Origin of the sequence: Methanoculleus caldifontis, assembly GCF_032842345.1 — an archaeon.
GTDB classification, from domain to species: Archaea; Halobacteriota; Methanomicrobia; order Methanomicrobiales; family Methanoculleaceae; genus Methanoculleus; species Methanoculleus caldifontis.
The window spans coordinates 887535-1113399 of record NZ_WBKO01000001.1 but is presented as its reverse complement, the minus strand read 5'-3'; the positions used below and the strand labels follow the sequence as shown (position 1 = coordinate 1113399).

Here is a 225865-nt window from a genome sequence, read left to right as displayed (position 1 = left end):
CGCATCATGAAGAAGTATCCGGCCGCTGCGATGATGACGACGACCGCAAAGATAGCAAGGATCGTCGTCATGGGCAGCCCTTCAGCGGGCTGCTCTGCCGCCGGAGGCGTCGTGGGCTGCGTCGTCGGCGAGACCGTGGTCGGCGTCTCGGTCGGGGTGACCGGCGTCGTCACTGTCTCGGTGAAGAGCGCGTAGACGCTGAAGTGCGTAACCGTTGCTTTCACGGTCTTCGTCTCCGGAGAGACAGTTGCTTCGATCTCTTCCCAGAGACCGGTCTCCTGGTTGTACCACATCAGCTTCAGCTGGGTGTCGGTGAGGTCGAGCGTCTCCCAGACGTCGTCGGGGATGTTCAACGTCAGGGTGATGCCCGGGTTGAACGTGGCGCCGGAAGGACCGGCCTCGTAGGCGTAGCCGGCAAACCGGAAGACCGAGCCAGACGGGATCCCCGGCACCTCGTCCTCAGCGAGGGGGCTGAAGGCGATGCTGGTGAGCGGCTTGCCGTTGGCATCGAGCGCCTTCACGCCGACCGGGACGAACAGGTTTCCGACCTGGTCGTTGGCGTTAACGATGATGGACCGGATGACGGTGCCCGAGCTGCTGACCGAGAGCGTGCCTGCGTCGGTGTAGGAGGTCGTGCGGCTGCTGCTGCTGCCACCGCCGCCGCCACCGCCGCCGCCGCTGGGGCTCAGGGCAAAGTGGACCGCAACGGTCTGGTTGGCAACGACAGTCACCTGCGAGGAGGCGGGGTTATATCCGCCCAGCGACACCGCAACGGTGTGGGTCCCGACCGGGACGCCGGTCAGAACCCCGTTCGTCACAACACCGGTAGCTGTTCCGTCAAGGTAAATTACCGCACCCGTGGGGGCGGACGTGACGGCGATGCTCCCCGTCTCTGCAACAGGGGTAAGAGCGAAGTGAGCCGTAGCGGTCTGACCGGCGGCGACCGTCACCTGCGAGGAGGCAGGGTTATAGCCGGCCAGCGTCACCGTGACGTTGTGGGTCCCGACCGGAACACCGGGGAGCGTTCCGTTCGTCACGACGCCCGTGTCCGCTCCGTCGAGGTAGATCGTCGCACCCGTGGGGACGGACGTGACGGCAATGCTCCCGACCGGGGTGATCTGGAGCGTGTGCTGGCCATAGGCCTGCATCGTTCCGCTCGCGCTCAGCCCGACCATGTAGACCCGGTAGGTGCCGGCATCCAGTCCCGCTGTCGAGATCGTGGCCTGGTTGGTGTTCGCCACGACATACTTCCCGCTGCTCGGGCTGACGTAGATGTCGCCGATGAGTTTCTGGGTCGCGGGGATGCCGTTGTAGGTGAGGTTCACCTGGAGAGAGTTCGCACCGAGCGTCGCCGCGTCGATCACCGCGGTGCCGTTGTAGGCGACGTTGCGGAGCAGGACCACGCCGAGGCGCTCACAGGGCGACGTGAACTGCGCGGTAATGCTTCCTCCCTGCACCACGCTCGTGGCGGAGATCGAGCCCAGTTCTGCACTCCCGAGAACCATGATCGGCATCGCGCCGATAATACCCATCCGGTCGCCGTCCATAGCGATCGCGGCAAGCGCATAGTCGCCGGAAGCGGGCACGATCGCGTCAAGACCCTGGGTGCTCAGCCGGTAGCCGGCACCGTCCAGGTCCACCTGGTTGGCCGGGTGGCGGAGGGTCGCGGAGATGTTGCCCGCGTTGGTGATGGGAGTCCCGGACTGTGCATCCATCGAGATCGTGCCGTCGTCGGCCACTGTGATCTTCGTCCAGCCGCCATCGATGAAGATGTAGGCTGTCCTCTTGATGAGCTCGGTGTAGTTGACCGAGTGCATGCCGCCCCGCCCGCCATGGATCAGGTCGGCGATGTAGGACTCGTTCGCCTCCGCGAGCACGAGGGTGGCCTTGTGAGCATGGGGGACCTGCACCAGGAAGTCGAGGTCCACGCCGGGATCAAGAACCCAGACGTTGCCGTAGGTCTCGCTTCCTGAGAGAGTCCGGTTTGCGTTCGCATCGACAGTCACGTAGGTGTCGGGAGTGACCTGGCCGACACCGGTAACGGTCCTCACCAGCGAGTCGAGGGTGGGGAGGGTCACGGTGCACCCGTAGAGGGTGATGGAACTTACCGCGGTCCTGCTGATATCCTTCACCGCAGTGTAGGTCGTGTCGATGCCGGAGACCTCGCCCATCCTGGTCGAGTTCACCCAGACCATGTAGTCATAGTAGAGGTGGAACCCGCGGCTGCCGAAGTTGCCCGCACGGTCATAGGCACGGAACGCGAGGTCGCGGTTTCCGTCGAGGATCGTCGTCGTGGTGGTCCCGGAGAGGCTGCCGCTGGTCCAGAGTTCCTGGCCGGTTGCGACGTCCACGAGGGCGACACGGTCAAAGTTCGGGTCGGCGGAGACGTCCCAGGTCAGCGTAAGAGTCTCGCCGGCCTCAATGTAACCGTCACCGTCGCTGTCGGTGATGGTGAAGGAGTTGATCACCGGTGCGGTGGTGTCGAGCGTGAAGGTCCAGTTCAGGTACCGCTCATCGCCGAAGTTGTCGGTGCCGCTGGCGTTCACCCAGTAGTCGCCGTCGGGAAGAGCGGGAGGCACGGTGCCCCTGGCGTAGTCAGTAGTGGTGTCGACGACCAGCGGGATCGGGCCGTAGGTCGCGGAGCCGAGGATCATACCGACGGACGTCTTGTCCATCTGGGACATGAAGGCCTGTGCCTGGGCCGGGACGGCGTTGATGTAGCCGGTCGGTGCGGGCTGCGAGAACCCGACGTTGACGACGTTGATGACCTGCGATCTGGGCGCCGCGGCGTTGCCCGCGGCATCGGTCGCGGTGACCGTCAGGGTGACCCCGTCCTCAATCGGCCAGGTGACCTGTTCGCTGAAGGTGTAACCGGGAGCCGACCCGCTGAGCGTGAGGGCGAAGGGCACCGTGTGGGTCGCGTTCGCCAGGGTGGCCTGAGCGGTTCCCATCCCACCGACGTCGGTGATAGTGCCGGCGATGTTGAACGTGGATGAGACGGTCACGGGCGTGGTGAGCGTGATCGCCGGGGGCACTTCATCCTTGGTGGTGAAGGTGCCGTTCATGACGGTCGTTGATGAGATGAGATCGTCACCGTTGGTGTCGTCCAGCGTTATCAGAACGACCCCGACCGGGGTAGACGAACCGTCGTTCTTCACGGCCTCGAAGGTAACATTCGCAACCCAGAACGGAGCGGTGTTCGAGTAGCCGGTTCCGGTCGCCCCTGCGAAGATCATCCCGCTTGAGCGCCCGGGCGGAAGTTGGAACGTAGCGTCCGCACTGACTTCGGTTGCCGTCACAACCGATTCGTCGAAGTAGACTGCAAATGTAAATGAACCCGCTTTCGGGTTAAAGTCGTTGTTAAACCAGACAGATGCATTTGCCGTCTCGCCCTGTCGAACCCCTGTATTATCCGTCACGGACACAGTGCCGGCTCCTACGGCACTGGCTGCAGGGATACAGAGAGACAGAGTTAACAGCAGAACAAGTATGGCGTTAACATAGGTCTGCTTTTTCATAATCAAGCCTCTTTTTTAGAGATAATTAATCCTTTCTATTTAATACAACTACGATCATAACCGCGAAGAGGACAATAAGGACAGGTAGTCCCGCTTTCGGCGTGCTCTCTGCAGTTTCACCCGCTTCAGGTGATTCCAGGGGCTCTGTTGTCGCTCCCGCCTGTACCGCTGTCGTCGTCGCAGCCGTCACGGCCGGTGTCGATCCGGTTTCCACCGCCTGCGGCGTTTCTCCCGGCGCGGCGGTCGTTGCCGGCGTGGGAGTCTGGGCCGGTGTGGAAGCAGGGCCCCCGCTCCCGGACGAGACGGAACTACCGCTCCCGGGCATGCTTCCGGGTGTGGTCGGTACCGGGGTGGGGGTGGTCCCGCCAAATGCCGGGTTGGTGAAAGGAATCGGATCTCCACGGCTGTTAGCCAGCTCCCGAACAGCGATCGCGATGGAGCCCGTCCCCTCGACCACCACGGACGCGACAGGGACATCACCCGTCGGACCGTCAGCAGAGATTCCGGCGATGATGGTCATTCCCTCGCCATTCCTGATGTTGCTGGCCACCAGGAAACCCGGAAGGCCTTCGACGGAGGTGACGGAGACATCAGGCCCGTACGAGAGGACGACATCAAAGGCGCCAAGGCCGATGCTGTCGTCGACGCCCGCGACGGTGAGTTGCCCGTCAGCGAGGCGCACTTCCGCTGCCTGTACCGCTGTGAACGATACGCACAGTAGCGCTACAAGAATGAGTGTGCGTGAAAAAATGGGTTTCAATCGGTTCACCTCAGGATTTAAGGTTGTAATACTCGTCGCGCGAACCCGTCACCTTCTGGAGGATGTACATCGCATCCGTGGACGTGATCATCTGCCTGTCGCGGGAATGAACGTCGACGTAGTCGTACGTGTCGAAACCAGCCCTGCTGCCGACGACGAACTGCAGAACGAACATCGCATCCGTAGAGGTGACCTCGCCGGTCCTCCGGGCTTTGCCTAACCTGCCGCCGTCAAACTCGATATCTATAGTGTTGCTGCCGGCCGTCGTGTTGTAGACGACCAGGGTGGCGTTCGTGGTCGAGTAAGTCCTCGTGAGAGGATTGTACTCGAACGTCCCGTTGATCAGCTCATACGGCGTCACAACGCCGTTCACCTTCACAACCGGGTTGTTCATCAGGTAACGCATCGGGAACTCGAGCGCAAGGCCGAGCTCGCCGCCGTTCCCGAGAACCGTCACGCTGTAGGTGGTGTTCTCGTTCCGGAGCGCGTTGAGCGGCTCGGGGGGTACCCGCGCCACGTCGGCGATGCTGCCGGCGCCTCCCTCCGAGAGGACCAGGGTCGGGTCGGCGAGGGACGACGGGAGCGTGACGTTGTAGATTCCCGTCGCACCGGGCGCGACCCGGGCCGCGGTGTGGATCGAGGGGTAGCCGGTGCTGTTCACGACGAGCGGGTAGGTCCCCTGAAGGACACTCGTGAAAGTGTGGCTCGATTTGTCGGCAACGCTGGTCGCACCGAGTGCGATACTGTCGGCGGTGACCGACGCACCGTTCTCATCGACGACGTTGACGGTGACGTTCCCCTTGCCCATGACCCGGATGGTCTCGCTCGCAAAGGTCACCTGCGTCTCGTCGTAGAGCGGCCGGATGCGGAGGTCCACATCAAGATCCCCGTGAGTCTTGGGGATTATCGTGAACCGGTAGGTCATCTCCACGTTCCTTACCCACCCGACGGATTGGATGAAGAGCGCGAGCTGGTCGCTGCTCGTCGTGCTGTTGAGGACTTCGAACGCCCCGGCAGTTCCGTTCTCAAAGATGGTCGACGCGTTATCGAAGCTGAACCCGGAGATCGGGACCTCGATCATCGGGGAGTATACATTCTTGCTCGACGTGACCGTGATCGTCAGATCCGCCTCCTCGCCGGCGACCATCGGGGTCGAGGTGATGCCGACGGTGTAGGGGTTCTCCTCCTCGAGATCGGCGAGCGTCCCGATATCCGTCGAGACCTGCAGGAGCCCGGCCTCTTCTTCGTCGTAGCCGAACGACTGGATCACCGGGTTTGACCGGATCGTGTTGTCGATCTCGCTCGTCGGGGCATACTGCGTGTGGTCGACGCTGACCAGGATCGGCCCGCTGCCGGCAGTGAGCGTGGCGGTGAGCAGGTGAGACTTCACCGTGGAGAACCCGTCGCCGAAGATGTCGCGCTTCAGGTTTCCGCCCGCCATCAGGACGTCCATCTGAGCAGGTGTGAGCGTGTAGGTCGTCCGGGGGTTGGTCGCGTCCACGCTGAAGGTGCCGATAGACGCCCCGTCGATGACGACATCGACCGTGCCGGTGGTAATGATGTTGGGCTGGCATTGGATCAGCGCATCGATGGCTACCTGAGTGGCCCAGGTGTATCCCCATCCTCCGCCGGTCTCGTACTGCTCGATGAGCCAGTTGACGCCGCTGCTGATCGTCGGGTTATCGGCGGTGAGCCCGGTCGCGTTCAGCGCGAGGACTGCGTAGCCGGTCGCTTCGGCATCCCGCCCTCCGTAATACCAGCCGTAGTAGCCGCCGACCGGCCAGGATCCGTCGGAGTTCTGGCTCGCGATCAGCCACTCCGCCGCAGCCGCCTTTGCATCAGCGATCTGCTGGTCGGTGACGTCGTCTGAGGGCAGCGCGAACGACTCAAGGCCCCAGAGGGCAAGCGCCGTCGCCATCGCCTGGTCGTCGCCGGTCGACCACGAACCGTCCGGCTTCTGTGTGTCGACGAAGTACCGCGTGGCGTTCCTCATGTTGTCTTCCATGTAGCCGCGGTGCTCGGCATCCAGCTCCACCGTCTGGTTGATCATGTCATGGATGAGCATGACGAACGCGGTGTTCGACTCCGGTGTCCACGAGTGGCAGACGTGAGCGCTCCACGTCCAGGTACCGCTGCTCGGGTTGTCCGGGTTGTCGTGGAACCACTGGATCAGTTTCTCGAAGTTTACGGTGCCGGAAGTGACCGTGCTGCCGTTTGAGATCTTCCCGTCAAGGAGCCGGTTTAAGTCCTCTTCGGGCATGTTGATTCGGGCGAGAGTGTAACTCGCGTAGGAACTCGACGACGACTCCGAGGGGTCGCCGCCCCAGAGGTTCCAGCCACCGTCGCTGTTCTGGCCGACCTCGCCGCCCCTGACAAGTTTCTGAACACCGCCGGAGATCGAGGAGTTTACATTCTCCCGGATGCTGTCCCAGTTCGTGGGTCTCTCCGCGCGGTCGAGGTAGTAGTTCTTCACGTTCAACGATGCCATCATCCGGCTCGTCGTCTGCTCGACGCACCCGTAGGGGTAGCCGACCAGGTAGTCGAGACCGGAGAGCGTGCGCCCGCGGGCGCCGGATTGGATGGTAAGTTTCGTTACGTTGTCGTAGGTGTTGTTGGTGTGGAGGGTGTTGAAGGTCAGTTCACCGGGAGTCCCGGTTACCGATGTGACATTGACGGACGAGACCTGGATCGAGGGGATCCAGATGAGTACGGTCGGGCAGTCGACTGAGTCGGCCTTGCCGTTCGCGGCGATATCGAACTTGATATCACCCGCAGCGATCCGGCCGGGCGTGTTCGACCGCATCCAGACACCGACGTAATTCCAGTCGTAGCCATACAGGTACCGGGTCTGGTTTCTCCCGCCGTCGACCTCGACATGGTCCGGGGCGGTGATGTTGAACCGGACGTTGCCCGGCTGGCTTGCCCTCACGTAGGCGCCCATGCTGAACCATGAGCCGGCGCTCGCCCTGCCGTCCCACGGGCCGTAGACGTAGCCGTCGGTGAACTCGAGGGTGTACTCCTTTGCGGTGATGGTCGTCGTGTAGTCCGTCGTTCCGGAGACGGGCTTATCGCTCGTCACGTTGATCCGGACGCTGTAAGTCCCGGGCGCTGCCGGAGTCCAGGCAAGCTCCCGCTGGAACCTGCCCCAGGCGGGAACGGTCTCACCGGGATAGAGCCAGGACTCGACCATGGCGCCGCTGCCGTCGACGATGCTGACGTTGACGTCGAGCGGGGACGTCACGGCACCCCGGCGGTTCACGACGGAGGCGGTGAGGCGGCTCTCGAGGCCGGTGATCACCTGGTTGGACGGCACGGCGATCCGGGCATCGACGACGTTGGTCTTCTCAGCCGTGATGGTGGCGTTGGTGATCGCAGCGACCGGGATCTCCTCGCCGGACGTGGAGTTCAGGAACCCGTAGTTGTTGACGGTGAGGGTGACCGGCGTCGAGGCGCCCGTGTCGTCGACCCCGACGAACCGCACCGCAAAGAGATCGGCTCCATCGGCTCCCCTGGTGATCCCGAGGGCGCTTATGCCCGCGATCCGGGCTCTCCCGCTCTGGGAGTTCACCATGATGCTGTCAACGTGGGGTCCCTTTATGATGCTGTCATCTACATTCGTTCCGTTGAGCCTGACGACCCGGGGGTCCCACTTCAGGTCGAAGTCGAACCCGCCCAGGTTGCTGACGTCCTTGACCCAGACGGTCAGGTCCACGGTCTCCCCGCTGGCGCAGGTGCTCTCCGCTGGATCCACCGAGAGCGTGGCAGCAGAGCAGACGCCGCAGAGGAGGGTGAGGAGCAGGATGCTCCATATCATATGTCTCATTTCATTTTCCTCCTTGTTCCCTCACTTGAGCCTGAAATACTCGTCCCTCAGGTCGACATTATACTGGGCGATGAACATCGCATCGCCGACCTCGATGGCACTGTTCCTGGTGACATCGGTCTGGAGGAACTTCGTCGTCCCGATAGCAGGCTTCGCATCGAGGCCGACGACCTCGCGGAGAACCTTCAGGGTGTCTGCCTGATCGACCTTCCCGTCACCGTTCGCGTCGCCGTAGAGCAGGAGATACGCATCGCCGCTCACGACTTCGGCCGGGATCACGAGGGTGTTCGCATCCCAGAGACCTGCAACCATGTTCAGGGCCGTCTCGTCACCGGTCTTACCGACGACGTTGAACCGGACGGTGGCAACGGTGACATTCCCGCTGACGCCGGATATTGCGGCGCCGTTGAACCTGACGCTCCCGCTTCCGATGTTCTTCGCCGTCAGAGGCAGCGCTCCGGGGATGACGTCCTGCACCGCAAGGACGGAGCCGTTGAAGGTGAGGTCTACCTGGTAGGCCGCAAGGTCGGAGACCTGGTTGACGGTGATCGGGAGGTCGTAGGTCGTGCCGGGCACCAGCACGAGGTTCCGGGGCAGCTCGATTTTGGTCGCCGGGTTGGTGTAGGAGCCGATCGTGGTGTTGACGCGGTTGTTTGTAAACGTCGTCTCGTAGTCGGTCGCTCCTGCACGGTTGACCTCGGCGTCGATCGTGTACTCGCCGGCGACAAGCGTCTGGTTCTGCCAGATCATCGTCGACTGTCCGGGCGCGAGCGCCGGGACCGCGACCGTCGCTTCCGGCTTGCCGGTGATGGTGTAGCAGAGGCTCGCCGCGTTGCTCCCGACCTCGCCGTGGTTCGTCACCCGGACTCCGATCGTGGTGATGCCTGCCGGCGTGGTGTATCTCGGCGCGAGGAACTCGACGGCCAGGTCAGGCGCGGTGATCCGGACAGGGTGCACGAGCCGGTTGTTCTGGTAGTTCAGCTCCGCGACCGCCCGGTTCGCGTTGACCTCGATCCCGACGTCGACGTCGAGGGGCAGCCGGTAGTCGCTCGTGTTGATACCGAAATCGCGTGCGTTGCGCGAGACCGTCGTCGTGAGGACAGACGCCTTCACACCCCTGGCGAGGCTGTTCGTGAAGTAGGTGCTCTCGCTGTGGGGCCCGACCTCGGCAGTGCAGGTCATCCTGTTGTTCGAGTCGTAGACGTAGTCCGCCGTCCCGATGTTGCTGATGAAGAGGGCGACGTTGGAGATGGTGATCTGGTCGTTCCGCTCGAGTTTCACGATCTGCGGCGCGGATATGTCCGGCACGAAGTCGGGGAGAGCCTCGGCGGTTAACCCCAGGTAGCCGTAGCCTGCCTGTACAAACTCACCATCGTGGTAGCAGGAGATCTCGTAGGAGACGCCCGATGCGTGAACGAGGGCCTCCCTCAGCGCCTGCTGACCGGCATTGGGCGCGGTGAAGGTCAGGGTTACCTTACCGGAGGCATCCGTGTAACCGTTCGCGATCACTGTGTAGGGGTCGGGGAAGTTGCGCGCCGCGAGAAGAATATTCTCGTTTCTCGGATCGGAGAAGGAGGACACGCCGTACGACTCACTCGACGCTGCGCCCAGCGCGAGCACGACGCGCGCACCGGCAATCGGCGCTCCGTCGCTGGTCGATGCGTTGAAGACGACCGGCACGGACGACCCGAGCAGGACGGAGTCAGGCATCGTGTAGGAAACGGACTTCTCCGGGCTACCGAACATGTAGTAGAGAGATTCGGAAGACTGGTCGTTCGGGTTGAGGAGACGATAGGAAGCCGCGTAATACTCTTTCGTCGCAGGAGTCACACGGATGGTCTTCGTGCCGGTGAAGTCCACCACAGTAGCCACTTCGGTTCCCGCGGAACCCTCCATCGACGCACCGGGTAGCCTGTTGAAGGTGAAAGCTCCCCTCTCGTGGATGAGCTCATCAGCAGGGCCGTAACTTGTCGCTTTCACATTGTACGCGTCGCCGTCACGGATAACGCTGATGTCGCGCATCTCGGAGTCCGGGTAAAGCGTCCCGGTGTGCGCAGATGCGGAGAATCTGTTGGCTATCAGTCCAGGGTTGACTGAGTAACCGTTGATCAGACTGAACGGGGTATGCCCCTTCCAGATACCCCGGGAGGCGGTGACGCCCGGCGAGATGAGGAGATACTCCATCATCGTTCTGTCAGTCGTATCAACGGTGAAGGTACAGGTACCATCCGGGCCGGTCACGCCGGTCTGGACACCGTCTTTGGTGTAAAGATAGACCGTCTTCCCGGGCGCGGCGCCGGATTCACTCGATTCATCGGACTCAACCGTCGCCGGGTCGTAGGTGTAGACGCAGGCAGTGATGGTGGCCTCATCGGCGGGGACCGATGCGTAGGCGCTCTGGTCCCAGACCGCCGGCCAGTCGTAGGTGGCGTAGACAAACGTCCGGGTCCCATTGTAGGAGTCCTCGTAGGCCGGAGGCGTGCTCCGGTGCATGAGCCAGGGTTCGAGCGTCCCGTAGACGAGAACCGTGACCGCCTCGCCGGGCGACTGGGCCATGGGCATGGCTTCATACGGAGCGACAAACCGGACGATGGCGATGTAGCCGTCTTCCGGCATCGTGAAGCTCATAAGCCCGATGCCGTTCGTCAGGCCGACGGAGCCCATGCGGGTCTCGGGCTTCATCCCGGCGACCTCGGCACGGAGCGCCTGCATATTGCCCAGTTCCGGCGTGGAAAGGGTCCGAGCGCCTGCCGACGAGAGCGAGAGTACCTCGGTCTCCGTCAACGTGGTGACATAGACGTCAAACTCCTGGCTCGCGGTCTTCCGCCCGTGGAACGACATGGCCATGATGCCAAGGTCGACCGTCTCTCCCGGCAGACAGATGGCGCGATTCGGGAAGGGCCGCACGTGCTGGCTGATGTCTTCCTGCTGGCTTACGTAGACGCTTCCCGCGTATCTTCCTCCAACCCAGATGTCGAGATCCGTCTCATCAAGCGGCCTCCCGGCAAGGTCAAGCGAGTACGCGATGACGCCGTTCACCGGGGTGAGCACCTCGTCGACGAGGGTATCACTGTCGTTCTCGACCGTAAAGGCGACATCCTCCACGTAGGGCGAGCCGTCGGCGGCGAGGAGCGGATACTTGATCTCAACGGTCGCGTTGCGGTCCACCCGGTAAGTCTCGCTAGTGTAGATGGGGACGATCGGTTCCGGCGTCACGGTCGGGGTCGGCGTGACCGAGTTCTTCCACACCGAGCCCTCCAGCTGGAGACTGCCACTGGCGATTCTGGTGTAGACAGACCTGCTGGTAGGGACGGTGGATATGTCCGCATTGTAGTAGGCGTACCCATACTCATCGGTCGTGAGCGTCTGGTTGTCAACATAGGCGCGGTAATACTGGAAATTGTAATACCCCTCGTACCATACGTTGAGCTCAACCTCTTCTCCCGCAAGGGGCTCCCCTGCGGTCGTGTTCCAGAGGACCGCCATGACCGGGAGGGTATTGCCCGTCACGCTGTAACCGAGGGATCCGCCGATGAGTTCGTGCTGGATCCCGTTCCACGGGAGAGCCTCACCAAGGCCGCCGGTGGTGTTCACCGCCTCATAGGCGTTGATCCTGCCTGCACCGTAGGCGTTGTTCTTCTGCATCACGGGCAGGATGGCCCCGTCCTCGCCGATGTGGACCGCCGTCTTCATCAGGGCGGCCTTCACCTCAGCGGGCGTAAGGGTCTCGTTGCCCGAGAGCATCAGCGCCGCCGCTCCGGCGACGGCCGGGCAGGCCATCGATGTGCCCTGTCCGGAGGCATACTGCCAGCCGGGGTACGCCGAGATGATCGCGACACCGGGCGCCATGACGTCGGGCTTGATGTACGGCGCTGCCCGGTTCACCGGCCCCATGCTGCTGAAGAACGCACGGTAGTCCATCAGGTAGTCGGTGGCGCCGACGGTGATGGCGTCTTTTGCGGTCCCCGGCGTGCCGATGGTGGCGGTACCAAACTCTCCATTGTTCCCGGCGGCGATCACGACGACGGTGCCTCCGGCGACCATGTTGTTGATAGCGGCATCAAGGATGGTCTCCCCGTTGGACTGATAGCACTCGGAGAGCCCGGCCTCCCGGATCGAGACCCCGGTCTCTCCGGTGTTCGTCACATTGAGCTTCCAGAAACCGTTCCAGCCTGCGGTGTTCGAGGCATAGGGCGCCTTGAAGTAGTAGCGGTTCGTATTCTGGTCGAAACCGAGCCAGTCGATCTCGGCGCCGCTGGCGATGTTGCCGTTACCATCCGTGATGGTGATGGTGAGGCTCTCCAGGGGGTTTGGATCATATCCGGCCGCAGTGGCGTAGTAATACTGGTCCTCAACCCGGACCGATCCGATCACGAACTGGGGCTCATAGAGGACACCGAAAACATCGTGCATCTGCGACGAGACATCGAGCGAAACAATCCGGCTCTCGCCCTCGGAGAGGTAGAAGCCACCCTCGTAGTTGTCGCGGGAGACGTAGGTCCCAAGGCTCATCGAGACGATGTCGGCCCCGTTGTCGACCGCCCACTGAGCGCCGCTGAGAATTGTGCTGAACGAGCCGGAACCTCCACTGCCGAGGACTTTTGCCCCGATCAGGTTCGCTCCAGGCGCGACGCCGAGGGCCACGTCGAACTGGCCGTCATAATTCTCGACCGTGACCGTGCCGCCTGCCGCCGTACCGGCGCAGTGGGTGCCGTGGCCGTGGTCGTCGTAGGCGGAGGTGTTGTCACCGTAGACGAAGTCGGCGAATTTGACGACACGGTCGCCGAACGCCGGGTGGTCGCCCTCGATACCTGTATCGACGATGGCGATCGTCACTCCTTCACCGATGGTCCCGTTCTTCCAGACGGACGGGGCCTCGATATAGTCCACGCTCCAGACCGTGGCGTACCCGTTCTCCGGCCGCGATATGGACTCGGGGCTGATCGTCGATGCAACCCCCGTGACCGGGTCGCTGAGCGTGACGGTCAGGTCCGGCTCGATGCGGCTGACCCCCGGGATCCTGGCAAGCTGATCAAGCGCTGCCGGATCGGCCTCCATCCAGATCGCGTTCGCGATCCAGTAGGACCGGGCGGTCTTTGCGGCCGCAGAGTCGACTGCTCCGACGGTCTGCAGCACCTGCGCCTGACGGCTCAGAGCGTTGGCTTTGAGCTCGCCAAAGGACGCAGGTTGCTTTGGCTGTTCGTTCAAGACCAGGAACACCGGTACCCGCTCCCCCGCCTGGACGGAGGGGGGGTCCCGTACGGTCCGGTCATCTCCCGGCAGGGCACTCGCGGTGCCCGCCAGGAACAGGACAATGAGCAGGATAATCAATCCCGCCACGAATTTCGACATTCTCATGCAGATCACCCAAAAACGATCAATGAGAAGATAAAACGATTATTCTGCATATAATAGTTTTGTTTCCAACACACATCCCAGAGATGAGAAATAAAAAATAATCAAATTTTGAGCGGGATTTTTAAATATTTACTCCATGTGAGCAGGATATCGAATAGATAAGATTATATTGAACGTCACTACGGCCGGATGGGGAAAAAGAAGCAGGAGTGAAGACTGAAGAGCTTTTCCCCCGATATTCTGCCGGGAAATTTCACAAACAGGGGAGGGCATGCCCCTCGCAGTCGCCGCGACGATCTCCTCTGCGCGGCCGACCGGGACTACAGCAACCCGAACCACGGGTCCCGGAGGCCGACGTTGTGCTGGGCGATGAAAAGAGCGTCGCCGACCTCGATCACGCCGTTCACGTCGACGTCCGTCTTCCGGAACCGATCGGTCCCGGCGGCAGGCTTCTCCCGGAGACCTACGACCTCCTGGAGGACGACGAGGGTATCGGCCTGGTTGACCGCGCCGTCCTCGTTCGCGTCCCCGAAGAGGACCGGGGTGACCCTGACGTAACCGGGTCTCGTGACGGTCGCGAGCCCGCCGTCCACCGAGAGCGAGACGGTGTAGTTGCCGGGGAGGGTGTAGGTATGCACCGGATGCTGCTCTACGGAAGTGCCGCCGTCACCGAACGACCAGTGCCAGGATGATGGATTCTCTGCGGAGGTGTCGGTGAACCGGACGGTGAGCGGGATGGTGCCGGCGGTCACGTTCGCGGAGATGGTCGCTTTCCCGCCGGCGGCCGCAAGATCGAGGCGGACGGAAGTGCCAGGGGTGTAGACCGCCGTCCCGGCGGGCATACCGTTCACGAGGAAGACGATCGCCTTCCCGGCATCGCCGTCCTCCCCGCCGACGATCAGACGCGTATCGAAGAGGCTATCCCCGCCGTAGGCCCCGGCAGCCGCCGTGGCGAGCGACCCGCAGTCGCGGTCGTCGATCCTTGCTGTGACGACGGTCCCCGCCGGCGCCGGGCTCCCGTCGATCGTGACCGTGCCCCAGAACTCCGCGGGAAGGAGGGGAACGGCTGAGGCGGGGCCGGCAAGGGCGAAGAGGAGAAGTACCATGAGGATCCATCTCACCCGTATCACCCGACCTTCAGCACAACAAGCGTGATATCGTCGAACTGCGGCCGGTCGCCGGCAAAGGCGGTGACGTCCTCCACGATCGCCTCGATCATCTCCCGTGCCTGGCGGTCGAGCAGTCCCGGGATGAACGCTTTGAGCCGCTCCATACCGTACTCCTCGTCGCGCTCGTTCGTGGCCTCGTTCACCCCGTCGGTGTAGAAGACCACCGTGTCGCCGGGGTTCAGCCGGAGTTCCACGAGTTCGAGCTCGATATCGTCGAAGATCCCGAGGGCGATCCCCTTCCCCTGGAGGAGTTCCGCCTCGCTCGATCCCGCCCTGAAGAGGAGGGGAGGATTGTGGCCTGCGTTCACGTAGGTGAAGGTCCCCTTCCGGGTATCGAGGATACCGTAGAAGAGGGTGACGAACATGCAGGTCTTTGAATCCATGCAGATGTAGCGGTTCGCCTCCAGGATCGACCTGACCGGATCGGAGCTCTCCGACGCGCTCGCCCGGACGAGGGTGCGGGAGAGGGCCATGAAGAGTGCGGCGGGAACGCCCTTCCCCGATACGTCGGCGATCTCGACGCCCCAGCAACCTTCGCCGGCAGGGATGTAGTCGAAGAAGTCCCCGCCCACCTCCCGGGCAGGCAGGTTGAAGCCTGCGAGGTCGAACCCGGGAAGCACCGGCGCCGACTCGGGCAGGATGCTCTGCTGGATCTCCTTCGCGATCTCAAGCTCCTTTGCGATCCGCTCCTTCTCCGCGGTCGTCCGACGGAGATCCTCGACGTGTCCTCTCAGATCGGCCGTCATCCGGTTGAAGGAGTGGGCAAGCTCCTCGAACTCGTCCCCGGTCGCCACCTCCACCCGGTGATCGAGGTCGCCCCGGCCGATGGCCTCGGAACCCTTCTGCAGTTCCTCGATGGGCCGGGTGAAGTGCCGGGTGACGGCGAGGGTCAGGAGGGCGACGACGGCGAGCAGGCCGAGGAACGCCCCGGTGAAGATGGTCTTCATTGCGTCCTGTTGACTGCCGATATGCGCGGCGGTATCCTCCGAGGCCTGGAAGATGCTCGATCGGGTCTTCTCTATCGGCGCGAGCACCTCGTCGACCGGCATCACGACACCGACGCTCCAGTTCACGCTCCGGACGGGGGCATACGCGATGAACCGCTCGCCGTCGTCAAACCTGATCCTGGCGACCCCCGTCTCCCCCGCGGTCATCTTTTCGGCGACCGAAGCGAGATCCGGGTTCTCGCTCGAAAGCAGGTTCTCGGCGACGAACGACGCGTCCCACCGCAGGTCGCCCGAGGTGAGGCCGGGCCGGCTGATGACGTTTCCATGCTGGTCGATCAGCATCGCGTAGCCCCGGTCGCCCACCTGGGTCCCGATGATCTGCTGGTTGATCGTCTCGACCGTGACGTCCGCACCGACCACCCAGACCCAGCCCTTCTCCGGATGGTAGACCGGCCGCGAGCAGGTCACCATCAGGCCGTGCCCGATGAGATCGACATACGGCTCGGACCAGACGAGACCCCCGGTCTCGACTGCCTGCGAAAACCAGCTCCTGAGCCGGAGGTCGCATGCAGGATCGAGCCCGGTCGTCCAGGGGTAAATCATCGCCATCCCCGAACCCGTCCCGACGTAGACATTCGCCAGGTGCCGGTTCGTTGCGGAGACGGGGATGAAGATGTCGTTCATCGTCCCGGCGGCGTCCCGCTCCTCGCTAAGGCGCCCGGCATCGATGCCGGGCGAGAGGAAGAGGAGGGAGGTTGCGCGCCGGTCTGCCGGCTCTTCGTCCTGCAGGTAGAAGTGCCGCGGCCGGACCATGGACGGGTTCTCCATGATGGTCGCCGCGTACCGCTCCATGATCTCAAGATCCCCGCTCACCTGCTCAAAGACGATATTGCTGATGTAAGCCTGGTTCTGCGCAAGCCGGAGAAGCGACTCCTCGGCGTTGCGCTCGAGCGCGGCGGTGCTGTCGTTCATCGCGCGGGCTCCGAGATCGGTGCTCCGGTCCAGGGCGTAGCGGCCGACATCGTCCATCTGCACGAAGGCAAGAGACCCGGCGAGGAGGAGGGCGACCGTCGAGAGACCCAGGAATACGAGGAGGAACTTGGTCCTGACCGGGATCCGGATCCGGGGGCGCTCGGGCTCACTCTCGCTCATCATTAAGATTGTTCCGAGAGAGAAGATAAGGCATACTGGATCGAATTCGCCTTCTCTGCCCCGCAGGCCGATGTTGGGGTGCTACCAGCTCCGAAACAGAAGTCGGACGGGAGCAGGGAGCGATTCCGGCACCCACCCAGACTTATACCACACCCCATGATCTCACCGGCACGGCCGGTCAGGCGGGACGACTCTGACCCCCGGACGATGGCGGCAGAAGAGAACCACTTCGCCGACCCGCCTCAGGCCCGCCCGGTACCGCCGCCGCCCGCCGCCCGGAGCACAAAGGAGAACGCCGCCCCCTCATCCGGGCGGCCCGGTACGCGGTCCCCGACCCAGATCCTGCCGCCGTAGCGGTCGATGAGGATCCGCACAAGGTAGAGGCCGAGGCCCTCGCCCACGCCACGCTGCCTCATCTCGTAGCGATGGAAGATCTCCTCTTTCCGGGCGTCCGGAACACCCCGGCCGGTATCCGCGACCGTCACGCGGAGGTATCCCCCATCTGCGGCCTCAACACGGATGAATACCTCAACTCCGGGCCCACCGTGCTTCACGGCGTTGCCGATCAGGTTCGTGAAGACCTCGCAGAGAAGGTCGTCGGCAAGAACCTGCCGGGTAATCCCCTCGTAGCGGATGGGGAGAGCCGGGAAATGGGCGATCTCCTCCCTGATGACGGCGTCGAGGTCAACCGGCCGGATGTCGGGCGTTCCGCTATGGATCCGCCGGATCTTCGATACGATGCCGAGGATCTCGATGCTTTTAGCGATGCTCTTCTTCAGGCTCGCCGCATAACAGGCCGCCTCCCCGTCCAGGGAGTCGATGAGAAGATCGGCGTAGAGGTTCGAGACGTTCTCGGTGTTCCCGATATCGTGGGTCAGGATGTCCAGGTAGAGGTTCGCCTCCCGGTGAGCGGACTCGAGATCGCGGTGAATCCGGACGAGTTCCTCCTCCGCCGACTTCTTGGTGGTGACGTCGCGGACGATGCCGCCCCGGTAGAGCGGTCGTCCGTTCGGATCGCGGATGACCGTGAGGTGATCCGCAAGCCAGCGGTACTCACCGTTCTTCGTCAGGAACCGGTACTCGAGAAGTCCCCGCCCCGATGCGGCCGCGTTGATGATCTCCGCTTCGACCGACAGGCGGTCGTCGGGGTGAATGCGGCCCAGGATCTCCTCGATGCTCATCGAGGCCATCTCCTCCGGGGTAAAACCGAGGATCTGCTCGATGACCGGGCTCATGTAATCATAACGGTCTTTCTGGAGGTTGTACCGGTAAGCCGCGTCGAGCGAGTTCTCCAGTACCGCCCGGAACCTCTCCTCACTCTCGCGCAGGGCGTCTTCAGCCCGCTTGCGCTCGGAGTCGTCGTATGTGTAGCACTGGATCTCAACCAGCGCACCGTCCGCGTCGAAGCGCCCGACCACGTTCTCGACGACGTGGATAGACGTGCCGTCCCGGCGTTTCCGGATCCGGCCCTGGTTCTCCACCTTTCCCTCCCTTCTGAGGTGGACAAGGAGCAGATCCCGGTCGGCGGGGTCCTCGTAGAGGTCCCGGATGCTGGTGTTCAGAGCCTCTTCTACGGAGGCAAACCCGAACATCCTGACGAACGCAGGGTTGCAGGCGAGGATCCGGCCGTCCACCGTGGTGACGAAGTCCCCCGTGAGATCGGCCTCGAAGAACCGCCGGTAACGCTCCTCGCTCTCCTGCAGGGCGTCTTTGAGGGACTGCAGCGTGGCGTTCTCGGCCCGGAGCGCCCGGTTCTCGGCCTGGAGGGCTGCCATACGTTCATCGACCGGCTGCTCACCCGTTGCATGGGTCTCCTTCCCGCCCTCTCCCGCTCCGGCTGTACACGGAGCCCGCATCCCCTCGGAACGTGCCGTCATCTGGTATCACACGACGATCCCGCTTCGTTCTCAGATGGAGTCCACCCGGGCCGTATTAATGTTACCTCTCTCACAGGGAGTGGCACAGGGTTCCGGGCCCGCGGCCGGGCGCGTGCTGCACTCCTGCACGGGTGACGCGGGTCAGACTCTTATTGTCGTACAACCCACGTGATTTACGTTGCAGCCCGGAGGAGATGCGTATGAGGTCTGAGGAAATCAACGGCAACATCTTCTACAACGGCGACTGCATCCGCGGGGCAAGGAAGTATATCCCCGACGACTCGGTCGACCTGATCGTCACCGATCCCCCGTACGGCATCAACGGCGACCGGTTGCACCAGCACTACAACCGGGACGAGACGTTCGTCGTCGAGGGTTACGTCGAGGTCCCCGCGGCCGGGTACGGTGAGTTCAGCCGGAGGTGGATCCGGGAGGCCGAGCGGATCCTCCGGCCCGGCGGGTCGATCTACATCGTATCGGGCTACACGAACCTCTACCACATACTCCATGCCCTGCGGCAGACGGGGCTCCGCGAGGTCAACCATATCATCTGGAAGTACAACTTCGGCGTCTACACCAGCAGGAAATACGTCTCCTCCCACTATCATATCCTCTTTTATGAAAAGCCGGGCGACAGGAGGACGTTCAACCTGGAATCGAGGTACGGGATCGGGGAGAAGGGGCCGGACAACGGGTCGCCCAACTACCGGGACCGCGAGGACGTCTGGAACATCAACCGCGAGTACAAACCGGGGAAGACGAAGAACAAGAACGAACTCCCGACCGATCTGCTCGTCAAGATGATCCAGTATAGCAGCAACGAGGGCGACCTGGTCTGCGATATGTTTCTCGGCGGGTTCTCGACCGCCCGGGTGGCGGTCGGCCTCGACCGCAGGGCGACCGGGTTTGAGGTGTCGGACCGGGTCTTTGATCTGAAGGTTGCGGAGTTGCGCGGTCTCGGGCAGGGGTGGCTGCTGCCGTCACTGAGGGCCCCGCAGATTGCGGGACATAAGAACCGGGGCAGGACCTGGACCGGCGACGAGGTTGAAGCCCTGGTCTCCCGGTTCGCCCTGCTCACCGCGTCCGGGACGACGAAGAAACGTGCCATCGAGGTGCTGGAGAGCGAACTCGGCAGGGGCCGGTGGTCTATCCGGAAGATGCTTGTGAAGCAGGGCATCATCGCCCGCCGCGGGAAGGGCGGTGGCGATTCGTAAAGCCTTCCAAAACACATTTTTGCCGATACCGCAAAGTATTGACGCCGGATGGAAGAGACCGATGCCACCAGTCACCGCACGACCGTTTCTTAAGTGGGCAGGCGGCAAGGCGCAGCTGCTCGATGCGTTCGCAAAGAGAGCTCCCCGCGAACTCGCCGGAGGAGGCCTGCCGGTCTTCGTCGAGCCGTTCATGGGCGGCGGCGCGGTCTACTTTCACTTCAACAGCGTCTTCAGGTTCAGGGAGTGCCACCTCTTCGACATCAACGAGGAGCTGGTCCTCGCCTACAGCGTCGTGAAGAACGACGTTGCCGGCCTCATCGACTGTCTGCGCGAGATCTCCGACGATTTCCTCTCCCAGGACGGCGCCGGGCGCAGGGAATATTATTACGCCACCCGGGATGCGTTCAACTGCGAGAGAGAGACCATCGACTTCGGAAGGTACGGCGCGGACTGGGTGGAGCGGGCCGCCCGGTTCATCTTCCTCAACAGGACGTGCTTCAACGGCCTTTACCGGGTCAACTCACGAGGCGGGTTCAACGTCCCGTTCGGCAGATATGGGAACCCCAGGATCCTGCACGAGGACCTGCTCCGGGCCGATGCCGAACTGATGCGGAACACGACGGTCCACCTCGGCGACTTCATGCAGTCGGAGCCCTACATCTCAAAAGAGACCTTCGTCTACTTCGATCCCCCCTACCGCCCCCTGAACCGGACGTCGTCGTTCACGCAGTACGCGAAGGAAGGGTTTACCGATGTGGAGCAGCGCCGCCTTGCGGCTTTCTACGCGCGGTGCGATGCCGCGGGGGCGAGGCTGATGCTGAGCAACTCCGATCCGAGGAACGCCGATCCCGATGACGCGTTCTTCGACAACCTCTATTCCGGATACCATGTTGACAGGGTTCCGGCGAAGAGGATGATCAACTGCGACGGGGCGAAACGTGGGGCGATCCACGAGATTATCGTCACGAACTACGACCCGCACAACCATAGAGAGCGATAGCGCCCGGACGCCGGGCGGTCCCAAAAGTATAAGGTGTCAGGAAGGATATCCGGGACCATGCCATTCCGGGAGATCGACGATGCCCTCTGGGCGATCCTCCAGAGGCACCTCCCGCCCCAGAAACCGCACATCGGCCGGCCGCGGCGGGACCCCCGCCACCTCTTCAACGGGGTCTTGTATGTCCTCTCTACCGGGTGCGCCTGGAGCGACGTGCCGGCGGAGTACGGGACGAAGTCGACGGTGCACCGCTACCATCTCGAGCTCTGCGAGCGGGGGACCTACCAGGCGATATTCCTCGACCTTATCCGGTCGGGCTACGAGTTCCGGAAGGGGAAACCGGTCAGGCCTGCCGCGGGGGCGATCCGGACCGTCGTTCGGTAACAGTTACGCCTGATCCTGGAACGCTCCCGCCACCACGACGAAGAGGTCGTTTCGGGGCGCCGGGGGCATCGCCGCCGTCCCGACGGCGATCCGCTCCTCCGGGTAGCCGAGGTTCTCGCAGACGGCAAGCCGGGCCTCCGGGGGGAGGGCGGCCGCGAGTTCCCCGACATCGAAGGCCGGATCGGCGATGAGGAAGACCACCCGGCCCCGGAGGACCTCCTCCCGGGCCGCGGCGACCGCCGGGGCGTGGTCCTTCCCGTGGGCCGAGACAACCGCCGCCCGCGTCAGCGGGATCTTTAAACGGGCGAAGGCGACCTGGAGGGAGGAGATGCCGGGAACGACCTCGCCGGGAAGGTAGCCGAGACCCGCAAGCATCGGATCCCCCGTCGAGAGGACGACCGCGTGGGCCGGGAGAGACCGGAGGCCGCGGTAATCCGCGATCTCGCGGACCTCGCACCCGGGGGGGATGACGTCGCGGACGAGCGCGATCGCACGGGCCGAGCCGTAGACGAGGGTTGCCTCCCGGACGGCAGCGATCGCCTCCTCTGTCAGCATCCCCGGTCCGCAACCGACGCCGACGATCTTCACGGCGACTCCGCGATGATCCGGCCGCCGCGATCGACGATCACGACCCGGACGCCCGGGTGGAGAGCCCGGAACGCAGCAAGTTCCCGGCAGGCGATCCCCTTCCAGAGCACCGTCGCCGAGAGTTCCTCCACCGTCGCGCACCCGGTCCCGTCGAGGACGTCGGGGTTGATGAACTTCAGGACCAGGCCGGGGAGGCCGCAGATCACCGTATCCTCGCCGGCAACCCGGAGCGCTTCTGCCAGGTTGTTCCCGACCAGGATCGCCTCCCGTTCGGGGAAGAGGAGCCGCGAGTAGCGCAGCCCGAGCCGGCCGGTCGTCAGGACGGCCCTTCCGGCCGCCCGGCCGACCCGCTCGAGCACCCCTTCCGTCATGTGGTCGTCCCAGGGTTCCACGAACCCGGTCGTGCCGAGGACGGAGATCCCGCCATGGATCCCTACTCTCGGGTTCAGGGTCTTCTGCGCCACCTCCGGCCCCCGCGGGACCGTCAGGATGACCGTCGTCCCGCAGAGTTCGGCCTCCTCCACCGCCTCGTCGATCGAGCGCAGGATGCACTCGAGCGCCTGCTCGCCGATCGCCGCCGTCCCCTGGCGGTGGCGGGGGGTGTCGCGGGCGAAACTCCCGATCCCCTCGCCGGGGACGAACTGGACTCCTCCCGATAGGGAGGGAACCGCCATCGCGACGAACTCAAGCCCCGCGGTCACGTCCGAGGGGTAGTCGCCGGCATCCTTCCAGCACGACGCCCGGCCCCGGTAGCCGTCCACCGGGACTGTGACGGTGATGCCGCAGGGGAGGGTGACCTTCACCTCGCTGACGGTATCGAAAGTGAGCGAGAGGACCGCCGCCTTGCAGGCTGCGGCCGCCGTCGTCCCGGTCGTGAACCCCCGGCGGAGGACGGACCCGGACGCCGTCAGGACCGCGAGCCCGCGCCGGACGTCCTCGAGAAGGGCCGGCGAACGGCAGGCCGCCGTCCACGCCGCGGGATACTCGAAATCAGTAACCGGGTCCCGCATGACCGGCACGCTCGGCACGGATCGTGATGATCTCGTTGATCGCCGCCACCGCGATCGGCGTCCCACCCCGGGTCCCGACGTTCGAGACCGAGGGGATGTCGATGGCGCGGAGGGCGTCCTTCGACTCCGCAGCGTTCACGAACCCGACCGGGGTCCCGACGACCAGGGCCGGCCGGACCCCCTCGCGGATCATATCGCAGACGACGAGGAGCGCCGACGGGGCGTTCCCGATCACCACGATGGCGCCCTCTATTTGGTCGCGCAGGGCGAAGAACCCGGCCGACGTCCGGGTGATCCCGCGGGCCAGGGCGATATCCTCCCCGTAGTCGAGGGCGCAGACGACCTCGCTTGCATGGCCGCGTTTCAGGATGCCCGTCTGCACCATCCGGATATCGGTGATGATCGGCGCCTGCCGCTCGAGCGCGGCGAGCCCCGCATCGACCGGGCTGCCTGCAAACCGCATCAGGTCGGCCATCGAAAAATCGCCGACCGCGATCGAGCACCGCTGCCGGATCCGGTCTTCGGCGGTGGCGTTCCCCACCTGCTCGCGGGCCAGGTTCCGGCTCGTGCTCGCGATCGCGTAGGCCTCCGGGGTGACCGCCGCAAGATCAGTATACGTATTTCCGGTGGTATCCCCGGGGCGTGATGATTCCTCTCCCATCAGTCTCACTCCTCAAGATCCTGGTCTCTTCTCCGCCGACAAAGACGATCGAGTGCATGTCTACGAAGGCAAAGTGGTCTTCAAACTCCCCAAGCGTCGTTACCAGCCGGTCCTCCCCCTCCCGGTAGGCGTTCCTGACCACGCCGACCGGCGTCGTGTCGGGGAGATGGCGGCGGGCGATCCCGATCGCCGTATCCAGATTGTGCGGCCTCCCCCTTGACCTGGGGTTGTAGAGGACGACCGGGACCCGCATCCGGAACGCGAGGTCGAGCCTCCGCTCGATCTCCTCCCAGGGGGTCAGGAGGTCCGAGAGGCTCATCGTGACGTAGTCGCCCGAGAGCGGCGAGCCGAGGAGCGCCGCCGCCGAGACCGCCGCCGTGATGCCGGGGATTACCTGGATAGGGACGTTCGTGCCGGATCGCTCCGCCACCTCGAGCACGATGCTCGCCATCCCGTAGACCCCGGCATCCCCGCCGCTCACCATCGCGACGACACGATCCTCCGCGAGGGCGAGCGCCTTTGCCGCCCGGTCGACCTCACGGCCCATGCTGCTCCGGATAACCTCTTTTCCGGCGAGCAGGGGCTCGACCAGGTCGAGATAGAACCCGTTGCCGATGACGCAATCGGCCTCGCCGAGGGCTTTGAGCGCCTTAGGCGTCATCTGCAGCAGGTTGCCGGGGCCGGTCCCGACGATATACAGTCTTCCTCTACTATCGTGCGATTGCAACGGTAACACTCCCATAGGTCTCTTTCGCGAGCACCAGCTCTCTCCGCTTCGAGGCCGCGAGGGCCGCGGGTTCGGCGACCCCGGCGAGCCCGATCAGGGAGGCTCGCGAGGGGGTGGGGGCCGCCTCTGCGTTCAATGTTTCGTCGTCAAAGAAGACAAGGTTGCCGCCGAGATCCGTAACGGCAGCAAGGAGGCCGGCCTCCCCGCGCTTCTTTCTCGTCGTCGCGTAGACGAGGACCTCGCCGGGGGCGATCCCGGCTTGCTCCAGCGCCTGCCGGACGGCGCCGACCACGTCGCCGGCCGCGACGCCCTTCCGGCACCCGACCCCGACGACGTACTCGCCCTTCCGGACGAGGAGCGAGACCCCCGGGCCCGCGACGACGATCCCGGGACCGGTGATCGCGTAGAGGGGCACGTCGGCATCGAGGACCGCGGCGTTCACCGCACGGGTGGAGTCGCGGTTCACGATATCGCACCCGGTCCGGGCGGCGATCCCCTCGACCGATTCCCGGCCGCGGGTCTCGGTCGCGGTCGTGATCACCGGTTCGATCCCGAGACGGGCGAGGTCCCGGGCGAGTTCGTTTGCGCCGTGGTGCCCCCCGACCACCGGGACGGCGTAGCGGAGGTCCGGGCCGACCACCACGACAGCCGGGTCCCGCCATTTGTCGGCGAGGAGCGGGGCGATCCCCCGCACGGCGATCCCGGCCGACATCAGGGCGACGATCCGGCCGTAGCGGCTGAACGCCTCACGGAACGCATCAGGGCCGTAGGGGATGACCGCGGCGCCGAGCGCATCGGCGATACGGCGGGCGTCGGGGAGGAACCGGTCGAGCGCGACAACGACGGTCCCGGTCATGAGTAGAGGACCGACCTCCCGAACCCTGAGGCCGCTCCCTCGACCGCCTTCCCGATCACGATCAGCGCCGTCCGCTCGATCCCGGCAGCACGAGCCTTCTCTGCGATATCCGCCACCGTCCCCCGGACGACCTTCTGGTCGGGCCAGGAAGCGTGGTAGACGACCGCCGCCGGGGTCTCGGGTGGGCACTCCACCCGGGCGAGGACCTCCTCCATCAGCTCGGTGCCGAGGAAGACCACCATCGTCTGGCCGAGCCGCGAGAACTCGGGGATCAGATCGCGTTCAAGCGTCGCCCCTGCCGGGCGGGTGACGATCAGGCTCTCGGAGACGTCGCGGAGCGTGAACTGGGTCTTGAGGGCCGCAGCCGCCGCAAAGAGCGACGAGACGCCGGGGACGATCTCGGCCTCGATCCCGCGCCGGTCGAGCTCCGCCATCTGCTCGACGATCGCGCCGTAGAGGGCCGGGTCGCCCGAGTGGAGCCGGACGACGAGTTTTCCGGCCCGGACGTTTTCCTCAATCGCGCCGACGATCTCGGGAAGCGCCATCTTCCAGCTGTCGAGTTTTATGCCCGCGCCGGACTCCTCGACGAGCGCTGGGTTCACGAGCGACCCGGCGTAGATGAGGACGTCCGCCCGCCGGAGGAGGTCCATCCCCCGGACGGTGATGAGATCGGGCGCTCCCGGCCCGGCGCCCACGATGTAGAACTTATGCACGGGACCGCCTCGCAAAGAGGATCGAGAAGTAGTCGCTCTCCTCGGGAAGGTCGTCATCCCGGTAGACCCGCTGCTCCGGCATGAACATCCGCTCCACGAGGACGAACTCCGAGTAGCCCTCTCCCTTGAGGTCGGCCGCAAGCGCCGCGGGCTTCCTCACCTTCATGAAGATCCTTGATTCCGGCCCGTTCCCGTCCGAGACGAAGAATCCGCCTGCCACCGGGACGTTTGCCACCGAGGCGAACGCGGTGATCGAACTGATACCCGGCTCGGTCGCAAACGTGATCTCCGGGTAGCGGGCGGCGATCACCTCGCAGAGCCGCGAGAATGTCGAGTAGAAGTTCGGGTCCCCGATGATCCCAAAGACCGCAAGGCCGTTCAAGGCGCACGGCGCGATCCGGTCGGCGTTCTCTTCGAGGCATCTTCTGATGTAGGCCTCGTCGTTCGTCATCGGGAACCTGAGGACCGTGGCGTCGGGCCGGTAGGGCCGCACCAGGTCGTAGGCCATGTTTCCGGGGACGAAGACCGCCGTTGCCTCGGCGAGAAGCCTGACCGCACGAAGGGTCAGGAGTTCCGGGTCGCCGGGGCCGAGCCCCACGCCTACGAGCATCCGGCACCCCCGACGATGACGTAGACCGGGTTGATGGGCTTGAACATCATCCCGCCGGCGATGCCGGCTGACCGGGAGACCTGGAGGTGGACGGCCTCGACGAAGATGCCGAGACGCTGCATACTTGCTATCGCCTCATGAAGCGTCCCGACCATCACCGCGTTCACGACGATCCTTCCCTGCACCTTCCCGGCGAGGAGGTCGAGGACCTCCGGCAGGCGGCGGGACCCCCCGACGAAAGCGGCGTCGAGCCGGTCGATATCGCGGAGAACGTCCACCGCGTCGCCCTCGAAGAACTCGATGTTTCCGGCACCGGCGGCGGCCGCCTCCTGCCTGGCGCAGGCGATCGCCTCCGGCCGGCGGTCGATCGCGTAGACCCGTTCCGCCGTCCGTGCAGCGGCGACGGCGACCTTCCCGGTCCCGCACCCGACGTCGGCCACCCGGTCGCCCGGGCGAATGCCGAGTTTTGCGAGCGATACGGCCATGACCTCGTCCTGCGTAGGTCCACCCTTCAGTCCCATGGCATCCCCATTTCCCAGATAAATTTGTGCTAACTCCTATTTAATAGACCAGTGGGGCGCTCCCCCTCCCCCCGGGACAGGAAGAGACGGATATCGCGGAGAACGGGAACATAAAGGTTTTTGCGATGACAACAACAACATGAGTACAATGCTCAGGATAAACCGAGACAAGTGCGGATACTGCGGCACCTGCGTCGCAGTCTGCCCCGAGGACGCGCTCGAGCTGATCGACGCCTACCTCAGCCTTGAGCGGGAGTGCATCGCCTGCGGCATCTGCGCACGGGCCTGCCCGCTCGGGGCACTGGAGGTCGTCCATGAAGAGTAACTACGATATCCTCGTCATCGGGGGCGGCCCCGCCGGCGCCCTTGCAGCGAAGACGGCGGCCGAGGCAGGGAACTCGGTCTGCCTCGTCGAGAAGCGTCCCGCCATCGGCACGCCTGTCCGGTGCGCGGAAGGGATCGGCAAAGAACTCTTGAAGGAATTCATCAAGCCCGACCCCTGCTGGATATCCGCCGATATCGAGAGTGCCAGGATCATCGCTCCGAACGGCACCGCCATCAAACTCGATCAGGCCCGGGCCGGAAACGAGGTCGGTTACGTCCTCGACCGGAAGGTCTTTGACCGGGAACTTGTCTGGCAGGCCGCCGAGGCCGGGGCGGACGTGATCGTCAAGACCCGGGCGACCGCGCCGATCATGGAGAACGGAGCGGTCAAAGGCGCGAAGATCCTCTCGTGCGGGAATCCGGCAGAGATCCGGGCCGAGGTGGTCATCGCCGCCGACGGCACGGAAGCGCAGTTCGCCCGGTGGGCCGGGCTCGACACCACCGTCCCCCTCCGGGAGATGATGAGCTGCGCCCAGTATGTGATGACCGATATCGATATCAACGCGGGCTCGACGGACTTCTACCTGGGTAACGAGATCGCGCCCGAAGGCTACCTCTGGGTCTTCCCGAAGGGCGACCGGACGGCGAACGTCGGGATCGGCATCACCGGGAGAAAGAGCCGCGACGGTGCCCGGGCAAAGGACTACCTGGATAAGTTCGTCGCAAAGAACTTCCCGAACGGGAAGACGATCGAGCTGATCGCGGGCGGGGTTCCTGTCTGCCGGCCGCTCCCCTGTACGGTCGCTGACGGCCTTCTCGTCGCCGGCGACGCGGCCAGGGTCGTCGACCCCATCACCGGCGGCGGGATCGGCAACGCCCTGTATACCGGACGGCTCGCCGCCCGGGTGGCCTCGAAGTGCATCGAGGCGGGCAACTGCTCGAAGGAGGCCATGATGCCCTACGACACGGAGTGGCGTGCATCAAAGATGGGTGCGACGATCGAGCGGAACTACAAGGTCAAAGAGTACTTCATCACGCTCGACGATAAGAAACTCAACACCCTCGCAGACTCGATCGCAAGCATCAGTTTCAGTGAGTTCTCGGTCGCGGCACTCATCAAAGAACTGATCAAGCGGAACCCGAAGATGCTCCTTGAGCTCAAAGCGCTCAGGGACACGCTAGCCTGAGCGGATCAGCTGCTTGTTGAGCGTCTTTAAGGTCTCCGTCTCAGCCTCTTTTTTTGTGAAGACCGTGATGACGTCACCGGGCCGGATACGGACGGTGCCGCTCGGGATGATGAGGTCGCCGCCCGCACGCCGGATGGCGATGAAGACGAAGTCACGGACGTCGAGGTCGCGGATCTCGTGGTCGATGATGGGCGCACCCTCCTCAGCGACGATCTCGAAGATGGTGCCGCCGGGGATCGAGGCGACCTGCTGGAGATTCGGGCTCTTTGCCCAGTAGTAGAGCCGGGTCGCCACCAGTTCGTCAGGGTTCTCGCTGATCCTCACCCCGACCTCGTTGAAGAGGTCCGAGTGCTCCTTCTGGTTGACGATCGAGACGACGTTGCCGACGTCGTAGCGCTTCGCGAGCCAGCAGGTCATCAGGTTCACGGCGTCGTCGCTCGTGGTGGCGACCAGGGCGTCCGCCCGGTCGATCCCCGCATCCTCAAGAACCGATTTGTCAGTCGCGTTCCCGGTGATGGCGAGGACGTCGTAGTGCTCTAAGATGTCGCTTGCGCGCTCTTCGTCCTGGTCGATCACCACCACGGAGTCTCCGGCATTTACGGCGATCGCAGTCAGGTTCCGGCCGATTCCGCCAAGGCCGACGATGATGGTGTACATCCATCTGGATTCAATCGTCGGCATTGAAATACCTTGCGAATCAACCAGAAAATGTGATCTGCGGGGTGGACGAAGCGGGGAAGGGCTCGGTCCTCGGTCCGATGGTGGTTGCCGCCGTCGGGTGCCGGGCGGTTGAGGACCTTGCGGCCCTCCCCATCAAGGACTCGAAGGTCCTCCGGCCGAAGCAGCGCGAGGAGATCTACGGGGTCCTCTTCAAGGAGTTCTCGATAGCCGTCGTCACCATCGACGCCGCCGGAATCGACGATTGCCGGACCCGGATGAGCATGAACGAGTGCGTGGCCGAACTCCACGCCGAGGCGCTCATGGGGCTCCGCCCCGAGCAGGCCTACCTCGATGCCTGCGACGTCAACGCGGAACGCTACGGCCGGACGGTCGCAGGACATCTCGACTTCCCCTGCGATATCGTCGCCGAGCACCGCGCGGACGCCCGCCACAAGATCGTCGGCGCGGCAAGCATCGTCGCCAAGGTCACCCGCGACCGGGCGATTTGGGAACTCAGCCAGCAGTATGGGAAGATCGGGAGCGGTTACCCCTCCGACCCGGTCACGATCGAGTTCCTCCGGTCCTACATCCGCGAGTACGGGAGCCCGCCCCCCTGCGCCCGCCGGAGCTGGAAGACGGTGACGAACCTTTCCCAGACGACGATACGGGATTTTTCATAACCCGGAAGCATTTATGCCTCCCGCGCGCCAACCCTGAGTGATGAGCTGGCTCCAGATCCTCCTCCTTCTCGTCGCGGCATATCTCCTGATAGCCTATTATATCCGCGACCGGGGGCTGTTTCGCGATCACATTATGTTTTTTGGTCCCATCATGGGGATCAAGACCGACCGGGTCGGCTTCTTTGACTGGTTCAGGAAATTCACACCTCTGCTCAGGATCTACGCGACGCTCGGCGTCGTCATGGTGGTGCTGGTCTCGGCCTTCATGACGCTTGCTCTCGTCCTCGCGGTCCCCCAGCTGCTGGTGCATACCCCGGAGCCGACCGGGATCTACGACCCCCGGAACATCCTCGCGATACCCGGAGTCAACCAGGCGATCCCGGTCACCGCGGCCGTCATCATCGGCCTCGTGCTCACGATCGTCATCCACGAGTTCGGTCACGCGATCCTCGCACGGGTCGAGGATATGCGGGTGCGGAGCATGGGCCTTCTTATCGCCGTCATCCCGATAGGGGCGTTCGTCGAACCGGAAGAGGCCGATGTCGAAGCGGCGAAGGGGATGCCGAAGATCCGGATGTTCGGCGCCGGAATCACGAACAACATCGTCATCGGCCTCGCCTGCTTCGTGGTGATGTTCCTCCTCGTCGGGATGGCGACGCCCCTCTCCGTCCCGCTCGTCCAGGGGGTCTACAAGGACTACCCGGCTGCCGATGCAGGCATCCCCGGCTACTCGATCATCACGGGCGTGAACGGCGTTCCCGTGACGAGCCAGGAAGAGGTCTCGGCGGCGATGGAGGGGACGCGGCCGGGCGAGACGGTCACGCTGACAGCCACAAAAGACGGCGTCGAGAGCACCTACACCCTCACGCTCTCCGAGTGGCCGGAGGCGCTCGGCGGCGACCGGGACTCCGGGTTCATGGGGGTCTACTACTACAACGCCCCGGCCGTGAAGGAGCATATCGGGAACGTCGCGAACCTCGGTCTGCTCGCGCCGCTCTACCTGACGATAGCCCCGATCGACGCCTTCATCCAGGGCAACACCCAGCAGCTCGCGATCCTCCTCGCCGACACGCCCGAGCAGGTCGCCTGGGAGGAGCCGTTCCCCTTCTTCTGGGGCACGGTCCACCTCATCTTCTGGACCGGGTGGTTCAACCTGCTGGTCGGGATGTTCAACGCCATCCCGATCGTCCCGCTCGACGGCGGCTACATGATGCGAGAAGGAGTTGAGCGTGTCTTCGACCGCCTGGGCCTGTCGCGGTATGCGCAGCGGGTTGCCGCCTCGATCAGCGGGTTCGTGACGGTGATGCTGATCCTCCTCATCACGATGCCGATGATCGTCGCGGCGCTCCGGTTCGTGATGACGATCGGGTGAAACCCAGCCTGAGCTCCGGGCCGGAACCTGCACCCCCCGGGGTGCAATAGCCCCTTTTTTGCGCCTTCGGTGCTCATGCTCCGGACGTTCCGTCCATCGCATTTCGCGTGAGGCCGTATCATCCTCCCAAAATTAACTCGCGCAAAGCCGCGAAGAACGCGAAGTGCGGTACAGAAGACGTTGACACCTCTCTTCGTGCCTCGCACCTGCGGAATTCAAGCTCGCTTACGCTCGCGCTTCGCGGGGTAGCAGTTGTAGATGATAACGAGGGGTCAGCCGGGAGTCCGCCATGCACCCTTCAAGCCCCAGACCTGCAGGATCAGGAAGAAGAACCGACTTGAAACCTGCGGAGAGATCCTCCGGAAATATCTCTTTTCAAAAAGGGGTCGGGGGAGTACCCGGGTATTCAGGCATCGATGCGTTCAATTTCAGGGGGAGCACGGACGGACCAGATATCGTACTGGACAACCGGCACCCACCGGTAGGCTTCACCACCGCCCTCTACCGACCAGAATGTGTAGTGCGCGGTCGCCAGGTCACCGGCGCCGTCCAGCTGCACCCGCCCGCACAGGGGGCCCCCGGCCCCCGCTGCGGCCCATTCGAGGGCGATCTTCAACTTCGAGACGTCCGTGGTGTCGGTCTGCGTCCGAGTCATGGCTACGGTCCAGAGGGCGTCGTAGGAGGCCAGACTATAGCCATCGGGCTGCCGTCCAAGGGCATTCTGGATCTTCTGGACGGTAGCAGCATTCGCCACGGCACGTTCATATTGTCCGAACTCCGGGCCGGTGAACTTCGTCTGCGCCGCGAACCGGCCGGCATCCCCCGTCACGAGAGTATCGAGGAGGACGTTGCCGTCGCACCCGTACCACCGGACCTCCGTGAGGTTCTTCGTCTCTGCGGCCGCCTCCATGATCGCCGCAGCCTCGTCGAGGCTGATCAGGTAGACCCCGACCTTGCCCTTCCCGTGCGCCGCGATAGCCCTGCCGACCTGCAGATCGAGGTCCGTCACAGCACCGGCATAATCCTTCTCGCCCGGCACATACCGGACTCCGTCGAGGACTGTCCCGTTGCCCTTCGCAAACGACGCCGCAACAAGTTTCTCCAGCTCGTCGCCCCAGATGTCGCCGCGCGAGATCGGCACGATTGCCGTTATCCCCTCCTCTTTCAGGCAGTATGCCGTCGCATCGGCCTGGTAGGTGTCCGGCGGCACGAACCGGTAGACGTTGTCACCCGCAATCGCGAGGGACGGCGCCGTACTCATGGTGCTGATCAGGATGATCCCATGCTCGTCGGCGTAGGTCCGGGTTGCGTTCAGTTCGACACTGGTGCCGGGCCCGATGACGATCCTGACACCCTGCTTATCGAGCGCCTGCAGTTTTTCGAGAGCGACTGCGGGATCGGTCTTCGTGTCCTCGATGATCACCCCGACACGGTAGTCCGACCCGAACGCGGTGAAGTGGTCGTTGATGTCTCCTGCGGCCGTCTCGAGGGCGACCCGGCTCGCCTCTCCACCCTCGGCAAAGCCGCCGGAAAGCGGCAGAAGGGCGCCTACGACGATCTCCTGAACCGCTTCGCCCTGCTGTGCGGGGGAAGTCTGCGTACCTGTGCACCCGCAGGCAAAGACGATCGCTGCAAGGATGATGAGTATGAATGCTGATGAGACTGATCTCATAAGAATTTACTATTCAGGAGAGGGAATAACCGTTTTGCTTTATCACGGGAAGGAACAGCACGCAATAGCCGGAACGAGCCATAAAGGGGTCCGATTAGCGGATCTAAAGCATCCTGGAGTTAAAGAGGCCACAAATACGGCAGGGCGGCCCTCAACCGACAAAAAAGCGGGACAGGTCCGGGAGGAGGCTCAATCTCCTCCTTCCTTCCCGATCAGATCCCGCGACTTCATCTGCATCTCCACGTCGACGTCGGTCTCGATGCTCTTTACCGCCTCCTCCGCGCTCTGAACCGCCTCCCGGCCCGGGATATCGCCGAGGATATCCTCGGGAGGCAGTTCGACGCCTTCGGGAACCTCCGGGCTCTCGGCCGTGGCGCCGAGGTACTCGGCGGCCTGTTTGACGACGCTTGAGAGCTCGAACGGGAAGATGATCTTCGTCGCCTGGCCCTCGGCCATCTTCTTCAAGGCGTCGAGCGAGAGAACCGTGATCGCCCGCTTATCGAGCGGCCGGGCGCCGACCGAGAGGATGCGCAGCCCCTGCGCCTCACCCTGGGCCTGGAGGATCCGCGACATCCGCTCGCCCTCGGCCCGCAGGATCTTGCTCTGCCGCTCGCCCTCGGCCTCCAGGATGATGCTCTGGCGGTTACCCTCCGACCGGAGGATCGCCGCCCGCTTCTCACCGTCGGCCCGGAGGATCGCGGCACGCCGCTCCCGCTCGGCCGCGGTCTGCTCGGTCATCGCCTGCTTGACCGCGCCCACCGGGTCGACCTCCTTGATCTCCACCCGCTCGACCTTCACGCCCCAGGCGTCGGTCTCCCGGTCCAGGATATCGCGGAGGCGGGCGTTGATGACGTCCCGGTTGTAAAGGACCTCGTCGAGTTCCATATCGCCGATGATCCCTCGCAGGCTCGTCTGGGCGAGCGCCACCGTCGCCGACCGGTAGTTCATCACCTCAAAGAAGGCCTTCTCGGGATCCATCACCCGGACGTAGACGATCGCGTCTACGTTCGTCGGGGAGTTGTCCTTCGTGATCACCTCCTGCTTCGGGACGTCCATCACCTCCGTCCGGAGATCGAGTTTCTTGACCACCGTGATCAGAGGGACCACCCACCGGAAGCCGGGGTTCAGCCTCCCGACATAGCGCCCCAGCCGGATCTGGAGCCCCTGCTCGTAGGGCTGCACAATGACAACGCCCCGGGCGAAGATGATGACGATGACGAGGATGAGAAAGATCGTTATCAGGCCGGTCCACGGGATATCCAGGGTAAATAGCATACTACACAACCTCCTTTACAACAACATGCACTCCCTCGGAACGGACGACGATAACCCTTTTCCCTGCCGGGATCTCCCCGGACTCGGATCGGGCGCTCCACTCCGTGCTCATGAGCCGCACCTTCCCTTTGAGCGTCTCCGGATCGACCGGCACGACGACCGTCCCCTCGAGGCCGACGAGCGAATCCCGCGAGAGCGTCCTCGGTGGCTCCGCTCCGGGCGTCAGGCGGCCGTAGAACCAGACCGTGATCAATGCCGCTCCGAGTGCCGCGACGACCCCGACGATGAGGCCGGCAGGAGAACTGAGGATATCGACGCCGAGGAGGAGGAGGATCCCGAGGATGATCAGGACCGTCGCGGGGACGGCGATGAAGAACCCGGGTTCGTAGACCTCGACTAAGAGCAGCACCGCCCCGACCACGATCAGTATCCAGCCGAGGGCAATCCCCTCTGCAAGCATGGGGAGTGAGTCGGCATCCGGCTATAAAAGCCTGCTGAAAGGACGCAAATTCAGCCGAGGTCCACCACGGGCGTGATCCGTGGCGGGACGGTCCGCTCGACCACAAGGGGGACGCTGCCGGGCGGGGTGATGCAGAGGCGGAACGCCTCGCCGCGGGCAAGCGGACGGGAGGGGTAGACGAGCAGGTCGAACCGCTCCCCCGGCTCGAGGAGGAGATCGTCGTCCGCCTCTTGGAACGGGACGGTATGCCCCTTCCGGACGATAGTCCAGTTCCCCGGCAGCACCGGCATCTCCGTGGTCATTCCGAGGCGCTCGACCCGTTCGCGGGTTGCAACCTCGACCGTCGCCCGGCCCATATCGATGCTCCCCATATCGCCGATGAAGAGACGGACGCTGCAGGCGAGCGAGCCCATCGCTGACGGGTCGGGCCGGTCGCACCGGAGATCGGCGCCCCCGATGCTCCCGTCCGCGAGCGCGTAGCCGTAGACGTTGCCGTCGAGGACGAGGCAGTCCCCGGTCTCGCCGAGTACGAGAGGGATGAGGCCCCCCGGAGCGGCGGCGGGACCGGCAGCGGCGTGGATCGCGACTGCCGCAAGCAGGAGCGCCACGACGCCGAGGATCACCGCCTCGAGCACCGTGAGACCCCCGTCCGTCGAATCCATACAGGATCCTCGCCTGCCGGAGATATATACCCTTACGCTCTGTCCCGGAACACGTCTGAGTGGGCAAAGGCTGCCGGGGCGCCGAACGAGACCCAGGCACCGGCGGTTGCGGCCCGGAGGTATTGAAGGACGTAGGCGGCAGAGAGGGGTTCGGGCGGGACGAAGAGGCCGAGCCCGAACCAGATCGCTCCCGCCACGGCGATCCCGAAGGTGTAGCGGAGCAGGCGGACGGATCCTCCGGTCGCGGCGCAGATGCTCCCCCGGCGGTGCTCCGCCGCCGCACCGGCAGCGAACCCGAAGAAGAGCCCGGACGCCGTCACGGCGTCAAGGAGGGCGAGCGGGTGGATCGCCTCCCCGGACCGATCGAGCGCTCCCGCGGCCCAGGACGCAGGGACCTCCCAGTCGCCGAGGGACGCGAGGGCGGCAAACGAGGCCAGTGCCAGGACAAGGGAGCCCGCGAACGCGGCGAGCACCTGCCCAGATAGCGGAAGAGCGGCGACCCGGCGGCCCACCGGCTTCTCGAGGGCGAGGAACCCGGCGAGGACGAGGAGGCCGAACCCCCAGCCCGCGACGACGTCGAGAGGGTAGTGGACGCCGAGGACGACACGCGACCCTCCGATACAGAAGATCATCGCGGCCGCGAGGACCAGGAACCACCTCGCCCGGGCCTCGACGGCCAGAAGTCCCCAGAACGACGCCGCTCCCTGGGCGTGAGCGGAGGGCAGGCCGAACGAGGGGTAACTCTCGAGCGCCCGGACCTCCGGGCAGACCCAGTAGGGGCGGGGGAGGTGGAACGCAACCTTGAACGCCTCGTTTATCCCGCCCGATATCCCCATGAGGAGGGCCAGGCGGAGGCCGAGGCGCGGGTCCCGGCACCAGTAGAAGTACGCGATGACGAGGAGGTAGAGCGCCGGCAGTCCGAGGAGCGAGAAGAGCCGGGCGGGCCCCTCGAGCCACGCCGCCCCGCCCTGGACTTCCTGGATGAACGCGATCTGGAGATCGGCCATATTAGCCTGCGGGAGCGAAGTTTGCCAGCAGCTGGGGCATCGCCGCAGCAACGCCGTTGATGATGAACTGGATAGCGATGGCGAGGACGATGATCGCCATCAGTCTCGGGACGACCCGGAGCCCGGCCTCTCCGATGAGGGCGAAGATCCGGGGGCCATACAGCATCCCCACATAGGAGATGGCGAGCGCCACGATGATCCCCGCAAATACGGCGACGAGGCCCACGAGACCCTCCGGGCCCGATGCGAGCAGGATCACCGTCGTGATCGTCCCCGGACCGCACGAGAGCGGGAAGGCCAGCGGGACGATGGCGATGTTCTCGAGACTCTCGGTCGGATACGCCTCGCGTCTTGCGCTGAGCATCCCGGTCGCCACACTGATAAGGAGGATGCCGCCGGCGATCTGAAACGCCGGGACGGTGATGTTGAAGATCGAGAAGATCAACTGCCCGGTGAGAGCGAAGAAGGCGAGCACGATGAAGGCTATCTTCATCGACGTATGGATGATATCCCGGCGATCGCTCTTGCTCATCCCGTCCGTGAGCGCCGTGTAGACGGCGGTCGTAGAGGCCGGGTTCATCACCGCGGTGATCGAGGCGATCGCGACCAGACTGAACCCTACAAACCCGGCTACCTCGGCGATCAGATCCATCTTAACCGGTCACCCCAGATCATGGAGTATCATTTATCCGGACGCATAGGTAACTTACGGTTCCGGTGCCGCGGCCGCTTCGGGACCGTGGACCGCGGGGAACGCGTCGAGGAGCGCCCGCGTCAGTTCGGCCCCAAGCGACGGTTTGACGGATTCGAGCCAGAGGAAGAACCCGGCCATGTGGGGGGTCCGCCTGCTCTCGAACTTGAATCCGTCCGCCTTGCTCGGCACCATCTTGAGGTACTCCTTCTTGTCTCTCGTCCGCAGGTAGAGGATCGGCCGGTACTCCGGGATGTTCACGGCGAGGATCACCTTCGAGAACTGCTTCTGGATCGTGTCCGGGTCGTAGGTCTTGCCCTTGACGCGGATGGGATAACGGGCATCGAGCATCCGGACGGCCGAGGGGTAGAGCCCGCCGAAGAGGACCTTTTTTACGATCGGGGGAATCTCGTCCGGGGTGCCGAGTTCCCCGACACCGCGATCGGTCGTGACGGCGGCGATGATGCTCTGCATCCGCTCGTCGTGGAGCTGCTTGTAGTCGAACGGCCGCCGGGGGGGTATATCGGCGATCGAGACCAGTTTCTCGTGCTTGATCCTGCGGGTGGAGCTCTGCTTCAGGTCCCTCGGCCGGATCAGGGCCTTTAAGTCCTCGCACGTGGGGGTGGTGAGGAGGACGTTGTCGGGCTCGCGGAGGAGGCGGCGGACGACGGCCGTCCGGGAGATGTCGACCGAGGAGATGAGGAGGAACGGGACGGTCGGTTGCCCGTAGAGGTAGCCGAGGAGCTGTTTCTTGTAGCGGATCTCCGCCTCGAACTCTTTTAGGTCGGCAGGGGAGGTGATGATCTCCCCGAACGTCAGCGCGCCGGTATGATCGACGAGCATCATATCGACCTCGGCGAGATCCTGGCCGTTTCCCCTGACCTTGATGTCGCCGATGTTCGAGTAGAAGAGCCCGTTCTGACCGAGCTGCGCGCGCCGGACCTTCGCGGGACCGTCGGCCCCGCGGGCCACGACGGAGAGGATGAGGTCGGTCTGCAGCGAGAGATCCAGGATCATCTCGTAGACGATCGCCTCAAACCACCGCCCTTCGGCGGTCCGCATCTCGGGAATATCCTCGGAGAAGAGCTTTTTTCGGTCGGCGGGGCGCAGGTGGCGCAGCGCTCTCATGATGGTCGCTCGCGTAGGCTGGAGCGAGTTGAAGTTCTTGTCGAGCCACGTAATCATCTGTAACATTCGTTCCACGCAACTTGGGTATTGTTATCGTATTGAGGACCGGATGGAGGTCAGAGCACTCTCTGACAGGAGAGTCTATCATCCAATGAGTGCTCATAGAGTTTCCGGTCTCCTCTGCTATGAAATTACGCATGCACCCCCACCGGAAGGGGGGGCAGGGGGAGTGGAGTCTCCGGCGATCACTCGTAACGGAGCGCCTCGATCGGGTTCTTCTGCGCGGCGCTCCACGCGGGGTAAAGCCCGGCGACGATGCTCGCCGCCACCCCGAACGCCATTCCGAAGGCGACGTACCCGGCCACCGCGGGACCGAGCATGCCGGCGCTCCCCGATACGGCGAAGTCCGTGAAGAATTCGGCTACGGAGGCGCTGACGTAATAGCCGACGGCCACGCTGATGATCCCGCCGACGAGGCTCCCCGCGACGCCGAGGATCAGGCTTTCGTAGAGGAACATGAGGAGAACCTGGCGCCTCGTCACCCCGATACTCCGCATCAGGCCGATCTCCGCCGTCCGCTCCGTGACCGAGATGATCATGACGTTTAAGATGCTCACGCTCGCCACGAAGAGGGAGACTGCCCCTATACCGAGGAGGAAGATGTTGATGGCGTCGAAGGTCTCATAGTAGAGCTCCAGGATCTCACGCGAATCTAAGACGTCCACGACGTCCCTCCTGCGGTTGACCTGCTGGTCGATAGCGTCCTTCACCCCCTCGATCGCCGCGAGATCGCCGACCTTCACGACGACCCGGCTGTATTCCTGAGAGCCGTGCCGCGCCGCATACCACTCCTCCGTGACGATGAGGGCGTAATCGGGGTTGATGTCGATCCCCATCCCCCGCTCCGCCGCGACCCCCGCGACGCGGACGCTCTCCCCGCCGACCTCGATACGGCTGCCAGGGTGCAGGTCGAACTCTTCGGCGAGGAGCGCGCCCACCATCACTCCCGGCGACCGTGCCTGCGGGTAGAGGCCCGCCTCCCGCTCGATCAGGAAGGGGATGTCGTCTGACTGCAGGGCGTAGACCGTGACATAGCCCTCCGTATCCCGGATCCGGACCCGATCCGAGGCGAGGATCATGGGAATGACCCGGTGCTGCCCGGCGGCCCTCTCCACCAGTCTCACGGTCTCGTCGGAGATGCGTGCCGCAAGGGTGTTCCGGGGGTCGAAGGGGTCGCCGCTCGATATCGCGAGGTGCGGGGTGACGAGGACGGTGTCGCTCACGTCGGCGACCATCCCCCCGACAAGCGCCGAGAGGCTGGCCCCCACGATGCCGAGGGAGGCGATCGCGACGACGCCGATGATGATTCCGACCGTTGCGAGGACCGAGCGAACCCGGTGCCGCCGGAGGTTGCGCAACGCGAGGCTCAGGAACAGCATACTCCGACCTACCCCTCACTTCTGCCGCATCGCCTCGATCGGGGAGAGCTGCGAGGCTCTCCACGCCGGGTAGAACCCGGCGGCGATGCTTGTCCCGATACCGAACGCCATCCCGAAGACGATGTACCCCGCCGCGCTGAGGTCGAGGACCGTGAAGTTCTCGCCGAAGGTCGTCCCGGCCGTGAAGACCTCGACCGCGGCGACGCTGATCAGGTAGCCGGCGGCTGCGCTCATGATCCCCCCGACGAGGCTCCCGACGAGGCCGAGGATCAGCGCTTCATAGAGGAACATCCGGAGGATATCCTGCCGGAGGATGCCGATGCTCCGCATGACCCCGATCTCCCGGATCCGTTCGGCGACCGAGATGTACATGACGTTTAAGATGTTGACGGCGGCGATGAGGAGGGATATACCCCCGATCCCGACGAGGAAGACCGTGATCTGCTGGTAGATCTCCTCGTACTGCCGGAGCATCTCGCGGGAGTCGAAGATGTCCACCACCTCGTCGCGCCGGTTGAGCCGGCTCTCCACCGCCTCCTTCACGGCGTCGATCTGGTTCACGTCGCCGACCCTGACGATGACCATCGAGTAGCCGCGCCCTGCCCCGAAATGGTTCTCGTACCAGCCGTCGGGCACGACAACCGCGTAATCCGGGTTTATATCGGCGGCAAACCCGCGCTCCGCGAGGACGCCGGCAACCCGGACGTTCTCGCCCCCGATCGCGATCCTCGAGCCGGGGCTTATACCGTACTCCCGGGCGAGGTGGGTCCCGACGAGCGCTCCGGGCTGGTTCTGCCGGGGATACTGCCCCTCTGCGAGGTCGAGGAGGAAGGGGATATCCTCCGACGCAAGCCCGATGATCTGGGCGTACCCGCTCTCGCCGCGGCCGAACTCCACCTCGTCGGCCCCCTGGAGCACCGGGATCGTCCTGTGCGGGTTTGCCGCCCGCCGGATCTCCTCGACCTCGCGGGCGGGGATGGCGGCGTCCACCGCCGTCCGCGGGTCTCCTGCGAAGGTCCCGCCGATCGCGGTATGGGGCGTGATCACGACGGTGTCCCCGACGTCCGTGATGACGTTCGCGACGAGGAGGTTGATGCTGTTGCCCATGATGCCGAGGGAGGCGATCGCGACGACGCCGATGATGATCCCGATGATCGAGAGCGACGAGCGGATCCAGTGCCGCCGCAGGTTCCTTGCCGCGAACGAAAAAAGCATCACGCGATCCTCCCGTCGACGATCCGGATCGTGCGGCGGGCGTATTCCGCGACCCGCGGGTCGTGGGTGACCATGACGATCGTCTTGCCCTCCCGGTTCTCCTCCGCGAGGAGGTCCATGATCGCGGTCCCGGTCTTCGAGTCCAGGTTCCCGGTCGGTTCGTCGCAGAGGAGGAGGTCGGGGTCGTTGACGAGCGCCCGGGCGATCGCCACCCGCTGCTGCTGGCCGCCCGAGAGCTCGCCGGGCTTGTGGGTGAAGTGCGATGCGGAGAGATCCACGGCCGCGAGGACCTCCTCGGCCCGACGACGGCTCTCGGCCCGGCCGGTGGTGAGGACGATCGGGAACTCGACGTTCTCGACCGCCGAGAGAAGCGGGATGAGGTTGAACTGCTGGAAGACGAATCCGATCCGGTCCCGCCGGAGCCGGGTGAGGTCGTCGTCGCCGAGCCCGGAGATGTCCTGGCCGGCAAGGTAGATCCTCCCCGTGGTCGGGACGTCGAGGCAGCCCATCATGTTTAAGAGCGTCGATTTCCCGGATCCCGACGGTCCCATCACGGCGATGAACTCGCCGGGCTCCACGGTGAGGGAGACGTGGTCGAGCGCCGTGAGATCGCCGGCCGGGAGGCGGTAGATCTTGCTGACGTCCTCGAACCGGATGATGGGCTCGCCGCTCATCGCCGCCTTCTCCGGTAATACCAGATCGCCGCCGCAGCGGCGAGGAGCGCAAGGACTACGGCGACGGCGGCGGCGACAGGCACTCCCGCGGCACCGCCGTCCTCCGCGGTCCGGTTCACGAGCGAGACGGGGATCGACGTCGTATAGCGGTTGCCGTCGTCGTCCCGGTACTCGACGACGACCGGGACCTCGTTCGTGCCGCTATCTGCCCGGAACGTCACCTCGAACGTGGAGATGTCGTCGGGGTCGAGCGTCCCGACGACATAGACGCGGAAGGGGTCGATGGGTGTCGCCGGGGGACCGGGGCTGACGAGGACCGACCGCGCGGGACGGAGCCCGGCGTTCATGACGTCGCCCGCGATCCGGTAGCCGTCCCCGGCGGCGGGCACGACCTCGATATTGGTGATGATCAGGTCGGCCTCGCGCCGGTCCTCGCCGAACACGACCGGCAGGACGAGATCGGCGGTATGGGTATTGATGCCGTTGCGCCAGACCACCTGGAACGTGACGTCCGTCTCCGCCGCCGGGGTCAGGTTGAAGAGGACGGTCGCCGTGCCGTCGGGCGGGAGGCTGCCGACGAACGCGCCGCCGGCCGGGACGACGGTGAAGTTCGTCCCGGCCGGGACGACCTGGACGCCTGATGCGGCGTTCGGGCGCGGGTTACCCACCCTGACGGTGATGTGCGCCGTCCGGCCTTCGACGAAGGCGTCGGGCTTCGCGACCACCGATGCGCTGAGCGGGGTGTCCTCGACCCGGACAGGGACCGGGTAGCGGAGGCTGCCGCCGTCGCGGAAGTCAAGGACGAACGTGGGGTAGAACGTCCCCTCCCCGCCGTCCGCCCGGACGGTGAAGGTGAACGTCTTCACGACGCCGGGACCGAGCTCCCCGACCGCCGGATAGGGGTCGCTCGCGGCCACGACCCCGTTGCCGTAGAGCCGGGCGCTCCTGACGTCGACGATCTCGGCGCCGTTGTTCTGGATCACGACCGTGAGCGTCCCGGTATCGCCGCGCATCAGGACCGGCGGGTCGACGGCCACGGTGGTCACGGTGACATCCGCCGGACCGGCAGAGGCCGCGGGCGCGAGGGCGCATAGCAGGGCGAGCAGGACCAGCAGGCCCGGGCATCTCCTCCTGCCGTCTCCGGGCAGGTAACTTTCGACCGTCATATCACTCTCTCCTGACGGCACCCCATAGTTGCCGGTCCGTCATAGCCGTTTGGATCCCGGATAGCCGGTCGCCAGAGACTCTCCATATCAACCGGTACGGGAGAACCGGCAGTTCAAGATTTTCCCGTACATGTACGGGACCAGACCCTTCCCGACGGTCTGGGCCCGCGCGGGGTCCGGGCGAGAGCGGGGGCAGGCACTACCGGGCGCAACGACCCGTCGCACCTCCCGCGAGCACCGGGGTGCCTGCCTGCCGGACGGCCCCCCGCCCTCCCGGCACAACGCCTTTGTTGCCCCAAGACGATAAAGGTACGAAAGAGTCGCCGACCACGAGGAGGAAAATGGGACAGAATACCATCTATATCATTGGCCACAAGCAGCCCGACACCGATAGCATCTGCAGCGTCATCGGTTACGCCGAACTCTTGAACCACGCCGAGCCGGGGAAGTACATTGCGGCCCGGTGCGGCGAAGTGAACCCGGAGACGCGGTTTGCCCTTGAGACGTTCAAGACCGCCGCCCCGGTCTACATCGCAAGCGTCGAGCCCACGGTCTCGGATATACCGCTCGATACCCGGAGCGTCAGGCAGGACGTCCCGACGGTCGACGTCGCCGCCCTGATGGACACCTACGATATGCGGAACATGCCGATCACGAACGGCGACCAGACCCTGGTCGGCCTCGTCAGCGAGTACGGTCTCGCCCGGTCCTACGTCCGGAAGAACCCGCGGGAGCAGCTCTCGCTCATCCCGATGCCGCTCGAGACCCTCGCGCGCATCCTCGACGCCAGGACGGTCGTCCAGGCACGCGAGACCCTCGGCGAGGGGCGGGTCTATACCGTCATCGACGCCCTGCACGTCACCCTCTCGCGGATGACGCCGGACGATATCGCGATCGTCGGGGACAACGAACCAGCGCAGCTCGCCCTGATCTCGGCGGGCGTCGCCGCGCTCGTCATCGCCGAAGGGGCGCCGGTGGGGGAGCGGGTTATCGCCGCGGCCCGGGCGCGGGGGGCCTCGGTCCTCGCGACGACGCTCGACGCCTTCAGCGTCGGCAAGATGATCAGCCTCTCGCTCCCCGCGCGGATGATCATGGAGACCGACGTCCCCACGGTGCGGCTGGAGGACTCGCTTGAGTACGCAAAAGGGATCGTCTCGAACTCCAAGTTCAGGACGGCCTGCGTCGTCGGGGACGCCAGACAGCATATCGGGCTCATATCCCGGACGACGCTGATGCAGGAGGTCCAGAAATCCGTGATCCTCCTCGACCACAACGAGTACTCCCAGGCCGTGGACGGGATCGAGCAGGCGGATATCCTCGAGATCATCGACCACCACCGCCTCGGCGCGATCTCGACCTTAAAGCCAGTGAAGTTCCTCAACGATCCCGTGGGCTCGACCTCGACGATCGTCGCGAACAAGTTCATCGAGGCCGACGTGGAGCCCACGCCCGCGACCGCCGGCCTCCTCCTCTCGGGAGTCCTCTCCGACACGATGGTGATGAAACTCTCGACGACCACGCCGGCGGACGTCCGGGCGGCGGACTATCTCGCGGGGATCGCCGGGGTCGACCCGGCCGAGTTCGGGCCGGAGCTGATCCGGAAGGGCATGGATCTTGACGCCCTCCCCAAAGAGGAACTCCTCACCCGGGACATGAAGCGCTACAACCTCTTCGGGCGGAGCATCATGGTCTCGCAGGTGATGACGTCGTCGTTTGCCTTCGCAGAGACCCATGCCGACGTGATCCGGGCCGAACTCGAGCACCTCCGGGTAGCGATGGGGGTCGACTGCTACTTCGCCCTCTTCACGAACGTCTTTGAGAACGCAAGCGACCTTTTCGCCGCCGGGGACGAGGCCTGCATCACCAGACTGGAACTGCGGGACCAGCCCGTCCGGCTCGAAGGCGTGATGTCGCGGAAAAAAGATTTTATCCCGAGGTTCGGGCAGATGTTCCGGCAGCTCTAGCCGCCGGGGCACCTGATACTTCCCATCCTTCGCGTTAGATCGTATCGCCGTCTGCACCAGTTATCCCACGCGAAGCCGCGAAGAACGCGAAGTTTAGGAGACGGGTGACACTCCCCTTCGCGGCTTCGCGTGAGGCTCTACTATTACCCTCTACTACCGGCTCACTCGTTCTTCTTCCTGAGTACCCCGGCAGCGTAACGTGCAAGGGGGTAGATGCCGTCGGTCGAGGGGTGGATCTCGACGATATCGTCGAAATCGTCGACGGTGACGCCCCGCTTCATCAGGTAACCGATGTAGGAGAGGAGGGTCGATGCGCCGGGAACACCGGCGGCGGCGCCGACGATCCTCCCGGTCTCCGGGTCGACCCGGATCTGCGCAACGCCCGCCCAGCCGCCCGCGACGTCCCAGAACGAGCCGGGGCCCGCGGGAGCGGGAGCCGAGAGGGTGAGGCCGCCGGCGCCGGCAGTGGCGAACGCGTAGTCGTAGCGGAGACTCATCGCCCACGGGATGCCCGTATAGTCCATGACCGTCTCGTGGCCGAGGATGTTCTCGGCCGCCACCACTCCCTCCCGGCGGGCCGCCGGGGTGAGGTAGGGCGGGCCGATGACGTCGCCTGCGGCGTAGACGCCCTCAACGCTCGTCCGCATCCGTGAGTCGACGGTGACCGCCCCGTCCGGGCCTTTCTCGAGGCCCTGCAGCGACTCCGACCGGGGGACGAGCCCGGTGGCGAGCATGACGGCGTCGGCCTCGATCTCCTCCCCGTCTCCGAGGACGACCGACCGGACCCTGCCCGCCCCCTCGATGCTCGCGACGGGGGTCTGCTCGCGGATGCCGATCCCGGAGAGATCGCGCAGCGCGGCGGCGCGCACCTTCGGATCGAGGTTCCCGAGCAGCCCGTGCCGGGCGACGATCTCGACCTCCGCCCCGAAAGCGCGGAAGACGTGGGCGAACTCCGCCGCCACCACCCCGCCGCCGACGATGACCATCCGCCGGGGGAGGTCGGGCATCGCGGGAAGCGTCCGGTAGGTGTAGACGCCGGAGAGGCTGGTGCCGGGGATATCGGGGACGGCCGGGCGCGACCCGGTGGCCGCGAGGACCGCGTCCGCCCGGACCTCCTCGTCGTCGATATAGACGCGGTTCCCCTCGAGCCGGCCTTCCGCACCATAGATCACCTCGACCCCCGCCCGGCGGGTCTCGGCGTCGAGGACCGAGGAGAGTTTCTCCTGCACCTCGCAGATCCTCCTCCGTATCGCCGGGTAGGAGACCGCGGGGACCGTATCAAGGATCCCGAGGTCCTTCTGGGTCCGGGCGTACTCGACGAGCCGGGCGACGTCGTTCAAGGCGCAGATGGTCATGCACCGCTCGTGCAGGCACTGACCCCCGATCTTGCGCTGCTCGATCAGCCGGACCTCCGCCCCGGCCTGCGCGAGGCGCATCGCCCCAAGCCTCCCTGCGGGTCCGCCGCCGATGACGACAAACATGGCAACCTACAGCAGCTCGACACCCTCGTCCATCGGCATCGAGAGGATCTCGCCGGTGAACCCGTTGACCTCGACGATCTTGCTCCCGCCCCGCACCTGCCAGACCGGCACGTAGACGGTCTCAAGGTTGACATTGATGTTGCTCCGGTCGGGTTTGAGAGTCTTTTCCTCGTAGAAGATGGCGTCGCCCTTCTCGTAGCGGAACCGGATCCGCTGGGTGAGCCGTTCGATGACCTCCCGCACGATCTGGTCCTCGACATCCTCCCGCACGAGCCGGCCGGGCACGATCTCGGAGCCGAAGGGGACCGGCCCGGACTCGACGGTACCGGGATCGAGGTCCATCCTGATGCCGTTGATGGCGTTGACGGCCCCGGAGCCTTCGGCGTCGAAGGAGACCAGCCGGTCTTTTATCTCGCGCTCGCCGGTGCTGACGTAACGGTAGCACCAGTACGGGATGAACCGGCACTTCGCCGACCCGTGCAGCCCGGCGATGCCGCAGGCGCGCTTCTCAGTGACCCGGAGGGGGAGGTGCGGGAGCTCCGGCCCCTCCTCCGACTCCTGCTCCGCCGGCGCACCGATCGCTCCTCCAGCCGGCTCGCCCCGGAACGCCGTCGACGGCCGGGGCAGGTCCAGGGTCAGGCTCTCCCCGAGCACCTCTGCAAGCACGGCCCGGCCCGCGTAGCGGGCGAGCTCGTCCGCACCCCACCGGATGCAGTCCTCCGTCTGCACCGCCGGATCGAGGGTGAAGAGCAGCTTCCTGCAGACCAGGTCGTCGCCGGAGGTGCGCAGCCGGTAAGTCATCGAATCAAACTTCTCGATCGTCTCCGGGTCGTCGGAGCAGAGCACCACGATGACGTCCTCTTCTCCGATTGCGGAGAGATCCAGCGGCTCGCCGACCTCCTCGACATCGTAGGAGGCTGCCGTGAGGATCCGCTTCAGCACATTCCGGGCTTTTTCCCGAGTCCCACTCTCCATTCATCGTATAATATCGCAGGAAGGTAGAACAAGTTTTGCATCCGTTTCGGACGATGAGAGCCGTGATCGGTACGGGCATCGTCCGGCCGGCACGAGAGACCGGAGTTATCGGTTGTCACGAGGGTATGGCCCCAATCAGGAGACTTCAATGGGGAGCAACACTTTTTTCCCCTGCCGCACGAGAGATCAGATGATGCATGTCCCCCTGAAGTTCACCAACCACCGTATCGAGGAGTACGCGCTCAGGGTGACCTACCGCCCGGAGGACGACACCGGGGCGATCATCTACAACCTCTCGCTCATCGAGAGCGGCGACCTCGAGTTCGCGCTCTCCATCATGAAAGAGGCGCACCGCGCCGGCATCACCATCAGTGACCGGATCCGGGTTGCCGGGCCGGGAGAACAGGTCGGCGGCTATATGGTGCCGGAGGGCAAGCACGCGATCTGCACGATGTGCAGCATCACGCTCGACGCGCTCCTTCTACGGCACGGCATCCCGATCAACCCGATCGGAGGCGGGGTCGTCGAGGTCGAAGGACGGGTGGCGCAACGGTTCACGAGCATGATCCTCTACCGCGACACCACGCTCGACCCGCTCGAGGTCCTGATTTCCCAGAAGACCACGTCGATCCTGGATGTCATGCGCAGCGGGAACGGCAACATCCTCGCGAACCTCCGCGAGTGCCACATGGAGGCCGAACCGCTCATGGGGGCGGTGCTCGACGAGCTCGGGGCCATGGGGTTCTCCGGCATCCTGGACGTCGGCGTCCCGAACGCCCCGCTGCTCGGGGTCCCGGTGAGCCCGCAATACGTCGGCGTGGCGATGGTCGGGGGCACGAACGCCCTTGCGGCCGTCAGGGAGGCGGGGCGGCCGGTGGTGACCAGGGCGCTCAAAGGGTTGATCGATATCAGGGAGATGGGCTACCTGGAGGATCACTGAACGGCAGCCCTCGCCCGCTCCGCGACGCTGGCGATGTGCCGCCTGACAAACTGGACAAATCCCGCGGACTCGGAGTAGAGAGCCGAGGGCTGCTCTCCACTCGAACCCAGCCAGAGCAGCGTCCGGGCGTTGTCCACTAAAAAGACACCTGACTTTTCGTACGGCAGCAGTTTCCCCTGCGGGGAATAGGCCTCGCACCGGGCCGCAAGGGGGAGGATATGGATGCCGAACCCGGAAGGCTGCTCGCCCTGCCAGGAGTCCGTGACGATATCGACCTGGACGGAGCCGGGAACGGCGTTGAGGATCGGGAGCACGTTTTCCTCCAGGAGATCGCACGCCGCGAGCACCTCAACGCTCAGTTCCGCGCTCCGGAACATCTCCGCAAGACGGGTCTTGATATTCTCCTCTCCGTAAACGGTCCAGATCAGTTCCTGGGTGCCCCGGGCCTCCGGCACCTTCTCCCGGTAAAGGGCGTTGAGAGCCTCCCTGGCGCTCTCCGCGTCGCTCTCGATCCGGCGCATCAGGTTCTCCACGCCCTGGTCGGGAGGGATCGCATCGAACCGCTTGGGCGTGGTGTGCGAGACGCTGACCAGTTCTTTCTGGACGAGCCGGTCGAGGACCGGGTAGACGGACGCGCGCGGTACCCCGGAGGTCTCGTGGATCTCTGTCGCGGTCGCACCGGCCACCCTGAGAAGGCCGATATACACGAGGGCTTCGTACTTCGTAAGTCCCAGTGATTTAAGAGATTCGAGGAGGTTGCCTGGAAGATCCCGGGAAGCATTCATGCCAGTATGTATATATACCCTCCAGGGATAAATGTTGTTGCTAATATAACAACAAGGTGACGAGATGCGTTGGCAACAGATATCGGTAGCACTCCTCCTGCTGGCACTCCTGGCCGTGCCGGCCTCAGCGCAAGGAGTCAAGTACCTCTATGGAAACCCTGAACTCTCGGCGACGATCGCCGGCACCAATCAGTTCGCGCCGGGTGCCGAGACCGCCCTGACCGTGAACATAGCCAATAGCGGCGTGAATACCATTAAAATGGTCGGGTCGACGATCGTCACCCCCGACGATCAGCCGAGCACCGCAAAACTGGCCACCGCGGCTCTCAAGAGCGAGGGCACGCCGTTCACCGTCAAGACGGATCCCCAGTTCTTAAGCGACATCACGGGCGGCGCCTCCCGGGCCGCTACCTTCAACGTGAAGGTCGCGGACTCCGCGGAACCGGGCACCTACGTGCTGCCGCTCGAGGTGACCTACACCTACCTGCAGGACGCCGAGGATCTGGGCGACACCCTCCGCTACAACTACCAGAAGAAGACCGCGACCCTGCCGCTGACGGTCCGGGTGACGCCCGACCTCCGCGTCGAAGTCCTTGACGTCCGCTCCGAGTCGCTCAACGTCGGCACGGAAGGCTACGTCTCCATGACCCTGAAGAACGTCGGGTCCGACTCGGCGCAGAACGCGATCGCGAAGATCGCGAGGAACGGTGCAAGCCCGCTCATCCCCACCGACGGCAACGCCTACCTCGGGACGTTCGAGCCGGGAGAGACCGTGGACGTGAGGTTCAAGGTCTCGGTCGCCGATACCGCCGAGCCCCAGTCATACCCGCTCGACGTCTCGATCGCCTACGAGGACTACGAGGGGAAGGCAGTGACCTCGCGGGCAACGACGATCGGCATCCCCGTCGGCGGGAAGATCGCCTTTGAGGTAGTCTCCCCGAAGGCAACGCTCTACCAGGGCCAGAAGAGCATCCTTGAGGTCGTGTACAGAAACGCCGGAGCGGCGACGGTCTACAACGCCCAGGCCCGGATCAGCGCCGTCGACCCCTTCACCAGCAGCGACGACACTGCCTACCTCGGCGACCTTGCCCCCGGCGAGACGGCGACGGCACGGTTCGAGGTGAATGTCGACGGCGCCGGCACCCTGAAGGAGTACGGGATCGACTCCGAGATCCGCTACCGCGACAACCTCGACAACAGCAAGATCTCCGACACCATGAAGGTCCGGGTCGCGCTCGAGCAGAGACAGGGCACCATCTTCACGAACCCGGTCTTCCTGGTCGCCGTTCTCGCCGTGATCATCGGCGCAGGGTATTATATATTCGTGTACCGTAAGAAGAGGAGATGAACGGGTACTGGGACGGGCCCAAACCGGAGCCGCAGATAAGGACGATTGAAGAGATGCGGGATGTCCTCGCAGATCCCGGCTGCTCCTCCGATCAACCCCTCTATTTTATGTACCGGGATCTTGCCCGGAACGACGACGACCGGAAGTGGCTCCGGCAGCACCGTATCCGCTACGATATCACCGTCATTCCCGCCCGAACGCTCTGCGGAGAGTATGTCAAGACGATGGGGCATTACCATACGGAAAACCCCGCAGGAGCCCTCTACCCGGAGATCTACGAAGTCCTGGAGGGAACCGGGCACTACCTCCTCCAGACCCGCAGCGTCGACGACGTGGTGATGATCGAGGCCTCCGCCGGCGACAAGATCCTGATCCCGCCGGGATACGGTCACGTCACCATCAACCCCGGACGGGAGGACCTCGTGATGGCAAACCTGGTCTCGCCGGAGTTCTCGAGCAACTACGGCCCGTACGGGGAACTCCGGGGCGCCGCCTACTACGAGATGGAGGGCGGGGCGCTGGTGAAGAACCCCCGCTACCCCGACGCCCCGCCGGTGCGCTACTGCAACCCGGTGGAGGTCCCCGACCTCGGCATCGAGAGAGGAGTCGGGCTCTACGACCTCATCGGGCGACCGCGATCGGTCGCGTTCCTGAATCACCCCGAGCAGTTCATGGAGATCTTCGCCGACGTGACCGGCGGATGCCTTGTGATGCGCTAGGGTCTGAGGGCGGCATCCCGGACGGCACCCGGCGCCTATAATACCTGTTGCGTCACGCGCTCTAACGGGTGAGAATAGTGATACAGCCTCACGCGAAGTGCGAGCGAAGCGAGCTTGAGCACCGCAGGTGCGAGCCGCGAAGGACGCGAAGGACAGTTGGTTGTTGGTCACACTCCCCTTCGCGGCTTCGCGCTCTTCGCGTGAGACCCTGCTCCTCAGGTTCTCCCCTGCATCTCGTCGAGAACCTGGCACGTCCGACAGACCCTTCCACACGGCTCGCCGCACCGCTCACAGACCCTGAGCCCTTCGCCGGTGACCCTTTCCGGCTCTCTGAGGGCCTCGCCCAGGTTGACGAGCGCGTTCTTCGTCGCCGGGTGGCGCCAGGTATAGTCGTTGAGGAGCCCCCGGACGTCCCCCCGGAGAGCGTCGCCCGCGTAGGGGCAGCCCGCAAGATCGAACCCCTCGACGTGGAGGAAGGCGTAGAGCGCCACTTCGCGCTCCGGGATGTACATGAACGGTTTGATCCGGGGGACCATCCCCTCGACCTCCCGCACGGGACGGGTGAGCCGTTCGGGGTCCCCGCGGAGGACGTTCATCAGGACCGACTGGGCCTCGTCGTCCAGGTTGAACCCGTAGGCGAACTTCGTGACCCCGTTCTCGCGGGCAAGCCGGTTCATCAGCGCCCGCCGGAGCACCCCGCAGTAGGAGCAGGAGAGGTTCGTCCCCTTCCGGCCCACGATCTCATCGAGCGTGATGCCGTACTCGTCGCGAAACGAGGCCGTCACCCAGGGGACGCCGATGCTGTCTGCGATCGATCTCGCCTGCTCCGGATCGCGGTAGCTGTCGATCCCCTCGTCCACGGTGATCGCCATCAGTCTGACGTCCCGCCGCTCGTGGAGGAGGTTGTGGAGGAAGTAGAGGACGGCGCTCGAGTCCTTGCCCCCCGAGAGCGCCACCGCCACGGTATCGCCCGATACGATCCAGCGGTGATCCCGGATCGCCCGCTTCGCCTTCGCCTCGAAATCGCGGTTGAAGTGCTGCTCGCAGAGGTGCAGCCCCGAATACCGCTGGTAGATGACCGCGTCGCGGCGGCACTTGCTGCACTCCATCTTCTCGATCATCCTTTTATCACCGGCCCACATAAATGGTGTAGAAGATGCCTGTTCCTGCAGAATACGTGCGATCCCTGCACGCCTACGAACTCCGGGTCCTCCTCGCCCTCGAACGCCTCATGCGCCGATACCAGTGGGTGCCGCTCGATGTGCTCAAGTCGGCGACCAAGTTCTCCGAGTCCGAGCTCTCCTACCGGCTGGGCAGGCTGATGGCCATGGACATGGTCAGGTACGAGAAGGTCCCCTACGAGGGCTACGCCCTCGTCTTCAACGGCTACGACAGCCTGGCCCTCCACACCCTCACCCGCCGGGGCACCATCCAGGCGCTCGGCACCCTGATCGGTGTCGGGAAGGAGTCGGAGGTCTACGAGGCGATGGGGCTCGGGGTGGTGGTGCTGAAGTTCCACCGGGTCGGGCAGCGGTCGTTCCAGTCCGTCCGTCTGAAGCGGGGCTACATGCCGGAGGCCGGGCACTGCCCCTGGCTCTTTGCCTCGACCAGCTCGGCGAAGATGGAGTACGATGCCTTGAAAGCCCTCCACCCCGCGGTCTCGGTGCCGCTCCCGATCGACCAGAACCGGCACGTCGTGGCGATGTCATACATCCCCGGCGTCAATCTCTCGCAGGCGACCGTGACGGAGCCGCAGATCATCCTCGACGAGATCCTCGATAACATCCGCGAGGCCTACCGCCTCGGCATCGTCCACGGGGACTTGAGCGAGTTCAATGTCATGGTCGACGAGGGGCAGTGCTGGCTGATCGACTGGCCCCAGTGGGTCGAGACCGCCCACCCGAACGCCGACGAGATCCTGGGTCGGGACATCGTGAACATCCTCCAGTACTTCAAGCGGAAATACGGCATCGAGTACGCCTTCGACGAAGCACTGGCACGGGTGGTGGAGTGAGGGTCTTTGGTATCGACATCATCAAAGGCTCGGTCCGCTCCCGCACCCGGCGGCCCGTCTACGCCCTCTGCCGGGTGGAGGACGGGGAGATCCTGGGCGTCGAGGAGGTCACCGGGTTCCGGCTCCAGCGTATCCTTGCTGCCGAAGAGCCCGATATCCTCGCGGTCGACAGCATCCAGGAGATCGCCGCCGACCAGCGCGAACTCTACACATTTCTCCAATCACTCCCTCCTGCAACAAAACTCGTCCAGGTGACCGGCGGCGAGCGGACGGAGAGTCTCCCGAAGGTCGCCGCTCGATACAACATCAGTTTCAATAAGTTCGACCCTTACGCCGAGGCCCGGACGACGGCGCAGGTCGCCGCCCTCGGCGCGGGCGTCGAGGTGATCGCGTTTGAGAACACCACCGACATCGTGGCGAGCAGGCACCGATCGCCCGGCCGGGGCGGGTGGAGCCAGAACCGTTACGCCCGAAAGATCCACGGCGGGGTGATGCAGAAGGCCCGCGAGATCGAGGCGAGACTCAAGGGTGCCGGGCTCGACTACGAGAAGAAGGAGACGAAGGCCTTCGGGGGGTATTCGAGGGCCGCGTTCAAGGTCATGGCCCCCCGCGAGATGGTCCCGGTCCACTCCTCGCGGGGCGCCGATGTCCAGGTCCGGGTGTCGGGGAGAGAACTCGACCGGATACGGTTCGAGCCGCGATCCAGCCGCCCCCGCTACCTGATCGTCGGGCTCGACCCGGGAACGACGACCGGGATCGCCGCCGTGGACCTCGACGGCAACCTGGTCCTCCTCACGAGCTCGCGGCAGATGACGATGTCCGATATCATCGAGGAACTCTACCGCGCCGGAAAACCGCTCATCATCGCCTCCGACGTCCAGCAGATGCCCTACTCGGTCGAGAAGATCCGCCGGGCCTTCAACGCCATCCCCTACACCCCCAAGCAGTCGCTCTCGGTGGAGGCGAAGTACGACCTGACCGCCCCGTTCTCCTACACGAACGACCACGAGCGCGACTCCCTCTCGGCGGCGCTGGACGCCTACCGGAGCCTCCAGAACAAGTTCCGGAACATCGTAAAGAGGGTGAAGCCGGGCGTCGACCTCGACGAGGTCCGGGCGCGGGTGCTCCGGGGCCAGCCCCTCGATACGGTCCTCACCGACCTGCAGGGAGCTCCGGCGGCAGAGAAACCTGCCGCGCCTCCCATAGAGCCCGCCCCGGAGCGGCCGGTCGAGGACGAGCGGGTGATGGCGCTCGACGGGATAGTCAAGAGGCTCCGGACCTACGTGCAGGAACTCCAGGAAGATCTCCGGGAGCGCGACCGCGAAGCGGAGCGGCTGCGCCAATCCGTCAGGCGGGCACGCTCCGCGACCGAGCAGAAGGTCCGGCGGGACGCGGAGCTCGCGACGAAGGACGCGATGATCGAGAGCCTGCGCGAGCAGCTCCGCGACGAGCGGCGGCGCTCCCGGCGACTGAAGAAGCGCCTGGAGCGGATGCAGACCGTCGCGAAGATAGAACTCTCCGAGGACTACACGCCGCTCAAGGTCCTCGACTCCCTCACCCGCGAGGGAGTGCGGGCCCTTCAGGAGGGGGTCGGCATCGCCGCGGGCGACATCCTCTATGTCCCCCGACCTCACGGCTGGGGCCGGGGCGTGGTCAAAGACCTTGCGGGGACAGGTGTGCGGGCCCTGGTCGTCGGCGGCGAGGAACCCCCCGACCCGCACCTAGTCCAGCTCGCCCGCGAGGCAAATCTCCCACTCCTCCCCGCAGAGACCGTCAGCCCGGAGATCCGGGGCAGGACCGGGGCGGCGAAGACCGGTGCCGTCGAGGAAGCGATGGGCAGGTGGGAGGAAGGGCAGAAGGAGTTCCTCCGCGAGCAGGAGGCCGAGCGGGTCGAGTACCTCTTCAAGGAGTACCGGAGCGAGCGGGAGAAGGAGGTGCGGCGCGGTGGATGAACGGGGCCTGCACAGGCTGATCGGGACGATCATCGACCCGGAGCGCCTCGCGGACGACTGTGCAGTCATCCCCTGCGGCGACCTCGTGATGGTCGCGACGACCGATATGCTCCACGAAACGACTGATTTCCCGGCCGGGATGACCGACTGGCAGATCGGCTGGATGTCGACGGCGGTCACGCTCTCGGACGTCGCGAGCATGGGCGCGGCGCCGGGACAGGTGCTCCTCGCGGTCGGCCTTGATAGGCCGGAACGCCTCAGAGGCATCATGGAGGGCGCGCGGGACTGCTGCACGACGTTCGGCGCCGAACTGGTCGGGGGGGACCTCGACGCCCACACCGAGCTGACGATCGTAAGCACTGGCCTTGGGGCGGTCGCCCCGGAGCACCTCGTCCGCCGGAGGGGGGCGCGGCCGGGAGACGTCATCGCGGTCACCGGGACGCTCGGCGAGGCCCAGGCCGCCCTCTCCGGCTACGACCGGCACAGAAAGGAGCTCCTCGAACCGCAGCCCCGCGTGAGGGAGGGCGCGATCCTCGGCCGTGCCGGCGTCTCGGCGATGATGGACATCTCCGACGGCCTTGCTCTCTCCCTCCACGACCTCCTCGCGGTGAACGACTGCGGCTTCTCGATCGATACCGCCCGCCTCCCGCTCCCGGCGGGCGTGCCGGAGGGCGAGGGGCGGGCACTCGCCCTCTACGGCGGGGGAGACTTCGAGCTCCTCTTCTGCGCACCCCCCACCATCTTCCCGGTCCCGGGGGTCGAGGCCCGCGTCATCGGCGAGGTCATAGCGGAGCGGACGGTTCTCGCCGACGGAGAACCTCTCGAACGCCGGGGATACCTGCACGAGTGGAGCGGGTAGCGCCCCAGAGCACCTCCACACATTCCCTCTGCCAACTTCGTGGTTTCGCGTAAAGCAATGGTATGCAGACGACGCCGCAGTCTCACGCGAAATGCGACGGGTGGGACATCCGGAGCTTGAGAAGACCGAAGGTCTTCGAAAGACGCGAAGCCGCGAAGGGAACTGCCAGCACTGTTGTACCGGACTTCGCGTTCTTCGCGGCTCGAAGCCTGATGGCTTCTCAAGCTCCGGTCCTGGCGGACCATCGCGGCTCGAAGCCTGATGGCTTCTCAAGCTCGCTACGCTCGCGCTTCGCGTGAGATCTCATCACTCTGGTCTCATGGCACACAAAATTATTGAACGTCCTCGGCCGGCAGGGAAGCCGCCCTTACCCCCATCCGCCGCCACTCCCACAGGATATACGCCAGGCCGATGACCGCAAAGACGAAGACCACCGCCTCGGTCACGAGGAGGCCTAGCGTCTGGGAGAGGTAGACGGCGGCGGCATCCACCGCGGTATGCCAGAGGACGGCGAGAAGAAGGAGCACCTTTCGCTCGTAGACGACGGCGGCGAGGACCATCAGCGACCAGGCGATGTGCAGCGTGATCGTCATCATCCGCTCGGCGAGGCCGGGCAGGATATCGAGCGGGGTGAGGGCCCGGAGGACCTCGACCTGCTCCCGGACAAGAGGGTCGTCGGGCAGGGGGATCGTTCCCGCGTCGCCGGTGAGGAGGATGTAAGAGACCATACCCGAAAGCACGAGCAGCGCGACGATCATGCTCTCGACCCCGCCCCACCCGGTCCCGAAGAGAAGGCCGTTCTCGCGAGAAAGGGAGATCCCCCGCCGCCCGAAGTAGTAGCGGTAGACGAGGTAGCGCCCGACCTCCTCAAAGAGCCCGGCCATGAGACCGAGGTAGACCGCGATCCCGGCAAGGGCCGCCGTCGTCCCGGACGGCAGGAGGGCGAGGTAGAGCGGGCCCTGGGTCAGCAGGACGAACGGCGTGTGGATCACCTGCACGGCGATGAAGAAGAGGGCGCCAAGGACGAAGACCCGCCACGAGAGGCCGAACCTCCTGACAAACCAGTAGCCGAGCGCGAGCGGAACGACGACCTCGAGCAGGGCGACGACGGCGAACGTGGCGACGACCAGTGGGTCCATGGGGAAGAATACTTTGGCTAATTATTTAATGACTGCCGGAGCACAGTTGTGCAGTTATCCTGACTGCCATGACCACACAGCACCCGGGAGCCGCCCCGGTGGGCGGGAGCATTCCCGGCGGTGCGGGCCGGTTCTCAAACAACTTCGACTTCCTGCGCTTCGCTGCAGCGGCAGTGATCGTCGTCACCCACGCCTATGCGCTCAGGCTCGGCTACGTCGACGTCGGACTCTCCGATCCGGTCGTGCTGCTCGGGCAGGGGGCGCTTGCCGCCCTCCTCGTCACCAGCGGCTACCTGATCACGGCGAGCTGGGAGTCGACCGCGTCGCCCCGACGGTTCGCCTGGAAACGGTTCCTCCGGGTCGTCCCGGCGCTCATCCCGGAGATCGTCCTGACGCTCTTCATCATCGGCCCGCTGATGACGTCCCTTCCCATCGGGGATTACTTCGGTGCCCTCTTCTCCCCGGCAGGGATGGCCACCGTCCCGTTCTTTGAGAACGGGTCGGCGATCGGTCTCTTCCAGCAGAACCCCTGGACCTACGTCAACGGCTCGCTCTGGACGATACCCGTCGAGGTCGCGATGTACGGGGTCGTCGCGGTCATCGGGATCGCGGGGCTCCTCTACCGCCGGGGCGCCATCCCCGCCCTCGCCGCCATCAACCTCCTCCTCTGGCTATACTGGTTCGACGACCCCCGGATGGCGAAGGTCCGGTTCACCCTCTACTTCCTGATCGGGGCTTACCTCTACCTTCAGAGGGAGCGGATCGCCTACCGGCCGGCCGTCGCCGGGGGGCTCCTCCTGCTGCTCGGGCTCGCGGCCCTGACGCCCTACCTGGCCGTCGCCGGGGTGATCGCCATCCCCTACCTCACCATCTACGCCGCGCATCTCCCGGTCCCGCTCCTGAACACCTTCGGTAGAGCGGGCGACTTCTCCTACGGGCTCTACATCTACCATTACCCGCTCCAGCAGACGATCATCCAGACCACGGAGAATAGTCTCTCCCTTCCGGCGCTCTGCGGGCTCTCGTTCCTCGCGACGTTCGCCCTCGCGTTCCTCTCCTGGCATCTCGTCGAGAAGCGGGCGATGGCACTGAAGAAGATCGCGCCGGCGGACGTCTTCCGGGCATACCGGGTGCGTGCGGAGGCGCTCCTCTCTGCCGGCGGCGCGTGGCGATACGTCGCCCGCCGGTGATATCGGCGGCACCTATTATCCCGGATCAGAGCATAGTGGTTAACCAATTATAGAGGACGCGAGAGTATGGCGTACCATTTTGCCTCCAGGATGGGGAAAACACCCCGATCCTTCATCCGCGAGATTCTCAAGACAACCGAGAAGCCCGAGGTCATCTCGTTTGCCGGAGGGCTCCCAAGCCCCTCGCTCTTCGCCGTTGAGGAACTGGCGGCGGCCGCACAGGACGTCATGGCGGATGCGGGGAGGGCAGCCCTGCAGTACAGCACGACCGAAGGCTATCTCCCGTTGCGGGAGTTCATCGCCGAACGCTACCGGCAGCGCCTCGGCCTCTCCGTCGACCCGGATGAGGTCCTGATCACCAACGGCTCCCAGCAGTGCCTGGATCTCATCGGGAAGGTCTTCCTGGACCCGGGCGATCCGGTTTTCATCGAACGGCCGGGTTATCTCGGGGCGATCCAGGCGTTCTCTCTCTACGAGCCCGAATTCCGTTCCGTGCCACTGCTCGACGACGGCCCGGACACCGGATGTCTGGAAGCGATGCTTGAGGAGGCGCCGGCCAGACTCTTCTACGGTGTCCCGAACGCGCAGAACCCGTCCGGGATCACCTATTCTGAGGAGAAGCGGCGTGCCGTCGCCGCCGCGCTCGCCGGCACCGGAACGGTCTTCGTCGAAGACGACGCCTACGGCGAGCTCCGGTTCGACGGGAGATGCCTCCCCTCCGTCAGGCAGTATCTCAGTGACGCGACGGTCATCACCGGATCATTCTCCAAGATCGTCACGCCCGGCCTGCGGGTCGGCTGGGTCGCCGCCCCCCGCGAGATCATGGACCAGATCACCGTGGCAAAGCAGGCTTCCGACCTGCACTCAAACACCCTCGCCCAGCGGGTCATCGCCCGTTACCTCGAGACGAACGATATCGACGCCCACATCGAACGTATCACCCGGGCCTACCGTACACAGCGCGACCAGATGATCGCCGCGATCGAGGAGGAGTTCCCGGAAGATGCCCGTTATACACGGCCGGACGGCGGGATGTTCCTCTGGGTCACCCTCCCGGAGGGCTGCTCGACCATGCGGCTTCTGGAGATCGCTCTCGAAAAGAACGTTGCGTTCGTGCCGGGAAAGGCGTTTTACGTCGACGGGGGCGGGGATACGACGATGCGCCTGAACTTCTCGAATGCGGGCGAAGAGGAGATCGCCGAGGGGATCCGGCGCCTCGGAGCAGCGATCCGCACGTTCATCGGGTGAGCCGCCCGGCTCAGAGCAGTTCTTCGAGGATCTCTACCGCGTCCCGGACATATCCGGGGCAGAGGGTCCGGGTGAGACCCTGCTCGCGGGCCCGGGCCAGCCCCTCGTCGGTCGAGAGGTCGCAGTTAAGGAGCCCGGTGCAGGAGACCGTGCCGTGCTTCCGGACGAAGCGGGAGATGAACTCCTGCGTGACGGCGTAGGTCCGGTCCTTCGCTTCCTTCTCCTCAGGTTCGGTGCTCCCGAAGATGAGCCCGATCGCGAGGACCGCCCCCGACACGGCCCCGCATGCGCCTCCGGTACGCCCCACCCCGGCGCCGAACCCGGTGGCCGCACGGAGGATGACCTCCTCGGGCACCCCGGCGTCGCGGGCGAAGACCGAACTGACCGCCTGTGCACAATTACAGCCCTGCATGAAGCAGGCGACCGCCTTCTCCGATCGTTCCGTCATAAAATTCACCTGACGGAGTGGTTGCGCGCCTGCCGCCTTCAAACTTCCGCGGGAGGTCCACAGGACAGTTTATGAACTCAAACGGAAAAGTAGAGACCTGGAGAAGAGCGTTACCATGAAGAGAGCAGCACTGCTGATCGTCCTTATCGCCGTCCTGGTCCCGGCAGCCGCCGGCGAGGATTCATCCTATTACGGCATACCCGCGGGCGGCATCGTCAACGACGTTGCGATCGCCGCAGACGGCCGGTACATGGTCGCGGGAACCGGAGAGGGCAGCATCGTCTGCCTGCAGCGGAACGGCACGATCGCCTGGAACGTGAGCGCCGGGAACGCGGTGACGGCGGTTGCCGCCGCGGACGCCGGGAACTATATCGCCGCCGGGACCGATGCGGGCGAGGTGCTCCTCCTCGACGAGAGGAACGGCAACCGCTACTGGACCGCGAGCGTCGCAGGACCCGTCCGCGACCTCGCGTTCTCCGGGGACGGCCGGGCCCTCGCGGTGGGAGGCAACCGCATCACCCTCTTCGATCACCTGGGCGCGGAACGGTGGAACGCCTCGATAGGCGGAAGCTCACCGGTGTCTCCCATCACCACCCCGGTCGTGCCGACCGTCGCTTTCACCGCCGACGGCAATTACATCGTCGCCGGGAGCGACAACGGCGCTATCCACTTCCTCAGAAGGCAGGGGACCCGGGCCTGGCAGGCGCTCGCCCGCGGCCCGATCACCGCTGTCGACGTGTCCCGTGACGGGTCGGTCGTCGCCGCCGGGGGCCGTGACCGCGCCCTCCTGATCTACAACAGGGAAGGGGGACTTGTCTGGGCGATGCCCACCGGAGCTCCCATCCTCACGCTCGCCCTCTCCGCGGACGGGCGGTTCGCGGCGGTCGGGAAGGAGGGAGGCGATCTGGAGTGCTACCGGCCACGCGAGGGCCTCCTCTGGACGAACCGGACCGGAGGCGACGTCCTCGCCGTCGATATATCCCGGCAGGGGGAGGCGGTCGCGGCCGGTACCGCGGCCGGGTCCGTGCACCTCTTTTCGGGCGCCGGGAACGCACGCTGGTCGTTTGATGCCGGGGCCCCCGTGACGGCGGTCGCCCTCTCCCGGAGCGGCGATTACCTTGCCGCGGGCGCCGGGGAGCAGGCCTTCATCTTCAGGACGGCCGATGTGCCGGTGCCGGCGCCGACAGGCCCGGCAGAGAACGCGACACCCGTGGCGACGCCGACCCGGGCCGGGGGAGCGGGGGCGCTGATCGGGATCGTCGCCGTCACGGCCGCCGTGGCCGGGAGCCTCTTCCGACGTCGGTGACGCATGGGGAGGGGAGCGGACCCTCTTCCTCCACCGGCAGCCATCGTGTGTCGGGGTCGGGTCACCTCCCTTTCTATTCCTGCAGAAGCCCCGAACGCACCAAAGACAAGCCTTAACCGACAGCCGGGCAACTCACTATATCGAGGTTTCCAGGATGCACAGGGGCCTTTCGCTCTATATCGCTACATGCATACTCTTATTCGGGATCTCGGTCTCTGCCGGCTGTCTGCAGGGATCGAATCAAGAGGCTGCTTCTAATATCGCGGGCCCGGAGTCGGGGAATCTCTCGAATCTCCTGACCGGCGTCCCGGATGTCCGGCAGAGCCAGCCATACTCCTGTGGGGCCGCATCGTTACAGGCAGTGCTCAATTACCAGGGGATCGACGTACGCGAGGGAGTCCTTATGCAGAAACTCGGCACAACCCCTGAGACAGGCACTCCCCCGGATGCAATCGTCCGCGTCGCCCGGGAGTATGGACTCTCCGCAGAACTGAGACTGAACCTCACGCTTGCCGATCTCGAGCGGTCGGTTGCGGAGAAGAACCCGGTCATCATCGCCTGCCAGGCGTGGGCGGATACTGACCCGGAGGAGTTCAGCTGGGACACCGACTGGGAGGACGGGCACTACATGGTCGTGATCGGGTTTGACAGTGAGAACGTGTACTTCGAAGATCCTGCCATGCTCGGGACGCGCGGCAAGATACCGAGGCAGGAGTTCCTCTCCCGCTGGCACGACTATCTGGGAACACCCCCCTTTGGTGTCAACTCAACCGCACTCTATCAAGCCGGCATCTTCATACGGGGCAACGAGTCTGCGGGATACCCGGCATTTACCCACGTCGACTGAAACAGGGCGCTAGACTCTCAACTCTCCTCGGAGGATAAAATGGGGTGGGAGCGCTCTCCGATGCCTGCGCCGGCGGGCTCCCCCCCTCCACCGGCAGGACTTTTACACATCCCGCCGAGCACCATCCGGACGGTTCCGGCATATGGCAAGGGCCGCCCGGGAGGATGTGGATGGCACAGGAGCAGAGGAGAAAGCGGGAAGACCGGCCCGATGAGGAGATACCGTTCGAGGATAAGGGGACCGATATCGTCTACAGCCCGGTCCCCGCCGAACTCGGCGACGAGGGGCGGGAGCGGAGCCGCCCGCCGGGGGCGCCCGAGACCCCGACGCCGCGGGCGGAGCACGAGCAATCGAAGAAGGGGGAAGAGCGGATCGCCCGGCAGCAGGCGAAGAAGTGACGACGGCGTAACCCCGTGAGCCCGGTCGTCCGCCCATCAATATACCCGGCACTGCGGTTCCCGCTCGCCCGGGCGGGCAACCTTAATGCCGTCTGACGGCATGACTCCGGCCCATGGCAATGGATTCTACGGCCCGGGCAGTGGCCGGCATGCTCTTCGTGCTGGCCGCAATGGCCTTCACCATACCTGCAGCGTCGGGGCAGGCGAATGTGAGCGGTTCCGACTCCGGCGTGCTGGACCTCTACCTCTTCATGGAGGAGAGCGATCTCGCCGAGTTGTACAGCCGCGGAGATGGATCCGACGAGCGGTTGAACGGCTCCGTGCGGCTCTCGCCCGACGGCGAGGAGATCGAGATCGAGGGGGTGCGGTTCCGGGGCACCTCGTCACGGGAGCTCCCCAAGAAATCGTTCGACATACGGTTCATCGAACCCCAGGAGTTCCTCTTCGGCAGCAACGTAATGAACCTGAAGGCCACCTACACCGACCCCACGATGATGCGGGAGAAACTCTCGATGGACCTCTTTCACGTCCTCGGAGAGCCCGCGTCGAGGACGAAACACTTCGACCTGTACATCAACGGCGTCTACGAGGGTCTGTACGTCCACGTGGAACGGGTCGACGGCGACCTGCTTGCAAGCAACGGCCTCGACCCTGCAGGGACGCTGATCGCCGACGATTTCCGGGGGCACTACTATGAGCCGGGGATCGGGCGCCTCTCTGCCTTCGGGTATCCTATCGATGAGCAGGACGAACCGGAAGCATTCCTCGAGACGACCATGGACAGCCGGGGCGACCCGGACTGGGGGGCGGTCCATGACCTCGTCTCCTGGGTCTACCGGACTCCCGCCGGGACGGAGTTCGAGGAGGGGTTCATCGAGCGGTTCGATGAGGAGAACTTCATCGACTGGCTGGCGATCCATTACCTCATCGGCGACGTCGACTCCTTTGGCGACGACTACTGGCTCTACCTGGACACGGAGGACCCGGACGCCGGGTGGGTGGTCATACCCTGGGACAAGGACCTGACGTTCGGCTCGCACAGCCGGAGAGATTCTACGGTCAACGACTACTTCGGATATGAGTCACCGGTGGCAGGCGGGTGGGACAATGACCTGGTGGAGAAGTTCCTCCAGACCCCCGCGCTCCGCGAGAGGCTTGAAGCCCGCATGGTCTACCTGATGGACGAGGTCTTCACGGAAGACTACTATGCCGGGCAGCTTGCTCTCCACGAGGAGGCGATCGGCGAGAGCCTGAACGTCACGCCGGGGGAAGACGCGTTCGTGCTGCACCCGCAGAACCATCACGGTGATCTCGGCTACCTGGCGTATCACACCGAGACGATCCAGGACTTTGTGCGGCTCCGCTACCAGTTCCTCGACAGAGCGATCCATCCCGTCCCCGGAGAACCGTATGCCGCCTCCGCTGAGATACCGGCTGACCCGGAAGAGAGCCTCGTCCACTTCACCGATTCCGACGGCTGGGTGATCGCGACCTTTGAGGTCTCGGAGGTGCGGGAACCGGGCACGATCGCTGCCGCAGTGAACGAGACATCTGAGAATCCCGGCATCGACCGGCGGTGGGAGTTCGATGCGGGCGACGCCGACGTCAGCGGCGAACTGACCCTCTACTACAGGAACGATGTCGCGTCGTGCTGCTTCCCGCCGGAGAACTGGTTCGTCAGCGACGCGGCGGTCAGGGACGACCGGTACTCACAGTGGGATCTGGCGATGGCACGGGAGGATGAGGCCGGGAACCGGACGATGCTTGAGACCTACGTCAACCCATACTCGAACAAAGCGTCTGCAGACGTCTCCCTGCAGGGAGTAGCCAGGTTTGTGCTGGTGCTGCCGGAGGAGCCGGTACGGAACTTCACCTGGGGATAGACGGGGGGTGCCCCGCGCCGGCGGATACCGGTCCCCGGGCCGGTTTCTTTGACCCGTTCTTTCATGCGCACCCCCCCCCTCAACCCGCTCCGGTCTCCTCTGCGCCGTACTGGAGAGATCGGAGGAGCCGGAAAAAGAACCTCCCGATCGCGCACCATCCGACAGAGGCAATGGAATGTGGCCCATAGTCGGACTGAGGGGGCTGCGCCCCGCTCAAAACCCCCGACGACCTCCGGTCGCCTGGAGACCTTGCAGAACGGGATAGAAGTTATGTGAAGAACACAGTGCGAAAACAGGAAAATGGACTCGGCGGGATTTGAACCCGCGGCCTCTACGTTGCGAACGTAGCGATCTACCCCTGATCTACGAGCCCAGGAGTGTGGGAAGATATGAGATCAGAGTATGATCTCGATATCTAATTTTTCTGCTAGTTCCTTATATCTGTTCCTGATCGTGACCTCGGTCACGCCTGCGACTTCCGCGACTTCGCGCTGGGTGCGCCGCTCTCCGCCGAGGATCGAGGAGATGTAAATAGCGGCCGCAGCGACGCCCGTTGGGCCCCTGCCGCTCGTAAGTTCGCGTTCTCCAGCCTGCCGGAGGATCTCGACCGCACGGCTCTGGACCTCACCCTTCAGGTTGAGGCCCGAGCAGAAGCGCGGTACGTAATCGATAGGGGACGTCGGCAGGAGTTTTAATCCGAGCTCGCGCGAGATGAACCGGTAGGTGCGCCCGATCTCCTTCCTCGATACACGGGATACCTCGGCGATCTCGTCGAGCGTCCGCGGCACGCTGCATTGGCGGCAGGCCGCATACAGCGCGGCCGCGGCGACTCCCTCGATACTCCGGCCGCGGATCAGGTTCTTGTCCACCGCGTCGCGGTAGACCACGGCGGCGGTCTCCCGCACGTTCCGGGGCAGGCCGAGCGCGGAGGCCATCCGGTCCAGTTCCGAGAGCGCGAACGCCAGGTTCCGCTCGGTCGCGTTCGAGACCCGGATCCGCCCCTGCCACTTCCGGAGCCGGTAGAGCTGGGCGCGGTTCTTGCTCGAGATAGCACGGCCGTAGGAGTCGCGGTTCCTCCAGTCGATCATCGTCGAGAGACCCTTGTCGTGGATCGTGAAGGTCATCGGTGCGCCGACACGGGAACGCTTCATCCGCTGGTCGTGGTCGAAGGCACGCCACTCGGGACCGCGGTCGATGAACTCCTCGTCGAGGACCAGGCCGCAGCTCTGGCATACGAGTTCGGCACGCTCGTAGTCGTGGACGAGCTGGCGGCTGCCGCACTCGGGACAGACGGACTGGACGGTCTCCTCGGTCCGCTTCTTCTCCGTCTCCTTGACCTTCTGCTGCTCCCCTCTCTTCTTCAGGGCCTCACGCTGCAACTGCAGCTGCTTGAGTTTTTCTACTTCTGCCATCGCTTCTACACCTATTTTGCAAAGATCTTCTCGCCAACCTGCACCGAACAGCCGCTGTAGCAGATGACTACGGCATAGGGAGAGGATATATTCCCAAGGATATCAACTACCTTCCCTACGGGCTTCAACCGGCGATCTACAGCCTCACCGTAGAGGCGGGGCAACTGTGCAGCATCACATCGCAAGATTAACAAGCGACTACCACAAACACTTACAGAACGTCCGATTAACCGCAAACTGCAACCTCTAGGGGATACTATAGTTGGAGGTATTTAGTAACACATATATATGGATCTCTCGCCCATAAAAAGGTTTTGCTAAAATATAAATACTTCATCTCATTTCTGCAGAAGCCGTTTTATGTCCCAGGAGAGAACCTCCCGGGATTCCGCCCCCGTAAGCCCGGCACCGCAGGCAACCGCCCACCGTGCCTCTTTTGACATAAGATCCGACGGCGCATGCGTATCGGAATCGACCACCAGCCTGCAGCCGGCCTCCCGCGCCACCCGCACAACGTGACCGTTGGTCCGGTTGTGCCCCCCACGGGAGGTGATCTCGAGCGCGATCCCCCGCGTGGCAGCCTCGCGCGCATCCTCCTCCGTGACGAGACCGGGATGCGCGAGCACGTCCACGTCCTCGCAGGTGCAGGCGGCGCGGTTGGTCCCCGGCGCCACCGGTTCCACGACCGTCTCCCCGTGGACCACGACGATATCGGCGCCACGCCGTTTTGCGTCGCGTGCAAGCGCCGGGATCAGCGTGGGCGGGACGTGGGTGAGCTCCACCCCGACGAGCAGGTCGACGCCGTAGCACCGCGCCGCGTCGCGGACCTCGCCCACCGCCTCCACCAGGTGCGCAAGGTTCGAGGCGTCCGCGTGGTCCGTGACGGCCAGGGTCTCGTAGCCGAGGACGGCGGCCCGGCGGACGAGCTCCGTCGGGAGGAGCTCGCCGTCGGAGAGGATGGTGTGGGTGTGCAGGTCGTACATCCCGGTCACTTCCGGCCCGAGAGGCCGCGGGCGACCTTCCGGATCAGGTCTTCCTTGCTCCCCTCCCACTCCGCGACGATCCGGCCCTCGCGCTCGGCCCACCGGGCGGGGTGGTGGTGCTCCTCCACGCGGTGCGGGACCTTCATCCGCCGCAGGACCGCCTCGATCGCGGCAAGCTCCGGGGACTTCGCGCCGAGGTTTTTCGCGACGCGACGCCCTTCCCGCCGCTGGAGCGTGGCGTCGAAATAACAGGGGTACAGGATGCGTTCTGCGCTCATTGTCGTAGGGTTTGGGCGTGTTAACCTATAAACAGATCATGATCACAGTATATACCATGCACCACATCGACGTCCACGTGGAGAAGGACATCTACGACGTCAACAACCGGATCGCCGACGCCAACGCCGCCCACCTCAGGGGTCACGGGATCCGGGCGTTCGACCTCCTCGGCGCCATCGGGTCGGGAAAGACCGCCCTGATCGAGCGGCTCGCCCCGAAACTCAAAGAGCGGGGCCTCCGCGCCGGCGCCATCGCCGGGGACGTCTACGGCGACGACGACTTCCAGCGGATCGTCGCAGCCGGGGTCCCGGCCTACAACGCCAATACCGGGAAGGAGTGCCACCTCGACGCCCACCTCGTCGAGCACGCCATCGAGCACCTGCCGCTCGATGAGATCGACGTCCTCTTCATCGAGAACGTCGGGAACATGGTCTGCCCGACCGACTTCCGCCTGGGCGCCGAGAAGAGGATCGTCATCGTCAGTTCGACCGAAGGGGATGACGTCGTGAACAAGCACCCGATGATGTTCCGCGGGAGCAACATCGGCGTCATCAACAAGGTCGACCTCGCAGGGTTCGTCGGCGCCGACCTCGACCGGATGGAGCGCGACATGCACCGCTACAACCCGGAGATGAAGGTCTTTAAGACGAACATGAAGACCGGCGAAGGGCTCGAGGCGCTGCTTGACGCGATCCTCGCGTGATCAGCAGGGTTAAATATCCCGGTCTCGAATAGTTATAGCACTTTAACGAGAGATCGCTATCCCCTGGGGGTACCGCATCCTCAGCAGAGTATATTTCGGTGGTCACATGCAGTGGCAAGGAAGATCAGTACGGAAGCCCTCCGGCGGGCGCTACCACACCTCCCGGGGCAAGATGAGAGCGGAGATCGGCAGAGCTCCCGCAGAAACGCACATCGGTGAAGAACGCAAGAAGATCGTCCGCACCTTCGGGGGCAACCAGAAGGTCCGGGCACTCCGGCTCGACTACGCGACGGTCGCGAACCCCGCGGACGGTACGACCCGGAAAGTGAAGATCGAGACGGTCGAGGCGAACAGCGCCAACCCCAACTACGTCCGGCGGAACCTCCTGACCAAGGGCGCCATCATCAGGACCGAGATGGGCCGCGCACGGATCGTCAGCAGACCCAGCCAGGACGGCGTCGTCAACGCCGTCCTGATCGCATAATACTTTTTTTTCACGGCTTGAGGTAACGCCAGCCTTCAGCCTGCCTGACGACCAGCTCCACGATAGCGGACGGAACGGTCCCGACGTAGCCGGGGAAGTCGCTGCGCAGGATATTCCGGGAGCGGAGGGTGTTCTCGCAGACGACGAAACGGACGCCGCTCTCCGCGAGCCGCTCCATGAGCTCCGCATGGGAGCTGCCGGTGCGGAGCCCTTCTACCCCCCCGGCGTGGGCGACCACCTCGACCTCGACGCCTTCGAGTTCGTCGATGAGATTCTTCACGTTATTCAGGACGAGAGGCACCTTCTCGCGCTCGTCAAGGTGGAAGACGACCTTTTCCGGTGTCATATCGCCGTCACGCTCCCGTGGAGTTCGGCGCTCGCGGGACCCCGGGCGAGGTAGCGTTCGAGCGCCTCGATCGCATGGATATCGAGGTTCTCCCGGTTCATCCCGTATTGCGGCGGGACGCCCTGGCCGGTGACGAACGCGGCACGGTAGACGGTGTCCGGGTCGAGCCTTCTCCCGCCGGCAAAGAACTCCTGGATCCGGAGGCCGGGCGCGTTCTCGAGCTTGCAGTAGAGTTTGATCCCCATACACCGCTTCACGTAACCCCCCATCTGCTCGTAGGGATCGCGCGAGAAGGTCCGCTCCAGGTTCTCCTCCATCATCGCCCGGAGCTCCCGGCCCGTGATCTCGACCGTCGAGACCGGTGGGTTGACCGGAATGATGTTCCAGAGGTCGTTTGCCGTCACCGGGCCCGGCGGCACCGGGGCGCCGTAGCGCCAGCCGTTCGAGAACGCCATCTCCGCGCCCGTGACGTCCAGGATCGCCTGCAGGAGGAGGTTGTCCATCGTGGCCTCAAGGACCGTGGTCCGCGAGAGCCCCGTCCGGGTCTCCCCGACGACCCGCGAGAGGCGTTCGCGGTGCGGGTCCACGACCCCCGCGACCAGGTCCTCGACCTCGGGGTCGGGCCGGATCTCCTCCCCGACGACGAGCAGTTCGTGGGAGTAGCGCTTCACCCGCCGGTTCTCCACGGCGAGGTCAAGCCGGCCGAGGAAGGAGCCGTGGCAGCCGGACTGGATGATGATCGTATCGTTGACGACCGCAGGCTCAAAGAGGCGGTTGTGGGTGTGCCCCGAGAGGAGGATGTCGATCCCGTCCACCTCACCCGCGAGTTTCACCTCCTGCGGGAAACCGAGGTGCGAGACCACCACGACGAGGTCCACCCCCTCCTCGTCGCGGAGCCGGGCGATATGCTCCGGAAGCTCCTCGTTCCCCAGGGTAAAATGGATCCCCTCCGAGAAGGACTCCGGCATCACCTTGTCGACGATGGTCGCGGCGATTCCGATGACGCCCACCTGGAGGTCTTCGGTCTCGCAGACCGCGGATGGTGGAAAGACAAGGTCGCCGGTCGCGTCGTCGTAGCAGTTGACGGCGAGAACGGGATAGTCGAGGGCGCGGGCCACCTTCCGGAACTGCTCCGGCCCGTAGGCGAACTCCCAGTGGGCGGTCATGCCATCGAGGCGGAGGGCGTTCAGGACCGGGACGAGCGCCTCACCCTTCGACTGGACGGCAGGGTAGGTCCCGTGGATGGTGTCGCCGCAGTCGAACGAAAGCACCCTCTCGCCCCGAGTATCCCGTATCCCCTCGAGGAGCGCGGCGATCCGGGCATACCCGCCGGCGATCCGGTACTCCGGCAGGCCCGCAGTGTAGAAGAGTTCCTGGTGCGGCTCCAGGTAACCGTGCGAGTCGTTCACCTGGAGGAGGGTGAGGTGGTCGGTCATGGGTGCCGGGAGGGCGGGGTATGTCAAAAACCTTTGCGCTCCGGCGGGATCATATCCTTTTTACGTTCCGCGGGCGTCACTTCTAGTGATGCGCAGGATATACCATCGTTTCCCCCAGTCCATCGATCTCGACTTCGAGCTCGCCCGGCCGTTCCAGGATGTCCTTGCCTGCATGGCCCGGATGCACGACACTCATACGACCGGCAGGGGCCCTGACGGCCTCGTCAAGGAGCGGATCGTCCTCCAGGTCGCCGACGGCCGGACGCAGTTCCAGGACCTCGATGCCACGCTCACGCGCGCCGGTGCCATCACCGAGGTGGCGGACTTCCGGGTCGGCCTGCAGAAGACGCTCCTCACCCCCGACAAACGGCTGCCGGTCTCGGAGAACGTCTTTTACCTCCGGCTCGTCGATAAGGGGCCGGTGACGGAATGCTACGTAGCAAAAGAGAGCCGCCTCGGCGATATGGATGCGATGGACCTGCGAAGCCTGCTCAAGGGTGCCTGCGAGTGAGCGTCAGGATCGCGGTTGCCGCGCCGTTCAAGCACATGCGCAAAGATCGGCTGCAGAGGAGCGAGTTCGTCTTCTACATCGCCATCGACCGGAAATGGATGAACAAGGAGCAGGCAAACCAACTCCTGGAGCGGGCGATCGCGGAAGGGCTTGTCGCGGTGGACGGGGGATCCATCCGGCCGCTCTTTGATATCGCAGAGGTTTCGATCCCCCTCGGCTTCAAGCCCACCTCGGAAGTCCTCGCGGCCGAGAACCCCTACGAGGACTTGATCGGGCGGGTCGCCGCCGCCACGGGAAAGCCGCCGCAGGAGGTCTTTGCGGAGCTCCACCGGGTCGTGACCGACCACTTCGACGGCAACCTCCGGGCGGAGGCGGCGGCGGTCATCCTCGCACGGAAATACGGGGTGGCGTTCGAGGACAAACTCCCCGCTCTGGAACGGTCGGTCGCAAAGCAGCGGTAAGGAGCGGGGGGCCGCCGGCCCGGAGCGGCATCTCAGGCAGGGATAGCCGGCAGTCGCAGCACCATTCTGTAGTACGGCTCCCCCCCGTCGCTGGCACCTGCGAGCTCGCCCGTCACAACGAATCCGAGTTTCGTGTAGAGCAACTGGGCGGGGATGTTCTCTTTGCCGACATACAGGACTATCTTGTTGATGCCGTTCAACTGCATCTCCCGGACGCTGATAATGAGTAACTGCTCCCCGATACCCTGTCCCCGGTGCTCCCTATCAACTGCCATCGAGTAGAGCACGGCAGTTTTCCTGATGCCGCAGAGGGTCAGCATGGGCTTAACGCAGTAGACAGAGTATCCGACGACCCCTGCGTCTAACTTCGCAACGTAGAAGACCTGGCTGAAGATCCTGGAATAGCGATCAAATGATCCGTCCGAGGCAATGTCGCAGAACTCGTGATGGATCTGGAGGACATCGTAATAGACCCGGAGGACATCGTCGAGTGCAACCGAGTTGATCGTGGTGATGTAACCTCCGGGAATTTTATCCCAGTTCTGGATCATCCTGCTTCCGAAGTAATCGCAGATCATCCGTTTTTGGCGCTGTACGAGAGAGACGCCCTTCTTTGCGGCGCTTTTAATCGGATTGAGCCCTTTATCTCGAAAATTCTGGACAGTCCCTGACAATGGCGTCACCCTGGTGAACCCCTTCGGGAAGGCAGTTGCCCACGCCAGACACTGTGATGCTATTTAGCACTTTGTCAGGCACAACATTAGACAGGTGCGCAGGGCCCACTCCGCCGATCCGCAGTGTATACCGCGAGATCCAGGCGCCCCACGCACGCCCGCAACTGCGGGGCGTGCACGCTCCGCGACACCTGCCCTGCCACGCTCGGGGAACCCTGGCGAGGCGGGTAGGACCGATCCCCGCGGGGAACTATCTTCCCCGTGACCGGGATGAGGATACGCGGCAGGTCATCCCGGAAGAACGGATCAGAAGGAAAAAATGGGTGCTGATTATTCGGCAGCCGCCTCGGGCTGTCCGAAGTATTCAGATAAGGGTTTTGCACCGCTCTGCTTCACGGCGGCGTTGATCTGGACGAAATCGGCGCTGATCTCGCTGCCCCGCACCGACTTTCTGCGGCGTTCCCCGTCCATGACCGGGTGGAACCCGACGCCCTCGGAGAGGAGGAGCCTCCTCCTTGCCGGTCCGGGGAGGTCGCGGCGTGCCGGGATACCGGTCTTGTCCGTACCGCCGGTGAGTTTGATCGTGTAGCCCGCAAGGCCGAAGATGCTCCCGTCGACCTCGTCGCCGATGCGCTTGCCAATGAGCGCTCTGGCGGCCGGATCGGCTGCATCGATCTTGTATGAACGCCCGGTCTCCGGGTCTGAGAGGATGATTTTGAAATCCACCATATGACGACTCCTTCGAAAGTACCTATACAGTTTGATAATATGGTATTAAAAAGCATACCTCATCGGCCCGGGAACGGGAGCCGGAGAGGTGCCGGGGATCCCCCGGCCTCTCACCGGCGGCAGGGCAAGAGCCCGGAGCTCCGGGACCGGCGAGCGCAAGGGGGTCACTTCCCCCAGAAGGGGTCCTCGCGGCGCCGGAGCATGGTGAACTCTTCGAGTGTCTCCCGCACGCTCGAACTCAACTGGTTGATCATCTCCCGCTCGATCACCTTCACGTGCCGCTCGGGAACGTCGACGTAGAGGTCGTCGTCGACGTTGATCTGGCGGCCGACGGTCGGGCCCTCGATCGAGATCGCGACCTCTTTGCCCGCCTCCGCCTCCTGGACCGTCTCGTTCTTGGCCTGGATCTGTTTGATCCGGCCGATCTTCTTGCCGTTCGGGAGGGCGAGGTCGACGCCGCTCTGGAGTTTTCCGCCGAGGATCCGGACGCCGACCACCGCCGGGTTGCTCTGGCGGAAGACGCAGTTGGGGAGGATCCGGATCTTGGCCGGCATGATCAGTTTCTCGAACTGCTGCCGCTCGAGTTCCTGCTTCTTCTCCTCGCGCCACTCGATGTAGTCGTCGAGGAGCTGGTAGATGACGCCGCCCTCAAAGATGCTGACGTGGGACATCGCGGCGTCCGCGAGGGCGTCGACCGCGTCCGGCAGGACAGGGGTGTTGAAGGCGACGATCGCGCTGTAGAGGGGGTCGCGGATCGTTCCCGCCTCGATGACGTCGTGGCGGGTGACCGGCCCGACGGCGGCCCGCATCACCTGGACATGGTGGCCCTCGAGTTCCTTTGAGAGGGCTTCGAGAGCGCCGATGGTGTCCGCCCGGATGAGGACCCCTATATCGGAGAGGGTCACCTGGATATCTTGGACCTCGTGCCGGACCTGCTCGATGATCTCGTCGCGGTTGCCGCCCCGGACAACCCGGAAGGGGGAGCCCGCGATGACCCCGTCGAGTTTCGGGGCGGCGACCTTGATACCCGCGGCGGCGGTGACGGATTTGACGCGCTCGAACCGCTCCTCGATCAGGATCTCCTTCATCGGCCGGGGCTTCAGGAGGGACCGGACCTTCGTCTCGATGATCTGATCGTTCCCTGCCACGACAACCTCGTCCCCGACATTGAGGGTGCCGTCGTAGAGGATCAGGTCGAGCGTCATCCCGAGCCCCCGCTCCTCCTTCACCTCAAGGACGGTGCCGGCACCGGGACCGTCGGCGCTGACTTTGAGGTTCTCGGTCATGTAGCGCTGGGCAAGCCCGATCAGCACCATGAGGATGTCGGGGAGGCCCTCGCCGGTGATGGCGCTCGTGGGGACGATACAGATGTTCCGCGCGAAGTCCGAGACCCGGTCGAACCGCTCGGAGCTGAAGCCGAGGTCGGAGAGTTTGCCGACGAGTTCGTAGACCTTCGTCTCGAGCGTGCCCTGGACACGCTCGTTCTGCTGCGCAAAGGTCTTCGCGAACGGCTGGCCCTGCTGGACGCGCCAGCCGTGGATGCGGTCGACCTTGTTTGCCGCAATCACGAACGGCGTCTTGTAGTTGCGCAGGATCTGGAGGGCCTCGATCGTCTGGGGGCGGAAGCCCTCGTTGATGTCGACGACGACGATGGCCATGTCGGCGAGCGCACCGCCGCGCGCACGGAGGGTGGTGAAGGCGTGATGGCCGGGGGTGTCGATGAAGAGGAGGCCGGGGATGTTGACGCTGACCTTGCTCAACGCGCCGCTCATCCGGGTGATCGCGTCGATGGGAACGAGCGTGGCGCCGATATGCTGCGTGATCGCGCCTTCCTCGGTCGATACCACGGACGATCCCCGAATCCTGTCGAGGAGCGACGTCTTGCCGTGGTCTACGTGGCCCATCACGCAGACGATGGGGGTCCTGATCGATGATTGTTTTGCCATGGTTATCACCTTCCGGTATAGGATGTATGACGGATGATCCTCAAAAATCCGGAATATTTGCCGTTTCTCCCGAATCAAACCCCGGTAGAGGCGATTCTTCTGCCCCCGGGTGCCGGGCGCCGCCCGGATCGCTGGTACGTTATAGAACATGGGGTCTATTAATAATTCACCCTGCAATTGCAGATTTCCAGCGCCCGAACTCCTCCTCTTTCGGGGCGCCGTCCCCCGCACCGGCCCGGAGAGTGAGGGGGAGTCGCACCCCGGCCCGGGGTCGCCGGCAGATCGCACGAACCCCGGCGGGCGCGGGCCATGAGGCGCCTGCGATCCCCGGGAGGGTGCGGGAGAGAGTGGACGGAACGTCCGGGGTTCGAGAAGGCCGAAGGTCTTTAAGTCGTGGAGGTGTCGAAGAGATACCTTAATCAAATCGAACTACCAACTATAATGAGTACCTTGCCAGGGTGGGGTAGTTGGTTATCCTAAGGGACTGTGGATCCCTCGACCCGGGTTCGAATCTCGGCCCTGGCCTCCTTATTTCATCTCGATTCTCCACACAGTCAGGCAGTTTTTTCCGATCTCTCCTGCACGGGAGTGAGGGGCAATCCTCATCATCCCCTCACCCCCGGCCCCATGTCGGATGGTCGCCGTGACGCTCGCCATCATCTACCTCCTCCCGCGGTTGACGAAGGCCGTTCCGTCCTCGCTCGTCGCCATCATCGTGGTAACCGCCGCCGCCATCGCCGCCAAGGCCGACGTCCTCACCGTCGGGGATCTGGGGGAGATCACCAGAGCGCTCCCCCTCTTCCACCTCCTCGCCGTGCCGCTGACCGTGGAGACGCTCGTCATCGTCGGTCTGCTCGAGTCGCTCCTGACGGCCTCCATCGTCGACGAGATGACCGATACGAGAGCAATAAGGACCGGGAGGTCAGAGGGCAGGGGATTGCGAACTGCGTCGCCGGGTTCTTCGGCGGGATGGCCGGCTGCGCGGTGATCGGCCAGTCGGTCATCAACGTCAGATCCGGCGGCACCGGCAGGCTCTCGAGTCTCGTCGCCGGCCTCTTCCTGATCTTCCTCATCATCGCGCTCGGTGACATCGTTGCGCAGATCCCGATGGCCGCTCTCGTCGGCGTCATGATCGTCGTCGCGATCGGGACCTTCGAGTGGCACTCGATCCGCGACCTCAGGAAGATCCCGGCAGGCGACGCGGCGGTCATGCTTCTCACGATCGCGATCGTGGTCTACACCCACGATCTCGCAAAAGGAGTCATCGCCGGGGTCATCCTCGCGGCCCTGATATTCGGGTGGAAACTCTCGGTCATCTCGGCGCCGGGCAGCATCCGGCCGGACGGGGTCAAGGTCTACACGGTGAAAGGCCAGCTCTTCTTCGGCACGATGACCTCGTTCATCGGTCTCTTCGACTACGCCGGCGACCCGGAGCGGGTCCGGATCGACTTCTCGCACTCCCACATCTGGGACCAGTCGGCCGTCGAAGCGATCGCACGGGTCGTGCACAAGTACCAGCAGCAGGGCAAATCGGTCTATGTCATCGGCTTGAACCCGGAGAGCCAGGAGACGCTTGATAAGGGATTTTCGTAATCTATCCCCCCTCCATCGCGTCGAGAGCCGCCCGGGCGGCCGCTGCTGTGGCTGGAGAGGAGAGGGGAAAGCGGGTCGTGCAGCCGGGTATGCCGGCGCGTCGATCTGTTCGAGCCGTGCGCCGAACAGGTCGGCATCGCCCGCTCTGCGAGCCGATATGCGCACGCTGGCGGCAGAGCCCGGATCGAGGACCGGGTACCCGGCAACCCGAGGAGAAGGTATATATCGCACATCACTGTTCTGCATACCCCATGATCCATGTCTCAGTCAACAATGTGATCGAGGAGACCGGGAACGCCGTGCAGGCTGCCGCCGGTACGATACGGACCCCCGGCATACACACAGGCTCTGCCCCCTCGGGGCGGAATGAGCAAAAGGACGGAGGCACCAGGCCATGACGGTGCGAGATCCGGTCTGCGGCATGGAGCTCGAGGAGCGGGAGGTCAGGTTCACGAGCGAGTACCGGGGCAGGACCTACTCGTTCTGCAGCCTCGCCTGCAAGAAGAAGTTCGATGCGAACCCCGAGATCTACCTGCGGGGGAGCGGCGGGTGAGGCGGATATGAAGATCGTCGTCGCAGACCCGATCTTCCTGACGGAGGCTTACCGCCGCCGGCTCGATCACCTCGGCGAGGTCGACGTGTACGACACCTACCCGGCCGACGACGCCGGGTTCCGGGACCGGATACGCGACGCGGAGGTCGTGGTCGTCGGCCGATACGGGATGCGTGCCGACGCCTTCGCCGCGGCCCCGCACCTCCGGATGGTCGCGGTCTGGCAGACCGGATACGACCACGTGGACCTCGAAGCGGCAACCCGGGCGGGGGTCGTCGTCTCGAACGTCCCTGCCTACGCCTTTGAGGCCGTGGCCGAGTTCGTCTTCGCCTACGCCCTCGCCCTGCTGCGGCGGGTCCACGTCGCCGATGCCCGGCTCCGGGGCGGCGGGTTTGACTGGCGGGAGTACTGCGGCCGCCAGCTGATGGGCATGACCATCGGCGTCATCGGCACGGGCGACATCGGGACGCGTGTCGTCCAGATTGCCCACGGGTTCGGCATGCGGGTCCTCTCGACCACGGCACACCCCAGTCCCGAACGGGCCCGGCGGCTCGGCCTCGAGTTCGTTGACTTAAAAACGCTGCTCGCCGAGTCGGACATCCTCACGCTTCACGTCCCCCTGACCCCGTCGACCGAACGGATGATCGGGGCGCGGGAACTGGCCCTGATGAAGCCCGGCGCCATCCTGATCAACACCTCCCGCGGCCGGGTGATCGATGAGGGGGCGCTCGTCGAGGCGCTCGCTGCGCGGCGTCTCGCCGGGGCAGGCCTCGACGTCTTCGAGCACGAGCCGCTCCCTCAGGAGAGCCCGCTCCGGCAGCTCGACAACGTGCTGCTCTCGCCGCACATCGCGTTCCTGACCGAGGAGTCGATGGACGAGTGCACGTTCACCACCATACAGAATATCGAGCACTTCGCGGCCGGCCGACCGGAGAACGTGGTGAACCCCGGGGTGCTCGAGAGGGGCGCGGCTCCGCGGCTGCAACAACCCTGAACTTCCTGCTTCGCAAAGTGCAAGAAGGCATCCGATGCGAATCCCTAATCCCCGGCCGGCGGGCGGACCCGGCATTACCCGGTTTTCAGGCGGCTTCTGCCGCCGTTTCTCCCCGGCACCCTTACGCCTCTCTACCGTCTCCCCACGAGGCCGGCGAGCCAGACGATCGCCAGTATCCCGACCACCAGCCAGACCAGGAGGAAGAGCCCGCCGAGGATCATCGCAACAGGCATCATGACCGCCATCCAGCCATAGTAGGGCATATCGTGCCAGAACCCCCCGCCCTGCTGCCCGCAGTAGCCGGTTCCCGTCATCCGGTCGAACATCGTGCTGTAGCCTGCCGGATACTCGTGCATCAACTCAACAAGCCGGTCCTGCTCGGCGGAGGTCATGTTCCCCTCCATCATCTTCACCATCAGGCCTTCCATCTCTTCGTGGGCGGTCGCGTTCATCGACCGCTCCTCGAGGGTCTGCATCATCTCATACCCGGTCCCGTCCGGGTGCATCGGCGACGTATGGGCGCTGCCTGCCGCCGGGAGAGCACAGAGGAGTATGCAGAGGACGACTGCTAATCTCAGCATGGCGGCGAATACCCGCACGGGCAAATCAATTTTATCTCCTCCGGAGTTCCTTCGGAGACCGGGTGGGGGCACCGGAGCTACCCGTGACCGAGCGCCGGATCTAGCGAGCCCGGTGGGCATGGAGCGATGAGACTCACCACGGTCGCAAGGAGGGGAAACGTCGTGAACGCACTGGATCCGGTATGGGGCATACCCATCGATACAAAGAAGACCCCGTTCAGGGTCGAGATCAGAGGCCGCACCTATTACTTCGTCGACGAACAGCACATGCGCAGGTTCCTGGAAGGGGCGCGGGTCGCATACTTCTCCATGGAGATCGGACTGGAGGAGGGGATCCGGACCTACAGCGGAGGGCTCGGGGTTCTCGCCGGGGATACCATCAAATCGGGTTCGGACCTCAAACTTCCCATGGTGGCCGTCACCCTGGTGAACCGGATGGGGTACTTTCGGCAGGTGATATCGGAGACCGGAGACCAGCTCGAATACCCCGATCCCTGGGAACCGTCGGCGTTCATGCGGGAGCTCCCCGATACCGTGGAGGTGCGGATCGGGGAGAGAGTGGTCAGGGTGAAGACCTGGATCTACGACTACCAGAGCCCGGCAGGATCGCTCATCCCTATCCTCTTCCTGGACACCGACGTCAATGGGAACACCCCTGAAGACCGGCTGATCACGAGCCACCTCTACGGCGGCGACGAGATCTACAGGCTCAAACAGGCCATCGTCCTCGGCATCGGGGGCGTCCGGATGCTGAAAGCCCTGAACTTCACCATCCTGAAGTACCACATGAACGAAGGGCAGTCCAGCCTGCTCGCCCTGGAACTCCTCCGGCGAAACGACATGGACGCGAATAAGACACGGGACCGCTCTGTCTTCACCACCCACACGCCCGTGGCCGCCGCGTTCTTCTCGTTCTCTTACGAGACGGCCCGCGACCTCCTCGGCGACGAGTTCGATATGGAGGAGATCCGGGTCTTCGCCGGGGAGGACCGGTTCAACATGACCGCGCTCGCGCTCAACCTGAGCACCTACGTGAACGGGGTGGCCCGCGCCCACGTGGAGTCCTCCACGAGACTCTTCCCCGGCTACCATATCCGGGCGATAACCAACGGCGTCCACCCCTGCACCTGGACCTCGCAGCCGTTCAAGGAACTCTTCGACAGGTATTTCACAGGATGGGCGCTCGAACCGGACCTCCTGGTGCGGATCGACACCGTCCCCCACGAAGAGGTCCGCAACGCCCATATGAAGGCAAAGGCCGCCCTGCTCCGGTATATCGCCGAGAAGACCGGCACCGACCTGGAGCCCGATACCCTGACCCTCGGGTTTGCCCGGAGGATGACCGGGTACAAGAGAGCCACGCTCCTCTTCTCCGATCTCGACAGGCTCAGGAAGGTTCTCCGGAGAGGGCCGATCCAGGTCGTGATGGCCGGGAAAGCTCATCCCCGGGACGAACCGGGAAAGGGCCTGATCCGGGAGATCCATGCCGCCGGGAAGACGCTGAAAGGCGACGTCGATCTCGTCTTCCTCGATGACTACGGGATCGATCTCGCGAAACTGCTCACCTCGGGCGTCGATGTCTGGCTCAACACCCCGCTCCCCCCGTATGAGGCGAGCGGCACGAGCGGGATGAAGGCGGCGTTCAACGGCGTGGTCAATTTCAGCGTCCTCGATGGCTGGTGGGCGGAGGGATGGATGGAGGGAAACACCGGGTGGGCGATCGGGCCGGCTCCTGATGCAATCATCGGCATCGAGGCCCGCAGAGCCATGGAACTCGACGACCTCTACAACAAACTCGAGTATCTCATCATCCCGAAGTTCTACCACGAGAAGGACAGCTGGGCGACGATGATGCGAAACTCCATCGGGAAGATCGCCTCCCACTTCCACACGCACCGCATGATGCGGAGGTATGCGTCGGAGGCGTACCTTTAGGGGCTGCCGTCCGTCGAAAGGCCCCCGTGGAGGCTCCGGATCCGAGTCCTCATAGCAGTTAAATAGCAGAAGGGCGTCGAGGGGCCTCGACGGACAGGAGAGATCTGAATGGTGGAACTGTGCCCGGTATGCCTGATGCCCGTAGAGGATGAGTATCCCCTGTATAGAGCCCGGTACAAAGGGAAGGAGTATGTCTTCCACACCTCTCGCTGTAAGGAGAAGTTCCTCGAAGATCCGGAGAAGTATCTCGCGGAAGGAGGCCCGGCCGGGGAAGAACACTGCGGCGTGCCGGAACAGAAGTAAGTCAGGGGCGATCCCCCGGGTCCCATATGTACCGTGTCGGGCTCGATTGCGGTAGACTATCTGCGAGCGAGGCAGGGGGAGGGGAAACCGCAGCCGCTGCCCGACCTCGCAACCCGCTCTTCTCATGGGGTCTCGTTGCCGCCCCGGACCTCTCCGGTTCCCGGCCCGCTCGCCCGGACGAGGTCAGGGTGCCGCGGGATGACCGCCGCCGGGAAGACTTATCTATACCCGGCCCGCCCAGGGGGCGGCCTCACCCCGGACGGGGAGGACGTGACACCATGGCAGACGAAGACCGGAGCATCGTCCCCCCGGCCCCCCGCGGCCGCGAACTTCTCGCGTGGATAGGGCCCGCGATCATCTGGATGATCTCGGCCATCGCGACCGGGGAACTCCTCTTCACCCCGCGGATCGCCTCGCTCTACGGCTACACCGTCCTCTGGACGCTCATCCTCGCGATATTCCTCAAGGCGCTCCTCGCCCGTGAGATCGGGCGGTATGCGGTCGTGACGGGAGGGTCGCTCCTCCAGGGGATCAAGAACCTCCCCGGACCGAAGAACTGGGGGGTCTGGATCATCATCCTCCCGCAACTCTTCGTCGCGGTCACCACCATCACCGGCATGGCGGGGGCTGCGAGTTCCGCGATCATCCTCGCACTTCCCGGCGGGTTCACGGCCTGGGCGGTCATATTCCTGCTGATCTCGCTGACTCTGGTCTTCTTCGGGAAGTACAGAGGTGTAGAGTACGCCTCGATCGTGATGGCCATCATCATCATCGTCGCCCTGGTCATCACCGCGGCCTTCGTCTTCCCCGGCACCGAACCGCTCGCCGCCGGCCTGGTCCCGGCCCTCCCCGCCGACGTCGACTTCGCCGAACTCCTCCCCTGGATCGGGTTCATGATGTCGGGGGCCGCCGGCCTGATCTGGTACTCCTACTGGCTCACGGCCCGGGGTTACGGGGCCGCCTACCACACCGTCCACCGGCGCGAAGGAGAGGTGGCGGTCATCGAGGAGGAGAGCCTGCCGGATATCGCCCACCTCTCTCCGACCGAGACCGGGCGGATGCGCGACTGGATCCGGATCATGACCTTCTCGACGACGGTCGCGGCAAGCATCGTCCTCATCCTGCTCATCGCGCTCCTCATCCTGGGCACCGAACTCCTCCGGCCGCAGGGCCTCCTCCCAGAGGGCCCGGAGGTGACCGCGGTCCTCTCGGTCCTCCTCGGCGACGTCTGGGGACCGCCGGGCGCGTGGCTGATGATCCTTGCCGCATTCTTCGCCTTCTGGAGCACCATCGTCGCGAACCTCGACGGCTGGACCAGGATGCTCGGCCAGGGGTCGATCTTCATCGCCCGCCAGGTGAGGGCGGCCGGGCGCTGGGTCTCGATGCGGTTCTACCGCTACGTCTACCTGCTCGGCCTGATGGGAGTCCTGCCGCTCATCCTCATCGTCGTCTGGCCCGAGCCCGTCACCTTCCTCGGCATGGCGGGGATCGTCGAGGCGATCCACATCCCGGTGGTCGCGTTCGCGACGCTCTACCTGAACCGGAAGACGCTGCCCCGCGAGCTCCGGCCGTCCCTCTCCATCACCGTCCTGACCTTTGCCGTGGGCGTATTCTTTGCAGCCTTCTCGGTCTACTACATCGCCATCGAGATTTTCGGCCTGGCATGAGGTATGCCGGTCCGGGATGCGGCACCTTCTTGACGCTAAAAAGAGAGGGATGCCCCCCGGCAAGGGGGGAGGAGACGATGCGATGAAACTCGATCTGAAAGCGTTCGCCCTCACGGGAGGGCTCTTCTGGGGACTGGGAGTCTTTATCCTGACCTGGTGGCTGCTTCTCACGCGGAGCACGCAGGGGAGGGGACACGTATACGGGGAACTTATCGGCCGGATATACCCCGGGTACCGCGTCAGCCCGAAAGGGAGCGTCATCGGCCTCGTATGGGGGTTCATCGACGGGTTCGCAGCCGCGGGCCTCTTCGGGCTGCTCTACAACCACCTCGTGAAGATGAAGCAATCCCGGCCGGCCCGGCACCATTGAGATTTCCACGACCAGGGCGGGGTGCCTCCATGCACCCCCGGATCCCCATTCTACCAGCGACGGTCGCCGGGCGGGCACATTTAAATACCCTCACGTCCAGTCTGCCCGTCGGTTCGAGGAACCGATACGGAGGCGTTAATATGGCAGAACCAGAGGTGACGATAGGCTACCACGCATCACACGAGCAGTTTCCCCCGAGCTCGCTGCTGCACCTCGCACAGCGCGCTGAGAACGCCGGGTTCCGGAGCATGCTCTCATCGGATCACTTCAACCCCTGGACCCCTGCCCAGGGGGAGAGCGGGTTCTCCTGGTCGTGGCTCGGTGCGGCGATGCAGGCGACCTCGCTCTCCGCGGGCGTCGTCTGCGCGCCTGTGCAGCGTTACCACCCGGCCATCGCCGCACAGGCGGCAGCAACCCTTGCGGAGATGTTCCCCGGCAGGTTCTTCGTCGCCGTCGGGAGCGGCCAGCTCCTCAACGAGGGGATCACGGGCGACGCCTGGCCCCCCAAAGAGGAGCGGAACGAGCGGCTGCTCGAGGCCGCGACGATCATGCGCAGGCTCTGGGCGGGCGAGACCGTGACCACCACGGGCATGATCCGCACCGTCGAGGCGCACCTCCATACCCGCCCTGCCGAACCGCCGAACCTGATAGGCGCCGCCCTCTCCCCCGAAACGGCCGAATGGCTGGGAGGATGGGCGGACGGCCTCATCACCACAGCGAGGCCGGAGAAGCAACTCAGAGAGATGGTGGAGGCGTTCCGCCGCGGCGGCGGGGCGGGGAAACCGCTCTACCTCAAGGTCGACCTCTCCTACGCCCGGAGCCACGAAGAAGCCGTGCAGGGGGCGCACGACCAGTGGCGGGCGAATATCCTCTCAGGACCGGTGCTCGAGAACCTCCGGACGCCCGAAGAGCTCGACGCGGCCGCGGAGTTCATCACCGCAGAAGAGGTCGCGAGCGAGTTACGGACCTCAGCGGACCTCAGCGAACACATCGAATGGTTAACGACCGACATCGAGCTCGGCTTCACCCGGCTCTACCTCCATAACGTCAACCGCGAGCAGGAGACCTTCATCGGCGATTTCGGTAGAGAGGTGCTGCCGGCCCTGGCCCGCCTGGCCCCTCTTCCGGCGGCGTGACGGGCGGACCGGAGGTTCAGGTATGGACAGGAACGGGATCGGCTATTACGCTTCCCACGAGCAGTTCGGGCCGGGGGATCTGCTCGGATATGTGAGAGCGGCAGAGGCTGCGGGGTTCCACTCGGTGCTCTCCTCAGAGCACTTCCACCCCTGGAGCGAGCGGCAGGGGGAGAGCGGGTTTGCGTGGTCGTGGCTCGGTGCGGCGATGCACGCCACGGAGATGCCGTTCGGGATCATCACCGCCCCGGGCTACCGCTACAACCCGGCAGTCGTGGCGCACGCGGCCGCAACGCTCGCCGTGATGTTCCCCGGCCGGTTCTGGGTGAGCATCGGGAGCGGCGAACTCCTCAACGAGGGGATCATCGGCGAACGCTGGCCCGGCCGGAGAGAGCGCAACGATCGGCTGCTCGAGGCCGCGACGATTATGCGCGACCTCTGGGCGGGGGAGACCGTCACCCGCGACGGACCCGTCAGGGTCGAGAGAGCCCGGCTCTACACCCGCCCACCCGAGCCTCCGCTTCTCCTCGGGGCGGCGAACGCCTGCAGCACCGCGGAGTGGGTCGGCGGGTGGGCGGACGGCCTCATCACCCTGGCAAAACCGCTCTGCCGGCTCGCGGAGATCATCGACCTCTTCCGCAGGGGCGGGGGAGAGGGGAAACCGATCTACCTCAAACTGGACGTCGCCTACGGGCGTGACGACGAGGAGGCGCTCAGAGGGGCGCACGACCAGTGGCGGAACATGATGGTCGGCGGCGGCCTCATCACCGAGGTCAGGACGCCGCGGGAGTTCGACGCCATGGGGGAGTTCGTCAGGGACGAGGACCTCCGGGAGAAGATCCTGATCTCGGCGGACCTCGACCGGCACATCGAGCGGCTGCAGGAGTTCCTGGACCTCGGGATCGACCGGATCTACCTCCATAACGTGACGAAAGACCAGACTGCGTTCATCGAGGACTTCGGGCGCGAGGTCCTCCCCGCGGTCGGCAGGTGATACCATGCAGAAGAACGGCTACAAACCTATCAGCGACTATGCCGTCATCGGGAACCTCCGGACGGCTGCGCTCGTCGGGACGGACGGCTCGATCGACTGGTGCTGCTTCCCCTACCTCGACCGGACAAGTGTCTTTGCCGCCCTGCTCGACGCCGGGCGGGGCGGCAGGTTCAGGGTCTCGGTCCCGGGCGCAGGGCGCGGGCGGCAATGGTACGTCGAGGAGACCAACATCCTCAAGACGGAGTTCTCCGGCGACGCGGGGACGCTCGTGGTGACCGACCTGATGCCGCTCTCGGGGGATATCGAGGGGCGGGCGGGCTCGTTCGCCCCGCCCGAACTCTACCGCATCCTCGAGTGCAGCCGGGGAAGCGTGGAGGTGGCGGTCGAGTGGTCGCCCCGGTTCGATTACTCCCGCGGGACGACCGGGGTCTCGCGGATCCCCGGCGGCTGGCTCGCGACCGACGGGAGAGACGACATGACCCTCTTCGGCCTCGAAGATGCCGGAGAGGTCGAGAGAGCGGAGGGCGGGCACACCCTCCGGGCGGAGATCCCGATGCGGGAAGGCGAACGGCGCGTCCTGATAGCCCGGTGGGGGACCGAAGACCTGACGTACGCGCCCGACGGGGCGGAGGCCGTGGAGAAGCAGACGAGAGAGGTCTGGCGGGCGTGGGCGCACAGGAGCGGGGCCGCCCACGCGGAAGAGTGGGCGGGCGACCTCCTCCCGCTCCTCGTCCGGTCCGAGCTCGTCCTCAAACTGCTGACGAACACGGCGACGGGCGCGATCGCCGCCGCACCGACGACATCGCTTCCCGAGGATATCGGGGGCGTGCGGAACTGGGACTACCGGTTCTCCTGGATCCGTGACTCGGCCATGACGGCGCAGGCGCTCATCGCGCTCGGGCACGAGGCGGAGGCGATCGACCTCCTCGCCTGGATGGAGCGGGTCTCGGAGATACATGCCGAAGAAGAGCCGGGGCTCCGTCTTATGTACAGCATCCACGGGTGGACCAACCTCGAAGAAGAGGAACTCCCCCACTTCGAGGGCTACCGGGGCTCGCGCCCGGTCAGGATCGGGAACGAAGCCGCCACCCAGCTCCAGCTCGAGATCTACGGCGAGCTCCTCAACACCGCGTACGAGCTCGTCCGGCGGGGGTACGAACTCCCGGAGAAGGAGATGGCATTCCTCACCGGGGTTGCGGACGAGGCGTGCTCCCTCTGGAAAGAGCGTGACCACGGGATCTGGGAGATCCGCGGCGAGCAGCGCCACTACGTCTACTCGAAGGTGATGCTCTGGGTGGCCCTCGACCGGGCGGTCCACCTTGCCGAGCAGTACGGGCTCGAGGGCGATAAGAAGCGGTGGGCACGGGGTGCTTCGGCGATCAAACAGGAGATCCTCGAGGAGGGCTACGATGCGGAGGTGGGCGCGTTCGTCCAGTCCTACGGCTCAAAGGACCTCGATGCGGCGAACCTCCGTATCGGGCTGCTCGAGTTCCTTCCCTTCGATGACGAGCGGGTGCAGTCCACGATAGACCGGACGATGGAGGAACTGGTGGAGAACGGTCTCGTCTACCGTTACCGGATGGACGACGGCCTTCCAGGGGAAGAGGGCGCGTTCGGGCTCTGCACGTTCTGGCTCATCGACTGCCTGGCGCTCTCCGGCCGCATCAGTGAGGCGCGGCCGCTCTTTGAGCGGATGGTAAACCACGCAAACCACGCGGGCCTCTACCCCGAACAGTTCGACCCGGAGACGGGCGAGTTCCTCGGCAACTTCCCCCAGGCCTTCACCCATATCGGGCTTGTCAACAGCGCCCTTTACCTCGCCTACGCCGAGGGAAAACCGATTCCGGGACACTCCCTCATAGGGACGCCGGAACACCGTGCGGAACTCGAAGGGAGCCGCCTCCGGAAGACGCTGGTTTGAAGGGCGAGACTTCGAAAACATTCGTCGTTAACGTCAGGCATAATTATCCGGGGCGCCATACCGGAGACCATGAACCGAAAGAGTATCGGTATACTCCTCCTGGCCGCTCTCGTCGCGCTCGGCGGCATCGCCGCCGGGTGCGTCGATGCGCCGGGAACGACCGTCGTGGACTCCGCCCCCCCTGCGGGGGAGGGGGCGCCGGACGACGCCGCCGGCGTGGCTGCGGGGAACAACCGGTTCGCGCTCGACCTCTACCGGCAGCTCGCGAGCGACCCGGACACCGGCGGCCGGAACATCTTCTTCTCGCCCTACAGCGTCTCATCGGCCCTCGCGATCACCGCCGAGGGCGCCCGCGGCACGACCGCCGACGAGATCCAGTCGGTGCTGCACCTTCCCGAGAACGCGACCCTCCGGCGGTCGGGGTTCGCCGCGATCGACGCCGGCCTGAACCGTGGGAACGATAACTACACCCTCCGGGCGGCGAACGCCCTCTGGGCGGAGGAGACCTACCCGTTCCTCCCGGAGTACGTTGACGCGGCCGCTCAGTGGTATGGGGCGAACGCAACGAACCTCGACTTCGTCGGCAACCCGGAGGGGGCGCGGCAGAGGATCAACCGGTGGGTCGAGGAGCAGACGGAGGAGAAGATCCGCGACCTCCTCCCGGCGGGCTCGATCGACGCGCTGACGCGGCTCGTGATCACGAACGCGATCTACTTCAAGGGGACCTGGGTCGAGCAGTTCAATGCGAACGAGACGAGGGATGCGGAGTTCCGGGTCGGGCCGAACGAGACCGTCCAGGTCCGGATGATGCAGCGGACGGACGAGGAGGCGGTCTTTGGGTATGCGGAGACCGACGCCCTCCAGGCGCTCGAACTCCCGTATGCGCACGGAGACGGAACGAGACTCTCGATGCTCGTCCTCCTCCCGAAAGGGGATGACCTGACGGCCGTGGAGGAGAGCCTCGATGCGGAGACGGTCGCAGACCTCCGGGGCTCGCTGGATTCGCAGAGAGTCAAGGTCTACTTCCCGAAGTTCACGCTCGAGACGGAGTACAGCCTCCCCCGGACGCTTGCGGCGATGGGGATGCCGACGGTCTTCACCACCGATGCCGACCTCTCCGGGATGGACGGGACGCGGAACCTCTTCGTCAGCGACGTCGTCCACAAAGCCTTCGTCGACGTGAACGAGGAGGGGACCGAGGCCGCAGCGGCGACGGGGGTCGTCGTGAAACTGGTGAGCGCGCCCATCGAAGACACGACGCCCGTCTTTAAGGCAGACCACCCGTTCGTCTTCCTCATCGTGGAGAATGATTCAGGCACGATCCTCTTTATCGGCAGGGTCGCGAACCCTGAGAGCCCGTAACGATAGACCAGGGAGGGGGAGGGGCGGTGCCGCCCCCTGCTCCTTCACGATCTCGACCGTCGCCCAATCCCTCCGATGGGTTCCCGGGTTAGAGACACCATGCTCAGGTGACGCTTCCGACATTCAACAGGTCATTTCCTAAACGACCGTTCACCCGGCCCGGAGAATTCGTCAATTCGGGATGGGACGCTGAGATCCCGGGTGAACGGGGTCATTCCCTCATTCACGAACAAAGTGCGAGCGGCCTTGCATTCTTGTTGCGGTAGAGTTCAAGAGCAGTAACCGCATCAATCGTCTCATTGGTGATCAAGGTGCGAATTCCCGTCTCGTTATGTACAGGCAACCCATAACGAGATATAGCCCTATCACTTTGATACGGGGGAGCGGTTTGAAATTTTAGGGGAATTAATAAGCGGGATTACTGGGCCTCGTCATGCGTAAACGGGAATCCAGGGTACCAGCCGAAAATACAAAGATCTTGCGGTTGGTAATTCAGGGGAGGGGTCAGGTTAGTGCGGAAGGTGGGCTGAAATGAAAGATTGCATGAGGGAATGTCAGAGAACATAGGTGAGCGATTCTACAGAGCAGGGAGGTCGGTTTGTTAATTGCCGCCCCCGTTGAGGGTTTCTACAGGACCTATCCTCTATTATTTCGTTCTCTTATTCTTTTCATTGTGGGTAAGATCATGCCAAAAAAACTATCATTCAGTATAAATTTCAAATCGTACGTCGACCATGCGGATTCTGCAACGCAACCAAGGTTACACAATTTACAATCGGCATATTTGGAATAGGTTCTTTGTTCTTCTCTCCAGACATCCGACAATTTATTTTTACACAGGTCTATCTCTCTTCCACCCGGGAAAATGTCAGGTTGGGCTGAAACGAAAAGGCAGGGTGATTGCAAAAAACCTTTTTCATTGATCTGTACACTTTTCCAGGGATTACACCGGTAATCAAAATCTCCTAGTTGATTGAGGAATCGTGTTGAATTACTGATTGGATACAATGATTTATGATCAAAAAGGACCTTTTTAACATAATTGATCTGCTCATGAGTCGGTAAAAATTCTTTAGCGGTTGCAGCTCCACCCGGGTCTAATAAATTAAAAGATATTGTATCCATTCCGAGATCATCGAAGATCATGTGAATTACGTCGTGCAATTCATATGCATTTCTGTTACTGATGGTAACCATTCCACAAACGTACACGTCGGCCTTCAACTCAGTCAGACCGGCCATGAGTTTGCGAACATTTTCTTTAATTCGTTCTAACCAATCCACGCCCCTGACTTCTTTATATATCTCTGACCGTGTACTATCTATCGAAATTCCGAAAAAATCGAAACTCTCCGCTATCTTTTCTATATGCCATTCTTTAAATAAACTCAAGTTTGTAACAACCATCGTGATTAATCCCTGAGATCTTGCATACGACGCGAGTTCGAACAGATCTTCGCGAATAAAAGGCTCTCCACCACTAAAAGTTAATGTCACAACACCGAGATTTGCTAATTCATCGATAATTTTTTTCCATTCGTCTGCATTCGTCTCGTCCCCTCCTTTATTTTTCCACATATCACAATACTTGCATCGGGAATTGCACACAGACGTAATGGTAATATACGCATATGTTGGGCGTTTGACAGAGTCAAACACACGATTCGAGATGTGGTTCTTAAAAAACCTTACACCGGCTGATTTATTCATATTATCACGGTCGTCTCCTCATAACACTATGAAGCGACACCTGTATCCAGGCAAACCATGTCAGCCCGAATATATAATATTGTGGCCGCCCCGGCCCGATCCACCTCCGACATGCCCCACTCTCTCGAGACAGATGCGCGTACCTCGACAATTTGCGGCTTCTCCCGACGCATATACCGGGGCAGCGTGAGAGCGAGACCCCCGGGCGCGGGCAGGCAACTCCGACATTTTGCATCGGGAGAGAGAATGTATGGTTGAAGTTATGTAGGGGCCGATGCAGCTCCTGGTCGTCGGATTTTCCGACCCGGACTTCCACGGCCAGATTCGCCGGGCACTCGGATCGGTCATGGAGAAAGGTATCGTCAGGCCTTCGTCGTCTACTTCACCGGTCTCGTGGGAGTCATCGGCACCACCCGCGATCATTGCGGCGGTCATCTTCCTCTCGGTCTCGCTCGTCGCCGGCTACCTCCTCGGCGGACCGGGCGGCGGCACGAGACGCGTGCTCGCCGTCGGGACGGCGCAGCGCAACCTCTCGGCGGCGCTGGCCGTTGCTACCCTCAACTTCACCGACCCGGACGTGATGGTGATTATCCTCGTCGTCGGGCTGGCCGGTCTCGTGCTGCTGATCTTCGCCGGCGGAGAACTCGGGAAGCGAGCGAAGACAGGTGATGTTTTTCTTGAGAGAACTGCCGTCACGCTCCGGCTCTGGATACTCGTATGCACGGGGCCCCCGGCCGATGCCCCTTTCACGCCGTCCTGAGCCGCTCGACGATCGTCTTCTGGAGGTAGCCGATGATCGGCATGTCCGAACCGATCACCGCATACCGCCCGGACCCTGCGGTGGCGACGGCGAGGAAGTCGCGGCCGTCGACCAGGATCGCGCACTCGTCTCTCCTCAGGTCCCCCATGACGGGCCCGTTTACCGGCGCGGAGTCCAGGAGATCGACCACGGTCCCTTCGGCCTCGTAGATCGGGAGGTTGATGCCCGCGTACTCCTCGCTCTTCCGCACGACCACGTAGAGATCGATCTTTCGCTCGAGCGGCTTGATGATCGTGTAGTAGCGCCGGAGGAATTCAGGGTTGTAGCAGAGGATCACCATGCTCTTCCTGACCCGGCGGAAGAGCGAGGAGATATGGTTCTCGATCGCCCAGCCGCTCCGGAGGATGAAGAACGAGACCGGTGGGATGCGCGGCTTGACCGAGAGGCTCTTTAACGCCTCCCGGGTCTCGTCGAGGGACCGGACGTAGTCTTCTTTGAGCCGGTCGAAGACCATGTCGATGTCGAGGACGTAGTAGGAGGCCGGTGACCCCTCTTCCACGCCGATGAACCCCCGCCGGGCCAGGTCGTTCAAGATCTCGTAGATCCGCCCGCGAGGAACCCCGCTCAACTCGTGGATATCCCGCGCGGTCGCCTTCTGGAGCCCGACGAGCGTGGAGTAGACGCTCGCCTCGTACTCGTTCATCCCGATAGCACGAAGTCCGGGAACGATCTCGACAGTCATTGCACCTCTATTTGGTTGCAACAGGTTTATCAGTTGCGCGGAAAGAGAAGTTGATCAGCGAGAGAGAGCCTGGATCTCCTCGCGAAATGTCTTCGCGCAGCAGCCACCCCTGAAGGGAGGCTGCTCCGGCGAGGATGACAAAGAGCATGCACAGACGATATCACCCGAAACGATAGGACCCGGCATCCCGGGCGGGGGAACCCCCCGGGCAGAGCCGTCCTGAACCTGCTCTCTAACGTATCCGGCGGTTGACCCGATGTGTGGACCGGTCGTCAGTAGCCGGCGAGAAGCGCGGAGATGAGCCGCGCCTCGCCCCGCCGCAGGTGCTCAATCGCGGTGGTCTTGCTGATGCCGAGCTTTTCTGCCAGATGCTGGCTGGTGATCCTGCGCGGGTACTCGTAGTAGCCGTAGCGGTTCGCCGCGATCAGGAGGTCTCTCTGCCGGGGAGTGAGCCGCGAGAGGAGAGCGTCCCCGGAGAAGGTCGCCTCTTCGAAGATGACGTTTCTGACCTCCCCGTAGGTTGACATGAGACGAAGGACCCGGTTCAGGTTCTCGGCATCGCCGATGCAGGCGTAGACGCAGAGATCGAGGGACTTGTACATGGGAGAGGTCCAGATGACGTCCAGGTCGAACTCGCGCATCTTCTCCCGCAGGAACTCATCCTGAATGGCGCACCGCATGAAACAGGTATAGGTCCGGCCGGAGACCCTCAGCACCTCAAGGGAGCCCAGGGCCTCGGGGAACTCGAGATCGCCCACGGTGTATCCCTCCTTCATCGTGATCTCGGAGACCACCGCCTCTTCTCCCCGATCGAAGTCCATCTTGAGGATCTCAAGGACTTTCAGGGACTCGACCCGGTCCATGAACCGTCTCGCGGCCCGGTTGATCTCCCCGGCGTCGGCGGGCATGCCCATCAGCGGGTCCTTCGGACGGACCTCGACGATCATCTTCCGCATTATACTCCGCGTAGGACCCCACCACCCATAAAACCCGTACATGTACGGGCGAACCTTGAACCCCCGGCCCACCGTACCGATCGGTATGGGAGGGAAACGAGCACCCGTTGCAGAGGCACCGGACCCCGGCACCGGTCCCGGCGCGGGTTGCAGTAACTTCATCTCCGGTCCCACAAAAACAGTACCTCCGACAAACGAGCCGGATAGAGAGAGGGAAGACGTGAACTGCGCAACAACCCATAGTGCCGGACCCTGCCGGGGTCCCGGTGACACCCCGTCCCGGAGATCGGCACACCGCAAAGCATCTCTCAGGGAACCGTTCCCTGAGGAGACCGACCAGGTATGGATCGAGGCAGGGTTCCTTCCCCCGGCAGACTGCCGAAGTGCCGTCGCCCTGCTCCACCGTCTGGCCATGGAAGAAGAGCCTGCAGCATCCCTGCTCTCGCCCGCCCTCGTCGCAGCGGCGATGAGATCGGACGAGGCCGGCTGCGGCTACCGGATCCTCGATTCCAAGCGCCTCCGGCGCACCGCCCGGGAGTACGGGATCGACCCTGCCGGCAGAGACGATGCCGGGATCGCGCGCGCCGTGACGCTTGCCGTCATCGCCGATTACGGGGAGACGGCCCCGGAGGAGCGGGCATGAAGAACCCCTACGAGTGGCTCGCCGCCGCCATCAACAACCACACCTGGGCCGTCGCCGGAGTCGCTATAGCGGTCTTCATCGTGGCGTTCTTCGGGCTCTCGATGGTCTCGATGGAGACCAGCGACGACGCCTACCTCGACAAGACCACGCCCCGCGGCGCGCTCCTGAACCACTATGCCAAGACCTACGGCTCCGACGCGATCATGCTCATCTACGAGGCGGATAGCGTAAGGAGTCCGGAGATCCTCAGGTACATCGACCATCTCCAGGAGGATCTCAGAAACGAACGCTACGTCGATACGGTCTCCGGTGTCGTCGACCTCTTGAAAGAGGCGAACGGCGGCACCCTGCCGTCATCCAAGGCGGAGATCAACGGGATCATCAGTCAGGCTCCACCGGAGATGGTCGAGCGGATGCTGCCTTCGGACCTGATGACGATCAGCGTCATCGCCCTCGAGCCCGGCGTCTCCCAGGTAGCGCAGCAACAGGTCGTCGGGAACATCAAGTCCATCGTCGCCATATCGGAGCCCCCGCCGGGGCTCACCGTCACGGTATCCGGCAACCCTGCGTTCTCGCTCGAGATGGGCGAGGCGATGGGGTCCGAGACGGGCATGCTGATCCTGGTGGCCATGATCCTGATGGTCCTCGCGGTGATGCTCCTCTTCTCCCACGTCAGCTACCGTCTTCTCCCGGTCGGGGTCGTGACCGTCGGCCTCATCATGACCTTCGGGTTCATGGGCCTCTTCGGTATTCCCATCAGCATGGTGGTGGTCGGGGCGTTCCCGGTGTTGATCGGGATCGGGATCGACTACGCGATCCAGCTCCACGCACGGTTCGACGAGGAGGTCCGGCGCGGCACGATACCCGAGGCCGTATGGGCCACCGTCACCCAGATGGGGCCGTCGATCCTGGTCGCGATGTCGGCGACGGCGCTCGGGTTCATCGCGATGTTCTTTGCGCCGGTGCCGATGGTGGCCGACTTCGGGATGGTCTGTACCATCGGGGTCGTCTCCTGTTACCTCGCGGCGCTGATCGTCGTCCCGATCTTTGCGATAGTCACCCATTACCGGCCGAAGAAGGAGGCGACAGAATCGACTCAGGGATCCGGAACGTCCCTCATCGAGCGATACGACCGCCTCCTCGGCAGGCTCGCCTACACCGTCGCGAAGTACCCGGTCCCGGTCATCCTGATCTTCTCGATGGTCGCGGCAGGCGGCTTCTACCTCGACCAGAGCGTCCCCGTCAGCGCGGACGAGAAGACCTTCGTTCCCGGCGACATGCCCGCCCTCCTCTCCCTCGAGAAACTCACCCGGGTCATGGGGTCGACGAGCACCATCCCGGTCGTCGTGCTTGCAGACGATGTCCTCTCCCCCGATACGCTCGCCTGGATAGATCGGTTCGGGGTCTACGAGCAGGAGCATAACGACAAGATAACCGGGGTGACGAGCGTCGCGACCCTGGTCAGGCAGTATAACGACGGGGTGCTTCCCTCGACCGAGCGGGAGGTCGACGCCGTCATCGCCCGGATCCCGGAGGCGACCCTGAAACGCTACCTCAACGGGAACCTGGAGGCGGTGCTTGAGTTCTCGACGGTCGATATGGAGATGAGCGTCGCCCGCGACCAGGTCGGGAGGATACAGAAAGACGCGGCGTGGAACAACCCGCCGGCCGGCGTGACCGTGAAGATCACCGGCCAGATGGAGATGTTTGCCGCCGTCATGGACGACATCAGCGATTCGCGGGTGTATATGACCATCCTCGGGTTCGCATTCATCCTCGGCTTCCTGGTCCTCGTCTACCGGAAGTTCGGCGCCGTCTCGCCGGTCATCCCGATCGTCTTCATCGTGGGCTGGAACGGGGCGATCATGTATCTTCTCGGCCTCGAGTATACGCCGCTGACGGCCGTCCTCGGCTCGATGACGATCGGCGTCGCCTCCGAGTACACCATCCTGATCATGGAACGGTGCGAGGAGGAGCTTGCGAAAGGCACGGAGTTCCTCGACGCCATCCAGACCGCTGTTCAGAAGATCGGGACGGCCATCACGGTCTCCGGGCTGACGACGGTCTTCGGGTTCTCGGCGCTCACGTTCTCGTCCTTCAACATCATCAGCAACTTCGGGATCGTGACGGTCATCACCGTCGGGTTCTCGCTCATAGGCGCGATCGTCGTGATGCCGGCGGTTCTCGCGCTGATGCACCGCTACACCGGACGCTCCCTGACACCAGCGGTGGCCGCTACCGCGAAGTAGATTGCTCCGGCACTGCTGAAATGACGGGGGCTCCGGCAACGGGGCCCCTGAATCCCGGGGCGCGAGATCCATATCAAGATTTATATACTATCTCTCATATCCATCCCCGGTGGTATACTGTGGCAAATGGAGACCTCACGGCGCAGGTTTTGGCGCCATTTGAGCCGGTTGAAGAACTGGCCCGTAACGTTATCCTATTCCTGCCGAATCTCATCGCAGCGATCATCATCCTCATCATCGGCTGGATCCTCGGCCGCATCCTCGGCAGAGTCGTCGCCGAAGTCCTCGACCGGCTCGGTGTCGACGACGCTCTCAGGAGGACATCGGTCGGCCAGCAGATTGAGAAATCCACGATGAACATCAGCCGCCTCTTCGACCTCATCGTCCGCTGGTTCATCTACCTCATAGCGATCCTCGCGGCGGTCAGCGTTCTGCAGATCCCGTCTCTGACACTGGCGGTCGCGGCGATCGTGGGCTACATCCCCTACGTCATCGCGTTCCTCATCATCCTGGTCGCCGGTATCATCCTGGTCGACTGGCTGATGGACCTCATTCAGGGCATGGGAGAGACCCGGAGGATCCAGGGCTTCGGGCTGATCGTGACCTTCCTCAGAGCGTTCCTCTACTTCGTCGTCGTCATCCTCGCGCTCCAGCAGCTGATGCTCGACCTCTCGATCATCTACGTCTTCATCGTCCCGATCGCCTGGGGCGTCGGGATCGGTATCGGCGCGGCGATCGCCATCATCATCGGGTTCGGCTTACGGGACCGGGCGCCGGAGATGATGGACCGGTTGATGGGCAGGATGGGAGGACAGTAACCTTTTTTTGGTTGACCGGTCTGCGGGGATGCCCGCACCTCCGGTCGTGGTGACGCGTGAGAGGCCATCGGACCTCGCTCTATGGTGGAGAGGAGACCGGAAATGCTCCGGCCGTGAAAGGATTCAGAGCCCGCCGTACTTCCGGACGTGCTCCCGGGCCCGGCGGCGGCGGGGATCGTCGTCGCCGGCAGCGGTGGTCCGGCCGTAGCGTTCCCGGTCCTCTCCTACCGGGCAGACCCTGATGCAGATCCCGCAGGGGGAGATGTGGCGGCGGGCGAGTTCGGCGCTGTTCGCAGCACAGGCCGCCTTATCGGTGAGGCCTTCGGGGTAGTCCCGTTCGTCGAGCGCCCCCGCGGGACAGGCCTCGACGCAGAGCATGCACCGGGTGCAGAGGTCCTCTGCGAGCACCGGATCGGGCGGGAGGGCTGCGGCGGAAAAGACCGAGCCGAACCGGACCCGCGGGCCGTACTCCGGCGTGAGGAGGGTATTGTTCACGCCGAAGGTCCCGAGCCCGGCAAGGTAAGCGGCGTGCCGGTGCGAGAAGAAGGCGACGGGGTTCTTCCTGAGCACCTCGATGCTCCCGTAACCGTCGCGGGGGACGAAGACCGAGGGGTAGCCGCAGTCGGTGAGGAAGGAGGCGAGCCGGTAGGTGTACTGGTCGAGCAGGGTGTTGACGGTCTTATAGAGCTCGTGGTAGTAGATCGAGGGGGAGGTCTCGAGAACCGGGAGGTGGATGGGGAGGCCGACGACGATCACCGACCGGGCCTCGGGGAAGATCGACTGCGGGTAGAACTCCTCCGGCATCCAGGGCAGGAACGGCGGGTGCTCCCACCGGTCAGTGCTCGCGACCCCGACGAGCGGGATCTCCATCCGCCGGCACCGCTCGAGGACGGCTGCCTTCAGGTCGTCATTCATGGCTATCGATCTCTCGGGGGCTGTCCGGAAAAGGGTTTGGTATGCCCGATACGACACAAAGCCCGCCTTCCCGGAACGGGAGGGTGAGGAAGGTGGAGGTCTTCCTCACCGGAAACGCCCTACCGGATGTCGAGGCGCATGAACCGGAAGTATGCCAGCCCGAAGAAGGTCACGGTGAAGGCGATCAGGGCGACGACGTTCTTCACGGCCCCGGAGGCGCCGGAGACCGGGTCCATTGAGGTCATACCCACAAACGAGCCCCCGCCGCCACCGGCCGTCACGGTCACGCTCTTTGAGGCGCCGCCGGAGACACCCAGGATCGCTTCGTAGTTGAGCGAGGGAGAGAAGAGTTTCACGACATCGTTGACGGCGCTCCGCCGCTCCCCGTACTCCCGGATCGCCTCCCGATACTGCTGCCACACCTCGCTCTCGGTATCGATAGAGAACGATGATCTCGATGCTTCGGCTCCCGAAGACGCTTGCGACCGGGAGATTAACTGTGCGGGAAACTCAGGCGGCTCGCCGACGACGGTGCTCATCACCGTATCGTTCATGGCCACCGGCACGAGCACCGCGAAGATGACGAAGACGATGATGCTGTAGATTAACGCGGTCCCGCTGTTCCCGGCGATGGTCGACATCAGGAGGGCGACGCCGAAGTAGGTGAGGATCATGAGGGCCGTGACCCCCCCGAATGCCAGGACGAGCACAAACTCCGTCAGGTCCGGGACAATCCCGATGACCAGGAGCAGCGCGAGGGCGATCGCAAGCACGGCGCCGAGCGGAAGGAGAAGCGCTGCGGCGCTTCCGAGGGCCTTGCCGTTGATCACCTCGTCCCGGTAGATCGGATGCGAGAGGAGCAGCTTCAACGACTTGCTCTCTTTCTCCTTCGTGATCAGGTCGAAACCGAGGGCGATCCCCAGGATCGCGCCGAGGATGATCAGCTGGGAGCCGACCGAGGTGAAGACCGAAAGCACCGAAGGCCTCTCCGGCATGAATCCCTGTACCTCTATATCGGATCCGGCCGCCGTCAGGTCCTCGTTGTAACTGTTCAGGCTCTTCTGGTAATCGGTTATGCCGCCGACAAGGCCGACCGTGCAGATGAGAAGGAGGATCGCGGTGATCAGGAGGAAGTTCCTGCTTCGCAGGTGGTCCGAGAACTCCTTTCGTGCCATGGGGATCAGTCCGCAGGACTCCACCGGTCACGCCTCCCGGTAGTAGGAGAGAACGATGCTCTCAAGCGACGGACGGTCGTCCGCGATCCGCAGGACTCTCACTCCCCTGGCGATGAGGAATTCGATGATCTCGTCGGAAATATCCGCATCGGCCTCTACGACGGCTTTCTTCCGTGAGTCGTCGTAGACCGCGCCCGTGATCTCCGCCAGCGCCAGGTCGGGCATCGGGTCGCGGGTCTCCACGGAGATGACGACCGCTCCGGCCTCGCGGTTCTGCAGGAGGTTGCCGGGTGCGTCGTGGGCGACGAGCCTCCCCCGGGCCAGAATGCCGACGGAGGTGCAGATCCTGTCCACCTCGGGAAGGATGTGGGAGGAGATGAGAACAGTCCTGCCTTCCTTCGCCTCGTCGCCGATGATGCGCCTGAAGTCCGCGGCGCCGGGAGGATCGAGGTTAGCCGTCGGCTCGTCGAGAATGAGGACGGCCGGGTCGTTCAGCAGCGCCTTGGCAAGTCCCAGCCGCTGCCGCATCCCCTTCGAGAACTCTCCGACGGGTTTTGTCACCCCGTCGAGGCCGACGAGCACGAGCAGGTCATCGATCCGTCGTTTTCGTTGTGCGGGGTCCATGCGATAGAGTTGTCCGAAGAAGTCGAGGTTCGCGGCAGCCGTAAGGTCCGCGTAGAACCCGACGTCTTCGGGCATATAGCCGATCCGGTGCTTCACCCGGAGAGGCTCGGTGACGATGTCCGCTCCGTCGATGAAACACCGCCCGCCGGTCGGCTCGATCAGCCCGACCAGCATGAGGATCGTGGTGCTCTTTCCTGCGCCGTTCGGACCGAGCAGGCCGAAGATCTCGCCCTGCGGGATACTGAAGGTCAGGTCGTCGACGACACGGTTGCCGCCGTATTCTTTTGTCAGATGTTCGAATCGGATCATGTCCGTTCTCCAGGTTACGCTTCGAGGCCGGGCGATAAGGTCTCGTGAGACGGGATCAGGAGGTGCAGATCCGGGAGAGGCCGGTGGTGTGAGGTTTACGTTCCCGACCTTATCGTCCGGTACCAGGGTGTTCTACGGGAAGGGAAATAGCGATTCTCGCACAAAAGTCTACATTTCCCGGAATACGTCGAGGATTGTGCGACAAAGGTTATTTACCCGGTCGGTCGGCCGGAAAAATGCCTTCCGAGAGTGGTCCGCGGCGACCTGTAGAGGATCGTGCCAGAGATCTTATTATCGCAGCATCCCACCTATGATCATGGTACTGCGCGTACTTGTGGGGCTCTGTGTGCTTGCCTGCCTTGCTTTACCTCTGTCCGCGCAGATCGTCCCGGCAGAAGCAGCCCTGATAGTCGACTCCGTCGAATATCCGGAGAATGTGCCGGATACGCACGGGAAGGTCTTCGTCACCGTTGCGGGGGCGACGGCGAACGCGGCCTCGGTTCATTTGAAGCGGGTCGGGGAGCAAAACGTGGCGATCGCCACGGAGTCTCTGCCGCGCGTGGTTTTCCTGGAAAGAGCCGGCAATGTCTATTTCGTCAGGAATATCGAGGGAGGGGTGACCGTCACGGTGAGCGATCTGGTATCGGGCGCCGGAACGGAGAGCAGCAGGCACACCCTCACTCCCGGCGAGAGGCGGTTCTTCACGGTGCCCGTCCGGGCCGGGGCGTCGCACCACTGGGTGGATATTCGCTGGGGCCAGCCGGGAGAGGAGATCACGCTCCACATCTACGCCCCGGACGGGACCCTCGGCCCGTACACCGACGCCGACGACGGGTTGAGCGACGGCCGGATCTTCCTCGACATCTCCTCGCCCGAGGGGCTCGCAGCGGGCGACTGGTACTACGAGATCGGCTGGGCGGGAGGCAGCGGGCCGGTGGAGTTCACGTTCGATACATACGGCAGGTGAGAGATGCAAAGGATCAGGATTCTCGTTGCGGTAACGATCGCGCTCCTCTTCATCGCGGCTCCTGCGGGCGCACGGACCTACGAGGTGGTTCCCGGCCACGCGAACCCGCCGGGGGAGGGAGCCGTGGCGGTCACCCCGGTCGAGGTGGAACTCTGGGAACTCCCCGTCTGGCTCCTCCTCGTGCACCTCGCCTGCATCCCCGTCGAGATCCTCGGCCCCCTCAAACTCTGGGGGTACCTCGGCTACCGCAGGATCAGCCGGGAGAACCTCCTCGACAACGCCATCCGTGCGCGAATCTTCTCCTGTATCGTGGACCACCCCGGGATCCACTTCCACGGCATCATCCGGGAGACCGGGGTGCGGCCGGGGACGCTCCGGTACCACCTGGACCAGCTCCGGAGGAGCCATATGATCGTGCTCATGGAGAAGGACGGGTATGCCTGCTTCTTCAGGAACGACGGCACCTACTCCGGGTCCGAGCAGCGGCTGCTGGTCCACCTGCGCCGGGGGGTTCCGCACGATATCCTGACGCTCCTCCTCCAGCGCCCGTCCGCGACCCGGACGGAGCTCGCCGAGAGCCTGGGCGTGGCGGGGCCGACGATCACCTGGCACATGAAACGCCTCGAGCGCGACCGGCTCGTCTCGGCCGAGCGCGACGGCCGGTGCGTCCGGTACCACGTTCCCGACGATATTGCGCCCGAAGTCGGAAGATGGCTCTGTGACCCGGCCTCCGGCCAGGGTGAGGAGAGAGCGACCGCCCTTCCGCTCTGACCGCGATCCCGGTCGCTCGCCGGGCCGCTCCGGTCATCCCAGCCCTGGAGCCGGCTCAGAAAGCCAGGCGGACGAGCCCCAGCGCCGCCGCCATGACCGCGGCGACCGCGAGCGCCCAGCCGGCGATCATGCAGAGAAGAGCGGTGGGGCGCGGGTACTGGAAGAGCCACGCGACGACCGGGGCCCCGTAGAGGGCGACGCCGGGGATCCAGATGACCGGGATGAGCATCAGGACGCCGTAACGTCTCAGGGAGTGAAGCCTGCCGGTCTCAGCGTTGATCTTCGCGAGGAATCCCTGCATCCGAGGGGAATGTTCGGCGAAGAGGTCGCAGAGTTCGAGGATCGCGACCATGACGGCGGCCGCCACCGAGGAGAGGAAGATGAGGACGGCCGCCGGGTGGAGGCCGAGCGAGAGGCCGACGACGGCCGCGGCTGCCTGGAGGAGGAAGGTCGATACGATGAGGGTAAGCGTCCCCGGCGGATGCATGCCGGAGACAGAGCCGACGAGGAACGGGACCGCCAGGAGGAAGAAGACCACGAACGCGGCGGCTCGTGCAAGCCGGAACCGGCACCCTCCGGGGGAGAGCATGCGCTCGCATGCCTCGATGGCGGCAACCCTGACCATGCTGCATATCCTCACCCCGGAAGTAGATGAACCTGCGCATATCAGGAAGGGAGCAGGATGCAAAGAGCGAGGTTTTTATGCCGGGCGGATATAACACACGCTCATGAGCGAGATGAACGGTCACTTTGAGCGGGGGCGCTGGGTCCTCGACCCGCCCCCTACCCCCGAACCGGAGAGAGAGCCCGAGCCGGCCGCCGCTCCCGGCGTCGAAGCGCGCATGCAGGAGGCTTCCCAATCGGTCCGCAAGGCGGTCAACGACGTGGTGAGCGCGGGCAACCACCTTCTCAGGACACAGGAAGGGCACGATCACATCGAGCAGGCGGCCCGGAAGGCCGGAGAAGATCTGGAACGGGCGATCAACGCCTGGGCGGAGTCCGCACGGCTGGCCCTGCAGAGGCGGTAAGGTACTCCCTGACGCGGGCGACGACCTCGGGGTTCCTCGGCAGCATGATGTGACAGTACTGCTCCGGGTGCCGGGCGAGGTTCGCGGGGTCCGCCGGGAGAATCCTGACCCCTGCGCCGGGGAGGCAGGAGTCAGTGTGGGGGACGATGCCGTCGCCGGCGCAGGTCGCCCGCCACCCTCCGCCGGGAGCGAGTTCCCAGGTTCTGCCGCCAAAGGCCGGGAAGAACGCGGGGGTCCCGGTGAGGTTCGCGGCGAGGAGGATCCGGTAGTCGATGTCGTCGCGGGTCCCGGCGGCCCGGAGCGCCGCGACGGTCCTGCTCCCCGGCCGGAACTCCTGGACGATGGTGTCTTCGGCGGGGTCGTAACCCTCAGGGACGAAGACCCCGGTGAGGCTCCGGATCACCTCCGGGCCCCGGTCGGGGTCGTTGAAGAGCCCGGCGAGGGCCGAGCCGTTGTTCGGCGGGCCGATCCCGACCAGGAGCCGGACCTCTTCTTCCCGCGCATCGCCGTCGAGGACCTCGAAGAGGTAGCGGGCGATGCACGTTCCTATCGAGTGGCAGACGATGTCGATTGGGCCGTCGTAGCCGGTCTCCGTGCGCTTCTCGCGGATGAAGTCCTGGAGAGCGAGGGCGATCGGCTCCGTCCCGTCGTCCTGGATCGCGGTGTAATCGAACCTCCAGAAGGGCACCGCGGCGTCGTCGAGCACGGGTCCGAGGCGGTTCCAGATACCGGGATGGCTCCGCCACCCGTGGACCAGGACGGCCGGACGCCTCTGATCCGTCAGAATGGCGGCACGCCTCCCCTGCGCCGGCAGTTGTTCATTCTCCAGTATCGGGCGCTATCCACGATGTAGGTTTCGGCGGGGCGGCTAGCCGGCCACCATCTTGTTCGCCTTCAGGAAGAAGCCTGCAGGCTAACGCACCTCGACACTGTGCCGGTACATCCTGCCGATCTCCCCGTCAACCGTGAGGCTGGCCCGTTTCGTCTCTCCCGCGGGGATTGCCGGCGATGGCGGGGGAGCAGGACTCCGCTCACGGCCGGCCCGGATCGTCCTGCAGGGCTCCCCCCGGCCGGTACCGCGACCGGACCCTCTCGGGAAGGACGCTCTGCCGGAAGACCCGCTCGAAGTAGCGGTCGGTCATCCCGGCGATGAAGTCTCTCGCGAGTTCCGCCGGCGCCGCGGCGGCGATGTAGCCCGGGGACGCCCACGGTGCGTCGATGAGGTCTTCGTAGACCGGGGATGCCTCGCGTTCCTCCTCGATATCTTCGAGGGTGCGGTCGAAGAGGTGGCGGAACATGAACCGGATCTTCTCGCGGTTACGAAGGAGCCGTGGGTTTTTGTAGATGTGGTGCATGTTGAACTCCTTGAAGGCCGCGACGCATGCCGAGGCTTCGGCCGAGAATGCGATGGCGTCGGCATCGTAACTCATCGTGACGATGTCCTTGATGAGGACGTCGAGCACCCGCCGGTTGATCTCCGCGAAGTCCTTCTTTCCCCTCCCGGTGATATCAAAGAGGGCCATACAGTTCTCCGGGAACTCCGCGAGGTCGTCCTCGCCGATGACCGCGACCTCGAGGGCGTCCTGGAGATCGCGGCCGAGGTAGGAGACGCTGTCGGCTATCCTCACCGCGCACCCCTCAGTGGTGAGGGGGAGGGCATCGCCCCCGCCCTCGATCCTTCTCAACTTCTCCGCAAACGATTCCCAGTCGGCCTCACCCTCGGCGGTGAGGCTCCGGTCGTGAGCCTCGCCGTTGTGGCAGAGGATCCCGTCGAGCACCTGCAGGGTGAGGTCGTGGTCCTCGACGGTGTCGAGGAACCGGACGCTCTGGACGTTGTGTAGGAACCTCCCGATGCCGTGCTCGGTGCAGAGATCGTCGAGGATCTCCTCCCCCAGGTGGCCGTAGGGCACGTGACCGATGTCGTGGCCGAGGGCCACCGCCTCGATCAGGTCCTCGTTTAAGCCGAGCGCCCGCCCGATCGTCCTCGCGATCCGTGACGCCAGCTGGACGTGGAGGACGCGGTGGGTGATGTGGTCGTTCTCGACCAGGTAGAAGACCTGGGTCTTGTCGATGTAGCGCGAGTAGGCCTTCGAGTGGACGATCCGGTCGGCGTCACGGGAGAACGGCGGCCGGATCACCGGGTCTTCCGCCCTGTGGCCCGACCGCCGCAGGTAGTCGGCGTTCCGGGTCGCCCGGGGCGAGAGGATCGACTCCCGGTCGGCCATCCTCCGGGCCATCCTGTCAGAGATGCTGTACGGGATCTCCATCCGGTATCCTCCGGTAGAGAGTTCTCGGCCGGGAGAGGGGATAGGGCTTTCTGTATCGAGCGCGGATCCGCGCAGGCTATATCCGGAGCACGCGTATCCTCCCCCATGCACCCGGAAGTCATCATCCACAACAGCGTGAGCCTGGACCACGCGGTGACGGGATTCGAGGTCGACCTCAGCCAGCACTACGGCGCGCTGCTCGCCTTTGAGCCGGGGGCGGTCCTCGCGGGTTCGACCACGGCAAAGACCGGGATCGAACTCTTCATGGACATCACCCTGCCGGAGGCAGAGGCCGACCGGCACCGGCCCGAGGCCCGGCCGGACGACCGCCGCCCCATCTGCGTCATCGTCGACAGCAGGGGCGTGCTCAAGGGCCTGCTCCACTTCTACCGGAATATGGAGCATACGAAAGACGTCGTCGTCCTCGTCTCGGAGACGACGCCGTCTGACTACCTCGACTATCTCCGCGAGCGGGAGTACCCATTCATCCGCTGCGGGAGAGAGCGGGTGGACCTCCGGGGGGCCCTGCGGGAACTCGGCGAACGGTTCGGCATCTCACGGGTGGTCTCCGATTCGGGCCCCGAGTTGAATAACGTCCTGATCCGGGAGGGGCTCGCTGACACGATCAGCCTGATCGTCCACCCGGTCATCGCCGGCGAGGGGGAGAAGAAACTCTTCGATAAGGCCGGAGGACGGACGGCGCTGGAACCCGAGAAGGCCGTGCCGATGGAGCACGGTGCGGTCCACCTGGTGTATACGGTGAAGAAGGAGTAATGCGGTCGAGGCCGCCGAGCGAGAGAGAACGCCGATGGCGTTGCCGGTGCATTAGCCGGTCCCGGACAGGGGCCGCTCTCGTTTTTTTGACGCAGCCGGAATCGGGCGTGCCACCCCGCGGGCAGTGGTTGACCCGAACCGGATGACGTTCCGGATACCGGCAACCTCCGCGGAGGATGCCGGAACGCTCTTATGCCGGAGTATCTGTTGTAGAGGCCTGGAAGAGGACGGACGCCCGGGCCACCGGCTCGGGCGTGCCCTGGACGATGGCGATATCGTCGGGCAGGAGCTCCGCATCCCCGCCCGGACTCGTGATCGTCTCCTCTCCCCGCAGGATGGCGAGCACCAGCACATCATGCCTTCTGCGGAGGTTGAGCTCGCCGAGCGTCTTTCCTGCCACGGGGGAGGCGGGATCGACCGTGTAGGTGACGATGCTCACGCTGGAGAGCCGGTAGATCAGATCCGTAAGGGTCGGAGAGCGCTCCTGTGGGTTGCGGAGCATCTGGTAGGTGTCCGAGCGGATCTCAGCCGTCAGCCCCTCTATCCGGTCCTTCGGGATGAGGTATTTGTTCAGCACCCGGGTGAAGATCTCAAGCGAGGTCTCGAACTCCTCGGGAACCACCTCGTTGGCCCCGAGATCCTGCAGGGGCGCCACCTCGATGAGGTAGCGGGTCCGCACGATGATGTAGAGGTACGGGTTCAGGCGGCGGCAGGCCTCCACGATCTGCCGGGTCGAGACGGGATCGTTGATCGCGATCACGGCGATACGGGCGGACTCGATATCGGCATGCACCAGGACCGTCTCCGTGGTGGCGTCGCCGTAGTGGATGGGTTCGCCGAGGGCCAGTTCCTTTCGCACGGTCTCGGGGTTGATCTCGATGATGACGTACGAGATCCCGCCGGCTTTCGCCGCCCGCGCAAGGTTCTTCCCCGTCACGCCGTAGCCGACGATCACCACGTGCTCCCTGAGGGGTTCCCGTTGGGGTTCTTCCACGGGACTGCGGGCGTCCAGGGCCCGGTGGAGGAAGTCGACGCGGCGGAGGCGATCCGAGAGCGCCGGTCCGCCGCCGATGACGAACGGCGTGGCGGCCATCGTGATGAGGGCGGTCACCAGGAAGAGCTGGTAGATCTCAGGCGAGAGGATGCCGTAATCAAGACCGCTCCTTGAGAGAATGAAGGAGAACTCTCCTACCTGCGCAAGGGCGAGCCCGACGAGGGTGATGGTGCGGATGGGGTAGCCGAGGACCACCGGGACCGCGGCGGCGATCAGCCCCTTCGCGGCGATCACGCCGACGATCAGGAGAAGCACCAGTCCGAGATGGTTGAATAAGAACCCCACGTCGAGCAGCATCCCCACCGAGACGAAGAAGAAACTCGTGAAGATGTCGCGGAACGGCAGGATGCTGCCGATGGCCTGGTGGCTGTACTCCGACCGGGAGATCAGGAGTCCGGCGAGGAGAGCACCCAGCGCGAGCGAGACCCCGGCGAGCGAGACGAGCCAGGCGACGCCGAAGCACGTCACCACGATGAAGAGGAGAAAGAGCTCGCGGTTCCTCGTTCTCGCTATCTGGTAGAGGAGCCAGGGAACCCCCCATTTTGCGGCCACGACGAGGACGACCAGGATCAGGATATCGAGGGTGAGCATCGACGAGAGGGTTTCTACACTGAACCCCTGCACTGCCGCGGGCGCGGAGATGCTCGCGAGGAACGGTATGGCCATGATCATCGGGATGGCGATGATATCCTGGAAGATCAGGACCCCGAGGGTGATGTTGCCGTGCGGGGTGTTCATCTCCCCCCGCTGGTGGAGGATCTGGAGCACGACCGCGGTGCTGGAGAGGGCGAAGAGGAAACCCAGAAGGACGGCTTCTGCAAATGGCAGCCCAATGAGCGTCGCGACGAAGAAGGAGACCAGAAACGTCAGGAAGACCTGGATCGACCCGCTGACCGCGAGAAGTTTTCGCATCTGCCAGAGGTGGGCAAAGGAGAACTCGAGACCGATGGTGAAGAGCAGCAGGATGATCCCGATCTCGGCAAGGCTGTTGACTGCTTCGACCGACTGCACGATGCCGAGACCGTTCGGCCCGACGATGATGCCCGTCAGGATGAACCCGACCAGCGGCGGGATGCGCAGCGGGTTAAAGAGCAGTCCGACGATGAGGGAGATCCCGAAGATGAGGACGATGGCGTTCAGGATTTGAAGTTCCATTTCCGGCTCCCGTGCTTTGGTTTAGCTGTTTTCGGTTTTGAGCCTATGTAGGTATCGGGCTGTCCGGGTGCCGGTCGAGGATACCGGTTCCGGACGATGAGAAGCAGGAGGTGCTGGAACGGCGATGTCCGGCACGGTCGGAGTTGCCGGCCGGCCTTCACTCCTTCCTTGCGGCGGCAACGCCGGCGAGAAGCACCCCGGCGACGCAGATGACCAGGCCGAGGGTGCCGGTGCTGAACCCCGTCGGAGGGGAGCCGATGAAGTAGTAGGGTGCGGCCGAGAAGTGCAGCACGAACGCGATGCCGAGGAGGGAGAGGGTGATTGCCGGGGTGCCGGTGTCGGTTGGCATGGATATCGGATCAGGGGTGGGTGAGGATGGGTTATCCGTCTTCTGGCTCACGCTGAGGTTAACATAGGTTCTAAAAACCGAGTTCAGTTAAGAAACGTGGCTATTCAAAAGTCAAGATGTGAGATTATGCAAATATCATCAAATATAAGGGCCCTTGGGAATACAGAGGGAGCACTGACTCTCATGAGGCCAGCGTCATTGCCTGTGGACAGGCCAACGGGGCCAAGGTAATGCTGATCCAAGCGGCTTGGAAGACGGGAAGACTGGGTATCCCGGATAGTGTTGCTGAAACCAGGTTTGTGCAAATAGGCAATAGATAACTAAATCGTATGTAGTTAAATAACTTTAATCAAAAATCATTCAGCCAAGGCCAATGCGAGAGACGCTTCATAAGAAGGGAGAACTGTACCAAAGCTCCGTGAAGAGATGGCTTGTATCAAGAACGTTTTTAGGACTTAAAGTAAAACCGTTCGGAGATACATATGACGCAACGGGAACTGCTACATGCATAGGGGAGACCTACTTCGATCTGTCTCTCGCTCTTAATCAAGGCAATAGTGCTAAACAAATTTTGTATATCGAATGTAAATATCGAAATGAGAGAACTGGAGACACAAATTCCGAATTCCGTGAATTCGTTGAGAAAGTGTTTCGTGCGCTCACGCAGGCAGATACAGATCAAGCTGCGAGAGCCGAGTTTTGCTTCATTTGCACCGTACCACCAGGGGATTGGAGAAAATTCTTGCAAGATCGAAACGCATATTGCACTAACACCTTACAAAAAAGATTTATGAAAAAGACCTCCCTACTGCCAGATAAGATATGTGAACGGATACACATTCTCGTTTTGAGCGAACGAATATTAGGAGGAGTCTAAGTGGGGCTGGATCTGGGCAGAACAAACTGGTTCGATTGGATAAATCTTAGTATTGGGTGGCGAAACAAGAAACAATTCTTAAAGGAATTAGAGGAACATATTGGGCGTCCACTTAATGCCACAGAATGGACATCCTCTGAAGATAATTCTTCTGAAGATGAGCTAGGAGTAAGGATAGGTTCATATTCGACATACGGTATATTCCGCCTATGTTTGTCACATGTTAACGGCTTATTGTTTGAGTTTGTCGATAGTGATTTTGAGAGGGCCGATTTATCAGAAATTGAGGCCATGAAACACTTTGATGAGAGATTAAGGATTATCCCAAACCAAATAAAATACGCCAATCAATTCTTAGAAAGCGCTGATTCGGATACTATTTTTATTCCAGTGTTTTTCGAATCCCCCTTCGAATATAATGAATTTTTTTTAGGAAGTAAGCCTGCTGCCGAAATCGCGCTAGAGGAGTTTGCTAAAAATCTTGAATTCGACCTATTATCACCATTAGAAGAAGAATATACTCCCAATCCCATCTTGCATTACCAAGATATGTCCGAAGAATTTCAGAGAGCATGGACAGAAAGAAGGGTACAGTTAGATAGGACGCTCAAGGGATTGAGAGAGAGAACTGAGGGAGCAGAAACATACTCATTACTTTTTGGAGAACTTGAACTAATGGCTACCCAGTATTGGGATCCAATAGCCACATCAAAAAATGTAGCAAGGAAATTTTACCAGTATTTCAAAGAATTACCACTTGCGTGTGTTGAATTGAGATAACAGTGTCTGATTGAAGTAATAACGCGTTACCTTCCTCCCAATTTTTTACCAGAATGAGGGTAAGACACTAGGATAGAATAGAAGCCACAACTCTTGCGCGGACCAGATACAGTCCTCGATCATGGTGAGTTGTTGTTGGTTGAGGCAGCATGCACATAGAGTGTGCAATGAACCCCTTGAGACAATCGGATACAAGAAAGGTCTAGGGAGCGTTATCAAAAGATTGTCAAATTCTCAGAAAGATAAAAAAAGAACGTGCGGTCAGGTGCGGGTACGGGGCCAGGACTGATCTTTAGGAAGGGAAATGGGGCTCATTAAACCCTTTCTGAATTAGATCGACTTATATACCTATTTGTTCATATAGGCATTTGGTGAATCCGATTGTTCGACTTCCTCACTGATGCGAGTATTATTTTTATTTCCCTCGCACTGTTTGGTTTTCTAGTAAAAGATGCCTTTTACTGGGGAAGAATGATTAAACCACCTAACGTGTATAGAGGTAATATTCAGGCAGTCTTTCATTTTACTTCGGTAGCAACCTTTGTTCTTTGTTTGTTCATTGTATTTTTCGTAATGATTGCGGCAGCACCAAACCAGGAGAATTTTATTACCCGGTTTGTCAACTCTCTGTTAGAGTTAGTTCAGAGTTACGAAAATAACAAAAATATCCCACAAGGGACACTTAATAGTATTATTAACTTTTTAGCATTGGCATTTTTTCCTTCGTTCTTCTATCTCGGCGCCTATGTAATCATTTCTAATCTAGGTCTGATTAGCTGCTGCCTCAATGCCACTTGGGTGAAAATATATTTTAAGGACGACCAAGCAGGGGTTTTTCCTCGGATAATAACTGAAGATGATTACTTCATCTATGTTGAGGACGAGAAGTCCAATCAATATTGGAAAGCCTTCAGAAGAAGTGATATCCAGAAGATTGAGATGGTTCAACACCCATCAAAAGGGGCCATTCTAATGGCTCACTACTCTGAATTAAAGCGTGAGGGGAAGTACCGAGAGTTAATAATTGAGATAATTGAAACTTTTTGGATAGTAATATTCACACTGGTGCTAATATTACCTCTCGTTTTTTCTTGAGGTCTTTTTTCTCAATCAAGCGATCTGCACAAGCAGTTTTGACTAATGAAATCACGCCTGGCAGGGCAGGCTCGCTAATTGTCCCACGATGGGGGATCACAGAATGGGAATACAAGCGTTGCTCAAGGAACTTGAACTCTCAACAAAAGGAAAGCCGCTGGGGGGACTTGAACCCCCGACCTGCTGATTACGAATCAGCCGCTATACCGCTAAGCCACAGCGGCAACTGCCTTACAACATTGTACGTCCGGAATTAAAAAGGTATCACATGCCGGGGGTCCCCCGCCCCGGTCGCGATCAGGAGTAACCCCGGATGGTGACGTTGCTCTCCTGCTGCGGGGCGGCCTCCGGGGTGTCGATCTTGCCGAACTTCTGCTCGTAGTCCGCGACGCTCTTTGCCAGCACCGCGACCAGGTTCTTCGCGTGCCGGGGGCTGATCGAGACGATCGCCTTCGCGCGCGCCTGGTTCATGCCGGGGATCTCGTGCAGGAAGAGGAACGTGAACTCGTCCTCCTTGTAGGCGATCTGGATACGGTTCGAGTAGACCGGGTCGAGGTCGCCGGGGATGTTGACCGATATCTCGCGGTTAGCCATACCACTCATCTGTACCCCGCTCCGGCATAAGGGTTGGTTTCGACCGTGGGCGCGCACCCGCACGCCGGCGCAGAAGGTATCCGCATATAAAGGAGGAGAGCGGATCTCTCCTCTGAACGAGTTCGGTCGCGCATGAACGAGTACATCCCGGTATCCGGCGTCGTCGCCTGCCACATCTGCCCCCGGCGCTACTACTTCGAGCGGTCGGAGGAGCGCGAGGAGTCGCCCCGCTACACCGTCTGCAAGCAGGTCTCCGCGCACCTCGGCGATCTGCTCGAGGCCGACCGGATCTGGCGAGAGGTTCTCTGCGTCCTCCCCGACGCCCCGCCGGAGGCCCGCGACCTCCTCGACGAGTGCGTCGCCGCCTGCCGGGAGACCGCCTGGGAGCGGCCGGTCCAGACCGATCTCGCCGTCGAGTCCGACACCCTCGGCATCCGCGGGAGGGTGGACAAGGTCTTTGAGAGCGGCACCTTCGCCATCACCCGATCGAGCACCGCCCCCAACGCCGGGGTCTACGGCACCGACCGGCTCCGGGTCGCCTGCTACGTCGCCTGCCTGCACGAGACCCTCGGCCGTCCCGTCGCCGGCGGCTACGTCGAGTACGTCACGAGCGGCGCCTTCCGGTTCGTCGAACCCCAGCCCCGGGACCGGCGGGAGATGCTCAAAGCGATCCGGGCGGCAAAACGGGTGGTCGCGGGCGAGCTCCCGCCCCGGCCCCTCCGGGCCCCCTGCGAGGGCTGCCCGCATATCGAGCGATGCACCGCCGGCCCGCGGCGGCTCTCGGACCTCTTTTAAAATCAGTTGAAGTTCTCAAGCAGCGTCTTTGAGACGATATACTCGCCCTTCGCCTCGCGGGTCGTCCCCACGATCAGCCACCGCTCGTCGCCGTGCTCCTCCACGACACCCTTCGCCTCGATCACCTCGCCCGCGAGCGCCTGGCCCGAGTAGGTGTGGGTGAAGGAGAGGACCCGGCTGATCTCGTCGTGATCCACGCCGTATACCGCCGGGCTGTCGAAGGAGAGGGAGGCGTCCGTGACCGTCGCCTCGATCGTCGCCCGGCCGAGCACCGTACCCTTCCCGGCCGGGACCGCGTCCAGGTTCGCGTAGGACCGGGTGTAGAGGAGGTCGAAGTAGGTCCCCTCGAACTCGCCCCGGTTCCACTTCCGCTGCTCGTGCAGGACAAAGGCGTCGAACGAGATCTCCGGCACTCTCTTATCGTAGACCTTCCGCCACATCGCGGTGCTCATCCCCGGGATCACTCCCGCGCCTACCAGCTGCCGGAGCTGGCGCTGAGCGGCAAACCAGGCGTCGCCGTAGACCACCAGATCGATATCGGACGAGGCGTTCTCAAGACCGCAGAGGAGCGAGCCCGTGCACCCGAACGAGCCTTTCGGGAGGTTGAAGTGGGCAAGAAGCCTCCGGACCCGTGCGTTCCGGGCCGCCACCCGCCCGACCTCCTCTTCGGGCTTGTAGACCCGGACAACGTCGCAGCAGGGCACCCGGTGGACCGAGTCCAGGTACTCCGGTTTATGGTCCCGGACCCACGCGAAAGACTCGGCAAAGTCGTATTTGTGGTACCGCCGCCCGGAGAGGCTCGTCCGCTCACCGTCCGTCTCGGGGACGTAACGGAGGATGCAGCCTATCCGGTCGGTGTTGTCGTAGTTCGAGACCGCGTAGAGGCAGCCCTCCCGGTCCTCGACGAAGTCGCGCAGTCGTATCGGCGTCATGCTCGAAGGCTCTCCAGGAACGCTTCCACCGCTTCCCATTCCGCGCCCTTCCGCAGGATACGCCGGGCGGTCAGGTCCACCACCGTGCTCGGCGTCCCGGGAAGATCCCCGCCTTCGACCAGGTAGTCGTGGGGGACAGAGATCTCTTCGGGCCGGGTCGGCGCGACGTCGTCGGAGATGTTCGCGCTCGTGGCCGTGATCGGTGCGTCCAGCCGGGAGATGATGGCGAGGGCGATCTCGTGATCGGGCCACCGGATCCCGATGAGGCCCGTGCCGCCCGTCAGGATATCCGGCAGGCAGGACTTCGCCGGGAGGACCACCGTCACCGGGCCGGGCAGGAACCGCTCGATGAAGGCCTCCGCGGCCTCGTCCACCACCGCAACGGCACGGAGCATATCCATATCCGAGACCGCGACCGAGATCGGCTTGCCCACCGGCCGGTTCTTCGCCTCGTAGACCTTCATCACCGCATCCTCAGAGAGGGCGTCCGCCCCGAGACCATAGACCGTCTCGGTTGGATAGACGACGAGCCCGTCCCGCGAGAGCACCTTTACAGCCATATCGATTGGATCCATCAGAACTCACGTCCCCGCACGCGGTTGATATCGAAGACTCCCTTGCCGCTGACGTGCATCACGGCAAAGACCCCGGCCTGGATAGGGTCGGTCACGACCAGATCGGCGTGATCGGGAACGCTCCCGGCCATCTTGAGGGCGATCACCGGGATGCCCGCCTGCCGGACCCGGTCGACGGCCCGCGAGACCTCCCCGCCCATCAGCGACCCCGCGAGCACCAGGATGCAGGCCCGGGGGAGCCGGGCCACCGCGTCCACCGCGAGCGCGAGCGTCTGCTCCCCGACCAGCGGAATCGTGTCCACCGAGATCCGCTCCCCGCGGATGTTGTGCCGGTCCGCCTCGTTCACGGCGCCCATCGCCACCTGCGCCACCTGCGCCCCGCCGCCGATGATGATCACCCGTGAGCCGAAGATCCGCGAGAACGGCGGGTAGGTGGTGACTTCGACGACCGACGGCACCCGCGCAAGATCGGCGATGATCTCCCCATGGTTTCCGCACTCCTCGAACTCGAAGTAGAGGTAGGCCTTCCCGGTGTTCGGGCCGGTGGTGATGATCGACTGCTGGATCATCTGGATGTTGGCCTGATAATCCGCCATCACCGTGGCCACATCGCGCAGCACGCCGGCCCGGTTCTCGGTGATGATGCTCAGGGCATACATATCGGTATCGGTGATCATGAGCCTCCCCTGCTGGAGTGCCGGATTCTCTCCGGGCGTTCGGTAAACGGGAAAAATTCGGTCATTTCCGCGCTGATTGATAGATTTTGGTCTCACAACGGTTATAGGTTTTCGGTGCGGCGGGGATCGGCATCCTCCGCGCGGGCCCCCTCCCCCGTGACCAGGAGGCCGGCAAGAGGGCCGAGGGGGATGTTAAGGTAGTGGAGGAAGAGGCGCCAGAGGACGACGTAGAGGCCGAGGAGATAGGTGGGCACGATCCGGCTATAAAGCGTGGCGGCGCCGATCTCGGCGATCCCGGCCGAACCGGGGATGAGCGGGATGGTCGCGATCATCTGGAGGATCCCCTGAAAGAGGAACGACTCCGCGAAGAACGGGGGAAGGCCGAGAGCGACGAGCAGGGCCGACGCCACGCCGAAGTGAAAGACCCACCCGAAGACGGTGAGGACGAGCGCGCCGCCGAAGTAACGCCTGCCGGTCCGCGCAAGCCGGGAGGAGCCTGCGGCAAAGATATCGATCTCCCGATCGACCCGCTCCCCGAGACCCTCGCCGCCCCCGGCCTTCGGACAGAGCCGGAGGAGGCGCCGGCTCCGGCCGCACCGGTCGGAGACCCGGGCGGCGACGCCCCCGACCACCCGCTTCGTGAGGGACGGGCGGCGGACCATGACGACGAGCGCAAGCAGGAGAACGAGGACGAGGACGAAGAAGGCCGCCACCGGATAGAGGACCGTGGCGGCAAGGTAACTCCAGAGGTGCCGGACGGCGAGAACGGCTGCGAGAGAGAGGGCGACGAAGACGACGAGGTCCAGCACCCGCTCCGTGATGGCGACGGTGACGGCGTCCCCGACGGCAAGCCCGGCTCGGGAGAGGCGGTGGATCCGGACGGGCTCGCCCCCCACCTGGCCGGGGGTGATCGAGCCGGCGAAGAGGGAGAGGAACTGGGCGGCCGCGAGGTTCCGGAAGGATACGGTGTAACCGAGGCCGCGAGAGAGGACCCCGACCCGTGCTACCCGGCAGAGGATATCCCCGACCCTGAGCCCGACGGCGAGGAGGAGGGCGGCGATGCTGACCTCTCCGAGGTAGGCCCGTGTCTCGGAGGTGAAGGTCGCCGCGAGGAGGGCCGCGAGGACCGCGCCGCTGACCAGGAGCGAGAGCGCGATCCAGCGCCGGTTCTTCATGCCCGCCATTCTCCCCGCGGGCTGTCCTCTATGTGATGCACCATGTGGAGGGGAAGATGGCGGCGGTCTGTGATTATGGTTCCCCCGGCCGGGGGAGAGGAGGGGGAAAACGGTGAAGGGTATTACCGGGCGCGGATCTCCCGTGCCACCCTCCGGCCGAGTTCAAAGGCCCGGGCGAGTTCGTCGCCGTCCGGCCGATAGTTCACCTGGAACCCGCCGTCGATCACCTCGATCCCGGCCTCCTTCAGGGCCCCTTCGATCTCGGCGACCGCACCGCCCATACCCCCGTGAGACCCGAAGGCGCACCCGATCTTCTTCGCTCCGAGGCGGCCGGGCCGGAGCCCCCGGAGGTAGCTGAGGAACCCGGCCACCGTGGGGAGGACCTCGTCCTGGAGCGTCGGCGACCCGACCAGGACCGCCTTCGAGTCGAGGACCTCCGTGACGATATCGCTCCGGTGCGTCCCCTCATAGCGGCCGTCGCGGAGGAGGCAGACTCTGACATCGGCGCCTTCGGCCATGACGCCCTCGGCGATCGCCTTCGCCAGCATCGTGGTCGAGCCGTGCATGGTGTCGTAGACGATCGTGACCTTCTCCTTCGCGACGCCCCGGCTCCAGTCGATGTAGGCCTTGAGGATATCGCCGGGGTGCGACCGCCAGATGACGCCGTGGCTCGGCGCTATCATCCTGATATCGATCCCTAGACCTCCGACCTCATCGAGCTTCTTCAGGACCTTCGGCGCGAGGGGCACGATCAGGTTCGCGAAGAATTTCTGCGCGTGAACCATCGCCGCGTCTCTTCCGAGTTCGTCGTCGAACCGGGCGGCGCTCGCGACATGCTGTCCGAAGGCGTCGTTCGGGAAGAGGACGGCGTCCTCGGCGAGGTAGGTGAACATCGAGTCGGGCCAGTGGAGCATCGGTGCCTCAAGGAAGGTGAGCGTCTTCCCGCCGAGGTCGAGGGTATCGCCGGATTTCACGATCTGGATATTCCAGCCTGTCGTGTCGTAGTGGCGGGCAAGGCCGGCTCTCGCCTTCTCCGTGCAGTAGATCGGGACGCCGGGCATCCGCCGCACGAACGCCGGGAGGCTGCCGGAGTGGTCCTTCTCGATGTGGTTCACGACGATGTAGTCGATCTCCGCAGGGTCGCAGACGGACCGGATGCGGCCGAGGACCTCCTCCTCGAACCCGGCGTAGGCACCGTCGATCAGCGCCGTCTTCTCGCCCCGGACGAGGTAGGCGTTGTACGTCGTTCCCGGGAGGGTGTAGCCGTGATACTCTCTCAGGTTCCAGTCGATAGCCCCGACCCAGTGGACGCCGGGGACGAGTTCTGTAGCCTTCATGATCGTTCCTCATTAAGTTCGTAACTATACGAACATTCTAGAGTATCCGAACAGTTGATATATCTTCCTTTCGATCTTGATCTATGGAGCAGCGAATGACCGGGAGGGGGCGGGCCGGCCGGCCGAAGCCGGGGCGCGAGATCGATCTGTACTCGACGCAGGAGGGGACGCGGGCCGTCGGGAACCCGGTGCGGCGTGCGATCCTCGCGGCGCTCCGGGAGGGCGACTGCACGTTCGAGGAGATCGTCGCCCTCGCGGGCCGGGCCAAGTCGACGGTCTCGGTCCACCTCCAGGACCTCGCGGCGGCGGGTGTCGTCGGGTCACGGCCCGATCCGGCGGACGCACGGAAGAAGGTCTTCTTTCTTGTCGGCGACCTGATCGTGAGCGTCTCGCCGGAGGACCGGGTGACCGACGATCTCGCCGTCTATGCGGGAGCTTACCGGGCAGGGTCGGGGGACTCCAATGCGTTCTACCGGCTCGCCTTCCGGACGATCAGGGTAGCGCTCATGCAGGAGGGAGTCCTCCTCGACCCGCTCCTCACCCATGCCGGGGAGCGGATCGGCGAGGAACTCTACCCGGCGGTGGCCGACCCGGAAACGGCAACTTTCTGCGCGAATATCGCGCGTTTCTGGGAGGAGCACCGCCTCGGCCGGATCGAGGTCGCGGGGATGGAGCCGCCTGTCCTCCTCGTCTACGACTGCTTCGAGTGCGCCGATCTCCCGGTCACCGGGAAGCCCGCGTGCGCGTTTGACTCAGGGATTCTCCGGGCGCTCTTCTCCCACCACTACGGGCGGCCGGCAGCGGTGGCCGAGACTCAATGCTACTCGATGGGGTTCGACCACTGCCGGTTCGAGATCGTCGTCGAGGACAAACCTGCCGGCGACGGATGAGACGCGGGTGAGCCAGCGGGACAGGGAAACGAAGAGAGATGCAAAAAACGGCGTTCGGATGCGATAGCCGGGAATCGAACCCGGGCTAGAGGCTTGGGAAGCCCCTGTCCTACCGCTAGACTACTATCGCTCCGGTACCAATACATGTTGACCGGGGAGAAGATAAAGATTCGGCTCACCTCTCCCCCGCAGCCGCGATGTAGCGCCGCAGGGTGAACGTGACGGCAGCCCCCTCTTCCGGGTGGCCAACGACCCGATCGCCTGCCCGGACGCTTCCCCCGTAGCGTTCCGCGAGCATCCGGACGATGTAGAGGCCGAGCCCTTTCCCGCTCTTGCGCAGATCGCCCCGCTGGTAGCGCTCAAAGACGCGCGGTTTGAGGTGGTCGGGGATCCCGGGTCCGGTGTCGGCAACCGTCACGGAGACCTCGTCCCCTTCCTCACGGACGCTGATGGCGACCCGTACCTCCGGCCCCCCGAACTTCATGGAGTTGCCGATCAGGTTTACGAAGACCTCGCCGATGAGGTCGTCTGCGAGGACCGTTGCGCCCGTTCCGTCGAAGGTGATGCGGTTATCCATGTGATACTCGCAGAGCCCCCGGATGACAGGTTCCAGGTCGACCGGACCGAGCTCGACGGACCCGGACCTGAGCCTGCGGATCGTGGAGACGTTCCGGATGATCTCGTTGCTCTGGTGGACGGCCGCCAGCGACTTCTCGACGAGCACCCCGTCCGACGCGGCGGCGCCGGACTCGAGGTACATCTGCAGGTAGCCCATCGCCGCGGTGTTCGCGTTGTTGATGTCGTGGGTGAGGACGTCCACGTAGAGGTTGATCTCCGCAGCAGCCGCGCTTGCCTCCTCCAGGTAGCGGTTCGCGGCGGCAAGCGCTTTCTCGAGGTCCTCCTGGAGCAGCCCCTTCACGACCGCGTTGCCGAGCTCGTCGCAGATCCCGAGCAGGATCCCGCGCTCGCTCCGCGAGACCGCGTCCCGCGTGCTGCTCCCGACCGCGATCCATCCTACCGGTCCGTCGTCGCCGGGGATCGGCGCCACGGCGATGAACCGGATCACCGCGCCCGGATACCTCGCCGGGACATCCTCGATGCAGCGCACCTCACCCGCCGCAACGTAGTCCCGGCAGAGGGGATCGTCCCGGTGCATAGTCGCCGGCAGGGCGCAGGCCATCCCCACCCGGGCCCGGAGGACCGCTGTATCGTTCTCCGGGCGCATCAGGTAGACGGCTCCGAGCTCGAACCCGAGCAGGGCGACGGTCTTTTCGAGCGAGACCTTGAGGAGGTCATCGAGTTTGCGGGACGCGGTCGCCGCGGCGACGACCTCATTGACGACCATGAGGTAGCGGTACTCTTCCCGCATCGCCTCTTCCACACGCCGCTGTTCAGTGATATCGCGGAGGGAGACGACCAGCCGTTCCGGGGCATCACCGTCCCTGGGGAGGCAGGTGACCGAGACCTCCGCGGTCCACTCGGTACCGTCGAGTCTGCGGAAGGTGCACTCCCCCGGCGCGAAGGACTTCCCGGAGAGGACCCGTTCCCGGTAGGCGCGGACAGCCTCCCGGTCCCGTTCGGCGATCAGGTCCTCCGGGTTCCGCCCGACCAGATCCTCCGGCCCGGCGCCCCCGAAGAGCCGGATCGCGGCCGTATTCACCTCCACAACCCTCTTTCCCGGATCGGTGAGGAGGATCCCGACATCGGCGGCGTTCAGGATGACGCGGAAGGTCTCCTCCGACCGGCGGAGCCGATTCGCCATCCACTTCCATTCGGCCGTCCCGGTGACCACCGCGCAGCCCGCCCGGCCGTCCGGCAGGAGGTTTGCCGAGAGAAGGACCGGGCAGGATGTCCCGTCCCGACGGATGAAATCGCAATCCAGACCCTCGACCCCCCGCACTTTCAGGGCTCCGGCAATCCCGGGGTATCCGGGCCAGAACGCGGGCACCTCAAGGGACCGGACCTCGTCTTCGGAATACCCGAGCATCGCGGAGCATCCCCGGTTCATCTCCAGGACCTTCCCGGTCTCGGGCGAGAAGAGGAAGATCCCCGCGCCGGAGTTCTCAAAGACTCCCCGGTACCGGCTCTCCCGCGCACGCAGGCGAGCGGCGAGATACGACACGACAGCGGCGACGGCGAGGAGTATTCCAACACGGAGAAGGGCGTTTACAACCTCAAACTCGCTTTCTGCTGCGAAAAGGAGGACCACCGTGAGATAGCCGGCGGCGATCGCGCCGGCAAACGCAACCCCCCGGTCGGGGTAGTAGTAAGCCGCAAGGACGATCGGGATGTAGAAGAGGTGGGAGGTGACGACGGATACCCCGGCGGAGAGGCAGTAACCTACGGTAGCGAGCGCGAGGAGAGCTGAGGCGATGATGCAGAAGGGGACGAGATGCTCCCAGGTGAACGTATTACCGGACCGTTGATCCGGCCGGCTTACCTTCATACAGTAGTAATCGCCCTGAACCGCAATAAATCCCCATCAATCGCCTTTTTCGGGGATCCGCGCGCCCCTCCGATACCCTTAAGCATTCTCCCGATGAATATGATGCAGCACTGCATGTGCTGGCTATGGTAAGTCCGACGTGCTCCCGGAAGCACTGCCCGCAAGGGCTCGGGATTACAGAGATTAGTCAGATTACGGACTCTTTTCTGGACTTAACATAGTGTATCTAACGGAGGTGTAAGAATGGCAAGAATGTATGCTCGGCGCCGCGGAACCAGCGGTTCAGTCCGGCCCTACCGGAAGGAAGCACCCGAGTGGTCCAACACGGACACGGCAGAGATCGAGAAGATCATCGTCGATCTCCGCAAAGACGGCATGTCGAGCAGTCAGATCGGTCTTGCGCTGCGGGACCGGTACGGCGTCCCCGACGTCAAGCTCGCCACAGGCAAGCGTATCAACGAGATCCTCCGCGAGAAGGGCCTTGAATCCGAGATCCCCGAAGATCTCCGGAACCTGATGCAGAAAGCGCTCGGGATGAGGAAGCACCTTGCGGAGAACAAGAAGGACGTCCACAACACCCGGCAGCTCCAGATCGCCGAGTCCAAGGTGCGCAGGCTGGTCAAGTACTACGTCGGGTCCGGACGGCTGCCGGAAGGCTGGACCTACAAGCCGGAGACCGCGGAGATCCTGCTGTCCCGCTGATGACCCATGTCGCTTGAAGCCGCTGCCGCCCGTCTCGCCGACCACCTCCTCGAACAGGAGTTCGTGGAGGTGCTCGCGCACCACGATGCGGACGGTATCGCCGCCGCATCCATCCTCTGCCACGCCATGTTCCGCGAGGGCGGGCGGTTCCGGCTGAGGATCTGCTCAGGCATAGCTACGGCCGACGTGCCGCGCGACGGCAGCGTGCTTCTCTGCGACTTCGGGTCAGCACTCACGGACCTTTCCGGTGACGTGATGGTGGTGGACCACCACCTGCCCCACTTCGAGGGCGACTACCACGTCAACCCGCGTCTTGCGGGAATCGACGGCGACCGGAGCCTCTCGGCGTCCGGCGCGGCCTACCTGGTCGCGCAGCGCATGGGAGACAACCGCGACCTCGCGAGCCTCGCACTCCTCGGGATCCTCGGCGACGGCCAGGAACTCGAAGGACCGAACAGGGAGATCGCAAGCGAGGGGATCGCGAACGGGTTCATCACGCCCCGCCGCGGCCTCCGCCTTGCAGGAAGGGGCCTCGTCGAGCAGCTCGCCCTCGCCGTCAACCCCTATCTCGACGGGTTCTCGGGCTCGCCCGATACAGCGAGGACCCTCGTTGCAGCGGTCACCGACGAGGACGACGTGGACCTCGAGTCCCTCCTCTCCCGGGTCGTTCTTACGGCCGCCCCGAAAGCATCGGTCTCCGCGCTCTGCGGAATCTGGGGGACGACCTACAGCCTCGGCCGGGAGGTGATCGACGAGGCCCTGAATCTCGCCGCCGTCGTCGACGCCTGCGGCAAATCCGGAAACGGAGATCTCGGCGCGTCGCTCTGTCTCCGCTCGACCCACGCCCTCAAGGATGCCTGGGAGATCACCTGCCGCTATCGGCAGGCGGTCATCGCGGGTATCCGGGGGGCGCGCAGGCTCGACGACCGCCTCGCCATCTTTGCGGTGGATGACGGCACGGTGGCAAGCGACGTCGCGGACACGCTCGCAAACGACCTCGTCGGGACCGGCCCGGTCTTCGTCATGGGGCCGAGAGGGGACCACTGCTCCGTCTCGGCACGCTGCCCGCCGGGCGTCGACCTCGACCTTGAGGCGCTCATGCGCAGGGTCGCGGAGGCGTGCGGCGGCCAGGGCGGCGGGCACCACCGGAGAGCCGGCGCCCGGATCGAACCCGGAGAAGCCGGGAGGTTCAGGCAGGAACTCCTGGAGGCGGTCGCGGCATGATCCGGATCGAGGGCACCATCGAGACCCCCCACGCTCATCCCGAATGCGTGGCGGCGGCGCTCGAACCCGACAACCTCACCCTGATCAGGACTTCCCCGGTCGGGGGAGGGGTGCGGGCAGAGATCGACGGGGCCAGACTCCGGTCGATCATCGCCTCGGTGGACGACTACCTCATGAACCTCGCGATCGCAGAAGACGTCTGCACCTGCGCGGCGCGGAAACGGAAAGGCCCGGAGTGAACTGCGGCTCAAAAACAAGGACATAAAGAGAGTGATATCATGGCAAGGAAGAAACAGGTTGGAAGAAGGGTGGAAGGCTGGAAGGCCAAGAAGTGGTACCGTGTCTACGTACCCGACGCCTTCGGCAAAGTTGAGATCGGCGACACCATCTCGGCCGACCCCGCGAACATGGTCGGCCGGGTCATGACCGCGACGCTCGGCGAAGTTGTGCAGGACTACTCCAAGTCCCACATCAAGATGAAGTTCAAGATCAACAACGTGGCCGGCGACGCCGCGTACACCGAGTTCGTCGGGCACGAAGTGACTCGCGACTACCTCCGGTCGATGGTCAAGCGGCGGGCATCCCGCATCGACACCATCCACCCGATCATCAGCAAGGACAAGAAGCTCCTGCGGGTGACGGTTGTCTGTCTCACCCTCTCGAGGGCCGAGCAGAGCCAGGTCCACGCCGTACGGCAGGCGATCTCGCAGGCCCTCGCCGCAAAGGCGGCAGAGAGCGACTTCGAGACCCTGGTCAAGGACATCGTCTCCGGCGAGATGGCCCGGGAAGTCTTCAAGGTCTCAAAGGAGATCTACCCGATCCGCCGGGTCGAGATCACCAAGTCCAAACTGGAGCAGATCGCGGCCGTATAAGGCCGGCTGCTCACCCCTTTTATCTTTCCAGGTTCGTCCCTCACGCTGCTCCGGACGCGGCGCGAAGTGCGAAGCATGTTTGAGAAGCCGTCAGGCGCGACTTGCGAGCGAAGCGGGCAGTAGCACCGTCAGGTGCGAAGTGCGACGGGTCGGAGCATGAGCACCGTCAGGTGCGAATGTATATCACCTGAGCCCGGGTATAGGTTCCGCGAGGCATGCAGGAGGCGGAGACGACGACGGCTTACCAGCAACATTCAGGCGCACCGCAGGCAAAGCAGGCCATGACCGTTCCGGGGGCGCCCGGCGAGCAGCAGAGGGTGGCGCTCGGGATCCTCCGGAGGATGCTCGTAGAGTTCCACCGTGAATGGACGGAGCTCCGGACCCGCGAGACCGACGGGGCCTGGGTTATCGCGGCAAATGCGCTCCTCGAGCGCTACTCGCACCGGATCTACGACGTCATACGCGATCTCGAGGCGGTCGTCGGCGACGACCTCGCCGTGGATATCCGGTGCCTCTCGGCCGATATGATCATGACGACGAACATCCTGGTGATGACCTGCCGCGGGGAGGACTGCTGCAGACGGGGCGATGCGCTCGCCGGAGCGGCCCTCCGTCATGCGGAACGATGCAGAACGCTTCGGGTCGCGGTCCGGGGACCCTGACCCCCGCCCGCCGGCAAGAGTAATCAGGTCCGCGATCTCACCTGTTCTTGATGATTGCTGAGAAAGTGCTATTCCTCGTGCTGGACGGGATCTCCGACCGTCCCTGCGAAGCCCTGAACGGACGGACTCCTCTTATGGCTGCATGGACCCCGGTCCTCGACCGGCTTGCAGCCGAGGGCGTCTGCGGAATCATGGACTCCATATCCCCCGGCATACGCCCCGGCTCCGACACCTCGCACCTCTCTCTGCTCGGCTACCCCCCGCAGGAGTATTACACGGGCCGCGGGCCGCTCGAGGCCGAGGGGACCGGAATCCACATGACCGCCGGGATGATCGGCTTTCGGTGCAACTTCGCCACGGTCGACGCGGAAGGGCGCGTCACCGACCGCCGGGCAGGGAGGATCTCCGGGACCGCACCGCTCGCGGAGGCGATCCGCGAGAACGTCGACCTCTCGGCCCTCGGCGTGGGGTTCAGGCTCGAGTCGGGCGCCGGCCACCGGGCGGCCCTCGCCCTGACGGGAGAGGGTCTCGGCGATAAAGTCTCCTCGAACGACCCGAAGAAGGAAGGCGTGCAGCCGCTCGTGATCCGACCCTGCACCGACGATCCCGCGGATAAAAAGACGGCAGACGCCTGCAACGAGTTCATCCGCCAGTCACACAAGATCCTCTACGACCACCCGCTCAATGTCAGGCGGATGGAAGAGGGGCTGCCGCCGGCAAACCTCCTCCTGATCCGGGGCGCCGGGAAGATGGGCGCGTTCCCGCAGTTCTCCGAGCGTTACCACCTCTCCGGAAGCGTCATCTCCGCGGCAACCCTCATCTCCGGGATCGGGAAGGTCGTGGGGCTGGAGCACATCCCGGTGCCGGGGACGACCGGGTCGGTCGACTCCGACCTCGACGCCAAGGTGAAGGCGGCGCTCGGGGAGCTCGGCCGGAAAGACTTCGTCCTGGTGAACATCAAGGGCGCGGACGAGGCCGGCCACGACGGGAAAGGGATCCAGAAGCGCGACTTCATCGAGGTCATCGATACGGCGCTCGAACCGCTCCTTTCGCTTGAGAAGACTCTTATCGTCATCTGCGCCGACCACAGCACCCCGTGCTCGATCAAGGACCACAGCGCCGACCCGGTGCCGGTCGTCATCAGGGGTCCGGGCGTCCGGACGGACCGGAACACCCGGTTCGACGAGGTCTCGTGTGCCGAAGGCGGCCTTCACCGCATCCGCGGCTGCGATCTCATGCCGATCGTCCTGGATCTAATTAATAAGAGTCATAAGTATGGGGCATGAAGATCTTAGCGGGTAAATGGAACCGACAGGCGATCACGACTGGCTCAGGGCCTGCACCCTCCCTGACCAGACCGAACTCCAGGAGAGGACGCTCAAGACCGGGCAGGATATCGTCATCGGTGACCGGTGCCGGATCGATTACGGCCTGTCGGGGAACGACGTCGTGGTCTGTGAATTCAGCAAGATCAACGGCAACATCGTTGCCGCAGGCGACGCCCGGATAGACAACTGGTGCGAGGTCGCCGGCGACGTCATCGTGGAGGCGGACGCCTACCTCGGCGAAGGGGTGAAGATCCAGGGCAAGCTTATCGTCAGAGGCGACCTCGATATCGGGGACAATGTCCAGATCGAGCGCGGGTTCGAGGCGAAAGGCTGGATCTCCATCCGGAACCCGATGCCGGTCATCATCTACATCATGATGTACCTGGTCGCCGTTCTCAGGATCGAGAAAGAGGAAGAACTCGAATCCGTCCTCCAGAAACTCTTCGGCGACGACGAAGTCCCCGCCGGGACCCCGTTGATGATCCCGGCGGGCGCCGTCCTCAATATGGAGACCTTCTCGGTCCCGGGAGGGATGGCCATCGGGTCGGGGTGCCGGCTGCACGGGAACATCCGGGCCGGCGCGATCGCCGTCCGGGAGGAGACGACGATCTTCGGGAGCCTTCACGCGAAGGAAGGGGTGAGCGTCGGGCGGGGATCGGTCGTCCACGGCAACGTCCAGACAGACGACGATGCCGTGGTCGAGCGGGGAGTGCATATCCTCGGGAACGTCTCCTGCCGGGGACTCACCCTGCACGAGGACGCCCGCGTGGACGGGGTCATCCGGGCGCCGGGCGGCCTGAAGATCCAGAGGCGAGAATCATGAAGGTTGCAGATATCCTTGAGGTCGACGGGTGCCGGCTGGTTGAACCGTCGTTTGCCGAACTGACGATAGACTCCTGTACAGCCCTCCTGCTTGAGGCTGGGGCGGATGAGGCCCGGTTCCTGGTGGACGAAGACGAGGAGCCGCTCGCCCTCGCGCTGCACGACGGGACGGGCTGGCGGGCCGCTTCGTTCCTCTTCCGCGACCCGAACCTTGCGGCGATCGAGTGCTTCGAGGCGCTTGACGGCGAGATCTACCAGGAGAAGCGGGAGGCATGGCTCTCGGCGGTCCGCGAGTATTACAGCATGGAACTCTCGGCAACCACCGTCCCCGCCTTCGAAGACCTCCGTCCCGAACGTGAGGAGATGATCCGCGACCTCATCCGCGAGGTCTGGGGCGACCGGGCTGGGACGCTCTGCCTCGACTGCTGCTGCGGGTCGGGTGTCGGCACCGCGGCCCTCCGGGCGGACGGGGTGCGGGCGCTCGCCTGCGACAACGACCCGGCTCTCCTCGCGCTCGGCCTCGCGAAGGGCCGCCTTGTGCCGGAAGACACCATGTGCATCGACGCACGGGTCGCGGCCGACTATATCGCACCGGTGCCTCTCGGCGTTGCGTTCATGGCCGGAGAGATCTACTCCTACAACGCCGACCTCTGGGAGAAGATCATCACGGAACTCCTCGACCTCACCGACGAGACGCTCGTCACCGTCGGGACCGAGGCCGAAGCGGCGCGGGTAGAGGGGTGGTGCGCCGGGAGGGACGTCGAGGTCTTCGAGAACCGCCGCGACCCGATCTATGACCGGTGGTGCTGCGTCGCACGGCGGGCCTGATCCCGGCTCGCCAATATATAAGGCAGATCATCGCCAACTCTTTTTCCCGCAATTGCGAACCGCCGGCTGCAGACCGGGCTCAACGGTTCTGCCAATCAGGTGTCATCTGCATGAATACCCCAAAACGAATCTATAACGTCTTATTCATCTCCGTCTTCGCCACGATGCTCGGGCTCGGCGTCGTGAGCCCGCTCCTGCCCATCTACGCGGAGAACCTCGGTGCGACCGGCATCTGGCTCGGCATCATCTTCTCGGCGTTTGCGCTCTCCCGGTCGGCCTTCATGCCCGTCATCGGGAGGATATCGGACCGCCGGGGGAGGAAGCGGATCATCCTCATCGGCATGTTCGCTTACGCCGTCTTCTCGCTCGCCTACGTCGTCGCCGACAGCGTCTATTCCCTCACGACCGTCCGCTTCGCCCACGGAATAGCTTCGGCCATGGTCGTCCCGATAGCCATGGCCTACGTCGCGGACTTCTCGGAGAAAGGGAAGGAGGGGAGCCGGATGGGGAACTTCTCCATCTCGATGTTCCTCGGGATGGGAGTAGGGCCGCTCGTCGGCGGGTTCCTGAACGATACGCTCGGCATGGACTCGGTCTTCTATGCCATGGCCGGCCTCTCGGCGCTCGCCACGCTCCTCGTCGCCGTCTCGCTGCCCGAGGCCAGATCGGGATCGCTCGCCCGCCCGACCGCTTCCCCGGCCCCGATGCGGGAGATCCTCACGCTGCCGGTCATGCGGGGGGTCATGATCTTCACCCTCATCAGCGCCCTCGGCCGCGGGGGCATGATGGTCTTCATCCCGGTCTTCGCTCCGCTGTTAGCGATCAGCCCCTTTGAGGTGGGGATCGTCCTCTCCGCAAACACCTTCCTGATGGCGCTCCTCCAGGTGCCGGTGGGGAGGATCACCGACACGGGAAATAAGGTCGCCCTGATCGTCGCGGGATCGACGATAGCAGCCCTGGCGATCATAGCAATCCCCCTCTCGGGATCGTTTGGCCCCCTGCTCGTGGTCACGTCCATCGTCGGTGTCGGGGGTGCCATCCAGCAGCCGGCGATCATGGCCCTGACGGTCGATGCGGGCCGGACTATCGGGATGGGGACCTCGATGGGCGCCTACAACACGGTCTTCGGGATCGGGATGATCGTAGCGCCGCTGATCGGTGGCATCTTCATGGACTTCATCGGTATCGACGCCGTCTTCTATGTCGGCGGGGCGATAAGCCTCCTCGGGACCGCAGTCTTTGCGGTGATGATGCAGAAGAGTGCCGGCAAAACCACCGTCGGCGAGGCTCCGGGGCCCGGATAAGCCGGATCTCGCCCGGGGTTCAGGAAACGCCGGCGAATGTCAGGCAGGAGGATAAGACCCTCATCCTCCCGTCGAAAAGAGGGAACCGGGCAGGATACTTTCCATCCACACAAGAAAATTTTATATATCTCTTTCTCTATCATGGGATACGATGGCACGCGCGTCCCCTGCGTGCCGGTATCGCCGTGACAACAGTCTGCAAGGCCGCCGGACGATCTCGCCCGGCCACACCAGCAAAATACAGCGACATGGCTTCCTGCAAGCACGCACCCACGATCCCGGATGCCCCTCCTGCGGCCCCCCGTACCTCCGGCCGTACCCTCCTTCCTGCATTCGCCCTCCTGCCCGGCCTTCCAGGGGAGGTCTGGGCCTCCCCGGTCGCCATGCTCGCCGGGCTCTTCGTCTTCGGCATCGCCTTCGGGCTGCTCGGGGTCTGGCTCAAGGAACGGGATGTAGCCGCCCGCATCGCCGGTATCGGTGCGGAGGTCGAGGCCGCCAGGGAAGGAGGCGGCGCCCCGGCCCGTCTCCCCGCGGACGGGAGCGACCCGGTCGCGGCGTTCGCCGGCGGGATCAACCTGATGCTCGAGGATCTGGAACACTCCCGGCAGGAACTCCGGGAGAGCAGAGACCGCTATCGTCTCCTCTTTGACAGCGGCAACGATTTTCTGCTCGTCTGCGCGGTCGGGAGGGAAGGCACCCCCTACCGGATACTGGATGCGAATGCGCTCGCCTGCCGGTGCCTCGGTTACTCCCGCGAAGAACTGCTCGCCGTCGCTCCGCAGGCAGTCATCCTCATCCGAAGCGACGGCACGCGGGACGACCACCGCCTCCACAGCGCCGACCTGATGCCCAGGTACGGCGAACGGATCCCCGTCGAAGCGACCATCCACCGTATCAGCCTTGACGGCGCCCCGGCGGCCCTCATCATCGCCCGGGACGTGACGGAACGGCGGCAGGCCGAGAAGGAGCTGATAGAGTACCGCTACCGCCTCGAAGAACTCGTGACGCAGCGGACCAACGAACTCCGGGCGGCGAACGAGAGCCTCCGGCGCGAGATCAGGGAGCGGGAGCGGATCGAGCGGGAGAAGGCGGAGGCATACCGGCAGATCGAGCGGAACATCGAGCAGTTCGCGGTCCTGACCGACCACATCAGAAACCCCCTCCAGGTCGTCCAGGGGATGGCCGACCTCATCGAGGACGAGCGGGCGGCACAGATCCGCGAGCAGGTCGGCCGGATAAAAGAGATCCTCCGGCAGCTCGACGACGGCTGGGTGGAGTCGGAGAAGGTGCGGGAGTATCTCAAGCGCTACCGCTAACGCCCCTGCGGCTCCTCGGTTGCAGCGCACTCGAGTTCCGCGACGATCTCGGCCGCATCGTCCACCCGCTTGACCAGGTCCAGGATCTCGATCAGGCGTTCGGCGCCGATGAAATGCTCGGCCATCACCCGGGCCATGTCGGTCAGTTCGATCCGGCCCGCCCGCCGCTTGACCAGTTTGTAGTCGAGGAGAGTGGGGAGGGCGGGCTCGAGCGTCCCGACCATCGCGTGCGTCATGCGGATGATCTGCTGCTCGTCGCCGCCGCAGACGACAGCGTTCGCGACGAACTCCTCCGTGCTCTGCTCCATATCGTACTCGGGAGCCACCTCCTCCATATCGCCTCGCAGGAGGCCGACGGCGACCTCCTCCTCGGTCTTCCCGGACGTCCGGGAGTAGGACCCACCGGGCTCCGCGAGGATGACGACCCGACCGAGGTCGTGGAAGTCGGGCCGGCCTGCCCGGCCCATCATCTGGTGGAACTCCTGGACGGTGAGCCACTGGATGCCCATCGCGAGGGCGTCGAAGATCACCTGGGAGGCCGGGAAGTCGACGCCGGCAGCGAGTGCCGCGGTCGTCACCACAGTCGCGATCTCGCCGTTCGCGAACCGCCGCTCGACGTCGCGGCGCTCCTGGGCGGTCAGCCCCGCGTGGTAGGGGGCGGCGTTCTTGCCGACGGCGTCGGCGATGACGTGGCAGCGGGCCCGCGAGTTCGTGAAGACGATCGTCTGGCCCCGGTAGCCTTTTGACGACCGCACCTTGAACTCCTCGGCGGCCATCTGCTTGATGAAGTTGATCTTTTTCGACCGTTCGACGAAGAGGAGGTGGCGCTCGAGCGGGACCGGACGGTCGGCATAGCGGACGAGGTTCGCCCGGAGTTTCTCTGCAAGCAGCCCCGGCACCCCGATCGTGGCCGAGAGGTAGAGAAACTGGGCATCGGGGGCGACGTGCTTGAGCCGGGCGATCAGCCCGTCGAGGCGGTGGCCCCGCTCGGGGTCCTCGAGCATCTGGATCTCGTCGATCACGACGGTCCCGATGTCTTTCAAGGTCCGTCCGGTCCGGAGGGCGTGGTCGATCCCCTCGTAGGTCCCCACTACGACGGGAGCGTTGACATCGCGGTCACCCGCCGGCCGGGTCTCGGGAAGGTTGAGGCGGCTCACCCCTGTCTGCAGGGTGACCCGGACCAGGTGGCCGTAACGGTCGCGGAACCGCTGGTACTTCTGGTTCGCGAGCGCGACGAGCGGGACCAGGAAGAGCATCCTCCCCCGCCCTTCGAGGAAGTTCTTCATCCCTGCCATCTCCCCGATGAAGGTCTTGCCGCTCGCGGTGGCGGAGACGACGAGGAGATGCTGCCCCTCAAGGAGCCCGTTCTGGACGGCGAACTGCTGGACGGGCATCAGATACTCGACTCCCGCGGCCTTCGCGAACGCCGGAGGGAGCGGGAGCTCGGTGATATGGGCGGTCTTCTGGACTTCGTGCGCCTCGAGCCGGTCAAAGAGGGTCCGCGACCGGTCGGGTTTCTCCGGCCCCACCGAGGCGAGGACCCGGTCGAGGTCCCGAGCCTGGGCGAGGAGTTTCTCGAGGTGGACGAGCACGGAGCCGCCGAACCGGCCCATATAGCCAAGTTCCCGGCGCATTTCGCGCTTCGCGCAGTCCATGCAGATCCATTCGCCGCCGTAGCGGACCCCGGTCGCCTTATCGACGGGGACGAACCGGTCCTCGAGCTGGCAGAGCCGGCAGATATCGATCTTCGATACCTGGATCTGGAGGTCGGCAAGGAACGACTCGAACTCCGGGCTCCTGCCCGCCAATTGGACCGAGGATCGGCGCAGCAGCCCTATCAGATCCCGCGTCGGGGTGGGTTTGAGGGGTTTGCCCCTCCTGCGCATCTTGAAGTTTTTGGGCCGCTGGCCCTTCGGGGTCCCGGTCAGCTCCACGAATCCGGAAGCTTCGACGCGGCCGCCCTCGACAAACAGCAGCTTATAGGTCCCCTTCTGGGGCTGGACAATAACCTTCATGGTGCTATCAGGTCGTGGATCGTGTAGGTGAGCCCCACCGTCTCCAGTCGCTTGAGAAAATCGGTAAACTCCTCATCAACGATAAGGATTGCGCACTCCCGGCCGTGGAACGCCGCTTCGATAACGCCCTCGCGGGAGCCAAAGAACATATCAGGTTCGATATTTGCCTTTTTGAGGGCCACGTAGGATTCAAGACCCACCGCGGCCACCATCTCCGCGTCCCGGACGGCCTCTCTGAGGAGGTCCGCCCGGACCTGGCGGGACCCGCCCCGCTCCACCCGCGGTACCTTGCAGACGTGGACAAGCCCCTCCGCGTGCTCGATGATCCCGCTCAGGTGAGCCACGCCGACGTCCTCTCCGGCCGCCGCATCCATGGTCGCGAGGCCCGTGGCGCTCTGCTCCGTCTCTTTCGTCGCGTAGAGCCAACCGGCCCGCATGAAGACGCCGACGGTATCCCCCTTCGCGATATCGTCCCGGGCGACGGCCGTCCAGACCGCGACCTGCCGGATGATGTCGCGGTTGACGTGGCGGGCATAGGCCTCGAGAGCCTCTGCGTGCCGCAGGACCCACTCGATCCCGTTCTTCGTCACCTCGTACCGGCCCCGGCCCTGGGCCATGACCAGTCCTTCGTCCACCATCTCGCGGATGTACTCGGAGACGGCCTGGGGGGTCACGCCGAGTTTCGCGGCGACCTCCTGCTGGCGGATCGCCGGCTGGTGCTCGGCGATCTCGACGAGGATCTGGAATCGCGTGGCTTCGCGTTTGCTGCGCAGGATCACGTAGAGCGGATCGTCACTGAGGCCGGTCAAGCAACACCATTCCCTGCCCTTTCACGTCGAGACCGGGGATCCTCTTCGCCAGCCCCTTGATGAAGATCGGGCTGACACCGTATTTCCGGGATATATCGCCGATTGAGGTGGTCCCTGCTACGATCTCCTGTTCGACCGAGTCCACGATCGTGCGGAGGCCTTCGTCGTTTGAGACGGCGATGTGGAGCAGGTCCCCGATATCGCCCATGGTACACTGGAAACTGGCCCGGAACTTGCTGTACGTCGTCCGGTACTCCTTCGTCGGCTTCTCACCCGGCCTTGGCATCCGCCACTGCTCTTCGATCAGGTTTCCCTTCCGGAGGATGGAGAGGCACTCGGTCACCACCGGACCGGCGGCGTAGGCGACGAGCTCCTCCTCGGTCAACCAGGTCTTGTTTAAGAGTTCGTAGATCCGTTTATAATCGGCGTTATTGAATGTTATAAGGAGAGGAACAAGCTCAACTGGATCATTAAGAATCTTAATATGCCCCGTCAATGCGATACCCTATTGTTATATCGTTGTATAACTCCATAAATTTTTGCTGAATTCTCAATGCGTACACGTGGTACTATCATCATCCGGGGCATCGTGCAGGGGGTCGGATTTCGCCCCTTCGTCTATGCAATGGCCCGGAAATTCGGGATCACCGGGACCGTCAAGAACCTCGGGAGCGAGGTGGAGATCCACGCATGTGGGGAGCGGTTCGAGGAGTTCCTCGAGGCAGTTTCGAGAGGGACGCCCTTATCCCGCATAGATTTCATAGATGTCCAGGATCTGCGCGGCTGTCAGACCGAAGGGTTTACCATCCTCGAGAGCGGCTCCGGGAGCCTCTCGGGATTCATCCCCGCCGACGTCGCGACCTGCGACGACTGCATCGCCGATATCTTCACGTCGGGCGGCCGTTACGAGGGTTACTGGGCCACGTCCTGCGTCAACTGCGGCCCGCGGTACAGCATCATCACCGCGATCCCCTACGACCGGGAGCGGACGTCGATGGTGGAGTTCCCGACCTGCCCCGACTGCGAGAGTGAGTACACGGACCCCTCCTGCCGGCGGCACCACGCCCAGACGATCGCCTGCGCCGCCTGCGGCCCCCGCCTCGCCCTCTACCGGGCCGACGGGACACCGGTTGCGGCGGCGGACCCGGTCCGGGAGGCGGCAGCCCTCCTTGACGGAGGAGCGATCGTCGCCATCAGGGGGATCGGAGGATTTCACATCGCCTGCACCGAGGAGGCGGCCCCCGAACTGAAACGCCGCCTGGGCCGGACGGAGCAGCCCCTCGCGGTGATGGCGACCGCAGGCGAGGTGGAACGGATCGCGGTCGTATCAGACGAGGAGCGGGAGGTTCTCCGCTCCCTTGAGAGGCCGATCGTGGTGCTTGAGAAGAAAGACCACGCATCGCACCCGGGCATCTCAAACCTCCACACCATCGGGTGCATGCTCCCCTACACCGGGCTGCACCACCTCCTCTTTGCACGCCTCGCCCACCCGCTCCTGGTCATGACGAGCGCGAACCTGCCGGGCTACCCGATGATCACCGATCTATCGGTCGCCCTCGGCAGGCTCTCCGGAGAGGTCGACTACATCCTCACCCACGACCGCCGGATCGTCAACCGGTGCGACGACTCCGTCGTGCGGGACGGCTACATCATCAGACTCTCGCGTGGCTTCGCCCCGAAGCGGGCGGCGATCGATCTCGGGGATGCCTGCATCCTCGGCGTCGGGCCGGAACTGAACGCGAACGTCTCCGTCTACCGGAACGGGTTCTGCATCACCTCGCCCCACGTGGGAAACGTCAGAAACCCCCAGACCCTCGCCTACCTGCAGGAGACGACGGAGAAGATCGGGGGGCTCGTCGGGGCGCGATACGACGTGATCGTCCACGACCTCCACCCGCAGTTCCTCTCGACCCGCTACGCGAAAGAGATCGCCGAAGCGGCCGGGGCGGAACTCCTCGCCGTCCAGCACCACCGGGCGCACATCGCCGCCGCGACCCGCGAGGAGTGCGTCGGGATCGCGATCGACGGCGTGGGCTACGGCGACGACGGGACCATCTGGGGCGGGGAGGTCTTTGCCGGGCGGGTCCCACACCTCGACCGGGTCGCCCACCTCGAGGTCGTCCCGATGCCCGGGGGCGACCTCGCCACCCGGTTCCCGGAGCGGATGCTCTACGGTATCCTCCCGACCTCAGGGGTCCGCGACCTCCTTGCGTCGCGGGGATGGAGCGAGATCGAACTTGCGGTTCTTTCAAGGCAGGTGGAGCGGGGCCTGAACGTCGCCGCGACCTCGAGCACCGGGAGGGTCCTCGACGCCGCCGCGGCCCTCCTCGGGATCTGCCGGGAGCGGACCTACGACGGCGAGCCGGCGATGAAGCTCGAGTCGGCGGCTTATGCCGGGCGGGCGTCGGCCTGGGACCTGGTCTTTTCGCGCAACGACGGCCGCGAGGTCCTCTCGACCCGTTCGCTCCTTGCGGAGGCGTACCGGCGGTCGGCTGTCGGAGAACGGACGAACGACGTCGCCGCGTCGTTCCAGTATAACCTGGCAAGAGGCGTCGCCGCGATGGCCGTCCGGGCAGCGGAGGAGCGGGGGATCCCCCGGGTGGCGCTCTCGGGCGGGGTGGTCTACAACCGGGCGATCCGGGAGACGATCGCCGGTGAGGTCCGTGCCGCCGGGCTTGAGATGATCATCAACCGGGACTACCCGCTCGGCGACGGGTGCATCAGCTTCGGCCAGGTGGTCTACGGGGGGAGCGGGAAGGAGTAAGGCGGCCAGCCCCTGCCCTCACGCCTGATAGGCTATCACCTCCCTATTCTCCCGAAACTCTCCTAAACAATACTCAGGAACCGGGATCGGCAACGGAAGTGGCCGATTCCGCTAAAGAGGCGGATAAATTTATCCGTTGAAACAAGCCATCTCTCTACTACAGAGAACCGGATTTGGCGTCAGCTCTGCTTGAGAATGGGATTTTCTCCCTCAAGGCGTCGCCCCGGCAACCTCCTGGCGGAACGGCATATGACTCCCGAAAAACATATCTCCCCGATATCTTCAGCGCTGCTCGTGCTGGTGGTTCTGCAGGCCGCCTGCGGGATCTGTGCTGCCGACGAACCCGGATCGCTCCCCTTTCCGCCGGGCTCACCAGGCGGATCAACGTCATGCCCGGAGGGGGAACTGGTGTTTGCCCCGCAGAATCCGCATTTTCTCGATTATCAGGAGAGATCCTTCGAGGGAGCCGGGCTCCTGACGCTCGACGGGAGCAGGCACCTGTACGGCTACGCCCCGTCCCCTGTGGACCTCTCTCACCTCCGGGCAGACCCTGGCTTCCAGGCACCGGCCCGGGGGTCACGCTACGACCTGCGGGACTCCGGCCGGGTCACCCCGGTGAAGGACCAGGGGTATTACGGCACCTGCTGGGCCTTCGCGTCTCTTGCATCGCTTGAATCGACAGGGGTCCCGGCGTTCGGTACCAAGGACTACTCGGAGAAGCATATGGCGAACCTCAACGGGTTCGATTCTGAGGTCGATGACGGGGGCGATAACCTCATGGCGACGGCCTACCTCACCCGCTGGGGAGGGCCCGTCTATGAGGAAGAGGACCCGTATCCCGGAAATTTCAAGTGGACCGCTTCCCCCGCCGGACTCACCGGGAGGGTTCACTCCCAGGAGGTGCTCTTCCTTCCCTGCGACATTACCCGGATGAAGGAGGCGGTAGTAGAGAAGGGAGCGCTGTTCACAGGCTTCCGGGTGAATCTTTCCAGCTTCGCGGAGACCCCGTCCTCCACGTCGTATTACTACAACGGGAGCTCCGATCTCCGGATAGAGGGCAGCCATGCGGTCACCATCGTCGGGTGGGACGACACCTTCGATCGGTCGAAGTTTGCCACGGCACCGCCCGGAGACGGCGCCTTCATCTGTAAGAACAGCTGGGGGACCGGGTGGGGGGACGACGGATACTTCTACATCTCATACTACGACGATTCGTTCAACAATTCCCTCGCACAGCCTGCAGTCTTCACCGCTGAACCGACGACCAACTACGATACCGTCTACCAGTACGACCCCTATGGATGGACGAGTTCATGCACGATACACGAGCCAGGTGAGTGGGCCTACGCTGCGAATGTGTTCCAGGCAACCGGGAACGAAAAGGTCGCTGCCGCAGGGTTCTACACCCCGGCGATGGACTCAGAATACTCCATCTCCATCTACCGCGGCCAGGAGACTTTGACTACGCAGAGCGGGACGATCGAGGACGCGGGGTTCCACACGATTGCGCTGGACAACCCGGTTCGGGTCCGGGTAGGAGAGACCTTCACGGTCTGTCTGGCTCTGAAGACGCCGGGATACGACTATCCGATAATCGTTGAAAAACCGATAACCGGTTACTCGTCGAACGCCGATGCCTCCCCGGGGGAGAGTTACGTCAGCGGCGACGGGTCGAACTGGATCGACATCTCCGAGCAGAACATGAATGTCTGCATTAAGGCCTACACCCGGTCGATCCCGCCTCCCGACTTCACGGCGAACGTCACCGCCGGCCCGGCGCCCCTCACGGTCCAGTTCACCGATACCTCGACAGACGACCCGTCGTCCTGGTCGTGGGACTTCGGCGACGGGCAGACCTCGACGGAGCAGCACCCCGTCCACACCTATGTCCTCCCCGGCAACCACACCGTCACGCTCTCGACGAACGACGGCGCAGAGACCTGCACAGAGCCCGGCTACATCAAAGTCACCCCGGTCCTCTTCGGTGACGCGAACGAGGACGGCGCGGTCAACCAGGCCGACACCCTCGTCGTCCTCCAGGAGGTCGTGGGCCTCCGGGAGCAGCCTGCCGCCGGCACCGGCCGATTCTGGCGGACGGACGTCGACACGAACGGCATGATCGAGGTCGGCGATGCCCTCTTCATCGCCCAGTACAACGTCGGGCTCCGGAACGTCTGGTTCGAGTTACTCTGAGACCTCTGCGGGCCGGGTGAGGGTCCGCCCCCTTCTGGTTCGAAGTGCGCCAGGTTCCCTGAGGTTCCCGGCAAAAGAGAGCACGGGGGAATCCCTTGAACATGATATAAATACGGCGGTTTTCAGTCCTCCACTTATCTCCCGAATAAGAAGAAAATAACGGATTGGGATGCGAAGTTATATGATTCCCGGCGCTGATGACCGTATATGAGTGATATCTCAACCGGGTGCAGGGTTGCTCTTTTCACCCTCTGCCTTGGCCTGTTTACGGGCATGCTCGCATTCCCGGCAGCAGCGCTCATGGTCGACCTCTCCCCCTCGTACCTTGCAGAGCACTCGGACGCGATAGCGACCGGGACGATCACCTCCGTCGAGAGCCGGTGGGACGAGGCCGGCACCGGAATCGAGACCGTCGTCTCCTTCTCGGTCGGCGAGACCCTCGCGGGCGGACTCCCGGAGGACCCCGTCCTGGTACTCCCGGGCGGAACGGTGGATAGGATTACGCTCTGGGTGGAGGACGTTCCGGTCTTCTTCCCGGGTGAGACCGTCGGGCTCTTCCTGAAAGAGCGTCCCGACGGGTCTTACCTGCCGGTCGGCCTCTCGCAGGGGGTCGTGCCGCTCGCCGACGGGTCCGGGGCAAAGGACCGGGCGGCAGGCCTGCTCACGGCCGAAGAGTTCGGCGGGAGGGTGGACGCCGCGCTGCAGGGCGACGCCGGAATCTCGTGGACGACGGCAACGTCGGTCCCCGCGCCGGTCGGGACAGCGGCAATCTCTTCTGGCGCCGTCGCCCCGACGAGCGCATCGGCGGGGACCGGGACCGAGTTGACGATAACCGGGACAGGGTTCGGGGCCAAAGCGTCCAGGGAGAGCAACGCCGACGTCGCGTTCTTCTTCACCTCGATCAGCGGCACATCCTACTGGATCTACGCTACCGGCTACATCCCGGTCGAGAACTGGCAGAGCATCAACCCGAACGATATCGTTTCCTGGACCGACTCGAAGATCGTCTGCAGGGTCCCGACCGGGACGGCCTGGCGGGGGCAGACATACCGGGGGTCGGCAGGCAGCGGGCCGGTCTACGTGCTTCACGACAACGGGGCGACCACATCGGGCCCATACTCGCTCACCGTCCCGTTCGGGTGGAGCAAGAGCCGCTGGCAGGGAACGGCACCCGTCGTCCCCTTCTACGTCAATCCCCCTGCGGTATCGGGCGCTCTCACTGCGGCGCAGAACGCCGCCGCGACGTGGACGGCGGTCCAGGGCTCCGACTTCTCCTTCCAGTATGCCGGGACCACGACCTCGACGGACAGGATCTACAACTACAAAAACGAGATCCTCTGGGGCGACATCGCCACGGACGGGGTGCTTGCCCAGGCGAGCACATGGTCCAGCGCGGGACAGGTTGTCGAGTGCGACATCAAGTTCAACACCCGGTACTCCTGGTCGACCAACCCCGGGACCGGGCAGTTTGATATCGAGACGGTCTGTCTCCACGAACTCGGTCACTGGGTCCAGCTCCTCGACCTCTATGGGAACGTCCAGGGATACCCCTCCGACACGGCGAAGGTGATGTACGGCCGGGTCGGGGCCGGCCAGATCAAGCGCACCCTGACCGACGCTGACGCCGCCGGAGCATGCTGGATCTATCCCGGCCAGGTCCCGGCCCCGGCGATCGCCGGGATCACCCCGAACTCCGGGTATGCCGGCAGCCTCGTGCAGGTCACGGGCCTTTCAGGGACCGGCTTTGTGGACGGCGCCACGGTGAGGCTCACCCGGACGGGTCAGCCCGATATCGTGGCGACAGGCGTCTCGGTCGTCTCCTCATCGAAGATCGCCTGCACGCTCGATCTTGCCGGAAGAGAGGCAGGAGCCTGGAGCATCGTCGTGACGAACCCGGACGGACAGTCGGCCGTACTCCCGCAGGGCTTCACCGTCAGGACCCCGGTCGCCCTCACCCTCACCGCCGGGGAGGATACAGTCATGCGCGGCAACCCGTTCGATCTGACCCTCGGCGGCGAGAGCAGCCGGACCTATTTCATATACATCCAGGCGGCCGAAGGCACCTCCCCGGCGGAGTACCCGTTCATCGCACCCGGACAGCCCGGCGTAAGCAGCATCGGGACCACGGGGCCCCGGACGGTGGCGAACGCGACTGCGGCCTCGCAGGCAAACGTCACCGCTGGGCCATCCGGCACCTGTACAGTCCGGTTTGAGACGAACGCTTCGACAAAGCCGCAGAACTACACCATCGAGGCGATCGACTGGACCGACCCCTCACGCTCGGCAAGCGTCACGGTGAGCGTGGAGCGGGGAATGGTCACCCTCACGGTGCCGGGGGCCGGCACCTTCCGCATCGGGGAAGAGGTCGTGCTCGGCGGCACCAACACAGACTCTCCCGTCACCTATCTCTCCGTCACCGGTCCGGGCCTTCCCCTGAACGGCACGGGACCTGACGACCTGACCGCGCCCTGCGTGACGGGAGATGCCGATACGTTCACGCAGGCCGCCGTCGCGCCGGACGGCACCTGGGAGTACCGGTGGGGGACCGCCGCCATCGCGGAGGGGGTATATACGGTCTATGCCGCCGCGGAACCGAGGTCAGCAGCGGATCTTGCCGGGACAGCGCACGCAATCGCCGGGATAGAGTTCGTCCCGGCGCCGAACGCGTCCTTCACCGCCGACGCCACCGCCGGCCCTGCCCCGCTCACCGTCCGGTTCACCGATACCACGACGGAGAACCCGTCATCCTGGCTCTGGGACTTCGGCGACGGGAGTGTGTCGACAGACCAGAATCCGACTCATACCTACACCCTCCCCGGCAACCACACCGTCACGCTCTCGGTGGACGGCGGGCTCTCGACCGCCACGAGACCGGAATACGTCAGGGTCACCCCGGTCCTCTTCGGCGACGCGAACGAGGACGGCATGGTCAACCAGGCGGATACCCTCATCGTCCTCCAGGAGGTCGTGGGGATCCGGGAGCAGCCCGCCGCCGGCACCGACCGGTTCAGCAAGACCGATGTCCATACAAACGGCGTGATCGACGTCGGGGACGCCCTCTTCATCGCCCAGTACAACGTCGGCCTCCGGGACGTCTGGTTCGGGGCGCTCTGACAGCCCACTTTTTTTCAGGACAGTTCTCCTCGTAGCCGGCAGTCTCCGGGATACTCACCGCAGGAGAGCCGGGGCTCGAGCGTTGGCGTGAACAGGAGATCAATAGAATACCAGCAGACCGCCGGCGAAAGGAAAAAGGAGTTTAGCCGAAGAGGGCGCCGAGACCGGCCATGCCGCTCTCTTCTTCCTCTTCCTTCTTCCCCTCTTCCTCGGCCTCTTCCGCGGCCGCGGGTGCGGCTGCTGCAGGGGCGGCTGCCGCGGGTGCGGCGGCGACCGGCGCGACGGCGGCCTTGCTGATGGCCTCCTCGATGTTCACGCCTTCGAGTGCGGCGACGAGGGCCTTCACGCGGGCATCCTGGACGGCGACACCGGCCGCGTTCAGGACAGCAGTCACATTCTCTTCAGTTACGTCCTTGCCTGCGTTGTGCAGGAGCAGTGCAGCGTAGATATACTCCATGTTGATTCACCTCAGTTTGAAATAATATTAGCCGAAGAGGGCACCGAGACCGGCCATGCCGCTCTCCTCTCCCTCTTCCTTCTTCTCCTCTTCCTTCTCTTCTTCCTCGGGCTTCGCCTCGGATGCTGCCGGGGCAGCGGCAGGCGCCGCAGCGGTCGCCGCAGCGGCGGCCTTCAGGGTCGCCTCATCAAGCTCGAAACCGTGGCCCTGTGCCGCGAGCGCGACGACGAGCATCTCGCGCTGTGCGCGGCCGATGATCAGGTCGGCGATATCCTTCTCGTAGATCGGCGCCTCGACACCCACGCTCCGGGCCTCGCGCACCGCCTTGCCGATGATCGCCTCGATCGTCAGCGGAGTCGGGATAGCCGCGTTCACCGAGAGGTTGAACGCCTGCCGGGCAGCGAGCATGATGTTGTTGAGGTACCCCTCTTCGTCGATTGCGAGGAGGTCCGGCGTGAAGACGGTGTTCTTGTAGTGTGCAGCGAGCAGGATCAGACCGACGTCCATCGGCTTGATGCTGAGCTTCACGAGGGCCTCGGCAACCTTCTTGTTGATGACCTCGCCCTTCTTTACGACCGTCTTGGTCTCACGGATCTTGACCTTTCCGCCCTCGATGGCTGCGGGAATGCCCACCTGCTGAAGCTCGCCCACGATCGGGCCGGGCTTGAAGGTGGTCGGACCCTTCGGGACGACGATATCCTCGGGAGCGGTCTCGCCGGGCTTCGCCGCCATCTTGGTCTTCGTCTTCTCCAGCAGTTTGAAGAGCTTGAAGGGGTTCTCGTCCGTGAAGATCAGGGCACTCTGGCCGTCGGCGTGATTGTTTAACGTCGCGACGCTGCCGCCGAGCTCGTTTAAGGCGTGCTCGATCAGCGTGTTGCGGGCCATCTTCACCGTCGCGGTGCCGCGGAGGTTCCGCCGGATCTGCTGGATCTGCGAGGCAGGGATGCCGTACATATCCACGACGCCGACGAGGGTGTGCTCCTCGATACCGCGCTTGATCTCCTCTACTTCTTCCTTCTTCCACCTGGGCAGGTGGTGCGTGTAGAGTGCCATCTAGATCACCCTCACTGCCGGCCCCATGGTCGTCTTCACGTAGACCGAGTGGATGTTGAGCGCGCCGCTCTCCAGGACCGACTCGACTCTCCGGAGGACCACGTCGATATTCTCGGCGATCGCTACGGGTTCCATCCCGGCCGAACCGACCTTCGCGTGGAAGACCTTCTTGTCCTTCGTCCGGATCTTGACTGAACTCCGGAGACGCTGAACAATAGGCCTGACGTCCATTCCCTGCGGAACGGGCATCGGCATCCTTCCGCGCGGACCGAGCCTGACACCGAGGTAACGGCCGACGAGAGGCATCATTGCCGTCTCGGCAAGGAAGAACTGGTAATCCTCCGCCATCTTACGGGCTTCCCGGGGTTCCCCACCGAGCCGCTCGATCTCCTCAGGTCCAATGATAAGGTCCACATTCACCTCTTTTGCCTGCGTGGTGATGTCGCCCTTCCCGAGCACAGCGATCTTGACGTTGTCAAGGCTGTTCGGGAGGAGAATCGTCTCATCGATACGATTCTTGGGCTGGGACATATCGACATTCCTGAGGTTGACGGTGATATCCACGCTCTCCTTGAACTTCCGTTCCGGAGCCTTCTCCAGTGCCGCCATCACGGCTTTCTGTATACTGGTTTTATCAACCATCCTTTGCCTCCATAGTACACGACCTCACGATCTTCTATGGTTGTCTGACATCTATGCGACGAGTACGCCGTCGTATTCCCCGTTGTTGATGGCCTGGATCATCTCGCGGGGCTTCCTGCCCTCGACGGTGACACCGACGCTCACGCACGTTCCAACGACCTCTTTGACGGCCGATTTCAGATCATACGAGAGCATGTCATCAAGCTTCATACGGGCAATACGGACGGCGGCCTCCAGCGGCAGATCTCCTGCCACTAAAGCACCCGGCTCTGCAGACCCCTTCGTGATACCGGCCTCTTTCATGACGAGCGCCGTCGTGGGCGGAATGCCCACCTCAATCGTGAAGTTCCGCTTGTCGTCGACTGTGACCGTCACCGGCACTTGCATGCCGTTGAAGTCAGCCGTCTTTTTGTTGATCTCATCGACGACGGCCTTCACGTTGATACCGAGAGGTCCGAGTGCGGGGCCCAGAGGCGGGCCTGCTGTGGCCTTGCCGCCAGGTACCAATACCTCGACCGTTTCTGCCATACAAGTTCACCAGCTTATTCCTCAGGGGAATAGTTGCCTGGGTTATCCAAGGTCGACGTAACGGGATTTAAAGGTATAGTGCAGAAGGGTGTCAGGAGATGGCGGCAAGGCCGATCCACAGATGGGGACGCCTTCCGGCAGGAAGCATCGACGGCGGCGCAAAGACCCGGGCCGGGCCGGGAAAAAGAAGGGAGAAGAACTCTTCAGCGGGCGTCTTCCGACCGTTCCACGACGCGGACGGAGTCGCCGCGCACGGTGATCGGGATGGGGACCATACTCTCGTATAGTTCGACCGTGATCTCTTCCTTTCCGGAATCGATCCTCTTTACGACAGCTTTTTCGCCCTTGAAGGGGCCTGCAATGATCTCGACGATGGTGCCCTCGGTGATGCCGCTGACCACCGGTTTCGGGACCAGGAAGTGCTCGACCTCGGAGAGTGCGGTCGAGCCCTGCACCACCGCGCGCGCGTGGGGGATCAGCTCGACCAGCTGCTCGATCCGGGCGATGGAGTCGGGACTCTCCACGAGAACGTAGCCTTTCAGCTCCTCGGGGACCATGACGGCCATCACGTGGATGTCCTTCTGCTCGCGGATCACCTTATCGATGTTGTCGGCTACCGTCCGCTCCTGCTTCGCGGTCGTCTTGATCGCATATACTCTGTTTACGCTCTCAGCCATAACCATCAGTTCGGCAGGACCAGCATGATCTCGTATACGATAAAGCCGACAAGACCGACGAGCAGGATCCCGGCAGCTGCCACGATCGCGATCTTGGAGAACTCGTCGCGGGTCGGCGTCCGTGCCAGTTTCAGCACGCGCCAGTACTTCTTGAAGAGTTCCTCATCGAGCTTGAACGACTTTACTTCATCGAATTTCTCTTTATAGTCCATCATACCGGCTCACTTCAGGAAGTCGATCTCAAACTGTTTCATCATGCGTGGCATACTCTTTTCGTTTCTCCCATATATTTGTGGTGACCGGACGCCGGTGACGACGAGGAGCGTCCGCATCCGGCCCTGCATCTCGGGATCGACCTGCGCGCCCCAGATGATCCGGGCGTCCGGGTCGATGCGGTCGTAGACCTCCTGGATTACGGCTTCCGCCTCGAACATCGTCATATCCGGACCGCCGACCACGTTGACGAGCGCCGCGCTCGCCCCGGAGATATCGACATCGAGCAGCGGGGAGCGCAGCGCCTTCTTGACGGAGTCGGCGGCCTTGTCCTCACTGTCGCTCTCGCCCATCCCGATCATCGCGACGCCGCCGCGCTCCATGACGGTCCGGACATCGGCGAAGTCGAGGTTGACGAGCCCGGGCATCGTGATCAGTTCGGTGATGCCCTTGACCGCCCGCATCAGCACCTCGTCGGAGACCTTGAAGGCGGCGTGGAGGGGGAGCCGGGGAACGACCTCGAGCAGGCGGTCGTTCGGGACGACGATGACGGTATCCGCCACCTCACGGAGCCGCTCGAGACCTGCCTCGGCGTTCTGCCCGCGGATGGCGCCTTCGGCAGTGAACGGCAGGGTGACGACGGCGATCGTCAGGGCGCCCTCCTCACGGGCGGACTTCGCGACCACGGGTGCGGAGCCGGTGCCGGTCCCGCCCCCGAGACCGGTGGTGATGAAGACCATGTCGCAGCCCTCGACGGCCCGCTTGATGTCGTCCTCGTTCTCGAGCGCCGCCTCCTCGCCGACCTGGGGGATCGAGCCCGCACCAAGCCCGCGGGTCCTCTGCCTCCCGATCAGGATCCGGGTGTCCGCCCGGGTCCGGATGAGGTGCTGGGCGTCGGTGTTGATCGCGACCAGCCGCGCTCCGTTGATCCCTTCTTCCGCCATCCGGGTGACCGTGTTCGAACCGCCGCCGCCGCAACCGACGACCGCGATCTCAGTCCGGAGTTCCATGAGGATATCTTCAAGATCCTTGTCGACCCCCATGGGCTCAGCAAAGCGCTGCTCCTCTCGTGCCCGTGAAAGTGCCTCTTCTACGATGGATTTCATATGTAATTCTCCAATCCCGGGATAGGTATCCGCTTCACGCTGGTTGTCTGTACTGCATCGGGGGTGATCCGCCGTCCCTCGATCTCAACCGCTTTCCCGCCGGCAAGCATGGCAAAAAGCGGTCCTTTCGGGACCCCGAGCGTGCGCGCCTTCCCGGGGTCGAACCGCACCTTCCGGAGGACGAGGTGATCACCGTCGATTACAGCATTTTCACAGATAAGTATGAGTTTTACACACAGGGTAGTTATATCACTTGCGAGTCGAGAGGCCGTATCCGCAAAGCAGATAAACGTGGGAAGGACTTCTTTTGACCCGTCGGAGAGGCTTACCACGGGGAAATCGCTCAATGCGGCAAAAAACCCATCTTTATCGGATTTAACCGTTTCCTCGACCAGATCGGGGTTCACATCGACCGGAACGGGAGTTCCTTCTCCAGCAAGGCCGTGAATGCGGATGCGGGAACCGGCAGCGATCGTTTCGGCAACCTCCCTCACCCTGAGGTAGGTATGCCATTCGAGACGGGAGGCCTCGACGATCTCCGACTCGGAGAGGAGAGGGAGCCCGGCGCCATCGAGCATCCGCCCGATCCGCCCGGCCTCGGCGGGGGAGAGCGATTTTCTGTCGATGTAAGCGGCGACCGCACGGCTCGCCTCTCTCATCCGCCCGATCATGGCGGGGGTGAGGGCGCCGGCCTGCCGCGTCGGCACGATGTGGCCGAAGGCGCCCCGCGACGAGAGGGCGATCTCGGTCTGGCGCACGGCGTAGTGGGTCCCCCCGAACCCGACGAGGTTGATCGTCTCTTGAGGCGCCGCGGAGAGGATGCTCTCCGCGACCGCTCTCCCGGCGGCCGGGTCGGCCCACTCCGTGGCGGTGGACCCGATCTCGACGAAGAGAGAGGGCACGGCAAGCGCCGTCGGGCCGTGGTGCGTCACCTCGTAGGAGACCCGGTAGCCCTCCGGGGCACGGGCGGCGAGGTTGCCGAGGATGGCATGCATCCATGCCGGGGCCGCGGGTGCGAGGGCTTCCGGCTCCCCGCCGAGGTCGGCGGCATCGTAGTTGCCGGTCACGTGGACGGTCAGGGCGGGGACCGCCTGGACGCTCGAGTGCCGGGAGATGAAGATGATGAGATCGGCATCGATCGTATCGTCGATCCGGTCCTGATAGATCAGTCTCCCCTGCACCTCGTGGAAGACGAGCATATGCTGCTGTGCAAGCGGCCAGGGCCCGCCCTCCGCGATCGCGGCCCTGAGATGGTCGCGGATGTTTGCACCTGCCAGGTCTTCCTTTGAGTTGATCAGCGCGATCCGCATCAGTACATACATGGGCGGGCGGCATGGTAAATGGTAGTGCCTGACCGGCTCAATAGTAAATCCTATCTCCCTTCAGGCAGACCATGTGGGTATCATGGACGAAGAAAAGATCCGGAAAGCGTTCGAGGCGTATGGTATCACGGACGAGATCACCTGCCCGCAGGCATTCGAGATCTCGGAGAAATACGGTATCCCGAAGATGGAGATCGCCCGCTACTGTAACCAGCGCGAGCCCAGACTGAAGATCCGGGGCTGCCAGCTCGGCTGCTTCAGATGAGCCTCTTTCTATCGGTCGTCCCGGTCAGCGAGGCCGTGGCAGCGGTGCAGAGGATCGCGCCGCCGTCCGGGTGCGAGGAGGTGCCGCTTGAGGACGCACTCCACCGGGTCCTCGCGCAGGACGTCCATGCCGACATCGATATCCCCGGCTTCGACCGGTCGACGGTCGACGGTTACGCGGTCGCCGCGGCCGAGACGACCGGGGCCTCCGAGGCCATCCCCGCGATGCTCCAGTGCCGGGGCCGGGTGGGGATGGGGAGCACGGACGCCGGGAGCATCTCCCCCGGGTCGTGCCGTTACATCCCGACCGGCGGCGCTCTTCCCGGGGGTGCGGACGCGGTCGCGATGATCGAGCATACCGAGCAGGTCGGCGACGATATCCTGATCCACCGGCCGGTGGCGCCCGGCGAGAACGTGGTCTTCCAGGGCGAGGACTTCCGCGCCGGCGAGGTGGTCCTCAGCCGGGGCCGCGTCCTCTCCCCGCGGGACATCGGCGTCGCCGCCGCGGTCGGTGCCGACCGGGTCGTCGTGACGAGGGTCCCGAAGATCGGGATCATCTCCACGGGAAACGAGCTCGTCCCCGTCGCCGCGACCCCCGGGCCGGGCGAGGTCCGGGACGCGAACTCCTACCTTGCCGGCGCCTTCGTGACGGAGCGGGGCTGCCATCCGGTCTACTTCGGGATCATCCGGGACGACCGGGCGGTGCTGACACAGGCGGTCGCATCAGCGCTCGATGAGTGCGACGCGGTCCTGGTATCGGGGGGCTCCTCCAAGGACGAGCGGGACAACACCGCCGCCGTCATCGCGGACCTCGGCGAGGTGCTGATCCACGGGATCGCTCTCGCGCCGGGCAAGCCCACCATCATCGGGACGGTCCGCGGAAAACCGGTCATCGGGCTCCCCGGCCACCCGGCCTCGGCCTTCGTCGTGCTCGTCGCCGTCGTCGACCACCTCCTCGCGGCGATGCTTGACTCCGCCGTCTCCCGGCGGACCGTGCGCGCACGGCTGACGCAGAACGTCCCCTCGGCCCGCGGCCGGGAGGACTACGTCCGGGTCAGCGTCAGGGACACTGAAGCGACGCCGGTCTTCGGGAAGTCCGGGCTCCTCAACACCCTGGCCCGGAGCGAGGGGCTGGTACGGGTCCCGGCATCGAGCGAGGGGCTTGAAGTGGGAGAAGAAGTCGAGGTGATCCTGTGGTGAAGCGCTACCTCTCGGTCATATCGCTCGCCGAAGCCAGGGCACTCGTGGAACGCTCGTTTACGGCGACGCCGGGGGTCGTCCGGGTCCCGGTGACCGCCGCGGCGGTCGGGAGGATCACCGCCGAACCCATATTCGCCCGGTTCTCGGTCCCGGCCATCCACATCTCGGCGATGGACGGGATCGCGGTTCGGAGCGCCGATACCCATGCTGCGAGCGAGCAGCGCCCGGTGACCCTCCCGGACGCGGCGAGGGTCAATACGGGCAACATCATCCCTCCAGGTTACGACGCGGTCGTGATGATCGAGGACGTCTGGGTCGACGGCGGGACCTACACCGTCCGCAAGTCCGTGAGCCCCTGGCAGCACGTCCGGCCGGTCGGCGAGGATATCGGGGAGTCGGAGATGATCCTCTCTTCAAACCACCGGATCCGGCCGCACGACGTGGGAGCGCTCGCGAACTACGGGGTCACGGAGGTCGCGGTCAAAAATGTCCGGGCCGGCCTGATCCCGACCGGGAGCGAGCTCGTCCCGGCAGGCGAGATGCCACCGCCGGGGAAAGTCGTGGAGAGCAACACCCTGATGGCCGCAACGGTCCTCGCGGGGGCGGGCGTGGAGGCGCACCGCTATGGAATCGTCCCGGACGAATACGACCTGATCCGGGACGCCGTCCGGCGCGGTGTCGCGGAGAATGATATCCTGCTTGTCTCGGCGGGATCGTCCGCCGGGACCCGCGACTACACGGCCTCCGTCATCGCAGACCTCGGCGAGGTGCTGGCGCACGGAGTCGCCATCAAGCCCGGAAAGCCGGTGATCATCGGCCGGGTCGAGGGAAAGCCGGTGATCGGCCTCCCCGGCTACCCGCTCGCGGCAGCAACGGTCCTCCGCGAGATCGTCCTGCCGCTCATCGCCCGCTACGGCCTCTCCGTCCCCCGGCCGGAGCGCGTCGAGGCCGGCCTGACCACGAGCCTCCACTCGGATATCGGGACCGACGAGTTCGTCCTCCTCTCGGTGGGGAGGATCGATGAGCGCTGGGTGGCGGTCCCCCAGTCGAGGGGTGCCGGGGTCCAGATGAGCATGGTGCGGGCGAACGGCTACCTCCAGATCCCGTCGCAGAAGGAGGGCGCCGAGGCCGGAGAGACCGTGGACGTCCGGCTCACGGTCCCCCGCGCGGAGGCGGAGGAGGCGGTCCTCATCACCGGCAGCCACGACCCGGCCCTCGACTACCTGGCCGACCTGGTCCGGCCGCGCGGCGTCGATATCCACTCCACCCACGCGGGGAGCATGGGCGGGGTTATCGCGTTGAAGAAGCAGGAGTGCCACGCGGCCCCGATGCACCTCCTCGCCCCCGACGGCACCTACAACACCCACTACCTGGAGCGCTACATGCCCGGCGCGGACCTCGTCCTCCTCTGCGTGGCGGAACGGCAGCAGGGGGTCATCTCTCGCGACGGCATCGGGTTTGACGACCTGCCGGGCAGGACATTCATCAACCGGCAGAAGGGATCGGGGACGAGGATGCTCCTCGACCACCACCTTGCCCGGCGCGGGATCGACCCGGGCCTCATCCCCGGATACGGGCGCGAGGCGACGACGCACCTTGCGGTGGCCCTCGCGGTCAAAACAGGGGAGGCCGATGCCGGGATGGGGGTCTACAGCGCAGCAAAGGCGCTCGACCTCCCCTTCGTCCCGGTGGCGACGGAACGCTACGAACTCGTGATGCACCGCGAGATGCTCGACGATTCGCGAATCGCGGCCCTCGTCGAGACCGTCTCCTCGGAAGCGTTCAAAGTGATCCTCCGGGGTCTCGGGGGCTACGAGACGGACGAGACCGGCGTCCTGCGCGGACTGCGAGGCTGACCGCCTCCTCAGGCCCGGCGCAGGCCCTCACCCCCTTTATCTCCCAGGTCGAAAGACCGAAGACCGGCTTACCGATCTTGAGGCTGACTGCGACCTCCGAGAGCGTGCCGTAGCCTCCCCCGACAGCGATGACCGCGTCCGCCGAGTTGACCAGGATGACGTTTCGCGCGTGGCCCATCCCGGTCCGGATCACCACGTCGAGGTAGGCGTTTCCCTCCCCAACATCGGGGAGAATCCCGAGGGTCATCCCGCCGGCCTCTTTTGCGCCCCTGCAGGCGGCCTCCATCACCCCGCCGAGGCCACCGCAGCAGACGGTCGCGTTGCTTTCGGCGATGAGGCGACCGACGGTTTCTGCGGTTCTGTATTCTTCGCCGGAGCAGTCCCCCCGGCCGATGACAGCGATCTGCATGGAGGAGGGATCGGGGTTTCGACGGAATAAAAGGGCGGGCCGGATTGAGAGAAGATACCTTCGCGGCGTCGTGTGAGACTAAGTCACTATCCCACTGTTACCTCACGCGAAGGCGCGAAGCCGCGAAGTCGGGTAAATGGATCTTGACAATCCTTCGCGCTCTTCGCGCCTTCGCGTGAGATTCACTCCCATTTCTCCCCCTGGAGGGCTCGAATTCCGGCTTTCCAGGCCATCGGCCTTCGCACCCCAAATGCTCCCGCCTCGAGCCCCCCGGCCCATCGCGAGTCGGACCTCCGGTGCTCCCACTCCGTTCCTATCGGAACGTCGTGCACACAAACACTTTGTCCCCTAAGAACAAACGGTACATCAGAGTGCTGAATATGAGGGATACAAGGTGAAAGAGGTCACCAGCAGTTATAACCCGCGCGAACTCGAGACAGAAGTCCAGGACTACTGGAAGCGGGAGAATATCTATGCACACGTCCAGGAAGTGCGGAAGGATGGAAAAGCATTCTTTTTCGTCGACGGGCCGCCGTACACCACCGGCCACATCCACCTCGGCACCGCCTGGAACAAGATCATAAAAGACACCATCCTCCGCTACCACCGGATGCGGGGCGCAAACATCATCGAGCGGGCCGGCTACGACATGCACGGCCTCCCCATCGAGGTGCAGGTGGAGCACCAGCTCGGCTTCACCTCCAAGAAAGATATCGAGGAGTACGGGATCGCCGCGTTTATCGAGCAGTGCCGGACGTTTGCCGTGACGCACATGGAGATCATGAACGATCAGTTCCGGAAGCTCGGCGTCTGGCTCGACTTCGACAACCCCTACCAGACCATCAAGGCTGAGTACATCGAGTCCGCGTGGTGGGCGCTCCAGCGCGCGGACGAACGCGGGCTGCTCGAGCGCGGCCACCGGGTCGTGAACTGGTGCCCCCGATGCGAGACGGCGATCGCCGACTCCGAGGTGGATTACTGGGACGAGACCGACCCCTCGATCTTCGTCAAGTTCCCCGTCTCCGGGCGCGAGAACGAGTACCTCGTCATCTGGACGACGACGCCCTGGACACTCCCCGCGAACGTGGCGGTGGCGGTCAACGTCAACTTCACCTACGCAAAGGTGCAGGCAAAGAAGGATGGCGGCGAAGAGGTCCTCTGGATCGCCGACGAACTCGTCGAGCCGGTCCTGAAGATGGGCCGGTACCAGGACTACGCGGTCATCGAGCGGGTCCCGGGGAGCAGCCTCGTCGGGACGGAGTATACCTCGCCGCTCGCCGGCCAGGTGCCGCGCCAGGCGGAGATCAAGCACCGGGTCGTAGCGGCCGACTACGTCGCGCTCGAGAACACCGGTCTCGTCCACATCGCCCCCGGCCACGGGTGGGACGATTACCTGGTCGGGCTCAAGGAAGAGCTTGAGGTCTTCTGTCCCGTCGACGCCGGCGGGTGCTTCACCCCGGCGGCCGGGGCGTTCGCCGACATGTATGTCAGGGACGCAAACGACCTCGTCATCGAGGCGCTCGGAGCGAATCTCCTCGCCCGGCGGACGATCACCCACCGCTACGGACACTGCTGGCGGTGCAAGACCCCGATCATCTACCGCGCGACGGCACAGTGGTTCCTGAAGGCCACCGCCGTCCGCGAGCCGATGCTTGAAGAGATCGCGAAGGTGAAGTGGTATCCCGACTGGGCCGGGAGCGCCCGGTTCCACGACTTCGTCAAAGAGTCCCGCGACTGGTGCATCTCCCGGCAGCGTTACTGGGGCATCCCCATCCCCATCTGGCACTGCGAACGGTGCGACGAGAAGACCGTCGTCGGCACCATCGCCGAACTCGAGGAGCGGTCGGGGACGTCGATCCCCGACCCGCACCGGCCCTACGTCGACGAGGTCACCATCCCGTGTGCCTGCGGCGGCAGGATGCGCCGGGTCTCCGACATCTTCGACGTCTGGTTCGACTCGGCGGTCGCCTCCTGGGCGACGCTCGGCTTCCCCAGAGAGCACGAGGCCTTCGACCGCTACTGGCCGGCGGACTTCATCACCGAGGGCCAGGACCAGACCCGGGGCTGGTTCTACTCCCAGCTCGGCGCAAGCACGATGGCGTTCGGTCGCGCCCCCTACAAGAGCGTCCTGATGCACGGGTTCGCCCTCGACGCCGACGGGCGCAAGATGAGCAAGAGCCTCGGCAACGTCGTGACGCCCGAGGAAGTGATGAACCAGTTCGGCATCGACGTCCTCCGGTTCTACGTCCTCTCTGCAAACGCTCCCTGGGACGACCTGAAGTTCAACTGGGACAGTGTGAAGACCATCCACCGGACGCTCAACATCCTCTGGAACGTCTACCGGTTCCCGCTCCCCTACATGGTCCTCGACTCGTTCGAGCCGGCCACGAGCGACGGCGGAGTATGGGACGGGTCGTTCGTCCGGACCCGCTTTGGCGGGATGCCGGAGGAGGACCGCTGGATCGTCTCCCGGATCAACTCGCTTGCGAGGTCGACCGCCGCGGACATGCAGGAGTACCAGCTCCACAAGGTGACGCGGGCGCTCACCACGTTCATCCTCGAGGACCTCTCGCGCTGGTACCTGCAGCTCGTCCGGCCGCGGATGTGGCTTGAGGAGGACGCGCCGGAGAAGCGCTACGCCTACGAAGCGACCTACTACGTCATGCGCCGCTTAACAGCGCTCCTCGCACCCTTCGTCCCGCACATCGCAGAGGAGATCTACGGCAACCTCCGCCTCGCCAAAGACCCGGAGAGCATCCATATGATCGACTGGCCGGAGGCGGACGCCTCGCTGATCGACCCGGAGCTCGAGGCGAGGATGGAGGTTGTGCGGGCATTCGACGACGCCGTCGCCACCGCCCGGCAGAACGGGAAGCGGAAGCTCCGCTGGCCGGTCGGGGAGGTCGTGGTGGCCGCGGAGAGCGAGGACGTGAAGGCTGCTCTCGAAGGCCTGAACGATCTCGCCCTGACCCGGGCGAACGCCCAGACGGTCAGGGTCGTTGCCGGGGCGTGGGACCGGCTCCTCTGGCAGGCCGAACCGGTGATGCGGGCGATCGGCCCGGAGTTCGGGAAGGAGGGCCCGAAGGTCAAAGCGCTGATCGAGCAGGCGGACGGCACCGCCCTGAAAGCCGCGATCGACCGCGAAGGAAAGGCGGCGCTCGACGGCTACGAGATCGCCGCGCGCCACGTCACCTTCGCCGAAGCCCTCCCGGAGGGTGTCTTCTCCGCTCCCATGAAGGGCGCGACGGTCTACGTCGACGTCACCCTCACGCCGGCGCTCGAGGCCGAAGGCTACGCCCGCGAGGTGATCCGGCGGATTCAGGAGATGCGCCGGCAGCTCGACCTGAACGTCGACGACTTCATCGTCGCGGCCGTGGAGGTCGCCGACGAGCGGGTGGCCTCGCTCATCGGGAACCAGGAGTGCAAAAACGAGATCGCCGGCGAGGTGCGGGCGGCGACCCTCACCGTCAACTATGCCGACGGGAAGAAGCCTGAAGGCCCCTTCGCGCTCGAGAAGGACTGGGACGTCGAGGGCGTGCAGATGCAGATGGGCATCTCACGCGCCGGTGAGTGAGCGGACCAGGGCCGCTCCCTCATCCGTCGAGAAGAGAGGCACTTCTTCCGGTTCCCGGATACAGGTCCTCTTCGCCTCGACGGTCTCCCCCGTCAGGGGGTTATGCCCCTCTTTTACGCACTCTTCCCGGTAGAGGAGCGTCCCACGCCGCTGCCAGGCCGGCGTTGCCGCCAGGTTGACGCCCCGCTCGAACATCATCTCGTGCATGGCATCGGACTGCATCCCGCGGAGCGTTGCCGCGGCCTCGCGGGCACTCATCCCCTCCTCGACGAGTGCGGTCTGGCAGTAGGCGTTGATGTGGTTCCGCCAGGCCTCGTTCTGCCGCCAGATGAGGTACTCTATCGCGAACTCCCCCGTTGCCGGGATGGTCCGGGCGTCGAAGGCGAGGGGTTCGCGGCAGCCGAGTTCGATCGTCAGCGCGCTTGCCGCGACCGCGGCGGTCACGGAGTCGAGCTTCTCCACCCGCCCGGAGAACGGCAGCGTCGAGAAGTAGAGGCTGATCTCGTCGGAGAAGGTGTAGGCGAATGTGGGCGTAAGACCGCTTTCCGTGAGGAGGTAGCGGCAGACCGACCGCATGGCCGTATGGAAGGCGGGGTCGAAGGGCTTCTTCAGTTCGAGCGCACGGCTCAGGCGGTGGAAGGCACGGCCGTCGAGCCGGACAAAAACAGGGGGGAAGATGCTGAGATTCGAGAAGATCTCCCGATCCTTGCTATCCATATTCTATCGTGAGATGTTTTCGGGCTGGCCGGGTCCGGCGGTCACTCTTCTTTCCCCGGCGACCTGAAGATCCCCGGGATGTGGCGGACGATGACGATATCCCCGATGCTCTTGATGATCCGGAAGGGGATCTGCAGTCCGGCATAGCCCTTCGCCTCTCCGATCTCGGGGTTGAGTGCACCGACCGCGAGGGAGTCGATCTTCTTCTGATCCACATCGATCACGACATCGTCAACATTCCCGACAAAGACAGCCCTGTCAGTATAGACACGCAGCCCGAACAGCTCTGTGATCTGTGTTCTCATCGGTATCCTCTGAAGGTATATTACTATAAATGATAAAAAGATACTCCTTTCCATGGAAGCGTCGCTACAGATCGGCACACTGGCCGGAATCCCGGTCAAACTGCACTGGAGTTTCCTTCTGGTGATCCCAATCTTCGCATGGATCATCGGGAGCCAGATCCTGCTCACGACCGAGTTGATCGCAGTTCTCTTCGGGGTTCCAATCGACACGACGCTGATCGCGGCCGGATTCAACCCCTACATCCTCGGGACCGTCGTCGCGCTCGGCCTCTTCGTCGGTGTCTTCATCCACGAGATGGCCCACTCGCTCATCGCGAAGGCGAGGGGGATCGAGATCCACAGCATCACCCTCCTCATCCTCGGCGGCGTCTCCCAGATGGAGGAGACGATGCCGGACCCGAAGATCGAACTCCCGATGGCGCTCGCCGGCCCGCTCACGAGCCTCGGGGTAGGTCTCATCAGCAGCGCCCTCGTCTACGCCGTTCCCGCCGTCGTCGCGGACGCCGGCCTGGCCGGCGTCCTCGTCTTCACGTTCGGCTACCTCGGCCTCTTAAACGTCCTGCTCTTCGGGTTCAATCTTCTCCCGGCGTTCCCGATGGACGGAGGGCGGGTCCTCCGGGCATGGCTCGCCCGGAGGATGCCGCTCGCGCGGGCGACCAGGATCGCCGCCGACATCGGGAGGGGGTTTGCTGTCCTCTTCGGGATCGTCGGGCTCCTGCTCTTGAACCCCATCCTGATCATCATCGCCTTCTTCATCTACATCGGGGCGAGCCAGGAAGCCACCTACCTCCGCTACAACGTCCTGCTCCAGGACGTCACGGTGGCGGACGCGATGAGCAGTCCTGTCGTCACCGTGGAGCCGACGACCCCGCTCCCGCGACTGCTGGAGATGATGTACGAGACGAAGCACCTCGGCTTCCCGGTGATGGACCGGGGGTCGCTTGTCGGGATCATCGCTCTCGCGGACGTCCACAAGATCTCGCCTCAGGACCGCGAGGCGATGCAGGTGCGGGACGTCATGACCCGGACCCCGACCACCCTCCCGCCGTCTGCGCCGCTCATCGATGCGTTGCGGGTCATGACGGGCCAGGACGTCGGGAGGATCCCCGTGGTCGCAGACGGCGACCTGGTCGGGATCGTCACGCGGACGGACGTCCTGCGGGTGATGGAACTGCGGGAGGAGAAGTAACGTGGGAGGTGCGAAGGGGGGGCCGGCCTCACGCGAACTGCAAAGGGGAAGTCATTAGCACCCAGCGGTCAGACTTCGCGTGAATTAACGAGTCCAGATTACGATACGACCTCACGCGAAGCCGCGAAGAACGCGAAGGCCGATGTCAGGGGACTGGAAAATCTCTTTCGCGGCTTCGCGCCTTCGCGTGGGACACCGGTCACTCCATACACCGCTGACTCACACGAAACCGTGAAGAGATTACCCTAAAACACCATCACGTCCTCGATCCCCGTCTCCCCGGCGACCTTCCGGAACTCCTCGACGCTCCGGAACGGCCGGCGGGCGGCGATCGTGGCGGCCCTCTTCTTGCCGACGCCGGGGATCCACCGGAGCGCCGCGACCGGGAGGGTGTTGACCGCCACCGGGCAGGGAAGGGCCGTCACCGACCGCATCCCCCAGTCGACCACGACGGCGTCAAGCACGGTCTTTGCCGGAAGGTCGAGGGGGATCCCGACGAGAATCGGGTATGAGCCCATCTGCCGCCCGAACGACGGTTTACCGGGGACCTCGATGACGACGTCGGAGAGGACGGTGCCGGCGGGGAAGACCCGGCGGAGCATCGGCTCGTCAAACTGCGTCCTTGTCCACTCCTTGAAGGCCCTGAACCGGGCGTCGTGCGTTCCGAGAGCGTTCTCGTCGTAGGCCTTCGTCCCCTCAAACGGCATCAGCTGCCGGATGTTCACCCGCCGGACCAGGAGCCCGGCGTCGAGGACACGCTGGAGGAACGCCTGGTTTGCGTCGAAGGTCGCCGGGGTCTCCCCGGCAAGGCCGACGATGAAGTTCAGGCCCGGCAGGAGCTCCGGGATGCCGCCCGTCCGTCCTGCTCCCACGGCATTCACGATCTCTATGGCACGGAAGACGTCGTCCGGCATCGCCTTGAGATTGTTTGCCGCGACCACCGCCGGGTCGGCGGTCTCCATCCCGAATGCCGCGATGTCGCCGGGGGTGTGGCCTGCGACGATCGCCGCAAGGGCCGCCCGCGCCGCGTCCTCGTGCCGGGCGATGGTGCCCGGGTTGATGTTGTCGATGTGGAGGGTCGCAAGATCCGGGGCGCCCGCACGGATGGCCGAGAAGAGGTCTTCGAGCACCTCCGGGCGCGGGACCGGGAACTCGCCGCCGGAACTCTGGTAGGCGAGGAGGTCCGGCTGCCGGCCGAGCCTGAAGTGGCGGGCACCCGCGGCATGGAGCGCCGCCACCTCCTCCGCGACCCCCCCGATGCTCCGGTAGCGGGGGAGCCCGTAGAAGGGCTCGGTGCAGAAGGAGCAGCCCCCGACCGTCGCCCGCGAGCACCCGGTCGCGGTCTCGAGCTCGCACATCACGTAGGGGAACGCCGGGTGCTCTCTGATGATCGGGGCGCCCGCCACCGACCAGGGATCGGTCAGCGAGTAGTCGGCCGCACCGGCGGGCTCCCCGCCCGACAACCAGTTCTCCAGCGCGACAGCAGGCGACCCCGACAGCGTGACGTCGAAGCCAGCAATAGCCTGACGGATCGCCTTCCTTCCTCCGCCGGGAGCGTAACCGAATGCGATCGGCCCGCCGATCGCGGTCGTCGGCTCCCGGAGGAGGATACCGAGCTGCTGGACCTCCGTCAGGGTCGCCGGCTTCCCGCCGATGTAGGCGCCGGGCACGGTCATTCCTGCGATCATCACGACGAGGTCGCCGCGGCCGGGTACGGCGACGAGCGAGGGGTCGGCCCGGACCTGGTCGATGGTGACGTAGCGGAGCGCGTAACCGCGCCCGGAGAGGACTCCGGCGACCTCCCGGACGTAGGGGGAGATGTAAGGGGCGACGCCGAGGCACGCGGGCTCGTCGACGTAGCCGTCGATGATGAGGGCGCTAGAGGTCATGCCCGATCAGGCGGAGGAGTTCCCCCGCCCAGAAGAGTTTTCCCCGCTTGAGGGGGTCGACGTTTTTGTCCGCAAGGTCGAACCCGACTATCCGGATCTCCGCTGCACCGAGGTCGTCGGCGGCAAAGACCGCCCGGTCGCCGTCGGTGAACCCGCCGAGGTTGTGGACGTGCGGGAGGGGGGCCGCCTGGGTCGTGGCGACGAACGGGCCGGGAAGGCGCGGGACCCAGTGGCGGAGGAGCGGGAGGTTGTCGCCGTGCGCGTGGACGACCATCACCGTCCCCTGCTCCGAGAGGTCGACGAAGACGTCCGTCGCCCCGTCGAGATCGGTGAAGACGGCGTCCGGCCGGATACCATGATTGACGAGGACCTCCGCGGCCGCATCGGCGGCAAGCACCGTCCCTTCTATCCGGCCGAGCTCGTCCGGGAGAGAGGGCGCGTTCCCGCAGACCGTCACGGGCCTATCACGGATGAGCGCCTCAAGGAGACCGAGATCGTCCCTGCCGCCCGCGAGGTCAGCAAGCAGCCGGGCGGCCGCCTCGTCGGCCTCGCGTTCGAACCCGAAATACTCAAGAATTGCGGTGTAATGAGGTTCCCAGTCAGCAAACCTCATTGCTTGCCCTCGTTATCCAGCCCGACGATGTTGGAGAACCGCTTGAGGATAGGGTCGATGATGAGGTCGAGCAGGTTCTCCTTCTCCTTCACCATCGAGAAGTAACTGAGCGGGATCATGGCGGCAGCCATCGTGGCGTGCCCCCCGGCCTCGCCGATCGGTCCGAAAGCCTCGGCCATCACGTTGCCGAGGTGGAGCCGGATATCCTTGTTTCGGCCTGAGATGACGATGTTCTGATCGCTGATGCCGTAGACCAGGGCCGTGTTCACGCCCTCCAGGTGGATCAGCATGTCGGCCGCCTGCGGGAGAGCGTCCCGGTTCCGGATATAGCCCACGCTCGAGAAGAGGTAACCGCTCTTGAGCCGCCGGTTCCGGATGGCGTTCCCGATGATCTCCACGGTCTCCTGCGAGATGGAAGGAGACGTGATCTTGTCGAGGAGGTCCGAGTCGGTCAGCGGGAGGAGGAACGCCGCGTAGTTGAGGTCCTGCGGGGTGACGTTTCTCTTGAAGTCCCGGGTGTCCGCCCGGATGCCGTAGAGGAGGGCGGTCGCCACCGACTTGTTCACCGGGATATCGAGCTCCATCAGGTACTGGGTCAGGATGCTCGCCGTGGCGCCGACCCCCGGCCGGATGTCGACGAAGTCGGCGACGGCCGAAGGATGCTCGCCGTTCTTGTGGTGGTCGATGATGATGTTGACCCGGGCGGTCTTGGGGAGCTCGTTGTTCACGCCGGGTGCGGACGAGTCGACCAGGGCGACGTAGTTGCACTCGGAGAGGATCTGGGGGGTGAGCCGCTCCATCTTGATCTCAAGAAGGTTGATGAACGCCCGGTTCTCCTGGTGCCCGATATCCCCTTCATAGAGGATCCGGCAGCTGAGTTTGTTGTGGCTCGCGTGCCTCGCGATCATCGAGAGCGCCATCGCGCTCGAGATCGAGTCGGGGTCGGGGTTTAAGTGGGTGACGATGCAGAGCGTCCCCTCCCAGGCGGCAAGCATGTCGTAGAGCCGCAGGGCGAGCCGGGACGAGTGGAGTTTCCGGATGTGGTGGATGGCGGTCCGGGCCACCACCTCCTGCGGATAGAGGACGATATCGGCGCCCTCCTGCTGGAGAAGGTCGACACTGACCGGGTCGGTCGCGCGGGCGATGACGTATGTTGCCGGGTAGCGGTTCTTGACCGTCTTGAGCGCGGTCAGGTTGGCTTCACGGTCGTTCGCGAGGATGAACGCTATCTCCGGGACAGGCAGCCCCTCCATGAAGTTCGGGTCGCGGAGGTCGCGGACGAGCGCTTCGTACTTCTGGTCGCGGAGATCCTCCACCCGTTTCTCGTCTTTATCGACGATGATGAGGTCTTCGCTCTCCTGCTCGAGCTCCTCCGCGACGTTGTAGCCGGTGCTCCCGCAGCCAAGAATAATGTATTTGATACGTTCCTTCGAAACGTTCTGGACCGCCTCAGGCATGCGTACAATGGTGTAACTTCTCATGGTATTAAGGGATTCCATTCCGGTGATTTTCGGGGGCAGTCAGTAAACTTTATAACCCTCCCCGTGCTATACTACTAGGTCAGATGCATGGGCCTGTAGCTTAGTTCGGCAGAGCGACGGACTCTTAATCCGTAGGCCAAGGGTTCAAATCCCTTCAGGCCCGTCGAACACTCATTTCTTCTCATCGTGTGCATCCGATCCCCGTATCGATCCTTCCGGCGACGACGATCCGGTCCCTGCGCTCACCCGTCTCATCAGGGCGCCCGGCCGTCCGGTCAGCCCGCATCGGCCCCCATACCCACCGCGGTTTTAAACGGGAGGTCGATAGACGCGAATTCTCCGGGGTTCCGGAGGCAATTATATGCGGCTGCTATATAAATCCTGCTCAGGTGAAAAAACCGGGGAGAGCGGCATGCGGCGGATGAAGATCGGCAGAGGCTCCCTGCTCCGGACCCACCCGGCCGAAAGGCGTTGCAGGGCCAAAATAGAGATAATTCAGGATATGCTCCCCCTTGCAGGCGCGCCTTGCGGAAGTCAGGGCTGACTTCGCCGCACGAGGTCCTCCAGGATCTTCTTGATATCGATCCAGAGGATGAGCCCGGTCCCCTGCTGGCCTTTCCCGTCCGCCCGCTTCCGGTCGTCCTCGGCCTTCGCGACCTTGATGATCCCCTTGACGAAGGCGTGGACCCCGGAGGAGATCCCTTCGTCCATCAGTTCGATATCGCTCTCGGCCACCTGGATGACGCTGTGGACGTCATCCACGATGATGCCGAGGTTCGACCCCCCGGTCGCCTCGGCCACGAGGACGATGATCTTCTGGCTGCTCCCCGGCGTCCCCTGGATCTGGATCAGCCGCTTTAGGTCGATGACGGTGGTGATCTCGCCCCGGAGGTTCATGATCCCCGCGATGTAATCGGGCGACCGGGGGATGTGGGTGATGGGCATCATCTCCACGATCTCCCGGGCGAGCTGGATATCCATCGCGTACAGCTCCTGCCCCAGTCCGAACTCGACGACGTCGATCATCTTCGCGGCCTCACTCGAACCTGAACGTCGCGACCTTCTCGCGGAGCTGGTGGGCCATCTGCCGGATCTCGTTTGAGGCGCTTGCGACCTCCTCGGTCGAGGCAGACGACTCTTCAGCGAGCGCGGCAAGGCTCTCCATGCCTTTCTCGTTATCCTGGACCAGGACGAAGACCTCCTCGATGCTCGTCGTGACCGAGGTCGTCTCGTCCGCCTGGCTCTCGGTCGCCCGGGAGATATCGGCGATGCCGTTGACCGCCACCCCGACGTCGGCGACCATCCGGTTGAGCGCCTCGATGGTCTTGTTCACGCTCTCGATCCCCCCGAGGATCTCCGCGTGCGCCCCCTGCATCGCCTCGGCGGTCTTCCGGCTGCTCGCGGTCACCCCGCCGATCACCTCCTCGATCTGCCGGGTCGCGCTCTTGGACTCCCCGGCGAGGTTCCGGACCTCGCCCGCGACCACGGCAAACCCGCGCCCGTGCTCTCCCGCCCGGGCGGCCTCGATCGCGGCGTTCAGCGCGAGGAGATTGGTCTGGTTCGCGATATCGGTGATGAGTTTCACGATGTGGCTGATGTCCTGCATCTTCGCGTTCAGGTTCGTGATCTCCTCGACGGCCCGCTCGGAGATCTTCTGGACCGCCTGCATCTTCTCGCCCGCCTCGTTCCCGATCCCGACGGCAAATTCTCCGGCCTTTGCGACGTTTAAGGCGCGGTCCCGGACCTCCTGGGCGGTGCTTGCGATCTCCTCGACGCTGGCGGAGAGGTCGCCGACCTTCTTGGTGACCCGGTCGAGCTGCCGGATCTGCTCTTTTGCCCCGTCAGAGGATTTCTGCGCCGTGTTCGCCACCTGCTGGGATGCCCGGGCGATCTCGTCGGCACCCTTCCCGACATCGATGATGGCGTGCTCGAGGGCATCCGCCTGCTCGAGAAGGTGCCGGAGGAGATCCGTCAGCGCCGCGATCGTCTCGTTCATGCTCCCCTTGACCGCAGCGAGCGGGTCGTCAGGGTAGGTGACCGCGAGTTTCGTCAGGTCGCCGGCGGCCACGGCATGGAGGCTCGCGGCGAGTTCGTCGATGCTCTTCCTGAGCCGTTCGTCAAGGCTCCGTTTCTCCGTGATGTCGTTGTAGACCGTGAGCACGTTCGCGAGGTCTCCCGCCCTATCGAGGAGCGGGATGTTGTATCGCTCGAGGATGCGGATACCGGCGGGAAACTCGATGGCGGCCTCGCCTTTGCTGGCCCTGTGGCTCTTCACCGTATCAGCAACGCCCTCCCCGGACTGGCTGAGGTATTTGAAGTCCCGGACGGTGAGGCGGGCGCACTGTTCGTCGGAGAAACCGGAGAGCCTGCGGAACGCCTTGTTGACCACCTCTACGGTCAGGTCGGTCTTCCAGAGGAGGATCGGCATCGGGTTCTCCTGAACGATCGCGTCGGCCTGCTGCTGGATTACCCGCATCTGCTCCAGCTGCTCTTTCTGGTCGGTGATGTCCTTGTAGACGGCCATCACGCTCTCGACGTTGCCGGCCCTGTCGGGAAGCGGCACGCTGTAGCGGATGAAGGAGAAGGTCCCGTGCGGGAAAGCAACTGCCAACTCCGCAGACGTCGCCTGCTTCGTCCTGAAGGCCTCCGCCACCTCCTGGCCGGACTGGCTGCCGACGTGGCTGAAGTCCTTGAGCGTCATGGACTCGACCCTCTTCCTGTCATAGCCGGTGATCTTCAGGAACGCTTCGTTCACCGCCTTCACATGCAGGCTCCGGTCCCAGATGATTGTGGGGATCGGATTCTCCTGAAGGATCGCGTCGGCCCGATGCCCGGCCTCTTCGGCCTGCTTTCGGACCTCCTTCTCCTCGCTGATGTCGCGGACGGCCGCAAGGATCTTCAGGCCGGAGCCGGTATCGGCCGGCGTGAGGGTCACCTCCGCGGTGAAGGTCCCGTCTCCGGCACGCCGGTGGACCCACTCGAACGTCCGGCGGCCCGAGAGGGCCTCACGGAGGTGCCTTGCGGCCAGGTCTGCCGATGCGCTCCCGTCCGGCTGCATTCCGGGGGAGAGCCGGGCAGGGTCCAGGCCGATCAGGTTCTCGCGCCCGCCACAGTCAAAAAGGGCCTCTGCCGCTCTGTTGCATTCGATGATACGATTGTCGTCGATGAGGAGGAGCGCTACGGGCACGCTTTCGTAGAGTGCCCGGTAAAACTCTCCTGTTTCCGTCGTCTCGCGATTGTCTCTCTGCATATGCAATCACCCGTTTTAACGTGATGCTGAACACTGGCACGATGAATCTCCGGAGTTTCGGCAGGGCACATCCGCCGGCATCTCCGGTGCGAGCGTCTTCTCCGGGGCAGGGCACGGGATCGTACTCCCGGGCACCTTCTCCCGGACAAAGATTCCTGGGCACCAATAGGCATTAAATCTTATTACCGCCAAAAGAAAAATTATTCAAAAATGAGAAGATTTAAGTAACTGAACTTGAAAATGTTGGCGGCGGGAGCCGTTCACCGCCCGATCTTCAGGAGCATCTCCTCGAGCGTCGGATAATGCGACTCGATCCGCTCGATCGTCGCGCCGTCGGCCGCGAGCGCCGCGGTCGCCCGGTTCAACTCCTCCACCGAGCGTGCCTCGGCGAGATACCCCCCGTTCTCTGCCGTGCAGGTGACCGACGTCGCGAAGGCCGCCGGGTCGGGGACCCTGAAGAAGATCTGGTAGGTGATCGAGCCGAAGGTCTCGCGGAGCTCGGGGATAGTCCCGCTCGCGACCACCTTTCCCCGGCGCAGGATCAGGACGAGGTCGCAGGCCTCCTCCACCTGGAAGAGGTTGTGGGCCGAGAAGATCACCGTCTTGCCCTGTTCTCTGAGACCCTTGACGTACTCGAGCACCGACCGGGAGGTCATGGGGTCGAGGCCGGAGGTGGGTTCGTCGTAGATGAGCAGGCCGGGATCGTGCATCAGCGACCGGGCGATGGCGACCTTCCGCTTCATTCCCTTCGAAAACTCCCCGATCTTCTTTCCGTTCGGCTCGAGCGCGAGCGAGACGAGGAGGTCTTCGCGCCGCTCCCTGATCGCCGCCTTCGAGAGGCCGTAGATCTCGCCGAAGAACGAGAGGTAGGCATCCGTGGTCATCGTCTCGTAGAGCCGCGACTCCTCGGGAAGATAGCCCAGGTTCCGTTTCAGGTCGAGCGGATGCCTGACGACATCGACGCCGTCGATCTCGAGGTTTCCCGAAGTCGGCGAGATCAGGCCGGCCATGATCTTCAGGAGCGTCGTCTTTCCTGCACCGTTGTGCCCGATCACCCCGAGAATCTGTGCGTCGTCGAGATCGAAGGTGACGCCGTCGAGGGCCGGGAAGTCGCCGTAGTGTTTGACAAGAGAGCGGGCGGTGATCATCGGATCTCCCTATGGCGCCGATGACTACTAATAGGTTGCTGCACAGAGGTATGAACCTCTGACGCCGTTTGGGATAATAACCATGAGTCTCGCTTCCTCCATCCGAACGATCGCCGTCTGGGAGATGAACCGGTCGATGACCACGATGGGCAGAAGCGTCCTGCCGCTCGCCGCGGGACTGCTCGCTCTCCTGGTCCTGGTGACCGCATTCGCCGCCCAGAGCGGCGTCCACATGCAGGACGGCATCTACCGCATCGGGATCGACGACCCCGAAGTCGCCCGGATCGTCACCCCCGACAGCCGCTTCACCGTCGAACTCGCCGACGGGCACACCCTCTGGAACGACCGGTTCGCGTACGACATCCTCGTCCTCTCCGGCGAGGTCTACGCCGCCGACACGGATAAAGGACGGGCGGCCCTGACGGCGCTTCGCCGCGATTACGACGCCTACGTCTCGCGGGTGGCCGCAGCCCAGCCCGACCTCTTCGCCGGCTACCCGCTCTGGATCGACCTCGAGTACGTCAGGAGCGAGATCGACTTCCTGGCAACCCAGAGCGGGCAGCAGGTCGGCGCCCCGGCGGATACCCGGAGGCCGCCCGCCCCCTCGGGACCGGTGGAGGCCGTGACCCCCCCGCCCGCGACCGTCCCGGTCTCCGAAAACGACCTGCGCCAGCACCTCGCGGAGACGGGGAGCCAGAGCCCCCTCTCCCGCTACACCGGCATCATATCGAGCAGCTCCGCCACGGACGGGCTCCGGACGCCAGCGGAACTCTCGCCTCCGCTCCCCTACGACGCGCTCATTCTAGTCTTCGTCTTCATCTTCCCGCTCTACTTCACCTCCCAGTTCTTCATGATGAGCGTGATGAACGAGCGGATCGGGCGGGCGGGGGAGGCACTCCTCTCCACACCCGTCCGGCCCGCCGCGATCGTCGTCGGGAAGGCCGTCCCGTACCTCGCGATCATGCTCCTCGTCTCGGCCGCGATCACCGTCTTCATCGGCGCACCGCTCGCGATCCTCCTCCCGCTCTTCCCGGTCATCCTCTTCTTCCTCGCAAACGCCCTGATCATCGGGATGGCCGCACGGAGTTTCAAGGAGCTCTCGTTCGTCTCGATCTTCTTCTCGACCCTCGCCACGTCGTACCTCTTCTTCCCGACGGTCTTTGCGAACACCCACGTCATCAGCATTATCTCCCCCCTCACTCTGGTCGTCCTCCAGATCCAGGGCGAGGGGTTCACGGCCGTCGAGTACATCTACTCGACCGCGCTCTTCTTCCTCACGAGCGCCGTCCTGATCTACGCCGGGACGGTCAACTTCCGCGAGGAGCGCCTCTTCTCCGAGAAACCCCTCACCTCGAGACTCGTGGACTTCGTCGCGGGCGTGATCGGCCGCGACCACCCGCACCTCTCGCTCTTCCTCCTCTCAGCCTTCACGATACCGTTCGTCTTCATGGTCCAGATGATGACGCTCGTCCTCTTCTTCAACATCCCGATGCCGCTCTCGCTCGTCATCCTGACGGTCTCGGCGGCGTTCATCGAGGAGGTCGCGAAATCCGTCGGGCTCTACGCGATAGCGCGGGAACGGCCGGGATTCCTCACCGTGAAAAACCTGCTCCTCGGAGCGGTCGCCATCGGCGCCGGGTTCCTGGTCGGGGAGAAACTCCTCCTGTTTGCCACGCTCTCCCAGATCACCGAGTCGATCTTCGGGAGTGTCCTCTTCCTCTCCCTCCAGGTGCTCTGGATGCCGCTCCTCCTCCACATCGGAGGGGTGCTGATCACCGGGACCTTCCTCCTCGTCGGGGGGAGGCGCGCCTACGTCCCCGGCCTCGTCGTGGCAAGCGTGGTCCACAGCCTCTATAACCTCTACTTCCTCCTCGGAGGCCTGTCATGAACGCCCGCCATATCGGTCTTGTCGCAAAAAAGGAACTCTCCGGCCTCTCCTCGGAGAAGACGATCGTCTTTGCCATCCTCTTGCAGGTATTCATCGCGATGTTCTCCTCATTCTTGATGGTAGGGCTCACCGCGATGTACGACCCGGAGGCGCTCGAGGGCTACTCGACGGCCACCTACGGCGTCGGCTACGCCGGGGCGGACTCACCCCTCATCGACGAGTTCGAGAAGCGCCACGACCTCGTCCTGCACAGGATGGATCTCTCCCCGGCACTTGCGGCGCTCCGGGAGCGGAGAGTGGCGGCGGTGATCTACGCTCCCGACACGCCGCCCGACGCCGAAGGGCCGGTCGCGATCACGCTTTACCTCATCCAGAACGACCTGCAGTCGAGCGTCATCAACGTCAAGATCAAAGAAGTCCTCCAGGGCTACGAGAGGGAGCTCCGCGAGGTCCGGGCCGACCGGATGGTCTCCTTCCCGGTCGGGCTGAACTTCCCCGACGCCGGGAACGCGGAGAGTTTCTATGAGTTCGTCTACGGCCTCCTCCTCCCGATCCTCGTCCTCCTCCCGGCGATCATCTCGGCGGCCCTGATCATCGACCTCATCACCGAGGAGTACCAGCGCCAGACGCTCGAGACCCTCCTCTCGACGCCGGTCACGTTCACGGAGATGGTCTTCGGGAAGATCCTCGCCTGCTGGGCCATCGTCCCGGTCCAGGCCGGGGCCTGGATCCTCCTCCTCGGCCTGAACGGGATCATGGTGGGGAACGCCGTCCCGATCCTCCTCCATGTCGCGGCGGCCGGGCTCTTCCTCATCCTCCTCGGCGCCGCGACGGCGCTCCACTACCGCGAGCGGACCAGCGCCCAGTTCGTCTTCTCGACCGCGGTCGTGGTGCTCTTCCTCCTGGTCATGGCCGTCCCCTACAACCCGCTCAACCTCGTGGTCAGGCTCGCGGTGGAGACCGCAGGCCCGGTCCACTGGCTGATCCTCGCCCTGGTAACCGTCGCAACGGCGCTCCTTGCCGGTGCCGTCGCGGCCTACGGCCGCCGGGTCGCACGGGCTCCCCCGGCAACGGCCCGGTGACGGCGGGGACCCCGATCCCCCTGCGTGTCCCGGTTTTCTCACGCGAGGGCGCGAAGGCGCGAAGTCCATGCCACACTTCGCTCCCCACGGGCGGTTGCCGGCGGCCCGCTCTCTCCTCGTTTTCCATCGACGAGAAATTATATATTTCAGGGTAGGCCATTCAGCCCCATCCATGACCCACCTCCACTACCTCAACACCACCTGCTCGGTCTGCGGCGAGTCCTGCCGGTTCACCATTCCCGAGGGCGCCGTGAGCGTCGGGTCACGGGACCTCGACACCCGCCCGGCCGAACCGCTCCGGTCCACCATCTACGCATGGGTGAAACGATGTCCTTCCTGCGGCTACGCTGCCCCGGACCCGGGCCGGCCGCTGGACAGGGCCGCCGACGTGGTGAAACTCCCCCGCTACCGCTGGCAGCTCGACAACCGGAAGTTCCCGGCGATCGCGAACACCTTCCTCTGCTGGTCGATCGTCCAGGAAGACCTCGGATCTCCGGCCCAGGCGGCCTGGGCGTCCCTTCACGCCGCCTGGATCTGCGACGATGAAGGGGAAGATGTCGCCGCCAGGGTCTGCCGGAAGCGCGCCGCCGACCTCCTGCACCGGGCATGGGACCAGGGCGAGCGGCTGGTTCCCCAGGATGGGGCCGACGAGGCGCTCCTCGCGGACCTGCTCCGCCGGGCGGGAAGGTTCCGCGAGGCCCGGGCTGTTGTCGCCGAGACGCTGGAGAAGAACCCCCAGCCGCTCATCGCCGATATCATGCGGCTCCAGGGCAGGCTGATCGCCGCATCGGACCGTGGCGCCCACACCGTCGCCGAGGCCCGGAAGTTCCGGCGGCCGGTAGCCCCCTGATCGGAGGGGCGGCAAAGCCCCACTCTTTGTATACTGCTGTGCCGATACTGTATCATGGATATCACGGTCTTCTCCCCCGGGATCTACACCTACGGCGCCATGCTGATCGGCGGCGTCCTCCGCGACGCGGGCCATACGGTCACGCTCACCCGGACGCCCGCCGTCCCGGCAGGCTCGCTCCTGGTCGCGAGCCTCTTCTCGACCCAGCACCTCCTCGACCCCGCAGTCCGGAACCTGGTCCGGACCCACCGCGAACGGGGCGGGAAGGTCTACGTCGGGGGGCCGGTCTCGGCGGTGCCGGAGATCGTTCTCGGCGAGCTCGGCCCCGACGCCGTGGTCGTCGGCGAGGGCGAGGAGACGATCGTTCGCCTCGTCAGCGAGGGGGTCTCGCCCACCCTCCCCGGCATCGCCTACCTCGACGGAGACCGGCCGTTCGTGACGCCTCCCGCCCCGCCGGCGCCGATCGATCGGTCCCTCCCCCTGATCCCGGAGGATATCGGGAGCCAGAGCGTCCGGGGCGCGAGCGCCTACATCGAGACCCACCGCGGATGCATCGGGGGGTGCACCTTCTGCCAGGTCCCCCGGTTCTTCGGGAGAGAGGTCCGGAGCAGGGATCTTGCGAGCATCCTTACGGAGGTCAGGGCATTCCGCGCGGCGGGGGCGACGAGGCTCTCGGTCTCCGGGGGGACGGGCTCGCTCTACGGTTCGCGCGACGGTGAGATGGACCCTGAAGCGTTCATCGCTCTCCTCCGCGGCATGGCGGAGGTGATGGGGCCGCGGAACGTCTCCTCCCCCGACATCCGCGTGGACTGCATCACCGATGAGATCCTGGACGCCATCCGGGCGTACACCATCGGGTGGGTCTTCTTCGGGATCGAGTCGGGGAGCGACCGGGTGCTCCGCCTGATGGGCAAGGGCGCGAAGGTCCGGCAGGTCGAGGAGGCGGTTGAGCGGTGCCGGGAGCACGGCCTCCGGGTGGCGGGGAGTTTCATCGTCGGCTACCCGGGCGAGACGGGCCGGGACTACGAGGCGACGAAGGACCTGATCGCCGCACTCTGCCTCGACGACGTCTTCGTGAGCAGCGCCGAGCCCATCCCCGGCACCCCGCTCGCAGACCTCGCCGTAAAGACCCCGCGGGATCAGAACCCGGCGTTCGTTCCCCACACCGGGGAGTACCGCACACTCGGTCTCACCGAGAGCGAGGCCCGCTGTTTTGACATGATGATGCACGCCGATATCTTCCGGCCGCAGATACGGCTCGTGACCGACGAGGTCTACGCCACCTACCTCGCTGAGGCGCGGAAGCAGGGGCAGGACATCCGGGCGGCGACCGAGCTCATCCTCCGGTATGGCCGGGCCCGGACGTAGGGTCCGGACCGGCGCTCACCCCCGCCCGGCCTCCGCCGGGATCCGGGATCGTTTCGGGTTCGACGGAACGGGAAACCCTTAAGTATCCTCGATCCTCTATCCAGCCTCCTCCGGAGGGGTAACCCCTTCGCAGGCAGAAGAGACAGGAGGCAGATACGATGGCTGAGAGACAGGCAGGGCCGGTTCTGGAGACCCGGCGGGGAATGGAAGAGACAGTAGACCTGATGCGTGCAGACGACATCTCGAATATCAAGGTGCAGAACCCGGAGGGAGAGGGGCTTGGCGACCTCACCGAGGTCGCAATTGACCGCAAGAGCGGCTGCATCGCCTACGCCGTGCTCGCATACGGTGGAATCCTGGGTTTCGGGGAGAAACGCTTCGCCATACCCTGGGAAGCGGTCCGTATCCGCCCGCGGGAGAAGGTCGCTATCGTGGATACGGACAGGCGGACGCTCGACAATGCGCAGGGCTTCGCCCGGGACACCATGCCCGGCGAGAGTGACTGGAGCGTGATCCGGACCGCACCGGCACAGAGGAAGATAGAGCCCTCTGCCCGCGGCGCAGGAGAAGCAATCCCCCCGTCACGGGTCGAAAGCGAGGCACGGCCGGCCGAATCCACGTTCCCGGGAGGCGAGAGAGACATCCCGCCGCAGCCGGCCGTCCAGACGGTCGCGGGCGGCTGGGGAGGGCAGCCAACGAGACGGCAGACCGAAGAGCGCCCCGTCCGGGCGGAGGTTCGGCCGACAGGAGCCGTCGTCGAGGAGGTCCGGCGCGAGGAGCCCGCCCGGCCGGAGACCCGACCGGTGACGGAGGCAAAGCAGCCCCTCACGACCCGGGGGCCGTCTCCGGGGCATCTCTCCGCCGCCGACCTGCAGGTCTACCTCAAGGGGATGGACTATCCGGCAGAGAGGCGGGATCTGGTAAGCCGGGCACGAAGGAACGACGCCCCCGATAGCGTCATCACGACGCTCGAAGGCTTCAGCGACCGGACCTACAAGTCAGCAGCCGACGTGAGCGTCGAGTTCGGCCGGGAGACCCGTGGCGGACACCCCGCCTCGACCGAGATGCCCCCGGCCCCGGAGATCAGCGCGGAGGAAGTCCAGAGAGAGAGGCTGGTCAGCAGAGAGGAGATGGTCCAGGCGCCGGTCGTCACCGCGGAGGCCCGCGAGGAGCGGCACGAAACCCGGAGAGCGGGGCCGTCGCCCGCCCGCCTCTCCGCCGCCGATCTCCAGGTCTATCTGAAGGGCATGGATTACCCGGCGGGAAGACAGGAGATCATCGCCCGAGCGCGAGAGAACGATGCCCCGGAGAGCGTGATCGCGGCGCTCGAAGAGTTCAGCAACCGGACCTACCACTCCGCCACCGACGTGAGCAAGGAGTTCGGCAGCATCAGGTGATCGAGTAATCCGCGACACCGGGGGAATGGCGGGAAACGGCTATCCCACCCACCCCCGCGCACTCTTTCCGCCGCGGAGAATCTCCTGCAGGCACCCCGGGAAATTTTAAATAGTCACAGCACTCATCGCCCGCTCTGCGCGAAGGTGGCGGTCACCTTCGGGAGCAGACAACGCAGATGGTGATTGCAATGGCTGAAACGGTTCTGGAGCAGCAGGTGCGGAGGAGAGAGGGGCAGGAATACCTCTCGTCCGAAGACATCGTGGGGAAGAAGGTGAAGAACCCGGAGGGTTATGATCTCGGTGAGATCTCAAGCCTCAGGGTCGGTCTGCCCACGGGGAGAGTGGCGTATGCGGTGCTCAAGTACGGGGGGATGTTCGGCCTCGGCGCGAAGCACTTCGCGGTCCCGATCGAGGCGATGGTCTACCGGCCCGGAGACGACGTCTTCGTGGCGAACATCAGCAAGTATAAACTCGACAACGAGTCCGGGTTCCAGGAGGGGGATTGGCCGAGAGAAGGCGACTGGAGCCTGATCGAGTCGACCCGGCCCATGGGCCCCCCGAGCCAGGAGGAGGCCCGGGCCGTGACCCGGACGGAGGCCCCGCCCCGCGAGGTCGTCACGACCGAGCGGGTGGAGATCCGGGAGACGGCCGCCCGCACGGGGATGCCGATAGCGGCCGAGGAGGTCGAGGGCAGGACCACGACGACCACCGTGCGACCGGTGACGGAGGCCCCGACCACCGGGGTCGTCACGACCGAGCGGGCGGAGATCCGGGAGGAGGCGGTCGAAGAGACCCGGCCGGTGACCGGAGCCCACGCCCCGACGCTCGGGTCCATGGTGAGGGCCGAGAAAGAGGAAGTGAAGGCGGAGCAACCCACCACGACCCGCGGCCCGTCCCCGGGGCATCTCTCCGCCGCCGACCTGCAGGTCTACCTCAAGGGGATGCACTACCCGGCAGGCAGAGAAGACCTGATAAGCCAGGCCAGGAAGAACAATGCCCCGGAGAGCGTCATCACGACGCTCGAAGGCTTCAGCGGCCGGACCTACCGGTCCGCCGCCGAGGTGAGCGAGGAGTTCGGGAGCGAGGCCCGGAGCGGCCGGCCGACCGGCATGAAGACCACCGTCACGGAAGTCCGGTCGGAGACCGTCGCCGAGGTACCTCCCGTTACCCGGAAGGCAAGGCCGTCCCTCGCCCACCTCTCCCCCATCGACCTGCAGAGCTACCTCAAGGGCGTGGACTACCCGGCGGGAAAGGGGGATCTCATCGACCACGCAAGGAAGAACAACGCTCCGGAGGACATGATCGCGGCGCTCGAACAGTTCAGCGACCGGACCTACCGGTCCACCACCGAAGTGAGCGAAGAGTTCGGGAAGATCAAGTAACCCCACCCATTTTTCGAGACGGCCGGTTCCGTGCTAGAAGGCAAGCCGGGTCTGCACCGTCTTCTCTCCGCCGAACGTGAGGTGCCGTCCTGCGGCTCTCCCCCGGATCCCGGCCCGGGCCAGGTCGGCCGGGCCGGAGAACGGCCGAACTCTCCGCAGGGCAAGGATCCGGTCCGCACCCTTCGGCCCGATGCCGGGGACCCGGAGGAGGTCGCTCCTCGGGGCAAGGTTGACGTCCACCGGCCCCCGGTCTTCGAAAAGGACCTCTTTTGGGTCGCGGTTCGCGAAGAATCCCCCCTCACCGAGGGCCGCCCGGAGCTCGTCGGCCGTGACGGCGTAGTCTCGGAGGAGGTAGTCCGCCTGGTACCACCGCCGGGCCCGCCAGGCCGGGGTGTCCGGGTGCGACGCAAGAGGCGTGCCTGCCAGGGCGCGGAACGCGGAGAAGTAGACGCGGGAGGGGCGGACCCGCCGGTATTGATCGGCAAGGCAGGAGAGGATCTCGGCGTCGGTCTCGTCTGCCGCCCCGACGACTATCTGCGTGGTGTGGCCGCCGGGTTTCTCCTCCGCCACCCAGGCCTGGCGTTTCAGGATATCCTGCCGGTAATCCTTCACTCCGGCGACGCAGCCGAGGCGGTCGGGGGAGGTCGCCTCCAGGTTGATGCTGATCCGGTCCGCCACGCGGGCGGCGTCGCGGATGTCGGCCCGCGTCGAGCCGGGGAGGATTTTAAGGTGAAGGTAACCGTCGTAGCCCCGCCGGCGGAGGATCTCCCCGGTCTCCACGATATCGTGCATCGCGATGTCGACGTCGCCGGCGATCCCGGAACTCAGGAAGAGCCCGCCGACGAGCCCCTCGCGCCAGAGGGCGAGGAAGGTCCCGGCAAGCTCCTCCGGGGTGAACGCGAGCCGCTCCCTCTGGAGGCGGACGGAGCAGTAAGCGCAGTCATAGGAGCAGGTGCCGTGGAGGAGCACCTTGAGCATCCGCCCGCACCCCCCCGCACGGCGGCTGTAGTTGATGCTCGCCGCGGCCGAGAGGAGCCGCATGCACTCCCCCGGGCTGCAGAGGTCGAACCGCCCGGCAGCGGTAAGGCGGGCGAGTTTCTGCTCCTGCACCGACATGACAGAAGATCGGCCCCTGGAGAAGAAGAGCCTGCGCCGTGCGGGGGGTGAAAGTGTCTGCGGGGGGTTGCCCGATCGAGAAACAGCCCCCCCGAGAGGGCCACCCGGCAGCACGAGAGGATTTAAATACACCATTTTTGAAATCAGTTCATATTTCTGCACGCATACCCGGATGGGGAAGGCAGCCCCATCCGGAGAAGGAACTGAGAGATGCACCGGACCCTGTCACCATGAGGAGAGAAGAGTATGGAGTTTCAGCCTGACTACGACGCCGTCGTCGTCGGGGGCGGGCCTGCCGGGAGCACCGCCGCCTACCTGCTCGCGGGGTTCGGCTACCGGGTGGCCCTCCTTGAGAAGCAGAAGTACCCCCGGGGGAAGGTCTGCGGGGGCTGCCTCAGCCAGAAGTCCGTTGGGTTCCTCGACCGGGTCTTCCACCTCCCCGTCCCCGCGCTCCGGCAGGAGGGGCTGCTCGACTCGGCTGGGACCGGATACGCGCTCTACATCGGGAACAGCCGCACCCTCATCGGGGACCTCGCGGAGCCGTTCTACTTCACCCGGCGGGAGCGGTATGACGCCTTCCTCGCCCGGAAAGCGGCGGAGGCCGGGGCGGAGATCTGCGAGGGGGTGGAAGTCGCCACGATCGACCACGCCCACCGGACCGTCACGACCCCGGACGGGGACCGGTACACCGCCCGGGTCATCGTCGGCGCCGACGGGATCCACAGCAGGGTCCGGCGCTCCTTCCCGCGGGGCATCGTCGACCGGAAGCAGTGGCAGGCGAACCTCGGCTGGGCCCTGGAACTCTCGATCCCGCGAGAAGAGGTGGAGGCGTCTGGAGACGGCGGCGGCGCGATCCCTCTCCGCGCCGATCTCGAAAGACCGCACCTCGTCCTTGCCGCCTGCCGGTGGGGCTACGGGTGGGTCTTTCCGAACAGCGGGTCGGTCATCGTGGGGATCGGCGGGCTGCTCCGGAAGAACGAGAAAGAACTGCCCGACCTCTTCGAGGAGTTCCTTGCCACCATCGGCCTTGCAGCGTTTGCAGAGAGAAAGCCGGTGGGATACCCCCTGCCGTTCGGCAACTACATCCCCTCGCCCGCGTACGGGGAGACGGTCCTCGTCGGCGATGCGGGAGGGTTCGCGAGCCCCATCCTCGGCGAAGGGATCTTCTACGCCCACCGGACCGCAGAACTCGCCGCCCACGCCGTCGGCCGCCACCTTGCGTCCGGCGCACCGCTCGCCGGGACCTACACCGCTCTCCTCAACCGCCGCCTCATCCCCGAGCTGCGGGCGGAGGCGGCGTTGCGGGACTTCATCTACCGCTGCCTGGACGGCAGGATGCACGCACCCCTCAAGATCTTCATGCGGGCGACGAACAGCCGGGTCATCGACGCCATCCAGGGCTCCCGGTCGTTCCGGGGGTTCCGGCGGGACGACGACCTCCACTCCGCCGTCTGGTAAGGGTCCTTCTAGAGCAGGGATACCTCTATCTCCCCGCACAACCGAGGGGCCTCGCGATGAGCGTCCCCCCCCGCCACCCTTCTCTCTACGAGGTCAACGCCCGCGTCCATCTCCGGCGTCTCGCCCGCGAGACCGGGCGTTCCCGTGCCGCGCTCGACGATATCCCCGACGCCTGGCTCCGTGGGCTTTCGGCCTGCGGCCTCTCCTGGATATACCTCATGGGCGCCTGGGAGACCGGAGAGGCCGGGCGCCGCGTCTCCCGCTCGAACGAGGAGTGGCTCCGCGGCTTCCACGACCTCCTCCCCGATCTCCGGGAGGAGGAGATCTGCGGCTCCGGGTTCGCGGTCGCCGGCTACCGGCCCGGCCAGGACCTCGGCGACCCGGATGCCCTCGCCCGGTTCCGCGAACGGCTGCACCGCGAGGGCCTCCTCCTGATGCTCGACTTCGTCCCGAACCACACCGGCCTCGACCATCCCTGGGTGCGCGACCACCCGGACTACTACGTCCACGGCACGGAGGATGACCTCGCCCGCCGGCCGCAGGACTTCATCGCCCTCGATCTTTCCGGCGGCCGGACCGTCCTCGCCCACGGCCGGGACCCCTACTTCTCCGGCTGGCCCGACACCCTGCAGCTCGACTACGGCAACCCGGCCCTCCGGGAGGCGATGATCGCCGAGGTCCGGCGGATCGCGGGGTGGTGCGACGGCGTCCGGTGCGATATGGCGATGCTCGTTCTCCCGGAGGTCTTCCGGCAGACCTGGGGGAGGGATGCACAACCCTTCTGGCCGGGGGCGATCGCCGCAGCCCGGAAAGAGAACCCGGAGTTCGTCTTCATGGCGGAGGCCTACTGGGACCTCGAGTGGACGCTCCAGCAGCAGGGGTTCGACTACACCTACGACAAACGGCTCTATGACCGACTGCGAAGCGGTGACGCCGGCCCGGTCCGGGACCATCTCCGGGCTGACCCCGAATACCAGCGAAAGTCCGTCCGGTTTCTCGAGAACCACGACGAACCGCGTGCCGCAACGGTCTTCCCGCCCGACCGGCACCGGGCCGCCGCCGTCCTCGCCTACCTCTCGCCCGGCCTCCGGTTCTTCCACCAGGGGCAGTTCGCCGGACGGCGGAAGTTTGTCCCCGTCCACCTCTGCCGCGAGCCCGAGGAGCCGGTCGATCCGGCCATAGAAGAGTTCTACCGGCGGCTTCTTGCCTGCCTGAATCGCCAGGCGTTCCGGGACGGGGAATGGCGGCTTCTTGAATGCGGCCCGGCATGGGAGGGCAATCCCTCCCACGACGGCTACATCGCCTTCGCCTGGGGAGGGGAAGGGGAACAGCTCCTCGTCGCCGTCAACTACGCGCCGGACCGGGGCCAGTGCTACGTCCCGCTCCCGTGGACGGATCTTGCGGGGAGGTCGGTCCGGCTCCGGGATCTGATGGGGACGGCAGAGTACGACCGCGACGGGGGGAGTCTCCTCTCGCCCGGCCTCTACCTCGACATCCCCGGCTGGGGCTGCCATGTCTTTGCGGTCGAAGAAGAAAGGTGACCGTTCCCCCTTCAGGGGGACAGCGGGAGGTCCGTCACCGGGAACTGGACCTCGGTCATGAGTTCGTCTTCCGGCACCTCTGCGGGGTCGTTGAGGTAGAGCTCCCGCGAGGGGCCGGCCGGCGCGAGGCCGTGCTCGCCCATGTAGGCAAAGAGCCGCTCGTACGCCTTCCCGACCCCGCCGTAGGGGCCCGTGTGGAGCACCGAGACGAACCGGCCGCCAGGAAGGGTCCGGACCTCGATGGCGGACCCGTCGAGGTTGACGGACCCCGTGATCGGGATCGCGACCTCGATATCGGCGTCCGTCTCCCGGTACTCCTCGTCGTGGCAGACGAACATGATCGGCCCGGCCACCCGTGCAGCGGGCTGCCGCCCATCAGCAGGATAGACATAAGCGCAGAGTTCCCCGATCAGTCTCGGGATCGCTTCCTGGTACACACCCCGCTCCCGGCGGGAAAGCGCCCGCAGGGATGGGATCTCTTTGATGACAGGTTCGGTGATCGACATACGGAATCCTCCGTTCAGCGGGTCCTGCACCCGCAGGACCTCTGCGATCGCATGCAGCCGTCCAACCTCCCGCTCGGTCTCAGCGAGACGTGCGCGAAAGAGATCCCGTATCGTCCCGGCATCCCCCCGTTCCCGCGCATCGAGGATGGTCTCGACCTCGGAGAGGCCGAACCCCAGCCAGAGCAGGTGCCGGATACGGATGCCGCGCTCGACCTGGGCAAAGGTGTAGTAGCGGTATCCCGTGCAGATGTCTCTTGCCGCGGGGACGAGGAGCCCCCGCTCGTCGTAGAGGCGGAGCGCCTTCTGCGAGAGCCGGGTGATCTGCGAGAACGTGCCGATAGGGATCTGATCGACTGGCATGGATTACATCCACCTGTTGGCATCGCCGGGTAATAGGAGGTCGGAGTCTCCCCCGGGGGAGAGTTCCCGCCCGGCGCGACAGTCACCGGTTGGACGGCGCCCGGCGTCAACCTTCCGGAACGGTCCGGGCGGCGCGGGCCCGGAGAAAAGAGCCGGGGCCGTCACCACTTCTCGATGAGGCCGACGAGCATCTTGCGGACCTGGGTGGTCAGCTCGCAGGAGGGATTGATCTCGAGCGCCTTGTCGGCACATGCGAGCGCGTGGCGGTACATGCCGAGGTGGTAGAGGACGCTGCACTTCATGCTCCATCCGGCGGCATACTTCGGATCGAGCGAGAGCACCCGGTCGAAGCATTCGAGCGATTTGCGGTACTCGCCGAGCGCGTACAGGGCGCCCCCCTTCAGGCTCCAGACCCGGACGCTCCCGGGGTCGTCGGCGATGGCCCGGTCGTAGCAGGCGACGGCCTCCTCGTGCCGGTGCTGGAGGAAACGGGCGTAGCCGAGATCGGTCCAGGCCGCCACGAAATGAGGGTCAAGGGCGAGCACCCGCTCGTAGCAGGCGACCGCCTCGTCCAGAAGGCGCTGCGCGACGAATATCCCGCTCCGGTTGTACCAGGCGACCGCGGAGTCCGGGTTGATCTCGAGGGCGCGATCATAGCACGCGAGCGCCTCGTCGAACCGGTTGCGGCGCCGGTGCAGCATCCCCCGGGAGACCCAGGCCGGAGCAAATTCCGGGTCGATCGAGAGCGCCATCTCCCAGCAGGCCAGGGCGTCCTGGTCCCGTCCGAGAAGGTCGAGGAAGACGCCCTTGTTGTTCCACATCTTCACGTTGGCCGGGTCCTCTGCGAGCACCCGGTCGAAGCACGCGATCGCCTCGCCGAGGTGCCCCTGCTGGGCCAGAGAAACCGCCTTTCTGCTCACTGCCGCGTCGGTCTCGGGACCCCGCCGGTCTCCGGGATCGGCCCTGCCGAAGAGTCGCTCTGTTATACTCACTCCGGTCATTCCCCCCGTGGTAACGCATCTGGTAGCGGGCATACGATATAATCGTTCCCCCACCGCGGATGCCGGCCGGGGCCACCTGAGCGGCTTTCAGGGGCGGCAGGACGGGCGAGCGTCAGCGAAAACGGCGGCGCGCAGCCGGGAGCACCCGTGCCACCCGTCCTGCCCCTCCCTCGCGGCGGAGCTCGGTATGCACCCGGGCGTGGCAGATGCCGCAGAGCGTGACCAGGTTCCCCGGATCGTCGTTCGTGGGGTCGTGGTCGAGATGATGGATGTGGAGGTCGCGGTCCCCGTTGCAGACGGCGCACCGGTGGCCGTCACGTGCGAGGATCGTGTTGCGGACCTTCTTCCATCCCAACAGAGCATACTTCTCCCGCGTCCGGATGGGAATCGCGAACCGATCGCAGTAGATCAGGCCTCCGCTCCTCGCGGCAAAAGGGCACCGGCAGCAGAGCCGGCGAAAACCGTTCAGGTCGGGACGATCAGCGCAGAGCGGGGGCTGCGAGCGGTCGAACGCGTCCAGGCCCAGCTGGAGGTAGGTGCTCACGATCAAAAGAAAGTGGGTTGCGGGATGGGATAAGTGCTGGGAACCCGTCCCGGATCAGGGGAGTGTCGGGGTGGGTGTCACAGGGGTTACCGCTATCCGGCTCTTGTACAGGAGAACGCCGGCCGTGCTCCGGATCTCGATCTCGACCGCCGCAGTGTCCGACGGCGACTCGCGGGGGAGAACGAACTCGATGGGATTGGCGCGTGAGACGTTCGCGAAGATCACGTTTTCCCGTGATTCTCTCGTCGTTCCCCAGGAAACGCCCTGCTCGAGGATGTAGTTCACACTATAGGTCCCCGCCTCATCGGTCTCCGGAATGAAGCGGAATATCACGCGGTCGTCGTAGTTAAATGTCTCCCCCCGGAACTCCGGGGCGGGCCCCTCGACCGCGGGGGCCTGCTCCTGCCCGAGGCACCCGGCGGAGAGCAGCACCGCCGCGAAAAAGAGGCACACGAATGATCTCTGCAGAATCGTTGAAGTCGTCATTGCCGTTTCCTCGTCGTCCGGCATCCGCGCCCTCCGGGACCGGCATGCCCGCAGTCGCGTGCCGTGAATGGAGTGATCTTGGCGCCGGAACCTTAAAACAGGGTAGGCCTCGCCGTGCCCGAAGACGCACGGTCACGTTTCACCGACCCTTCTCCTCCTCCCGGTAGGGCACCGGGACATAGGCGACCGACGGGCGGCGGACCATCGCCTGGGGAAAGAGGTCCATTAGCCGGTACACCCCGGCAGGCATGCCGGGGATGACGGGGAGGCCGAGGTCCCGCGCCTGCTCGAAGGTGATCGGGTAGTCGTGGGTCCATGTCCCTTCCGTGAGCAGGCGTGCGAGGGAGTCTGCACGCTCAGGCTCCATCCGGTCAAGGAGCAGGACCGTGACAAACTCCCGCATCTGGTTCCGGGCTTTCGATGCGATGTCGACCAGGATGAAGGTCTCGTCCTCGATCTCCTCCGGCGGCTTCAGGTGCGGGACCCGCAGGATCGAGGCTGCCGGGTAGTCGCCGATCCGGGGGTCGACCGGGCCCAGGACGGCGTTCTCGTCCATCACCACCTCGTCGGCGGCGAGGCAGAGGAGCGTTCCGCCCGACATGGCGTAGTGGGGGACGAATATCGTTATCTTCCCCTTATGCCGCCGGAGCGCCATCGCGATCTGCTCCGAGGAGAGGACCAGGCCGCCGGGGGTGTGGACGATAAAATCGATCGGCATCTCCGACGGGGTGAGCCGGATCGCCCGGAGGATCTCCTCGGAGTCATTGATGTCGATATAGCGGTAGAACGGGATGCCGAGAAAAGCGACCCGCTCCTGCCGGTGGATGAGGGCGATGACCCGCGTCCGGCGTTCGGCCTCGAGGTCCCGGATTGCCCGCAGGCGCCTGGCCCGGGTCACCTGCTGCTGGACTACCGGCACCGCAAAAATGAGAAGGAGCAGGGCGGCAAGGAGCACGGTCCAGATGTCGGGCATGCCGGCAGGATGCGCACGCCACGTAAAGAAGGTTCGCCCTGCGGCCGGCCGGATCTCGCTATCTTACAGGAAGCCGCAAAGGAGCATTGCACACCCATTTACCGAACTTCGCGTTCTTCGCGGCTTCGGGTGAGCTGACAGTTTATGGGCGATGACGCGCCCTCACGCGAAGACACGAAGCCGCGAAGGAGACTGTTGTAAGTAACCACCGGACTTCGCGCGAGACCATATCGCTGCCCAACCTGTCAGGAGAGGAACTCGTCGATCGATGCCTGCCGGGTCCGGCCCCCCTCGAGCGTCGAGAGCCTGACCCCGATGAGCCTGACGGGCCGGCCGTTGAGGAACGGGAGGAGCAGGGCGGATGCAGCCCGCCGGATCGCCCCCGGATCGTCACTAAACCGCTCCAGCGTCCTCGACCGGGTGTGCGTCTCGAATCCCCGGTACCTGACCTTGACGGTGACGGTCCGGCACCGCAGGCCGTCCGCCGCGAGGGTGCCCGCGACGTCGCCGGCGAGGTCCAGGAGAGTCCCCGAGAGGGTGGAGGGGTCGGCGGTATCCGCGTCGAACGTCGTCTCGCGGGAGACGGACCGGCACCCTCCCCGGTCCCGCACCTCGCGGTCGTCGATACCCCGGGCGAGGCGGTGCATCTGGATGCCGGCCCTCCCGAACCGGGAGATAAGGTCCTGGACGTCACACCGGGCAAGGTCGCCGACGGTCAGGACCCCCATCTGCCGGAGATCCTCGCCGGTCTTCCTCCCGATGCCGGGGATCTTCTCGACCGGGAGGGGGGCGAGGAACCCCGCGACCTCCTCCGGGGCGACGATCGTCAGCCCGTCGGGCTTTTCGTAGTCGGAGGCGATCTTCGCGACGGCCTTGCCCGGGGCGACGCCGACGGAGCAGGTGAGCCCCGCCTCTTCGCGGACCTCCCGCTTGATCGCGGCGGCAAGCGCCCTCGCCGCCGGGAAACTCCCGGCGGAGCTGACGTCGAGGTAGGCCTCGTCGATGCTCACCTGCTCGATCCGGTCGGCGTGCCGGGAGAGGATCGCCATGATCTCCGCTGAGGCACCGGCATAGAGCGGCCGGTCCACCGGGAGGTAGACACCGTGCGGGCAGAGGTCGTACGCCCGCGATATGGGCATGCCGGAGCGGACCCCGTAACGCCGGGCCTCATACGAGCAGGTGCTCACGACCCCCCGACCCGTCCCTCCCTTCGGGTCGGCGCCGACGATCACCGGCCTCCCGGCAAGAGACGGGTCGCGGCGGACCTCCACGGAGGCGAAGAAACTGTCCATGTCCACGTGCAGGATGATCCGACCGCCGGTCGTCACGCTATGAACTCCTCCCCGGGTTCTTCACGAAAGTGTTGGAGGTCCGGCGATATAGGGGGTTTGGTGGGGTGAGGAAAGAGCACCGTGGAGACTTACTGCCCATAGGGTGAGCGGTGACAGAGGAAGGACGGGATCTGATGCTTTGAAACAGTTTCCCAGGACCGCCCACCTCACATTACCCCGCCCGAAGTGCGCACAGAGCGAGCGAGAGAGGGGTGTAAGTCGCCCATCACGGCTTTCGCGTGAGACCATATCGTTGTCCCTACATCGACATCGCACGCGAAGCCGCGAAGAGCGCGAAGAAAAGGAGATTGGCGTAGGTGACTCCCTCGCGGCTTTCACGTCTCGCATCTTGCGGTGCCCATGCCCCATTCTTGGCGGGACGCCGCGCTTCACCGAGAATCTATCGTGAACGAGCGGCTCTGTTGAAATGCTTCACATCCTCTGGAGAACGTCCAGGTACCACGAGATGGTGGTGATGTGACCTCACGCGAAGCCGCGGAGGCACGAAGCCTGAATGGATACTGACAGCCTCCTTCGCGTTCTTCGCACCAGACGGTGCTCAAGCTCGCTACGCTCGCACTTCGCGGCTTCGCGTGAGTCGAGTGGTATGGAGAATTCTGCAGACGATTCGATCTCAGGGAAAGGGATTCAACAAAGCCGAACGAGCTTCTCGAGTGCTCGAACAGCCTCAACCCAACCCCCGCGCGCCTCCCGGTGACCGGGGCGGGCGTCGCGGTGGCCGGGAAGACCGAAAGTGCGAATAAAACACTGAAAATAAGCAAACTTCGTGATATGAATTTATACTATCATAATACGTGGGCGAGTGAGAACCACTCGCTCCACCTTCTCCGTCCGATCGGCAGGAATGCTTGCGATCACGGATGTGAGGACGTGCAACTTAAAAAGGGGGTGATAGAGGGGTTTACCTGGCCGGGACGATGAGCGAGCGCTCGCCGGCAGGCATGAACTCGCGGATCGCACCCTTCGCGAACTCGCGGCGGGGCTCGGCGAAGTCGAACTTCAGGGCCGGGTCGGCGAAGCAGACCTTCACGAGCGGGCTGTAGCAGAACGCATCGCTGCGGCCGTAGTGAGCACCCGCGACGATTGCGGCGTACTCGCCCTGGTGTCCGACGTTCATCGCGTAGTTCGGGTAGTTCGGGCCACGCAGTTCGCCCATCAGACCGCGGTCGGACTCCATGGAGAGCGAGTTCGCGGAACCGCACTGGTCCTGGAGGTCGTAGCCGAAGAAGCCGAGACGCGACCATCCGTCCTTGTGCAGGAGCATGGAGAGGTACCAGGCGTTCAGACCGGCGTTGGAGTTTCCGGTCGCGATGGAGGTCGTGAGACCGGATGCGGCGGCGATGACACCGGCACGCTGGGACCCGCCGAAGTGGTCCTCCATCATGGTCGGGAACTGCTCGTACTGCTCCATGGCGTTGAGGGTGACCTCGGTCGCCATGTCGTTGACGATCTCCTGGGTCGGCTTGACCTTGTCGCTGGGGCTCGGGTTCTTCCAGTCGACGTTGTACTTGTCCTTGACGTAGTCCATACCGTAGTAGGTGAACTCGTCGAGGATGTTGTCGGTGTAGGCCGCGGTCGCGTACTGGGTGAATCCGACACCGCCGGACATGTAGGAGCCGAGCCAGATCTGGTCGTAGAGCATGGTTCCGGCGCCGACGACCTCAAGGGCAGCCTTGGCGGGGTCATTGGGGTACTTCCGGTTCGCCTGGACGATATCGGCGAAGAGACCGAACTTGATGCCACCGGGCTCGTTCGGGCCACGGGCACGCCGGGCGGGCAGGACAGAGCCCATGTTGACGACGCCTGCGTGCTTTGCAGCGTAGGAGAGGTCGGCGACTGCCGCTTCGCCGGCGCACATGCGGTACGCGGCGATGAAGGACATACCGATCTGCATTGCAGACCACCGGGAGGTCGTTCCACCGTCGCAGGTCCTGGAGACCGCGGTCGGGATGTGGATCGCCTGGTACATGCTCTTGCCGATCTCGGCCTTGAGTTCCTCGGCCTGCTTTGCAGGGAAGAGCTTCTCGATGTTCAGGAGGAACTGGGGCTCGATGTCGTCAGCGAGTTCCTGGTCGCCGGTGAAGACCTTGACGAAACAGTCGTCGACGAGGCCGGGGTGGGTCTCGACCATGTGTTCCTGGACGACGGCGCCGCCGGGCATCGCGTGGTTTAAGATGTGGAGGTACTCGTTGATGGTCTCAGGAGTAACTTCCTTGCCGAGACGCTTCTGCAGGGTCTGGTGGGCGAGGTCCATGCCGACGATGACGGTCCGCCGGATGTCGTCCCACATCTGCTGCATTGCAGCGTTGTTGACGAAGTGCAGGTCGTCACCCTCCACGAAGACACCGGTGCCGGAGACTTCGTAGGTCATCAGCTGGCGCTGGCCCATCGGGATACCGCCGAGGTGGCAGCGTTCGGGGTCGTACATGGAGATGCCGCGGTCCATCTCGACGGCACGGCTTGCCTTCATGAACTCCATCTTGCGGGGAGACTGCCGGACGCCGTTGAACTTGTAGAACTCGGCGGTCTCGGACTCGACGTCCTGCCCCTGGAACTTCTCCTTGAGCGCCTTCAGGAACAGTTTCTGGGATCTCTCAATCTTTGCCATTGTAATCACTCCTCTTTCGGCATGAAGCCGTATTTCGTGCGCAGCGAGTGGATGCGCTGGACATATTCGACGTATTCGGCGTCGTCACGGTAGGCGGTTCCGACGAGCGAGTGGAAGATCGTCGTGTGGGCCTTGAGCCACTTCTCGTCCATGGGCTTGCCGACGGCAACCGCACGGTCGAGGGGCTCGCCGATCTGGTTCTTGACGTACTTGACGATGCCATCCTCACCGAGGACGTTCCTCTGGAGCATGTCGAACATCATGCCGTCTTCAGCGAGACGGAGCGAGTGGCCGTGCACGGTCGCGCCACGGATGCCGACGAGAGCGGGGTCGAACATCTCGGTCTCGATGAGTTCCTTGGAGTACTTCTCGAGGTCGCGCTCGCGGCACTCGACGATCTGACGACCGGAGAGCGTACCGGGGTCGATACCACGGAAGCGGTACATCTCGGTGTAGGTCCGCTGGTAGGGCTGCGAGGGGGCGTTGAACATCGAGTCCGCGAACTGGATGTAGCGGACGCGGTCGCCGGCCTGTGCACCCTCGGTGGGCTTGACGAGCTTGCGCATCGGGCAGTCGACTTCCTGCTGCTCGGCGAGCGGCGGGTGAGCACTCGGGTATGCCGATCCGGGAGCGCGGTGGCCGAGGATCAGCACGATGTCCTCATCCGTTACGGAGCGAACCTTCTCAAGCTTCTGCTTGGGGTTCATCTGTTTGCGACGGTTCTCGGCGACAATCGATGTCCCGGGACCGTACTGGGGCTTGTATGCCATGTTTCAATTCACCTCAAAGCGATTGATATCTTATCTTATCCAATCTTGAACGATTTCCGGCCATATTTCCAGGTCCTGACGAACCTTTCGTCACCGCTCTGTCCGGACGATCACCGGGCCTTCCCCGTTCCGGGGGTCCGCAAGGCCGATGAGCGACGTATCGGCGTCGGGTCCATACTTTGCGTAGTCCACGAGCGTCGGAGCGGTCTTCATGAACCTGCCCTCTTGAAGCTGGTAAGGGAACTCCGTGAAGAAGCCGTCGCAGAGCGACCGGATCTCCTCGATGACGGAGGCGTCCTCTACCTCCAGGATAACCTCGCCCGCAGAGATCCGCAGCGCGATCTCGGCGTCGCCGACATGGATCGCTTTGCGGTCGGAGTGCGGGTTCGGGTTTCCCCGTGCCGGCCCGTACGGGACTTTCTTTGGCAGGCCGGGGCCGTGGATCATCAGCCGGCGAATGCCGGCGACACCAGCGAGCATATTGAGCAGGCGTTCTGCGGTGTCAGGCTTGAGCATCCTTCTGGGCACAATCCTGACCTGTGGAAATGCGGCGTTCATCATTCGGATCTCTGCTTGTTCAGGCTCCGTTTGCGATCTGGTTGATCGGCTTGTTGAACACATCGATCTTGCCGTAGGTGTCGGCGAAGAGCTTCGAAGTGCTCTCGGGCGAGAACATCTGGGTTCCGGCGTCGAGCGCCGCCGCAGCGACCACACACGGGATTGCCACGCCGTTTGCATGGCGGGTCACGACGTGGTTGCCGTTGAAGATACCGGGGCCGCCACCGCCGTAGATCGAGTGGCTGAAGAACGAGAACCCGACAGCGGTACCCATGACACGGCCGTAGTCGGTGCTCGGAAGACCGGTCTCGTGCTCGAGCAGGTCGTTGAAGTAGAGGAGCGTCGCGGAGACTGCCTGGGCGAACCGTCCGGCACCACAGTTGACGATGGTGGCCGCCATGGTTCCTGCAGCTGCGTAGGCGTTCCAGAGCATGGGGTCCTTCGTGTCGTAGAACTGGAAGTAGCCGCCCTTCTTGCCGGGGAAGATGACCTTGTCCTCGATGGCGCGCTCGACCAGGCTCTGGACGACGGTACCGACGGTTCCGGTCTCGCCGTTAGCCTTGACGAGGTCGTAGACCATGTTGTTCGCGTTCAGGCCCTGGTAGGCGTACGCGAGCAGCTGGGCGCGCTCGAACGGCCCGACGGCGGATCCCATCTCAAAGATACCGGCGGTCTCGAGGGTGGATGCGAGTGCTGCACCCTGGAGGGCGTTCTTGCCGGTCATCATGACGGTGTGGTTGACCGGGATGTTCCGGAGTGCGTAGCCGATACCCTCGTTGTTCTGGGGGATGGTCAGGATCGAGGCGACAAGCGCGCCTTCCATGTCCTGGGTGTGGGGGTAGCCGCCCCAGCAGGCCGCCTTGACGGTGGATGCGTTGAAGGCGTCGACGTTGAACTGGTCGACGATCGCGAAGGTGGTCGCTGCTGCGACCGAGGTGATCGCGGCGTCGTAGGTGGACGCGTTGACCAGGCGCTTCGTCGGGACCTGGACGAGCAGAAGCTTGCCGCCGTTGAACTCCAGGATCTCCGTGTCGTCGCCTTCGGTAACCTGCATCATGTCCTTGATCTTGGCGACGATGGCGTCCTTGTTCTCCATGATGGGGAGGTCGAGTTCTCTTCCCTTGATCTTGCCCTTGCCAAGCTTGCCGGTCTTGAGTGCGTCCTGGATTCCTCCGAGGTTGACGCTGATCGTTCTCTTGGTCAGGTCGATGATCTTACCTGTGGCCGGGTTAACCAGCGGGCTGATTCTGTCGAGGGTGACGCCGCTCTTGAGCAGCTTCCCGTCGTCAGAATAGAGGTCGATTGTTTCCGTGTATTTAGCCATAGTATTTCATCCTTTTACCCTTGTTCAATGCATTCCGTTCTCGAAAGAGATCCGTACAAACACCAGGTCCGGATCTCTGAAGGCCGCTACTGCACGTCCCAAAAGGGACTATAAGAGTAGAAGGAGGGTTATTAATAAAATTTGCGAATTTAGATGGATTTTTTTTGCAAATGTAATATTTACATGGATTATATTTCTAATCGGATATTTTAAAATCGAGATTCAATGGTTCAGATCGTTGAACGTGATACTTAAAAAGAGTTTCTCCAGGGTTCTTCCCGGAAAAGATAGCCGGACAGGCTCCAGAGGGAGTACTTATTAAGTATTAAGAATGATAAACATAATAACATTAGGTAAGATTTTCCCTACAACAGAGCGGGCAAACGTACCTGACTACATAGATTGTCTTCGATGATATATAATCCTACCCGGCCAGGGCAGGATTCCGCACATGATGGCCCTCAGGACCACCAATATCGAGATGCACCGGATAACAGCCGGATCAAAAAGAGATAGACCTATATACCACTCATAGAGTGGCCCGGGCCGCCCCTCACCCCTCGCTCTCACAGGCGTCCATCAGGGCCCTGACCCGCGCCTCAAGTTCGGGGAGGTTCTCCTCGAACTCCCGGGCGAGCAGAAACGTCCGGACGGCGTCGCCCATCCCCCGGTGGGGGGAGAGGAGGTGGCGGTACTCCTCCGGAACAGGGTAGTGAAAGTGAGCCGAGGCGACGGCAGAGTCGTCGGCACGGAAATCGATGAGCCGGGCAAGGCGGTCGAGGGAGAGGACCTGCTTCATCGCGAGGCGGCGCCGGATCTCGCGCTGGAGGTCGACCAGGGCACACCCGTCAAGCGGGACTTCCGCGGCCCGGAAGGCCCTCCGCTCCATATCGGCCGCAAAGACGACGACGTCCCGGATCTCCCCCGGCACGAGGACCGACTCCATGAAGAGACGGAGGTCGACAAACGCGTTCCGGGCGGCCTCCCTGGCCCCCGGCACCCCGGCATCCGCGATCCGGAAGGAGTGGTCGTACCTCAACCCGTACTCGCCGCGGGCCATGTTCGCCACCGTCGTCGAGACGCCGACGGTCCTGCCGCAGGGGTCGGTCACCTTCTTCCAGATCTCGACGCCGACGTCGTACCGGAACTGCTCCCCTGCGTAGCAGACCTCATCGTCCTCGGGGCGGTAGACGACCGCACCGATCTCGATCGGCATCATGACCTCGCGGCAGGTGCCGTAGACGTAGCCGAACTCGATGTCCAGGTAGACGCTCCTGCCCGTCCCGTCCGCTACCGATTGCACCACAGATGAGATCTCTTCCCAGATCACGAAAAGGTTTCCCGACCCTCCACCTCCGGCAAAGGTTTATCGGGCGGGACGAGAGCCTGTTAATGAAGAAGGGCAGGGACCCCTGCTCCCGACCATCATGAGACTTGCCGCCATCCGCGAAAAACTCTGCACTGGCCTTTTTGGGCAGAAGCCCCTCTCAGGCAGGGAGCCTATCGGCCGCGACCGCGAAGCGGAGGTGCGCGCGCTCCTCGCCCGTGCCCCGTTCGGGATCGCCGGTATCAGCGACGCGGCCCTCCCGCTCTACGACCGGGCGCTGACCCACCGCTCCTGCGCGAACGGCGGGGAGTACCCGGTAGCGGTGGTCGACGACAACGAGCGGCTCGAGTTCCTGGGGAACTACGTCCTCGACTTCATCATCGCCGATCACCTCTACGGCGAGTACGATCTTGCGCCCGGCGAGATGAACCGGCGGCTCCAGGTGACCAGGAACACGAAGCTCGCCGAGATCGTGCTCAGCCAGGGCCTCGGGATCGACGGGATCATCAGGCGGCGGGGGCAGGCGCTGACCGACTCGGTCGTCGCCGACGCGTTCGAGGCCCTGATCGGCGCCATCTATCTCGACCGCGGCCTCGAGACGGCACGAGGCGTGGTGCTCGCCATCTTCGAAGACGAGATCGCGGATTGCGACGTCCACCGGAACTACCGGGGGAGGCTCCAGGAGTATGCCGCCCGCAAGAACCTCGGCACGATCGAGTACGCCTACCGCCAGACCGGTCCCGGGAGCTGCCCGGTCTGGGCCGCACGGGTGACCGTCGGGGGCGCCCCCCTCGGCGAAGGGAAGGCCCCGACCAAGCAGGGAGCGGCGATGCTTGCTGCACGAGAGGCGCTTGCCCATCTCGGGGAGGAGTGAGGTGGCGCAGCCGGACGACCGGGACGCGACCGTCGCGGTCGTCCGGTGCGAAGATTACGCGCCCGATGAGGTCGACGCGGCCGTCCGTCGCGCTATCGAGCTCCTCGGCGGCATCGGGAGGTTTGTTGCGCCGGGCGAAAGCGTCCTCCTCAAACCGAACCTCCTCCAGGGGCAGGAGCCGGAGCGGTGCGTCACCACGCACCCGGCGGTCGTGGCCGCCGTCGCCCGGCTCCTTGCAGAGCACGGCTGCCGGGTCGTCATCGGCGACAGCCCCGGCGCCGGGATCGTCTACAGCGAGGCGAACCTGCGGCGGGCATACGCCAGGTCCGGATTCGCCGCTGTGGCGGAAGAGACCGGGGCCGTCCTGAACTACGACACCGGTTCGCAGACCGTCCCGTTCCCCGAGGGGAGAGTGATGAAACAGTTCCCCATCATCGCCCCCGCCCTTGAGGCCGACGCGATCGTCGTCGTCTCCAAAGTCAAGACCCACATGTGGACCCGGATGACGGGGGCCGCAAAGAATCTCTTCGGCCTCATCCCGGGGCTCGAAAAGCCGGTCTTCCACTTCCGGTTCCGTGACGAGTACGCATTCGGGGAGATGCTCGTCGACCTCAACGAGTGCATGAAACCCCGGCTCCAGGTCGTAGACGCGGTTATCGGGATGGAGGGGGACGGCCCCCAGGCCGGCAGCCCGAGAAAGATCGGGGCGATCCTCGCCGGGAGCGACTACGCGGCCGTGGACACCGTCCTCGCGCGGCTCATCGGCATGGACCCGCTCGAGATCGGGTCCACCAGGAGCGCGGCCGCCCGCGGCCTCGCTGACCCCGCGGCAGTCCGGACGGTCGGGGACGAGCTGGCAGCGTTCGCGGTCCCGGATTTCAAAAAACCCTCGACCTACGCCGGCGGCGGGGCGGGCCCCTGGCGGCGGGTGGTCCTCGCGGTCGTCCAGCGGTTCGGGAGGACCTACGCCCCCCGCCCCGGCGTGGTCGCCCCTGCCTGCATCGGTTGCGGGAAGTGCGAGCGGATCTGCCCGGTCCAGGCGATCACCATCGCCGAAGGCAGGGCGACGATCGATCTGGCGCGCTGCATCCGGTGCTACTGCTGCCACGAGATCTGCACCGAGCACGCCATCGCCCTCTCCCGGAGTCTCACCGGGAGGCTCCTCGCCCGCCTGTTCGGTTGAAGGGGCGGCCACAGTAATTCGCTGAACATAGCGAGGGGATCTCCCGGAGGTCAGACCACCGACAGCTCTTCACAACCTTGCGGTGCTCGAACCCCGGCCCTTCGGCCCATCGCAGGTCGCACCTCCGGCGCTCCAACTCCACTCCGTAGGAGCGTCGTTCCTCGCACCTGGCGGTGCCCGAGTTCCTATCCTGCGGATAGTCGCACTTCGCGGCTTCGCACCTCGCACCTGCGGTGCTCAAGCTCGCTTACGCTCGCACTTCGCGTGAACTATCAAGTGCAGATAGCGATACAGTCTCACGCGAGGGCGCGAAGGACGCGAAGTTCGGTTCCCGGGCATTATCACACGGGACCACGTTGCCTGATACCGGACACCAGAGTTAGCGAAGTATCGAGCCAAAAGACTCATGATTGATCGGGAAAGAGCAGGGCCCATGCCATGCCCGTTCTGCAACCCGGCCCCGGAGGATATCGTCGCCGCAAACGACCTCTGTTACGCCCGCTACGACATCCACCCGGTCAGCCCCGGCCACCTGCTCGTGATCCCGTTCCGGCACGTCCCCAGTTACTTCGATACGACCGAAGACGAGAGGATGGCGCTTGCACACCTTGTCGATGAATGCCGGGACCTCGCCGACCGCGAACGGCACCCCGACGGCTACAACATCGGCGTCAACGTCGGGGAGGCCGCGGGGCAGAACGTCATGCATGTCCATATCCACTTCATCCCGCGCTACCGGGGCGATGCTCCCGGAGAGCACGAAGGGGGCGTGCGGGGCGTCCTGCCGTGCAGGCCGGAGTGATATGTCCGGATAGAACCTGAAGAGAGGCGCAACCGCGAAGGTGCGCCGCGCGGGGCAGACGGGTCGGCCGAAATGCGGCGCCTGCCGGCATGTCCCGGCCAGGACGCGCCGTTACGCCACCGAAATCACGATTGAACGGGATAAACCCTTTTCTGGACAGGGCGCCCGATCGAAATGTCATCCTGCGGCCCGAAGTACGGCAGCACCGGGCGCGTGCCGGCCGATCCCGCCGGATGCCCATTTAGAATGATTAATTATGTCAGTAGGGCATAGTTACCCTACGAGGGACAATAGTTGCAGACGCTGCTCTTCCTTATACTGTTCCCCATCCTCGTCGCATGTCTTTTGTTGTTCGTGAAGCGAACGACATTGCGCTACGCGGTGGTCGCCCTCTCGGCTCTCGTCATCGGCGGGGCATCGATATACCTGCTCATACGGTATGCGTTCGAAGGCACGGTTTACTTTGCCGCGCCGTCGGAGGCAGTAAGCCTCGCCATGGTGGCCATCGAGATGGGTCTCGCGCTCTTCATCGTCTATATGGGCGCAAAGTTCAAGAACTACCTGGCAATCGTGCTGGCCGCCATCCAGGCGGCGCTGGTGGTATACCTGGAGGGAATGTTCTCAGGTAACCTTCATGCGGTCAACAACCTCTTCATAGACCAGTTCTCGATCATCATGGCCCTGATCATAGGGCTCATCGGGAGTCTCATCGCCGTATACGCGGTCCGGTACATGGAGACGTATCACCACCACCACCCGGAGGTGCGCGACCGGCAGAGGATGTTCTTCTTCGTCATCTTCGCCTTCCTTGCCGCGATGTTCGGCCTGGTCTTCTCCAACAACCTCCTCTGGATCTTCTTCTTCTGGGAGGTCACCACCATCAGCTCGTTCCTGCTGATCGGCTACTCGGAGACCGCGGAGGCGACGAAGAACGCCTTCCGCGCCCTGGTGATGAACCTTCTCGGCGGAATCGCGCTCGTCGTGGCGATCATCATCCTCGCCGCAACCGAGGCGACGAGCGGGGGCATCGATCTCGCCCAGGTCCTCGCCTCCGGCGATACCGCCACCATCCTCATCCCGGCCGTCCTGATCGGGTTTGCCGGTATCACGAAGGCCGCGCTGATGCCCTTCTCCTCCTGGCTCCTCGGCGCGATGGTGGCCCCGACCCCGGTCTCGGCCCTGCTCCACTCGAGCACCATGGTCAAGGCCGGCGTCTACATCCTGGTCCGGTTCTCGCCGGTCTTTGCCGGGACGTTCGCCGGGTTCTCGATCGGCCTCGTCGGCGCCGTGACCTTCGTCGTCGCGTCCGCGATCGCGATATCGCAGAGCAACGCAAAGTCGGTCCTCGCCTACTCGACGATAGCAAACCTCGGCCTGATAGCCGCCTGTGCGGGTGTCGGGAGTTACATGCTCGTCTGGGCCGCAATCCTCCTGATCATCTTCCACGCCGTCGCGAAATCGCTCCTCTTCCTCGGCACCGGCGCGATCGAGCACCGGATCGGGAGCAGAGATATCGAGGACATGGAAGGACTGATCGTCCGGATGCCCAAGATGGCAGTGATGATGTTCATCGGGATCGCCGGCATGTTCCTTGCGCCGTTCGGCATGCTGATCTCCAAGTGGGCGGCGATCGAGGCGTTCGTCCTGACCCCCTTCGGCCTCGTCTTCATCGTCATCCTCGCCTACGGGAGCGCCGTCACGGTCTTCTTCTGGGCGAAATGGATGGGCAAACTCGTCACGGTCACCCGGAACCAGGAGAAGGTCGAGAAAGGGTTCTTTGAGGAGCCCTGGGCCCCGCTCTATATCATCACCGGCCTCGTGGCAGCGGTCGTCCTCCTCTTCCCGGTCATCTCCTCGCTGCTGATCGAGCCCTACGTGCTTGCCATCTACGGCATCACGGCACGCCTCGGCCAGGCGAACATCGCCATCATGCTCCTGATGCTGGCCCTGCTCATGGTCCTCCCGGTCTCGTTCCTCCTCTTCAAGAGGAGCGCAAAGCACCTCCCGGCCTACATGAGCGGGAGGACCGCGACGCCGGACCTGCACTTCGCAGGCTCTCTCGGCCTGACCCGGGAAGCCCAGACGCGGAACTATTACCTGAACGAGTACTTCGGCGAGGCGAAACTCTTCCTCCCCGGAGCGGTGATCTGCGCCATCCTCATCCTTGCATCGTGGGTCCTTGCGGGGGTGGCCCTATGACCTGGACCTGGCTCATCGGGGCGGTCCTCTTCCTGGTCCTCGCGCCCATAGCGGGCGGCCTCATCGCAGGAATCGACCGGAAGATCACCGCGCGGATGCAGGGGAGGGTCGGACCGCCGCTCCTGCAACCCTTCTACGATGTAGGGAAGCTCTTCGAGAAGGAGAGGGCCGTCGTCACCACGGCGCAGAACTTCTACGTCCTCGCCTACCTGATCTTCATCGCCCTCTCCGGCGCGCTCTTCTTCGCGGGAGAGGACCTGCTGCTGATCATCTTCGCCTTCACGCTCGCGCACGTCTTCCTGGTGCTCGGAGCCTACGCGGTCCACTCGCCGTACAGCCACATCGGGGCCGAGCGTGAACTGATCCAGCTGATGGCCTACGAACCGATGATCATCCTTGCGGCCGTCGGGCTCTACATGGTCACGAACAGCTTCCTCGTCGCCGATATCGCGACAACGGCGGTTCCGGCCATCATCTACCTGCCCGGTGTCTTCCTCGGCTTTGTGACCATCCTCACGATCAAGCTCCGGAAGTCTCCTTTCGACATCTCGACGTCGCACCACGCGCACCAGGAGATCGTCAAAGGCATCACGACCGAGTTCTCGGGCTCAACGCTCGCCCAGGTCGAGATCGCCCACTGGTACGAGAACGTCTTCCTCCTCGGGTTCATCTACCTCTTCTTTGCCTGGAACCCCGTGATCGGGATCATCGCGGTCGCGGTCACGTATCTGGCAGAGATCTTCGTCGACAACGTCACGGCGCGGGTGCGGTGGCAGGCGGCGCTGAAGAGCGGGTGGGTCGTGGCAGGAGGTCTCGGGATCCTGAACCTGGCGATCCTCTCCTATATGATGACTGGAGGTGCATGAGTATCATGGCATTTCTGAAGCGATCACCCTGGATCCTTCACTACGATGCATCCAGCTGCAACGGGTGCGACATCGAGGTGCTTGCATGCCTCACACCGCTCTACGACGTGGAGCGGTTCGGCATCATCAACACGGGGAACCCGAAGCACGCCGATATCCTCATGATCACCGGCGGGATCAACGAACAGAACCGGGAGGTGGTCAAAAACATCTACGAGCAGATGCCGGAGCCCAAAGTCGTCGTCGCGATCGGTGTCTGCGCCGCGTCCGGCGGCATATTCCGGGAGTGCTACAACATCGTGGGCGGCGTCGACAAAGTTATCCCCGTTGACGTCTATGTCCCGGGATGCGCGGCGCGGCCGGAGATGATCATCGACGGCGTCGTAACGGCGCTCGGGATTCTCGAGGAGAAGCGGGAGAAGATGACCGGCGCTGCGCAGACCAAAGAGAGCGCGCGACGGGCGGCAGGTGAGAGCACATGACGGTTAACGAAGAGCAGACTACTATCAGCGTCGCGCTGGAGAACCTCGTGCGCGAGGTCGAGGCGCTCCATGCCGGCGGGTACCGCCTGGTCCAGATAGGGTGCACGGACGTCGGCGGAGCGTACGAGATCAACTACTCGTTCGACAAGGGTTACCAGTACCAGAACCTCCGCCTGACAATCGGGCCCGATACGGAGGTCCCAAGCGTCTCCGGGATCTACTGGGGAGCGTTCGTCTACGAGAACGAGATGCACGACCTCTTCGGGATCCCGGTCACCGGGATCAATATCGACTTCAAGGGGACGTTCATCCGGACGGCCGAGAAGTATCCGTTCAGTGTCACGAGGAGGGGAGGTGACTCATGCCGGAACGCATAGTCATACCGTTCGGGCCGCAGCACCCGGTGCTGCCGGAACCGATCCACCTCGACCTCGTCCTCGAGGACGAGCTGGTGGTGGACGTGATCCCCTCCATCGGCTACATTCACCGCGGGCTCGAGCAGCTCGTCCAGAAGCGCGAGTTCACCGAGTACGTCTACGTGGCAGAAAGGATCTGTGGGATCTGCAGTTTCATGCACGCGGTCGGTTACAGCCAGGGTATCGAGCATATCATGGGGATCGAGATCCCCGACCGGGCGAAGTATCTCCGGACGATCTGGTCGGAGTGCTCGCGTCTACACTCGCACCTCCTCTGGCTCGGTCTCTTTGCCGACGGGATGGGCTTTGAGAACCTCTTCATGCGGTCCTGGCAGCTCAGGGAGAGTGTCCTCGACACGCTCGAGGACACCACCGGCGGCAGGGTCATCCAGGGCACCTGCAAGGTCGGCGGCGTCAGGCGCGACATCGAGAAGGAGAAGCTCGACAAGATGCACCGGCAGCTCGACCCCTTCGAGGAGCAGTGCCGGGAGCTCGGCGATGTCTTCTTAGACGACGATACGGTGAAGTACCGCCTCAAAGGCCTCTCGGTCATCTCGAAGGACGACGCGTACGCGCTCGGCGCGGTCGGCCCGACCGCGAGAGCAAGCGGGGTCGCAATGGATCACCGCGAGACCGGCTACGCCGCCTACGGCGATCTCGGCTTCAAGCCGGTCGTCGAGACCGCCGGGGACTGCTACGCCCGGTGCGCCGTGCGGGTCAAGGAGGTCTACGCCTCCATCGACCTGATCCGGCGTGCAATCGACCAGATGCCCGAAGGCCCTCTCGACGTCAAGGTCAAGGGTACACCGGATGGCGAGTACTTCTCCCGCGTCGAGCAGCCGCGGGGCGAGGTCGTCTACTACCTCCGTGGCGACGGCACGAAATACCTCTCGAGGGCCCGGATCCGGACGCCGACGCTCGCGAACATCCCGCCGCTGGTGAAGATGCTCCCCGGCGCGCAGCTTGCCGATGTCCCGGTCGTCGTCCTCTCGATCGACCCCTGCATCAGCTGCACGGAGAGGTGAGAAGGATGAGCATATTCCAGATGACGAGGACGGTCATCCGAAACCTTACGGGGGGGCCGGCCACCCGGCAGTACCCACTGGTCCCGGCGCGGACGTGCCCCCTCACCCGGGGCCACGTCGTCTTCGACCCGGCAACCTGCCGGTCCTGCGGCCTCTGCTCGCGGCGGTGCCCGTGCGAGGCGCTCCACCTCGACAAGGAGACGAAGGTCTGGGCGATCGACCGGATGCGGTGTATCGCCTGCGGCGACTGCGTGGAGGCCTGCCCGTTCGGGAGCCTCGCGATGGAGCCGGCGTACCTCCCGCCGGTGGTGGAGCAGCGTGTGGCAGAGTGCCACACGATCACCTACGTCAAACCCGAGAAGCCGGCGAAGAAACCGGCCGAAGAGGGCGCAGGCGCGTAAAGAAGAGGGAGGCCGGGGCCCGAATCCCCGGTGGAATCTCTTTTTCTGAATACCTTTTTTGCTTTAGAGAACTCACGCGAAGCCGCGAAGAACGCGAAGACCGTTGACAGGTCTTCTCTGCCGGGGCTCAAACTCCGCTCTGCAGGAACATCGCACTCAGGAGAAGTCGTCGCACCTGCGGTGTTCGAACCCCGTTTCTAACTGTACGTCGTCCTTCGAAGCCTGATGGTTTCTCATGCTCCGCCCCTCCGGAACACCGCACTTCGCGGCTTCGCGCTCTCGCACCTAACGGTGCTCATGCTCCGGACGTTCCGTCTGTCGCACTTCGCGTGAGGCTGTGTCATTACCCTCTACTGCCGACTCACCAGTACCCCTGTAACGGGAGACTTGTATGACGCGAGGAAGGTTCTCACTTCCGCACCAGCGGGTAGACCATGTGGATGACGTCGTAGGTGCTGCTCGGGTAGGCCCACGGGATCGCGTCGAGCGTCAGGTCCTCCACCTTCAGGCCGTGCCGGATCGCGAGGGCGAAGATGTTGATCACCTCCCCGACGTTGGGCCCGATCAGGTGGGCGCCGAGGATCCTGTGTGAGTCGCTCTCGACCAGGAGTTTGTAGCCGACATGCCTCTGGCCGATGCTCCGGTTCGTGAACCGGCCTGAGAGGTCGCCGGCATTGACGACATACGGGATCCCTTTCTCCTTCGCCGCCGCTTCCGTGAGCCCGACCGACGCGAGGGGCGGGGTCGTGAAGACGGCGCTCGGCACGACCGAGTAGTCCGCGACCCGCGTGTCGCCGTGCAGGATGTTGTCGACGACGATGTGAGCGTCCATCACCGCGACCGGCGTCAGCTGCGGGCTTCTCTGGTTCGCGTCCCCCGCAACGTAGACGGAGGGGTTCGAGACGCTCCGGAGGTGGTCGTCGACGACGATCCCCCGGCGGTCGGTCTCGACCTCTCCGGCCGCAAGATCGAGGCCTTCGACGGCAGGGACCCTGCCGGCGCCGTGGACGACCATATCTGCATGGAACGTCCTCTCCTCGCCCTCCTTCCCGGCCCGCACCCTGAGACCGTCGGCGTTCTTCTCGATCGAGATGAGGGGCATGTTCACCTGCACGTCGATCCCGATCTCCCCTGAAGCCAGAACCAGCCGGTCGACGATATCGGGGTCGAACCCCGAGAGCATCCTCCCGCTCCGCTGGAGGATAGTCACCTTCGACCCGGCTCTGGCGGCCACGTGCGCGAACTCAAAGGAGATGTAGCCCCCGCCGACGAAGATTATCCGTTCGGGGAGCGACTCGAGGTAGAAGAAGTCGTCGCTCGGGGTCATCAGATCCGCGCCCGGAACGTCCAGCGGACGGGGCTTTGCCCCGGTGGCGATCACGATATGCCGGGCCGTGAGCGTATCGCCGCCGACCGTCACCCGATTTTTGCCGGCGAACCGGGCAAATCCGTGATAGGTGTGGATCCCCGCCCCCCGGAACCCCTCCTCCTTCCGCCGGGGGATGGGATCGGTGAACGAGCGCACGAAGGCGACCAGCTCCGGCCAGTCGACCGCGACCTCCCCGGAGACCCCCTTCCCCTCGAGGTCGCGGGCGCAGGCCACAGCCCCGGCGGCGCTGGCGAGCACTCTTTTGGGGACGCAGCCGCGGAGGGCGCACGTCCCCCCGTAGATCCGTTGGTCGGCGATCGCGACCGTGAGACCGGCATCCCTGCAGTGCCAGGCGATGTCGGAACCGGCGACCCCGGTCCCGATGACGACGACGTCGTACTCCCGTTCCATAGTGAGCCTCCGGTCGCCATAGGGCGGTATAAAGGTTTACCCCGACCTCCGGGCCGGTCAGAAGTAGAGGAGAGAGACGATGCCGACGGCGATCAGGATGAAGGCGGCCGTCATGACACTTCCCGCGGCGAAGTAGTCCCGGGTCCGGTAACCCCCGGGCCCCATCAGGAGGGCGTTCACCGGGTGCGTGGGGAGGAGGAAGGAGTTCGAGGTGCAGATCCCGACGAGGAGAGCCATCCCGCGAGGGTCGAGCCCGAGAGGGCCCGCCATCGTGAGCGCGAGCGGGACCAGGAGGACCGTTGCGGCGATATTCGAGATCACGAGCGAGAAGGCGGTCGCGAGGACCGCAACCGCGACGAGTATGAGAAGCGTCGGGTACCCGGCGACCAGACCCACCAGCAGGTCTGCGACGAACCGGGCCGTCCCGGTCGTCTCCATCGCGATGCCGAGGGGAAGGAGGCCGGCGATCAGGACGAGCGTCCGCCAGTCGACGGCCCGGTAGACCTCCCCCACCGGGATGACCCGGAGGAGGATCATCGCGACCACCCCCGAGAGAAGGCTTACCGGGATCGCAAGGCCGGTGTAGGTGAGGCCGACAGCGGCAACAAAGCAGAGGATGGCGGCCGTTGCACTCCGTTCGCGGATCCCCGCCTGCCCCTCGACGGGGGTCACCAGGACGAAGTTCCGGCTCGTGGCGAGGGCCCGGAGCCGTTCCCAGCGGCCCAGCACGACCATCGTGTCCCCCGCCTGCAGGGGGATATCGGCCAGGTCCTCCCGCCGTTCTTCAGCTCCGGTATGGATGACCAGCACCTCGGCGCCGTAGGTCACCCGGAACTCGAGGTCACGGAGCGTCTTGCCGACGATCGGTGCATACGGCCGGACGATCACCTCGGCAAACCCCACGTTCGGGTCGGCCGCGACGTCCGCGGTGCTCTCCCCGGCCCGGACCCACTCGAGCCCGAAATCGTCCATGAACCGCGCGATACTCTCCGCCTCGCCGAGGATGCCGAGCTCCTGCCCGACGGCGAACCGGGTGTACCGCCAGGGCGTGTAGACGACCTCGCCCCTCTCGGCGAGAGAGATGAGATGGAGGCCGTAGCGCGAGATCATATGCACCCCCTCCCGCGTCTTCCCCGCGAGGGGGCTTTGCGAAGGGATCCGCAGGTAGGATATGCGGCAGGGCAGGCACCAGGTCCGGATCAGCTCCTCCTGGGGGCTCAGCCGGACTTTCTGGTGCCGGGGGAGGACCCGGTTCCCGAAGAAGTAGAAGAAGGCTATCCCGGAGAGGAGGAGCGGCAGGCCGACGGGGGTGACGGCAAAGAGCTCGAACGGCGCGTACCCCCGCTGCCGGAGGAGGTCGTTTAAGATGATGAGGGTGCCCGCCCCCACCATGCTGACGGTGCCGCCGAGGGTCGCGGCGTAGCCGACCGGCAGGAGGAGGCGCGACGCCGGGACCCCCGTGAGCGACGAGACCCGCAGAAGCGAGGGGAGGAAGACGGCGGTGGCCCCGACGCTCTGCATGAACGCCGAGAGCCCCCCGGCGACGAGCGAGACGGCGGCGGTCAGACGCCGCTCGCCGGTCCCGGCAAACCCGACGATGGCGCGGGCGATGCGGATGGTCACCCCGGTGCGGTCGAGCCCGCGGCCGAGTGCCATCACGGAGAGCATCGCGATGACCGCGCTGCTCGAGAAGCCGGAGAGGGCCTGCACCGGGGTGACGAGGCCGAGCCACGCGAGCGCGAGGGTCACGAGCACCGCAGCGACGTCGACCCTGACGACGCCGGTGATGAAGAGGACCGCGGCGGCGGCCAGCACCAGCAGGGTGAGGAGGACCTCGGTCTCCATCGGGCACCCTATGGAAGGGGAGCAGAAAAAGGTGCGGGCGGGCCGGAACCCGGGTATTACTCGTACGTCGCGCGGGTGACCCGGTGAGACTCGAACTCCCCGCGGTGAAAGACCCGGACCTCGACCTCCGCACCTTTACGGAAGTCACGCATCAGGAGGTCGTAAGTCCGCCGGACGTAGCGCAACCCCTCGCGGGCGAAGAGGTCGCGGAGAGCGCGGCGGAACCGGATCTCCTGGTCGAGGAACGCCGCCTCGTAGGCACGGGTCTCGCGGGCTATCCGGGCGCATTCGGCATCGTCGATCGGGGTGCCGTAGCACCCGTGCTCGTCCAGGCCGCTGATCTGGCGCCAGTCGACGCGGCCCGTTTCATCCGGTTCCCGGTGGAGCATGTAGGGGTAGACGCGGCAGATGGAGAACCGCCGGTCGTAGACGGTGCACCTGCCCTCAGAGAGGAAGATGCAGGAGCCGTCCGGTCCGGTCCGGAGGGCGTAGCCCGATACGTAGAACCGCCCCTGCTGGTCGCAGGCGTCGAAGCCCGGAGCCGGGATGAGGGCGTCGGGCGCAAACGACCGGACGCTCCCGGTGTCCTCCTCAAGTAAGAAGACGTGGCCGTTGAACTCGCGGGTGCAGCATTGGCCGCAGCAGTCGCAGGAGAACCCCACCTCGCGGATGATCTCGATGAACTCTTCTTCCGGGTATTGGAGAAGCAGTTCGCGTTCCTGCTCGAGTGCGTCTATCTCTTCGTCGAATGAGAGCATGAAGCGTAATCTCCGTAACCGTGCCCGGCAGGAGTGCCGGGACCGTTACTCTCAGATCTTTGACGCGGAGGGGGATATGCCCTCCGGCCTCGCGCCAGGGTCACGGCATCTTCCCCACCGTCGCGACGTAGATCAGGAACTGCTCGTCGCCGTCGATGTCGAGGAGCCGGTTCATCGCCGCATCGTCGAAGGCGGCGATCGCGCAGACCCCGCACCCCACGCCCAGGGCCGCGAGGTAGAGGTTCTGGCAGACGTGACCGGCGTCGAGATGCAGGTAGCGGTAGCCGCGCTCGCCGTAGCGCCAGGTCATCCGGGCCGGGACGGCGGCCCAGAGGAACGTAACGGCGCTCTTGATGATATGCGGCTGGTTCAGGCATCCTGCCGCAATCTGCCGCGGGAGATCGGGGTCGCGCGACTCTTCGGCAAGGCGGTGCTCGAGGGCCAGGTAGCGGTAGAGCCCGGGCGTGACGCCCTCGACCCGGTTGACCAGGAGGTAGGTCTCGAACGCGTGCCGTGCGCCCGCAGACGGGACCGTGCGGAGGGTGAAGACCCCGCCGACGGCCCGCTTCACCCCCTGGGTGGACCAGAGGAGGTAGGCGAGCTCGGAGAGCGCAAGCGGTTCGGAGGCATAGTCTCTCGTGCTCACCCTGCGCTCGATCGCGTCGTGGAGGTCGAGAGCGGGAAGGGCGATACTCCCGGGCGCAGGCAGGACGACGGTCGCCTTCTCCTTCGTGTACGGGACCTCGAGGGGCGGTGAGGGGCGGCCCAGCATCTGGTCGGACGGCGGCAGATTCCCGTACTCCGTCCTCCGCATGAACTCCCTTCCTGCCCCGCGCAGGGACCGGGTGACAGGGTTCGACATGGCGGCCCGATAGATGCGGGGGTAGATAGCCTTTTGCCCGCCCGGCACCTCTCCCTGCAGGCAGCCGTCCGGAACCCGGAGCAGAAAACGTATTAGGAGAACTCCGTCCAACTACTACCACCACATCCGAGACATTCCCATGATACTGACCGCCGTTATGCTCGTCATCGGCATCGCCCTCCTCATCAAAGGGGCCGACCTCTTCGTGGGCGGAGGCAGCGGCCTCGCCCTCCGCCACAGGATCTCCCCCGCCCTGATCGGGTCGACGATCATCGCGTTCGGCACCTCCCTTCCGGAACTCGTCGTGAGCATCGACGCCGCAGCCACAGGCAGCACCGGAATTGCGCTCGGGAACGTCATCGGGAGCAACATCGCGAACATCGCCCTGGTCCTGGCCCTCTGCACCTTCATCCGCCCCACCATGATCGCCGCATCGGGAGCGTCGCGCTCGGCCCTCGTCAGGCACACCGCGCTGATGCTCGCGGCGACGGCGGCGTTCGCGCTCCTCGCCATGAGAGGCACCCTCGATGCCCTGGCAGGCGGGGTGCTCCTCACCCTCTTCGCGGTCATCCTCGTTCTTCTCGTGCGGGAAGGCCGTGAAGAGGGGGATATCGTGCTCAAGTCTCACGGATGGAGAGATCTCCTCTACATCGCCCTCGGCCTCATCGCCGTCGTCATCGGTGCACGGCTGGTCGTCAACGGCGCCGTCACGATCGCGGAGGCCTTCGGGATCCCGGCCTTCGTCATCGGCCTCTCGGTCGTCGCCGTCGGGACATCGCTCCCCGAACTCGCGACCTCGCTCGTTGCCGCCGTGAAGAACGAGGGCGCCATCTCCATCGGCAACATCCTCGGCAGCAACATCTTCAACCTCCTCCTGGTCCTCGGGATAAGTCTCCTCCTCGCCCCGGCCACCGTCGGGTCGCCCCTCGACATCGTCGCGGTCGTCTTCTTCTCGGCCGCGATCCTCCCCCTGCTCTTTGGCCGCCCAACCTTCGTCAGGGGCTGGTCGGCCTTCCTGCTCGTCGGCTACGCCGCTTACATCGCCTGGACCTTCCTGGCGGCGCCGGCGGTGTGAGAGAACGGAAGACTTCGAAAATTTTCGCAGGTTACGCAAACCTGATACACCGGGGCGTGTATCTTCCTCTCTAACGGAAGGTGAACGGAGATGGAGAGCTGGAAACCGGCGGCGGCGGTCGCGCTCGGCTGCCTGGTGGTCGTCGCGATCATCGGGACCGCCCTCGCGTCGGAGGACGCCGGGGCGGAGGCCTGGGGCGACCTGCGGAAGTTCGGGTCGAAAGAGGAGATCGAGGCGTTCTTAAAGGAGCACGCGCAGGGCGGGGGAAACGGTAGCGGCTACCCCCGGACAAACGGGGGCGTCATGCCCGAAGAAGCTGTAGATTATGCCCCGGCACCGGCAGCGACAGCTGCCCCGGCGCCTGCGGCCGGTGACTACTCGACCACGAACGTCCAGGTGCAGGGTGTCGACGAGGCCGACTTCCTGAAGAACGACGGAAAATACATCTACCTCATATCGGGCAGGACGCTCGCGATCCTCGAGGCGTTCCCGCCGGAAGATGCCAGGATCGTCTCCGAGACCTGGATCGACGGGAGCCCGAAGGCGCTCTTCCTCGAAGGCGACCGCCTGGTGGTCTTTGCCACGAAGACGGAGGAGGAGATGACCGCCGTGAGAGGGAGCGTTACCCCGGTCCCGATCTGGCGGACGGTGACGCACGCCTACATCTACGATATCGGCGACCGCAGAGACCCGAAGCGGGTCGGGGACGTGACCTTCACCGGCGACTACTACGACGCCCGGATGATCGGGGAGTACGTCTACGCCCTCACGCGGGAGTCCCCCCTCTGGGTGCATGACGGGATCGTCCTGCCCGAGGTGAGGACGGGCGGCGCCGAGCCGGTCGTGCCCGACATCTACCGCCCGGAGACCCCCCTGCAGAACTACATCTTCTATACCGCGGGCGGCTTCTCCATCAGGAACAATACGGCCGCTCCCGACGCCGAGACCTTCCTCCTCGGCTACGACACCACCCTCTTTGCGTCGCGGGAGAACCTCTATCTCGCCTACCGGAACATGGGCCCGGCCTACACCGGCCCGGTCGCCGGGACGCCGTCGGAGGAGACCGGCACCCGCGACCGGACGATCATCCACCGGTTCGCGATCGAACGGGGGAAGATCGACTACCGCACGATGGGGCAGGTGCCCGGGCACCTCCTGAATCAGTTCTCCCTCGACGAGTACGGGGGGAACCTCCGGGTGGCGACGACCGTCGAGGACTGGGGATGGGAGAGGTCGGTCCGGTACAACAACGTCTACGTCCTCAACTCAGCGATGACGGTCATCGGGACGCTCGAACACCTGGCGCCGGACGAGCGGATCTACGCCGCCCGGTTCGCCGGCGACCGGCTGTACCTGGTGACGTTCAAGCAGGTCGACCCCCTCTTCGTCATCGACCTCTCCGACCCCAGGCGCCCGGGCATCCTCGGCGAGCTCAAGATCCCGGGTTACTCCGACTACCTCCACCCCTTCGGCGCCGACCATATCATCGGTGTCGGGAAGGAGACGAGCGAGAACACCTGGGGCGGGGTCTCGGTGGCGGGCCTCAAGGTCGCCCTCTTCGACGTATCCGACGTGAACAACCCCATCCAGGTCGACAGCGTCGTGATCGGGGAGGCCGGGACCGATTCTCCGGCGCTCTACGACCACAAGGCCTTCCTCTTTATTGAGGAGAAAGGGCTCCTCGTCCTCCCGGTGAGCGAGATAAAAAGGGTCGAGAACCCCGGATCGAGGTACCCCGGCTCCTACGGCACCATGACCTGGCAGGGGGCCTACGTCTACTCGGTGAGCCCGGAAGAGGGACTCAACCTCACGGGCACGGTCACCCACAGGGAGAGGGAGACGTCCTACGCCTGGAACTCCCCCGACGCGGTGCAGCGGTCGCTCTTCATGGACGACACCCTCTACACCGTCTCGGCAAGGAGCATCATCATGACCGGTCTTGACGACGGCAGCAGGATCAACGAGGTCCTCCTCCCCTATCGGGGGGAGGCCTCGCCGACCCCGTACCCGGTCTGGTGAGTCGGCGGCCGGTGCTTCCTCACCGCCTTGAAGATCTCCATCACGACGACGACCAGGGAGGCGAGGGCGAGCAGCGAGAACCATTCGACCAGGGAGACGGGCTGCAACTGAAGGACGTTCTGGAGGAAGGGCACGTAGAGCGCGAGGATATGGATGCCCTGCGCGGCGACGACCCCGGCTATCAGGAGGTAGTTGCGGCTTATCGGGACGCGGAAGGCCGAGTGGTACTCCGACCGGCAGTTGAAGACATGGAAGTTCTCGAGGAGCACCATCAGCAGGACGACCAGGTTCCGGGCCGAAAATTCGTCCCACCCGCTTGAGAGGAGCCAGTACCAGGCGCCGAGCGCGATCAGGGCGATCACCGTACCGGAGAGGAGCACCTCTTCTATCATCAGCCGGTTGAAGACCCCTTCCTCCGGCCTTCGCGGCGGCCGGTCCATGACCCCGGGCTCGCCTCCCTCGAACGCGAGCGCCACACCCTGGATCCCGTTCGTCACCAGGTTCAGCCAGAGGAGCTGGACCGCAAGGAGGGGCAGCGGCAGGCCGATGATGAGGGCGACCAGGAAGAGGAGCACCTCCGCGAATCCCGTCGATATCAGGAGGTAGACGACTTTGCGGACGTTGTCGTAGGCGTACCGCCCCTCCTCGATCCCGGCGACGATCGAGGCGAAGTCGTCGTCGGTGACGATCAGCGATGCCGTATCCTTGGCGACATCGGTCCCGGAACCCATCGCCACCCCGATGTTCGCGCTCCGGAGCGCCGGCGCGTCGTTGACCCCGTCCCCGGTGACCGCGACGAAGGCCCCGCTCTCCCGGTATGCCTCGACGATCCGGAGTTTCTGCAGCGGCGTCACCCGGGCGAAGACCCGGGCGCCCTGCACGCGGCTGACGAATTTGGAGTAGGTCGAGACCTCCGGGTCCCCGAGTTCCGTGCCGGTGACGACCCGGTCGGGGGAGTCCGTGATCTCAAGCTCCCGTGCGATGGCGAAGGCCGTTGCGGGGTGGTCTCCCGTCACCATCACCACGTCGACCCCGGCACGGCGGCACCGCCGCACGGCATCGGGCACGTCGGGCCGGATCGGGTCTATGAACCCGACCAGACCGAGGAGTTCGAGGGGGGGCATCTGTGGGTTCTCGACGGAGACCGGCCCTTCCGCACGACCGCCGGCCACGGCAAGCACCCGATAGCCCCGGGAGGTGAGGGCGTCTAACCCCTCCTGGACGCGGTCCGGGTCGAGGGGTTCCTCCCCCCCATCTTCCGCGATCATGGTCCGGCAGAATGGAAGGACCGTCTCGACGGCTCCTTTGACCGCCACCCGCATCTCCTCGCCGTCCCGGTACCAGACGGCGGCATACCGCCGCTCGGACTCGAAGGGGATCTCGGCGACGGCAGGCGCGCTCTGGCGGATACCGGCAGGGTCAAGACCCATCTTGTAGGTGAGCGCGAGGAACGCCACGTCGATGGCGTCGCCCCGGTGCGTCCAGTCCCCTGCATCGGTCCGTTCCAGGCCGGCCTCGTTGCTGATCGTGGCAGCCCGGGCCAGGCTTTCCACCCGGTCACGGACGGACCCGGCCACCGGCGCTCCGCCCGCATCGAGGACCTCCCCCTCGCCCGCGTACCCGGCACCGGTGACGGAGATCTCCTCCCCCGTGGGCAGAAGAACCACCCGGGCGGTCTGCTGGTTCACGGTGAGGGTGCCGGTCTTGTCGCTCGCGATCAGCGTGCAGCTCCCGAGACTCTCCACGGCGGCGAGGAACCGGACGATGACGTTCCGACCGGCCATCCGCGAGGTCGCGATCGAGAGCGCGACGGTCAGGGCGACCGGCAGGCCCTCGGGGATCGCCGAGACGGCGAGAGCGACGGCGAGGAAGAAGACCTCAAGGGGAGGCATCCCCTGGCCGAGGACGATGATCGCAAGCAGTCCGGTGGCAGCAAGGACGGCGATGCTGATCTTTCTCGAGAAGTCTTCCATGCGGAGGACGAGCGGGGGTTTGCCCGTCTCGGAAGTCGTGACCGTCTCGGCTATCTGCCCGATCTCGGTGTGCTGGCCCGTCGCGACCACGACACCAACGCCGCGGCCGGTCATGACGGTGCTGCCGGCGTAGAGCATCCCCAGGCGGTCGCCGGGCGGGAGGTTCGCGTCCACGGGCTCGGGGTTCTTTCTGACCGCGTGGGACTCGCCGGTCAGGAGCGACTCGTCGACGGCGAGCGACCGCGCCGTGAGGAGGCGGATGTCGGCGGGGACCCGATCGCCGGACTCCAGGGCGACGCGGTCGCCGGGAACCAGGTCTTCCGCCGGGATGGCCGCCTCACGGCCCCCCCGCCTCACCCGTGCGCGGATCTTGAGCATCTGCTGCAGGGCCGTTGCGCTCCTCTCCGCCTTCACCTCCTGGAACGTCCCGATGACGGCGTTGATCAGGATGACGACAAAGATGAAGGCGGCATCGGTGAAGTCGGCGAAGAGTAGCGAGATGATCCCGGCTGCAAGGAGGACGTAGATGAGCGGGCTCATGAACTGCCGGAGGAAGACCTCAAAGACCGTTGGAGGCCGCTTCTGCGGGAGAGCGTTCTCGCCGAAGATCTCCTTCCGCCGGGCAACCTCGGCGTCGGAGAGGCCTTCCGGCGGCGATGCGAGCTGCCCGGCCACGTCGTCGGGCGGAAGGGCGTGCCATGCTGTCGTCCGCGACTCGTCGGGGGAGATAGGGGGAGCCATCATTGCCGTGTTGTCGCGCGGAGTCATAAAAACAATCCATCCGGCAGGGTGAGACCCCGCTCTGTTACCGCACCCCTCTCCGCATGCCCGCAGGCACATGCTCCGGGACCCGCCGCCCTTCTTAACCGCCCGGATGGGTGTCTGTGCACATGGGGGGAGACCGGTCGGCAACCTCTAATAACCTGCAGGCATTGGCCTGCGAGGTCTCTTCCGGCCGGCGGATCAGGCGTGGATCATCGTCAGCATCATCTTGAACCGCGTGACGGCGTGGACCGCGTGCGGGATCGTTGCCGGCATGATGATCAGGTTGCCGGCCTTCACGGTGTACTCCTTGCCCGCGATGGTGACGAGGGCCTCCCCGTCGAGGACCTGGAGGATGGCGTCGTAGGGTGCGGTGTGCTCCGAGAGGCCTTCGCCCTCGTCGAAGGCGAAGACCGTGATGGTGCCGGACTTCGTATAGGCGAGCATCCGGCTGACGATCGAGCCGGACTGGTAGGCGACGAGGTCGCGGGGATCGATGACCTGTTCGGCGAGGTTCTCTTTCTTTGCTTCAGGCATAGGGGTCAGTTGCTCTTATGGGGTCTTCTCTTTTGCGCCTCGTGGCGACAAACAGACACGTGGCATCGCGATCCTCAAAGATAGTCCAGGCCAGGACCTGCCTGACTGATCTTTACCGGACCCCCGTGAAAAGAATATTATAACGAGTGCATGAACTGTTAATGATTGGAGGTGACGTGATTGACAAAGGTAAGGCTGACCATCCTGATCTGGAAAGAGGAAGGAGCGTACGTCTCAAAATGTCAGGAGCTCGAGGTCGCCAGCTGCGGCGATACCCCGGAGGAAGCGCTGGACAACATCCGCGAAGCGATCGAGCTCTACCTTGAGAATGCACGAGAACTTGGGATACTGCAGGACATCGAACCAATCCTGAAGTCGCGGCACAAGTTCACCTCGGTTATCGAGGTCGAGGCATGACGAAACTCCCTCTGGTTTCTTCCGACGACATCATAAGAAACTGAGGGCAATCGGGTTCGAATATGCTCCCCATCGTGGGAAGGGGAGCCATGTGGCCCTCTATAAAATAGGGAATGACGGAAGTAAACTGCTTGTCATTGTTCCCCGGCGTGACCCCATTCCTCAAGGAACGCTGCTCTCGATCCTCAAGCAGGCCCGCCTTACAAAGGAAGAGTTTCTCGATCTGTGAAGAACTTTATTATCGCCGGATTCTCCCCCAGGCGTCGGCGAGGCTACATGTACACGCCTCGCTATGATAAGCCGGGAAGCAATGGAACGGACGCCCGCATCCTCACCTTTTTCCCGCCCTGCCGCCAAATAATGAGAGACCACCTGTGTATTATCACCTCATTCTGACCGACGACTGCAACCTCTGCTGCACCTACTGCCGGGGGAAGGCCTTCACCGTCGACCCCCCGGAGACATCCGATATCGCCGTCGACGAGGACCTACCGGTAGATCTCGATATCGATCTCGCCGACCTCTACCGGTTCCTCGCAAAAGACCCCGAAGCCGTCCTGACCTTTTACGGCGGGGAACCCCTCCTCGCCGTCGACCGCGTCCGCGAGATCGTCCGCGACGCTCCGGTCTCGGCGCTGATCCTCCACACGAACGGCACCCTCCTCGACCGCCTCGACCCCGATACCGCGAACAGGTTCGATACGATCCTGGTCTCGATCGACGGGCCCGAGGGGCTGACCGACGCTCACCGCGGGGAGGGGACGTTTGGCAGGATCACGAGAAACCTCCGCGGCCTTGCGGCCGGCGGGTTTGCCGGCGAGTTGATCGCCCGGATGACCGTGACCGAGGATACCGATATCGTGGAGGCGGTCCGCTACCTCACGGCAAACGACCGGTTCTCCTTTTCGGCCGTCCACTGGCAGATGGACGCAAACTTCTGGAACGACTACCGGATGCGCGACTACGCCGCCTGGGTCGAGAAGAGTTACAACCCCGGCATCAGGACGCTCGTCGAGTTCTGGGTCGAGACGATGCGCAGGGAGGGCCGGGTGCTCCGGTGGTACCCCTTCATGGACCCGATGCAGGATATGCTGCTCGGAAGGCCGAGCATGCTCCGGTGCGGGTGCGGCCACGCGAACTACAGCATCATGACCGACGGGCATATCGCCCCCTGCCCCATCATGGTCGGGATGAAGGACTACTACGTCGGGCACATCGCCACCGCCGACCCGCTCCGCCTCCCGGTGACGGCCGTCGGGAGCCCCTGCACGGCGTGCGGGATTCGCGACTTCTGCGGCGGCCGGTGCCTCTACTCAAACATCACCCGCCCCTGGCCCGAGGAGGGGCGGCAGATCGTCTGCGGGACGGTGGAGAACCTCTACCAGGCCCTCTCGGCGGCGCTCCCGGAGATCCGCCGCCTCATCGACGCGGGGAAGGTCCGGATGGAGGACTTCGACCACCGGAAGTACAACAGCTGCGAGATCATACCGTGACGGGAGATCCCGGCTCTCGCGATGGGGAACATTCATCCTCCCTGAAGAAGACCTCTCTCCCGGCGACCATGACGACCATCGGCCTCATCCTCTGCAGGATCGGGCTCCATCGCTGGGGCAGAAAACGCGGATACGACGAGTACTCCTCGAACGTCATCGAGTGGGAGCAGCGGTGCGAGCGGTGCGGGAAACGGAAGCGGTGGGTCGAGACGAAACGGGACCGCCGGCGGTGACGGTTCAGGGGCCTGCTGCCGTCCCGCCGGCCCGGACCTGCCAGTTCCGCTCGGGGACCAGCAGCTCGAAGCGTGCGCCCCTCCCGGCCTCACCGGTCTCGTGGATGACGATCCCGGTCGTCGCGAGGATCTCCCGCACGAGGAAGAGACCGAGGCCGGTGTTTCTCCCGAAACCACGTGCGAATATCTTCTCCTTCTCACCCGCCGGTATCCCCGGCCCGTCATCCTCGACGACGACGACCTGACCGCCGTCCTGGCGAGAGCAGCCGACCCGGACCGTCGGCGCCGGTCCGGCGTACCTGAGCGTATTCTCAAAGATGTTGTAGAAGACCTTCTCGAGCATCGGATCGGCGTAGACCTCGACCCCGTCCACCCCGGCAAGAAGGATGAGGTCAAGGGCGAGGCCTTTTGCCGCACGGGCGATGCAGTCGCCGAGGTCCTGGTACTCCGGGGCCCGGACCCCCAGGTCCTGGTAGTCCTGGGTGAACGCGATCTGGCGCCGGATGAACTCGATAGCCGTCTCCTGCCGGTCCAGGTACCCGAGAAGAACAGGATCCGCCGTCTGGTCCCGTGTCAGCCCCAGATATCCCTGGAGGACGGTCAGCTGGTTGAGGATGTCGTGCCGGGTGATACTGGAGAGGAGGTGCATCTTCCGGTTCGCGGCGATCAGGTCGTTCTCCGTCCGCCTCCGGTCGGTGACGTCCCGGACGATGGCCTGGAGGCGGGGCGGGCCTTTCACATCGAGTCGGCTCAAGCTCATCTCCGTATCATAAATCCTGCTGCTCGGCCCGTGAATCCGCCACTCGAAGAACTGCGGCTCTCCGGCATACGCCGCCTTCATCTTCTCGACGGCGCTTTCCCGCGCCGGGACGCCGTCGGGCTGGATGGGGGCCGAGAGCTCCCAGGGTCTCCTCCCGATCAGGACTTCTCTGGTGCAGCGAAAGGTCTCAAGGGCCTTTGAGTTGCAGTCGACGAACCGGTCGCCCTCGAAGATGAAGATCGGGTCGTTCGCCCCCTCAAAGAGCGCCCGGTAGCGCTCCTCCGAGTCCCGCAGCGCCAGGACGGCCCGCCGGCGCTCTACCGCCTGCACGATCAGGTGTTCGAGCTCGGCGAACTGCGATCGCGGGTCGCCCCCTTTCTGGACGTAGCCGTCCGCGCCGTGGTTGAGCGCCTCCACGACGACCTCCTCGCGGCCGCGACCGGTGAAGAGGATGAACGGGAGATCCCCGAAGCGCTGGCGGATCTCTTTGAGCAGCTCGATCCCGTCCATGTCGTGCATCCGGTAATCGGCGATGACGGCGTCTGGCGCCAGCTCGTCCAGCCGGGCAAGGGCATCTCTTCCGGAAGGCGCCGTCTCGATGCTGAGCGCACCCGATGCTTCGAGGAATGCCTTGCCGACGTCGAGAAGGGTCAACTCGTCATCGACGTAGAGTACGGAATACCTGGCTGTCGGCAACATCTCCGGATCGATCTATACGGGCATGACCCCATAAAAACATGCTGATACAATGTTGCCGAACAAAAAGCGCGATACCACGATTTAAATAAGATATAGCAGGGATTTTTCCGGTTCCGGAACCTATCGATTCACCTCCTTCCCTACCGAGAAGGCCTTCGCGAGCACGCCGGAGAACCCGTAATATTCCTGCCGCATCGAGTCGTAGGCGAACGGCCGGATCTTCTCAATATCGGGTTTGCCGTCTTCGCCGAGGACGCTCTCGTCCACCTTCACGTCCAGGATCTCCCCGATGAACTGGGTGTGCATGCCGATCTCGACCGTCTGGAGGAGCCGGCACTCGAGAACGACCGGGAGCTCCCCGACGTACGGGGCGTTCACGAGGTCGCCCTTCACCGGCGTCAGGCCGGTCGCCGCAAACTTGTCCGTATCCCGGCCGGAGACGATCCCGAAGTAGTCCGCCTCCCTGACGTAATCCGCCGAGGGTATGCTGATCGTGAACTCGCGCTCACGCATCAGGTTCTCGTAGGTCTGCCGGACTTTCTGGACCGAGACCGCGACCGCCGGGGGGCGGGAAGAGCAGATTCCGCCCCACGCTGCGGCCATGGCGTCCGGACGCCCGTCCGGGCCGTAGGTCCCGATGATCAGGTCGGGGTGAGGATAGAGGAGGGTCCGTGGACCGATCGATCGCTTCGTCATGGGAATACGGTTCGTTCCCGGACCCGGATAAACTTTTTCGAGCACCCGAACGAAACGTCGCAGCGGTGAAGATCAAGCGGGGGCCGGGTGGTACGGGTTACGTTCATATACCATACCGGCATGAATCGACGTCGTCAACGGAGGTAACGGATATGGGAATTGTGCAATGCTGCCGTGAGCAGGTCGTCGCCGTCTCGCCGGACACGCCGGCGGTGGAGGTGGCAAAGATCATGGGGGAGAAGAACGTCGGAAGCGTCGTCGTCGTCACCGGAGACAACCGGCCTACCGGCATACTTACCGACCGCGATCTCGCGGTCAGGGTCATGGCCCGGGAGAAGGATCCGGGCGAGGTCCGGGCGAGCGATATCCTGAGCCGGGACGTGATCACTTTCCAGGACAGCATGGGGATCTACGAGGCCATCCAGAAGATGACCTCAGAAGGCATCAGGCGGATGCCGGTCGTCGACGACAACGGGAGACTGATTGGGATTGTCACGATGGACGACATCATCCGCATGCTGGGAGAGGAGATGTCTGCTATCGCAAAGAATATCGAGAAACAAAGCCCGCCCATGAAGAAAGAGAGCCCCCCCATGCCCACATAAGGGGGGCAGCACCAATTTTTTGGGTGATGGTCGCAGGCCCCCGCCGCTACCCGGTGGCGAAGGCTATGACCTCCCCGGTCTGGTTTATCGACCCTTCCATCGCCCGGACCATCTCCTCCCAGGTGGCGCCGGGCTCGAGGGAGAGATCGAGATCGAGCGCGTAGACCCGGAAGAGGTACGCCTCGCCCGTCCCGGCCTCCGGGCAGGGAGCCCGGTAGCCGAGGGCACCGAAGTCGTTCCTGCCCTGTATGGCATGGAGAGGCGATTCTATCGTCTCTTCCGCAGGGATCCCCGCCGGGATCTCTTCGACGGCGGGGAGGTTCCAGATCACCCATGCCACCCGCGACGGCCCGTCCTCGGGGCTCGCCGTCGCGAGGACCGCGAGCGACTTGATGTTCGGGAGGATCCCTTCGATCCGGATCGGGGGCGAGCGATTCGTCCCCCCGCAGGTGTATTCGGCCGGGAACTCTTCAAAATCCAGTTTCACTACCAGTTTCGGCTTCATATCAGGCTCCGTCGGTACTCTCCTTCCGGAGCCAGATATATAAAGGGTGCGTGTCGTCACCGGGAGTACGTGGCAGCGGTCTCGCCGAACTGGAGGACATGTCCCTGCATCGCAGCGATGAGGTCGTGCTTGTCCGCGCCGGCCGCGAGGTCGAGCATGGCGTCGAGCCCGTAGACCTTGAAGATATAGCGGTGCGTCTCTCCCCGGGGAGGACAGGGGCCGCGCCAGCCGATGGTCCCGTAATCGTTCGTCCCCTGGACGGCACTGATGGGAGCGGCCACGACGCCCTGCACCGGAATGCCCTCCGGGAGCAGGGCTGTCGGCAGGAGGTTCCAGATGATCCAGGTCGTGAAGGAGCACCCGGATTCGAAGGGGTTCAGCGCAAAGACTGCCATCGACTGCGTCTCCGGGGTGAACCCCCGTATCCTCAGTTCGGGAGAGTGATCGGGGCCGTCGCAGGTGTTCCAGATGGGAAACTCCGCTGAACGGAGTGAGACGATCAGTTTGGTGACGTTTGTGCTCATGGTGCGGTTCTCGGCACCGGGAGATAAAAAGATGGTGGAGAGGAGGACGCTCAGGTCCGGGTCCCTCTCCCCGGAGGCGTCTCGATCGCCGTTCTCCGGCTGTAGACCGCCATCGTCTCGCCGTAACCGGTGGCCGCGGCTGCGAGCGCGTTCTCGAGCCGCGCCCGCCCGCCCCCCGGCGGGAGGTCGAGTTCCTTCTCCACCCCCCAGACCCTGACGAAGAAGCGGTGCGACGCCCCCTTCGGGGGACAGGGACCTGCATAGCCGGTCCTCCGGAAGTCGTTCGTTCCCTGGACGGCCCGGATCGGATGGGAGACCCGGGGCTCGGGGGGGACGCCCGCCGGGATCTCGCCGGCCGACGGGATGTTCCAGGCGAGCCAGTGGGTGAACGTGCCCCTCGGCGCGTCCGGGTCGTCCACGATGACGGCAAGATAGGGGGCATCCGACCCCCGGACGGTGATCCGCGGGGAGAGATCCTCCCCGTCGCAGGTGTGCTCCAGGGGAAACCGGTCGAAATCAACCTCTATGGTCAGTCTCTGCATACGCAGTGCGCCTCCGGCACCCCGTGGGGAGAGGCCGTATATACCTGTTACGGCGAGCGGGACGACAACCGGCCTCCGGCACCGGGGCGATCCTCCGCCGGCCGTTCTCCGTATGCGTCAGAGGAGCCCCATATCCCGCCCCTGGATCAGCAGTTCCTCCACCTCCTGGTCGGTGAGGTCGTGCCAGCGCTCGTACGCCTGGGCCACCGCGAAGGCGGGGCTGGTCCGGATGTTCAGACAGACGACGAGGTCCGCCTTCCGGGCGATGAAGTTGACGGCATGGAGGGAGCCGGTGGGAACCGCCACGACGACCCGGCGGGGCGACTCGGCCCGGGCCGCCTCGACCGCGGCGAGCATCGTATACCCGGTCGCGAGGCCGTCGTCGATCAGGATCGCGACCCGACCTTCGAGGTCCGGCTCCTGCCGGCCGCCGGAGAACTTCTCCAGCCGTTCTTCGACGTTCTTTCTGGCCTTCGCGACTGCGGCACTCACCTCGGCGTCCCGGAGATTGAGCCCCGCGAGGAGGGGGCGGTTCAGGAAGACCCGACCGTCCCAGGTCACGGCACCGAACCCGGCCTCGGGGTTCCAGGGAACCTGCACCTTCCGCACCACAGCCATCCGGAGCGGGGCCTTGAGCGCCCGCGCCACCTCAAGCCCGAGAGGCACGCCCCCGGCAGGGATGGCACAGACCACGGGTTCAGCGAGCGTCTCCATCGACGAGAGGGTCGCCGCAAGATGCCGCCCCGCATCGGTCCGGTCCTCGAAGACGCTCAGGCGGTCCCGCAATGCTCTATCCTCAATGATACGCCCCGAATCCAGCATAGGCCTGCCCTTACTGCACGGGGATATTAACATCTTCCGGTGGCCGGCCCCCGCCTACCGGGAGCGATACCAATAACCCTCCAGAGATCGATGATCACGGCAGATGGTGCAAAGAGAGCAGGAGGCTCCCGCGATGGCGACGGCCGATCCGGTGACGCTGTATACCGACGGCGCATCGAGGGGAAATCCCGGCGACGCCGCCTGGGCGTACGTGATCGTGCGGGGCGGCTCGGTCGTGGCCGGATCTTCCGGGTTCATCGGGAAGACGACCAACAACGTGGCCGAGTACCACGCGATCATCAACGGCCTGAAGGCCGCCCGGGCGTTCACCCGGGATAGGCTTACGGTCCGGTCGGACTCCGAGCTGGTCGTCCGCCAGCTCACCGGCCGGTATCGCATCACGAAAGACCACCTGGCGGCCCTCGCCGACGAGGTGCGGCAGCGGATGCGCGACTTCGCAGAGGTCAGGTTCGAGAACGTCCCGCGGGAGCATCCCTGCATCTGTGTCGCGGACCGCCTCTGCAACGAGACGCTCGATGCGGAGAGGGGAGCTGCATGACCGGGATCGAGTGCATCCCCATCGGCGTCGTCCGGTCACCCTACCGGGTCAGGGGCGACGCCCCGCGCCAGGGGCGGCTCGCGGATACCATCGCCGAGATCCACATCCACGACGCCTACATGCCGGGGCTTCTGGACGTGGAGCGGAGCAGCCACCTCATCGTTCTCTACTGGCTTGACAGGGCGGAGCGCGGGCTGCTCCACGCGACGCCGCCGGGAGAGACACGGGAGAAGGGGGTCTTTTCCACCCGCTCGCCCGCCCGGCCGAACCCGATCGGCCTCGGGATCGTCGACTTCGTCAGGCGGGAAGGCGGCGTCCTGATCGTCCGGGGGCTCGATGCCCTGGACGGGACCCCGGTGCTCGACATCAAGCCCTACTCCCCCGAGATCGACTGCATCCCCGAAGCGACGGGCGGGTGGCATACAAAAAAGTAGATCGTATCAGGGAGCAGGCACCGCCTCCTCCCCGATGCCGAGTTCGCGGAGTTTCTCCGGCGTGGGCCGCCCTTCCCGGTCCCACCCCCGGGCCCGGTAGTAGTCGTCGAGGAGGGGCTCGCGCTCCCAGACCCGGCCTTTCGGGGCGCCCTCGGTGAGCGGTTCGTTGAGGAGGCGCGGCGGCAGGGTGTCGTCTTCCCGGCTGCACCCGGCTCTCAGGTTGAAGAGTTTCTGCATGTTCCAGATCCGCTCGCCGATCCGGAGCACCCCAGCGGCGTCGATCTCGTAGCCGGTGACCGCCGAGACCATGGCCCCATAGTCCGCCGCGCCGAGCGGGAACGAGGTGAAGAGGCAGGCTCCCGCCGAGTCGATGAATGCCGTGAGGTCCTGGAACGTCTTCGTCCAGACCGCTTTTCCCTCGTTCGAGTAAGGGTCGAGTTTCTCCGGCGATCCAAGCACCTCGGGGGCGATCAGGTAGGCGTAAACGTGGTCGCCGCCCCTGACCGAGGTCGCGTAGGCAAGCCCGTGCCCCTGCAGCCCCCTGGGGTCGTATGCGGGGAGCTCCTGCCGCTTGACGCTCATGGAGAGTTCGGAGTGCCCGTGCTTCCTCGCGAAGCGGAAAGAGCCTTCGGCAAGCTCGTCGCCGATGCCGTCGCGGTAGGCGATCCGCCGGACGAGATCGACCATCTGCTCCGCGTCGCCGAACCGGACGTCTTCGTCGATGTAGCCCTTCTCCGAGAGTTCCATCGCGCAGGCGATCGTCGACCCGGCAGAGATCGTGTCTAGGCCGAGATCGTTAGAGAGGTTGTTCGCCTCCGAGACGGCGCGAAGATCGTCGATCCCGCAGTCGGGGCCGAACGCCCAGATCGTCTCGTACTCCGGCCCCGCCGTCCGCTTCCCCTCGATCTCGATGTCGCGGCCGCACTGGATGACGCAGGTCTGGCACCCCATCTTCCCCGATAGGATGGTGTCGGCCATCTGCTCGCCCGAGATCTTCTCCGCTTTCGGGAAGTGGGCGCTCTGGAAGTTCCGGACCGGGAGGATGTAGTTCTCGTTGACGATGTTCACGAGGACGGCCGTCCCGAACCGCGGAAGCCCTCCGCCCGAGATGGCGTTCTCCCGGATCTTATCCGCGACCTCCTTCTTGAGGGCGAGGAACCGGTCGCGGTCGGCGACGGTGATCCGGCCGCTCCCCCGGGCCGCGACCGCCTTTACGTTCTTTGACCCCATCACGGCGCCGACGCCCCCGCGGCCGGCGGCCCGGGAGTTCTCGTTGATTATGGCGGCGATCCGGGAGAGGCGCTCGCCGGCGGGGCCGATGCAGGCGACGCTCGTGCCGGGGTCGCCGAGATCCTCCTGCAGGGCCGCGGAGGTCTCGCTCGTCGTCATCCCCCAGAGCCCCGATGCGTCCCGGAGCTCCGCACGCCCGTCATCGAGGAAGAGGTAGACCGGCCGCTCCGCCCGGCCCCGGAAGACGACCGCATCGTAGCCCGCTCGTTTCATGCTGGTGCCGAACTTCCCGCCGGAGTTCGCGCTGGTCGACGTCCCGGTCAGCGGCGATTTCGTGACGACGTCATACCGCGACCCGAGCGGGAGGCCGCTTCCTGCGGCCGGCCCGGTGGCGAAGACGAGCACGTTCTCCGGGCCGAGGGGGTCGATCCGCGGATCCACCAGGTCCTGGAGGATACGGACCCCGAGCCCCCTGCCCCCGATGTACGCCCGTCTCCACTCTTCGGGAAACGGTTCCTCCATCGTCCGCTCCCTCGCGAGATCGACGTAGAGGATCTTCTCTGCGTAGCCGTTCATAGGTTATCACCATGCCTACAGGCTCCGCTCGGGGCTAATAAGGCTGCCGGACGGCGAAATTAAAACATTCAACTTTCTGCAAAAAGAAACCACATTTAATTGAGGCACCCCCCGGAGCGATACCAATAAGACCGGCCGCCGCCATCAGCCTGACATACGAGATGAGTTCTGTGGACCGGGAGAATCGCATACAGGTAAAGGTCAGGGCGTTTGCCATGCTCCGGGACATCCTTCCGGCGGAGCATGATGCGGAGGTCCCGGGAGGATCGACCGTCGGCGGCCTGCTCGACCACCTCTCCGCCCGGTACCCCGGACTCGGCGAGGCCCTCTTCACCCCCGAAGGCGTGGTCCGTGACTACGTCAACATCCTGAAGAACGGCAGGAACATCCACTTCAGCGGAGGCCTCGCAACACCCCTTGATGACGGCGACACCGTCGCCCTCTTTCCCCCCGCCGCCGGAGGATGACCCCGTGCCCGAAAAGGCGTCCCGGCGGCGGAACGGGATTATGTGCCAATACCTATACCTTTTTGTGACATTTACCGTTAATGTATAGTAGCTCCAGATCCTTCTCTCGAAGGATCCCATTCCGCGGAGGATAGTTCTGATGGCTCAAACAAACGAACCCGATAAGGAAACCTGCGCCGGGAACTGCGCCGGCTGCCCGTCAGCGACCAAGTGCGACGACTCGAGAAATGCAGGCGAGAAGGGCCTGCCCCCGAAGGCCAAGATCAGCGTGAAACATGTCGTTCTCGTCCTCTCCGGAAAAGGCGGGGTCGGAAAGAGCACGGTGGCGGCGAACCTCGCCTACGCCCTCGCGAACCGCGGCTATGCCACGGGCCTCGTCGACCTCGATATTCACGGCCCGGACATCCCGAAGATGCTCGGCGTCGAGGACGCCCGCCTCCAGTCCTACGACGGGAAGATCATCGAGCCGGTCAGGGTCACCGGCAGCCTCGCGATCGTCTCCATGGCGTTCCTCCTTCCCGAGCGCAACACCCCCGTCATCTGGCGCGGCCCGATGAAGATGACCGTCATCAAGCAGTTCCTTGAGGACGTCAACTGGGGCGACCTCGACTACCTGGTCGTCGACCTTCCGCCCGGCACCGGCGACGAGGCGCTCACCATCGCCCAGCTCGCCCCGAACATCGCCGGAGCCGTCATCGTCACGACCCCGCAGGACGTTGCGGTCCTCGACTCGAGCAAGGCTGCCGAGTTCATCAAGAAACTCGAACTCCGCGTCCTCGGTATCGTGGAGAACATGAGCGGGTTCGTCTGCCCCCACTGCAATGAAGAGATCGAGATCTTCGGCAAGGGCGGCGGCGAGAGAGAGGCGAAACAGCTCGGCGTCCCGTTCCTCGGGGCCATCCCGCTCGATCCCGAGATGCGGAAGGCGGCCGACGAAGGCCGGCCCTTCATCATCCGCCAGAGCAAGGAGAGCCCGACCTGGAAGAGTTTCGACGCCATTATGCAGGCCCTGGTAGAGCAGATCGAGGAGTAAAGCATGGACTACGCGCAGATTCTTGCCGGCCAGGAGGGGGGCCTCCCGGTCTTTGCGCGGATCGTGCAGGCGCTCGAGAACTTCGAGGAGTTCCCGTTCCTGCTCGAGCCCGTCTACCGCGATGCCTCGGAACTCGAGGACGACGACCTCGACCGTCTCCGGTTCGGCCTCGTCCGCCTGCAGGTCTACGCCGACATTCACCGCTACGAGGATATGGAGGCGGCGCAGCGGATGAAGTACGTCGCCTCGACACTCGAGCGCGTGCTCTTCGGCAGGCTTCTCCTCGAGGGAGAAGAGGCCGTCGGCGGCAAGCAGTGCTGCTAGCCCCGGCGGCAGGACTACCGAATACCCTTATTTTTCCCGGCTGCTCTCCGCGATAGCGACGCCGGGGCCCGGTTCGACGCACAGGATCTCAAGGATTATGCTCAAGCCGCGCAGGGCACCCCGACGGTGCACGGACCTCTCGCGCGAGGCAACTGCGTCTGCCGGAGTCGGTGCAGGGCTCGGCCGGGGCCCGATGCCCGGAGAGCAGCCGGCAACAAAAAAAGGTTAGTATGTTGCCAGGTAGCGGTCGAGTTCCCAGGGGTGGACCGCCGTCCGGTAGGCATCCCACTCGGCGTTCGCGACGTTCGTGAGCGCCTCAACGACGTGGGGGCCGAGGGCCTTGCAGATGAGGTCGTCGGCGAGGAGGGCGTGGTGAGCCTCGTTGAGGTCCCCGGGCAGGGTCGCGATCCCGTCACGGCCCCGTTCGGCGGCCGTCATGTGATAGATGTTCTGACTGACGCCGGCCGGGGGCTCGATCCCGTTCCGGACCCCGTCCATGCCGGCGGTGAGCATCGCGGCGAAGGCGAGGTAGGGGTTGCAGGTCGGGTCGGGGCTGCGGAATTCGACGCGGGTGCTGTTGCCGCGGGGCGCCGGGACCCGGACCAGGGTCGACCGGTTGCTCGCACTCCAGCAGATGTAGCAGGGCGCCTCGTAGCCGGGGACGAGCCGTTTGTAGGAGTTGATCGTCGGGTTCGCGCTCCGGGTGATCGCCGGCGCATGCTTGAGCAGCCCGCCGATGAAGTGCATGCAGGTCTCGGAGAGCTGGAGGGGGGCATCCGCGTCATAGAAGGCATTCTTCCCATCCTTCGCGAGCGAGCAGTTCACGTGCATCCCGCTCCCGCAGATACCGTAGATGGGCTTGGCCATGAAGCACGCGTGCAGGCCGCGCATCAGCGCCATCGTCTTGGTGGCGAATTTGAAGGTGATGACGCTGTCGGCGGTATGGAGGGCGTCGCTGTACTTGAAGTCGATCTCGTGCTGGCTCTCGGCGACCTCGTGGTGGGACGCCTCGATCTCGAACCCCATCTCGGTGAGACCGAGGATGATCTCGCGCCGGACGTCCTCGGCAAGGTCGGTCGGGGCGAGGTCGAAGTAGCCGCCGACGTCCTGGAACTGGGTGCTCGGCCGGCCGTCGACCATCTTGAAGAGGAAGAACTCCAGTTCGGGCCCGGTGTTGAAGACGTAGCCGTCTTTTGCCGCGTCCTCCAGCGCTTTCCGGAGGACGTAGCGCGGGTCGCCCTCGAACGGGCTGCCGTTGGCCTTGTAGACGTCGCAGACGAAGCGTGCTTCCGCACACTCCCGGGGCTGCCAGGGGAGGAGGGTGTAGGTGGCGGGGTCGGGCTTGAGGATCATATCGGACTCCTCGATCCGGACGAACCCTTCGATCGACGACCCGTCAAACCCGATACCGCCGGTCAGGGCTTTCTCGGCCTGCTTGGCCGGGATGGCGACGTTCTTGGGCATGCCGAGAAGGTCGGTGAACTGCAACCGGAGGAATCGGACGTTGTCCTGTTCGATACGCTCAAGCATCGCAGAAGTGGGATCACGGGACATGTGGAAATCTACTTCTACCCGACGAGATAAATACCTGCTGACACAACTATACCGGGCAGAGCCATAAAGAACGGCAGCAGAACGGACCACCGGTGCCCTATGCCGGACGAATGTCTCCCCGATCTTCCCGACGCCAGAACGGTGGGAGCGTGAGCAAACAATGACAAAACAGGTCACGATCGATGCGAAAGGAGTACACTACACTCCCCTAAACCAGCAGATCCGGAAGGCCGTGGAGGAAGGTGCCGATGAGATCGTCGTCAACAACGTCCTCGGACAGCGGTTCATCGGCGACGGTCTCCGGGGGAACGTTACCATTCATATCAACGGCGTTCCCGGCGGCGATCTCGCCATGTTCATGAGCGGGCCGACCGTCGTCGTCCACGGCAACGCGGAGCATGCGCCCGGCAACACGATGGATACCGGGAAAGTGGTGATTCACGGGAGCGCCGGCGACGCGGTGGCTCACAGCATGCGGGGCGGGAAGATCTTCGTCCGCGGGAATATCGGATACCGGGGCGGGATCCACATGAAGCAGTACGAGGATCAGCGCCCCATACTGGTCGTGGGGGGAACGGCACAGACGTTCCTCGGCGAGTATATGGCGGGCGGCCTCCTGATCGTCCTCGATCTCGACGGGGCCATGAAGGCCCGCGAGATCGGGAGCGGGATCCACGGCGGGGAGATCGTCATCCACGGGGACGTGGACGAGGCCTGCCTCGCTCCCGGAGCAAAGAAGGTGCCGCTCACCGAGGAGGACCGCTCACGGATCGCCCCGGTGATCCGGGAGTTCGCGGAGGAGTTCGGGCTGAAGCCGGAACCGCTGGTCGACGCGGAGTATACCCGGATCGTGCCCGCGAGCGCAAGGCCCTTCGCCGGGAAGTATACGTGGGAGTGATTGGCATGGAGACGAAGACATTCAGGGATCTCGAGTCCGGGGTCTGGGCTACGGCCCTCTGCTCGGGGTGCGGGGCATGCGTGGCGGTCTGTCCGGCGGACGCCCTCCGGTTCGCGCCGGGGAAGACCGAAGCGCCGGTGAACATCGGCTACTGCAAGGCCGAGAACGACAGCGTGCCCTGCGGGGCCTGCTACGCGGCCTGCCCGCGGGTCGACCTCGCGGCGCAGGGGAGGATGCTCGGCCCGTACCTGGAGGCCGTGGCTGCCCGGTCGGTCCTCCCGGTCGAGCGGAAGCAGAGCGGCGGGGCTGTGACGGCGATCCTCGCGAGCGCTCTTGAAGAGGGGCTGATCGACGCGGTCGTCACGGTGACGGCGGACCCCTGGACGATGAAGCCGTCGGCGGCGGTGATCACCTCCGCGGACGTGCTCGTCCAGCATGCCGGGAGCCGTTACGCCTGGTGGGTGCCGCTCCTTGCCTCCTTGAAGGAGGCCGTGGTCACCCGGAAGTACCGGCGTATCGCCGTCGTGGGGGTGCCCTGCGCGGCACGGGCGGCGCAGGCGATCCGGGCGAGCGACCACGACCTCCTCCAGCCCTACGCGAAGGCGATCCGGCTCGTGATCGGGCTCTTCTGCACGGAGACCTTCGATTACGAGAGGCTGGTCGAGGGGAAACTCCGGTCCGAGCGTAACGTCGAGCCCTGGGAGATCCGCCGCCTGGACATCAAGGGAAAACTGGACGTCTACCTGCAGGACGAGCGGCATATCGCGATCCCGCTCGCCGAGCTGGAGGAGGCTATCCGGCCCGGCTGCGGGGTCTGCACCGACTTCACGGCGGTGGACGCGGACGTCTCGGCCGGGGCCGTCGGGTCGCCGGACGGTTACACGACGCTCTTCGTCAGGAACGAGGTCGGGAAGGGGTTCGTCGACCGGGCGGTCCGGCAGGGAAAACTCGCGACCGACGGCAACGTCGACCTCGCCGCGATCGAGCGCCTGGCGGCAAAGAAGGCAGAGCGCCGGCAGGAATAACTCCCACTCTTTTATCGATCTCTTTTTCTTAGAATCCCGATGCACCGGTAGCCACCGGGAGATGATCGGAGAGACGCAGGCAGCTGCCCGCCAAAACACCGCGGAGCAGACGCTTTTCCCACCCCCGGTTCTACGGCTCAGGGAGAATAGGGGGGTGCCTCAAGGGAGAGGTTCATGTAGTATGATACATCACATTAGTGTGAAAAGTATGATTTACATGATAAGTGAGGGGGAGTTGTATCAGGCATCTCACCGGGGCGCACCGGGGAAGGGGACAGGAGATGGTCGCACCCGGGCATAACGCCGCAGGGCAGGACCGGATCCCGAATATCAGCTTTCGGTTGATGTCGTTCTCGATCCGCATACGGGACTGGATCAGGCCCCCGGGAGGACTGCTTACCGGGGTCGGGATCGGGACGGGGATGACCGTCGTGGACTACGGCTGCGGTCCGGGAAGTTACGTCAGGGATGCGTCCGGGCTCGCCGGCGCAAACGGCACCGTTTACGCGGTGGATGTCCACGAGCTTGCCGTAAAAGCCGTCTCACGGCGGGTCCGGGAGGAAGGGCTTGCGAACGTCATCCCCGTCCTCGCAACGGGATACGCCTCGGGCCTTCCCGACGCTGCGGCAGATCTCGTCTACGCTCTCGACATGTTCCACATGGTCGACGATCCGGGCGCGTTCCTCGCCGAGCTCCGGCGGATCGTGAAACCAGAGGGGATCCTGGCCCTCGGCGACGGGCACCAGCCGCGTGCGAAGACGCGTCGGGCAGTCCGGGAGTCCGGGCTCTGGACGATTGAAGAGGAGACTGTCGAATACCTGCGGTGCCGGCCCTTGCGGACCGCAGGCTGAAGTCAATAGAGGATCAGAATCATGTTCCACAACCACCGCTGCCACCACGATCATGACGGCAGAAAACACATCTTCGGGACGGTCAAGGTCGGCGAACGCGGCCAGATCGTCATCCCGAAGGAGGCCCGCGAGATCTTCGATATCAAGCCCGGCGAGACGCTGATGGTCCTCGGCGACGAAAACCACGGGCTCGCCCTGGTCAAAGCGGAGAAGTTCCGCCATATCGCGGAGGAGATGCTCCGGATCTTCGAGAGACCGCCGGAAGAGCCGCCGGAAGAGTGAGCCCGAATGCATACGGACATATCGCACCAGGGGACCGGCTCCGTCCCGGCCATACGCGCCGAGAACCTGACGAAGTCGTTCGGCGAACTCGTCGCCGTCGACGGCATCTCGCTCTCCATCGAGAGCGGCGAGATCTTCGGACTCCTCGGCCCGAACGGAGCGGGAAAGACGACGACGATATCCATGCTCTCGACGATGCAGAGACCCACCTCGGGCACGGCGACGGTCAACGGCCACGATATCGTGACCGCCGAAGACGATGTCCGGAAGTCCATCGGGATCGTCTTCCAGGACCAGAGCCTGGACGAAGAACTGACGGCATACGAGAACATGGACTTCCACGGCCGCCTTTACCGGATCCCCGCCGGGGTGCGCCGGGAGCGGATCACCAGACTCCTGGCCCTCGTCGGGCTTGAGGACCGGAAAGACGACCTGGTCAAGACCTACTCGGGCGGCATGCGCCGCCGGCTGGAGATCGCCCGGGGGCTGCTCCACGAGCCGAAAGTGCTCTTTCTCGACGAGCCCACGCTCGGCCTCGACCCGCAGACCCGGAACCACCTCTGGGAGTACATCGCGCGGTTGAACGCCGAGAAGGGGATCACGATCATCCTCACCACCCACTACATGGAGGAGGCCGACCGACTCTGCGACCGCATAGCGATCATCGACCGCGGGACGATCGTCGCGCTCGGCACCACGGAGAACCTGAAGGCCTCGATCGGCGGGGACGTCGTCACCATAGCCTCGCCAGACCCCGGCGCGGTCGCCGGCCTCCTGACCGCCCCGTGGATCTCCGGGCTTGAGCGCCACGACGGAACGGTGATGGTCCGGCTGCAGGACGCCGACCGGCACGTCCCCGGGATCGTGACCGACCTCGTCCGGAGCGACATCGGGATCACCTCGCTCTCGGTGAGGAAGCCGACGCTCGAGGACGTCTTCCTGCACTACACGGGCAGATCGATCCGGGATGAGGAGGCAAGCGGGAAAGAGGCGGTGCGCATGTTCCACCGGGCAAGGGGGCGGTAAGGATGGATATCGTCTATGCCATCTGGCTGCGGAACATCAAGCGCTACCTGCGCTCGAAGAGCCGGATCGTCGGCAGCCTCGGGATGCCTGTATTCTTCATGCTGGTGCTCGGCTTCGGGCTGAACTCGGTCGTCCAGATTCCCGGCATGGAAGACGGGTACATGGGGTTCATCATCCCCGGCATCGTGGCGATGAGCGTCCTCTTCACCTCGGTCTTCTCCGGGATCCAGGTCATCTGGGACAAACAGTTCGGGTTCCTGAAGGAGACGCTCGTCGCCCCGGTCTCGCGGCTCGAGATCATGATAGGCCAGACTCTCGGCGGTGCGACGACGGCGGTCATCCAGGGGCTGATCATCATGATCTTCGCGCTCTTCGTCGGGCTCAAACCCGCCGGGGTTGCCGGGTTCCTGATCGCCGTCGGGTTCATGGCCCTGATCGGCGTGACCTTCACCGCGTTCGGGATCGCCATCGCGTCGAAGATGGAGGACATGCATGGTTTCCAGCTCATCATGAACTTCGTGATCTTCCCGATCTTCGGCCTATCCGGGGCGCTCTTCCCCATCGACAGCCTGCCCGGCTGGCTCCGGCCGCTGACGCTCCTCGACCCCCTGACCTACGGCGTCGAGGGGATCCGCTACGGCCTCTCCGGGACTGCCCAGATTCATCCGCTCGTCTGCCTCGCGGTCATGGCCGGCTGCGCGGTGCTCGCGACCGTCGCCGGGGCATACCTCTTCCGGAAGATCCAGTCGTGAGGAGGTTCCGGGGGCTACCCCCACTCGAAGACCTTCGGTCTTCTCATGCTCCTGCCGGGGCGGCAGTCGCACCCCGCGCCTTCGGTGCTCATGCTCCTGCCGGGACGCCAGTCGCACCCCCACCTATCGGTGCTCATGCTCCTGCCGAGGCGGCAGTCGCACCCCGCACGGCCTGCTCCGCCGCATACCCGATCCCGACGGCGATGATCGGGATGGTGAGGTAGCGCAGGCCGATCTGCGCCATGTAGGTGCCGGCATCCATCCCCGAGAGGGGCAGGAGGATGACGGCGTCGAGCGCCCAGTTGATCAGGAGCCAGATGCCGCCGAGCAGGAGGCCTTCGCGGACGAAGCGGCCATGCACGTCCCTGAAATAGGCCAGGATGAGGAGGGTGCCGAGCGCGGCGGAGAAGACGAGCATGACCGATTTTATCAGGAAGATGTCGTAGAGCGGCTCGCCCTCCGGGGAATAGAGAGGGACAGAGAGGAGGAAGGGGAGAAGCCAGGTGAGGAGGCCGAAACCGACGAGTCTCCCGGCTGATTTCGTGTTCATAGAATGAAGGTGGCGCTCCGGTGGGATATACCGATCGAGATCGTCCCGGGGGAGAGTCCGGTATCCTTCACCAGGGGGACGGCTATTCTCCCGGACGGTATCTCCGGGGAGGGGGCCGGGATACCGGGAGCGGCTTTAGGGATAGACCTTCTATCTCCCCGTCACCCGCTTGATCCTCGCAAGCGGCGACGAACGCCCCAGGAACTCCGAGAGGAACCCGGCAAACTCCTCGTCCCAGCACTCCGCACCGGCCTTCACCGCCCAGCCCTGCTTCATCGACCGGCGGACGTGCTTGCCGAGCGCGACCTCAAAGAGGATCTTCGACCGGAGGAGGTCGACGGCGCGGGTGAACTGCCGGGGCACCTCCACGACGTAGCGGCCGTCCTCGACGTAGGGGCCGGCAAAGACCTCTTCTCCGACATATTTCGCGAGGAACTTCTCCGCGTTCTCTCTTGCGGAGAGCGGCGGCCCGATATGCCGGCGCATCGCCGGGGCCCCCGCGGCCATCAGCTCAAAGAGGAGCATGCACCGCTCCTTCTCCATGCAGACGTCGATCCGGTTGGCCGCAAACCCGCTCCGCTCAAGGAGCTCCCGGACCGACTCGGCGGAT

Annotated in this window: 210 protein-coding genes and 5 tRNA genes (2 of these 215 only partly in view); 103 read left to right on the top strand and 112 right to left on the bottom strand. The window is 64.4% G+C overall.

The genetic code is table 11. The features are described from left to right. From F8E02_RS05700 to F8E02_RS05670, 7 genes are all read right to left on the bottom strand, one after another. On the bottom strand, positions 1–3236 hold the 5' portion of the coding sequence (locus F8E02_RS05700) for a PEGA domain-containing protein (RefSeq protein ID WP_317064518.1). It extends 7 nt beyond the left edge of the window; the window shows 3236 of its 3243 coding nt (coding positions 1–3236); it begins with the start codon at positions 3234–3236; its stop codon lies off the left edge, out of view. Between the two features lie 307 nt (positions 3237–3543). Further along, positions 3544–4278 (bottom strand): hypothetical protein, encoded by a 735-nt coding sequence (locus F8E02_RS05695; RefSeq protein ID WP_317064517.1) that lies wholly within the window; start codon positions 4276–4278, stop codon positions 3544–3546. 10 nt (positions 4279–4288) lie between these two features. Further along, a complete protein-coding gene (locus tag F8E02_RS05690; protein WP_317064516.1) occupies positions 4289–8101 on the bottom strand; it encodes a hypothetical protein in 3813 nt (1270 codons plus the stop codon). A gap of 21 nt (positions 8102–8122) precedes the next feature. After that, positions 8123–13459 carry a S8 family serine peptidase gene (locus F8E02_RS05685; protein ID WP_317064515.1) on the bottom strand — a complete coding sequence of 1779 codons (5337 nt, stop codon included), beginning with the start codon at positions 13457–13459 and terminating at the stop codon, positions 8123–8125. A 320-nt stretch (positions 13460–13779) separates the two neighbouring features. After that, complete coding sequence (locus F8E02_RS05680; protein WP_317064514.1) at positions 13780–14565, bottom strand: PKD domain-containing protein; 786 nt, start codon at positions 14563–14565, stop codon at positions 13780–13782. Between the two features lie 20 nt (positions 14566–14585). Beyond that, entirely contained in the window at positions 14586–16727 is a 2142-nt protein-coding gene (locus F8E02_RS05675) for a SpoIIE family protein phosphatase (protein WP_317064513.1), read from the bottom strand. Between the two features lie 242 nt (positions 16728–16969). Beyond that, positions 16970–18604, bottom strand: coding sequence for a PAS domain S-box protein (locus tag F8E02_RS05670; protein ID WP_317064512.1), 1635 nt, complete (start codon positions 18602–18604; stop codon positions 16970–16972). Between the two features lie 200 nt (positions 18605–18804). Between F8E02_RS05670 and F8E02_RS05665 the strand changes: the two genes are divergently transcribed. From F8E02_RS05665 to F8E02_RS05655, 3 genes are all read left to right on the top strand, one after another. Then, the gene (locus F8E02_RS05665) at positions 18805–19818 is read left to right on the top strand and encodes a DNA-methyltransferase (RefSeq protein ID WP_317064511.1); all 1014 of its coding nucleotides are present in this window, start codon (positions 18805–18807) and stop codon (positions 19816–19818) included. Between the two features lie 61 nt (positions 19819–19879). Next, entirely contained in the window at positions 19880–20818 is a 939-nt protein-coding gene (locus tag F8E02_RS05660; protein ID WP_317064510.1) for a DNA adenine methylase, read from the top strand. A 57-nt stretch (positions 20819–20875) separates the two neighbouring features. Continuing rightward, the gene (locus tag F8E02_RS05655) at positions 20876–21199 is read left to right on the top strand and encodes a transposase (RefSeq protein ID WP_317064509.1); all 324 of its coding nucleotides are present in this window, start codon (positions 20876–20878) and stop codon (positions 21197–21199) included. Positions 21200–21202: 3 nt separating this feature from the next. Here F8E02_RS05655 and F8E02_RS05650 read toward each other — a convergent pair whose 3' ends face one another. From F8E02_RS05650 to cbiT, 8 genes are read right to left on the bottom strand one after another with little or no spacing between them, the layout of a single operon-like run. Continuing rightward, entirely contained in the window at positions 21203–21787 is a 585-nt protein-coding gene (locus F8E02_RS05650) for a cobalt-precorrin-7 (C(5))-methyltransferase (RefSeq protein WP_317064508.1), read from the bottom strand. Continuing rightward, a complete protein-coding gene (locus F8E02_RS05645; protein ID WP_317064507.1) occupies positions 21784–22797 on the bottom strand; it encodes a cobalt-precorrin-5B (C(1))-methyltransferase in 1014 nt (337 codons plus the stop codon). The genes F8E02_RS05650 and F8E02_RS05645 overlap by 4 nt, the downstream gene beginning before the upstream one ends. Next, positions 22778–23458, bottom strand: a complete 681-nt coding sequence (locus tag F8E02_RS05640) for a precorrin-8X methylmutase (RefSeq protein ID WP_317064506.1) — start codon at positions 23456–23458, stop codon at positions 22778–22780. Before F8E02_RS05640 ends, F8E02_RS05645 begins: the two co-directional genes overlap by 20 nt. Then, positions 23406–24200: a precorrin-3B C(17)-methyltransferase gene (gene cobJ / locus F8E02_RS05635; RefSeq protein WP_317064505.1), complete on the bottom strand. Its 795-nt coding sequence runs from the start codon at positions 24198–24200 to the stop codon at positions 23406–23408. Before cobJ ends, F8E02_RS05640 begins: the two co-directional genes overlap by 53 nt. Beyond that, positions 24169–25041, bottom strand: coding sequence for a cobalt-precorrin 5A hydrolase (cbiG, locus tag F8E02_RS05630; protein WP_317064504.1), 873 nt, complete (start codon positions 25039–25041; stop codon positions 24169–24171). Before cbiG ends, cobJ begins: the two co-directional genes overlap by 32 nt. Continuing rightward, complete coding sequence (locus tag F8E02_RS05625) at positions 25038–25754, bottom strand: cobalt-precorrin-4/precorrin-4 C(11)-methyltransferase (protein WP_317064503.1); 717 nt, start codon at positions 25752–25754, stop codon at positions 25038–25040. Before F8E02_RS05625 ends, cbiG begins: the two co-directional genes overlap by 4 nt. Then, positions 25747–26364, bottom strand: coding sequence for a cobalt-factor II C(20)-methyltransferase (locus F8E02_RS05620; RefSeq protein WP_317064502.1), 618 nt, complete (start codon positions 26362–26364; stop codon positions 25747–25749). The genes F8E02_RS05625 and F8E02_RS05620 overlap by 8 nt, the downstream gene beginning before the upstream one ends. After that, positions 26355–26885: a precorrin-6Y C5,15-methyltransferase (decarboxylating) subunit CbiT gene (cbiT, locus tag F8E02_RS05615; protein WP_317064501.1), complete on the bottom strand. Its 531-nt coding sequence runs from the start codon at positions 26883–26885 to the stop codon at positions 26355–26357. The genes F8E02_RS05620 and cbiT overlap by 10 nt, the downstream gene beginning before the upstream one ends. A 148-nt stretch (positions 26886–27033) precedes the next feature. On the opposite strand from cbiT, the gene F8E02_RS05610 reads away from it, so the two are divergent. Beyond that, positions 27034–27210, top strand: a complete 177-nt coding sequence (locus F8E02_RS05610; protein ID WP_048104707.1) for a 4Fe-4S binding protein — start codon at positions 27034–27036, stop codon at positions 27208–27210. Beyond that, entirely contained in the window at positions 27200–28396 is a 1197-nt protein-coding gene (locus F8E02_RS05605) for an NAD(P)/FAD-dependent oxidoreductase (protein WP_317064500.1), read from the top strand. The genes F8E02_RS05610 and F8E02_RS05605 overlap by 11 nt, the downstream gene beginning before the upstream one ends. Here the strand turns inward: F8E02_RS05605 and F8E02_RS05600 are convergent. Beyond that, on the bottom strand, positions 28388–29053 hold the full coding sequence (locus F8E02_RS05600; protein ID WP_317065156.1) for a potassium channel family protein: 666 nt from the start codon (positions 29051–29053) through the stop codon (positions 28388–28390). The two genes, F8E02_RS05605 and F8E02_RS05600, sit on opposite strands and share 9 nt — an antisense overlap. A 53-nt stretch (positions 29054–29106) precedes the next feature. On the opposite strand from F8E02_RS05600, the gene rnhB reads away from it, so the two are divergent. Continuing rightward, positions 29107–29736, top strand: a complete 630-nt coding sequence (rnhB, locus tag F8E02_RS05595) for a ribonuclease HII (protein WP_317064499.1) — start codon at positions 29107–29109, stop codon at positions 29734–29736. A 40-nt stretch (positions 29737–29776) separates the two neighbouring features. After that, positions 29777–31108: a site-2 protease family protein gene (locus tag F8E02_RS05590; RefSeq protein ID WP_317064498.1), complete on the top strand. Its 1332-nt coding sequence runs from the start codon at positions 29777–29779 to the stop codon at positions 31106–31108. 406 nt (positions 31109–31514) lie between these two features. Here the strand turns inward: F8E02_RS05590 and F8E02_RS05585 are convergent, their stop codons facing one another. The 11 genes from F8E02_RS05585 to F8E02_RS05535 form a co-directional block, all read right to left on the bottom strand. Continuing rightward, complete coding sequence (locus F8E02_RS05585) at positions 31515–32780, bottom strand: ABC transporter substrate-binding protein (protein ID WP_317064497.1); 1266 nt, start codon at positions 32778–32780, stop codon at positions 31515–31517. 189 nt (positions 32781–32969) lie between these two features. Then, positions 32970–34055 carry an SPFH domain-containing protein gene (locus F8E02_RS05580; RefSeq protein ID WP_317064496.1) on the bottom strand — a complete coding sequence of 362 codons (1086 nt, stop codon included), beginning with the start codon at positions 34053–34055 and terminating at the stop codon, positions 32970–32972. Position 34056: 1 nt separating this feature from the next. Next, positions 34057–34515 carry an NfeD family protein gene (locus tag F8E02_RS05575; RefSeq protein ID WP_317064495.1) on the bottom strand — a complete coding sequence of 153 codons (459 nt, stop codon included), beginning with the start codon at positions 34513–34515 and terminating at the stop codon, positions 34057–34059. A gap of 50 nt (positions 34516–34565) precedes the next feature. After that, positions 34566–35177, bottom strand: a complete 612-nt coding sequence (locus F8E02_RS05570; RefSeq protein ID WP_317064494.1) for a hypothetical protein — start codon at positions 35175–35177, stop codon at positions 34566–34568. A gap of 32 nt (positions 35178–35209) precedes the next feature. Continuing rightward, complete coding sequence (locus tag F8E02_RS05565; protein ID WP_317064493.1) at positions 35210–36184, bottom strand: phosphatase PAP2 family protein; 975 nt, start codon at positions 36182–36184, stop codon at positions 35210–35212. Between the two features lies 1 nt (position 36185). Continuing rightward, the gene (locus F8E02_RS05560; protein WP_317064492.1) at positions 36186–36836 is read right to left on the bottom strand and encodes a MarC family protein; all 651 of its coding nucleotides are present in this window, start codon (positions 36834–36836) and stop codon (positions 36186–36188) included. Between the two features lie 54 nt (positions 36837–36890). After that, positions 36891–38069: a hypothetical protein gene (locus F8E02_RS05555; protein ID WP_317064491.1), complete on the bottom strand. Its 1179-nt coding sequence runs from the start codon at positions 38067–38069 to the stop codon at positions 36891–36893. 179 nt (positions 38070–38248) lie between these two features. Beyond that, positions 38249–39442: an ABC transporter permease gene (locus F8E02_RS05550; protein ID WP_317064490.1), complete on the bottom strand. Its 1194-nt coding sequence runs from the start codon at positions 39440–39442 to the stop codon at positions 38249–38251. A gap of 15 nt (positions 39443–39457) precedes the next feature. Continuing rightward, positions 39458–40657 (bottom strand): ABC transporter permease, encoded by a 1200-nt coding sequence (locus F8E02_RS05545; RefSeq protein ID WP_317064488.1) that lies wholly within the window; start codon positions 40655–40657, stop codon positions 39458–39460. Next, on the bottom strand, positions 40657–41331 hold the full coding sequence (locus F8E02_RS05540; protein ID WP_317064487.1) for an ABC transporter ATP-binding protein: 675 nt from the start codon (positions 41329–41331) through the stop codon (positions 40657–40659). The genes F8E02_RS05545 and F8E02_RS05540 overlap by 1 nt, the downstream gene beginning before the upstream one ends. After that, a complete protein-coding gene (locus F8E02_RS05535; protein WP_317064486.1) occupies positions 41328–42497 on the bottom strand; it encodes a COG1361 S-layer family protein in 1170 nt (389 codons plus the stop codon). Before F8E02_RS05535 ends, F8E02_RS05540 begins: the two co-directional genes overlap by 4 nt. Before the next feature lie 341 nt (positions 42498–42838). Between F8E02_RS05535 and F8E02_RS05530 the strand changes: the two genes are divergently transcribed. Beyond that, complete coding sequence (locus F8E02_RS05530) at positions 42839–44461, top strand: putative manganese-dependent inorganic diphosphatase (RefSeq protein WP_317064485.1); 1623 nt, start codon at positions 42839–42841, stop codon at positions 44459–44461. 161 nt (positions 44462–44622) lie between these two features. On the opposite strand, the gene F8E02_RS05525 is transcribed toward F8E02_RS05530, so the two are convergent. Together F8E02_RS05525 and F8E02_RS05520 are read right to left on the bottom strand one after the other, a co-directional pair. Continuing rightward, on the bottom strand, positions 44623–45942 hold the full coding sequence (locus F8E02_RS05525) for a dihydrolipoyl dehydrogenase family protein (RefSeq protein ID WP_317064484.1): 1320 nt from the start codon (positions 45940–45942) through the stop codon (positions 44623–44625). 6 nt (positions 45943–45948) lie between these two features. Then, positions 45949–46917, bottom strand: coding sequence for a hypothetical protein (locus F8E02_RS05520; RefSeq protein ID WP_317064483.1), 969 nt, complete (start codon positions 46915–46917; stop codon positions 45949–45951). A 193-nt stretch (positions 46918–47110) separates the two neighbouring features. On the opposite strand from F8E02_RS05520, the gene F8E02_RS05515 reads away from it, so the two are divergent. Beyond that, a complete protein-coding gene (locus tag F8E02_RS05515; RefSeq protein WP_317065155.1) occupies positions 47111–47857 on the top strand; it encodes a DUF128 domain-containing protein in 747 nt (248 codons plus the stop codon). On the opposite strand, the gene F8E02_RS05510 is transcribed toward F8E02_RS05515, so the two are convergent. After that, a complete protein-coding gene (locus F8E02_RS05510; protein ID WP_317064482.1) occupies positions 47851–48642 on the bottom strand; it encodes a TrmB family transcriptional regulator in 792 nt (263 codons plus the stop codon). The genes F8E02_RS05515 and F8E02_RS05510 overlap by 7 nt on opposite strands. Before the next feature lie 64 nt (positions 48643–48706). Between F8E02_RS05510 and F8E02_RS05505 the strand changes: the two genes are divergently transcribed. After that, positions 48707–49990, top strand: a complete 1284-nt coding sequence (locus F8E02_RS05505) for a COG1361 S-layer family protein (RefSeq protein WP_317064481.1) — start codon at positions 48707–48709, stop codon at positions 49988–49990. Then, positions 49987–50709 carry a glucose-6-phosphate isomerase family protein gene (locus tag F8E02_RS05500; RefSeq protein ID WP_317064480.1) on the top strand — a complete coding sequence of 241 codons (723 nt, stop codon included), beginning with the start codon at positions 49987–49989 and terminating at the stop codon, positions 50707–50709. Before F8E02_RS05505 ends, F8E02_RS05500 begins: the two co-directional genes overlap by 4 nt. A 215-nt stretch (positions 50710–50924) precedes the next feature. Here F8E02_RS05500 and F8E02_RS05495 read toward each other — a convergent pair whose 3' ends face one another. After that, complete coding sequence (locus tag F8E02_RS05495) at positions 50925–51830, bottom strand: TIGR00269 family protein (protein ID WP_317064479.1); 906 nt, start codon at positions 51828–51830, stop codon at positions 50925–50927. A gap of 35 nt (positions 51831–51865) precedes the next feature. Here F8E02_RS05495 and F8E02_RS05490 point away from each other — a divergent pair, with 35 nt between their 5' ends. Genes F8E02_RS05490 through thiL form a run of 3 tightly spaced genes read left to right on the top strand, consistent with a single transcriptional unit; the run spans position 51866 to position 55534 of the window. Continuing rightward, positions 51866–52723 carry a serine/threonine-protein kinase RIO2 gene (locus F8E02_RS05490; RefSeq protein WP_317064478.1) on the top strand — a complete coding sequence of 286 codons (858 nt, stop codon included), beginning with the start codon at positions 51866–51868 and terminating at the stop codon, positions 52721–52723. Next, a complete protein-coding gene (locus F8E02_RS05485) occupies positions 52720–54675 on the top strand; it encodes a DUF460 domain-containing protein (protein ID WP_317064477.1) in 1956 nt (651 codons plus the stop codon). The genes F8E02_RS05490 and F8E02_RS05485 overlap by 4 nt, the downstream gene beginning before the upstream one ends. Next, the gene (gene thiL / locus F8E02_RS05480; protein ID WP_317064475.1) at positions 54668–55534 is read left to right on the top strand and encodes a thiamine-phosphate kinase; all 867 of its coding nucleotides are present in this window, start codon (positions 54668–54670) and stop codon (positions 55532–55534) included. Before F8E02_RS05485 ends, thiL begins: the two co-directional genes overlap by 8 nt. 332 nt (positions 55535–55866) lie before the next feature. Here thiL and F8E02_RS05475 read toward each other — a convergent pair whose 3' ends face one another. Continuing rightward, positions 55867–56673: a YhfC family intramembrane metalloprotease gene (locus tag F8E02_RS05475; protein ID WP_317064474.1), complete on the bottom strand. Its 807-nt coding sequence runs from the start codon at positions 56671–56673 to the stop codon at positions 55867–55869. Between the two features lie 68 nt (positions 56674–56741). Between F8E02_RS05475 and F8E02_RS05470 the strand changes: the two genes are divergently transcribed. Both F8E02_RS05470 and F8E02_RS05465 read left to right on the top strand, forming a co-directional pair. After that, positions 56742–57863 (top strand): acyltransferase family protein, encoded by a 1122-nt coding sequence (locus F8E02_RS05470; protein WP_317064473.1) that lies wholly within the window; start codon positions 56742–56744, stop codon positions 57861–57863. Between the two features lie 66 nt (positions 57864–57929). After that, positions 57930–59111, top strand: a complete 1182-nt coding sequence (locus tag F8E02_RS05465; RefSeq protein ID WP_317064472.1) for an aminotransferase-like domain-containing protein — start codon at positions 57930–57932, stop codon at positions 59109–59111. Positions 59112–59121: 10 nt separating this feature from the next. On the opposite strand, the gene F8E02_RS05460 is transcribed toward F8E02_RS05465, so the two are convergent. Beyond that, positions 59122–59559, bottom strand: coding sequence for a C-GCAxxG-C-C family protein (locus tag F8E02_RS05460; protein ID WP_317064471.1), 438 nt, complete (start codon positions 59557–59559; stop codon positions 59122–59124). Between the two features lie 115 nt (positions 59560–59674). Here F8E02_RS05460 and F8E02_RS05455 point away from each other — a divergent pair, with 115 nt between their 5' ends. The 4 genes from F8E02_RS05455 (at position 59675) to F8E02_RS05440 (ending at position 63993) form a co-directional block, all read left to right on the top strand. Continuing rightward, positions 59675–60865 carry a WD40 repeat domain-containing protein gene (locus tag F8E02_RS05455; RefSeq protein ID WP_317064470.1) on the top strand — a complete coding sequence of 397 codons (1191 nt, stop codon included), beginning with the start codon at positions 59675–59677 and terminating at the stop codon, positions 60863–60865. A 154-nt stretch (positions 60866–61019) separates the two neighbouring features. Continuing rightward, on the top strand, positions 61020–61712 hold the full coding sequence (locus F8E02_RS05450) for a C39 family peptidase (protein ID WP_317064469.1): 693 nt from the start codon (positions 61020–61022) through the stop codon (positions 61710–61712). A 170-nt stretch (positions 61713–61882) separates the two neighbouring features. Next, positions 61883–62110, top strand: coding sequence for a hypothetical protein (locus F8E02_RS05445; protein ID WP_317064467.1), 228 nt, complete (start codon positions 61883–61885; stop codon positions 62108–62110). A gap of 113 nt (positions 62111–62223) precedes the next feature. After that, complete coding sequence (locus F8E02_RS05440; protein WP_317064466.1) at positions 62224–63993, top strand: CotH kinase family protein; 1770 nt, start codon at positions 62224–62226, stop codon at positions 63991–63993. Positions 63994–64294: 301 nt separating this feature from the next. On the opposite strand, the gene F8E02_RS05435 is transcribed toward F8E02_RS05440, so the two are convergent. From F8E02_RS05435 to F8E02_RS05420, 4 genes are all read right to left on the bottom strand, one after another. After that, positions 64295–64366 (bottom strand) — tRNA-Ala (locus F8E02_RS05435). A gap of 22 nt (positions 64367–64388) precedes the next feature. Beyond that, positions 64389–65405, bottom strand: coding sequence for a transcription initiation factor IIB (locus F8E02_RS05430; RefSeq protein ID WP_317064465.1), 1017 nt, complete (start codon positions 65403–65405; stop codon positions 64389–64391). 338 nt (positions 65406–65743) lie between these two features. Then, a complete protein-coding gene (locus tag F8E02_RS05425) occupies positions 65744–66388 on the bottom strand; it encodes a histidinol phosphate phosphatase domain-containing protein (protein WP_317064464.1) in 645 nt (214 codons plus the stop codon). Between the two features lie 5 nt (positions 66389–66393). Next, complete coding sequence (locus tag F8E02_RS05420; RefSeq protein ID WP_317064463.1) at positions 66394–66666, bottom strand: signal recognition particle subunit SRP19/SEC65 family protein; 273 nt, start codon at positions 66664–66666, stop codon at positions 66394–66396. A 56-nt stretch (positions 66667–66722) separates the two neighbouring features. Between F8E02_RS05420 and hypB the strand changes: the two genes are divergently transcribed. Further along, a complete protein-coding gene (gene hypB, locus F8E02_RS05415) occupies positions 66723–67370 on the top strand; it encodes a hydrogenase nickel incorporation protein HypB (RefSeq protein WP_317065154.1) in 648 nt (215 codons plus the stop codon). Between the two features lie 106 nt (positions 67371–67476). After that, positions 67477–67854 (top strand): 30S ribosomal protein S8e, encoded by a 378-nt coding sequence (locus tag F8E02_RS05410; RefSeq protein ID WP_317064461.1) that lies wholly within the window; start codon positions 67477–67479, stop codon positions 67852–67854. 10 nt (positions 67855–67864) lie between these two features. Here the strand turns inward: F8E02_RS05410 and F8E02_RS05405 are convergent, their stop codons facing one another. Continuing rightward, positions 67865–68200: a DsrE family protein gene (locus tag F8E02_RS05405; RefSeq protein WP_317064460.1), complete on the bottom strand. Its 336-nt coding sequence runs from the start codon at positions 68198–68200 to the stop codon at positions 67865–67867. Then, positions 68197–69636: a bifunctional metallophosphatase/5'-nucleotidase gene (locus F8E02_RS05400; RefSeq protein ID WP_317064459.1), complete on the bottom strand. Its 1440-nt coding sequence runs from the start codon at positions 69634–69636 to the stop codon at positions 68197–68199. Before F8E02_RS05400 ends, F8E02_RS05405 begins: the two co-directional genes overlap by 4 nt. An 88-nt stretch (positions 69637–69724) precedes the next feature. Between F8E02_RS05400 and F8E02_RS05395 the strand changes: the two genes are divergently transcribed. Together F8E02_RS05395 and F8E02_RS05390 are read left to right on the top strand one after the other, a co-directional pair. Continuing rightward, positions 69725–70147, top strand: coding sequence for a hypothetical protein (locus F8E02_RS05395; protein ID WP_317064458.1), 423 nt, complete (start codon positions 69725–69727; stop codon positions 70145–70147). Next, the gene (locus F8E02_RS05390) at positions 70144–70608 is read left to right on the top strand and encodes a DUF2240 family protein (protein ID WP_317064457.1); all 465 of its coding nucleotides are present in this window, start codon (positions 70144–70146) and stop codon (positions 70606–70608) included. Before F8E02_RS05395 ends, F8E02_RS05390 begins: the two co-directional genes overlap by 4 nt. A 32-nt stretch (positions 70609–70640) precedes the next feature. Here the strand turns inward: F8E02_RS05390 and F8E02_RS05385 are convergent, their stop codons facing one another. From F8E02_RS05385 to infB, 3 genes are all read right to left on the bottom strand, one after another. After that, positions 70641–71186, bottom strand: coding sequence for a GNAT family N-acetyltransferase (locus F8E02_RS05385; protein ID WP_317064456.1), 546 nt, complete (start codon positions 71184–71186; stop codon positions 70641–70643). Between the two features lie 426 nt (positions 71187–71612). Continuing rightward, complete coding sequence (locus F8E02_RS05380) at positions 71613–72011, bottom strand: 30S ribosomal protein S6e (protein WP_317064455.1); 399 nt, start codon at positions 72009–72011, stop codon at positions 71613–71615. Positions 72012–72175: 164 nt separating this feature from the next. Beyond that, complete coding sequence (gene infB / locus F8E02_RS05375; protein ID WP_317064454.1) at positions 72176–73957, bottom strand: translation initiation factor IF-2; 1782 nt, start codon at positions 73955–73957, stop codon at positions 72176–72178. A gap of 452 nt (positions 73958–74409) precedes the next feature. Here infB and F8E02_RS05370 point away from each other — a divergent pair. The 5 genes from F8E02_RS05370 to F8E02_RS05350 all read left to right on the top strand — a co-directional run bounded on the left by F8E02_RS05370 (position 74410) and on the right by F8E02_RS05350 (position 77097). Next, a tRNA-His gene (locus tag F8E02_RS05370) sits at positions 74410–74482 on the top strand. 109 nt (positions 74483–74591) lie between these two features. Continuing rightward, a complete protein-coding gene (locus F8E02_RS05365; RefSeq protein ID WP_317065169.1) occupies positions 74592–74945 on the top strand; it encodes a hypothetical protein in 354 nt (117 codons plus the stop codon). After that, positions 74894–75550 (top strand): SulP family inorganic anion transporter, encoded by a 657-nt coding sequence (locus tag F8E02_RS05360; protein ID WP_317065153.1) that lies wholly within the window; start codon positions 74894–74896, stop codon positions 75548–75550. Before F8E02_RS05365 ends, F8E02_RS05360 begins: the two co-directional genes overlap by 52 nt. A 394-nt stretch (positions 75551–75944) precedes the next feature. Next, positions 75945–76103, top strand: a complete 159-nt coding sequence (locus F8E02_RS05355; protein ID WP_317064453.1) for a YHS domain-containing protein — start codon at positions 75945–75947, stop codon at positions 76101–76103. Positions 76104–76110: 7 nt separating this feature from the next. Beyond that, complete coding sequence (locus F8E02_RS05350; RefSeq protein ID WP_317064452.1) at positions 76111–77097, top strand: 2-hydroxyacid dehydrogenase; 987 nt, start codon at positions 76111–76113, stop codon at positions 77095–77097. 131 nt (positions 77098–77228) lie between these two features. Here F8E02_RS05350 and F8E02_RS05345 read toward each other — a convergent pair whose 3' ends face one another. Then, complete coding sequence (locus F8E02_RS05345; protein ID WP_317064451.1) at positions 77229–77678, bottom strand: hypothetical protein; 450 nt, start codon at positions 77676–77678, stop codon at positions 77229–77231. A 126-nt stretch (positions 77679–77804) separates the two neighbouring features. Here F8E02_RS05345 and glgP point away from each other — a divergent pair, with 126 nt between their 5' ends. From glgP to F8E02_RS05305, 8 genes are all read left to right on the top strand, one after another. Further along, positions 77805–79613, top strand: coding sequence for an alpha-glucan family phosphorylase (gene glgP, locus F8E02_RS05340; RefSeq protein WP_317064450.1), 1809 nt, complete (start codon positions 77805–77807; stop codon positions 79611–79613). Positions 79614–79721: 108 nt separating this feature from the next. Continuing rightward, entirely contained in the window at positions 79722–79916 is a 195-nt protein-coding gene (locus F8E02_RS05335; protein WP_317064449.1) for a YHS domain-containing protein, read from the top strand. A 278-nt stretch (positions 79917–80194) separates the two neighbouring features. Beyond that, positions 80195–81583 (top strand): Nramp family divalent metal transporter, encoded by a 1389-nt coding sequence (locus F8E02_RS05330; RefSeq protein WP_317064448.1) that lies wholly within the window; start codon positions 80195–80197, stop codon positions 81581–81583. A gap of 82 nt (positions 81584–81665) precedes the next feature. Then, positions 81666–81953, top strand: coding sequence for a bacteriophage holin (locus F8E02_RS05325; RefSeq protein ID WP_317064447.1), 288 nt, complete (start codon positions 81666–81668; stop codon positions 81951–81953). A 140-nt stretch (positions 81954–82093) separates the two neighbouring features. Beyond that, positions 82094–83089 carry a TIGR03885 family FMN-dependent LLM class oxidoreductase gene (locus F8E02_RS05320; protein ID WP_317064446.1) on the top strand — a complete coding sequence of 332 codons (996 nt, stop codon included), beginning with the start codon at positions 82094–82096 and terminating at the stop codon, positions 83087–83089. 22 nt (positions 83090–83111) lie between these two features. Then, a complete protein-coding gene (locus F8E02_RS05315) occupies positions 83112–84080 on the top strand; it encodes a TIGR03885 family FMN-dependent LLM class oxidoreductase (RefSeq protein ID WP_317064445.1) in 969 nt (322 codons plus the stop codon). Between the two features lie 4 nt (positions 84081–84084). Further along, on the top strand, positions 84085–86001 hold the full coding sequence (locus F8E02_RS05310; RefSeq protein ID WP_317064444.1) for a glycoside hydrolase family 15 protein: 1917 nt from the start codon (positions 84085–84087) through the stop codon (positions 85999–86001). Positions 86002–86070: 69 nt separating this feature from the next. Then, on the top strand, positions 86071–87363 hold the full coding sequence (locus tag F8E02_RS05305) for a serpin family protein (protein ID WP_317064443.1): 1293 nt from the start codon (positions 86071–86073) through the stop codon (positions 87361–87363). Positions 87364–87999: 636 nt separating this feature from the next. Here F8E02_RS05305 and F8E02_RS05300 read toward each other — a convergent pair. Further along, positions 88000–89073 (bottom strand): radical SAM protein, encoded by a 1074-nt coding sequence (locus F8E02_RS05300; protein ID WP_317064442.1) that lies wholly within the window; start codon positions 89071–89073, stop codon positions 88000–88002. 274 nt (positions 89074–89347) lie between these two features. Here F8E02_RS05300 and F8E02_RS05295 point away from each other — a divergent pair, with 274 nt between their 5' ends. Next, positions 89348–89833 carry a hypothetical protein gene (locus tag F8E02_RS05295; protein ID WP_317064441.1) on the top strand — a complete coding sequence of 162 codons (486 nt, stop codon included), beginning with the start codon at positions 89348–89350 and terminating at the stop codon, positions 89831–89833. Here F8E02_RS05295 and F8E02_RS05290 read toward each other — a convergent pair. Together F8E02_RS05290 and F8E02_RS05285 are read right to left on the bottom strand one after the other, a co-directional pair. Beyond that, the gene (locus F8E02_RS05290; protein ID WP_317064440.1) at positions 89820–90575 is read right to left on the bottom strand and encodes a TrmB family transcriptional regulator; all 756 of its coding nucleotides are present in this window, start codon (positions 90573–90575) and stop codon (positions 89820–89822) included. The two genes, F8E02_RS05295 and F8E02_RS05290, sit on opposite strands and share 14 nt — an antisense overlap. Positions 90576–90847: 272 nt before the next feature. Further along, positions 90848–91531, bottom strand: a complete 684-nt coding sequence (locus F8E02_RS05285) for a helix-turn-helix domain-containing protein (RefSeq protein ID WP_317064439.1) — start codon at positions 91529–91531, stop codon at positions 90848–90850. Positions 91532–91751: 220 nt separating this feature from the next. Here F8E02_RS05285 and F8E02_RS05280 point away from each other — a divergent pair, with 220 nt between their 5' ends. From F8E02_RS05280 to F8E02_RS05270, 3 genes are all read left to right on the top strand, one after another. After that, entirely contained in the window at positions 91752–92174 is a 423-nt protein-coding gene (locus F8E02_RS05280; RefSeq protein WP_317064438.1) for a hypothetical protein, read from the top strand. After that, positions 92171–94423, top strand: a complete 2253-nt coding sequence (locus F8E02_RS05275) for an efflux RND transporter permease subunit (RefSeq protein WP_317064437.1) — start codon at positions 92171–92173, stop codon at positions 94421–94423. Before F8E02_RS05280 ends, F8E02_RS05275 begins: the two co-directional genes overlap by 4 nt. A 149-nt stretch (positions 94424–94572) precedes the next feature. After that, on the top strand, positions 94573–95241 hold the full coding sequence (locus F8E02_RS05270) for a mechanosensitive ion channel family protein (RefSeq protein WP_317064436.1): 669 nt from the start codon (positions 94573–94575) through the stop codon (positions 95239–95241). A 123-nt stretch (positions 95242–95364) separates the two neighbouring features. Here F8E02_RS05270 and F8E02_RS05265 read toward each other — a convergent pair whose 3' ends face one another. From F8E02_RS05265 to F8E02_RS05255, 3 genes are all read right to left on the bottom strand, one after another. Continuing rightward, a complete protein-coding gene (locus F8E02_RS05265; RefSeq protein WP_317064435.1) occupies positions 95365–96156 on the bottom strand; it encodes a 4Fe-4S binding protein in 792 nt (263 codons plus the stop codon). Between the two features lie 119 nt (positions 96157–96275). Beyond that, complete coding sequence (locus tag F8E02_RS05260) at positions 96276–97355, bottom strand: ABC transporter permease (protein WP_317064433.1); 1080 nt, start codon at positions 97353–97355, stop codon at positions 96276–96278. A gap of 3 nt (positions 97356–97358) precedes the next feature. Beyond that, the gene (locus F8E02_RS05255; protein ID WP_317064432.1) at positions 97359–98264 is read right to left on the bottom strand and encodes an ABC transporter ATP-binding protein; all 906 of its coding nucleotides are present in this window, start codon (positions 98262–98264) and stop codon (positions 97359–97361) included. A 316-nt stretch (positions 98265–98580) separates the two neighbouring features. On the opposite strand from F8E02_RS05255, the gene F8E02_RS05250 reads away from it, so the two are divergent. Together F8E02_RS05250 and F8E02_RS05245 are read left to right on the top strand one after the other, a co-directional pair. After that, on the top strand, positions 98581–99231 hold the full coding sequence (locus F8E02_RS05250; protein WP_317064431.1) for a hypothetical protein: 651 nt from the start codon (positions 98581–98583) through the stop codon (positions 99229–99231). Positions 99232–99234: 3 nt separating this feature from the next. Next, positions 99235–100002, top strand: a complete 768-nt coding sequence (locus F8E02_RS05245; RefSeq protein WP_317064430.1) for a winged helix-turn-helix transcriptional regulator — start codon at positions 99235–99237, stop codon at positions 100000–100002. Between the two features lie 55 nt (positions 100003–100057). Here the strand turns inward: F8E02_RS05245 and F8E02_RS05240 are convergent, their stop codons facing one another. Then, positions 100058–100627: a hypothetical protein gene (locus F8E02_RS05240; protein ID WP_317064429.1), complete on the bottom strand. Its 570-nt coding sequence runs from the start codon at positions 100625–100627 to the stop codon at positions 100058–100060. A gap of 103 nt (positions 100628–100730) precedes the next feature. Between F8E02_RS05240 and F8E02_RS05235 the strand changes: the two genes are divergently transcribed. Next, a complete protein-coding gene (locus tag F8E02_RS05235; RefSeq protein ID WP_317064428.1) occupies positions 100731–101030 on the top strand; it encodes a hypothetical protein in 300 nt (99 codons plus the stop codon). Here F8E02_RS05235 and F8E02_RS05230 read toward each other — a convergent pair. Then, a complete protein-coding gene (locus F8E02_RS05230; RefSeq protein WP_317065152.1) occupies positions 100984–101787 on the bottom strand; it encodes an esterase/lipase family protein in 804 nt (267 codons plus the stop codon). The genes F8E02_RS05235 and F8E02_RS05230 overlap by 47 nt on opposite strands. 274 nt (positions 101788–102061) lie before the next feature. Beyond that, positions 102062–103297, bottom strand: coding sequence for a deoxyguanosinetriphosphate triphosphohydrolase family protein (locus tag F8E02_RS05225; RefSeq protein ID WP_317064427.1), 1236 nt, complete (start codon positions 103295–103297; stop codon positions 102062–102064). A gap of 105 nt (positions 103298–103402) precedes the next feature. Here F8E02_RS05225 and F8E02_RS05220 point away from each other — a divergent pair, with 105 nt between their 5' ends. Then, positions 103403–104071 carry a dihydrofolate reductase family protein gene (locus F8E02_RS05220; RefSeq protein ID WP_317064426.1) on the top strand — a complete coding sequence of 223 codons (669 nt, stop codon included), beginning with the start codon at positions 103403–103405 and terminating at the stop codon, positions 104069–104071. Between the two features lie 190 nt (positions 104072–104261). Here the strand turns inward: F8E02_RS05220 and F8E02_RS05215 are convergent, their stop codons facing one another. Beyond that, positions 104262–106280 carry a cation:proton antiporter domain-containing protein gene (locus tag F8E02_RS05215; RefSeq protein WP_317064425.1) on the bottom strand — a complete coding sequence of 673 codons (2019 nt, stop codon included), beginning with the start codon at positions 106278–106280 and terminating at the stop codon, positions 104262–104264. 157 nt (positions 106281–106437) lie between these two features. Further along, entirely contained in the window at positions 106438–106629 is a 192-nt protein-coding gene (locus tag F8E02_RS05210) for a hypothetical protein (protein ID WP_317064424.1), read from the bottom strand. A gap of 877 nt (positions 106630–107506) precedes the next feature. Between F8E02_RS05210 and F8E02_RS05205 the strand changes: the two genes are divergently transcribed. Both F8E02_RS05205 and F8E02_RS05200 read left to right on the top strand, forming a co-directional pair. Beyond that, positions 107507–108286 (top strand): hypothetical protein, encoded by a 780-nt coding sequence (locus F8E02_RS05205; RefSeq protein WP_317064423.1) that lies wholly within the window; start codon positions 107507–107509, stop codon positions 108284–108286. Positions 108287–108667: 381 nt separating this feature from the next. After that, positions 108668–109381, top strand: a complete 714-nt coding sequence (locus F8E02_RS05200) for a hypothetical protein (RefSeq protein WP_317064421.1) — start codon at positions 108668–108670, stop codon at positions 109379–109381. 152 nt (positions 109382–109533) lie between these two features. Here the strand turns inward: F8E02_RS05200 and F8E02_RS05195 are convergent. Both F8E02_RS05195 and F8E02_RS05190 read right to left on the bottom strand, forming a co-directional pair. After that, a tRNA-Thr gene (locus F8E02_RS05195) sits at positions 109534–109605 on the bottom strand. Between the two features lie 73 nt (positions 109606–109678). Continuing rightward, on the bottom strand, positions 109679–109975 hold the full coding sequence (locus tag F8E02_RS05190) for a DUF3467 domain-containing protein (RefSeq protein WP_317065151.1): 297 nt from the start codon (positions 109973–109975) through the stop codon (positions 109679–109681). A 132-nt stretch (positions 109976–110107) separates the two neighbouring features. Here F8E02_RS05190 and F8E02_RS05185 point away from each other — a divergent pair, with 132 nt between their 5' ends. Further along, the gene (locus F8E02_RS05185; protein ID WP_317064419.1) at positions 110108–110770 is read left to right on the top strand and encodes a CRISPR-associated protein Cas4; all 663 of its coding nucleotides are present in this window, start codon (positions 110108–110110) and stop codon (positions 110768–110770) included. Positions 110771–110772: 2 nt separating this feature from the next. On the opposite strand, the gene F8E02_RS05180 is transcribed toward F8E02_RS05185, so the two are convergent. The 5 genes from F8E02_RS05180 to F8E02_RS05160 all read right to left on the bottom strand — a co-directional run bounded on the left by F8E02_RS05180 (position 110773) and on the right by F8E02_RS05160 (position 115466). Next, positions 110773–111702 (bottom strand): DNA polymerase subunit beta, encoded by a 930-nt coding sequence (locus F8E02_RS05180; protein WP_317064418.1) that lies wholly within the window; start codon positions 111700–111702, stop codon positions 110773–110775. Beyond that, positions 111699–112277 (bottom strand): L-threonylcarbamoyladenylate synthase, encoded by a 579-nt coding sequence (locus tag F8E02_RS05175; protein WP_317064417.1) that lies wholly within the window; start codon positions 112275–112277, stop codon positions 111699–111701. Before F8E02_RS05175 ends, F8E02_RS05180 begins: the two co-directional genes overlap by 4 nt. After that, the gene (locus tag F8E02_RS05170) at positions 112277–112954 is read right to left on the bottom strand and encodes a DUF5612 domain-containing protein (protein ID WP_317064416.1); all 678 of its coding nucleotides are present in this window, start codon (positions 112952–112954) and stop codon (positions 112277–112279) included. Before F8E02_RS05170 ends, F8E02_RS05175 begins: the two co-directional genes overlap by 1 nt. Positions 112955–113055: 101 nt before the next feature. Beyond that, positions 113056–114129 carry a lysylphosphatidylglycerol synthase transmembrane domain-containing protein gene (locus tag F8E02_RS05165; RefSeq protein WP_317064415.1) on the bottom strand — a complete coding sequence of 358 codons (1074 nt, stop codon included), beginning with the start codon at positions 114127–114129 and terminating at the stop codon, positions 113056–113058. Positions 114130–114251: 122 nt separating this feature from the next. Further along, positions 114252–115466 carry an FprA family A-type flavoprotein gene (locus tag F8E02_RS05160; RefSeq protein ID WP_317064414.1) on the bottom strand — a complete coding sequence of 405 codons (1215 nt, stop codon included), beginning with the start codon at positions 115464–115466 and terminating at the stop codon, positions 114252–114254. An 83-nt stretch (positions 115467–115549) separates the two neighbouring features. On the opposite strand from F8E02_RS05160, the gene F8E02_RS05155 reads away from it, so the two are divergent. After that, the gene (locus F8E02_RS05155; RefSeq protein ID WP_317064413.1) at positions 115550–116356 is read left to right on the top strand and encodes a V4R domain-containing protein; all 807 of its coding nucleotides are present in this window, start codon (positions 115550–115552) and stop codon (positions 116354–116356) included. Positions 116357–116415: 59 nt separating this feature from the next. On the opposite strand, the gene F8E02_RS05150 is transcribed toward F8E02_RS05155, so the two are convergent. Further along, positions 116416–116486 (bottom strand) — tRNA-Gly (locus F8E02_RS05150). 45 nt (positions 116487–116531) lie between these two features. After that, positions 116532–118802, bottom strand: a complete 2271-nt coding sequence (locus F8E02_RS05145) for a PAS domain S-box protein (protein WP_317064412.1) — start codon at positions 118800–118802, stop codon at positions 116532–116534. 243 nt (positions 118803–119045) lie between these two features. Between F8E02_RS05145 and F8E02_RS05140 the strand changes: the two genes are divergently transcribed. The 10 genes from F8E02_RS05140 to F8E02_RS05095 all read left to right on the top strand — a co-directional run bounded on the left by F8E02_RS05140 (position 119046) and on the right by F8E02_RS05095 (position 127860). Then, complete coding sequence (locus tag F8E02_RS05140) at positions 119046–119504, top strand: 30S ribosomal protein S15 (RefSeq protein WP_317064411.1); 459 nt, start codon at positions 119046–119048, stop codon at positions 119502–119504. A 6-nt stretch (positions 119505–119510) separates the two neighbouring features. Then, positions 119511–120728, top strand: coding sequence for a DHH family phosphoesterase (locus F8E02_RS05135; protein WP_317064410.1), 1218 nt, complete (start codon positions 119511–119513; stop codon positions 120726–120728). Continuing rightward, entirely contained in the window at positions 120725–120967 is a 243-nt protein-coding gene (locus F8E02_RS05130) for a KEOPS complex subunit Pcc1 (RefSeq protein WP_317064409.1), read from the top strand. Before F8E02_RS05135 ends, F8E02_RS05130 begins: the two co-directional genes overlap by 4 nt. A gap of 39 nt (positions 120968–121006) precedes the next feature. Next, a complete protein-coding gene (locus F8E02_RS05125; RefSeq protein WP_317064408.1) occupies positions 121007–121600 on the top strand; it encodes a 30S ribosomal protein S3ae in 594 nt (197 codons plus the stop codon). Between the two features lie 215 nt (positions 121601–121815). After that, positions 121816–122262: a hypothetical protein gene (locus tag F8E02_RS05120; protein WP_317064407.1), complete on the top strand. Its 447-nt coding sequence runs from the start codon at positions 121816–121818 to the stop codon at positions 122260–122262. A gap of 50 nt (positions 122263–122312) precedes the next feature. Next, positions 122313–123548, top strand: a complete 1236-nt coding sequence (locus F8E02_RS05115) for a 2,3-bisphosphoglycerate-independent phosphoglycerate mutase (protein ID WP_317064406.1) — start codon at positions 122313–122315, stop codon at positions 123546–123548. Positions 123549–123564: 16 nt separating this feature from the next. After that, positions 123565–124413 carry a polymer-forming cytoskeletal protein gene (locus F8E02_RS05110; protein ID WP_317064405.1) on the top strand — a complete coding sequence of 283 codons (849 nt, stop codon included), beginning with the start codon at positions 123565–123567 and terminating at the stop codon, positions 124411–124413. Continuing rightward, positions 124410–125240: a class I SAM-dependent methyltransferase gene (locus tag F8E02_RS05105; RefSeq protein WP_317064403.1), complete on the top strand. Its 831-nt coding sequence runs from the start codon at positions 124410–124412 to the stop codon at positions 125238–125240. Before F8E02_RS05110 ends, F8E02_RS05105 begins: the two co-directional genes overlap by 4 nt. A 110-nt stretch (positions 125241–125350) precedes the next feature. Then, positions 125351–126544, top strand: a complete 1194-nt coding sequence (locus F8E02_RS05100) for an MFS transporter (RefSeq protein ID WP_317064402.1) — start codon at positions 125351–125353, stop codon at positions 126542–126544. Positions 126545–126792: 248 nt separating this feature from the next. Continuing rightward, positions 126793–127860 carry a PAS domain S-box protein gene (locus F8E02_RS05095; RefSeq protein WP_317064401.1) on the top strand — a complete coding sequence of 356 codons (1068 nt, stop codon included), beginning with the start codon at positions 126793–126795 and terminating at the stop codon, positions 127858–127860. Here F8E02_RS05095 and F8E02_RS05090 read toward each other — a convergent pair. The 3 genes from F8E02_RS05090 to F8E02_RS05080 are packed head-to-tail and all read right to left on the bottom strand — an operon-like array spanning position 127857 to position 131180. After that, positions 127857–129875, bottom strand: coding sequence for a DEAD/DEAH box helicase (locus tag F8E02_RS05090; protein WP_317064400.1), 2019 nt, complete (start codon positions 129873–129875; stop codon positions 127857–127859). The two genes, F8E02_RS05095 and F8E02_RS05090, sit on opposite strands and share 4 nt — an antisense overlap. After that, entirely contained in the window at positions 129872–130684 is an 813-nt protein-coding gene (locus tag F8E02_RS05085; RefSeq protein WP_317064399.1) for a DUF7839 domain-containing protein, read from the bottom strand. The genes F8E02_RS05090 and F8E02_RS05085 overlap by 4 nt, the downstream gene beginning before the upstream one ends. Beyond that, on the bottom strand, positions 130668–131180 hold the full coding sequence (locus F8E02_RS05080; protein ID WP_317064398.1) for an ArsR family transcriptional regulator: 513 nt from the start codon (positions 131178–131180) through the stop codon (positions 130668–130670). Before F8E02_RS05080 ends, F8E02_RS05085 begins: the two co-directional genes overlap by 17 nt. 57 nt (positions 131181–131237) lie before the next feature. On the opposite strand from F8E02_RS05080, the gene hypF reads away from it, so the two are divergent. The 3 genes from hypF to F8E02_RS05065 all read left to right on the top strand — a co-directional run bounded on the left by hypF (position 131238) and on the right by F8E02_RS05065 (position 138755). Further along, positions 131238–133448, top strand: coding sequence for a carbamoyltransferase HypF (gene hypF / locus F8E02_RS05075; RefSeq protein ID WP_317064397.1), 2211 nt, complete (start codon positions 131238–131240; stop codon positions 133446–133448). Positions 133449–133856: 408 nt separating this feature from the next. Then, on the top strand, positions 133857–135641 hold the full coding sequence (locus tag F8E02_RS05070) for a lectin like domain-containing protein (protein WP_317064396.1): 1785 nt from the start codon (positions 133857–133859) through the stop codon (positions 135639–135641). Positions 135642–135848: 207 nt separating this feature from the next. Next, complete coding sequence (locus tag F8E02_RS05065) at positions 135849–138755, top strand: PKD domain-containing protein (RefSeq protein WP_317064395.1); 2907 nt, start codon at positions 135849–135851, stop codon at positions 138753–138755. A gap of 142 nt (positions 138756–138897) precedes the next feature. Here F8E02_RS05065 and rpl12p read toward each other — a convergent pair whose 3' ends face one another. From rpl12p to F8E02_RS05025, 8 genes are all read right to left on the bottom strand, one after another. Then, a complete protein-coding gene (gene rpl12p / locus F8E02_RS05060) occupies positions 138898–139212 on the bottom strand; it encodes a 50S ribosomal protein P1 (protein WP_317064394.1) in 315 nt (104 codons plus the stop codon). 27 nt (positions 139213–139239) lie between these two features. Further along, positions 139240–140265, bottom strand: a complete 1026-nt coding sequence (locus F8E02_RS05055; RefSeq protein WP_317064393.1) for a 50S ribosomal protein L10 — start codon at positions 140263–140265, stop codon at positions 139240–139242. Continuing rightward, on the bottom strand, positions 140266–140907 hold the full coding sequence (locus tag F8E02_RS05050) for a 50S ribosomal protein L1 (protein WP_317064392.1): 642 nt from the start codon (positions 140905–140907) through the stop codon (positions 140266–140268). A 51-nt stretch (positions 140908–140958) separates the two neighbouring features. After that, entirely contained in the window at positions 140959–141435 is a 477-nt protein-coding gene (locus F8E02_RS05045) for a 50S ribosomal protein L11 (protein ID WP_317064391.1), read from the bottom strand. 203 nt (positions 141436–141638) lie between these two features. Further along, positions 141639–142112 (bottom strand): transcription elongation factor Spt5, encoded by a 474-nt coding sequence (locus tag F8E02_RS05040; RefSeq protein WP_317064389.1) that lies wholly within the window; start codon positions 142110–142112, stop codon positions 141639–141641. A 5-nt stretch (positions 142113–142117) separates the two neighbouring features. Continuing rightward, on the bottom strand, positions 142118–142327 hold the full coding sequence (locus tag F8E02_RS05035) for a protein translocase SEC61 complex subunit gamma (RefSeq protein ID WP_317064388.1): 210 nt from the start codon (positions 142325–142327) through the stop codon (positions 142118–142120). A gap of 6 nt (positions 142328–142333) precedes the next feature. Next, positions 142334–143431, bottom strand: coding sequence for a cell division protein FtsZ (gene ftsZ / locus F8E02_RS05030; RefSeq protein WP_317064387.1), 1098 nt, complete (start codon positions 143429–143431; stop codon positions 142334–142336). Beyond that, entirely contained in the window at positions 143428–144753 is a 1326-nt protein-coding gene (locus F8E02_RS05025) for a D-aminoacyl-tRNA deacylase (protein ID WP_317064386.1), read from the bottom strand. The genes ftsZ and F8E02_RS05025 overlap by 4 nt, the downstream gene beginning before the upstream one ends. A gap of 82 nt (positions 144754–144835) precedes the next feature. On the opposite strand from F8E02_RS05025, the gene F8E02_RS05020 reads away from it, so the two are divergent. From F8E02_RS05020 to F8E02_RS05010, 3 genes are read left to right on the top strand one after another with little or no spacing between them, the layout of a single operon-like run. Continuing rightward, on the top strand, positions 144836–145018 hold the full coding sequence (locus F8E02_RS05020; protein WP_317064384.1) for a hypothetical protein: 183 nt from the start codon (positions 144836–144838) through the stop codon (positions 145016–145018). Further along, the gene (locus F8E02_RS05015) at positions 145015–146217 is read left to right on the top strand and encodes a molybdopterin molybdotransferase MoeA (protein WP_317064383.1); all 1203 of its coding nucleotides are present in this window, start codon (positions 145015–145017) and stop codon (positions 146215–146217) included. Before F8E02_RS05020 ends, F8E02_RS05015 begins: the two co-directional genes overlap by 4 nt. Further along, complete coding sequence (locus F8E02_RS05010) at positions 146211–148073, top strand: molybdopterin biosynthesis protein (RefSeq protein ID WP_317064382.1); 1863 nt, start codon at positions 146211–146213, stop codon at positions 148071–148073. The genes F8E02_RS05015 and F8E02_RS05010 overlap by 7 nt, the downstream gene beginning before the upstream one ends. Here the strand turns inward: F8E02_RS05010 and F8E02_RS05005 are convergent. Then, complete coding sequence (locus F8E02_RS05005) at positions 148000–148482, bottom strand: TIGR00725 family protein (RefSeq protein WP_317064381.1); 483 nt, start codon at positions 148480–148482, stop codon at positions 148000–148002. The two genes, F8E02_RS05010 and F8E02_RS05005, sit on opposite strands and share 74 nt — an antisense overlap. A 394-nt stretch (positions 148483–148876) precedes the next feature. Between F8E02_RS05005 and ileS the strand changes: the two genes are divergently transcribed. Next, positions 148877–152056, top strand: a complete 3180-nt coding sequence (ileS, locus tag F8E02_RS05000; RefSeq protein WP_317064380.1) for an isoleucine--tRNA ligase — start codon at positions 148877–148879, stop codon at positions 152054–152056. Here ileS and F8E02_RS04995 read toward each other — a convergent pair. Both F8E02_RS04995 and F8E02_RS04990 read right to left on the bottom strand, forming a co-directional pair. Beyond that, positions 152039–152773 carry a tRNA(His) guanylyltransferase Thg1 family protein gene (locus F8E02_RS04995; RefSeq protein ID WP_317064379.1) on the bottom strand — a complete coding sequence of 245 codons (735 nt, stop codon included), beginning with the start codon at positions 152771–152773 and terminating at the stop codon, positions 152039–152041. The two genes, ileS and F8E02_RS04995, sit on opposite strands and share 18 nt — an antisense overlap. Before the next feature lie 41 nt (positions 152774–152814). After that, positions 152815–153078 (bottom strand): PRC-barrel domain-containing protein, encoded by a 264-nt coding sequence (locus F8E02_RS04990; RefSeq protein WP_317064378.1) that lies wholly within the window; start codon positions 153076–153078, stop codon positions 152815–152817. Between the two features lie 52 nt (positions 153079–153130). Between F8E02_RS04990 and F8E02_RS04985 the strand changes: the two genes are divergently transcribed. Further along, a complete protein-coding gene (locus F8E02_RS04985) occupies positions 153131–154267 on the top strand; it encodes a CBS domain-containing protein (protein ID WP_317064376.1) in 1137 nt (378 codons plus the stop codon). Between the two features lie 245 nt (positions 154268–154512). Here the strand turns inward: F8E02_RS04985 and F8E02_RS04980 are convergent, their stop codons facing one another. Genes F8E02_RS04980 through F8E02_RS04970 form a run of 3 tightly spaced genes read right to left on the bottom strand, consistent with a single transcriptional unit; the run spans position 154513 to position 158226 of the window. Next, positions 154513–156156 (bottom strand): radical SAM protein, encoded by a 1644-nt coding sequence (locus F8E02_RS04980; RefSeq protein WP_317064375.1) that lies wholly within the window; start codon positions 156154–156156, stop codon positions 154513–154515. Beyond that, a complete protein-coding gene (locus F8E02_RS04975) occupies positions 156146–156769 on the bottom strand; it encodes a 6-hydroxymethylpterin diphosphokinase MptE-like protein (protein WP_317064374.1) in 624 nt (207 codons plus the stop codon). Before F8E02_RS04975 ends, F8E02_RS04980 begins: the two co-directional genes overlap by 11 nt. Next, on the bottom strand, positions 156766–158226 hold the full coding sequence (locus tag F8E02_RS04970) for a DHH family phosphoesterase (protein WP_317064373.1): 1461 nt from the start codon (positions 158224–158226) through the stop codon (positions 156766–156768). The genes F8E02_RS04975 and F8E02_RS04970 overlap by 4 nt, the downstream gene beginning before the upstream one ends. 113 nt (positions 158227–158339) lie before the next feature. Between F8E02_RS04970 and F8E02_RS04965 the strand changes: the two genes are divergently transcribed. Continuing rightward, a tRNA-Lys gene (locus F8E02_RS04965) sits at positions 158340–158413 on the top strand. 371 nt (positions 158414–158784) lie between these two features. Here the strand turns inward: F8E02_RS04965 and F8E02_RS04960 are convergent. From F8E02_RS04960 to F8E02_RS04950, 3 genes are all read right to left on the bottom strand, one after another. Further along, positions 158785–159276, bottom strand: coding sequence for a chemotaxis protein CheW (locus tag F8E02_RS04960; protein WP_317064372.1), 492 nt, complete (start codon positions 159274–159276; stop codon positions 158785–158787). Between the two features lie 10 nt (positions 159277–159286). Further along, positions 159287–161500, bottom strand: coding sequence for a methyl-accepting chemotaxis protein (locus F8E02_RS04955; protein ID WP_317064371.1), 2214 nt, complete (start codon positions 161498–161500; stop codon positions 159287–159289). 260 nt (positions 161501–161760) lie between these two features. Next, positions 161761–162648 (bottom strand): ABC transporter ATP-binding protein, encoded by an 888-nt coding sequence (locus F8E02_RS04950; RefSeq protein ID WP_317064370.1) that lies wholly within the window; start codon positions 162646–162648, stop codon positions 161761–161763. A gap of 82 nt (positions 162649–162730) precedes the next feature. Here F8E02_RS04950 and F8E02_RS04945 point away from each other — a divergent pair, with 82 nt between their 5' ends. The 6 genes from F8E02_RS04945 (at position 162731) to F8E02_RS04920 (ending at position 170615) form a co-directional block, all read left to right on the top strand. Beyond that, positions 162731–164536: a PrsW family intramembrane metalloprotease gene (locus F8E02_RS04945; RefSeq protein ID WP_317064369.1), complete on the top strand. Its 1806-nt coding sequence runs from the start codon at positions 162731–162733 to the stop codon at positions 164534–164536. Then, entirely contained in the window at positions 164533–165618 is a 1086-nt protein-coding gene (locus F8E02_RS04940; protein ID WP_317064368.1) for an ABC transporter permease, read from the top strand. The genes F8E02_RS04945 and F8E02_RS04940 overlap by 4 nt, the downstream gene beginning before the upstream one ends. Positions 165619–165790: 172 nt before the next feature. After that, on the top strand, positions 165791–166468 hold the full coding sequence (locus tag F8E02_RS04935) for a hypothetical protein (protein ID WP_317064367.1): 678 nt from the start codon (positions 165791–165793) through the stop codon (positions 166466–166468). Between the two features lie 54 nt (positions 166469–166522). Then, positions 166523–167836: a methyl-coenzyme M reductase glutamine C-methyltransferase gene (locus F8E02_RS04930; protein WP_317064366.1), complete on the top strand. Its 1314-nt coding sequence runs from the start codon at positions 166523–166525 to the stop codon at positions 167834–167836. 158 nt (positions 167837–167994) lie between these two features. Further along, positions 167995–169233: a DUF2795 domain-containing protein gene (locus tag F8E02_RS04925; protein WP_317064365.1), complete on the top strand. Its 1239-nt coding sequence runs from the start codon at positions 167995–167997 to the stop codon at positions 169231–169233. Positions 169234–169421: 188 nt separating this feature from the next. Then, positions 169422–170615 carry a DUF2795 domain-containing protein gene (locus F8E02_RS04920; RefSeq protein ID WP_317064364.1) on the top strand — a complete coding sequence of 398 codons (1194 nt, stop codon included), beginning with the start codon at positions 169422–169424 and terminating at the stop codon, positions 170613–170615. A gap of 33 nt (positions 170616–170648) precedes the next feature. Here the strand turns inward: F8E02_RS04920 and F8E02_RS04915 are convergent, their stop codons facing one another. Continuing rightward, the gene (locus F8E02_RS04915) at positions 170649–171731 is read right to left on the bottom strand and encodes a radical SAM protein (RefSeq protein ID WP_317064363.1); all 1083 of its coding nucleotides are present in this window, start codon (positions 171729–171731) and stop codon (positions 170649–170651) included. A 246-nt stretch (positions 171732–171977) separates the two neighbouring features. On the opposite strand from F8E02_RS04915, the gene F8E02_RS04910 reads away from it, so the two are divergent. Both F8E02_RS04910 and F8E02_RS04905 read left to right on the top strand, forming a co-directional pair. After that, on the top strand, positions 171978–173189 hold the full coding sequence (locus F8E02_RS04910) for an NAD(P)/FAD-dependent oxidoreductase (RefSeq protein WP_317064362.1): 1212 nt from the start codon (positions 171978–171980) through the stop codon (positions 173187–173189). Positions 173190–173245: 56 nt separating this feature from the next. Next, positions 173246–174730, top strand: a complete 1485-nt coding sequence (locus tag F8E02_RS04905) for an alpha-amylase family glycosyl hydrolase (protein WP_317064361.1) — start codon at positions 173246–173248, stop codon at positions 174728–174730. Between the two features lie 11 nt (positions 174731–174741). Here F8E02_RS04905 and F8E02_RS04900 read toward each other — a convergent pair whose 3' ends face one another. From F8E02_RS04900 to F8E02_RS04850, 11 genes are all read right to left on the bottom strand, one after another. Beyond that, on the bottom strand, positions 174742–175596 hold the full coding sequence (locus F8E02_RS04900) for a MerR family transcriptional regulator (protein WP_317064360.1): 855 nt from the start codon (positions 175594–175596) through the stop codon (positions 174742–174744). Positions 175597–175757: 161 nt separating this feature from the next. Then, positions 175758–176597, bottom strand: coding sequence for a tetratricopeptide repeat protein (locus F8E02_RS04895; RefSeq protein ID WP_317064359.1), 840 nt, complete (start codon positions 176595–176597; stop codon positions 175758–175760). 112 nt (positions 176598–176709) lie between these two features. After that, positions 176710–177141, bottom strand: coding sequence for an HNH endonuclease (locus tag F8E02_RS04890; protein WP_317064358.1), 432 nt, complete (start codon positions 177139–177141; stop codon positions 176710–176712). A 54-nt stretch (positions 177142–177195) separates the two neighbouring features. Next, on the bottom strand, positions 177196–177651 hold the full coding sequence (locus F8E02_RS04885; protein ID WP_317064357.1) for a hypothetical protein: 456 nt from the start codon (positions 177649–177651) through the stop codon (positions 177196–177198). Between the two features lie 115 nt (positions 177652–177766). Continuing rightward, positions 177767–178600, bottom strand: coding sequence for an SDH family Clp fold serine proteinase (locus F8E02_RS04880; RefSeq protein ID WP_317064356.1), 834 nt, complete (start codon positions 178598–178600; stop codon positions 177767–177769). 245 nt (positions 178601–178845) lie between these two features. After that, positions 178846–179928 carry a DNA polymerase IV gene (gene dinB, locus F8E02_RS04875; RefSeq protein WP_317064355.1) on the bottom strand — a complete coding sequence of 361 codons (1083 nt, stop codon included), beginning with the start codon at positions 179926–179928 and terminating at the stop codon, positions 178846–178848. Positions 179929–180853: 925 nt separating this feature from the next. Then, on the bottom strand, positions 180854–182560 hold the full coding sequence (gene mcrA / locus F8E02_RS04870) for a coenzyme-B sulfoethylthiotransferase subunit alpha (protein WP_317064354.1): 1707 nt from the start codon (positions 182558–182560) through the stop codon (positions 180854–180856). Positions 182561–182565: 5 nt separating this feature from the next. Continuing rightward, on the bottom strand, positions 182566–183330 hold the full coding sequence (gene mcrG, locus F8E02_RS04865; protein ID WP_317064353.1) for a coenzyme-B sulfoethylthiotransferase subunit gamma: 765 nt from the start codon (positions 183328–183330) through the stop codon (positions 182566–182568). A gap of 90 nt (positions 183331–183420) precedes the next feature. After that, a complete protein-coding gene (gene mcrD / locus F8E02_RS04860; RefSeq protein WP_317065150.1) occupies positions 183421–183888 on the bottom strand; it encodes a methyl-coenzyme M reductase operon protein D in 468 nt (155 codons plus the stop codon). Between the two features lie 19 nt (positions 183889–183907). After that, entirely contained in the window at positions 183908–185212 is a 1305-nt protein-coding gene (gene mcrB, locus F8E02_RS04855; protein ID WP_317064352.1) for a coenzyme-B sulfoethylthiotransferase subunit beta, read from the bottom strand. Positions 185213–185765: 553 nt separating this feature from the next. Continuing rightward, positions 185766–186518, bottom strand: coding sequence for a hypothetical protein (locus F8E02_RS04850; protein ID WP_317064351.1), 753 nt, complete (start codon positions 186516–186518; stop codon positions 185766–185768). A 121-nt stretch (positions 186519–186639) separates the two neighbouring features. On the opposite strand from F8E02_RS04850, the gene F8E02_RS04845 reads away from it, so the two are divergent. The 9 genes from F8E02_RS04845 (at position 186640) to F8E02_RS04805 (ending at position 194787) form a co-directional block, all read left to right on the top strand. Beyond that, positions 186640–187413, top strand: coding sequence for a ribonuclease III family protein (locus F8E02_RS04845; RefSeq protein WP_317064350.1), 774 nt, complete (start codon positions 186640–186642; stop codon positions 187411–187413). Between the two features lies 1 nt (position 187414). After that, complete coding sequence (locus tag F8E02_RS04840) at positions 187415–188596, top strand: DUF362 domain-containing protein (RefSeq protein WP_317064349.1); 1182 nt, start codon at positions 187415–187417, stop codon at positions 188594–188596. 433 nt (positions 188597–189029) lie between these two features. Further along, complete coding sequence (locus F8E02_RS04835) at positions 189030–189398, top strand: HIT family protein (RefSeq protein WP_394357912.1); 369 nt, start codon at positions 189030–189032, stop codon at positions 189396–189398. A 294-nt stretch (positions 189399–189692) separates the two neighbouring features. After that, on the top strand, positions 189693–191597 hold the full coding sequence (locus tag F8E02_RS04830; protein ID WP_394357911.1) for an NADH-quinone oxidoreductase subunit 5 family protein: 1905 nt from the start codon (positions 189693–189695) through the stop codon (positions 191595–191597). Then, positions 191594–192463 (top strand): respiratory chain complex I subunit 1 family protein, encoded by an 870-nt coding sequence (locus F8E02_RS04825; RefSeq protein ID WP_317064346.1) that lies wholly within the window; start codon positions 191594–191596, stop codon positions 192461–192463. Before F8E02_RS04830 ends, F8E02_RS04825 begins: the two co-directional genes overlap by 4 nt. A 5-nt stretch (positions 192464–192468) precedes the next feature. Beyond that, entirely contained in the window at positions 192469–192945 is a 477-nt protein-coding gene (locus F8E02_RS04820) for an NADH-quinone oxidoreductase subunit B family protein (protein ID WP_317064345.1), read from the top strand. Next, entirely contained in the window at positions 192942–193322 is a 381-nt protein-coding gene (locus F8E02_RS04815) for an NADH-quinone oxidoreductase subunit C (RefSeq protein WP_317064344.1), read from the top strand. Before F8E02_RS04820 ends, F8E02_RS04815 begins: the two co-directional genes overlap by 4 nt. Then, positions 193307–194386, top strand: a complete 1080-nt coding sequence (locus F8E02_RS04810; RefSeq protein WP_317064343.1) for a hydrogenase large subunit — start codon at positions 193307–193309, stop codon at positions 194384–194386. Before F8E02_RS04815 ends, F8E02_RS04810 begins: the two co-directional genes overlap by 16 nt. 5 nt (positions 194387–194391) lie before the next feature. Next, the gene (locus F8E02_RS04805) at positions 194392–194787 is read left to right on the top strand and encodes a 4Fe-4S binding protein (RefSeq protein ID WP_317064342.1); all 396 of its coding nucleotides are present in this window, start codon (positions 194392–194394) and stop codon (positions 194785–194787) included. Between the two features lie 409 nt (positions 194788–195196). On the opposite strand, the gene F8E02_RS04800 is transcribed toward F8E02_RS04805, so the two are convergent. The 4 genes from F8E02_RS04800 to F8E02_RS04785 form a co-directional block, all read right to left on the bottom strand. Next, complete coding sequence (locus F8E02_RS04800; RefSeq protein ID WP_317064340.1) at positions 195197–196567, bottom strand: dihydrolipoyl dehydrogenase family protein; 1371 nt, start codon at positions 196565–196567, stop codon at positions 195197–195199. A 57-nt stretch (positions 196568–196624) separates the two neighbouring features. Continuing rightward, positions 196625–198412: an SLC13 family permease gene (locus tag F8E02_RS04795; RefSeq protein ID WP_317064339.1), complete on the bottom strand. Its 1788-nt coding sequence runs from the start codon at positions 198410–198412 to the stop codon at positions 196625–196627. A gap of 56 nt (positions 198413–198468) precedes the next feature. Beyond that, positions 198469–199170 carry a YkgJ family cysteine cluster protein gene (locus F8E02_RS04790; RefSeq protein WP_317064338.1) on the bottom strand — a complete coding sequence of 234 codons (702 nt, stop codon included), beginning with the start codon at positions 199168–199170 and terminating at the stop codon, positions 198469–198471. Between the two features lie 100 nt (positions 199171–199270). After that, complete coding sequence (locus F8E02_RS04785) at positions 199271–200032, bottom strand: SagB/ThcOx family dehydrogenase (protein ID WP_317064337.1); 762 nt, start codon at positions 200030–200032, stop codon at positions 199271–199273. 139 nt (positions 200033–200171) lie between these two features. On the opposite strand from F8E02_RS04785, the gene F8E02_RS04780 reads away from it, so the two are divergent. Both F8E02_RS04780 and F8E02_RS04775 read left to right on the top strand, forming a co-directional pair. Beyond that, positions 200172–201107 (top strand): calcium/sodium antiporter, encoded by a 936-nt coding sequence (locus F8E02_RS04780; RefSeq protein ID WP_317064335.1) that lies wholly within the window; start codon positions 200172–200174, stop codon positions 201105–201107. 90 nt (positions 201108–201197) lie between these two features. Next, a complete protein-coding gene (locus F8E02_RS04775) occupies positions 201198–203126 on the top strand; it encodes a beta-propeller domain-containing protein (protein ID WP_317064334.1) in 1929 nt (642 codons plus the stop codon). Here F8E02_RS04775 and F8E02_RS04770 read toward each other — a convergent pair. Both F8E02_RS04770 and F8E02_RS04765 read right to left on the bottom strand, forming a co-directional pair. Further along, entirely contained in the window at positions 203084–205843 is a 2760-nt protein-coding gene (locus tag F8E02_RS04770) for a cation-translocating P-type ATPase (RefSeq protein WP_317064333.1), read from the bottom strand. The genes F8E02_RS04775 and F8E02_RS04770 overlap by 43 nt on opposite strands. A gap of 219 nt (positions 205844–206062) precedes the next feature. Continuing rightward, positions 206063–206398: a cupin domain-containing protein gene (locus F8E02_RS04765; RefSeq protein WP_317064332.1), complete on the bottom strand. Its 336-nt coding sequence runs from the start codon at positions 206396–206398 to the stop codon at positions 206063–206065. A gap of 180 nt (positions 206399–206578) precedes the next feature. Between F8E02_RS04765 and F8E02_RS04760 the strand changes: the two genes are divergently transcribed. The 4 genes from F8E02_RS04760 to F8E02_RS04750 all read left to right on the top strand — a co-directional run bounded on the left by F8E02_RS04760 (position 206579) and on the right by F8E02_RS04750 (position 208541). After that, positions 206579–206815: a type II toxin-antitoxin system HicB family antitoxin gene (locus tag F8E02_RS04760; protein ID WP_317064331.1), complete on the top strand. Its 237-nt coding sequence runs from the start codon at positions 206579–206581 to the stop codon at positions 206813–206815. Positions 206816–206855: 40 nt separating this feature from the next. Next, the gene (locus F8E02_RS13080) at positions 206856–207044 is read left to right on the top strand and encodes a type II toxin-antitoxin system HicA family toxin (RefSeq protein WP_394357924.1); all 189 of its coding nucleotides are present in this window, start codon (positions 206856–206858) and stop codon (positions 207042–207044) included. Positions 207045–207189: 145 nt separating this feature from the next. Continuing rightward, positions 207190–208308 carry a TIGR04084 family radical SAM/SPASM domain-containing protein gene (locus F8E02_RS04755; protein WP_317064330.1) on the top strand — a complete coding sequence of 373 codons (1119 nt, stop codon included), beginning with the start codon at positions 207190–207192 and terminating at the stop codon, positions 208306–208308. Between the two features lie 68 nt (positions 208309–208376). Further along, positions 208377–208541, top strand: a complete 165-nt coding sequence (locus F8E02_RS04750; RefSeq protein WP_317064329.1) for a hypothetical protein — start codon at positions 208377–208379, stop codon at positions 208539–208541. A gap of 4 nt (positions 208542–208545) precedes the next feature. Here the strand turns inward: F8E02_RS04750 and F8E02_RS04745 are convergent, their stop codons facing one another. Together F8E02_RS04745 and F8E02_RS04740 are read right to left on the bottom strand one after the other, a co-directional pair. Further along, entirely contained in the window at positions 208546–210000 is a 1455-nt protein-coding gene (locus tag F8E02_RS04745; protein WP_317064328.1) for an ATP-binding response regulator, read from the bottom strand. A 120-nt stretch (positions 210001–210120) separates the two neighbouring features. After that, positions 210121–210696, bottom strand: coding sequence for a flavin reductase family protein (locus F8E02_RS04740; RefSeq protein ID WP_317064327.1), 576 nt, complete (start codon positions 210694–210696; stop codon positions 210121–210123). A 152-nt stretch (positions 210697–210848) separates the two neighbouring features. Between F8E02_RS04740 and F8E02_RS04735 the strand changes: the two genes are divergently transcribed. Then, a complete protein-coding gene (locus F8E02_RS04735) occupies positions 210849–211301 on the top strand; it encodes a CBS domain-containing protein (protein WP_317064326.1) in 453 nt (150 codons plus the stop codon). 46 nt (positions 211302–211347) lie between these two features. On the opposite strand, the gene F8E02_RS04730 is transcribed toward F8E02_RS04735, so the two are convergent. The 4 genes from F8E02_RS04730 to F8E02_RS04715 all read right to left on the bottom strand — a co-directional run bounded on the left by F8E02_RS04730 (position 211348) and on the right by F8E02_RS04715 (position 213694). Then, complete coding sequence (locus F8E02_RS04730; RefSeq protein WP_317064325.1) at positions 211348–211806, bottom strand: YbhB/YbcL family Raf kinase inhibitor-like protein; 459 nt, start codon at positions 211804–211806, stop codon at positions 211348–211350. Positions 211807–211862: 56 nt separating this feature from the next. Next, positions 211863–212330 (bottom strand): YbhB/YbcL family Raf kinase inhibitor-like protein, encoded by a 468-nt coding sequence (locus F8E02_RS04725; RefSeq protein WP_317064324.1) that lies wholly within the window; start codon positions 212328–212330, stop codon positions 211863–211865. A gap of 50 nt (positions 212331–212380) precedes the next feature. Then, positions 212381–212872 (bottom strand): YbhB/YbcL family Raf kinase inhibitor-like protein, encoded by a 492-nt coding sequence (locus F8E02_RS04720; protein WP_317064323.1) that lies wholly within the window; start codon positions 212870–212872, stop codon positions 212381–212383. Between the two features lie 117 nt (positions 212873–212989). Next, on the bottom strand, positions 212990–213694 hold the full coding sequence (locus F8E02_RS04715) for a phosphoribosyltransferase (protein WP_317064322.1): 705 nt from the start codon (positions 213692–213694) through the stop codon (positions 212990–212992). 103 nt (positions 213695–213797) lie between these two features. On the opposite strand from F8E02_RS04715, the gene F8E02_RS04710 reads away from it, so the two are divergent. Both F8E02_RS04710 and tsaA read left to right on the top strand, forming a co-directional pair. Next, on the top strand, positions 213798–214253 hold the full coding sequence (locus F8E02_RS04710) for a ribonuclease HI family protein (RefSeq protein ID WP_317064320.1): 456 nt from the start codon (positions 213798–213800) through the stop codon (positions 214251–214253). Then, positions 214250–214687, top strand: a complete 438-nt coding sequence (tsaA, locus tag F8E02_RS04705) for a tRNA (N6-threonylcarbamoyladenosine(37)-N6)-methyltransferase TrmO (protein WP_317064319.1) — start codon at positions 214250–214252, stop codon at positions 214685–214687. The genes F8E02_RS04710 and tsaA overlap by 4 nt, the downstream gene beginning before the upstream one ends. A 6-nt stretch (positions 214688–214693) precedes the next feature. Here tsaA and F8E02_RS04700 read toward each other — a convergent pair whose 3' ends face one another. Next, positions 214694–216493, bottom strand: coding sequence for an aldehyde ferredoxin oxidoreductase family protein (locus F8E02_RS04700; protein WP_317064318.1), 1800 nt, complete (start codon positions 216491–216493; stop codon positions 214694–214696). Between the two features lie 161 nt (positions 216494–216654). On the opposite strand from F8E02_RS04700, the gene F8E02_RS04695 reads away from it, so the two are divergent. From F8E02_RS04695 to F8E02_RS04685, 3 genes are all read left to right on the top strand, one after another. After that, entirely contained in the window at positions 216655–216960 is a 306-nt protein-coding gene (locus F8E02_RS04695; RefSeq protein ID WP_317064317.1) for a ubiquitin-like small modifier protein 1, read from the top strand. Between the two features lie 139 nt (positions 216961–217099). Further along, positions 217100–217993, top strand: a complete 894-nt coding sequence (locus tag F8E02_RS04690; protein WP_317064316.1) for an Mrp/NBP35 family ATP-binding protein — start codon at positions 217100–217102, stop codon at positions 217991–217993. 3 nt (positions 217994–217996) lie between these two features. Further along, positions 217997–218317, top strand: a complete 321-nt coding sequence (locus F8E02_RS04685) for a hypothetical protein (RefSeq protein WP_317064315.1) — start codon at positions 217997–217999, stop codon at positions 218315–218317. Positions 218318–218542: 225 nt separating this feature from the next. Here F8E02_RS04685 and glnA read toward each other — a convergent pair whose 3' ends face one another. Continuing rightward, entirely contained in the window at positions 218543–219871 is a 1329-nt protein-coding gene (gene glnA, locus F8E02_RS04680) for a type I glutamate--ammonia ligase (protein ID WP_317064314.1), read from the bottom strand. Between the two features lie 160 nt (positions 219872–220031). Between glnA and F8E02_RS04675 the strand changes: the two genes are divergently transcribed. The 6 genes from F8E02_RS04675 (at position 220032) to F8E02_RS04650 (ending at position 224705) form a co-directional block, all read left to right on the top strand. Continuing rightward, the gene (locus F8E02_RS04675) at positions 220032–220769 is read left to right on the top strand and encodes a GltB/FmdC/FwdC-like GXGXG domain-containing protein (protein ID WP_317064313.1); all 738 of its coding nucleotides are present in this window, start codon (positions 220032–220034) and stop codon (positions 220767–220769) included. Positions 220770–220774: 5 nt separating this feature from the next. Next, complete coding sequence (locus F8E02_RS04670; RefSeq protein WP_317064312.1) at positions 220775–221794, top strand: Coenzyme F420 hydrogenase/dehydrogenase, beta subunit C-terminal domain; 1020 nt, start codon at positions 220775–220777, stop codon at positions 221792–221794. Between the two features lie 281 nt (positions 221795–222075). Continuing rightward, positions 222076–222645, top strand: coding sequence for a class I SAM-dependent methyltransferase (locus F8E02_RS04665; protein ID WP_317064311.1), 570 nt, complete (start codon positions 222076–222078; stop codon positions 222643–222645). 21 nt (positions 222646–222666) lie between these two features. After that, positions 222667–222927 (top strand): AbrB/MazE/SpoVT family DNA-binding domain-containing protein, encoded by a 261-nt coding sequence (locus tag F8E02_RS04660; RefSeq protein ID WP_317064309.1) that lies wholly within the window; start codon positions 222667–222669, stop codon positions 222925–222927. Between the two features lie 6 nt (positions 222928–222933). Further along, on the top strand, positions 222934–223953 hold the full coding sequence (locus F8E02_RS04655) for an ATP-binding cassette domain-containing protein (RefSeq protein WP_317064308.1): 1020 nt from the start codon (positions 222934–222936) through the stop codon (positions 223951–223953). A gap of 2 nt (positions 223954–223955) precedes the next feature. After that, positions 223956–224705, top strand: coding sequence for an ABC transporter permease (locus F8E02_RS04650; protein ID WP_317064307.1), 750 nt, complete (start codon positions 223956–223958; stop codon positions 224703–224705). 14 nt (positions 224706–224719) lie between these two features. Here F8E02_RS04650 and F8E02_RS04645 read toward each other — a convergent pair whose 3' ends face one another. From F8E02_RS04645 to cca, 3 genes are all read right to left on the bottom strand, one after another. Then, positions 224720–224842, bottom strand: a complete 123-nt coding sequence (locus F8E02_RS04645) for a hypothetical protein (RefSeq protein ID WP_317064306.1) — start codon at positions 224840–224842, stop codon at positions 224720–224722. Next, positions 224839–225255 (bottom strand): hypothetical protein, encoded by a 417-nt coding sequence (locus F8E02_RS04640; protein ID WP_317064305.1) that lies wholly within the window; start codon positions 225253–225255, stop codon positions 224839–224841. The genes F8E02_RS04645 and F8E02_RS04640 overlap by 4 nt, the downstream gene beginning before the upstream one ends. Before the next feature lie 150 nt (positions 225256–225405). Next, positions 225406–225865, bottom strand: the final stretch of a protein-coding gene (gene cca / locus F8E02_RS04635; protein WP_317064303.1) for a CCA tRNA nucleotidyltransferase. 914 nt of this gene lie beyond the right edge of the window; only the last 460 of its 1374 coding nucleotides appear in the window; the start codon falls outside the window, past its right edge; its stop codon occupies positions 225406–225408.

Excerpts from the sequence above, each read along its gene's own strand:
- F8E02_RS05245 (WP_317064430.1), top strand. The coding sequence starts at position 99,235 with ATGCAAAGGATCAGGATTCTCGTTGCGGTAACGATCGCGCTCCTCTTC.
- F8E02_RS05600 (WP_317065156.1), bottom strand. The coding sequence starts at position 29,053 with ATGTACACCATCATCGTCGGCCTTGGCGGAATCGGCCGGAACCTGACT.
- F8E02_RS05310 (WP_317064444.1), top strand. The coding sequence starts at position 84,085 with ATGCAGAAGAACGGCTACAAACCTATCAGCGACTATGCCGTCATCGGG.
- F8E02_RS04650 (WP_317064307.1), top strand. The coding sequence starts at position 223,956 with ATGGATATCGTCTATGCCATCTGGCTGCGGAACATCAAGCGCTACCTG.
- F8E02_RS05240 (WP_317064429.1), bottom strand. The coding sequence starts at position 100,627 with ATGGTCAGGGTTGCCGCCATCGAGGCATGCGAGCGCATGCTCTCCCCC.
- F8E02_RS05510 (WP_317064482.1), bottom strand. The coding sequence starts at position 48,642 with ATGAATGCTTCCCGGGATCTTCCAGGCAACCTCCTCGAATCTCTTAAA.
- hypB (WP_317065154.1), top strand. The coding sequence starts at position 66,723 with ATGCACCACATCGACGTCCACGTGGAGAAGGACATCTACGACGTCAAC.
- F8E02_RS04765 (WP_317064332.1), bottom strand. The coding sequence starts at position 206,398 with ATGCCTGAAGCAAAGAAAGAGAACCTCGCCGAACAGGTCATCGATCCC.
- F8E02_RS04920 (WP_317064364.1), top strand. The coding sequence starts at position 169,422 with ATGGCTGAAACGGTTCTGGAGCAGCAGGTGCGGAGGAGAGAGGGGCAG.
- F8E02_RS04735 (WP_317064326.1), top strand. The coding sequence starts at position 210,849 with ATGGGAATTGTGCAATGCTGCCGTGAGCAGGTCGTCGCCGTCTCGCCG.
- F8E02_RS05120 (WP_317064407.1), top strand. The coding sequence starts at position 121,816 with ATGCAGGAGGCGGAGACGACGACGGCTTACCAGCAACATTCAGGCGCA.
- F8E02_RS05265 (WP_317064435.1), bottom strand. The coding sequence starts at position 96,156 with ATGAATGACGACCTGAAGGCAGCCGTCCTCGAGCGGTGCCGGCGGATG.
- mcrB (WP_317064352.1), bottom strand. The coding sequence starts at position 185,212 with ATGGCTAAATACACGGAAACAATCGACCTCTATTCTGACGACGGGAAG.
- tsaA (WP_317064319.1), top strand. The coding sequence starts at position 214,250 with ATGACCGGGATCGAGTGCATCCCCATCGGCGTCGTCCGGTCACCCTAC.
- F8E02_RS05160 (WP_317064414.1), bottom strand. The coding sequence starts at position 115,466 with ATGAAGGCTACAGAACTCGTCCCCGGCGTCCACTGGGTCGGGGCTATC.
- F8E02_RS04695 (WP_317064317.1), top strand. The coding sequence starts at position 216,655 with ATGAGTTCTGTGGACCGGGAGAATCGCATACAGGTAAAGGTCAGGGCG.
- F8E02_RS05495 (WP_317064479.1), bottom strand. The coding sequence starts at position 51,830 with ATGATCGAGAAGATGGAGTGCAGCAAGTGCCGCCGCGACGCGGTCATC.
- F8E02_RS04700 (WP_317064318.1), bottom strand. The coding sequence starts at position 216,493 with ATGAACGGCTACGCAGAGAAGATCCTCTACGTCGATCTCGCGAGGGAG.
- F8E02_RS05005 (WP_317064381.1), bottom strand. The coding sequence starts at position 148,482 with ATGCAGATCGCTGTCATCGGCCGGGGGGACTGCTCCGGCGAAGAATAC.
- F8E02_RS05395 (WP_317064458.1), top strand. The coding sequence starts at position 69,725 with ATGCGCAGGATATACCATCGTTTCCCCCAGTCCATCGATCTCGACTTC.
- F8E02_RS04845 (WP_317064350.1), top strand. The coding sequence starts at position 186,640 with ATGAGACTTGCCGCCATCCGCGAAAAACTCTGCACTGGCCTTTTTGGG.
- F8E02_RS05140 (WP_317064411.1), top strand. The coding sequence starts at position 119,046 with ATGGCAAGAATGTATGCTCGGCGCCGCGGAACCAGCGGTTCAGTCCGG.
- F8E02_RS05575 (WP_317064495.1), bottom strand. The coding sequence starts at position 34,515 with ATGCTTGCAGAGGGGATTGCCCTCGGCTGGATACTGATCGTGGTCGGG.
- F8E02_RS05660 (WP_317064510.1), top strand. The coding sequence starts at position 19,880 with ATGCCACCAGTCACCGCACGACCGTTTCTTAAGTGGGCAGGCGGCAAG.
- F8E02_RS05335 (WP_317064449.1), top strand. The coding sequence starts at position 79,722 with ATGGTGGAACTGTGCCCGGTATGCCTGATGCCCGTAGAGGATGAGTAT.
- F8E02_RS04690 (WP_317064316.1), top strand. The coding sequence starts at position 217,100 with ATGGCTCAAACAAACGAACCCGATAAGGAAACCTGCGCCGGGAACTGC.
- F8E02_RS05320 (WP_317064446.1), top strand. The coding sequence starts at position 82,094 with ATGGCAGAACCAGAGGTGACGATAGGCTACCACGCATCACACGAGCAG.
- F8E02_RS05285 (WP_317064439.1), bottom strand. The coding sequence starts at position 91,531 with ATGCGGAAGATGATCGTCGAGGTCCGTCCGAAGGACCCGCTGATGGGC.
- F8E02_RS05175 (WP_317064417.1), bottom strand. The coding sequence starts at position 112,277 with ATGGATCCAATCGATATGGCTGTAAAGGTGCTCTCGCGGGACGGGCTC.
- F8E02_RS05380 (WP_317064455.1), bottom strand. The coding sequence starts at position 72,011 with ATGGTGGATTTCAAAATCATCCTCTCAGACCCGGAGACCGGGCGTTCA.
- F8E02_RS05050 (WP_317064392.1), bottom strand. The coding sequence starts at position 140,907 with ATGGTTGATAAAACCAGTATACAGAAAGCCGTGATGGCGGCACTGGAG.
- F8E02_RS04985 (WP_317064376.1), top strand. The coding sequence starts at position 153,131 with ATGGAAGCGTCGCTACAGATCGGCACACTGGCCGGAATCCCGGTCAAA.
- F8E02_RS04915 (WP_317064363.1), bottom strand. The coding sequence starts at position 171,731 with ATGTCGGTGCAGGAGCAGAAACTCGCCCGCCTTACCGCTGCCGGGCGG.
- F8E02_RS05560 (WP_317064492.1), bottom strand. The coding sequence starts at position 36,836 with ATGGATCTGATCGCCGAGGTAGCCGGGTTTGTAGGGTTCAGTCTGGTC.
- F8E02_RS05530 (WP_317064485.1), top strand. The coding sequence starts at position 42,839 with ATGGGACAGAATACCATCTATATCATTGGCCACAAGCAGCCCGACACC.
- F8E02_RS05035 (WP_317064388.1), bottom strand. The coding sequence starts at position 142,327 with ATGATGGACTATAAAGAGAAATTCGATGAAGTAAAGTCGTTCAAGCTC.
- F8E02_RS05365 (WP_317065169.1), top strand. The coding sequence starts at position 74,592 with ATGGTCGCCGTGACGCTCGCCATCATCTACCTCCTCCCGCGGTTGACG.
- F8E02_RS04660 (WP_317064309.1), top strand. The coding sequence starts at position 222,667 with ATGTTCCACAACCACCGCTGCCACCACGATCATGACGGCAGAAAACAC.
- F8E02_RS04975 (WP_317064374.1), bottom strand. The coding sequence starts at position 156,769 with ATGAGGTTTGCTGACTGGGAACCTCATTACACCGCAATTCTTGAGTAT.
- F8E02_RS05155 (WP_317064413.1), top strand. The coding sequence starts at position 115,550 with ATGGAGCAGCGAATGACCGGGAGGGGGCGGGCCGGCCGGCCGAAGCCG.
- F8E02_RS05125 (WP_317064408.1), top strand. The coding sequence starts at position 121,007 with ATGGCAAGGAAGAAACAGGTTGGAAGAAGGGTGGAAGGCTGGAAGGCC.
- F8E02_RS04655 (WP_317064308.1), top strand. The coding sequence starts at position 222,934 with ATGCATACGGACATATCGCACCAGGGGACCGGCTCCGTCCCGGCCATA.
- F8E02_RS05535 (WP_317064486.1), bottom strand. The coding sequence starts at position 42,497 with ATGACGGTCGAAAGTTACCTGCCCGGAGACGGCAGGAGGAGATGCCCG.
- F8E02_RS05645 (WP_317064507.1), bottom strand. The coding sequence starts at position 22,797 with ATGCGGGACCCGGTTACTGATTTCGAGTATCCCGCGGCGTGGACGGCG.
- F8E02_RS05095 (WP_317064401.1), top strand. The coding sequence starts at position 126,793 with ATGGCTTCCTGCAAGCACGCACCCACGATCCCGGATGCCCCTCCTGCG.
- F8E02_RS05190 (WP_317065151.1), bottom strand. The coding sequence starts at position 109,975 with ATGGCTAACCGCGAGATATCGGTCAACATCCCCGGCGACCTCGACCCG.
- F8E02_RS04980 (WP_317064375.1), bottom strand. The coding sequence starts at position 156,156 with ATGACCTCTAGCGCCCTCATCATCGACGGCTACGTCGACGAGCCCGCG.
- F8E02_RS05410 (WP_317064461.1), top strand. The coding sequence starts at position 67,477 with ATGCAGTGGCAAGGAAGATCAGTACGGAAGCCCTCCGGCGGGCGCTAC.
- F8E02_RS05385 (WP_317064456.1), bottom strand. The coding sequence starts at position 71,186 with ATGATCTGCGATTACTTCGGAAGCAGGATGATCCAGAACTGGGATAAA.
- F8E02_RS05475 (WP_317064474.1), bottom strand. The coding sequence starts at position 56,673 with ATGGACCCACTGGTCGTCGCCACGTTCGCCGTCGTCGCCCTGCTCGAG.
- mcrD (WP_317065150.1), bottom strand. The coding sequence starts at position 183,888 with ATGAACGCCGCATTTCCACAGGTCAGGATTGTGCCCAGAAGGATGCTC.
- F8E02_RS05235 (WP_317064428.1), top strand. The coding sequence starts at position 100,731 with ATGAGCGAGATGAACGGTCACTTTGAGCGGGGGCGCTGGGTCCTCGAC.
- F8E02_RS05045 (WP_317064391.1), bottom strand. The coding sequence starts at position 141,435 with ATGGCAGAAACGGTCGAGGTATTGGTACCTGGCGGCAAGGCCACAGCA.
- F8E02_RS05400 (WP_317064459.1), bottom strand. The coding sequence starts at position 69,636 with ATGACCGACCACCTCACCCTCCTCCAGGTGAACGACTCGCACGGTTAC.
- F8E02_RS05540 (WP_317064487.1), bottom strand. The coding sequence starts at position 41,331 with ATGAGCGGCGAGCCCATCATCCGGTTCGAGGACGTCAGCAAGATCTAC.
- F8E02_RS04775 (WP_317064334.1), top strand. The coding sequence starts at position 201,198 with ATGGAGAGCTGGAAACCGGCGGCGGCGGTCGCGCTCGGCTGCCTGGTG.
- F8E02_RS04725 (WP_317064324.1), bottom strand. The coding sequence starts at position 212,330 with ATGAGCACAAACGTCACCAAACTGATCGTCTCACTCCGTTCAGCGGAG.
- F8E02_RS04835 (WP_394357912.1), top strand. The coding sequence starts at position 189,030 with ATGCCATGCCCGTTCTGCAACCCGGCCCCGGAGGATATCGTCGCCGCA.
- F8E02_RS05295 (WP_317064441.1), top strand. The coding sequence starts at position 89,348 with ATGCAGCTCCTGGTCGTCGGATTTTCCGACCCGGACTTCCACGGCCAG.
- F8E02_RS05145 (WP_317064412.1), bottom strand. The coding sequence starts at position 118,802 with ATGAAGGTAAGCCGGCCGGATCAACGGTCCGGTAATACGTTCACCTGG.
- F8E02_RS04790 (WP_317064338.1), bottom strand. The coding sequence starts at position 199,170 with ATGCTCTCATTCGACGAAGAGATAGACGCACTCGAGCAGGAACGCGAA.
- F8E02_RS05505 (WP_317064481.1), top strand. The coding sequence starts at position 48,707 with ATGCGTTGGCAACAGATATCGGTAGCACTCCTCCTGCTGGCACTCCTG.
- F8E02_RS04730 (WP_317064325.1), bottom strand. The coding sequence starts at position 211,806 with ATGAAGCCGAAACTGGTAGTGAAACTGGATTTTGAAGAGTTCCCGGCC.
- F8E02_RS04645 (WP_317064306.1), bottom strand. The coding sequence starts at position 224,842 with ATGAGCACCGATAGGTGGGGGTGCGACTGGCGTCCCGGCAGGAGCATG.
- F8E02_RS05350 (WP_317064452.1), top strand. The coding sequence starts at position 76,111 with ATGAAGATCGTCGTCGCAGACCCGATCTTCCTGACGGAGGCTTACCGC.
- F8E02_RS05610 (WP_048104707.1), top strand. The coding sequence starts at position 27,034 with ATGCTCAGGATAAACCGAGACAAGTGCGGATACTGCGGCACCTGCGTC.
- F8E02_RS05455 (WP_317064470.1), top strand. The coding sequence starts at position 59,675 with ATGAAGAGAGCAGCACTGCTGATCGTCCTTATCGCCGTCCTGGTCCCG.
- F8E02_RS04910 (WP_317064362.1), top strand. The coding sequence starts at position 171,978 with ATGGAGTTTCAGCCTGACTACGACGCCGTCGTCGTCGGGGGCGGGCCT.
- F8E02_RS05620 (WP_317064502.1), bottom strand. The coding sequence starts at position 26,364 with ATGCTCGTAGGCGTGGGGCTCGGCCCCGGCGACCCGGAACTCCTGACC.
- F8E02_RS05355 (WP_317064453.1), top strand. The coding sequence starts at position 75,945 with ATGACGGTGCGAGATCCGGTCTGCGGCATGGAGCTCGAGGAGCGGGAG.
- F8E02_RS04820 (WP_317064345.1), top strand. The coding sequence starts at position 192,469 with ATGGCATTTCTGAAGCGATCACCCTGGATCCTTCACTACGATGCATCC.
- F8E02_RS05115 (WP_317064406.1), top strand. The coding sequence starts at position 122,313 with ATGATTGCTGAGAAAGTGCTATTCCTCGTGCTGGACGGGATCTCCGAC.
- F8E02_RS04710 (WP_317064320.1), top strand. The coding sequence starts at position 213,798 with ATGGTGCAAAGAGAGCAGGAGGCTCCCGCGATGGCGACGGCCGATCCG.
- F8E02_RS04805 (WP_317064342.1), top strand. The coding sequence starts at position 194,392 with ATGAGCATATTCCAGATGACGAGGACGGTCATCCGAAACCTTACGGGG.
- hypF (WP_317064397.1), top strand. The coding sequence starts at position 131,238 with ATGCGTACACGTGGTACTATCATCATCCGGGGCATCGTGCAGGGGGTC.
- F8E02_RS04990 (WP_317064378.1), bottom strand. The coding sequence starts at position 153,078 with ATGAGAACACAGATCACAGAGCTGTTCGGGCTGCGTGTCTATACTGAC.
- F8E02_RS04800 (WP_317064340.1), bottom strand. The coding sequence starts at position 196,567 with ATGGAACGGGAGTACGACGTCGTCGTCATCGGGACCGGGGTCGCCGGT.
- F8E02_RS05180 (WP_317064418.1), bottom strand. The coding sequence starts at position 111,702 with ATGACGCCGATACGACTGCGCGACTTCGTCGAGGACCGGGAGGGCTGC.
- F8E02_RS05605 (WP_317064500.1), top strand. The coding sequence starts at position 27,200 with ATGAAGAGTAACTACGATATCCTCGTCATCGGGGGCGGCCCCGCCGGC.
- F8E02_RS05565 (WP_317064493.1), bottom strand. The coding sequence starts at position 36,184 with ATGGCCGATCTCCAGATCGCGTTCATCCAGGAAGTCCAGGGCGGGGCG.
- cobJ (WP_317064505.1), bottom strand. The coding sequence starts at position 24,200 with ATGGGAGTGTTACCGTTGCAATCGCACGATAGTAGAGGAAGACTGTAT.
- F8E02_RS04815 (WP_317064344.1), top strand. The coding sequence starts at position 192,942 with ATGACGGTTAACGAAGAGCAGACTACTATCAGCGTCGCGCTGGAGAAC.
- F8E02_RS04905 (WP_317064361.1), top strand. The coding sequence starts at position 173,246 with ATGAGCGTCCCCCCCCGCCACCCTTCTCTCTACGAGGTCAACGCCCGC.
- F8E02_RS04715 (WP_317064322.1), bottom strand. The coding sequence starts at position 213,694 with ATGCTGGATTCGGGGCGTATCATTGAGGATAGAGCATTGCGGGACCGC.
- F8E02_RS05665 (WP_317064511.1), top strand. The coding sequence starts at position 18,805 with ATGAGGTCTGAGGAAATCAACGGCAACATCTTCTACAACGGCGACTGC.
- F8E02_RS05290 (WP_317064440.1), bottom strand. The coding sequence starts at position 90,575 with ATGACTGTCGAGATCGTTCCCGGACTTCGTGCTATCGGGATGAACGAG.
- F8E02_RS05580 (WP_317064496.1), bottom strand. The coding sequence starts at position 34,055 with ATGCTATTTACCCTGGATATCCCGTGGACCGGCCTGATAACGATCTTT.
- F8E02_RS05555 (WP_317064491.1), bottom strand. The coding sequence starts at position 38,069 with ATGTTACAGATGATTACGTGGCTCGACAAGAACTTCAACTCGCTCCAG.
- F8E02_RS04740 (WP_317064327.1), bottom strand. The coding sequence starts at position 210,696 with ATGACGAAGCGATCGATCGGTCCACGGACCCTCCTCTATCCTCACCCC.
- F8E02_RS04785 (WP_317064337.1), bottom strand. The coding sequence starts at position 200,032 with ATGTCGAACCCTGTCACCCGGTCCCTGCGCGGGGCAGGAAGGGAGTTC.
- F8E02_RS04950 (WP_317064370.1), bottom strand. The coding sequence starts at position 162,648 with ATGATCACCGCCCGCTCTCTTGTCAAACACTACGGCGACTTCCCGGCC.
- F8E02_RS05545 (WP_317064488.1), bottom strand. The coding sequence starts at position 40,657 with ATGCTTTTTTCGTTCGCGGCAAGGAACCTGCGGCGGCACTGGATCCGC.
- F8E02_RS04930 (WP_317064366.1), top strand. The coding sequence starts at position 166,523 with ATGGATATCACGGTCTTCTCCCCCGGGATCTACACCTACGGCGCCATG.
- F8E02_RS05655 (WP_317064509.1), top strand. The coding sequence starts at position 20,876 with ATGCCATTCCGGGAGATCGACGATGCCCTCTGGGCGATCCTCCAGAGG.
- F8E02_RS04940 (WP_317064368.1), top strand. The coding sequence starts at position 164,533 with ATGAACGCCCGCCATATCGGTCTTGTCGCAAAAAAGGAACTCTCCGGC.
- F8E02_RS05420 (WP_317064463.1), bottom strand. The coding sequence starts at position 66,666 with ATGAGCGCAGAACGCATCCTGTACCCCTGTTATTTCGACGCCACGCTC.
- F8E02_RS05515 (WP_317065155.1), top strand. The coding sequence starts at position 47,111 with ATGCATGTCCCCCTGAAGTTCACCAACCACCGTATCGAGGAGTACGCG.
- F8E02_RS05500 (WP_317064480.1), top strand. The coding sequence starts at position 49,987 with ATGAACGGGTACTGGGACGGGCCCAAACCGGAGCCGCAGATAAGGACG.
- F8E02_RS05025 (WP_317064386.1), bottom strand. The coding sequence starts at position 144,753 with ATGTATGTACTGATGCGGATCGCGCTGATCAACTCAAAGGAAGACCTG.
- cbiT (WP_317064501.1), bottom strand. The coding sequence starts at position 26,885 with ATGGGACTGAAGGGTGGACCTACGCAGGACGAGGTCATGGCCGTATCG.
- F8E02_RS05100 (WP_317064402.1), top strand. The coding sequence starts at position 125,351 with ATGAATACCCCAAAACGAATCTATAACGTCTTATTCATCTCCGTCTTC.
- F8E02_RS04825 (WP_317064346.1), top strand. The coding sequence starts at position 191,594 with ATGACCTGGACCTGGCTCATCGGGGCGGTCCTCTTCCTGGTCCTCGCG.
- infB (WP_317064454.1), bottom strand. The coding sequence starts at position 73,957 with ATGGCAAAACAATCATCGATCAGGACCCCCATCGTCTGCGTGATGGGC.
- F8E02_RS05215 (WP_317064425.1), bottom strand. The coding sequence starts at position 106,280 with ATGGAACTTCAAATCCTGAACGCCATCGTCCTCATCTTCGGGATCTCC.
- F8E02_RS05055 (WP_317064393.1), bottom strand. The coding sequence starts at position 140,265 with ATGGCACTCTACACGCACCACCTGCCCAGGTGGAAGAAGGAAGAAGTA.
- F8E02_RS04745 (WP_317064328.1), bottom strand. The coding sequence starts at position 210,000 with ATGTTGCCGACAGCCAGGTATTCCGTACTCTACGTCGATGACGAGTTG.
- F8E02_RS04665 (WP_317064311.1), top strand. The coding sequence starts at position 222,076 with ATGGTCGCACCCGGGCATAACGCCGCAGGGCAGGACCGGATCCCGAAT.
- F8E02_RS04925 (WP_317064365.1), top strand. The coding sequence starts at position 167,995 with ATGGCTGAGAGACAGGCAGGGCCGGTTCTGGAGACCCGGCGGGGAATG.
- F8E02_RS05225 (WP_317064427.1), bottom strand. The coding sequence starts at position 103,297 with ATGGAGATCCCGTACAGCATCTCTGACAGGATGGCCCGGAGGATGGCC.
- glnA (WP_317064314.1), bottom strand. The coding sequence starts at position 219,871 with ATGTCCCGTGATCCCACTTCTGCGATGCTTGAGCGTATCGAACAGGAC.
- cbiG (WP_317064504.1), bottom strand. The coding sequence starts at position 25,041 with ATGACCGGGACCGTCGTTGTCGCGCTCGACCGGTTCCTCCCCGACGCC.
- F8E02_RS04880 (WP_317064356.1), bottom strand. The coding sequence starts at position 178,600 with ATGCCCGACATCTGGACCGTGCTCCTTGCCGCCCTGCTCCTTCTCATT.
- F8E02_RS05675 (WP_317064513.1), bottom strand. The coding sequence starts at position 16,727 with ATGAGCGAGAGTGAGCCCGAGCGCCCCCGGATCCGGATCCCGGTCAGG.
- F8E02_RS05590 (WP_317064498.1), top strand. The coding sequence starts at position 29,777 with ATGAGCTGGCTCCAGATCCTCCTCCTTCTCGTCGCGGCATATCTCCTG.
- F8E02_RS04995 (WP_317064379.1), bottom strand. The coding sequence starts at position 152,773 with ATGGATAGCAAGGATCGGGAGATCTTCTCGAATCTCAGCATCTTCCCC.
- F8E02_RS05325 (WP_317064447.1), top strand. The coding sequence starts at position 81,666 with ATGAAACTCGATCTGAAAGCGTTCGCCCTCACGGGAGGGCTCTTCTGG.
- mcrG (WP_317064353.1), bottom strand. The coding sequence starts at position 183,330 with ATGGCATACAAGCCCCAGTACGGTCCCGGGACATCGATTGTCGCCGAG.
- F8E02_RS05490 (WP_317064478.1), top strand. The coding sequence starts at position 51,866 with ATGCCTGTTCCTGCAGAATACGTGCGATCCCTGCACGCCTACGAACTC.
- F8E02_RS05255 (WP_317064432.1), bottom strand. The coding sequence starts at position 98,264 with ATGATCCGATTCGAACATCTGACAAAAGAATACGGCGGCAACCGTGTC.
- F8E02_RS04780 (WP_317064335.1), top strand. The coding sequence starts at position 200,172 with ATGATACTGACCGCCGTTATGCTCGTCATCGGCATCGCCCTCCTCATC.
- F8E02_RS04675 (WP_317064313.1), top strand. The coding sequence starts at position 220,032 with ATGACAAAACAGGTCACGATCGATGCGAAAGGAGTACACTACACTCCC.
- F8E02_RS05685 (WP_317064515.1), bottom strand. The coding sequence starts at position 13,459 with ATGAGAATGTCGAAATTCGTGGCGGGATTGATTATCCTGCTCATTGTC.
- F8E02_RS05550 (WP_317064490.1), bottom strand. The coding sequence starts at position 39,442 with ATGCTGTTCCTGAGCCTCGCGTTGCGCAACCTCCGGCGGCACCGGGTT.
- F8E02_RS05440 (WP_317064466.1), top strand. The coding sequence starts at position 62,224 with ATGGCAATGGATTCTACGGCCCGGGCAGTGGCCGGCATGCTCTTCGTG.
- F8E02_RS04885 (WP_317064357.1), bottom strand. The coding sequence starts at position 177,651 with ATGCCGGACGACGAGGAAACGGCAATGACGACTTCAACGATTCTGCAG.
- mcrA (WP_317064354.1), bottom strand. The coding sequence starts at position 182,560 with ATGGCAAAGATTGAGAGATCCCAGAAACTGTTCCTGAAGGCGCTCAAG.
- F8E02_RS05210 (WP_317064424.1), bottom strand. The coding sequence starts at position 106,629 with ATGCCAACCGACACCGGCACCCCGGCAATCACCCTCTCCCTCCTCGGC.
- F8E02_RS05330 (WP_317064448.1), top strand. The coding sequence starts at position 80,195 with ATGGCAGACGAAGACCGGAGCATCGTCCCCCCGGCCCCCCGCGGCCGC.
- rpl12p (WP_317064394.1), bottom strand. The coding sequence starts at position 139,212 with ATGGAGTATATCTACGCTGCACTGCTCCTGCACAACGCAGGCAAGGAC.
- F8E02_RS05460 (WP_317064471.1), bottom strand. The coding sequence starts at position 59,559 with ATGACGGAACGATCGGAGAAGGCGGTCGCCTGCTTCATGCAGGGCTGT.
- F8E02_RS04750 (WP_317064329.1), top strand. The coding sequence starts at position 208,377 with ATGACGACCATCGGCCTCATCCTCTGCAGGATCGGGCTCCATCGCTGG.
- F8E02_RS04900 (WP_317064360.1), bottom strand. The coding sequence starts at position 175,596 with ATGCCAGTCGATCAGATCCCTATCGGCACGTTCTCGCAGATCACCCGG.
- F8E02_RS04895 (WP_317064359.1), bottom strand. The coding sequence starts at position 176,597 with ATGACCGGAGTGAGTATAACAGAGCGACTCTTCGGCAGGGCCGATCCC.
- F8E02_RS05345 (WP_317064451.1), bottom strand. The coding sequence starts at position 77,678 with ATGCTGAGATTAGCAGTCGTCCTCTGCATACTCCTCTGTGCTCTCCCG.
- F8E02_RS05300 (WP_317064442.1), bottom strand. The coding sequence starts at position 89,073 with ATGAATAAATCAGCCGGTGTAAGGTTTTTTAAGAACCACATCTCGAAT.
- F8E02_RS04935 (WP_317064367.1), top strand. The coding sequence starts at position 165,791 with ATGACCCACCTCCACTACCTCAACACCACCTGCTCGGTCTGCGGCGAG.
- F8E02_RS05250 (WP_317064431.1), top strand. The coding sequence starts at position 98,581 with ATGGTACTGCGCGTACTTGTGGGGCTCTGTGTGCTTGCCTGCCTTGCT.
- F8E02_RS05015 (WP_317064383.1), top strand. The coding sequence starts at position 145,015 with ATGAGCCTCTTTCTATCGGTCGTCCCGGTCAGCGAGGCCGTGGCAGCG.
- F8E02_RS05520 (WP_317064483.1), bottom strand. The coding sequence starts at position 46,917 with ATGGAGAGTGGGACTCGGGAAAAAGCCCGGAATGTGCTGAAGCGGATC.
- F8E02_RS05425 (WP_317064464.1), bottom strand. The coding sequence starts at position 66,388 with ATGTACGACCTGCACACCCACACCATCCTCTCCGACGGCGAGCTCCTC.
- F8E02_RS04640 (WP_317064305.1), bottom strand. The coding sequence starts at position 225,255 with ATGAACACGAAATCAGCCGGGAGACTCGTCGGTTTCGGCCTCCTCACC.
- F8E02_RS05090 (WP_317064400.1), bottom strand. The coding sequence starts at position 129,875 with ATGAAGGTTATTGTCCAGCCCCAGAAGGGGACCTATAAGCTGCTGTTT.
- F8E02_RS04960 (WP_317064372.1), bottom strand. The coding sequence starts at position 159,276 with ATGATCGACGTCGTCGAGTTCGGACTGGGGCAGGAGCTGTACGCGATG.
- F8E02_RS05465 (WP_317064472.1), top strand. The coding sequence starts at position 57,930 with ATGGCGTACCATTTTGCCTCCAGGATGGGGAAAACACCCCGATCCTTC.
- F8E02_RS04955 (WP_317064371.1), bottom strand. The coding sequence starts at position 161,500 with ATGCAGAGAGACAATCGCGAGACGACGGAAACAGGAGAGTTTTACCGG.
- F8E02_RS05040 (WP_317064389.1), bottom strand. The coding sequence starts at position 142,112 with ATGGCTGAGAGCGTAAACAGAGTATATGCGATCAAGACGACCGCGAAG.
- F8E02_RS05315 (WP_317064445.1), top strand. The coding sequence starts at position 83,112 with ATGGACAGGAACGGGATCGGCTATTACGCTTCCCACGAGCAGTTCGGG.
- F8E02_RS05020 (WP_317064384.1), top strand. The coding sequence starts at position 144,836 with ATGGACGAAGAAAAGATCCGGAAAGCGTTCGAGGCGTATGGTATCACG.
- F8E02_RS04770 (WP_317064333.1), bottom strand. The coding sequence starts at position 205,843 with ATGATGGCTCCCCCTATCTCCCCCGACGAGTCGCGGACGACAGCATGG.
- F8E02_RS04970 (WP_317064373.1), bottom strand. The coding sequence starts at position 158,226 with ATGCCTGAGGCGGTCCAGAACGTTTCGAAGGAACGTATCAAATACATT.
- F8E02_RS05680 (WP_317064514.1), bottom strand. The coding sequence starts at position 14,565 with ATGGTACTTCTCCTCTTCGCCCTTGCCGGCCCCGCCTCAGCCGTTCCC.
- F8E02_RS05220 (WP_317064426.1), top strand. The coding sequence starts at position 103,403 with ATGCACCCGGAAGTCATCATCCACAACAGCGTGAGCCTGGACCACGCG.
- F8E02_RS05690 (WP_317064516.1), bottom strand. The coding sequence starts at position 8,101 with ATGAGACATATGATATGGAGCATCCTGCTCCTCACCCTCCTCTGCGGC.
- F8E02_RS05570 (WP_317064494.1), bottom strand. The coding sequence starts at position 35,177 with ATGGATTCGACGGACGGGGGTCTCACGGTGCTCGAGGCGGTGATCCTC.
- F8E02_RS05185 (WP_317064419.1), top strand. The coding sequence starts at position 110,108 with ATGAACGAGTACATCCCGGTATCCGGCGTCGTCGCCTGCCACATCTGC.
- F8E02_RS04945 (WP_317064369.1), top strand. The coding sequence starts at position 162,731 with ATGAGTCTCGCTTCCTCCATCCGAACGATCGCCGTCTGGGAGATGAAC.
- F8E02_RS05135 (WP_317064410.1), top strand. The coding sequence starts at position 119,511 with ATGTCGCTTGAAGCCGCTGCCGCCCGTCTCGCCGACCACCTCCTCGAA.
- F8E02_RS05130 (WP_317064409.1), top strand. The coding sequence starts at position 120,725 with ATGATCCGGATCGAGGGCACCATCGAGACCCCCCACGCTCATCCCGAA.
- F8E02_RS05640 (WP_317064506.1), bottom strand. The coding sequence starts at position 23,458 with ATGGGAGAGGAATCATCACGCCCCGGGGATACCACCGGAAATACGTAT.
- F8E02_RS05110 (WP_317064405.1), top strand. The coding sequence starts at position 123,565 with ATGGAACCGACAGGCGATCACGACTGGCTCAGGGCCTGCACCCTCCCT.
- F8E02_RS05470 (WP_317064473.1), top strand. The coding sequence starts at position 56,742 with ATGACCACACAGCACCCGGGAGCCGCCCCGGTGGGCGGGAGCATTCCC.
- F8E02_RS04795 (WP_317064339.1), bottom strand. The coding sequence starts at position 198,412 with ATGGAGACCGAGGTCCTCCTCACCCTGCTGGTGCTGGCCGCCGCCGCG.
- F8E02_RS05445 (WP_317064467.1), top strand. The coding sequence starts at position 61,883 with ATGGCACAGGAGCAGAGGAGAAAGCGGGAAGACCGGCCCGATGAGGAG.
- F8E02_RS05405 (WP_317064460.1), bottom strand. The coding sequence starts at position 68,200 with ATGACACCGGAAAAGGTCGTCTTCCACCTTGACGAGCGCGAGAAGGTG.
- F8E02_RS05430 (WP_317064465.1), bottom strand. The coding sequence starts at position 65,405 with ATGGCAGAAGTAGAAAAACTCAAGCAGCTGCAGTTGCAGCGTGAGGCC.
- F8E02_RS04685 (WP_317064315.1), top strand. The coding sequence starts at position 217,997 with ATGGACTACGCGCAGATTCTTGCCGGCCAGGAGGGGGGCCTCCCGGTC.
- glgP (WP_317064450.1), top strand. The coding sequence starts at position 77,805 with ATGAGACTCACCACGGTCGCAAGGAGGGGAAACGTCGTGAACGCACTG.
- F8E02_RS05585 (WP_317064497.1), bottom strand. The coding sequence starts at position 32,780 with ATGAGATCAGTCTCATCAGCATTCATACTCATCATCCTTGCAGCGATC.
- ftsZ (WP_317064387.1), bottom strand. The coding sequence starts at position 143,431 with ATGAAATCCATCGTAGAAGAGGCACTTTCACGGGCACGAGAGGAGCAG.
- F8E02_RS05065 (WP_317064395.1), top strand. The coding sequence starts at position 135,849 with ATGAGTGATATCTCAACCGGGTGCAGGGTTGCTCTTTTCACCCTCTGC.
- F8E02_RS05275 (WP_317064437.1), top strand. The coding sequence starts at position 92,171 with ATGAAGAACCCCTACGAGTGGCTCGCCGCCGCCATCAACAACCACACC.
- F8E02_RS05165 (WP_317064415.1), bottom strand. The coding sequence starts at position 114,129 with ATGAAGAACCGGCGCTGGATCGCGCTCTCGCTCCTGGTCAGCGGCGCG.
- F8E02_RS05170 (WP_317064416.1), bottom strand. The coding sequence starts at position 112,954 with ATGATCACCGATACCGATATGTATGCCCTGAGCATCATCACCGAGAAC.
- F8E02_RS04810 (WP_317064343.1), top strand. The coding sequence starts at position 193,307 with ATGCCGGAACGCATAGTCATACCGTTCGGGCCGCAGCACCCGGTGCTG.
- F8E02_RS05450 (WP_317064469.1), top strand. The coding sequence starts at position 61,020 with ATGCACAGGGGCCTTTCGCTCTATATCGCTACATGCATACTCTTATTC.
- F8E02_RS04670 (WP_317064312.1), top strand. The coding sequence starts at position 220,775 with ATGGAGACGAAGACATTCAGGGATCTCGAGTCCGGGGTCTGGGCTACG.
- F8E02_RS05105 (WP_317064403.1), top strand. The coding sequence starts at position 124,410 with ATGAAGGTTGCAGATATCCTTGAGGTCGACGGGTGCCGGCTGGTTGAA.
- F8E02_RS04720 (WP_317064323.1), bottom strand. The coding sequence starts at position 212,872 with ATGCAGAGACTGACCATAGAGGTTGATTTCGACCGGTTTCCCCTGGAG.
- F8E02_RS05305 (WP_317064443.1), top strand. The coding sequence starts at position 86,071 with ATGAACCGAAAGAGTATCGGTATACTCCTCCTGGCCGCTCTCGTCGCG.
- F8E02_RS05525 (WP_317064484.1), bottom strand. The coding sequence starts at position 45,942 with ATGTTTGTCGTCATCGGCGGCGGACCCGCAGGGAGGCTTGGGGCGATG.
- F8E02_RS05670 (WP_317064512.1), bottom strand. The coding sequence starts at position 18,604 with ATGACGGCACGTTCCGAGGGGATGCGGGCTCCGTGTACAGCCGGAGCG.